This window comes from Streptomyces sp. JL2001 (assembly GCF_050917515.1).
Classification (GTDB): Bacteria; Actinomycetota; Actinomycetes; order Streptomycetales; family Streptomycetaceae; genus Streptomyces.
Map to the genome: position 1 here is coordinate 4,080,285 of NZ_CP169421.1, position 220,578 is coordinate 4,300,862.

The following is a 220,578-nucleotide window of genomic DNA, read 5'->3' on the forward strand; positions in this document are numbered from 1 at the left end:
AGGCGAGGACGTCCATGCCGAAGGCGAGTCCTACCCGGGCGACCCGGCTGCCGATCCGGCCGAGGCCGAGGAGCCCGAGGGTCCGCCCGGCCAGGTCGGTGCCGACGGTGGACTGCCACGGGCCGCCCTCCCGCAGCCCCTGCGCCTCGGTCCGCACGTGCCGGGCCAGCCCCAGGATCAGCGCCCAGGTCAGCTCGACGGGCGGTTCGGCGCTGCTGGTGGTGCCGCAGACCGTGATCCCGTGGCGGGCGGCCGCGGCCAGGTCGAGGGAGGCGTTGCGCATCCCGGACGTGACGAGCAGCCGCAGCCGGGGCAGCCGGTCGAGCAGCTCCGCGTCCATCGGGGTCCGCTCCCGCATCACGACCACGATCTCGCAGTCCTCCAGGGCGGCCACCAGCGCGTCCCGGTCGGTCAGATGCTCGCGCAGGACCCGGACGTCGACGCGGTCGGCGAGCGCGCTCCAGTCGGCGGAGGCGAGGGCGACGCCCTGGTAGTCGTCGAGTACGGCACAGCGCAGCTTCATGGCGCCCATGATCGCCCACAGGAGCCTACGGCAGGGGGCGCGGGCACGCGCGGTGGTGCTGCGGCACACGGGTGAGCGGCCCGGCCTGACAGGACAAACCGCTCATCGGGCCGAAGAATTGCTCTGATTCGTCCCGATCCAGGGAACGTTCCGGAGAGCGGAGAACGCATGAGTTCCATGGACGTCCCCGCCGAGGTGCCCCGGCAGGTGACCCACGCGGCCGCCGCCCGCACACCGGCCAACCCCACGATGACCTGGGTCACGCTGGCCCTCATGACCACGGCGTCCGTGGCCAGCCTGCGCGCCGCCCCGACGATGGCGGTCTACGGCCTGGCGTGCGTCTTCCTCTACCTGGTTCCGGCCGTCGTCTTCCTGCTGCCGACCGCCCTGGTCTCCGCCGAACTCGCCTCCGGCTGGACCGGTGGTGTCTACCGCTGGGTCTCCGAAGGCCTGTCCAAGCCGCTGGGCTTCCTCGCGGTCTGGTGCCAGTTCGCGATGACGATCTTCTACTACCCGAGCCTGCTGGCCTTCGTGGCCTCCACGATCGCGTACATCATCGACCCGGCACTCGCGTCCAACGGGCTCTACACCGCCATCGTGATCATGGTGCTGTACTGGACCGGCGTGTGGGTCTCCTCGCGCGGCACGAAGGCCCTGGCCGGACTGGCCAGTTGGGGCCTGGTCATCGGCACCCTGATCCCCGGCACGGTGCTCGTCGTGCTCGGCATGGTCTTTCTCGGCCAGGGGAATCCCTCGGCCGCGCCCATGAACGCGAACCACCTTCTCCCGCAGTGGACGGGTCTGGCGAGCCTGGTCCTGATCGTCAACAACTTCCTGTCCTACTCGGGCATGGAGATGAACGCTGTCCACGTCTCCTCGCTGAAGGACCCGCCCCGGGAGTACCCCAAGTCGATGTTCCTGGCGGTCGTCCTGGTCCTGCTGATCTTCATCCTGCCGGCGCTCGCGATCAGCTGGGTCGTCCCGGCCGACCAGCTCAGCCTCACCGCGGGAGTGATGCAGGCCTTCGAGGCCTTCTTCTCGTACTTCGACGTCGGCTGGATGACCCCGATCGCCGCCGTCATGCTGATCTCGGCCTCCCTGGCCGGCATGCTCACCTGGCTGGCCGGCCCGTCGAAGGGCCTGCTGGAGATCTCGCGCAGCGAGGGCTACCTGCCGCCGTTCCTGCAGAAGCTCAACAAGTACGGCATCCAGCAGAACATCCTCGTCACCCAGGGCGTCGTGACCTCCCTCATCGCCCTCGCGTACGCGTTCATCCCGAACGTGTCGAGCGTCTACTGGATCTTCTCGACGATCACCACACAGGTGTACCTGATCGTCTACCTGCTGATGTTCGCGGCCGCCGTGCGGCTGCGGAAGACCCAGCCGGACCACCCGCGCGGCTACCGGGCCCCCGCGCTCGTCCTGATCTGCACCGTCGGCTGGCTGTCCTCGCTCGCGGCGCTCATCATCGGCTTCGTCCCGCCCTCGCAGTTCGGCGGCGGCAGCATCTGGTCGTACGTCCTGTTCATCGGCTGCGGTCTGGGCGTCCTCGGTCTGCTGATCCCGTGGCTGTTCCTCCGCTTCCGCAAGCCCAGTTGGCGTACGGCCGCGGCCGACGACGGAGGTGCCGCATGAGTCCCACCCGGTTCGCCTCCGAGCACAAGTGGATCTACGTGGGCGCGATCGTCGTGCTCGTCGGGATGGTGGTCGTCGGCCTGATCCAGTACAGCGCCGTCCGGCGGACCAACCAGACGGCGAAGAAGGCCGACGAGCTGAACACGAAGCTGGTCGAGGCGGGCTTTCCCGCGCCCGACACGGACATCACCGAGCGCCTGCTCGGCACCGACGGCGGCGTCGTCTGCGAGGACCCGGGCAGCACCCTGAACAACGCCCTGTGGAAGATCCACCAGCTCTCCAACGGCGCGACGGGCCCGGGCATGCGACCGGTCATCGCCGACAGCACGGCGGTCGAGATCGAGCGGATCGTGCTCCAGGTCTACTGCCCCGACAAGGTGGACGAGTTCGAGGACGACCTCGGCGACCTGAAGACGGACGACACGGTCCGCAGGTGAACGCGGGCCGCGCGGGCGCCCCGCCCGCGCGGCCGGTGGCCGGGGCGGGCGCGGCGGACCGCTACGCGCCGATCCGGACCAGGGCGAGCGTGATGTTGTCGGGCCCGCCCGCCTCGATGGCGGCCTTCCAGAGCTCGAAGCACGCCCGGCCGTCGTCATGGGCCTGCAGCAGCCCGCCGAGGACCTCGTCCGGGACCGGGTCGGTCAGGCCGTCGCTGCACACCAGGAAGCGGTTTTCCGCGGCCAGCGGGCGCTCCTCGACGTGCGGGGTCACGGCGCTGAAGACACGGCTGCCGCCGAGGGTCTGGGTGACGAGGGACGTGGTGCGCCGGCCCGGCTCCGGCGGCGGGCTGTCGTCCACGCTGAGCCGGCGCAGCGGCTCCGCGCCGGCGTCGTACACCCGGCTGTCGCCGACGTTGAAGACCAGGAGCGAGTCCGGCAGGACGACGACGCCGGCGACCGTGGTCCCCATGGTGGCCTGCTCGGGGTCGTCGCTCGCGGCCTCGTACACCGCGCGGTTGCAGGTGTTCAGCGCGTGCCGGACGGAGTCGGCGCCGTCCAGCGACGTACCCGCCCGGGCCAGCCGGCCGACCACCAGGGCGCTGGCGACCTCTCCGGCCGGCTGCCCGCCCAGGCCGTCGGCGACGGCCACGACGAGCGGCGTGCCGAGGGGGAACAGGAACGTCTGGGGGTTCTCGGTCACCGTGCCGCACAGCGTCCAGGGGCCGATCACGAGGCTGTCCTCGTTGTGCTCGCGGACCAGCCCGGCATGGCTCAGCGCGGTGACGGCTGTGTACGGCACCTCGAACCCCGCTCTCCGTCGTGGCGGGCATGTCCCTCACCCCCATTGTCCCGCCGGAGTGCGGGGCGCCGCCCGCCGGAGCACGCTGGTGCTGGAGCCGCCGGTCCGCCGACCGGCGGCCCGGCCACGAAAGGACTGCCGCAGATGTTCGCGAGGCTGAGCACGTACCAGGGATCCCCGGTTCCCGCGGCGGGGGATCTGAGCGCCAACGCCGAGACCGTCGTCGGACGGGTCAAGGACCTGCCCGGCTTCCTGGGCGTCTACTACATGGTCGACCGGCCCTCGGGGAAGGCCAGGACGCTGACCCTGTGGGCGAGCGAGGACGCGCTGCGCGAGAGCGAGGAACTGGCGTCCCTGATCCGCGAGGAGGTCGCCACGCGTGAGGGACAGCGGATCCTCTCGGTCGAACGCTTCGAGGTCGGCTTCAGCCATCTGCGACAGTGACGGCGGCTCCGGCGGGGTGCCCGGCCGATCCCGCGCACCCGGCGCCGGCCCGGCTTCCCGGGACCGGTCCCCGAAAGCGCCGCCGGGGCCGCCCCTCCGAGGCGATCATGGTGAGGACCCGCGGGCGACCCCCGCCGTCCCGCGCCGCGACCCGGCGCCGGGCAACGCCTCCTCACGAAGGGCAGCACATGGACGAGGGCACCGAACCGACCGGCCTGACGACCCGCGCGGTGGGACGGGTGATCGGCGGCCGGGAGGAGGTCCGCGACGACGAGTGGGGCGCGATCTCCGCCGTGATCCGGCTGGACGCGGCGCGCTTCGGCCCGGAGGCGCTCGCCGGTCTCGACGCGTTCTCGCACGTCGAGGTCGTCTACCACTTCGACCGCGTACCGGAGGAGAGGATCGAGACCGGGGCGCGGCACCCGCGCGGCAACACCGACTGGCCGCTGGTCGGCATCTTCGCCCAGCGGGGCAAGAACCGCCCCAACCGCATCGGCGTCTCGCGCTGCCGGCTGCTGCGCACGGAAGGCCTCGACCTGCACGTCCAGGGCCTGGACGCGGTCGACGGCACGCCGGTGCTCGACATCAAGCCGTACATGACGGAGTTCGGCCCGCAGGGCGACGTCCGGCAGCCCGACTGGGCCACCGAGATCATGCGCCACTACTACTGACCGGGGGCCGGCGGAGCCGGGCCGATCGGCCTGTCCTGCACAGCCGTTGACGCTCCGATCGCCGCCCGGACGGGGCGGGCGGAACCCCTCGGGACACGGCGTCCGCTCCGTCGGCGCCTCCCCGGGATCGCCCGGCCCCGCGGCTAGCCTCCGCGCATGCTCCGTATCGCCGACACCCGCACCGGCCGCCTCGTCGAGGTTCCCTCCGCGCGCCGCCACCTGCTGCGCCTCTGCGTGCACCTGCCCGCCGCCCCGGACGGCCCGGGCGCCGCGGACCTGCGGGTGCCGCTCGTCGGCGACCTGCTGGCGCGCACCGCGGAGCTGCACGGGCTGCAGTCCCACACCGTCCTCACCGCACCGGGCCCGGCGTGGTCCCCGGAACGGAGCCGGGACCTCGACCGCGCCCTCGCCGCGCTCGGCGTCCATCCGCCCGCCGTGACCGGCACGCCGCCGACGACGGACGCCCCCTGTGCCGCCGCCGACGTGCACGTCCACGCGCGGGGCGAAGTGCCCGAGGTGGCCGGCGGGGTGCCGACCGAGGTGGGTGCCGGCGGCGCCGTACCGCCGGGGCTCCTGGACGCCGCCCCGGCGCCGGGCCGTGATCCGCTCGCCGTCCGGCTGCTGCTGCTCGGCCGCCCGCACGCCGCCCCGGTGACCCTCGACGAGGCCGCCCTCGACGCCGCCGGGCGGACGCTCGCCCACTGGCGCCGGCAGGTGGCGGAGTGGGCGCGCGAACCGTCCCGGCCGGTCCCCGCCGAGGTGCTGCGGGACGCCCGCGAAAGGCTCGCCGACGATCTCGCCGTCCCCGCCGTCCTCGCCCTGCTCACCGCCGTCGCCGAGAGCGCCGACGTGCCGCCCGGCGCCCGGTTCGAGACCTTCGCCCTCCTCGATCGCGTCCTCGGCCTGGACCTCGCCCGCGAGGTCGGCAGCTGAAGGGTGTCCTGTCGATCGGGCCGGATCAGCGAGCGGTGTCCTGCGACTCCGTCTCCCCGGTTGAGGCCGTGGCTCATCGGCGTAGCGTGAAGGAGGGGCACGGACGAGGAGCAGTGATGGGCAGGCTCTCGATCGACCAACTGCGCGAGCGGGTACGCGGGATCGTCGTCACCCCGGAGGACGACGGCTACGACACGGCGCGCACGGTCCACAACGCCATGATCGACAAGACACCGGCCGTGGTGGTGACCTGTGCCAACGCGGGTGACGTCATCGCGGCGGTGGACTACGCCCGGGAGAACGAGCTCGATCTCGCGGTGCGCGGCGGCGGCCACAGCGTGCCGGGCTTCGGCACCTGCGACGGCGGAGTGGTCGCCGACCTGTCGGCGATGCGCGGGGTCCGCGTCGATCCCGTGGCGCGGACGGCCCGCGCGGAGGGCGGCGCGACCTGGGGCGACCTCAACGCGGCGACCCACGCCTTCGGACTCGCCACGACCGGCGGGATCATCTCCACCACCGGGGTCGGCGGACTCACCCTCGGCGGCGGCATCGGCTACCTCGCCCGCGGCCTCGGCCTGAGCTGCGACAACCTGATCTCGGCGGACGTCGTGACCGCGGACGGCCGCCTGCTCGTCGCCGACGAGAAGGAGAACGAGGACCTCTTCTGGGCGCTGCGCGGCGGAGGCGGCAACTTCGGCGCGGTGACGTCCTTCGAGTACCGGCTCGCGCCCGTGAAGGACATCTACGGCGGGCCGATGCTCTTCGAGCTGGAGCACGCCGGCACCGTGCTGCGCGCGTTCCAGGAGCTGATCGCCGACGCGCCGGAGCAGTTCGGCGGCTTCCCCGCGTTCCAGATCGCCCCGCCGCTCCCGTTCATCCCGGAGGACCGGCACGGCGACCCCTTCGCCCTGATCGTGGCCTGCTGGTCCGGCCCCCTGGACGAGGGGCCGCGAGCGGTGAAGCCCTTCCACGACATCGCCCCGGTCGTCGCCGAGCACGTCGGACCGATGCCGTACCCCGCGCTCAACAGCGCCTTCGACGCCCTCGTGCCACCCGGTCTCCAGCACTACTGGAAGGCCAACTTCGTGACCGAACTCAGCGAGGACGCCATCGAGGCGCACCTGCGGCACGGGCCCCGGGTGCCGGCCGTGAACTCGACGGTGCACATCTACCCGATCAACGGCGCCTGCCACCGGGTGGCGCCGGACGCCACGGCCTTCGCCTACCGCGACGCCTCGTTCGCCACCGTCATCGCCGGCATGTGGCCGGACCCCGCCGACAACGAGGCGAACATCGCCTGGGTCCGCGACTACTACGCGGCCACCGCCCCGCACTCCGAGGAGGGCGGCTACATCAACTTCATGGCCGACGACGACCAGAGCCGCATCAAGGCCAACTACAAGGGCAACTACGACCGCCTGGTCGACGTCAAGCGCGCCTACGACCCGGGCAACCTGTTCCACCTCAACCAGAACATCAAGCCGTAGGCGGGCGGCGCGGGCCCGGCACGGCGACCCGGGCCCCGCGTGTCGCGCGGGACCCCGTCGGGCGCACCCCGCGGGCAGACGGATCCGTACACCGTCGGCCACCACGCTGCCGTCGGCCACCACGCTCCCGAGGGGCCGACGCCGTCGGTGGCGGCCGTCAGGACTCCTCGGCGTGCGGGCCCTCGCCGGTGCGGGGCCGGCTGGTGGTGAGCCAGGAGCGGGCGGGGCCGGCCGCCGTCTGGGTGTCGACGGTGAGGTGGAGCCGGGTGCCGCCGCCGGGGGCGGGGTAGCTGCGCTGTTCGGTGCCCGAGAAGCAGCGGCGCAGTACTTCGGCCACCGCCCGGGCCGTCTCCGGCGAGGCGGCGACGATCCGGACTTCGGCGTGCCCGGCCATCGGCAGGGACTCGGTTTCGTAGGGGTCCACGGCGGGACCGTCCTCTCGGAGGGGTCGCGTCCGGGCCGACAGGCCGGCGGGCCTTCAGGACGTTTCCGGGGTTCACGACAGCACGGAGGCCGGGCGGGTGGGAGCTCCCGGTTCGTCCACTGTACGTCGGACCGCTCGGCGGGGACCGGGCGACGGGAACGCCCGCCGGAGGGCCGTCGGTGTCGTCGCCGCGCGGGTCAGCGCCTCACGCGGCCGGGCGGCCGGTCGCGACGCGCTCAGCCGTCGCTGTCGGTGCCGTCGTTCCGCCGCTCCGCCTCGGCGCGGCGGAACTCGGCGTTGATGCGCTGGGCCTCCTCGAGCTGGTCCTCGAGGATGACGATGCGGCAGGCGGCCTCGACCGGTGTGCCCTGGTCGACGAGCTCCCGGGCACGGGCGGCGATCCGCAGCTGGTAGCGGGAATAGCGGCGGTGCCCGCCCGCGGAACGGAGCGGGGTGATCAGGCGGGCCTCTCCGATGGCACGGAGGAAACCGGGTGTGGTGCCGAGCAGTTCGGCGGCCCTGCCCATCGTGTATGCGGGGTAGTCATCGTCGTCAAGGCGGCCGCCGAGCGAGTCGTCCGCTGTCATCTGCACCTCTTCCGGGGAGCGCGTCAGGGCCCTGGTGCCGTACGGCACCAGGGCCCCGAGGGAAATTCAACACCATCCGCCGCTCCCGCTGCCCCGCCGACCTCGTCGGGACAGCGGTGAGGGCCCGACCGGAACGTGCCGGTCGGGCCCTCACCGCATGGTCCTCGGCCCTCGCGGCCGTTCCGTCCGTCAGACGGACACGGGCCTGCCGAGGACGTCGCGCAGGCGGACCCGGTCCGTGTAGGCGGTGCTGTCGCGGATCGTCGCGAGGTGCGCCATGGTGACCCGTCCGGAGCACTGGTCGTCCTCGTCGCAGACGACCAGGTGCTCGGAGCGCGCGCTGGTCAGGACCGAGATCGCGACCTCGACGGTCATGTCGTCACGAACCTGCGGCGCGGGCTCGACCGTGGTCGTGTGCGTCGGGGGGAAGGTCAAGAGGTTCCTCCTGCGGGGACGGATCGGAGTGCCTGACGCGTTCAGGCGGCCGGACGCCGTGCGGGCGCCCGCCGTCCGGCGGGGGCGCGGCGCCGGCCGCGGGCGGCGCCACCGCGCGAGGCGGCGGCGCGGTCGGAGCGTTCGGCCGCCGGGGTGGTGATGGTGATGGGGATGCCGGAGGGGGTTTGGGCGCCGGTGATGCGGGTGAGGGCTTCGTCGCCGGGGTGGATCTGGGTGGTTGTGGGGGTGATGCCGGCGGCGGTCATGAGGCGGGTCATTCCGCGGCGTTGGTGGGGGGTGACGAGGGTGACGACGCTGCCGGACTCGCCGGCGCGGGCGGTGCGGCCGCCGCGGTGGAGGTAGTCCTTGTGGTCGGTGGGCGGGTCGACGTTGACGACGAGGTCGAGGTTGTCGACGTGGATGCCGCGGGCGGCGACGTTGGTGGCGACCAGGACGGTGACGTGGCCGGTTTTGAAGCGGGCGAGGGTGCGGGTGCGTTGTGGCTGTGTCTTGCCGCCGTGGAGGGCGGCGGCTCGGACGCCGCTGTCGAGGAGGTCCTGGGTGAGGCGGTCGACGGCGTGTTTGGTGTCCAGGAACATGATGACGCGGCCGTCGCGGGCGGCGATCTCGGTCGTCGTGCGGTGTTTGTCGGCTCCGGTGACGTGCAGGACGTGGTGTTCCATCGTGGTGACGGCGCCCTGGGAGGGGTCGACGGAGTGGACGACCGGGTCGGTGAGGTAGCGGCGGACCAGGAGGTCGACGTTGCGGTCGAGGGTGGCGGAGAACAGCATGCGCTGGCCGTCGGGGCGGACCTGGTCGAGGAGTGCGGTGACCTGGGGCATGAAGCCCATGTCGGTCATCTGGTCGGCTTCGTCGAGGACGGTGATGGCGACCTGGTTCAGGTGGCAGTCGCCGCGGTCGATGAGGTCCTTGAGGCGGCCGGGGGTGGCCACGAGGACTTCGGTGCCGCCGCGCAGGGCGTTGGCCTGGCGGCCGAGGGGCATGCCGCCGACGACGGTGGTCAGGCGGAGTTTCACGGCGCGGGCGTAGGGGGTGAGGGCGTCGGTGACCTGTTGGGCGAGTTCTCGGGTGGGGACGAGGACCAGGGCCAGTGGCCGGCGGGGTTCGGCGCGCTGTCCGGCGGTGCGGGCGAGGAGGGCGAGTCCGAAGGCGAGGGTCTTGCCGGAGCCGGTGCGCCCGCGTCCGAGGACGTCGCGGCCGGCCAGGGAGTTCGGCAGTGTCGCGCCCTGGATCGGGAAGGGCACGGTGAGGCCCTGTGTGGTGAGCGCGGCCAGGAGTTGGTCGGGCATGTCGAGGTCGGCGAACGCCTCGACGGCGGGCAGTGCCGGAGACGTCGTCTTCGGCAGGGCGAACTCGCCCTGGACGGTGGTGCGGTGACGACCGGGGCCGCCCGACCGGCTCGGGCCACCCGAGCGGTTCGACGCCGACGAACCGAAACGACTACCACCCTGGGAAGCGCCGCCGTGGCGCGTACGGGTGAATCGGTTGTCTGTACGTGTGCGGTTCATGCGGAACCTTCCTCGATACGGCGCATATCAAGGAATTCCCGCCGCGTGTACCGCGCGGAGAATTGCAAGTACGGGCCGGATGAAATGCGATGCGAACCTGGCCGATGGCGCACGTGTGCGGGCTCAGGCGCGGGTGATGGCGCGGTGGGACCGGGGATTCCTCGGAATCGACCTGCAGTCGGGACCGCGGCGGGAAAAGCATGCAGCTGGGGCCCGCACCCCGAAGGATGCGGGCCCCAGCTGCGAAGTGCGTGCCGGCGTCAGGCGGGAACGATGTTCTCGGCCGTCGGGCCCTTCTGGCCCTGCGCGATGTCGAAGGAGACCTTCTGGCCCTCCTGCAGCTCACGGAAGCCCTGGGCGGCGATGTTCGAGTAGTGGGCGAACACGTCGGGGCCGCCACCGTCCTGCTCGATGAAGCCGAAGCCCTTTTCCGCGTTGAACCACTTCACGGTGCCAGTAGCCATGTCATATCTCCTCTGGGGCAGTACATCGGCGTACGCACTGTGCGGACGCCGTGTCGCCGCAATGATTACCCCGTCCGGAAATGACCGGCGATTGTAAAAGCCCTCTCCAGAGGGCGCGATGGCCTGCTGGAGCGCTTGAAATTCTTGGGAACCACAACTGCAACTGATATCGACAGTAGCACGCCGGAGTCGCCCGCGGGCTGCACCGAATTTCATTCCGTCCGCCGCGGAAAGAACCCTCATCGCGCGGTTCGTCCAATTCTCATCCCGCGGGCACAGATATGGAGGAGTGCCGGGCGCCCGCGCCCGACGGAGAGTCAGGCCCGGGTGCCCGCGCGCGCCCGCCCGCGCGGCGCCTCGGCCACGCGGAGTACGGTGAAATCACGGTGGTGGTGAGGGAGTGCGGCCGACGCACGGAGCTGATCATGACGGATTGGCGGGTCAGGGACTACGCCCAGGACGATCTCGAAGCGGTGATCCGCGTCGACGCCGAGGGCGGCACGGCGGAGGAGCCGCCGCTGGCTCCGCTCTCGGACGCCGTGGCCGCCCTCCAGGACCTCCACCCCGCCGTGGTGGCGACGGCCGACGAGGTGGTGATCGGTGCCGCGGTGAGCAGGGTGGAAGGTGACCGGGCGTCGATCCTGCGGATCTGCCTGGCGCCGGCCTGGCGGCACCGGGGACTGGGCAGCAGCCTGATCACGGCCCTGGAGCACCGGCTGTTCACCGGTGGGGTCCGCACGGTGCAGGCGGTCCTGCCCGCGAGCGGGACCGGCGCCGCCGCTCTGCACAACTGCGGCTTCGGTGCCCGTTCGGGCCTGCTCTTCTTCGAGAAGCGCGGGCCGGTGACACCTCAGGCCGTCAGTATGGCCTCCTCTCTCGGAGCGGAGCTGCCGCCCGGCGGGCTCTGGGAGAAGGTCGCGGGCATGCAGAGGGAGAAGCGGCTCATCGAGCGGCGCCTGGTCCTGCCCCTGGCCCACCCGGAACTGGCCGCGCAGCACGGGGTGGAGCCGCCGCGGGCGGTGATGCTGTTCGGTCCGCCCGGGACCGGGAAGAGCACGTTCGCGCACGCCATCGCCAGCCGTCTGGGCTGGCCCTTCCTGGAACTCTTCCCCGCCCGGCTGGCCGCCGAGTACGGGCTGGCCAGCGGACTGAACCGGCGCTTCGACGAGATCGCCCAGCTCGACCACGTCCTGGTCTTCGTCGACGAGGTCGAGGAGATCGCGGGGACGCGCAGCGGCGCGGACGCGACCGCGGTCGGTGTCGTCAACGAGCTGCTGAAAGCGATCGTCCGGTTCCGGGGCCGGGACGGGCGGCTGCTCGTCTGCGCCACGAACGACGTCACCACGCTGGACTCCGCGTTTCTGCGGCACGGCCGTTTCGACTACGTGCTGCCGATCGGTCCCCCGGACCACCGCGCGAGGACCGCGCTGTGGGAGAGCTACCTGGCCCGGGCGGGCGCGGAGGCCGACAACGCGGCGCTGGCCTCCGCCAGCGAGGGGTTCACCCCCGCGGACATCGCCCACGTGGCGCGCACCGTCTCCCAGGTCCAGTTCGAGCGCACCTTCGACACCGGAACCCGGACCCGCCCCACGACCGACGACTACCTGGCCACCATCGGCGACACCAGGCCCACCGTCGGCGCCGCCATGGCCCAGGAGTTCGCCCAGCAGACGGAGACGTTCGCCCGCATCTAAGGGCTGTCTGCGCGGCCCGACCAGGGGTTGGGATCGGTCACCCGTTGCGGGGCCTGCCGAACTCCTCGACCAGCACGGGGTATTGCCCGCCGCCGTGTCCGGCGGCTATCGCGCGGTCGGCCATCACCTTGATACGGCGCGGGAGTTCGGCGCTGACGCCCACCGCCTCGCTCGCGTGCCGTCATGGACGGCCGGTGCCCGGGCGCCCCTCGTCCTGCGGGCTGCCCGCTTCGTGTTCTCTGATCGCCGCCTCCACCAGGGCTCGTGCCGCCCAGGTGATGGCCTCCTCCTCGGCCTGTGGGTCGAGGCCGCGGACGTCGCGCAGGGCGATCTGCGCCTCCCAGCCGACCACGATGGTCAGGGCCGAGATCAGTCGCTGGTACGCCTCCTGGCTCAGGGTGTCGCGGAGAGGGGCGCAGGCCTGCTCCAGCCACTCGATCCGGCGGGGGCCGCGGCGCGGGGTGGCCGGCTCCGGGGTCTCGCTCGCCGGTGGATCGACGGTCAGGCGGATCAGTCGGCGGCCGAGGGGAAGCGACTGCGGCGAGTACTTCAACAGCGTCCTGATGAGGGCGTCCACCCGGGCTGCGGGGTCGTCGGAGATCGAGGGGTCGGCCAGGACCTGCTCGACCGGGGGCTCGTTGAGCGCGCCGGCGGTCGCGTCGATGAGCAGGTGGTCGACGCTCGGGAAGTACGCGTAGACGGTGCGCCGTGACACGTCGGCGGCGGCCGCGATCTCGTCGATGGAGGGGGTCGCTCCGTCGCCGCTCAGCCGGACCGCCGCGTCGACGATCGCTTTGCGGGTGCGGCGGCGCTGCGCTTCACGGCCACCACGGCGGACTGGATCGTCACTGGTCATCGTGGACTGGCACTCCCGGGTCGGTGGGTCGGCGGGGTCTTGACGCCCCCTCAGGGAATAAGTATATCTTCGTGCAGTCGCTGCACAGCAGTGCAGTGATTGCATGGACGTGAACCTGGTTGTCGCGCAGGTCACACGGCCGTACCTGTCACAGAAACCGGTTCGTCGGCGTCTTGAGGCCGAACCCCTTGAAGCGGAGGACACACCATGGGCGAGAACATCGATGTGGTCGTGATCGGCGGCGGGTACGCCGGTGTCATGGCGGCCAATCGCCTCACGCAGCGCGGCGACGTGACGGTGACGCTGATCAATCCGCGCCGGACCTTCGTCCACCGGATCCGCCTGCACCAGCTGGTGGGCGGAACGGGCGACCCGGTCGTCGACTACCGGGAGGTCCTGGGGCAGGACGTCCGACTGGTGGTCGACACCGTCACCCGGATCGACGCGGCCGGGCGCAGCGTGGCGCTGGCGTCCGGCGGCACGGTCGGCTACGACTACCTGGTCTACGCGGTCGGCAGTGGCAGCGCCGACCCGAACGTGCCCGGCGCGGCCGAGTTCGCCCACCCGATCGGCACCTTCGAGGAGGCCGGGCGACTGCGACCGGTCCTCGACGCCGCGTCCGCGACGGCCGCGGTGACGGTCGTCGGAGCCGGTCCGACGGGCATCGAGACCGCCGCCGAGCTGGCGGAGGCGGGCCGCACCGTGACCCTGGTCTGCGGCGGTGTGCTCGGCCCGTACCTGCACCCCCGGGGCCGCCGCTCCGTCGCCCGGCGCCTGGCCGGGCTCGGGGTGACCGTGCTCGACGGTCCCGACACCAGGGTGACGGAGGTGACCCGTGACGCCGTCCGGCTCAGTGGTGGCCGCGAGCTGCCGAGCGCGGTGACCATCTGGACCGTCGGCTTCGGCGTACCCGACCTGGCCGTGCGCAGCGGGCTGAGCACCGACGCCCTGGGCCGCCTGCTCACGGACGAGACGCTGACCAGCGTGGACGACGAACGCATCATCGCGGCGGGGGACTCGGCGGCCCCGTCGGACCTGCCGCTGCGGATGAGCTGCCAGGCCGCGATGCCGATGGGCGCGCGGGCCGCCGACACGGTGCTCAGCCGGATCGCGGGGGAGCGGCCCGAGACCCTCAACCAGTCGTTCGCCGCGCAGTGCATCAGCCTGGGCCGGGGCGACGGCATCTTCCAGTTCGCCAACCGGTCCGACGTCGCGGTGTGGTTCAACATCGACGGACGCCTGGGCGCGAAGATCAAGGAGGCCGTGTGCACGGGTGTCGTCAAGCACCTGGCCGACGAGGCGGACAAGCCCGGCGGGTACCGCCTGCACCGCGTCTCGGGCGGCGCCACGCGACAGCGACTGCTCCAGGCCAAGCAGGCCGAGGCCCCCGCCACCGCCCCGCGGGCAGCGGTCTGATCGAACGTCCGCGGAGACGGAGGATCACGTGCCCGGACCACACAAGAACCGCGGGTCACCGACCTGGGGAACGCCGGTGTCCGTGCGCGGGGCCCGCCGGTGTCCGGCGGCGTACCGCTTCAGTCGACGGTCAGCTGATCGCCTGTTCGGCTGCGCGGCGGTATTCGGCGTTGATGCGCTGCGCTTCCTCGAGTTGGTCCTCCAGGACCACGATGCGGCAGGCGGCCTCGATGGGGGTTCCCTGGTCGACCAGTTCCCGAGCCCTGGCGGCGATGCGCAGCTGGTAGCGGGAGTAGCGGCGGTGGCCGCCCTCGGAGCGCAGCGGGGTGATCAGGCGGGCTTTGCCGATGGCGCGGAGGAAGCCCTGGGTGGTGCCGAGCATCTCGGCGGCCCGGCCCATCGTGTAGGCGGGGTAATCGTCGTCGTCGAGCCGGTCGTACGAGTCGTCTGCTGTCATCTGCACCTCTCTCGTGGAACGCGTTGAGGGGCCCTGGTGCCGTACGGCACCAGGGCCCCGAAGGAACTACTACACCACCTGCCGGCCCTGACACTGCGCCGGCGTTCTGTGTCCGCGGGCCCGACCTGGCTGCTGTCGGGGGTGCGGGGATCGCGGTTGCTTGACCGGAGACCACCTCACTATCGATGTCCTGCGGTACCCGGGCTCACGACTTCCACCCGGGCGATCCTGATGGCGCGGTTCCTCCGTTCTTCCCTCGGTGATCGAACTGACTTCACTGCTGGGTACTGCGTACTGCTCACTGACTTCACTGCTGGGTACTGCGTACTGCGCTCACGGGTACCGCGTCTGTCATGACCGCGGACCCGCGCCGGCGGCCCCTGATCACTGCGGGCCACCCGGTCCGGCCGTCAGTCCCGTCGCCGTCCTGCAACAACCCTGGCTTCGAAACTCCACCGCCGCACCGTCCTGCGAACTGCAACCACCTGTACTGCTGCTACTGCCGGCAGTTCGTCTCTGCCAGGCCCTGCTGTCTCTCTGAGCTACGAGAGAAACCATAACCACGCCACCGTCCAATGTCTACTCTCGCCAGCATAGATTTTTGCCTGTTCGGCAGCGAGGTAATCGAACTCGAACAGCGAGATGAGCGGGCGCAGGGCGGTCCCGCCGGGCCGCACCGCAGGCCGGGCACGAGCCCCGGACCGGTCCGTCGGAAGCCGTCTGCACGCGAAAGGGCCCGATCGGCGTGTGCCGGTCGGGCCCTCCTGCTGTTCGCGCGTCAGTTCGCGCTCTCTCATCGGTCAGACGGTCAGACGGCCACCGGGGAGCCGAGCAGCGCCGAGGCGTGCTGGAACGGGTCGAGGGCGCGGGTGGGCGGGGCGGTCTGGTGACGGCCGCGGCAGGTGAAGCCGAGCTTGGTCATGGCCCGAAGGACTTCGTCGGCGGTGAAATCGCGGCGGTCCTGGCGGGTGATGACCTGGCCGACCTGCTTGATGGGGTAGGTGCGGCGGCCGATGATCACGGACTCACCGACGACCTCCTCGGGCTTGACGCCCTTCATGGAGTCCAGGACGCCGCTCTTGGTGAGCTCGAACGGGAAGCGGGCGATGACACAGCGCACGATTGCCTCACAGGGAGAGAAGGGGGGTGTTCCGCCGAGGTGAGACGGTTCAGCGGGCAAGGGCAAGGGCATCGAGGATGCCCGGAGCGTTGTCCCGTTCGTCCACGAGGGACGGGGTGGCGCTCCGGCGGTGGTGCAGGGCGTGCTCGGCGATCATCTCGGCCGGCGAGGTGAGCAGCCCGCCGTCGCCGAGGATGTCGCGAAGCTGGAGCCGGTCCGTGTAGGCGGAGCTGTCGCGGACGGTGCTGAGCCGGGCCAGGGTGACCAGTCCGGTGCACAGACCGTCGTTGTCGCAGACGAGCAGGTGTCCGGTACGGGCGCCGGCCATGACGGACAGGGCCACCTCGACGGTCATGTCGTCGCAGACCTGCGGTCCGGCCGTGTCCACGGCGTCGGCCTCCGGCCCGTTCACGGAGGTGGTACTCGCCGGGCGGGGCTGCATCTGGACCAGCGTCACAACGTGCCTCCTGCAGAGATGGGTCAGCTTCCGGATCACGCGGAGTCAGGCAGCCGCGCCGACGGCGGTACGCCGCACGTTGCCGCGCCGGGCAGCCGCAGCGGGACCGCGCCGACCGCGGGAGGACGCGCCGCGCTTGCGTTGCTCGGGCGCTGGGGTGGTGATGGTGATGGGGATGCCGGAGGGGGTTTGGGCGCCGGTGATGCGGGTGAGGGCTTCGTCGCCGGGGTGGATCTGGGTGGTTGTGGGGGTGATGCCGGCGGCGGTCATGAGGCGGGTCATTCCGCGGCGTTGGTGGGGGGTGACGAGGGTGACGACGCTGCCGGACTCGCCGGCGCGGGCGGTGCGGCCGCCGCGGTGGAGGTAGTCCTTGTGGTCGGTGGGCGGGTCGACGTTGACGACGAGGTCGAGGTTGTCGACGTGGATGCCGCGGGCGGCGACGTTGGTGGCGACCAGGACGGTGACGTGGCCGGTTTTGAAGCGGGCAAGGGTGCGGGTGCGTTGTGGCTGTGTCTTGCCGCCGTGGAGGGCGGCGGCTCGGACGCCGCTGTCGAGGAGGTCCTGGGTGAGGCGGTCGACGGCGTGTTTGGTGTCCAGGAACATGATGACGCGGCCGTCGCGGGCGGCGATCTCGGTCGTCGTGCGGTGTTTGTCGGCTCCGGTGACGTGCAGGACGTGGTGTTCCATCGTGGTGACGGCGCCCTGGGAGGGGTCGACGGAGTGGACGACCGGGTCGGTGAGGTAGCGGCGGACCAGGAGGTCGACGTTGCGGTCGAGGGTGGCGGAGAACAGCATGCGCTGGCCGTCGGGGCGGACCTGGTCGAGGAGTGCGGTGACCTGGGGCATGAAGCCCATGTCGGTCATCTGGTCGGCTTCGTCGAGGACGGTGATGGCGACCTGGTTCAGGTGGCAGTCGCCGCGGTCGATGAGGTCCTTGAGGCGGCCGGGGGTGGCCACGAGGACTTCGGTGCCGCCGCGCAGGGCGTTGGCCTGGCGGCCGAGGGGCATGCCGCCGACGACGGTGGTCAGGCGGAGTTTCACGGCGCGGGCGTAGGGGGTGAGGGCGTCGGTGACCTGTTGGGCGAGTTCTCGGGTGGGGACGAGGACCAGGGCCAGTGGCCGGCGGGGTTCGGCGCGCTGTCCGGCGGTGCGGGCGAGGAGGGCGAGTCCGAAGGCGAGGGTCTTGCCGGAGCCGGTGCGCCCGCGTCCGAGGACGTCGCGGCCTGCCAGGGAGTTCGGCAGTGTCGCGCCCTGGATCGGGAAGGGCACGGTGAGGCCCTGTGTGGTGAGCGCGGCCAGGAGTTGGTCGGGCATGTCGAGGTCGGCGAACGCCTCGACGGCGGGCAGTGCCGGAGACGTCGTCTTCGGCAGGGCGAACTCGCCCTGGACGGTGGTGCGGTGACGACCGGGGCCGCCCGACCGGCTCGGGCCACCCGAGCGGTTCGACGCCGACGAACCGAAACGACTGCCCCGAACCGGGGAGGCGGTGGAGCCGAACGCGGGGCCGCCGGTGCGGCGGGTGCGGGAAGAGCGGCTGTTCGTACGTGTGGGGTTCATTCAGAACCTTCCTCGATACGGCGCGTATCGAGGAGTTCCGGCAGCGAATGAGCAGCGCGCGGAATCACCGGAACGGGCCGGATGGAATTCGAGATCGACCTTGGCCCACGGGAGAACCGTGTCGGCGCAAGCAGAAGTAGGTGACGCCGCGTGGAAGTGAATCCGGTACAGCGGCGAATGCGGCTCAGGGAGACTGAATTGCTGAGCTGAGCTTTCTTGCCCGCAGGTGAAACCGCTGCGGAAATGCGAGCAGCTGGGGCCCGCACCCCGAGGGATGCGGGCCCCAGCTGCTGGTCGGGCGTGAGCGTCAGGCGGCGACGATGTTCTCGGCCGTCGGGCCCTTCTGGCCCTGCGCGATGTCGAAGGAGACCTTCTGGCCCTCCTGGAGCTCACGGAAACCCTGGGCGGCGATGTTCGAGAAGTGGGCGAACACGTCGGGGCCGCCACCGTCCTGCTCGATGAAGCCGAAGCCCTTTTCCGCGTTGAACCACTTCACGGTGCCTGCAGCCATGTCATATCTCCTTTGGGGCAGTACGCCGGAATCCGTACCGTACGGACGCCGTGTCGCCGCGATGATGCCCTGCCCGGAAAAATGACCGGAAATACAAAGCGCTTCCGTACGGCCGGGGCCGATGGGAGGCGCTGAAGTTTTTGGGTACCAGAACTGCAACTGAGTTCGACAGTAGCACGCTGCCGCGGCTTGTGTGCGTAGAATATTTCCCACTCCGTGTTTCCGGCAAAAACTCTCCCGGCGAGGGCCGTCAAATTCTCAGACCGCGAGCACAGTATTCATCCACTCCGAGAGCAGCGTTTTGGACGCAAGGAGGTCGGCCGGGTGCGACGTCCGGACGAGCCAGGAGGGCGCGCGGGTCATCGGGCGGCAGCGCGCGGGCCATCGGACGGTCCGGCTCAGCCGCGTGCCTCCTCTTCGGCCTCCATGCGGCGGATTCCCTGGTGGGTGAGGGAGACCATCGTGGGGGTGTTGCCCGGGTCCCAGTCGACGGTGATCAGCTCCTCGCCGGCCAGGTAGGTGCAGGCGGCGGCCAGGTCCTCCTCCGGGATGCGCAGGTCGTTCCGCAGCTTCCGCCCCGGGACTCCGAGGAGACGGTTGCCTTCGGTGGCTTCGTAGAGGGCGGTGAGGACCCGTTCGCGGTAGTCCTGTCGCTCGCGGAGTGTCGCCATGATCGAGTCCTCTTCCTGTGAAGCGGTGAAGGCCCCGCTGGTGCCCGGACTTCGTCGCCGTGGGTCACCCGGGGGCCTTCGGTCGGAGGAGTGGTCTGGGGCGGTGGTCAGGGCCAGGTGCCCGTGACCGGGCGGCGGGCGGCCTGCCCTGTCGACGGGTGGTGGCTGTGCCCGGGCGGCCGGATGAGGGCCGGGTAGGGATCGCTGAAGTGGTGCGCCGCGATGCGTGCGTCGTGCTGGGCGTTGAGCTGGTGGATCAGGCGCATGCCGAGTGCGATCACCAGGGCGCCTGCCGCCAGCGCGATCAGGGTCTCCATGTCGTCACCTCCGCATGCTTCCCGGCATCGCGATCATCCGCGCGCCGACGACCGGGTGCCGGCGGGGTGGCAGGGCGGACCCGCCATCGGTCTCCCAGGCGTCCTCGCGGCTCCGGGCGTCCCGCATACGGCGGCCGGTCCCGGCTTCGTCGGACATCAGGACACTTGCGGTGAGGACACCCCCGGGGGTGGCGGCGGCGGCCATGAGCCGGGCGGCTGCGGCGGGTTCGGTCTCCGGGGGGATCACCAGCAGGTCGCAGCGGCTGACGGTGTAGGAGAGCAGGATCATCTTGTCGGGATCCTGTTCGGTGAACCAGCCCACGTGCACGATGTGCCCGGTGACGGGCACCTTGTGCGGGACGACGGGCCAGCGGGTGGGGTTCACCAGGACACGCGTGATCCGTCCCAGGCGCTTGTCCAACGCGTCGACCAGAGGCGGAAGTTCGGCGGCGAGGTCACGCGAACGAGGCCACCAGGCGCCGTCCAGGAGGCCGGCCTTCGTGGTCTTCGGTGTCAGCGACAGGCGCGCCGAGAGTGGGGTCGTGAGGGTGGCGGTCATGATCGCGGACCCGTCCCCGGGCCGCCCTGCGGGGCGGCCCAGTGTCTTGATCGCCGGAAACGACGTCCGCGTGGGAGCGGGTGTTCGAGTTACTCCCGGTACCTTCAGCCTACTCCGCCCCGTCGTCGGACGAGCCGTTCTGACCAGGTGATTTCCCACCGGGAACAACCGGTCCCGGCCGACGGCCGCGGGCGGGACCACAGCCACGCGGAGTACCGTGAGACCACGGCGGTGTCACGCCGCCCATGAGGTGTCGGCGTCCCCGCGTAGACAGGGGACCACCATGGCCGAATCAGACACCCCCACCCCTCCGAAGCTCCTTCCGGACGAGATCCACCGAGCGGTGAAGCCCGGCACGGCCCTGCTTCGGCTGCAGACGACGCAATCCCGCGAAGGCGTCCTCGACGGCGCCTGGTGGCCCCGCTCCCGGGACGTCATGACCGAGCTGCCCGGCCTGATCCAGGCGCTCACCGAGCACCTCGGCCCCATCACGCGGGTCGGCCTGGACGCCGCCGCCTGGCAGGAGGTCCCGGCGCGGGTGGTCGTCGACGACCGGGGCGTGCGCCTGGACTCCTTCCCCGTCGGTGACGACACCGTGCTCATCACCCGTGGCGACCACGATCACTTCGCGCTGCTCGTGGTCCCGCCGCACACGACGGCCGACGCGGCGCTCGTGGCGATGGCCCGTGCGGTCGACGCGCAGAACGTCACTTCGGCCGCACAGATCCTCGTCGCCCCTGTTCCCGGCATCGCCGAGTCGACTCGGTGAACCGTCGCACCGGCCGACCGGGGGCGGCGAGAGCGTGGTGTGCGGGGCCGGCGGAACCGGGTACCGTCTTTGTCATGTTCTTCCAGACGCCGATTCAGGCGCCGATTCACGAGTGAGAGCGTGACGGGCTCCTGCTGACGTCCTTCGACGTCGCCGCGCCCGTCCCCCACCGAGGAATCCGTAGAGCACTTCACATCGTTACCGGGAGAACCCATGACCGTGAGCAAGAACATCAACAACCCCGTGGGCCAGGGCGGCGGCCAGCGCAAGAGGCTGTCCCGCGCCGAACGCCAGAACAACGGTCCGCACCGCAACCTCGACCGCCAGGGTGCCGCCGACCGGAAGGCGGAGCTGGTGCGCAAGATGCGCGAGAAGGCGGGCGCGGCCGAGGGCGCCGGGCAGCCGGGCGACGACACCGCACAGAGCTGACGAAGAGGTCCGGACGACGACGAAGCCCCAGGTCACTGACCTGGGGCTTCGTTCATGCGCGGATGACGGGACTCGAACCCGCGCCATGAGCGCGGGAAAGAGGGCCGGATCAGACGCCGGACAGCGTCGTCGCCACCGACTGGAGCCAGGCGCCGTAGGAGAACGGCTCGGGCGGGCCGACCTCCACGCCGAGTTCGGCGGCGGCCAGGGCGTAGTCGCCCTCGTCCAGGGGGAGCGCGAGCAGCTCGTGGAGCTCGCCCACGAGGCGTGCGACCAGCTGGGGGTGGGTGGTGGCGGCGTAGTCGGCGAGGGCAGCGTCGTGGTCGGGGAACTCGTCGACGATGTCCTGGGAGAACCAGCCGCCGAGCAGTTGCGCGGTCTCCGGGAAGCGGGCGTGCCACTCCCAGTGCGTCTGCGGGGACGACGGTTCCGGTACGTCGCCCTCCTCGATGCTCTTCTTCAGGTGGTCGGCAAGCACCATCAGCCACTCGCCGATCCGGGCCTGGGGCATCCCGGTGTCCGGGATCGCGTAGAACTCGCCCAGGCCCTGCCGGATGCGGCCCGGAGGGTTGCGGCTGTACTCGCGCAGCTGGCGTTCCGCCTCTGCGATGGCCGAGGGGCGGGTGTGCCAGGTGTGACGGAGGTAGGCGTCCAGCGCGCGACTGCGCCGTTCCGGGGTGTCGTCGGCCGGCTGACCCAGGTACGCGCGCATCACCTGGTCCAGCTCGCCGTACCGGCGATCGTGTTCGAGGGGCTTCATGGACATGCGCGTGCGGCCCCTACAGGTAGAACGGGATGGTCGTGTGCACGACGAAGCCGTGCGGGCTCGACGGCTCGCGCCGCAGCACCACGCGCGCCGCACGGACGTCGACGGGGCCGCGCCCGGCCAGCAGCTCGGCTTCGAGCTGGACCCGGCCCACGGGATTCTCGTGGGAGGGCCAGGCGGCCTCGATGGTGAGGCGGGCACGGGTGCCCTGGGCGAGCCAGCGATGGATGACCTGCTCGTTGGCGTTCACCACCTGCTGGGTGGCCCAGTGGGCGGTCTCCCGGTCGGGATACGTCGCAGATCGCGTCAGCATGGTCACCATCCTCCAGGATGCCGGGAACGGTTGATCACCGGCGCCTTGTGCGTGTGCTCAGTTCGCGTTGAACGACCAGAAGACCCCGACCTCGTCCGCGCTCACGGCGATCAGTCCGAGGTCCATCAGGTGGTCGGTGAAGGCCCGGCCGCCGGCGAGTTCGCCGGCGAGGAAGTCCGGCGAGGAGGACGTCCGCGCCAGGTCGGAGGAGGTACGGAAGACGGCGTCGGCACCGAACCGGCCGAGCAGCGTCCAGGCGTCGGCCAGCACATCGTCCCGGTCGGCGCGTGCCCGGACGGGGCGGACTTCGAAGAACCACTCCTGGGTCATGGAGGCGAGCAGCTCAGCAGCGGCGGGCGCCGTGACGGGATACGTCCACGCGTGTACCTCCTCGACCGTGAGCGGCAGGAACGGGTAGGAGGGACGGACGTTCTCGCGCCCCTCCTGGTCGATCTGCCACTCCAGTGTCCGCCAGCCCCGGGGGTCGGTGACCGTCCGGTCCATGACGGCCAGGACATCCCGTCCCCAGTCCTCGTGCCGTCGGGGCCCGGTCATCGCAAAGGTGTAGACGTCGTCGAGGAGCCGCTCCAGCGCGGCGTCCCAGGCAGTGCCTGCAGTGCTGTCGTCGGGATGCATTCGGCTTCCGGTCGGTCGGTCATGGGGCGGGCATGGACGTGTAGATGATGTAGGGCGGATCGAGCCTGGAATCGTACTTCAGGATCGTTTTCACGTTCTTGACGTCGACCGCCTTCGCGTCGAGCCCGTGATCCTTGTACCCGGTCCCCGGGATGTTCTTGCTCGGATCGTTCGGATCGGGAGTCGGCTGCTTACCCACGTACTTGCCGCTGTCCTCGCCGTTGGGGGCCGGGCTGGTGAACGCTTCGGTCTTCCCTTCCGGCGGATTGGTGGCCAGCCACGCGTCTATCTCGGACTGTTTGGCCCGCAGATTGTGTTCCGTCAGCCGCTGCGCGCTGGCCATGTCCTTGAAGGACGACGAGCCGCCGATCGTGGGCCTGCGCTGCTCCGGCCAGTTGTTGTGGTCCTGGGCCTGGTCGCGCAGGCGTTGAGCGAGCTGCTCGTCGGTCTTGCCCACGTGCTTGTCCAGGGTGTGGCCCCCACCCAGGTACTCGTTGCTCGCCAGGTCGAAGGCGTGATTGCCGGTGGCGCCCGATTCGGTCCACCGCTGCTCGTGCTTGAACTCGTCCAGGGCCCGGGCCCCGAAACCGTGTGCGCGGGCGACGCCGGCTTCGAACTTGGGGGCGCTCCGATGTGCCTCGTCCAGCGGCCCCTTCAGCGCCTCCATGCGGGTGGTCAGACCGCCCAGGATGCCGGTGTACGTGTCGACGATCCGGTTGAGCTTGGCCGTGTTGATGTTCAGCACGGTCTTGACGTCGAACGAGAGGATCAGGCCCGCACCCTTGCCGATGGCGGACGTGACGGTGCCGAGGAGATCCTTGGGATTCTTGGGCTTGGCCAGGTCCTCGATGATCTCCTTGGCGGCCTGCAGCATGGCGCGGTGGATCTCGTCCTCGACGTCGCGGTTCAGGTCGACGGCGGCTTCCGCGTACTCGCGCAGGATGGTGGCGATGTTGTCGGCCGTGTCCTTCAGAACGGCCAGCACGGGCTCGCTGCCCGTGGGGACGCGGGGCGTGCCCGGGCCGGAGTTCGCGGTCTGCCCCCACTGGTAGCCGCTTTGCTGCCGCCCCCAGGCCGTTCCGCCCCACAGCGCGCTGCAGAAGGTCCGCATGGCGGCTTCCCAGTCGGCCTGCTGGTGGTTGGTGATGGTGCCGACGGCCTGGGTGAGCTGGTCCGCCCCCAGCGACGCCGTGATGGAGACGTTCATCCAGCTGTGGCAGAGGGAGTTGAGGTAGTGCTGCTGGGGGAAGGGATGGACGTCCGCCACCCTTCCGACCCGGAACACGTGCTTGCACAGCGGCTGGAGCACGTCCCGGACGATCTCGGGGATGGCCTCCATCGCGCCGCGCATGATGTCGTCGCCACCGTCGTCGTCACCCCACTTGATGTCGGGTATCGAGTCGAACTTCGGGGCCTTGTCGACGACCGGGGGCAGCGGGCGCTGCTCGGCCGTCTTCCCCGGCTTGGGGTTGGCCGCCGCGTCCGCCCGGGTGTAGGCGTTGGCGGTCTCGGTGAATCCGACGGCTACGCCGCCGACGCTGAGTACGGACTTGCCCCAGACCTCCAGCCAGCGGTCGCCGATCTTCTTGTACGCCTGGGCGAACTGCCGGGCCTCGGTGCCGGCGCCTCCGGCGTCGGGGTACTCGCGCAGCTCCTCCAGGAGCTTGTTGGCGCCGCGTATCAGGAAGTCCTGTTGCGTGGCGACGCGGCCGGAGACCGACCAGAGGTCGCTCGGCTTGACGTCGATGGTGCCGTTGCCGCCCGGTGACTGGGCGGGGGTGGACGGTCCGGCCATCAGGCGCCGCCTCCCCAGCCCTGCAGTACGGACCTGTTGGCCGCGGCATAGTTGAGGTGTCCCGTGACCACGACCTCATGCAGCCAGGCCTGGGCGGCCTTGAGGTCGTCCGCGGAGCGGCTCCACTTGTCCAGTTCGTCGATGAATGCCTCGCGGGCCTCGCCGTCCCAGGTCAGTACGACCTTGGTGGCCCGCCCGTACAGCGTGTCCAGCTTCTCGTTGAGGGTGCGGAGGATGTCCTCCAGGTCCCCCGAAAGCCGCTGCAGGGTGGCGAAGTCGACGGTGATCCGGTCGTCGTCCGGCATAGCGCTGATCCCCCGTGGTTCAGACGTCCAGAATGCGGCTCTTCGGCTGACCCGCGTCCGGCGCGGGCGCCGGGTCGGGCACGGTGAGGGCGCGGGCGGCGGCCGACACGTCCTCGCCCTCCTGCATCCGCCGGATGCGGGCCAGGGTGTCGAGCTCCTGCTCGGTGAAGCCGTCGCGGGAGGCACGCATGGCCGCTTCGAGAAGGATCACCACCTGGCGGATGCGGACGGCGTCCTCGGCGACACCGCGGTGCAGGGAGCGGTATGAGGTGGCGGTGGGTCCCTGCCAGCCCGCGGCGATCTTGTCGACGACCGCGTCCATGGCGCGGGTCTGCTGTTCCAGATAACGCTGCATCTCGTCGAGGTCGTTCGCCAGCCTGGTGAGGCCGTCCTCCGAGACGTCCAGATCGGCGTTCCGCATCCTGAGCCCCCGCTCGTCGCGCCTTTCGTACACCTGTTGCACGTACGGGTGTTCACCCTAGCGAGTGGAGGTCTGTCGATCAGGGCTGGGGTGTGGAGGGCCGGGACGACGAAGGGCCCGGTCGTCGACCGGGCCCTTCGCTCACGAGCGGAGGACGGGAATCCAACCCGTCGTGCGCCCGCCGGGGATTACGGGACAGCCCTTGGCCAGCACTGATGGTCCGCAGACGTTCGCGCTCGTCCGCCGCTGTCCGTCGGCGTTGTCGCGCAGTCAGACACCCACCTCTCACGACCAGCCACGGGCAGGCCCGTTGTCGGTGTCGGCCTCTATGGTCTCAAGCGCGCGGTCGGCTTCCGGGGGTTCCAGCTCTGAAGGCAATGGTTGCATCCCCGGCCTGTCTGGGGGCGGCCCGGAGACTCGTCCGGGACCTAACCGACGGTCGGGCTTCGTTGATGGCCAGGAGACAACCTGTCAGCGCCGGCCGCGCACCACCCCCTTGCGAGGTCAGTGGTCCGCCGTGGGCCGTACGCGTACCGATCAGAAGGGAGGTTCGAGATCGCCGCGGCCATCGCTGTGTGGCCCCCAGTCCCAGGGCTCCTCCCGGAAAGGTTCAGGGTCGGGGACGTGGCCCCATGCTTCGAGGGCCTTCCGCGCAACGCGCCGATCGGGGTCGTCGCTGCTGGTGTCCAGGATGCGGTTCGCGTGCACGGCGAGGTGGGCCGGAGGGTCATACGGTCTGCGAAGATGCCCGCGTACGCGGCTCGGCCGTGACGTGATCAGTGTGGGGGCACCGTGGCTGCGTTGGGCTTCTTCTTCATCATCCTGCCGTGCCTGGCCATCGCAAGCTTCACCTGCTTCGCCGCTTGCCGTGCTCAACGGCAAAAGGTGTTCAAAGCCCTGGCGTATGTGTGCCTGTCCGTTGGCGTCATCTGCGGGCTGACTCCTGTAGCAGTCCTGATCTGGGCTTCCACGCTCTGATTGGTTTCCAGCGGATTCGCCACCTCGAGCAAGCTCTTGGACACCCGTGTCGACCACTGGTGTCCGTCCTGAAGGTCACGGTGGGGGGCACGAAGTGCGGACGCCTGTCCTCACACCCCGACTGCCCACCGGGCGGCTGCGACCGCGCCCAGGAGGAGCGGTGGGGCGAGCCACCAGGGGCCCATGGCGCGACGGGTCGACGGAAGCAGGGTGATCAGCAGGGCGAGTCCGCTCGCGGCGATGGCGAGCACGCAGGACAGTTCGATCCCGGCCTGTGCTTCGTCGTCCCAGCTGCCCGCGGGCCGGATGGTGAGGGCCATGTACACGAACCATGCGGCGATCGCGTGGAGGAGCACCAGCGGGACCGACATGACCCACCGCAGACAGCCGTCGTCACTGGCGGTCCCGGCGGCATCGGGCCGATCGGACATCCCTGGAGAGCTCCCTTGGCTTCGTCGAGGTTCTTGGTGAAGGCCCGTCCGTAGGCTTGGGCGTCATCGCCCTGCCAGTACGGTCCACCGTTGTACCGTGCCGCCAGTTCCTGGCGCTGCTCGGGCGTCATCTGCTCGGGGGGAACGTCGGCGAGCTCTCGGCCTTGAGCTGGGCCAGGTACTCCGCCGCGATGAAGATGTTCTGCCCCGGGTCCTGGAGGGACTCCTCCACGACTGCTCGCTGCTGTTCGGTCATGTTCTGGGGGTCGTAGCCGAGACGTCGGCTCCGCGGCGCACTTGGATGGCGATGGGGCCGAAGGACGTCTCGTCCGGGGTTCCGCCGAGGCGCCAGGGGAGGTTCTCCGGGGAGACCGGGCTCAGTCCCCAGGGTGCGTCCGCCTGCTCGCGGATCGTGTCCGTGAGGTCGTCGAGGATGCCGGGCTGTCCACCGATCTCCTGCCAGGCGATGCCGGCGACCACGTCCGCCGGCAATCCCGAGTTCTTTGCCGCGGCTTGAATGATCTCCTTGTTCGCGTTGATCCAGTCCTTCCGGTCCTGGCTCGACGACGGCGGACTCCAGTAACCGTCCTCCGCACCCGGAAGCGCGGACAGTCGCGTCCGGATGTCGTGGAGTGTCGGTGAGACCGGGTTGGTTCCGACTCCTCCGGCATGGTCTTGCTTGGGTGGGCTGCCGGGCAGGTGGGTGAGGGGATTGCTGCCGGCCTCCTTGGCCTCGCTCCTCAGGGACGCGATGGCCGCCACGATGTCCACCCTCTGAACGAAGCCCATGCGGAATTCAGGCAGTAGCTCGTATGCCTGCTTCAGCCCGTGCACGCACAGGTCACGGGCTTCCTTCTCGGTCGTCCGGGCGAGGTGGAACGCACCTCCCGCCGCATCGTGGAGCCTGTTTGCCTCTTCCCGGATGTCGTCGACATCCATGGTGAGTTCGGCGAGGAAGTCGAGGACACCCGTGGTGGCTCGCATGTCCTCCCACTGACGCATGGGTTCGGCGTCCTGTGCCTCGCGGGTGATCGCGGTGCCCTTGGTGCCGATGAGGCCGGCAAGGCTGCGCTCTTTGGCCTTGCCGTTCGAATAGTGACTCTTCGCAGACGGGAGGGAAGGCGCTGCTGCTGCTTCTGGACACCACGACCGGAGACCTGGCGGGCAGGGTGCCGAATTCCGAGAGCATGGACGCGGTTCGCGTTCTCGCGGCGAGCCTTGCGCTGTGCCGGGATCGCTGAAGGAGCGTTGAGCGGCTGGCAGTGCACGAGGAACCGCTGAGGGACGGCTGGTGCGGTGGTGACGCGCAGGGTGTAGCCCTGGCCGCGCCGTACGGTCACGCCCTGGTCGAGCGCGGTCCGCTCGGCCGTCCAGCTCTGCGGCGCAGAGGAAGTCGGCGACCTTGCCCGGCATGTCAGGACGACCGGCAGTTCCGGGGCCGGAGTGGCCGGGTCGGCGGCCGACCGGTCCGATGCCGCGGGTGCGGCCCGCGATGCGGGGCCGGCGATCAAGGTGGAGGGGATGTCGGCGTACGTGGCGAGGTCCCAAGACCAGTCAGGAATCGAGAAGCCCCGGCCGCGGCACAGCGCCTAGCGTGATGGTCATGGCAACCACCGCTTCCACCACAGCCGTTACGTCCCTCGCGTCCGTCACCCTTGAGGTGGCCGACCTCGAGGCCGCTCGCCGCTTCTACAGCGCCTTCGGCGTAGACACGTACGTGAACCTGCGGGCGTCCGAGGCGCACTCCACCGGATTCCGCGGCTTCACCCTGGCGCTCACGGTGTCCCGTCCGGCCACCGTCGACGGCTTCTTCGGCGCCGCCGTGGACGCCGGCGCCACCGTCCTGAAGCCCGCCGCGAAGTCGCTGTGGGGCTACAGCGGCGTCGTCCAGGCCCCGGACGGGACGATCTGGAAGATCGCGACCTCGGAGAAGAAGGACACCGGCCCCGACACCCGCGAGATCGACGAGGTCGTCCTGCTGATTGGCGTCGAGGCCGTGAAGGCCACCAAGCAGTTCTACGTCGGCCGGGGCCTGACCGTGGCCAAGAGCTTCGGCGGCAAGTACGCCGAGTTCGCCGCCGGTCAGGCCTGCCCCGTCAAGCTGGCGCTGTACAAGCGCCGCGCCCTGGCCAAGGACCTCGGCGTTCCCGTCGACGGCACCGGCTCGCACCGCATCGTCCTCGGCGGCACCGCCGACGCTTTCACCGACCTGGACGGGTTCGCCTGGGAGGCCGCCGCGTAGCGCGTCCCCACGCCGCCCTGACCCCCGGTCCGTCATACCGGTTGACCGGCGAACACACGCCGATGAGCCAGCCGGGCCCTGGCCCGGACGTCCGGTACGTATACATCTACAGCGCAAGGAGCAAGACATGAAAGCGCACGTCAGCTCGATCCTTCTTGGTGTCCGGGACATGGACCGGGCCAAGCGGTTCTACACCGAGGGGCTCGGCTGGAAGATCCAGAGCGACTTCGGCGTCTCGGTGTTCTTCGCATCGGACGGCGCCTCGCCGGTCGGTTTCTACAGCCGCGAGGGCCTGGCCGACCAGGTGGGCACGGACCAGGAAGGCAGCGGCTTCAGCGGGCTGGTTCTGACCTACGTCGTCCGCAGTGAGACGCGGGTCGACGAGATCATGGCGGAGGCCCGGCAGGCCGGGGCTACGGTCCTCAAGCCGGCCGGCGCCCTGCCGTGGGGCGGGTACGGCGGCACCTTCGCCGACCCGGACGGCTACATCTGGAGCCTCGGCTACAGCGCCCAAGGAACCGACCAGCCCTACGCCGAGTAGCCGCGATCTCTTGCCTCACCGCCGTCCAGGGCGGCGTGGCGCGTGCCGCAGTCATCCAGGACATGGCAATGGTCCCGGTGTGGGGAGTGGGAGCGGGCACCCCGGAGCCGGTGGGTCGGATCCGTGGTGAGCCGGCAGAACGACCGGCAGAAGAACAGGAGAAACGTCATGAAGTTTCGGGCACATGTCGAGCCGCCTGAGCCCATGCGGGGCCTGGAAGTTCCGCCCGAGGTGGTCGCGGCGCTCGGCGGGGGCGCGCGGCCGCCAGTGACGATCACGGTCAACGGGCATTGCTGGAAGAGCCGGGTCGCCCTCCTGCGTGGCCGTCACCTGCTCGGCCTCAGCAACGCCAACCGGCAGGCCGCCGGTGTCGAGATCGGCGAGGAGGTCGAGGTCGAGCTGGAGCTCGACACCGAGCCGCGCGTCGTCGTCGAGCCTGCGGACTTCGCTCGGGCTCTGGATGACGACCCGGCCGTCCGCGCCGCGTACGAAAACCTTGCCTACAGCCGCAAGCGCGAGCATGTGCGCGCCATCGAGAGTGCGAAGAAGCCCGAGACCCGCCAACGCCGCATCGAGAAGGCCATCGCCACCCTGCGGGGCTGACCCCCGAAAGCAAGGACTCCGGCCGCACTGCAATCGCCGTGCGGAGGCCGGACCCTGCCCAATTCCCCTGAAGGGACAAGCATGTCGAAGCGACTCATGACCGGTCTGTACTGGTTCCTGGCCTTTGAGTTCGCGCTGGGCGCCGTGACCAAGTACTGGCCGGGCGACACGGTATTCAGCTCGGCGTACTCCGTGAAGTTCACTGAATGGGGATACCCGTCCTGGATGCGCTTCGTGGTCGGGGCCCTGGAGGGTGCGGCCGCCGTCCTGCTGGTGATCCCCGACAAGCGAACACGCTTCCTGGGCGCCACGACGCTGATGTTCGTGCTCACCGGCGCGGTCACCACCCACCTCGTCAACCATGACCCGGCGGTGGAGAGCTGGGCCGCGCCGACCCACCTCGTCATCATGGGCGTCCTCGCGCTGGCCAACTGGCCCGCCGACTGGCGAGACCTCCTGCGGGTTCCTACCGCGCCGACAGCCCGAACACCACGGCCGTCCGACGAGACGACAAGGGCGCAGCACCTTGGAGGGAATCCCTGACCTGCACCGACCCGCGGCGGCCTCGCTGCTCTGCTGGACCCTGGCGCCGATTGGTGCGGAGGCGGTGCAGGACGCTGAGGGAGATCCAGACAACGACGAAGGCCCAGGTCTCTGACCAGGGCCTTCGTTCAGGAGCGGATGACGGGAATCGAACCCGCGCCAGAAGCTTGGGAATCTATGGCACGGAACCTGTTCGTGTGGCTCCTGACCTGCGGGAGTCGACCCTTCGAAGCGCCTTCCAGGGCCTCCGTGCTCCGGGTCTGACCGCTGTTGACCGTCCCTAAGGGCACGGGTGGGGCACGCCCCTCATGGTGGCGCCCTCACTGAGGCGTGGGACGCGGGGCCGGAACTCAGCCGGCCCGCACCCCTGTCTCCCGGCCTCGCCGCGTCCTGACCGTTTTCAGACGGGGATGGTCTGCGGCTGCCTCCGGTCAGTCGGCGGTTAGCCGCCGTCGGCCCAGACCAGGCAGATGTCCCGGCGCAGCTCGCGCAGCCGGGTCAGCGGGCCGGTGGCCGCTTCGCGATCGCCCACGTTCGCGGCGGTCACGGCCACGACCAGCAGAAGGCCCAGGGAGTCGGTCACGATGTGCCCCTTCCTTCCGTTGACCAACTTGCCGCCGTCGAGACCGCGTGAGGCTGAGGGCACCGAGGCGGCGGCCTTCACCGACTGCGCGTCGATGACCCCCGCCGTCGGCTCCGCTTCGCGCCCCCCACGCTCCCGCACCCGGCCGCGCAGCCGGTCGTGGAACTCTGCGACCAGCCCGTTCTCGAGCCAGCGGCCAGGCCGGGGTGGGGGATTCAGTCCCTGGCCGCGACGATCGTCCGCGCGACCCCTGCCGCTTGGGCCGCGATGCCCGCAATGCTTGACGTAAGGAACGAGCCGCCCCCGGCGAGGTCTCCCACCACGTGCAGACGCGGGTCAGCGGGAACCAGCCCCCCGGCCGGGTGCAGCTCGGCCGAGCCGTCGGCCAGCAGTGCCGTGACCAGCGAGCCGGCCGTCCGAGGAATCGCTCGAGGCAGCGGATTCACGGCGTTGACGACGACGTCATAAGCGCGTACGCCGTCGTCGCCGTGCGCCCGGAACGCTCCATCCGCAACCTCGATCTTGCGGACGCCCGCGGCGACGGTGAGTTGCCCGGAGTCCAACAGCCGCAGCATGGTGGCGGCGTTCACCGGGACCATCGGCGAGGCCACGCTCGTCGCCGTACGGAAGTGATGCCGCAGCCGCACGCGGTCGGGCTCGGGCAGCAGCCGCCACGCGTACGGGCCGACACTGTGCGCCGTCTCCTGGAGGACCCGGCGGCCGATCCTGGAGTCGTCGACAGCGGCCAGTTGCGCTCGCAGGCGCCGGACCGGCTCTTCGGTTGTGGTCGCCAGCAGTTCGGCCGCGAAGGCTTCGAAGTCCTCTCCCGCCTCCGCCAGCTCGGCGCGCATCAGCCCGATGAGATCCTCGAGGGTGACGACACCGTGCTTTCGGTGCAGCGCCGCCACCCGCTCGGCGGTCACATGCTGCGGCCGGTGCTCGAACGGGCGCTGCCAGACGTGGGGCAGCGCACCGCTGCGGGACAGCAGCGTGATCGGCCCGGTGTGCCCGCGCGCGGCGAGCGACACGACGACGTCGACCGCGGTCAGGCCGCTCCCGATGACCGCGATGCCGCTGCCGGGCGGCACCCTGTCGAGTGTGCGTGCCAGCGGGTACGGATCATCCACGAAACCGGAGGCGCCGCCGAGACCGTAGTGGTCTTGCGGTGTCCCCCCGCCCACGCACAGCGCCACGTGGCCGGCCTCGTGCCCACGTCCGTCCTCGGTGCGCAGCGACCAGTCGGCCCCGGACTGGGCTACCCCGGTGACGCGGGCGGGGACGATGCGAACCCGCCAGCCGTCTTCGCGCAGGGTGGCCAACGCCGCCTCCGCGGTGTGCGTCAGGTATTCGCCGTAGAGCGCGCGCGAAACCAGCGGCTGGCCCAGCCGTTCGTCGAGGTGAGCCGTGCCACGCGTGCCCAGCCAGGCCGCGTAGTGCCCGAAGTCCAGGTGGCGGATCGACATGATGGACGGTGGTGCGTTGACCAACACCGTGTTCAGGTCCGGGCCGTAGGGGCGGCCTCGCCAAAGATGCGGGGACGGCTCGAACACCGTGATGGCCCCAGGGCTGTCGGCGCTGGCCGCCAGCGCGTCCAGCAGGCCGACCGCAGCAGCACCCGCTCCGACGATTGCGATGTCCATGTATTTCCCTTCACATTCCAGGCCGCCACCGAAAGGAGCCGCGGCCTCTTCGAGCCTCGCCGCCGCCCATGCCGAGCCCCATCCCCCACGAGCGGTGACCTGCTGGGAATGACCCCCTCGAACGGGGGGTTGGCGCAGGACAAGAGGGCGGGCAGGCTGGCCTGCATCCACACCCCGGGAGGGATCTCCATGCCTGATGCGGGCCGCCACGCCGAGGTGCTGTCAGGTCACGCCAAGGTGCTGTCGGGTGCAGAGGGGGCCGGCGACACACGCGAACTCTTCAGCCGGACGTCCGCCAACCTGCGACGGCTCATGCCGTTCGAATCGGCCGTATGGGCGGCCACCGACCCGGAGACCGGCCTCATCACCGCGCCGATGCTGGTGGAGAACCTCGGCTCCAGCGAGAGCTGCGCCGAATACTGGGAAAGTGAACTTCTGGAGGAGAACGTCCTCCCGTTTCGGGACCTCGCCCGCGCCGCCGTCCCGGCGGCCGGCCTGCGCGCGGCCACCGGCGACCTGCCGGCACGCAGCGCGCGCTTCCGTCGGCTGCTCGGGAGCCGAGGCGTGGGTGACGAACTACGGGCCGTGCTGCGGGTCGGCGACCGGCCATGGGCCGTGGTGAGCCTGTTCCGCCTGCGCGGTGGCCCCCCGTTCGGCCCGGCCGAGACCAGGCTGCTCGCCGGCCTGTCCGGTCCGCTGGCCTCTCGGATACGCCGGTTCGCCCGCCCGTCCGCGTCCGGCGGCGCAACCGACGCACCCGCGCCCGGGCTGGTGCTCTTCGATCCCTCCGGCGAACCGACGTCGATCAACGAGGAGGCGCGGCAGCACCTCTCGCAACTCCCTGAAGGCCCCTCCATCCCCTCGCAATTGGGCCTGAGGCTGCCGATCTGGGTGGTCGCCACCGTGCTACAGGCACGAGCGATCGCCCGGGGCCGCGACCGAGCAGGCGCCGCGAGAGTGCGCATCCGAACCGTCGACGACCGCTGGTTGACCTGCCATGCCTCCTGCCTCAGCGGCCCCGCCGGGCAACCCGGCCCCGTGGCACTCGTCATCGAGCAGACGGCCGCCGGCGACCGGGCGGTCCTCATCGCCGAGGCGTACGGCCTGACGCCGCGCGAGCTGGAAGTCACCCAGCTCATCACGCGCGGGCTGCCCACCACCGAGATCGCCTCGACGCTGTTCATCTCCCCGCACACCGTGCGCGACCACCTCAAGGCCGTCTTCGGCAAGGTGGAGGTCTCCACCCGAGGCGAACTCGTCGCACGACTCTTCGCCGAGCACTACCGGCCCGTGTGAGCGACGACCACTTTCCTGCGCATCGCGCACGCATTCGGCAATGCCGGCGGCCCTGCGTGGTGGCTGGGGTTGGCCGCGGTGCAGTGATGGCGTTGCCGAGGCCGTTCCGCATGCGGCAGCCGGTCAGGCCGGCGGATGAACTCGCACGGCAAGCCGCATGTGTCAAGGGGGGTTGGCCGCCCGCCTGTTCGGGGGTTGGGCGCAATGATCTTGTGTCGGTGTCCTGGCAGAGTCGTCGTCAAGCGGCTGAGCGGCCCATGCGGGCCGGGCCACGACCAGGGGGAAGACACATGCACCGCAAGCGCATCGCCACCGCAGTTCTGCTCGCCGCAACAACCATCGGGGCGTTCGTCCCGGCGGCCGCGGCTCGGCCGATCGACCCGGTACAGCGGCAGTTGGATCTGCTCGTCGACGCCGACAAGGTCCCGGGCGCCCTGGCCTACGACGGCAGGACGACACGTACCGCCGGTGTCGCGGACCTGGAGTCGGGCCGGCCCGTGGTCGATGAGCGGGGGCGGATCCGGGTGGCCAGCAACACCAAGGCGTTCACCGCGGCAGCGGTGATGCGCCTGGTGGCGGACGGGCGGATACGGCTGGACGACCGCGCCGGCCGGTACGTGCCGCAGCTCTCCGAGTACAGGATCACGATCAGGCAGTTGCTCAAGCAGACCAGCGGGCTGCCGGAGTACGCCACGCTGGTCGACTGGACCCGGCCCGGCACGCCCGAGGACCATCTGGACCTCGCCCTCAAGGAGAAGCCCGGTTTTGAGCCCGGCACCGGCTGGGGTTACTCCAACACCAACTACCTCGCGCTCGGCATGGTGATCGACAAGGCGTCCGGGGTCGGCTTCCGCGCGTACATCGAGCGCACGATCCTGCGCCCGCTGCACCTGGACGACACCTACTGGCCCACGCCTGGCGAGCTGTCCCTGCGCGGACCGCACGCCCGCAACTACGGCGTCCACCCGGCCGCGCCGGAGGCCGGCCGGGTGGACGTCACCGAGCTTCCCGGGTACGAATTCGGGGCATCCGGCGGCCTTGTCTCCACGCCCAGGGACCTCAACGCCTTCTGGGACGGGCTGTTGGGCGGCCGCCTCCTGCCCGACTGGGCGGTGCGCCAGATGACCCGGGACACCACCGCTGTCGGCGGGCGCGACGTCTACCCGGCGGGCAGCCGCTACGGCTATGGCATCGCCTCGATCCCCCTCAGCTGCGGCGGCGTCTACTGGGGCCACGGCGGCGACCTGCCCGGCGACTCCGTGGGCGGAGGCCGCGCCACGGCGGGCCGCGCAACCGTGACCGTCTACACCACGACCTGGGCAGCCGAAGGCGAAAGCCTTCGCCACCTCCAAGGGGCGGTGGACACGGCCCTGTGCGCCAAGAAGCGCTAGCCACCTGGAGCAGGCACTCGTGGCACGCGTAGGGACGCACTCTGAGAGGTCTAGACAACAAGCAAGGCCCAGGTCGCTGACCTGGGCCTTCGTTCAAGAGCGGATGACGGGAATCGAACCCGCGCTATAAGCTTGGGAAGCTCATGTTCTACCATTAAACTACATCCGCGCAGCGGCCCGAAGATCGGTACCGCAGACTCCGACACTGTACCCCATGTCGAACTCGAGACGTGGCTGTCCGTGGCGGAGCGCCGCCTGGAGTCGTGTCCTGTTGATCCCCTAATGTGGCTGTCTCGTCCACCACTTGTCGGGGAAGGGACTTGATGGGTTCGATGGAGCGCACCGTCGTCCGTTGTGCCGAAGGGCACGTGTTCAGTACCGCTTCGTTCCCGTTGCAGCAGCTCGGGCCCGGGCGGATCGGGCCCGGGCGGTTGGTCCGGTGCCCACGGTGCGCGCGATTGCGGCACGCGGTACCCGTGGAGCTTGAGCAGCGCCGATGATGTCCGGGCGCGGAGTCTTCCCGATTGGGGGAGGTCCGCGCCCTCTGCGTATCGTGGGGTCGTGCTTCTCTCAGACAAGGACATCCGGGCCGAGATCGACGCCGGACGGGTGCGCATCGACCCGTACGACGAATCCATGGTGCAGCCCTCGAGCATCGACGTGAGGCTTGACCGCTTCTTCCGGGTGTTCGAGAACCACCGCTACCCCCACATCGACCCCGCCGTCGAGCAGCTCGACCTGACGCGTGAGGTCGAGCCGGAGGGCGACGAGGCGTTCATCCTGCATCCCGGCGAGTTCGTGCTCGCCTCGACCTACGAGGTCATCACGCTGCCGGACGACATCGCGTCGCGGCTGGAGGGCAAGAGCTCGCTGGGCCGGCTGGGCCTCGTGACGCACTCCACCGCCGGGTTCATCGACCCCGGCTTCTCCGGGCACGTGACCCTGGAGCTGTCGAACCTCGCCACCCTGCCCATCAAGCTCTGGCCGGGGATGAAGATCGGGCAGCTGTGCATGTTCCGGCTGAGCTCGCCCGCCGAGTTCCCCTACGGCAGCGAGCGCTACGGCTCGCGGTACCAGGGGCAGCGCGGGCCGACGGCCTCCCGCTCCTTCATGAACTTCCATCGGACCCAGGTGTGAGGCGGTGACCGGTATGAGCGAGGTACGCGAGAACCTGACCTACGAGGGCTTCGGGCGGGCCGTGCGCGAGCTGGCGCAGACCATCGCCGACGACGGCTACGAGCCCGACGTCGTCCTCTCCATCGCGCGCGGCGGCGTGTTCGTCGCCGGCGGTCTGGCCTACGCGCTCGACTGCAAGAACATCCACCTCGTGAACGTGGAGTTCTACACCGGCGTCGGCACGACGCTGGAGATGCCCGTGATGCTGGCGCCGGTGCCCAACGCGATCGACTTCTCCGACAAGAAGGTCCTGATCGCCGACGACGTCGCCGACACCGGCAAGACCCTCAAGCTGGTCCACGACTTCTGCGTCGACCACGTCGCCGAGGTGCGCTCCGCCGTCGTCTACGAGAAGTCGCACTCGCTCGTGAAGTGCGAGTACGTGTGGAAGAAGACCGACGAGTGGATCAACTTCCCCTGGTCCGTCGAGCCGCCCGTCGTGAGGCGCGAGGGCCAGGTCCTCGACGCGTGAGCGGATGAACCACAGACGCGGGAAGGCCCCCACCGGTGTCCGGTGGGGGCCTTCCCGCGTCTGTGGGGCGCGGTTACAGCGTGCCGAGCTTGATCAGCGAGAGCAGGCCCACCAGCTGGATCGCCGAGGCGCCCAGCGCCTTCGGCCAGGGCAGGTCGTGCGAGCGGCTCACCATCAGGGTGAAGAGCGCGCCGGCCGCCAGCCAGGTCGCCCAGCCGAGCACCTGCACGAGGCCGTTCTCGCCGCCCAGGAAGAGGGCGAAGAGCAGTCGGGGCGCATCCGTGATCGACATGATCAGCATCGACAGGCCCACGGTGGGCTGCCACGAGCCGTCACCGCCGAGCTGGCGGGCCAGGGTGTGGGTGACGACGCCGAGGACCAGCCCGCCGAGGACGAAGCCGACGCCCGTCATCAGGACGTACGGGATCGCCGTGGTCAGCGTGGCGTTGATCGCCTCCTCGCGCGCCTGGTCGAAGCCGAAGATCGCCAGCATGCCGTAGAGGAAGGTGACGACCAGCGCCGGGCCCCACACCGCGTGGTCCCGCATCTGCAGGAAGGTCGGGGCGGGGCGCAGCACGATGCCGCTCAGCAGCGCCTTCCACGGCAGACGGGGGCCCGTGGGGACGGGGGCCGCGCCGGAGTGGTACGTGGCGGCGTCACCGTACGGGTCGTCGTGGACGCTGAACATCTGCGTGTGGCCCGGGTTGTTCGCCGCGGCGTGCTGTTGCTGCTGCTGCGCGTACGGGTCGCCGAAGTACTCGGGCTCCCCGTGCCCCTGGGGCGCCTGCCGGTGCCCGTACGGGGCGCCCTGGCCGCCGCCCTGGCCCTGTTGGGGCCACTGCTGCTGCGGGTAGGGCGGCGGGGCCGCGTTGTACCCGTACGGCGCCTGCTGCGGTTGTCGTTGCGGGGGGCGGTTGTCCCTGCCGCGTCCGTTCCTGAATCCAGCCACGTCATTGAACGTACCCGTTCCCGCTGCCGGGGCGCTCCTTTGCCACTGAGCTGTGACATCCCCTAAGGGACATCCCGGGCATCCGGGGGTGTGGCACGGCCGCGGTGGGCCGGGCATGCGGAAGGGGCCGCCCCGCGTGATCGCGGGGCGGCCCCTTCCGGTGCTCGCGGAGTGCTACTGCGCGGGCTCCGGCTCGGGTTCGGCCGGGAGCTCCTCCACCGGCTTCTTCACCGAGTCGAGCAGCAGCTGGGCCACGTCGACGACCTGGACGGACTCCTTGGCCTTGCCGTCGTTCTTCTTGCCGTTGACCGAGTCGGTCAGCATGACGAGGCAGAACGGGCAGGCGGTGGAGACGATGTCCGGGTTGAGGGACAGGGCCTCGTCGACACGCTCGTTGTTGATGCGCTTGCCGATCCGCTCCTCCATCCACATCCGGGCACCGCCGGCGCCGCAGCAGAAGCCGCGCTCCTTGTGACGGTGCATCTCCTGCTGGCGCAGGCCGGGGACGGCGCTCATGATCTCGCGCGGCGGCGTGTAGACCTTGTTGTGGCGGCCCAGGTAGCAGGGGTCGTGGTACGTGATCAGGCCCTCGACCGGGGTCACCGGGATCAGCTTGCCCTCGTCGATGAGGTGCTGGAGCAGCTGCGTGTGGTGGATGACCTCGAACTCGCCGCCCAGCTGCGGGTACTCGTTCGCGATCGTGTTGAAGCAGTGCGGGCAGGTGGCGACGATCTTCTTGGCCGACTTCGGCTTCTTCGTCGACTCGTCCTCGTCGTCCTCGCCGAACGCCATGTTCAGCATCGCGACGTTCTCCTGGCCCAGCTGCTGGAACAGCGGCTCGTTGCCCAGGCGGCGCGGGGAGTCACCCGTGCACTTCTCCTCGCCGCCCATGATCGCGAACTTGACGCCCGCGATGTGCAGCAGCTCGGCGAAGGCCTTGGTGGTCTTCTTGGCCCGGTCCTCCAGGGCGCCGGCGCAGCCGACCCAGTAGAGGTAGTCGACCTCGGTGAGGTCCTCGACGTCCTTGCCGACGATCGGGACCTCGAAGTCGACCTCCTTGGTCCACTCGACGCGCTGCTTCTTGGCCAGCCCCCAGGGGTTGCCCTTCTTCTCCAGGTTCTTGAGCATCGTGCCGGCCTCCGACGGGAAGGCGGACTCGATCATCACCTGGTAGCGGCGCATGTCGACGATGTGGTCGATGTGCTCGATGTCGACCGGGCACTGCTCGACGCAGGCGCCGCAGGTGGTGCAGGACCACAGGACGTCCGGGTCGATGACGCCGTTCTCCTCGACGGTGCCGATCAGCGGGCGCTCGGCCTCGGCCAGGGCCGCGGCCGGCACGTCCTTGAGCTGCTCTTCGGAGGCCTGCTCGTTGCCCTCCATGTCCTTGCCGCCACCGGCCAGCAGGTACGGGGCCTTGGCGTGCGCGTGGTCGCGCAGCGACATGATCAGGAGCTTGGGGGAGAGCGGCTTGCCGGTGTTCCACGCGGGGCACTGCGACTGGCAGCGGCCGCACTCGGTGCAGGTGGAGAAGTCGAGGATGCCCTTCCAGGAGAACTGCTCGACCTGGGAGACACCGAAGACGGCGTCCTCGGCCGGGTCCTCCCAGTCGATCTCCTTGCCGGCCGTCGTCATCGGCTGCAGCGGGCCCAGCGCGGTGGAGCCGTCGGAGTTCCGCTTGAACCAGATGTTCGGGAAGCCGAGGAAGCGGTGCCACGCGACACCCATGTTGGTGTTCAGCGAGACCGTGATCATCCAGGTGAAGGACGTGACGATCTTGAGCGCCGCGAAGAAGTAGGTGAGGTGCTGGATCGTGCTCAGGTCCAGCCCGTCGAGCAGCGCGATCAGCGGGTACGAGGCGAAGAAGCCCGGCTCCCAGCTGGTCACGTGGTGCTGGACGCCTTCCAGGGCGCGCAGGGTCATGATGCAGGCGCCGACGATGAGGATGACGGCCTCGACGAAGTACGCCTGGCCGGTCTTGGATCCCGCGAAGCGGGACTTGCGGCCCGCTCCGCCCGGCCGGTTCAGCTGCCGGATCACGATCAGGGTGACGATGCCGAGGACGGTCATCAGACCGAGGAACTCGGTGAAGATCTCGTACGGCAGCCAGTCGCCGATGATCGGGATCAGCCAGTCGGCCTGGAAGAGCTGGCCGAAGGCGTTGACGATGGTGAGCAGCAGCGAGAAGAAGCCGACGGCCACGAACCAGTGCGCCACGCCGACGATGCCCCAGCGGTTCATGCGGGTGTGGCCGAGGAATTCCTTGACCAGCGTGACGGTGCGCTGTGTGGGGTCGCCGGTGCGCGTGCCCGCGGGTACCGGCTGACCGAGCCGCACGAAGCGGTAGATCTGCGCGATGGCGCGGCCGAACAACGCGACGGCTACCACCGTGATGACGATCGACACGACGATCGCGGCGAGTTGCATGAGGGGCTCCTCGGGCGGGCCTGCGAGGCGGAGCGCCGGCACGTTCGAGTGTGGCGCTACTAAGCGGTAACTTATTCAGTCCGTGCTGAGATTACCCCGTCACGGCTCCGCGCTGTAGCGGCGCCCGCGGTGATCTGTGTCGCTCAGGCAAGCCTTGCCCTCCCGCCGGATCCCGCGCGCTCAGGCGGTCCGTGCCGCGCGGCGTCTGCGCACTGCTGGAAGCGTACGCGCCAGGACGGCCAGATCCATCCCGAGCCAGTGGTGGTCCACGTAGTGGAGGTCGAGCAGCTCCCGCTCCTCCCACGGCAGCTCGGAACGCCCGCTGACCTGCCACGGACCGGTCAGGCCGGGCCGGACGGACAGCCGGCGGCGGGCCTCGCCCGTGCACTCCCGGTGTTCCGGGACCAGGGGGCAGGGGCCCACCAGGGACATCTCCCCGCGTACGACGTGGAGGAGCAGGGGCAGGGCGGCGAGCGGGCCGGGCGTGCGGAAGGTCAGCATCACGAACGGGTCACCGCCCAGGCCGGCCATCGTCCGGCGGCGCAGGACGCGGCCCGGGCCGCCCGCCGTGAGGGCCCCGGCGAGCGCGACGGCGGCGATCGGGAGGGTGAAGAGGGTCAGCAGGAGGAGTCCGCCCGTGAGGTCGAGTACACGCTTGGCCGTCATGCCCCACACCCTTTCGTGGGATATTCGTGGGATATACCTGCTTTGCCCGGCTGTGGCATTCCGGACTCTCTCACGCCCGGGGGCGTCCGCCCCGGAACCGACGCGCTCATTCCGCTGTCTTTGAGTGAGATGCAGACCGAAGAGTTGAGCCCCCTCCACTCAGGTCTGTTGACTCAGTGGGAGCTGTCGTGCATCCTTGAGTCAGTTCCACTCAAGTCAGCTGGAGGAATTGAAATGGCACGTGCGGTCGGCATCGACCTGGGCACGACTAACTCCGTCGTCAGCGTTCTCGAAGGCGGCGAGCCCACCGTCATCACCAACGCCGAAGGCGCCAGGACCACGCCGTCCGTCGTCGCCTTCGCGAAGAACGGCGAGGTGCTCGTCGGCGAGGTCGCCAAGCGTCAGGCGGTCACCAACGTCGACAGGACCATCCGGTCGGTCAAGCGCCACATGGGCACCGACTGGAAGATCGACATCGACGGCAAGAGCTTCAACCCGCAGCAGATGAGCGCCTTCATCCTGCAGAAGCTCAAGCGCGACGCCGAGGCCTACCTGGGCGAGAAGGTCGTCGACGCGGTCATCACCGTCCCGGCGTACTTCAACGACTCCGAGCGTCAGGCGACCAAGGAGGCCGGTGAGATCGCGGGCCTCAACGTCCTGCGCATCGTCAACGAGCCGACCGCGGCCGCCCTGGCCTACGGCCTCGACAAGGACGACCAGACGATCCTCGTCTTCGACCTCGGTGGCGGCACCTTCGACGTGTCCCTCCTGGAGATCGGCGACGGCGTCGTCGAGGTGAAGGCCACGAACGGCGACAACCACCTCGGTGGTGACGACTGGGACCAGCGTGTCGTCGACTACCTGGTGAAGCAGTTCGCCAACGGTCACGGCGTCGACCTGGCCAAGGACAAGATGGCTCTCCAGCGTCTCCGCGAGGCCGCGGAGAAGGCGAAGATCGAGCTGTCGTCCTCCACGGAGACGTCGATCAACCTGCCGTACATCACGGCCTCCGCCGAGGGTCCGCTGCACCTGGAGGAGAAGCTCACCCGGGCTCAGTTCCAGCAGCTCACGTCCGACCTGCTGGAGCGCTGCAAGACGCCGTTCCACAACGTCATCAAGGACGCGGGCATCAACCTGTCCGAGATCGACCACGTCGTTCTCGTCGGTGGCTCCACCCGTATGCCGGCCGTCGCCGAGCTCGTCAAGGAGCTGACCGGTGGCCAGGAGGCCAACAAGGGCGTGAACCCGGACGAGGTCGTCGCCATCGGCGCCGCCCTGCAGGCCGGTGTCCTCAAGGGTGAGGTCAAGGACGTCCTGCTCCTCGACGTGACCCCGCTGTCCCTCGGTATCGAGACCAAGGGCGGCATCATGACCAAGCTCATCGAGCGCAACACCACGATCCCGACCAAGCGGTCCGAGATCTTCACGACGGCCGAGGACAACCAGCCGTCCGTGCAGATCCAGGTCTACCAGGGCGAGCGCGAGATCGCGGCGTACAACAAGAAGCTCGGCATGTTCGAGCTGACCGGTCTGCCGCCGGCCCCGCGCGGAGTCCCGCAGATCGAGGTCGCGTTCGACATCGACGCCAACGGCATCATGCACGTGACCGCGAAGGACCTGGGCACGGGCAAGGAGCAGAAGATGACCGTCACCGGCGGCTCCTCGCTGCCGAAGGACGAGGTCGACCGGATGCGCCAGGAGGCCGAGCAGTACGCGGACGAGGACCACCGTCGCCGCGAGGCCGCCGAGACCCGCAACCAGGGCGAGCAGCTCGTCTACCAGACGGAGAAGTTCCTCAAGGACAACGAGGACAAGGTCCCCGGTGAGGTCAAGACCGAGGTCGAGACCGCCGTCGCCGAGCTGAAGGAGAAGCTCAAGGGCGAGGACACCGCGGACATCCGCACCGCCACCGAGAAGGTCGCGGCCGTCTCCCAGAAGCTCGGCCAGGCGATGTACGCCGACGCGCAGGCCGCTCAGGCCGCGGGCGGCGACGCCCCGCACGCCGAGGCGAAGGCCGACGACGACGTCGTCGACGCCGAGATCGTCGACGAGGACAAGCCGAAGGGTGGCGCGGCCTGATGTCGGAGGAGACCCCGGGCTTCGAGGAGAAGCCCGACGTCCCCTCCGGCGGCACCCCTGACGACGCCGCCGAAGCCGCCGAGCCCACCTCTGCGGAGGAGGGCCCGGCGGCCCCGGCCGGGGACGCAAGCAGCAAGACGGCCGAGACCGCCGGTCTCACCGCCCAGCTGGACCAGATCCGCAGCGCTCTCTCCGAGCGCACCGGAGACCTCCAGCGGCTCCAGGCCGAGTACCAGAACTACCGCCGCCGCGTGGAGCGGGACCGGGTCACGGTCAAGGAGATCGCCGTCGCGACCCTCCTGACCGAGCTCCTGCCCGTGCTCGACGACGTCGGCCGGGCCCGGGACCACGGCGAACTCGTGGGCGGGTTCAAGTCGGTGGCCGAATCGCTGGAGACCGTCGTCGCCAAGATGGGTCTGCAGCAGTTCGGCAAGGAGGGCGAGCCCTTCGACCCGACGATCCACGAGGCCCTGATGCACTCGTACGCGCCGGACGTCACCGAGACGACCTGCGTGGCGATCCTGCAGCCGGGGTACCGCATCGGCGAGCGGACCATCCGGCCCGCGCGCGTGGCGGTGGCCGAGCCCCAGCCCGGGGCGACGCCGGCCGCGAAGGAAGAGAAGTCGGCAGACGAGGAGAGCGGTGGCCCCGAAGAGGGCTAGCGCAACGATCGTCCGAGAGGAGGGACGTCGATGAGCACGAAGGACTTCGTCGAGAAGGACTACTACAAGGTTCTCGGCGTCCCCAAGGACGCCACCGACGCCGAGATCAAGAAGGCGTACCGGAAGCTCGCCCGCGAGAACCACCCGGACGCCAACACCGGTGACACCAAGGCGGAGGAGCGCTTCAAGGCGATCTCCGAGGCGAACGACGTCCTCGGCGACCCCAAGAAGCGCAAGGAGTACGACGAGGCGCGCGCGCTCTTCGGCAACGGCGGATTCCGCGCCGGACCCGGCGGGGCGGGCGGCACGTTCAACTTCGACCTGGGCGACCTCTTCGGAGGCGCCCAGGCCCCCGGCGGCCCCGGTGGGGCCGGCGGCTTCGGCGGCGGTCTCGGAGACGTCTTCGGCGGCCTGTTCAACCGGGGAGCGGGCGCCGGCGCCGGCCCGCGCACGCAGCCCCGCCGCGGCCAGGACATCGAGTCCGAGGTGACGCTCAGCTTCGTCGAGGCCGTCGACGGCGCGACCGTGCCGCTGCGGATGTCCAGCCAGCAGCCCTGCAAGGCCTGTTCGGGCACCGGCGACAAGAACGGCACCCCCCGGGTGTGCCCGACCTGCGTCGGCACCGGCCAGGTCTCGCGCGGCGGCAGCGGGTCCTTCTCGCTGACCGACCCGTGCGTGGACTGCAAGGGCCGCGGCCTCATCGCGGAGAACCCCTGCGAGGTCTGCAAGGGCAGCGGCCGGGCCAAGTCCTCCCGCACCATGCAGGTCCGCATCCCCGCCGGAGTCTCCGACGGCCAGCGGATCCGGCTGCGCGGCAAGGGCGCACCGGGCGAGCGCGGCGGCCAGTCCGGCGACCTCTACGTCGTCGTCCACGTCGACAGCCACCCGGTCTTCGGCCGCAAGGACGACAACCTGACCGTCACCGTGCCCGTGTCGTTCCACGAGGCGGCGCTCGGCGGCGACATCAAGGTGCCCACGCTCGGCGGCCCGGCGGTGACGCTGAAGCTGCCGGCGGGCACGCCCAACGGCCGGACCATGCGCGCCCGGGGCAAGGGCGCGGTCCGCAAGGACGGCACGCGCGGCGATCTGCTGGTGACGGTGGAGGTCGCGGTGCCCGCGGAGCTGGACGACAAGGCGCGCGAGGCCCTTGAGACCTACCGCGAGGCGACCGCGGGCGAGGACCCGCGGGCAGAGCTGTTCGAGGCCGCGAAGGGAGCTTGACGCAATGGACATCAGACCAGGGCGCAGCCGCAACCCCTATGAACTGACCGACGAGACGCCGGTGTACGTCATCTCGGTGGCGGCCCAGCTCTCCGGCCTGCACCCGCAGACCCTGCGCCAGTACGACCGTCTCGGCCTGGTCTCCCCGGACCGCACGGCGGGCCGCGGCCGGCGCTACTCGGCCCGCGACATCGAACTGCTGCGCACCGTCCAGCAGTTGTCGCAGGACGAGGGAATCAACCTCGCGGGCATCAAGCGCATCATCGAACTGGAGAACCAGGTCGCCGCGCTGCAGGCACGTGTGTCCGAGCTGTCGGCGGCGGTGGAGGGCGCAGCGGCGACGCTGCGCCAGCGCGAGGCCCAGGTGCACGCCTCGTACCGCCGGGACCTGGTGCCGTACACCGATGTGCAGCAGGCGAGCGCACTGGTGGTGTGGCGTCCCAAGCGCGGCGAGTAGCCCGCACGGCCTGCGAAGGAGCCCCCTCCCGGACGGGAGGGGGCCCCTTCGCGTCCGGGGCCGGGAGGCGGCCGCTGGGGTCCACGGGACGCCCTCAGGGGATGAGTTCGCCGATCACGTCCGCGGCGGTCTCCCACCAGGGCGCGGCGCCCGTGCCGAAGGCGGCGGCGAGGGCGGTGCCGACGGCGACGTCCCGGGGCTCGACGGGGACGCCCTCGTCCCAGTCGGCGTCCGCCCGTCCGTCACCGGCGGACTCCAGCGCGCCGATCCTGCGCCCGTCGCGCAGCAGCCGGCTCTCCCGATGGGAGCAGGGGACGAGCCGGTAGGTCACCCCGCCGACGGTGGCGTCCACCCGGTAGGACCGCCGCCAGAGCCGGCCCCGGGCGGGCCTGATCCGGGCGCCCACGCCGTCGACGGTGAGGGTGAGGAGGTCGGGCCTGCGGGTCCCGATGGGGGTGTGCCGGTCGGGTTCGGTGCCGGGCTTCCGTACGAGGTCCACGGTGGGCATCCCGTGCCCGGACACCCGCAGGGTCCCGGCGCGGCCGTCGAGGTCGATTTGCGCGTACATGGTCAGTCGTCCTGCTCCAGGATCCCGGACCGGGCGATGAGGTAGCCGAGTTGGGCGCGGCTGCCGCTGCCGAGGGCAGAGGCGAGCTTGGCGATGTGGGCGCGGCAGGTCCGGACGTTCATGCCGAGCCGGCGGGCGATGGCCTCGTCGACGTGGCCCTCGACGAGGAGCTTGGCGATGGAGCGCTGGACGCCGCTGATGCCGTCGAGGGCGGTGGTGTAGGACACCACTCCCTCCTCCCACGGGACGCCGTGCAGCCAGAACTGGTCGAAGACGCCGACGAGGTACTGCACCAGGCCCTCGTGGCGCAGTTCCAGGGCGACCTGCCGGTCGCTGCGCGCGGGCACGAAGGCGACCTTGCGGTCGACGATGATCAGCCGGTCGATGATCTCCTCGAGCGTCCGCAGCTCCAGGCCGTAGGGGGCGACCCGCTCCACGTAGGCCAGCGTCGCGGGGTGGTGCCGTGCGGTGTGCTGGTACAGGGTGCGCATCCGGACACCGCGGTCGAGCAGCGGCTCCATCCGCTTCAGCGCCTTCTCCAGGGTGTCGGGACGGCGCCCGCTCCCGGGCTGGATGGTGAGCAGCTCTTCGGTGCACTCGGCGGTGACCCGGTCGAGCGTCGCGTTGATCATGCTCAGGCCTTCGAGCACGGTGATGGCGTGCGAGGCCGCCGGGTCCAGCCGGTTGATGGTCATGAAAGGCTCGAACGTGTCGGCCAGCGAGATGGCCTCTTGCCGGCGCGCCTGGATCTCCTGCTCGAGCGGGTGTATGAGCTGGTTGAGCGCGATCGACGGCGGCACGGGCAGCAGCCACTGACCGTCGTCGGGGTCCGGGTGGAGCAGTGCGAGGCGGACGAGGCAGGGCGCGGCGTCAGTCTCGGAACGGGTGATCCGGCCCATGCGCAACGCGTTCGCGTACAAGGTCTTACCCACGTCGCATAGTTCACCGTGCCTGTGGATATGTCCTGTATCGCCTCTTTCTGTCCGCATGTGCACCCCCCTCAGGGTTTTGAATTACAGGAACATGATGCCTGGGTTCGCTGGTGGAAGGGTCGAGAGTGAGCCATCGTCTTATTCGCGGGGGAGGAGGTAATGATCAAAAGAGGTGGAGATCGGCCATGACCAGGATGGTTCGTGCACTCAGCGCCATAGCCGTTGCGGCGGCTGCTCTCGGCGTACTCGTCGGCACGGGCGAGCCCTCGTGGGAGAGCACCCCGAAGTACGCGGTGACGGCGGACCCGGGCGAGCCCTCGTGGGAGAGCGAGCCGGCGCACTCGGTGCTCGCCGCGCCCGGTGAGCCCTCGTGGGAGTTCGCGCCGACCCAGGAGCACCCCGACCGGGTCTCCGTCGAGGCGGGCGCGGGCGCATGACCTTTCCGCCGGACGACCGGGTCTTCCGTCGCGAGATGGCGACGGCGTACCGATCCGGGTGGCATTTCATCGACCTCGTCACGGCAGTGCCGCACGGTGGCGAGTCGTTGATGGTCACCCTCTTCGGTGAGCCGATCATCATCGCGCGGGGTGAGGACGAGGAGATCCGCGCCTACCGATGCCTGCGGCGCCCGCGCGGCGCCCCGCAACCCGTCCGCTGTGCCATCAGGTACGGCATGATCTTCGTCAATCTCGACCAGCGTGACCACCAGCTGCTCGAACCCGAGACCACCACCGCCACCCCCCGCAGTGCCTGAGCGGTTCCCCCGTCGTTCAAGATCGCTCAGGTACTTCCCCCACACAGCGGCGCCATCGCGGACCTGAAACGCGATGGCGCCGTTGTGCTGCCCGAAACCGGAATCAGTGAGTCCGGAATCGGTGGGACCGGAACCGTGCGGCCTCCCGCCCGGCTCGCCCCGCCGCCCACCCGCCGCGGATCACGGGAGAGCCCTCAGGCGCGGCCCATCGCCCGGGTCAGCGCGATCTCGATGACGACCCGGTCCGGGTTCGGGGCCGGGGTCCGGCCGTAGCGCGCGGCGTAGCGGTCGACCGCGTCCGCGACGACGTCCTCCTCCGTGCGGACGCGCGCCACGCCCTCCAGCGTCGCCCAGCGGCCCTTGTCCACCTGGCAGACCGCGACCCGCGCGCCCTCCGGACCCGCCGCCAGGACGTTGGCGACCTTCCGGCTGTGCTTGTTGGTGATCACCCGGGCGATGCCGTTCGAGCCGCCCTCGGGGTCATAGGTCACGCCCACCGCGACCACGTGCGGAGTGCCGTCCGCGCGCGGCGTGGTCAGGGTGCTCATGTGGTACTCGCGCCAGAAGGCGAGGTACGAGTCTTCGGGGTTCCGCGGGTCAGTCGCCATGTCCCGGAACCTACCCGCGGAAGACGCCCCCTCGACACCTTGAGTGGAATAGACTCAACTTTGTGTACGTTGGAGGAGTCATAGCCGACCGACCCGCAAGGAGGAGACCCCGCACGTGGACGCCGAACTGACCAACAAGAGCCGGGACGCGATCAACGCCGCCAGTGGCCGCGCCGTGTCCGAGGGGCATCCCGACCTGACCCCCGCGCATCTGCTCCTCGCGCTCCTCGCGGGTCAGGACAACGAGAACGTCGTCGACCTGCTCGCCGCCGTCGAGGCCGACCAGGCGGCGGTACGGTCTGCCACGGAGCGGCTGCTGGCCGCCCTGCCCAGCGTGACCGGCTCCACGGTCGCGCCGCCGCAGCCCAACCGTGAGCTGCTCGCCGTCATCGCCGATGCCGCCGAGCGGGCCAAGGACCTCGGGGACGAGTACCTGTCCACCGAGCACCTGCTCATGGGGATCGCCGCGAAGGGCGGGCAGACCGGCGAGGTGCTCGCCCGGCAGGGGGCGACGCCCGCGAAGCTGCTGGAAGCGTTCGAGAAGGCAAGGGGAGGGCGCCGGGTGACCACACCCGACCCGGAGGGTCAGTACAAGGCACTGGAGAAGTTCGGCACGGACTTCACCGCCGCCGCGCGCGAGGGGAGGCTGGACCCCGTCATCGGGCGGGACCACGAGATCCGGCGCGTCGTCCAGGTGCTGTCCCGCCGCACCAAGAACAACCCCGTCCTCATCGGCGAGCCCGGCGTCGGCAAGACCGCCGTCGTCGAGGGACTGGCCCAGCGGATCGTGAAGGGCGACGTCCCCGAGTCGCTGAAGAACAAGCGCCTGGTCTCCCTCGACCTCGGCGCCATGGTCGCCGGCGCCAAGTACCGCGGCGAGTTCGAGGAACGGCTGAAGACCGTCCTCTCCGAGATCAAGGAGAGCGACGGCCAGATCATCACCTTCATCGACGAGCTGCACACCGTCGTCGGCGCGGGCGCCGGCGGCGACTCCGCCATGGACGCCGGGAACATGCTCAAGCCGATGCTGGCCCGCGGCGAGCTCCGCATGGTCGGCGCGACGACCCTCGACGAGTACCGCGAGCGGATCGAGAAGGACCCCGCCCTGGAGCGCCGCTTCCAGCAGGTCCTGGTCGCCGAGCCGAGCGTCGAGGACACCATCGCGATCCTCCGCGGCCTCAAGGGCCGCTACGAGGCCCACCACAAGGTCCAGATCGCCGACGCCGCGCTGGTCGCCGCCGCGACCCTCTCGGACCGCTACATCACCTCCCGCTTCCTGCCCGACAAGGCCATCGACCTCGTCGACGAGGCGGCCTCCCGGCTCCGGATGGAGATCGACTCCTCGCCCGTCGAGATCGACGAGCTCCAGCGGTCCGTGGACCGCCTCCGCATGGAGGAGCTGGCGCTGAAGAACGAGACCGACGCGGCCAGCCGGCAGCGGCTGGAGAAGCTGCGCCGCGACCTCGCCGACCGCGAGGAGGAGCTGCGGGGGCTCACCGCCCGCTGGGAGAAGGAGAAGCAGTCCCTCAACCGCGTCGGCGAGCTGAAGGAACGGCTCGACGGGCTGCGCGGCCGGGCGGAGCGGGCCCAGCGCGACGGCGACTTCGACACCGCCTCCCAGCTGCTCTACGGCGAGATCCCGTCGCTGGAGCGGGAGCTGGAGGCGGCGAGCGAGGCCGAGCAGGAGGCGTCCAAGGACACCATGGTCAAGGAGGAGGTCGGGTCGGACGACATCGCGGACGTGGTCGGCGCCTGGACCGGCATCCCGGCCGGTCGCCTGCTGGAGGGCGAGACGCAGAAGCTGCTGCGCATGGAGGACGAGCTGGGCAAGCGGCTGATCGGCCAGACCGAGGCCGTGCGCGCCGTCTCCGACGCGGTCCGCAGGACCCGGGCCGGCATCGCCGACCCCGACCGCCCGACCGGCTCCTTCCTCTTCCTCGGCCCCACCGGTGTCGGCAAGACCGAGCTGGCGAAGGCGCTCGCGGACTTCCTCTTCGACGACGAGCGGGCCATGGTCCGCATCGACATGTCGGAGTACGGCGAGAAGCACACGGTCGCCCGCCTCGTCGGCGCGCCTCCCGGCTACGTCGGCTACGAGGAGGGCGGCCAGCTCACCGAGGCGGTGCGCCGCCGCCCGTACAGCGTGGTGCTCCTGGACGAGGTGGAGAAGGCCCACCCGGAGGTCTTCGACATCCTGCTCCAGGTCCTCGACGACGGCCGGCTGACCGACGGCCAGGGCCGGACGGTGGACTTCCGCAACACTCTTCTGATCCTCACGTCCAACCTGGGCAGCCAGTTCCTCAGCGGGCCGGGCCCGCTCGACGCGCCGGTGTCCGACGAGGAGAAGAAGCGGCAGGTCCTGGAGGTCGTCCGGGCCTCCTTCAAGCCCGAGTTCCTCAACCGCCTGGACGACCTGGTCGTCTTCTCGGCCCTCGACCGGACCGAGCTGGGGCGGATCGCCCAGCTCCAGATCGACCGGCTCGGCAGGCGGCTGGCCGAGCGCCGGCTCACGCTGGAGGTCACCCCGGCGGCCCTGGAGTGGCTCGCCGAGGAGGGCAACGACCCGGCGTACGGCGCCCGGCCGCTGCGCCGTCTGATCCAGACCGCGATCGGGGACCGGCTCGCGAGGGAGATCCTCGCGGGCGAGGTCACCGACGGCGACACGGTCCGGGTGGACCGGTTCGAGGACGGCCTGATCGTCGGCGCGGCGCAGTAGCGGACGGGGCCGCGGGCCGCTCACGGCGGCCCGCGGCCCCCGTCACGTGGGGAACGGCCCCCGTCACGTGGGGAACGGCCCCCGTCACGTGGGGAACGGCCCCGTCACGTGTCGAACGCGGAGAGGCGGACGTGGGCGGTGTCCGCGTCCTCGTACGTGACCCGCACGTCCACGTACAGCGCCTCGTCGTACGAGACCTTCAGGCACAGGTCGCCGGCGCAGGAGTACGGTGGTTCTCCGGCCGGATACGTCGCGGCCAGCCAGTCCGCGACCTCGCCCCGCGGCATCAGGAAGTCCGCCGTGACGCGCGTTTCCTGCCAATGGGCCTCGGTGCACCGGGCGTGCCCGGCGCTCGCCGGCAGCGACCCGCGGGCGAAGTCCATCGCCTCGGTGCATGAGACGCCCGTCGCGTCACCCGCCGAGCTCCAGGCCAGCGCGCCCCACACCAGCAGGGCGAGCGGGCCGCCGCAGCACAGTGTCACCAGCACGGACACCCAGATCCACGTCGACCGGCGCGGCCTCACCGGCTTCGCCGGCATCGCGTTCTCTTCCGTCTGGTCCCCCATGGGCACCAGATCTTGTCAGCCCGCAGCGGATCGCGGGCGGCGGGGCTTGCCACGGACCGGCCGGTATGGGAGAGGATGGCGGCAACCGTACGAAGGGATATTCACGGTGAGCATCGACCCGTCCTCGATTCCGAATTTCGGGGGCCAGCCCCAGCCTCAGGCCGCAGGACCGGCGGGCCCCGTCGTTCCCGACCAGGAACTGGTCAAGCAGCTCCTCGACCAGATGGAGCTGAAGTACGTCGTCGACGACGAGGGTGACCTCGCGGCGCCGTGGGAGGAATTCCGTACGTACTTCATGTTCCGCGGCGAGGAGGACCAGCGGGTCTTCTCGGTGCGGACGTTCTACGACCGGCCGCACTCCGCCGACGACCGCGCCAAGGTCCTCGACGCGATCGACGACTGGAACCGCCGCACGCTGTGGCCCAAGGTGTACACCCACCTGCACGAGGAGGAGGACGGCTCCGCCACCCTCCGCCTCATCGGCGAGGCCCAGATGCTGATCGGCACCGGCGTCGCGCTGGAGCACTTCGTGTCCTCCACCGTCAGCTGGGTCCGCGCCTCCATCGAGTTCGACAAGTGGCTCGTGGAGCAGTTCGGCCTGGAGTCCCCCGAGGACAAGGCCGACGGCGACGCGGGCGACGAGGGCTGAGCGACCGGCCCCCGCCCGCTCACAGGGCCATGCGCGCGATCGTGAGCGCGTACACCCCGTAGCAGAACGACAGCCCGGCCAGGGCGGCGATCACCACGATCGCGGCCCTCGGCCGGGCTTTCGTCATGGCCCCCGCCAGTGGGAGCAGCAGCGGGAACGCGGGCAGCAGGAAGCGCGGCTTGGACTCGAAGAAGCCGGAGCCGCCGACGGCGATGAGCACCAGCACGCCCGTGTAGACCAGCACTGGCAGCGGAGGCCGCTCGACCAGCGCGAGCAGCGCGAAGAGGAGCACCCCGGCCGCCGTCAGGACCAGGGCCGCCACGAACCCGAACTGGGTCGGCCCGCGCAGCAGGTCGCGGACGAAGCGCAGCGAACCGGCGCCCAGGTCGAAGCGGGAGGTCCAGCCGGACTGGACGGCGAAGTACCCGCCGAGCAGATCGCCCCGGCGGCCGCCGACCCACAGCAGGTACGAGAGCCAGCCGGCCGGAGCGAGGGCCGCCGCGGCCCATACCCGCCACACCACCCGGCCCCGCCGGCGCCAGAGCTCGTGGGCGACGGCGGCGAGGACGGCCGCCGCGACCGCGATCCCGCTGGGGCGGGAGAGCCCCGCCAGCGTCGCGAGGACGCCGGCCGCCAGCCAGCGGCGTGCCAGGAGCAGGTGCAGCGACCAGGCGGCGAAGGCGGTCATCACCGGCTCGGTGTACGCCATGGACAGCACGATCGAGTGCGGCAGCAGGCCCCAGAGCAGGACCAGGAACACGGCGGTGCGCCGCCCGTGGAGCCGTTCGCCGACCAGGTAGACGCCCCAGGCCGCGGCACCGGCCGCGAGCCACGAGAGCAGCAGTCCTGCGGTGCCGCCGGTGACCGGCAGGACGGTGGTCACGGCCCGGACCAGCGCCGGATAGAGCGGGAAGAAGGCAAGGTCGGACTGGGCGCCGCCGTCCGGCCAGTACAGCGTGCGGCCGTAGCCGTTCGCGGCGATCCGGATGTACCAGTCGGAGTCCCACGAGGTCGCGAGCAGCGCGCGCGGTGAGCGCCCGATGTGCCAGGACCACAGGGCGAGGACGAGCATCCCGGTCAGTCGCGCGGCGGCGAAGAGCCCGAGCGCGGGTGCGGCCCGGTACAGCGAGGTCCACCCGCGGGTCGCCCGCCGGGCGGAGGCGGACGACACCGCCCGGTCGAGGGTCTCGGCGAACAGGGTGCACCTCCGTGCGCACGGGATTCGGGTGGGCCCGATAAATCGGTCTACCCGACGATCCGTGCGGCGCCGTGGGGGCGCGCGAGGGGCACGGGCCCACCCGGGTGAAAACTCCCCGCCGCAGCCCATCCGGTGCCGTGCCCCGATCCCCGCCGGCCGGGCGCGCCGCCGCAAGCCGACGTCGTGGGCCGCTGCCCGCACCTCGACCTGCCGCCTCGTCCACGCCGCGACCAGGCATCCCCAGGACAGCGAGGAGCGGCCGTTCGGCGGACGGCCCGGCTTCCGGTGAGCGGAAGCCGGGGAGCGGCGTCCCCGATGCCCGTCCCGGCCCGGCCTCAGGCCGCGAGCGTCCTGAGCCGCGCCACCGCCTCCTCCAGGACGTCCGTCCGCTTGCAGAAGGCGAAGCGGACGAAGGGGGCGCCCGCGTCGCGGTGGTCGTAGAAGACCGCGTTCGGGATGGCGACGACGCCGGCGCGTTCCGGGAGGCCGCGGCAGAAGGCGAAGCCGTCTGACTCGCCCAGGGGGCGGATGTCGGTGGTGACGAAGTAGGTGCCGGCCGGGCGGTGGACCTCGAAGCCCGCGCGGGCCAGGCCGTCGCTCAGCAGGTCCCGCTTGGCGCGCAGGTCGGCGCGCAGGCCCTCGAAGTAGGTGTCGGGCAGCCGCAGCGCCTCGGCGATCGCGTACTGGAACGGTCCCGAGGCGACGTACGTGAGGAACTGCTTCGCGGACCGGACGGCGGCGGTGAGTTCGGGGCTCGCGGTGACCCAGCCGACCTTCCAGCCGGTGAAGGAGAAGGTCTTGCCGGCCGAGCCGATGGTGACCGTGCGGTCCCGCATGCCGGGCAGGGTCGCGATCGGGATGTGCTCGGCGTCGTCGAAGACCAGGTGCTCGTAGACCTCGTCGGTGACCACCAGCAGGTCCCGTTCGGTGGCCAGCTCGGCGACCGCGGTGAGCTCGTCCCGGGTGAGCACCGTGCCGGTCGGGTTGTGCGGCGTGTTGAGCAGGATGAGCCGCGTCCGGTCGGTGACGGCGGCCCGCAGCTCGTCGAGGTCCAGGACGTAGCGGCCCTCGGACGGCCGGAGCGTGACCGGTACGCGCGTGCCGCCCGCCATGGCGATGCAGGCGGCGTAGGAGTCGTAGTACGGCTCCAGGGCGATCACCTCGTCGCCCGGCTCGACCAGGGCGAGCAGCGCGGCGGCGATCGCCTCGGTCGCGCCGGCGGTGACCAGCACCTCCGCGTCGGGGTCGTGGGCGAGGCCGTAGCGCTTCAGCTGGTGGTCGGCGACGGCCTCGCGCAGCTCGGGGACGCCGGGACCGGGCGGGTACTGGTTGCCGTGCCCCTCGCGGAGGGCCCGGACCGCGGCCTCCCGGATCTCCTCGGGCCCGTCGGTGTCGGGGAATCCCTGGCCGAGGTTGATCGCCCCGGTCCGGGCGGCCAGTGCGGACATCTCGGCGAAGATCGTCGTCCCGAACTCGGCGAGCCGGCGATTGAGCAGCGGTCGGTTCATGGGCGCCATCCTGCGGCGAAGCTCTGGAGTTCCTCAAGTGGGCTTTGGCGGGGACGCGGCGAGGGGATCGCCGGGTCATGGAACTTCTGCTCTTCCTCGCGGGCCTCGCGCTCGTCATCGGATGTGTGGTGTGGATCGCCCGGCGTGGCCTGCGGAGCACGCGGCGGAAGGGCGGGGACAGCTGGTGGGCGGGCGCGGGGACGGCGTCCGCCGGTACCGCCCCGTCGTCGGGCTCGTCCTCGTCCCCCTCGTCCTCGTCTTCGTCGTTCTCCTGCTCGTCGTCCTCGTGTTCGAGCTCGTCGTGTTCGAGCTCCTCGTGTTCGTCGAGCTCCTGCTCCAGCTCGTCCTGCGGCAGCTGAAAGCTCTGCACTTCCTCAACTGCGGTTGAGGCCGGATCCGTGAGGGGCATCCCCCTCACACAGACCAACGGGGGTGACACGGATGGAAGTACTGCTCTTCGGATTTCTGATCCTGTTCGTGGTGATCGGCCTGGTGTTCTCGAAGGCGAGCCGTGCGAGCCGGCGGCGCAGGCGCAGCTGGTGGGCGGGCGGCGGCGGGGGCGGAGGCGGCAGCTCCTGTGCCGGCGGTTCGTCCTGCGGCTCGTCGTCCTGCGGGGGCAGCGGCTGCGGGGGCGGCTGCGGCGGGGGCAGCTGACGCGGGCCGCCGTCCGCGCGAAACCCGCGCTGTCCGGCCGGGCCCGGGTCCGGCCGGACAGTGCGTGGCGGAGGCCCGCGGTGGATTCCGATTGAACAAGTGAACGTTGGGGTCCCCGGGGGGATGGAAACCACGTCAAGTTGGGTAAAAACGCTGTGAGTCGCTCGAAGTCCGTGATTCCCTCGCTGTTGAGAACATCCAGCCCTCGGACCGTGTGTGGACCCGAGCCGGCGATCCCCCACTCCCGTTGAATCCCTCTCCGGGGCGCCCCCGGCCCACCCGTCAAACCGTGTTTGCGGAGCCGACCCATGCTCACGACCCTGAAGACCTCCTACACCGACACGCGTGCGGCCGATCTGGCCTGGGCCCTGGGGCGCGAGCCGCTGCCCGCACTCGCCGCGCTCGACCTCGAACTCGGCGCAGCCAAGCTCCAGTTGCGTCTGCTCGGCGCCTCCCACCAGGTGCTTCTGGAGGAGGAGGGCCGCAGCTGCTCCGAGACCGTCGCCTGCATGCCGGGCAGCAGCACGCCGCTGCCGCTGGGCGTCTCCAAGCGCGTCGGCGGCTGGGAGTACGAATTCGCCGCTCGCGTCGAGACGTTGTCGGACGGCTCGTTCGCCGGCCGTGCCCAGGAGCTGCTGGCGCTCGTCGCCGACCATCCCAACGGTCTCGCGGGGACGTTCCCCGGCTCCCCGTACGCCTTCACCGCGATGCTGGCGCAGCGCCACGAGGGGCAGGTGCGCTGGCGCACCTGGCACGCGTACCCGCAGGAGGGGCAGCTGGTGGTCACCCGGACGCGGATCGGCGTTCGTATGCCCGCCTCGCTGTGATGCGCCGCCCGAGCGACCCAGGTGCACTCGTGTGGGTGACAGGCGGCGAAAGTAGTGTGACGTAGCGTTACGAACATGATCGATTCGCCCGTGACCGTGCCACCCAAGCGGGTGACGCGGCTGCCCGTGAGGCCGAGCGCGGTGCGGTATCCGGTCCTCGCCGTGGTCTTCGTCTGCGCCGCCTGCGGTCTGGTCTACGAACTGGAACTGGTCGCGCTCGCCTCGTATCTGATCGGCGACTCGGTCACCCAGGCGTCCGTGGTGCTGTCCGTGATGGTCTTCGCCATGGGCGTCGGCTCGTTGCTGGCCAAGCGGCTGCGCTGCCACGCGGCGGTCGGCTTCGGCCTGGTGGAGGCCGGACTCGCCCTGATCGGCGGCTGTTCCGCGCTGGTGCTGTACGCGGCGTTCGCCTGGCTCGGCGAGTCGAGGTACGTCCTGGTGGCGTTCTCCCTCGCCATCGGCGTCCTCATCGGAGCCGAGATCCCGCTGCTGATGTCGCTCATCCAGCGTGCGGAGTCGGCGCGTTCGCCCGGCGTACGGGAGAAGGACGACGCGGCCGGGACGGTCGCCGACCTCTTCGCCGCGGACTACGTCGGCGCGCTGGTCGGCGGCCTCGCCTTCCCGTTCCTGCTGCTGCCCTGGCTCGGCCAGCTCACCGGCGCGCTCGTCACCGGCGCGGTGAACGCGGTGGCGGGCGCCGGGCTCGTGCTGTGGCTGTTCCGGCGGGATCTGACCGCCCGCGCCCGGACGTTGCTGATCGCGGTGAACGTGACCGTGCTCGCCGTCCTCGCCACCGCGACCGTCCTCGTCGACGACTTCGAGTCGGCGGCGCGGCGCGCGGTGTACGGCGACAGCGTGCGGGTCGCCGTGCACACCCGGCAGCAGGAGGTCGTGGTGACGGGGGAGCGGGGCAGGCCGCCGGACCTCTTCCTCGACGGCCGCCTGCGGGTCGCCGGGCAGGACGAGCACCGCTACCACGAGGCGCTGGTGCACCCCGCGATGAACGGAGCTCACGCGCGCGTGCTGATCGTCGGCGGCGGGGACGGCCTCGCCGCGCGGGAGGTGCTGCGCTATCCGGGCGTCGAGGCGGTCACCGTCGTCGAACTCGACCCCGGAGTCGTCGACCTCGCCCGGACCGACCCCGAGCTCGCCGCGCTCAACCGGCAGGCGTTCCGGGACCCGCGCGTCCAGGTGGCGTACGCCGACGCCTTCCGCTGGCTGCGCGGGGCGGGCGCGAGCCACCGGTACGACGTGGTGATCTCGGACCTGCCCGATCCGGGCATCACGTCCAGCACCAAGCTGTACTCCGAGGAGTTCTACGGCCTGGTCGCCCGGGCCCTCGCGGACGGCGGACGGGTGGTCGTGCACGCCGGCTCCGCCTCGGCCCGCCCGGGGACGTACTGGACGGTGGAGGCCACCCTGCGGTCCGCCGGCTTCGCCACGAGGCCCTACGGAGCGAGCGGCCGGGCCGCCGGATTCGCCGCGGGGCCCGACCGGGCCGAGCGGGCGAGCACCGGCGAGCGGGTCCCGCGGGACTGGGGATTCCTCCTGGCGGCCCCGGGGCGGAAGCCGCCCCCGCTGGGACTGGCCGCGGACGCGCCGGTGCTGCGGTCCCTCACGGCAGGACACCTGGTGACCGGCGCCCGGAGCACGGAGCGGACCCGGGACCCGGACGGTGCCGCGCTGCCGCCCTCGACGCTGGTGCACCCCCGCTACGGCGGCTGACGGATACCGGAGCGGGGCCGGGGCATACCTGCGACGGACACCGGAGCGGGGGCCGGGGCGCACAAACAGGCGACGTCGGCGCCGGTGCTGAGTAGGCTCGGCTTCCATGGAGCATGAGGTGTTCGTTCCGGTTCCGGCCGAGGTCCTGCGCGCGACGCTGACGGACCCCGCACGGGTGGCGCGCTGCGTCCCCGGCCTCCAGCAGGACGCGGACGCGGACGCGGGCCCGCTCTCGGGCCGGCTGAAGGTCCGGGTCGGCGGCAACACCATCACCTACCGCGGCGCTCTGCGGCTGAGGGAGCGCGACGGCGCCTTCGTGGCCGAGGGCGAGGGAGCGGAGGCCCGCGGCAAGGGCGCGGCGAAGCTGGTGCTGACGCTGGTGCTCACCCCGGTGGCCGAGGGCACGAAGCTGGCCTTCACCGGCACGCTCGCCGCCGAGGGGCGCCTCGCGGACCAGCCGGAGGAGGTCACGGCCTCGGCCGGCCGCCGTCTGATGGACCGTTTCGCCGAGTCCCTGGCTTCGGCTGCCGCCCGGACGGCCGAAGCCGGCGCCCTCGCGTCCCCGGACGCGGACGACGCCTCCGTGCCGGACGCCACCGCCGACGCCACCGCCGCCGGCACCATTGACGAGACCGCCGACGAGACGCCGGACGGGGCCCCGGAGAGCACTCCCGAGGACGGCGCCGCCGCGGTGGCGCCCGACGGCGAGGCGGACAGCGACAGCGACGGCGTCGACGACGGTGTCGAGGAACCCGGTCGTCCGTCCGTCTTCGACACTCCGGTCCCGCCGCCCTCGCTCGACCCCCGGCTCGACGAGGAGTTCGGCGAGACCCCGGTGGAGCTGCCCGCCGAAACCCCGGCCGTCGAGGCCGCGCACGCCCGTCGGACGATGATCGGACGGAGCGCCGAGGAGGTCGACCACGCGCCGCCGCGCGGCCGGTACGCCCCCGTGCCCGCCCCGGACTCCGGCGGCTCGGGAGCCACCCTGCGGTGGATCGCCCCCGCCGCCGCCCTCGCCCTCGCCTCCGCGGTCGTCGTCGGCCGTGCCCTGCGGCGCCGACGCTGACACCCCGTTAGGGTCGGGGGCGTGAGCGAGCAGACGCGACTGACGGCGGGCGACGCCGAGTTGACCATCAGCCCCGACAACGGCTGCCGGATCGAGAGCCTGCGCATCGGCGGCCACGAGCTGCTGCGTCAGGGCGAGCGGTACGGCTGCTTCCCCATGGTGCCCTGGTGCGGGCGCACGGCCGGCGGACGCTTCCGGAACGGCGGGACCACCCACCAGTTGCCCCTCAACGCGGCCCCGCACGCCATCCACGGCACCGGCCGCGACACCGCGTGGAAGACCGCCCGGGCCGGCGAGCGCGAGGCGGCCTTCACGTACGACCTCACCGAGCCCTGGCCGTACGCGGGACGCGTCACCCAGCTCGTCGAGCTGACCGAGGACGCGCTCACCCTCACCCTCGGCGTCGAGGCCACCGACGACTCCTTCCCGGCCCAGGCCGGCTGGCACCCCTGGTTCCGCCGGAACCTCGGCGACGGCGGCCAGGACGTGCGGGTCGACTTCACCGCCGACTGGCAGGAGGAGCGGGGCACGGACCACCTCCCGACCGGCCGCCGGATCGGCCCGACGCCCGGCCCGTGGGACGACTGCTTCGGCATGCCCGACGGTGTCGACGTCACGCTGACCTGGCCGGAGCAGCTGGAACTGAAGGTCACCAGCCGGGCCGCGTGGGTCGTCCTCTACGACGAGCAGCCGGAGGCGGTGTGCGTGGAACCGCAGTCCGGGCCGCCGAACGGACTCAACACCCTTCCGCGCCTGGTGACCCCCATCGATCCGCTGGAGATCGCGGCCACCTGGACTTGGCGGCGGCTCTGACGCGGCCCCGCCCTGCGGGCGGACGCCGCTGCCTTTCCGGACACGCCCTAACTTGATCTTTAACCTGTGCGGCGGGGCCGTGGGGTGGTCGATTTCTTCGCTCGCTGGTTGGCCGGCTGTGTGTTGCGGGGTGTGTGGACGTCGTGGCGTGGGGTGGGCCGGGTGTTTTTGCGGCCGGGTGGTCGTCCGGGTCCGGGGTGGGTGGGTTTCGGTGCTCTGGCCGGGCAGGCGGCTTGCGGGCGGATGTGCCGGAAGTCGCGGCGGACCCGTGCGGGGGTGAGTCTGTCCGCGGGAACGGGCCTTTCCCAGGGGCGGCGGCGGTCGGCCGCGAGCGGTCGGGCCAGTCGTAGTTGGGTGTAGGCGGCGAGGATCAGCCAGGTCCAGCGGTCCGCCGCCTCGGGGGTGCGGATCTTCGGGCAGGTCCAGCCGAGGGTCTGCTTGAACAGGCGGAAGGTGTGCTCGATGTCGAAACGCCGCAGGTATGCCTGCCAGAGACGGTCGGTGTCCGCTGCGTCTGCGTCGGTTCCCGACCACCACAGCCAGACCGGCTTCGGGGTGGCGCCGCTGGGCAGATGCTGGATGTCCAGACGGATCACCGTCCCTTCGACGATCGGGAGGGTGCCGTCGGCCGCGGCCCAGGACGAGCGGTGGGTGAGCTTGGGGTGGAGCCGGTTCCAGGAGCGTGCGAGGGCGGTGCCGTAGAGGCGTGTGTCGGTGACGGTGTCGGTGTCCGGGGTGCCCCAGGTGTCGGGCTGTCCGAAGACGAACTCGCCTCCGTGCCGGGGCGGCCGGCCCCTGGTGTGAGGCTGCCGGGGCGGTGCCGGGCGACGCAGGACACGGTCCGAGCGCATCCGGGCCAGCACCTGCACCGGCAGATCCTTGAGGAGGAAGGCGAGGCGGGGTGCGTCGTATCCGGCGTCCGCGATGATGAGGACGTCCGGGTCCCCGGCCTGCCACTGGCCTGCGGTGATGAGCCGCTCGACCAGGTCGCGCAGCTGTCGGGCGGTGACGGTGGCGGTGTCGTCCCCGGGCGCCAGACGCAACGCGTCGAGCGGCGCGGTCCATGAACTTCGGCCGGGTTCCAGTGCGCAGACGATCGAGTAGGGCCAGCCGGGAACGGGGATGTGCTGGTCCTTGCCGCGGCCGTAGGTGTGGCAGAGGATCCGCTGCGGTGAGGTGTGGGCGTCCGGCCGCAGCCAGCAGGTGACGTCGACGGCCAGGACGATTCGGCCGTCGACTGCTCGTGGCAGCGGCACCGAAGCCAGGGTGTGTCGCATCCGGTCGGCGTCGATGCGGCCCTGGGCGAGGGCGGCGTAGAGCCCTCCGTGCCCGCGTCGGTGTTCGCCCACCAGCGACAGTTCGGCCAGTGATCTCACCGGCCCGTCCCCGCACAGAACTGCATCCGTCAGCTCGAACAGAGCGTCCGAACGGGAGGTGAGACAGGAGTAGAACTCGCCCCGGAAGCGTGACAGATCCGCCAACGGCTCTCGCCGGGCATCGTGATGCTGCAGACTCATCCTCACGGCCTTCGTGCTGGACGTGTGTGTTCCTTGGTCGGAGCACATGTTCAGACGAAGGCCGCTTCCGTGTACGGCGGTTACCGAACCGAGTGATCAAGTACGACCCACCGTTCGACAACGCACGTTAAAGATCAAGCTAAGGGCTGTCCCGTAATCCGCGGTGGGTCGGTGCACGGCGTCGGATGCGGTGCATCGCAAGGCGGAGGGTCGTCCTCATACTGGGCGTATTCGGGCGATCCGACAACGCCGCGAGGTGCCGTAGCCGGCGTCGTGCGCCCGCCGCGGATTACGGGACAGCCCTTAAGCTGCTGACCATGACTGACGTACGCGCTGAGCTGCTCCAGCAGATCAAGGACAAGGCCGTGGTGCACGGCAAGGTGACCCTCTCGTCGGGTCTGGAAGCCGACTACTACATCGACCTGCGCCGGATCACGCTGGACGGCGAGGCCGCGCCGCTCGTCGGTCAGGTCATGCTGGACCTGACCGCCGACCTGGACTTCGACTGCGTGGGCGGCCTCACTCTGGGCGCCGACCCGGTCGCGACGTCGATGCTGCACGCCTCCGCCGCCCGTGGGCAGCGGCTGGACGCCTTCGTCGTCCGCAAGGCGCAGAAGGCGCACGGCATGCAGCGCCGTATCGAGGGCACGGACGTCAAGGGCAAGCGCTGCCTCGTCGTCGAGGACACCTCGACCACCGGTGGCTCGCCGCTGACGGCCGTCGAGGCGGTGCGCGAGGCGGGTGGCGAGGTCGTGGCCGTCGCGACGATCGTGGACCGCGGTGCGGCCGACGCGATCGCCGGCGCGGGGCTGGCCTACCTCACCGGCTACCAGCTGGCGGACCTGGATCTGGCCTGACCGACGCGAAGTCGTGACTTAGGGGCCACGGCACCGGCCGAGCGGTTCTGACCTGCGGCTTTCAGGAGGGGCGGAGTGTTTCACGTGAAACGCTCCGCCCCTTCGTCATGGTGTCCGTACAAGAGTCTGGAAAGATGGGCCCCGACGATGACGTCGCCCCAGGTCAGGGTCAAGCAACGCACATACCGCACATCACAAGGAGCGGACGAATGCCCATCGCAACCCCCGAGGTCTACAACGAGATGCTCGACCGGGCGAAGGCAGGCAAGTTCGCCTACCCGGCCATCAACGTGACTTCGTCCCAGACCCTGCACGCCGCGCTGCGCGGCTTCGCGGAGGCCGAGAGCGACGGCATCATCCAGATCTCGACCGGTGGAGCCGAGTTCCTGGGCGGCCAGCACAACAAGGACATGGTCACGGGCGCCGTTGCCCTGGCCGAGTTCGCGCACATCGTCGCCGCGAAGTACGACATCACGGTGGCTCTGCACACCGACCACTGCCCGAAGGACAAGCTGGACGGCTACGTCCGTCCGCTGCTCGACATCTCCGCCGAGCGCGTCAAGGCCGGCCGCAACCCGCTGTTCCAGTCCCACATGTGGGACGGCTCCGCCGAGACCCTCGCGGACAACCTGGCCATCGGCCAGGAGCTGCTCGCCAAGGCCGTCGCTGCGAAGATCATCCTCGAGGTCGAGATCACCCCGACCGGTGGCGAGGAGGACGGCGTCACGCACGAGATCAACGACGAGCTGTACACCACGGTCGACGACGCGATCCGCACCGCCGAGGCCCTGGGCCTGGGCGAGAAGGGCCGCTACCTGCTCGCCGCCTCCTTCGGCAACGTGCACGGCGTCTACAAGCCGGGCAACGTCGTGCTCCGCCCCGAGCTGCTCAAGGACCTGCAGGCGGGCGTCGCCGAGAAGTACGGCAAGGCCTCCCCGTTCGACTTCGTCTTCCACGGCGGCTCCGGCTCCACCGCCGAGGAGATCGCCACCGCGCTGGAGAACGGCGTCGTGAAGATGAACCTGGACACCGACACCCAGTACGCCTTCACGCGTCCGGTCGCGGACCACATGTTCAAGAACTACGACGGCGTCCTGAAGGTCGACGGCGAGGTCGGCAAGAAGTCGACCTACGACCCGCGCACCTGGGGCAAGCTGGCCGAGGCGGGCATGGCCCAGCGCGTGACCGAGGCGTGCGCTGCGCTGCGCTCGACCGGCACGAAGATCAAGTAGTTCGGGGCTCCGTTCCGAAACCGTGTCCCGGGGGCCCGGCGCGACCGCTTCGGCGGCCGTGCCGGGCCCTCGGCATGTGAAGGGCTGCGCGTGACGACGTACGCATACGACTTCGACCGGGTGATCGACCGCCGTGGCACCTGGTCGGTCCAGTGGGACGGCATAGCGGACCGCTTCGGCGTCGGCGACCTGCTCCCGTTCACGATCTCCGACATGGACTTCGCCTCCCCGCCGGAAGTCCTGGCCGCGCTGCGCGAGCGCGTGGAGCACGGCGTGTTCGGCTACACCGACTGGCGGCTCGGGGAGTTCCGGGAGGCGGTCCGCCACTGGTACGCGAGCCGGTACGCGACCGAGCTCGACGTCGAGACGCTGGTCTACGCGCCCTCCGTACTGAACCAGCTCTCCCAGCTGCTCCGGATGTGGACCGAGCCGGGCGATGGGGTCGTCGTGCACACCCCGACGTACGACGGGTTCCGAAAGGCCGTCACCGGGCTCGGGCGGGAGCTGCGGGGCGTGCCGATCGGGGACACCGAGGCCCTGGAGCGGGAGCTGGCGCGCCCGGACACGCGGATGCTGCTGCTCTGCTCGCCCCACAACCCGACCGGGCGGGTGTGGCGGGAGCACGAGCTGGCGCACTTCGCGCGACTCGCCGAGCGGCACGGCGTGGCCGTCGTGAGCGACGAGATCCACGCGGACATGGTCGCGGACGGCCACCGGCACCTGCCCTGGACCCGGTTCGCCACCGCGGGGCGCGGCCGGCGGTGGGCGGTGGTCACCTCGGGAACGAAGTCCTTCAACTTCCCGGCGCTGAGCGGCTCGTACGGGATCATCGGCGACCCCGACGAGCGCCTGGCGTTCATCCGGCGCATGGAGACCGGGGAGGGGCTCGCGTCCCCGGCGGTGCTCTCGCTGACCGCCCACATCGCCGCGTACCGGCAGGGCGGAGTGTGGCTCGACGACCTGCGGTCCTATGTGGCCGGCACGATGCGCATGCTCGCGGAGCGCCTGCGGGAGGGGCTTCCGGAAGTGGAGTGGACGCCCCCGGAGGCGGGCTATCTGGCCTGGGTCGACCTGCGCCCCCTCGGTGTCGACGACAGCGCGCTCCAGCGGGAGCTGGTGGAGACCGAAAAGGTCGCGATCATGCCGGGCGGGGTGTACGGGACGCCGGGGTTCGTCCGGCTGAACGTGGGCTGCCCGCGCGAGAAGGCGGAGCGGGGCGTGGACGCCCTGGTGCGGGCGGCGACGAGGCTGCGGACCGGCTGAGCGGAGCGTCCTCCGGCCCGGCGGGACGAGGCGCCCCGCCGCGCCGGGGACGCCGGGCGGACCCCCTCCCGCGGTGGCGGCCCGTCCCGCGGCCGTACCCCGGTCGGCAGGCGTGGGCGGCGCGATCGCGGGACGATGCAAAGCATGGACATCAGGCTCGCCACGGGAACGGGACGGTGGATCGTCTTCACGACCGTGCTGGGGTCCGGGATGGCACTGCTCGACTCCACCGTGGTCAACGTGGCCCTGCCCCACATCGGCGAGGACCTGGGAGCCGACCTGGCGGACCTGCAGTGGACCGTCAACGCCTACATGCTCACCCTGGCCGGGCTGATCCTGCTCGGCGGAGCGCTGGGGGACCGCTACGGACGGCGGAAGGTGTTCGTCGTCGGCGTGGTGTGGTTCGCGCTGGCCTCGCTGCTGTGCGGGCTCGCCCCGAACGCGGGCGTGCTGATCGCGGCCCGGGCCCTCCAGGGCGTCGGCGGAGCGCTGCTGACACCGGGGTCGCTCGCGCTGATCCAGGCCAGCTTCCATCCCGACGACCGGGCCCGGGCGGTCGGCCTCTGGTCCGGCTTCGGCGGCGTGGGCGCGGCGATCGGCCCCTTCGTCGGCGGCTGGCTGGTCGACGGACCCGGCTGGCGCTGGGTGTTCCTCCTGAACGTGCCCCTGGCCGCGCTGTGCGTACCGGTCGCGCTGCGGCACGTCCCCGAATCGCGGGACGAGAGCGCGCACGGCCGCTTCGACGTCCTCGGGGCCGTCCTGGGCGCCTCGGGCCTGGCGCTGGTCACCTACGCGCTGATCGGCGCGGCGTGGTGGCCGGCCGTCGCGGGGGTGGCGGTGGGCGCCCTCTTCGTCCTCGTGGAACGCCGGCGGGGCGAGGAGGCGATGGCGCCTCCGTCGATCTTCGCGTCCCGGCTGTTCACGTCGGTCAACCTGGTGACGCTCTGCGTGTACGCGGCGTTCGGCGGCTTCTTCTTCCTGGCCGCGCTCCAGCTCCAGGTGGTGTCCGGCTACTCGGCGCTCGGGGCCGGGACGGCGCTGCTGCCCACGACGGTGCTGATGCTGCTGCTCTCCGCGCGGTCGGGCGAGCTGGGGGAGCGGATCGGGCCCCGGATCCCGCTGACTGTGGGGCCGCTGCTGTGCGCGGCGGGGATGCTGCTGATGCTGCGGGTGGGCGAGGACCCCTCGTACGTCCTGGACGTGCTGCCCGCGCTGCTGGTCCTCGGCCTGGGGATGACCACGCTGGTGGCGCCGCTGACCGCGACCGTGCTGGCGTCGGTGGACGTGGGCCGGGCGGGTCTGGCGAGTGGGATCAACAACGCGGCGGCGCGGGCGGCGGGTCTCATCGCGGTGGCGGCGCTGCCGCTGCTGGCGGGGATGGGCCCCGAGGCGTACAAATCGGCGGCCGAGTTCGGGGAGACGTTCCGGCGGGCGATGCCGATGTGTGCGGCGGTGCTGGTGGCGGGAGCGGTGCTGGCCTGGACGCTGGTCCGCTCGCCGGAGCGCGCGGAGGAGGCGCGCTGCCACCCCGAGTGCAAGGTCCACTGCGGGGTGACCTCTCCGCCGCTGGATCCGGGCGCCCGGGGGGAGACCGCTCCGCCCTCCGCTCCGGAGGAACGCGAACGCGGGGAAACGTGACATCCCCCCGGGTCCGGCGGGGAGACGTGACACCCGCCCGGGTCCGGCGGGGCCCGCGCGGCGTCCGGCGGACATGCCGGCACGGCGCTGCGGCAGACTGGGGCCATGGCCATCCACGAGAACCTGCTGGGGGGACCGCCCCCCACCCACCTGCCCGACGATCCCGAGCCGCGCGAGCTGCTCGCGAACGGCGTGGCGCCGGCGGACGTCGCCGCGAAGTACCCGACCTCCTCGCTGGCCTGGGCCCAGCTCGCCGACGAGGCGTACGAGGGCGGCCGGGTCGTCGAGTCGTACGCCTACGCCCGCACCGGCTACCACCGGGGCCTGGACGCGCTGCGCCGCAGCGGCTGGAAGGGCCACGGCCCGGTGCCGTGGGAGCACGAGCCGAACCGGGGCTTCCTGCGGGCGCTGCACGCGCTGGCGCGCGCGGCCGGCGACATCGGTGAGAAGGACGAGTACGAGCGCTGCTCGACCTTCCTGCGCGACTCCTCCCAGACGGCGGCCGACACCCTCGGCTGACGTCCCATCCCACCCCGGGGTCGCTGTCCGTCCCCGGGGTGACACGCCCTGTTCACCTGCGCAGGAACAGATCGGGCCGGAGTCCGGGAGTCGTTCGAAGCCGTTCGAAGAGGCGGTTACGATCCTCCGGACCGCAGTAACGAGCGCCGGCCCGGAGGCCCCACCTCTCCCCGCACCGGCCCACGCAGGGGGAGTCCGATCTTGGGTAAGCGTGCCGCCGTCCCCGCCGGACGGCGACGAACACCGAAGCGCGGCCGCAAACGCTCCCGGCGGGGTGCCGTGGCCCGGCTCGCGCTGCCGGCCCTCGCACTGGCGGCGGTCTCGCTCGGCGGCGGCGCGGCACTCGCGCACTACCGCGGGGACACCGGCCAGGGCCCGGTCACCGCGGCGGAGGCACCGGCCCCCGTGCCCGACCCGACGACGGCGACCCCGAGCCCCCGGGCCACCACGCGCGCCGCGACGCCGAAGGCGACCGTGAAGCCGACGCCGAAGCCCACACCGAAGAAGAAGACGGGCGTGCCCGCCTCGGGCGCCGGTACCTTCAGCACCGCCCGGTCCTCGGGCGAGGCCGTCGGCACCGGGGGCTCGCTGCGCCGCTACCGCGTCCAGGTCGAGGACGGCATCGACCTCTCCGCCCGCGACGCGGCCGCCGAGATCCAGCAGATCCTGGCCCATCCGCGCGGCTGGGCGGCCCACGGCCGGGGCCGCTTCCAGCTGGTCGACGAGAACGAGGACTTCGTCATCCGGATCGCCACGCCCGCCACCGCCGACCGGCTCTGCCTCGCCGGCGGGCTGAACACCCACGGCGAGCTGAACTGCGAGACGACCACGGGTGTCGTGGTGAACCTCCGGCGCTGGATGCTGGGCTCGCCGACCTTCGCCGGGACGCCCGCGGAGTACCGCCACCTGATCATCAACCACGAGGTCGGCCACGAGATCGGCATCCGGCAGCACATGGGCTGCCCCGGTGCCGGGAAGCTCGCTCCGGTGATGATGCAGCAGATCAAGGGCCTGAAAGGCTGTCGATCGAACGCGTATCCGTATGACGAAGACGGGAGCTACATCACCGGGCCGATCGTGTCATGATGCGCGTGGGACCGCGTGCGACGAGGCACACGGCCCGAGGGGACCGGGGCTCCACTTGCCAATCGGAAGGAGCGGACCGCTACCCGGTAGTTCGTATCGAGGAGACAGCGATGTCCACCTTCCCCGATGCCTCCGGAGCCGGTTCGGTCGATGACCCGAACCTCGACTTCGCGGGCACCACGCCGTACGAGGACTACGTCCAGGCGGACGTTCTCACCCACCTCCAGCACCTGCGCTCCGACGACCCGGGCGAGATGGTCTTCCTGGTCACCACCCAGGTCATGGAGCTGTGGTTCACCGTCATCGTCCACGAGTGGGAGACCGCGAGCCGCGCGCTGCGCGAGGACCGCATCTCGGTGGCGATGGACGCGCTGAAGCGCTCCGTGCGCGAGCTGGAGGCCCTGAACCAGTCCTGGCGCCCGCTCGCCCAGCTGACCCCGGCGCAGTTCAACGCCTACCGCGCCGCCCTCGGCGAGGGCTCCGGCTTCCAGTCGGCGATGTACCGGCGGATGGAGTTCCTGCTCGGCGAGAAGTCCGCGTCGATGCTGGTCCCGCACCGCGGCGCCCCCCGGGTCCACGCGGAGCTGGAGAAGGCGCTGCACGAGCCCAGCCTGTACGACGAGGTGCTCCGGCTGCTCCACCGGCGCGGCCTGCCGGTGCCCGAGGCCGTCCTCGGCCGTGACCTGGCGAAGAAGTACGAGCCGTCGTCCGAGGTCGAGCTGGTCTGGGCCGGGATCTACGCGGACACCGACCAGAACGGCGAACTCGTCCGGCTGGGCGAGGCGCTGAGCGACGTCGCCGAGCTCGTCTGGCGCTGGCGCAACGACCACCTCGTCGCCACCCGGCGGGCCATGGGCTCCAAGACGGGCACCGGCGGCTCGGCCGGCGTGGCCTGGCTGGAGAAGCGGGCGCAGAAGAACGTCTTCCCCGAGCTGTGGACGGCACGCAGCCATGTCTGAGACCTTGCGCGAGAACGCGCTGCTGCGTGACGCCGACGACCCGCTGGGCAAGCTGCGCGAGCGGTTCGCCCTGGACGACGCGGTCTACCTCGACGGGAACTCGCTGGGGGCCCTGCCCGCGCACGTGCCCGCCCGGATGGCCGACGTCATCACCCGTGAGTGGGGGCGGCTGCGCATCCGCTCCTGGGACGAGAGCGGCTGGTGGACCGCGCCCGAGCGGATCGGCGACCGGATCGCCCCGCTCGTCGGAGCCGCCCCGGGCCGGATCGTGGTCGGCGACTCGACCAGCGTGAACGTCTTCAAGGCCGTGGTGGCCGCCGCCCGGCTCGCGGGCGACGGACGCGACGAGATACTCGTCGACGCGACGACGTTCCCCACCGACGGCTACATCGCCGCGTCCGCGGCGCGGATGACGGGCCGCCGGATCGTGCCCGTCACGCCGGCCGAGGTCCCGGACGCCGTCGGGCCGCGCACGGCCGCCGCACTGGTCAACCACGTCGACTACCGCACCGGCCGGCTGCACGACCTGCCCGGCATCACGGCGGCGGTCCGCGCGGCGGGCGCGCTCGCGATCTGGGACCTGTGCCACAGTGCCGGTGCCCTGCCGGTCGGGCTGGACGAGCACGGGGTCGACCTGGCCGTCGGCTGCACGTACAAGTACCTCAACGGCGGCCCCGGTTCACCCGCGTACCTGTACGTCGCCGAGCGGCACCAGGCCGCGTTCGACTCCCCGCTGCCCGGCTGGAACTCGCACGCCGACCCCTTCGGCATGACCACCGGGTACGAGGCCGCCGACGGCGCGCCGCGCGGCCGGGTGGGGACCCCCGACATCCTCTCCATGCTGGCGCTCGAATCGGCGCTCGACGTGTGGGACGGCGTCGCCGTCGAGGACGTCCGGGCCAAGTCCCTGGCCCTGACGGACTTCTTCCTGGAGTGCGTCCGGGCGTACGCGCCGGCCGGCCGGGTGGAGTCGCTGACCCCCGAGGCGCACGCCGAGCGCGGCAGCCAGGTGGCGCTGCGCTGCGCCGAGGCGCCCGCCGTCATGGCGGAGTCCATCCGGCGCGGGGTGGTGGGCGACCTCCGTCGTCCGGACGTGCTCCGGTTCGGCTTCACCCCGCTCTACGTGGGCTTCGCCGACGCCGAGCGGGCCGCCCGGACCCTGGCCGAGGTGCTCGCGGAGATCCCCGCGAGCACGGCCGGAGGGTCCACTTCCGCCTGAGGCCGTACGGTCCGGTGATCACCTGACCTGCGGGGCCCCCACTCCTGGTACGGTCCCCGCAGGTCAGGCCGATTCGGCCCCGTACCCGAGAGGTTGGAACAGCATGCCCGACCCCGCCGCGCGGGACGCCGCCGAGGAGGCATCGGCCTTCTCGCACCCGGCCGTCGCCCCGGACGCCTCCGCCGCCTACGGCGAACACCCCGACCAGGTCGTCGACTTCTACGCCCCGCGGGACGGCGCTCAGCAGGTCCCGCTGGTCGTCGCCCTGCACGGCGGTGCCTGGCGGGCGCCCTACGACCGGCAGCACCTGACTCCCTTCGTGGACTTCCTCGCGCGCCGCGGCTTCGCCGTCGCCAGCGTCGAGTACCGGCGGGGCGGCTCCATCCCGCGGCAGGGCGGTACCGGCCCGGTCGCCGGGCGGTGGCCCGAGACCCTCGACGACGTGGCCGCCGCCCTGGACGCCGTGCCGCGTCTCGCCGTGGAGCACCTGCCGCAGGCCGACCCCCGCCGCATCGTGCTCACCGGCCACTCGGCGGGCGGCCACCTCGCGCTGTGGGCCGCGGCCCGGCACGTCCTTCCCCCGGACTCGCCGTGGCGGCTCGGCTCCCCGCCGCCGCTGCGCGGGGTGGTCGCGCTGGCCCCGATCGCGCACTTCGACCGGGCCGTGGAGCTCGGGGTGTGCGGCGGCGCCGTCACCGAGTTCCTCGGCGGCGAGGGCGAGTTCGACGTCCGCGCGCGGCACGCCGACCCGGCGCTGCTGCTGCCGACCGGGATCGCGACCGCGGTCGTCCAGGGACGCGAGGACGTCGTCGTCCCGCAGGCCGTCGCGCAGGCCTACGCGGAGGCGGCGGCCAAGGCGGGCGAGGCCGTGGGCCTCACCCTCCTGGAGGACGTGGGCCACTTCCCGCTGATCGACCCGTCCGCGGACGCGTGCGCGGTGGTGGCGGAGGAGATCGCCCAGCTGGCCTGGTGAACGGAACCGCCGAGGACTGCCGCGGCCCGGTGATCCTCCGGACGGAGGCGTCCGGCGGCACCCCGGCGACCGGCCGCGCCGTCGCGAACCCGCCGGTCCGGCCCGTCCCCGGCCGCACCCCGGCGACCGGGGCCTGATCAGCGACGTAGTACCTGGGACGGACGCGGAAGGATCCCCATTCATGGGGACGACCCCGTCCGTGCCCTCCCCGTACCTTGGCGTACGTGACCCAGACCTCCGAGCAGAGCCGCAGCCCCGAGTTCCGCCTGGCCCAGGGCGCGCTCTCCGGGCTGCGCCAGGACCTCTTCCACGACGCCTTCGCCTACCGCCCGATGCCGCCGATGGCGGTCGACGGGCCGATCACGCGGCGCCTGCCCGGGCGGATACGCGCCCGCATGGCGTGGACACCGCACGTGGTGGTCGCCGGCTGCTCCTTCCTCGTCTTCATGATCGGCGCGTCCGTCGTGCACGGCTCGGCCGCGCCGGTGCTGGCGCTGTACTCCTTCGGGCCCGCGGTGATCGTGCTGCTCACCCTCGTGCGCCCGGTGCTCGCCTTCTGGGCGTCGCTGATCTCCACCCCCTTCCTCGGCTTCCTCGGCAGCTACGGGGACGGCTGGCCCTGGAGCCCGAACTCCTTCGCCGCGCACCTCGTCGTCCTCACGGTCGTCGCCGCCCGCACCCGGCCGCGCACCGCGGGCTGGATGTGGCTGCTGACCGCCGGGTACGCGGTCCTCGCCGAGGTCTTCCTCGGCGTCGGCCACACCACCGACGGCCCCCCGCTGCTGTTCTGCGCCGCGCTCTCGCTGCTCGTGGTGACCGTCCTCCAGGTCCGTCGGCAGGCCGCCCGCGAGGTCACCGCCCAGCAGTCCGTGACCGCCGTCGAACGCTCCCGCCGCACCCTGCTCGAAGAGCGCACCACGATCGCCCGCGAGCTGCACGACGTCGTCGCCCACCACATGTCGGTGGTCGCGATCCAGGCGGAGGCCGCCCCCTACCGGGTCGAGAACCCGCCGCCGGAGCTGGAGCAGGCGTTCGCCACCATCCGCGAGAACGCGGTCGCGGCCCTGACCGAACTCCGTCGCGTCCTCGGTGTCGTACGGGCGGAGGACTACGAGGCCCCCGACGCCCCGCAGCCCACCCTCGCCGAGCTCGAGGGGCTGGTCGCCAACGTCCGGGAGGCCGGCCTCGCCGTCGAGAAGACGGTGACCGGCGCGGTGCGGGAGCTGCCGCAGGGCGTCGAGCTCTCGGCGTACCGGATCATCCAGGAGGCGCTGAGCAACGTGCTGCGGCACGCGCCCGGCGCGGAGGCGAAGGTCGAGGTCAGCTACGTGCTCGGCGGCCTGGGCCTGCGGATCGTGAACGGTCCGGCGCGCGGGCTGGTCCAGCCGTCGCCGGGCGCCGGGCACGGCATCACGGGCATGCGCGAGCGGGTGGGCATGCTGAGCGGCGAGATGACGGCCGAGGCGACGGCCGACGGCGGCTACGAAGTGACGGCGTTCATCCCCGTGGCGCGTGAGGAGGCGGCGGAATGACGATCAAGGTGCTGATCGTCGACGACCAGATGATGGTCCGCGAGGGTTTCTCGGTCCTGCTCGGCGCGATGCCGGACATCGAGGTCGTCGGCGAGGCGGTCAACGGACGCGAGGCCGTCGCGCAGGTCGCGGCGCTGCGTCCGGACGTGGTCCTGATGGACATCCGGATGCCCGAGCTGAACGGCATCGAGGCGACGCGCGAGATCGTCGCGGCGGACGCCGATGCCAAGGTGCTGGTCCTGACGACCTTCGACCTCGACGAGTACGTGTACCAGGCGCTGCGCGCCGGGGCCTCGGGCTTCCTGCTGAAGGACGCCTCCGCGCGGCAACTGGCCGACGGGGTCCGGGTGGTGGCGGCCGGCGAGGCCCTGCTGGCGCCGACGGTGACGAAGCGGTTGATCACCGAGTTCGCCAAGGCGGCGGAGTCGCCGCGGGCGCCGGCGCTCGCCCAGGTCGGGGACCTGACCGAGCGGGAGACGGAGGTGCTGGTGCTGATCGCCCAGGGCCTGTCGAACGCGGAGATCGCCGACCACCTGGTGGTCGCCGAGTCGACGATCAAGACGCATGTGAGCCGGATCCTGGTGAAGCTCGGGCTGCGGGACCGGACGCAGGCCGCGGTCTTCGCGTACGAGGCGAGGCTGGTGCAGGTCGGCGGGTAGCGTCCGGTCATGGACGCTGCACCCGAGGACCTCTTCGCCCCCGAATCGCCCGGTTTCATCGCCGACCCCTATCCCGCGTACGCCGCGCTGCGGGCCGGGGGTCGCGCGCACTGGAACGCGCCGACCCGGCAATGGCTGATCCCGCACCACGAGGACGTGTCGGCGCTGCTGCGGGACCGCCGGCTCGGCCGGACGTACCTGCACCGCTTCACGCACGAGGAGTTCGGCCGCCAGGCGCCCCCGGCGGCCCACGAGCCGTTCCACACCCTCAACGACCACGGTCTGCTCGACCTGGAGGCGCCGGACCACACCCGGATCCGGCGGCTGGTCTCGAAGGCGTTCACCCCGCGGACGGTGGAGCGGCTGGAGCCGACCGTGCGCGCGCTCGCCGCCGGTCTGGTCGACGGCCTGGTGGAGCGCGGCGGCGGCGACCTCCTCGCGGACGTGGCGGAGCCGCTGCCGGTCGCGGTGATCGCGGAGATGCTGGGGATCCCGGAGGAGGACGAGGAGCGGGCGCGGCTGCGGCCGTGGTCGGCCGACATCTGCGGGATGTTCGAGCTGAACCCCTCGGAGGACACGGCCCGCCGGGCGGTGACCGCGTCGGTGGAGTTCTCCGACTACCTGCGGGAGCTGATCGCGCGGCGGCGCAAGGCACCCGGCGAGGACCTGATCTCGGCCCTGGTGGGGGTGGAGGAGCTCACCGAGCAGGAGATGGTCTCCACCTGTGTGCTGCTGCTCAACGCGGGCCACGAGGCGACGGTCAACACCACGGCCAACGGCTGGTGGACGCTGCTGCGCCATCCCGAGCAGCTGGCCGCGCTGCGGGCGGACCCGGACGGGCTGTTGTCCACAGCTGTGGAGGAGATCCTGCGGTACGACACCCCGCTGCAGATGTTCGAGCGCTGGGTCCTCGACGACATCGAGGTCGGCGGCCGGCTCATCCCCCGCGGCTCCGAGGTCGCCCTGCTCTTCGGCTCGGCCAACCGCGACCCGGCCCGCTTCGGGCCGACGGCCGACACCCTGGACCTGGCGCGGGCCGACAACCCGCACATCACCTTCGGCGCCGGCATCCACTACTGCCTCGGCGCCCCGCTGGCCCGCCTGGAGCTCACGGCGGTCTTCGAGGCGCTGCTGCGCAAGGCACCGGGCCTCCGGCTCGCCGCCGAGCCGCGTTGGAAGCCGGGCTACGTCATCCGGGGCGTGGAGGAGCTGCTCGTGACGGTGTGAGCGGCCGGGGGAGGGGGCGTGCGCGGCCCCGCGGCGGGAGCGACGCCGCGGGGCCGTCCGGACGCCCCGTCCTCCCGCCCCCGACCGCTCAGCCGGCGAGGTCGCGGCGACGCAGTGCCGCCAGGCCCGCCGTCGTCAGCGCCGCGGCGAGGACGGTCAGGGTCAGGACCGGGGACCACGTCATCTCGGGGCCGGGGAGCTTCGGCAGGTGGCCGAAGGGCGACAGGTCCAGGGCCCACGACGGGAGGTCCAGTGCCGGACCGATCCAGCCCAGGGCCAGGGCCGCGCCCGCCGCGCCCCACGCCGCGGCCGCCGCCTTCGGGACGGCGCCCCACAGCAGGACCGCCAGCCCGGCGAGGGTCCATACGGCCGGGAGCTGCACCAGCGACGCGCCCAGGATCGGACCGAGGTCCCGCCCGTACGAGAGGTACAGGCCGAGGCCGCCGAGCAGCAGGATCAGCGCCGCGCCGCCGAACGCGATCACCAGGTGCCCGGCCGCCCAGCGCAGCCGCCCGACCGCGTTCGCCAGGACCGGCTCGGCCCGCCCCGAGGTCTCCTCGCCGTGCAGCCGCAGCACCGACCCCACCGCGTACAGCGCCGCGAGCATCCCGAAGAGGCCGACCATCGTGGCGAGGAAAGCGTTCGTCAGGCCGCTCTGGCCGCCCATCCGCTCGAAGATCTCCCGGGCCCGCTCGTTGTCGCCGACGATGTCGGCCGCGCCCTCGACCATGCCGCCGAAGACGATCCCGCCGAGGAGGAAGCCGAGGGACCAGCCGAGGACGGTGCCGCGCTGGAGCCGCAGGGCGAGCGCGCCCGCCGTGCCGAGCCGGCCCAGAGCCGGGCCCGGCCGGGAGGGCAGGAAGCTCATCCCGACGTCGCGCCGCTCGGTCAGCCCGTAGGCGAGGGCGGTCTGCACGAGCACGGCGACGGCGATCAGCCCCGGCACCCACCAGCGCACTCCGGCGAAGGCGCGGACGTGCTCGGCCCAGCCGATCGGCGACAGCCACGTCAGGACGGAACCGCCGTCGGCCCGGCCGGCGTCCCCCGCCGCCCGCAGCACGAAGGCGAGCCCGAGGACGGCGGACGTCAGCCCCCGGGCGAGCCGGGCGCTCTCGGTCAGCTGTGCGGCGATCGCCGCCGTCGTCGCGAACAGCATCCCGGTCCCGCCGATCGCGAGGCCGAGCGCGAGCGCCCCGCCCGCGCCCTGCCCGGCGAGGGAGACGGTGACGAGGAGGGCGAGAGCGGTGTTGGCGGCCAGCGCGGCCAGCAGGGCGGCCGTCAGCGGCGCGCGGCGCCCCACCATCCCGGCGGAGAGCATCTCCTGACGGCCCGTCTCCTCCTCCTCGCGGGTGTGCCGGACGACGATGACCAGGCTCATCACGGCGGCGAGCACGGCCGCGAAGGTGCCGAACCGCCAGGCGACGAGGGCGCCGAGCGAGTCGCCGAAGACGGGGCCGTACAGCGAGCGCATCGAGCTGTTGGCGTTCATCGAGGCGGCCAGTTCGGCGCGCTGGGCCGCGGTGCCGTAGAGCCCCTCCAGCGATCCGGAGCCGCTCGCCACGAGGCCGCCGACGACCAGCACCCACAGCGGCGTCATCAGCCGGTCGCGGCGCAGCGCGAGCCGGGTCAGGGTGCCGGTCCCGGTCAGCGGGACCGCGAGGGCGCTCATCGGGCGCTCACCCCGGCGTCGGACGCGGTGGCGCCCTCGGTGGCGGCGTCCGCGGCGTAGTGCCGGAGGAAGAGCTCCTCCAGGGTCGGCGGCGTGCTGGTGAGCGAGCGGACCCCGGTGGCGGTGAGGGCGCGCAGCACGGCGTCGAGTTTGTCGGTGTCGACCTGGAGCCGGACGCGGTGGCCCCGGACGTCGAGGCCGTGCACGCCGGGGAGGGCCGCGAGCCCGTCGGGTGTCCCGGCGAGTTCGGCCGAGACGCTCGTGCGGGTGAGATGGCGCAGTTCCGCCAGCGATCCGGTCTCCACCGTCCGGCCCTTGCGGATGATGCTGACCCGGTCGCAGAGGCTCTCGACCTCGCTCAGGAGGTGCGAGGACAGCAGGACGGTCCGCCCCCGGTCGCGCGCCTCGGAGACACAGCTCTGGAAGACCTCCTCCATCAGCGGGTCGAGGCCGCTGGTGGGCTCGTCGAGGACGAGGAGGTCGACGTCGGAGGCGAACGCGGCGACCAGGGCGACCTTCTGGCGGTTGCCCTTGGAGTAGGTCCGCCCCTTCTTCGTCGGGTCGAGCTCGAAGCGCTCGGTCAGCTCGGCCCGCCGGGCCGGGTCCAGCCCGCCCCGGAGCCTGCCGAAGAGGTCGATGACCTCGCCGCCGGACAGGTTCCGCCAGAGCGTCACGTCACCGGGGACGTAGGCGATGCGGCGGTGCAGGGCGACCGCGTCGTGCCAGGGGTCCCCGCCGAGGACCTGGGCGGCGCCGGAGTCGGGGCGCAGCAGGCCGAGGAGGACGCGGATGGCGGTGGACTTCCCGGCGCCGTTCGGACCGAGGAAGCCGTGGACCTCACCGGCCTCGACGGCGAGGTCGAGGCCGTCCAGCGCGTGCGTCCGGCCGAACGACTTGTGCAGTCCGGCCACGGTGATTGCCTTCGTCATGTTTCTGAACGTACGCTACTTTCACAAACTTGTGAAGTTAAGGAAGCGCATAAAGTAGAGCCCATGACGACGACCAACGACGAGGCGGTCTCGCGCTTCGTGGAGCGCTTCGCCGCCGAACTGACCGAGGCCGGCATGCAGCGGATGGCCTCCCGCGTCTTCGCGGCGCTGCTCGCCTCCGAAACGGCCTCCATGACCTCGGCGGAGCTCGCGGAGCAGCTGAGGATCAGCCCGGCCGCCGTCTCCGGCGCGGTCCGGTACCTCACCCAGGTCAACATGATCAGCCGTGAACGCGACCCGGGCACCCGCCGCGACCGCTACGTCCTCCACACCGAGCTCTGGTACGAGACCTTCACCCGCCGCGACCAGCTCCTGACCCGCTGGGAGCAGCTGCTGCGCGACGGCTCGGACGTCCTCGGCCCGGACACGGCGGCGGGCGCGCGGACGGCCGAGACGGCCGAGTTCTTCGCGTTCCTCCATGACGAGATGCTCGGGACGCTGGACCGCTGGCGGGCCCGGCGGGAGGGCGGCGCCGGCTCCTGAGCCCCGCGTGCCCGCGCCCCGGCCGGTGCCCGGGTCCCGCGGGCCGGGCCGCCCCGGGCGTGCGCCCGCGGGCCGGGCCGCCCCGGGCGTGCGCCCGCGGGGCGCGCCCGTCAGCCGTACGCCTCCGCGTCCTTCGGCAGCGTCAGCCCCCAGGCCTGCGCCCGGACCGTCCACGTCCGGCGCCGCACCGGCCCGGACACCACCGTGTCCGCGCGGTAGCGGAAGTCCGGCCCGGAGACCGTGAGGGTGTGCGCGGTCGCGTGGAAGGCGGGTGCGGCCGGCGGGTGGACCGTGATCTCGGCCGTGCCGGCCAGGGAGCGGACGGTCACCCCCTCCACCGGCGCGTTCACGTCGCTGAGCAGCACGCCGTCCGCCTCCACCCGCAGGCGGTGGGTGCGGATCGCGACCTGCCCCGGGGCAGGACGGACGAGGGTGCGCACCAGCGAGCGGCAGGTGCCCCAGACCGAGGGCGGGGCGGGCGCCGCCCCGGCCCCCTGGGCGGCCGGAATGCTCAGATCGCCGAGCACGACCCCGTCGCTGTCGTCGACGAGCAGGTCGAGCCGGCGGACGGTGCCGTCGAGCACCGCCCGGGCCGCGGCCACCGCGTTCTGCGGCACGCCGAGCGCGTGCGCCACTTCCAGGGAGCCCGGGGCGCCGATCGGCACGAGCGAGAGCGGGCCGTCCGCGAGCTCACGCTCCCGGTGCAGCAGGGTCACCGTGCGTAGCAGTGCGCGGTCGTCCCCGATCACCACCGGGCGGCGCGCACCCCGCCTGGCCAGGGCCCGGGAGAATTCCTCCGGGCTGTCCGGGAGGCAGATCTTCGCTTCTGCTCCCGCACACAACACATCCTTCGCGATCCGTACGGACTCGCCGTCATTCCGGCGGGCGACCGGGTCGATGACCACCAGCAGCTGGTCGTGAGCCGACACCTCGGTCCTTCCTCGGGTAGCATCTTTGTGCAAGAGCCCCTTGCGCTATTGCGCCAGGGGCTTCGTCTATTCCGGGGCACACCGGTGAGGCGGCGTCGGCCCCCTGACCTTGGACATGCCCCGCCCGGAAGGGGTGTACGCCTGTGCCCGCACTTGTGCTGCTCGGTGCTCAGTGGGGTGACGAGGGCAAGGGAAAGGCCACCGACCTCCTCGGTGGATCCGTTGATTATGTGGTGCGCTACCAGGGCGGCAACAATGCCGGCCACACGGTCGTCGTCGGCGACCAGAAGTACGCACTGCACCTTCTCCCTTCCGGAATCCTCTCGCCGGGGTGTACCCCGGTGATCGGAAACGGTGTCGTCGTCGACCCGGCGGTCCTGCTCTCCGAGCTGAGCGGGCTGAACGAGCGCGGCGTGGACACGTCCAAGCTGCTCATCAGTGGCAACGCGCATTTGATCACGCCGTACAACGTCACCGTCGACAAGGTGACGGAACGGTTCCTCGGTAAGCGCAAGATCGGCACCACGGGCCGGGGCATCGGCCCGACCTACGCCGACAAGATCAACCGCGTCGGTATCCGGGTCCAGGACCTGTACGACGAGTCGATCCTCACCCAGAAGGTCGAGGCGGCGCTCGAGGGCAAGAACCAGCTCCTCGCCAAGCTCTACAACCGCCGGGCCATCGACGCCGCGCAGATCGTCGAGGAGATGCTCCAGTACGCGGAGCAGATCAAGCCCTTCGTCGCCGACACCACCCTGATCCTCAACCAGGCGCTGGACGACGACAAGGTCGTGCTCTTCGAGGGCGGCCAGGGCACGCTGCTCGACGTCGACCACGGCACCTACCCCTTCGTCACCTCGTCGAACCCGACCGCGGGCGGCGCCTGCACCGGTGCCGGCGTGGGCCCGACGAAGATCAGCCGGGTCATCGGCATCCTCAAGGCGTACACGACCCGGGTCGGCGCCGGCCCGTTCCCGACGGAGCTGTTCGACGAGGACGGCGAGGCGCTGCGCCGCATCGGCGGCGAGCGGGGTGTCACCACCGGCCGTGACCGCCGCTGCGGCTGGTTCGACGCGGTCATCGCCCGCTACGCGACCCGCGTCAACGGCCTGACCGACTTCTTCCTCACCAAGCTCGACGTGCTGACGGGCTGGGAGCAGATCCCGGTCTGCGTCGCGTACGAGATCGACGGCAAGCGCGTCGAGGAGCTGCCCTACTCGCAGACGGACTTCCACCACGCGAAGCCGGTCTACGAGATGCTGCCGGGCTGGTCCGAGGACATCACCAAGGCCAAGACCTTCTCCGACCTGCCGAAGAACGCGCAGGCCTACGTGAAGGCCCTGGAGGAGATGTCGGGTGCCCCGATCTCCGCGATCGGCGTCGGCCCCGGCCGTACCGAGACCATCGAGATCAACTCCTTCCTGTAGCCGGTCCGCGTCCGCGCGGACGGCTCATGCGCGAAGGCCCGCCCCCACAGTCGTGGGGGCGGGCCTTCGCGCATGTCCCGCCGGGTGCGCCGCCGGCCGGGGACAGGATCTACTGGCGGAAGAACTCGCCCGGCTCGCTGTCGGTCATCGGGTAGAGGAGAAGTCTCTCCTCGCCCTTGTAGCGGACCAGGGAGAGATAGCTCGCGATCGAGTCGGCGCACTCGGGGGCCGAGCCCGCCTCGCGCTGGTGCGGGCCGACGACCAGCGGGGTGCCCGAGCCGGCGAGGAGCGCCGTGTAGGAGCACCTGACGGTTTCCGAGGTCAGGTCGCCGTCCTCGTCGGTCCGGGGATAGCCCTGCTCGTAGCGGAAGACGGCGGAGCCGACGGGGCCCTGGGTGAGGGTGATCACGTCGGTGAAGCGGTCGGCGTTCGGCCCGTACATCTGCGGGGCGTTGCGTACCTTCCAGGTGCCGAGGAGCTTCGCCGGGACGATCTCGGAGCCGGTCCGCGCCTTGTGGAAGGTGGCCTTGGCGGCGCCGGAGCTCCACTCCAGGACCTCGGGGGACCGCAGCGCGAGGGTCTGGTGGGCGGCGGGGGTGCAGCGCTGCGGGGGCACGCTGGTGGTGACGTCGGACTCGCCGAGGACGACCTTGTCCTCGTCCGCCGACACGAGCCGGCTGCGGCCCATGCACAGCCGGTCCTCGGTCACGTGGACGTAGACGGCGGTCTTGGTGCCGGCCGCGCCCTGGGTGAGTTCGAGCCGGATGGTCTCGCGGGGATGCTCCGCGGAACCCTCCAGGGTGCCCTCCCAGGCGCCGAGGAAGGCGGCGGGAACGATGCCGGCGGGGCGCGCGGAGACCGGGCCGGTGGTGTCCCGCGCTTTGTTCCTCTGCTCGTCGCGGCCCGTGAGGACGTCGGGCCGGAAGGTGTACAGGAGCCCCGCCGCGGCCACCACGACGAGGGCGGTGGCGGCGGCGATCAGGCCCGTGCGCCGGCGGCGGGGGCGGCCGGGTTCGCGGCCCTGCGGCAGCGGGGTCGCGGGGGTGGGGTCGCCGGCCGCGGCGGCCGCCTCGCCCTCGGCCTCCAGGAGCCGGGCGGCATGGCGGCCGAGCCGGGCCAGTACGTCGGCGGGCAGCCACGGGTCGGTGACGTCGAGGGCGTCGACGAGCTCGGTGGCCGCGGGCCGGGCCGCCGGGTCCTTGGCGAGGCAGGCCCGGATCAGACCGGCCACCTCCGGAGGTACGTCGGTCAGGTCGGGCTCGTCGTGCGCGATGCGGAACATGGTGGCGTGGACGCCGCTGTCGGTTCCGCCGAAGGGGGAGCGTCCGGTCGCCGCGTACGCCAGGACCGAGCCCAGGCAGAACACGTCGGCGGCGGGCGTCAGCCGGTCGCCCCTCACCTGCTCGGGCGACATGAATCCGGGGGAGCCGACGACCGCGCCGGTGGTGGTCAGGCCGCCGTCGGTGACGGTGTCGAGGGCGCGGGCGATGCCGAAGTCGATGATCTGCGGACCGTCGACGGTGAGCAGCACGTTGGACGGCTTCAGATCGCGGTGGACCAGGCCGGCGGCATGGATGTGGGTGAGGGCGCGGGCGAGTCCGGCGGCGAGCGTGCGGACGCTCGCGGGCGGCAGCGGCCCGTGCTCCTCGCCGACGACCGCGCGCAGCGAGGGGCCGGGCACGTATCCGACGGCCACCCAGGGGAGTTCGGCCTCGGTGTCGGCGCCGAGCACCGGCGCCGTGCCCGTGCCGCCGACCCGCTCCAGGGCGGCGACCTCGCGGGCGAAGCGGCGCCGGAACTCGTCCTGCCCGGCCAGCTCGGCGTGCACGACCTTCACGGCGACGGCGCGTCCGCCCGCCGAACGTGCCAGGAACACCCTGCCCATGCCGCCGACGCCCAGCCGCCCGAGCAGGCGGAACGGGCCGATGCTGACCGGGTCTTCGGCGTTCAATGGGTCCACGTGAACAGAGGATGCCAGACCGGTCCTCGCGCGCTCACCCCCGCGCGTGCGCCTCTCCTCACACCTCGCCGCAGATCTTCAGGCCCCGGGGCGTCTGGCACGGCAGGTGGCCGTGGGCGCGGATCACGTCCTGGCCGCTCCCCCGGACGAGATAGCTGAGGAAACTGGAGGTCAGGGAGTCGGCGCGCGGCCGGCCCCAGGTGTAGGCGTACTCGATCTCCCGGTACGGGTAGGGGGAGTCGCCGGTCTCGTCGAGTCCGTCGAGTTCGCCGGCGTGCGGCATCCGTCCGTCGATGGCGACGCGGTGCAGGCCCTTCAGGCCGGTGCCGGAGCGGAGTTCGGTGTAGCCGAGGGCCCCGGGCAGCCGCGCGACCGTGGACAGCACCTGCTCCGTGCTGTCGAGCTCGCAGCGCGGCACCCGGGCCTCGGGATCGTCGAGGTGCTCGCAGTCGCGGGAGGAGTTCGCCGGCTCGTTGCGGCCCAGGACGCGGCGCTGGAACACCTCGCGCGTACCGGAGTTGGCGTCCCGGCTGACCAGCCGGACCGGGAGGTCGGGGCCGCCCAGCTCCTGCCAGTTGGCGACGTCTCCCCGGTAGAGCCGCCGGACGGCGTCCCGCGAGAGGTTCTTCAGCGGGACCTCGTCGTTGAGGACCAGCGCGAAGAGGGAGACGGCGACCATGCTCTCCCGCAGCTGCGGATACCCGGCCGGCTTGCGTCCGTCGGACAGCGCGACGACCGGCGGCGAGCCCTTCCCGGCCTGCGCGCCGTCCTCGGCCAGCTCCCGTATCCCCGCGGTCGACCCGTGCGCGTCCACCAGGATCGTCGCCCCCTCGCAGTCCTTCTCGTACTCCTTCGCCAGGTCCCGCACCGCGGGGGCGAAGGCGGTCGATCCGGTCACGGTCAGCGTGCCGCGGGCACAGCCGATGGGCGGCGGGGTGTCGTGCCGGACGATGAGCGTGGCGAGGACGAGCACGCACGCGGCCAGGACGAGGGTGATGTTGCGGGCCGCGGGGCTGAAGGTCGGGGTCCGGTCGTCGACGCTGCGGCTGTGGTTGCGGTGGACGTCGGTCTCCCGGAGCGTGCCCGTGAGCTCGACCTCGTCGGCGGAGACGGCCCCGGAGAGCAGGACGAGCAGCTTGAAGTACTGCTTGCGCGCCAGGAACACCTTGGGCATCAGGACGGCGCTGCCCTCCCTGCGCAGCCCCGGGTCCGCCTCCAGGTTGCGCTTCACCCGTCCGAAGCCGCGCGGGATCGTGGCGACGACGGCCTGCACCGTCCGGTCGTCGAAGGTGACCCGCAGGCCCTCGAAGCCCTCGGAGCGCTCGTAGTCGCCATGGCTGATGTCGCGCAGGCCGTCGTTCTCGATCCGGAGCAGGACCAGGGTGGAGCCGTCGGCGCTGCCGATCTCGCCGGACCGCACGGTCAGGTCCCCGGCGTTCTCGTCGCGGTCCCGCAACGGGGTGTTGAGCTGCACGCGGTAGCCGAGGCGGCGGCCGCGCTGCACGAAGCGTTCGTAGAGCACGACACCGGCCGAGACGAGTACGCCGAGCAGTGCGCTGACCACGGCGATGACGTTCTCTGCGGTTATCCACTCCATGGCCGGAACGCTACGGACGCCCCTGCGAACAAGGGGCCGGTGTCGTGGGGCCGCCACCTGGATTTCCCCGTTCGTTCAGGTGGCCGGACAGAGGTTGCCGGGGCAGTTTGACCATGGGTGTAATGGCGACGAGGGGGCCTGTCGGAAGGATCTTCATGCGTGTCGTCGAAGTGACCGCCTACGGCGGCCCTGAGGTCCTCAGAGTGACCCGCAGGCCCGAACCCGAGGCCGGGGACGAGCCGGGCAAGGTGCGCGTGCGGCTGAAGGCCGCCGGTGTGACCATGGCGGATCTCCGGATCAGGGCCGGCCTCTACGTCGACCAGATGGGTGGCCTGCAGCCCCCCTTCGTCCTCGGCACGGACTTCGCGGGCCGGCTGCTCGACCCGGCGCCGGGCCCGGACGGTCCGCTGCCGGTCGGTACCAGGGTCGCGGGCTTCGTGCCCTGGTACGAGGAGCTGACGGGGCACGGCACGTACGCGGAGGTCATCTGGGCCGATCCGGACTGGCTGGCGCCGATCCCGGACGAGGTGGACTTCACGACCGCCGCCTCCCTGCCCCTGGCCGTGATCACCGCCGCGCAGGGCCTGGAGCAGCTCGGGCTCCCGCCGGGGGCGACACTGCTGATCACGGGCGCCAGCGGCGTGGTGGGCCGGCTCCTGCTCCAGCTCGCGGCGGCGGCCGGACTGCAGGTCATCGCCGTCTCCTACGAGGGGGACGAGAGCGAGCTGAAGGTCCTGGGCGCAAAGCACTGCGTCACGCGCGGCGAGCCGGCCGAGGTGCTGCGGAAGGTGCGGGAGCACGCCCCGGACGGGGTGGACGGCGTCTTCGACGGGGCGCTGGTCGGTGCTCCGATGCTGGCCGCCCTGAAGGACGACGCCTGCTTCGTCGCCATCGCCCCCGACCGTGTCCCGGCGTCCGAGAGGGGCATCCGCGTCGAGTTCGACCGTGCCCGGCCGCACGCCCGCCGCATCAAGGAGGCCCTGGACAAGGTGGCGGCCCGCGAGCTGGTCACCCGGGTGGCCGACGTCCTGCCTCTGGAGGTGGTCGCCGAGGCCCACCGCCGTGCGGAGGCGGGCCGCCGGCCCGGCCGGATCGTCCTGATGATCTGAGGCGACCGTCAGGACGACCCGCCCGGACCGGGCGGGTGCCGGGGGCCTACTCGGCGTAGAAGCCCTGGACGTCGGCGATCAGGTCGACGCTCCCGGCGTGGTTGTAGAAGGTGACCTTGCCGTCCCGGACCGGTACGACCACGAGGTTCGACACGGTCCGGCCGGCCGGCACGTTGAGGTTCGACGCGCTCGTCCGGGTGGTGCCGTACGGGTACGCGGTCACGAACGTGGCCGCGGTCGCGTTCGTGGCGGTCACGTTGAGCACGACGGCCGTGGCGCCGGTGGCGGGCACGCCGCCCTTGCCCGCGACGTTCAGCGTCACGACGCCCTTCGCGCCCACCTTGGCCCTGGCGACCCCGGTGCCGTCACGGGTGTCCATCAGCCGCGACGGGGCCGAAGGCTCGTACAGCGACCCGAGGTCCGACCCGGTGAAGTAGCCGGCCACGTCCGCGACGAGGTCGACGGCGCCGCTGTGGTTGTACAGGTCGATCCCCCCGTTCACGACCGGTACGACCACCAGGTTCGACACGGTCTCGCCCTGTCCCGGGTTCAGGTGCGAACCCACCACGGGGGCGCCGGTCGCCAGGGCCGCGACGAACGTCGGCCTGGTCACGCCGGTCGCCGTCACGTTGAGCACGACGGCGGTCACGTCGGGGGAGCCCACCGCGCTGCCGGCGAAGCCCAGATGCACGCGGGATCCGCCCTGGACCGGCTTCTGCGGCGCGCCGAGGCCGCTGCGGGTGTCCAGCGCCCGCCACGGGGTCATGGGCCGGTACAGCGCGCCCTTGACGTCGTCGAGCGTGTAGTAGCCGGCCATGTCGGCGATCAGGTCCACGTTCCCGGCGTGGTTGTAGAAGGTGACCTTGCCGTTCCGGACGGGGACGATCACCTGGTTGGCCACCGTCTTCCCGGCCGGCACGTTGAGGTTCGACGCGCTCGACCGGGTGGTGTCGTACGGGTAGGCCGAGACGTACGTCGCCGCGGTGGCGTTCGTCGCCGTCACGTTCAGCACGACGGCGGTGGTGGTGTGGTACGGCGCGCCCGCCACGTCGCCGACGGTCAGGGTGACCGTCCCCTTGGGGCCGAGCTTGGCCTTCGGGACGCCGGTGCCGTCGCGGGTGTCCATCACGCGGGTGGTCGGCACGCTCGTGAACGGGTCGGAGGCGGGGGACTTCCCGCCGCGCAGGACGGTGCTGCCGGTGAGCCGCACCTCGGCACCCGTGCCGTCGGCGGGCCGCGCCGTCAGCGTCCACGTGTACGTGCCGTTCGGCAGGAGGTCCCCGGCCTTGTCCCGGCCGGTCCACAGCGGCCGCAGCACGCCGCGCGCCTCCGTGCCGGAGGCCAGCTCGCCGACCCGGCCCGTGGCCGTGTGACGGCCGGTCAGGGTCCAGGCTCCGGCGGGCTTCGAGAGCGTCACCGAGGTGACCGGGGCGGTCTCGTCCTTGCCGCGGACGACCGCAGTGTCCTTGCGGTCCAGGACGGTCAGCGGCTGGGTGCCGATGCCCGTCGGGACGACGTGGACCTGCTCGTCGGCGTCGAGGTGGGCGAGGTGACCGCCGAAGCGGTCGACCGTCCAGCGGACGTGACGCTGGGAGACGCCGGTGTCGGGCAGCGTGCCGACGGTCCGGGTGACCGGCGCGGCGCCGTCGGCGCCGGTGAGGACGAGCTTCCCGGCGGCCTTGTCGTGGGTGACGACGTAGCCGTCGCCGAGCAGGGCCTCACCGGCCGGGACGCTCCGCGAGGTCTTCGCCGTGCGGTCGTAGACCCCGGCGGGGCCGTCGGCGCCGCAGCTCCAGTACAGCCAGCGGCCCACGGCCTGGAGTTCCTCCGGCACGCAGGTGGCCCCGGTGTCCGGGGTCTCGACGGTCCGGCCGGTGGTCAGGTCCTTCGCGGTGACGGAGCCGGGGTCGGTGCCGGCGGTCCACAGCAGGGAGCCCCACAGGGCGGAGGCGACCGGTGTGCGCTCCTCCAGCACCTTCTCGCCGTCGAGCGCGACGACCAGTTGCTTCTCCCGCGTGCCGGGCACGTCGACGACCAGGTAGGCGCCGTTGACGTCCCTGATGCGGGCCCCGGTGCCGTAGTAGGGGGACTGGAAGTCGCCCTTGGCCGGGCCGTTGATCACGAAGTAGCCGCCCAGGCGGCGCAGGAAGCGGCCGTCGCCGAGCGCCCGGTACTCGGAGCACAGGGCGTCCTTCTCCGGGCAGGTCTCCAGCGGGGTGCCCGTCAGCTCGGAGCGGTCCCCGTAGGTGAGGGCCCCGCCGGTGACGCCGAGGTCCCGGACGTACTCCTTGGCGAGGTCGGCGCCGTCGTACTCGCTGTCGTCCACGACGGCGAGGCGGCCGTGGGCGAGCGCGATGCCCTGCGCGTGGCCCGGGAAGCCGGGCAGTCGCTTCACCGTCGTCACGACCGGCTTGCCGTCGGCGTCCGCCGTGATGCGCCTGATGGCCCAGTCGGCGGGACCGGTGCCGCCCACGGCGACGGCGGTGCCGTCGGGCCCGGACGCGATGCCGTAGCTGTGGGCGACCAGCACGACGGGCGCGGAGCCGCCCGCGACGGGCACGGCCACGACGTCGTTGGAGGCGTTGAGGACCAGCCAGTCGCCGACGACGGCGAGGTGGTCCAGCGGGAGGTCGTACGAGGTCAGGTCGGCCTTCACCGGCGGTGCCGCGAGGTCGGTGCGCGAGGCCACGAGGACGGTGCCGTTCGTGCTCTCGGTGCTGTAGAACGCGAGGTGCTTCGGCGACAGCTTCACCCGGGTGTACGACGCGGGCACCGGCGGGGTGAGGCCCTGGAGCCGGCCCGTCTCCGCGTCGACGACCGCGTGGCGGCGCTTCCCGTCGGTGACGGGCCCGGGGAGCACGATCGAGCGCGTGTCGCCGCCGGCGGCCGTCGTGTACGCGAAGGTCTCCGGCTTCTCGATCTCGACGTCACCGGTCGTTCCGTCCGCCCGGGCCGACAGCACGTGCGCGGTCTTCGCCGTGGTGTCGAAGGCGACGGCCGCGGAGCCGTAGACCTTGGCGCCGGTCAGGTGCCGCGGGACGGTGATCGTGCGCACGGCGCCGTCCGCGTACCGCAGTTCGATCCGGTCGGGGCGGACGTACGCCAGGGCGTCGGTGCCGGTGCCCCGGGGCAGGACCCAGTCCTGCGGCTCGCTGATCGGAACGCTCCTGCCGTCCGAGAAGCGGGTCCACAGGGTCTCCTTGACGTCCTGTTCCCGGTGGAACACGCCCTCGGAGCCGACCGAGTCGGCGTCCCCCTGCGCCGCCTGCTCCTTCTGGTACACGAAGGCGTTCCGCGGGGTCGACTTGTACCCCGGAGGGACCACGACCTCCTGCGGTGACGGCGTGTCCGCGGCGGCCGGTGCCGCGAGCGGCACCATCCCGCCCGCCGTGAGTGCGATGCCCAGTGCGGTGGCGAAAGCGCCCCGCACGAGGGTATGGCGAACCAACTGAGTTCCCTCCCCGTTTCCTTCTTCCCCCCTGCCACGTCCCCCGCCGCAGGTCGAGGGGAGCGTAACAGCGCTTCACGCCCCCTCCGTACAGGATTTCGAACTCGTTCAACCGCCTGGCCGGCGGGGTGGCACGCATCGTTCGGGCCGGGCCGGGCCGCCGTGCCCGCCGAAGCGCAGGACGAGCCGGCTCGACCTGCTCCCCGCCGAACGGGCCCTGCCGACAGGCCTGTTGGAGCACACGTGCGAGCGGTTGCGGGGGAGAGGAGCGCGGAGTTCCGTGTGTCACGGTTCTGGTCTAGACCTTGACAGGTCCAGACCAAAGACGCTTCGCTGGACTTCCCCCACGGAAGGAAGCGCGCATGCTGCGACGCCTGCTCATCCTGCTGTCCGCACTCTGTACGGCCGTCGGACTGGCCGTCATCGTCCCCGCGTCAGCCGGCGCCGCCCCCGCGTGCGTGGCCGGCTGGAACTCCTCCAGCGTCTACACGGGCGGCATGACCGCCTCGTACAACGGCCGCAACTGGTACGCGAAGTGGTGGACCCAGAACGAACGTCCCGGCACCGCCGACGTGTGGCGCGACGAGGGTGCCTGCGGTGGCGGCGGCGGGACCGACCCGAACCCCGACCCCTCCGGATTCGTCGTCAGTGAGGCCCAGTTCAACCAGATGTTCCCGGGCCGGAACTCCTTCTACACGTACAGCGGTCTGACCGCCGCGCTCGGCGCCTACCCCGGCTTCGCCAAGACCGGCAGCGACACCGTGAAGAAGCAGGAGGCCGCCGCCTTCCTCGCCAACGTCAGCCACGAGACCGGCGGTCTGGTGTACGTCGTCGAGCAGAACACGGCCAACTACCCGCACTACTGCGACACGAGCCAGCCCTACGGCTGCCCCGCCGGCCAGGCCGCCTACTACGGCCGGGGTCCGATCCAGCTCTCCTGGAACTTCAACTACAAGGCCGCGGGTGACGCCCTCGGCATCGACCTCCTCAACAACCCGTACCGCGTCGAGCGAGAGCCGGCCGTCGCCTGGAAGACCGGCCTCTGGTACTGGAACACCCAGAACGGGCCCGGCACGATGACCGGTCACAACGCCATGGTCAACGGCGCCGGCTTCGGCCAGACGATCCGCTCCATCAACGGCTCGCTGGAGTGCGACGGCCGCAACCCGGCGCAGGTGCAGAGCCGGGTGACCAAGTACCAGCAGTTCACCCAGATCCTGGGCGTGCCGACCGGCGCGAACCTGTACTGCTGATCCGCGCGGACGCGTGCACGGCGCGGGCCCGGACCGCCACGGTCCGGGCCCGTCGCGCGTCCCGCGGGCGAGGGGGGGCACGGGGCGGGGCCGCCGCGCCGGCCGTCGGCGTCTCAGGGGCCGGGGGGCTCCTGAGACGGGACCTGACCGCTCGCCTCGATCGCGTCCAGGGCCAGGGCGAGCCGTTCCAGGACGCGGACGGTCTCGTCGAAGGCCTCCTGGCCGCCGAGTTCGCGCGTCAGCCGGGCCGCCAGCTCGGCGTGGCCGGGACCGATCCGGTCGATCGCGCCGCGTCCCGCCGGGGTGGGGGTCAGGAGCTTGGCGCGCCGGTGGGCGGGGTTCGGCGCGTACGCGGCGAGGCCCTGGGCCACCAGGAGGTCCGCGATCCGCTGGACGCTCTGGCGGGTGATCCCCATGACGCGGGCGATTCCGGCGACGGGCAGCGGCTCGGGGAGCACGGCTCCCAGGACCTGCCACCAGGCGGCGGTCAGACCCGCCGGCTCGGCCAGCTTCTCCGACAGGGCGAGGAGCCGGCCGTTGACGCGGAAGACGCCGAGGGCCGTCCGGGACAGGGCGTCCTGCTGGTCGCGGCTCACGATCCGGCCGGCCCGCCGTCCGGGGCGGTGCCCGCCGGCTGCCGGGCGTCTCCGTCCGCCGCCTCTTCCCCGTCCGCCTGGAGCGTCTCGTACGCCGCCGCGTCCGAGTCGTGGAAGAGGCGGTACCAGGCGTCGAGCCGCTCGCCCTCGAAGGCGCCCATCCTGCCCAGCACCTCCCGGGCGAAGGCGACGGGCTCGGTCGGGCCCGCGGTGATCAGGTCGCCGGCGCCGTCGGCGCCCCGGTCGGTGACCGCGTCCGTCTCGACGTAGTGCGCGGCGCCCTTGTAGCCGGTGGCGGCGAGGTAGAAGGAGACGGCGCTCGTGTGGGAGCGGTCGTCGAGCAGCCCCTCCCGCGCCAGGCCGGCGGTGGCGCCGCAGATGGCGGCGACCGGGGTGCCGGCGTCGAGGAAGCGGCGGGCCGCCACCGCGAAGGGGGCGAGGTCCTCGCCCGTGTCCCAGAGGTCGGCGCCCGGGAGGATCAGCAGCGCGCTGTCGGCCGGACCCAGCTCGTCGAGCGCGAGGTCGGGCGTGACGCGCAGGCCGCCGATGCTGGTGACCGGCGTGGTGGCCGGGCCCACGGTGCGGATCTCGTGGCCGGTGCGGGCCAGCCAGGCGGTGGCGTGCCCGGTCTCCCAGTCGGCGAAGGTGTCGTAGACGGCGAGGTGAACGGTGCGGGGCATTGCGGGCCTCCTGCGGGACGTCGGTGCCGTGCTTGATGACAGCAGTCTGTCATTGTGGCAGCTTGCTGTCAATGATGGTCTCCCCGGCATCTCTCCGGCCCGGGAGAGGCAACGTGTCGGGTCGGCCCGGGTCTCGGTGGACAGGATGGTCATGGCCCGCCCCACCTGCGGTTACCTACCCTCGAGACATGACCCCTCATGTCGTTCCCGATCCCCAGGCCGGCGCGGCCGTGAAGGCCGCAGACCGCGCGCACGTGTTCCACTCCTGGTCCGCCCAGGGCCTGATCGACCCGCTCGCCGTCGCCGGCGCCGAGGGTTCGTACTTCTGGGACTACGACGGAAACCGCTACCTCGACTTCACCAGCGGCCTCGTCTACACCAACATCGGCTACCAGCACCCCCGTGTGGTCGCCGCCATCCAGGAGCAGGCCGCGAAGCTCACCACCTTCGCGCCCGCCTTCGCCATCGACGTACGCTCCGAGGCCGCACGCCTCATCGCCGAGCGCACCCCCGGCGACCTGGACAAGATCTTCTTCACCAACGGCGGTGCCGAGGCCGTCGAGAACGCCGTACGGATGGCCCGCCTGCACACGGGCCGCCACAAGGTGCTCTCCGCCTTCCGCTCGTACCACGGCGCCACCTCCACCGCGATCAACCTCACCGGCGACCCGCGCCGCTGGGCCTCCGACACCGGCTCGGCCGGCGTCGTGCGCTTCTGGGCGCCCTTCCTCTACCGCTCGCCGTTCTACGCGACGACAGAGGAGCAGGAGTGCGAGCGCGCGCTCGCGCACCTGGAGGACACGATCGCCTTCGAGGGTCCCGCGACCATCGCCGCGATCATCCTGGAGACCGTCCCGGGTACCGCCGGCATCATGACCCCGCCGCCCGGCTACCTCGCCGGCGTGCGCGCGATCTGCGACAGGTACGGGATCGTCTTCGTCCTCGACGAGGTCATGGCCGGCTTCGGCCGGACCGGCAAGTGGTTCGCCGCCGAGCACTTCGACGTCGTGCCCGACCTGATGACCTTCGCCAAGGGCGTCAACTCCGGCTACGTGCCGCTCGGCGGTGTCGCCATCAGCGCCGAGATCGCCGCGACGTTCGACAAGCGCCCCTACCCCGGCGGCCTGACCTACTCCGGGCACCCGCTGGCCTGCGCCGCCGCCGTCGCCACCATCCAGGTGATGGAGGACGAGAAGGTCGTCGAGCACGCCGCCCGCATCGGCGAGACCGTCCTCGGCCCCGGGCTGCGCGAGCTGGCCGAGCGCCACCCGTCGGTCGGCGAGGTGCGCGGCACGGGCGCCTTCTGGGCGCTGGACCTCGTCCGGAACAAGGAGACCCGCGAGCCGCTCGTCCCGTACAACGCGACCGGCGAGGCCAACGCCCCCATGGCGGCCTTCGGCGCGGCGGCCAAGAAGCACGGCCTGTGGCCGTTCATCAACATGAACCGCACCCACGCCGTGCCCGCCTGCAACGTCTCCGAGGCGGAGGCGAAGGAGGGCCTCGCCGCCCTCGACGCGGCGCTGAGCGTCGCCGACGAGCACACCGCGTAACCGGCACAGAGAGCGCTCCACGAGGGACGTGGCGGTCCCCTCCGTCTCGACTATGGTGTCCGACAGCCGGACGGAGGGGCCGATCACGATGCCCGCGAGCGGAGCTGTGACCCGCAGCACCCTTCGACAGCAGATCGCGGACGCTCTCCGTGACGAGGTGCTCGCAGGGCGTCTGCAACCGGGTGAGGAATTCACCGTCAAGCAGATCGCCGAGCAGTACGGGGTGTCGGCGACCCCCGTGCGCGAGGCCCTCGTCGACCTCTCCGCGCAGGGGCTCCTCGACTCCGACCAGCACCGCGGCTTCCGGGTGCACCAGTTCTCGGTCGACGACTACCGGGACATGGTCGAGGCCCGCATGCTCGTCGTGGACGGCATCTTCCGCCGTCACGGCCGCGTGTCCGCCCGCACCGCGGAACCCGACGTGAGCCGCGGGGTCGCCCTCGTCTCCATCCGGCGCCGCGGCGAGGCCGCGGTGCGCGCCGCCCGGGCCGGCGACCTGGACATCCTCATCGGCTACGACATCCGTTACTGGCGCGAGCTGGGGCGGCTGGTGTCCGCCAACGCCTGCATCGCCGACTTCCTGCACCGGCTCCGTGTGCAGGCGTGGGTGTTCTCGGTGCCGTACCTGCGCTCCGACCGCGACGTGATCGGCTGGCTGTGGAGCGGCCACGTGGAGCTGGTGGACGCGATCACGCTCGGGGACGCGGAGGCGGCGGTCGCCGTGGTCCGGGCCTACAACGCGCAGTCGCTGGAGTGGGCGGACCGCCTGGAGCGGCCCGCGCGGTGAGGCCCGACCGCCCGGCCGCACGGCGCGGTGAGCCCGGGGACCCCGTGGTGCCCGTGACGTGCGCCGAGGCCGTCACCGAGCCCGCCGCCGGGGCCCCGCGGCCCGGGTTGACCGGGTGCGCGGAGGGGCAGGCACCCACCGGGTGTGCGACACGCGCACCGCGCACTACCCTGGCCGTCCCTGCAACTGACGGAGAGCGAGCCTCCCTTGGCCTGTGACCTGTGGCTGGTCCCCCTTGTCGACGTGCTGTGCCACAGCCCCGACAATCCCTTCGCCGAAGAGATCGCCGCCTACGACAAGGCCCTGACCGCGTCCGGGCTGCCGACCGTCCCCGTCTTCGCGTACATGCCGGGGCTGTCCGGCGACGTGGCGCCCGTCGCCGGGTTCGACTACGACGCCCTGCACTTCCTGCGCCGCGCCTACCTGCTGCAGATGTGCGGTCTGCCCGTCGAACCGGTCGACGAACTGGGCGGGGACTACGAACAGCTCCTGGAGATGTTCGAGGCGACCGCGCAGCAGTCCCACCTCGTCTGGCACTACGACCACGCCGGCGCCTACGTGCCCGTGGACTTCCCGGCTCCGCTGTCCACCGACGAGCTGCTGGAGGGCGGCGGCCCGCTGGGCTCCTCGCACGGACTGCTGCGGGAGCTGGAGTTCGTCGCGCCGGCGATCGGGATAGACCCGCACCACCCGCCCGCCCCGCCGCTGCCGCCGGAGCGGCCGACCTCGCTGGAGGAACCGGCGGGATCGATTCCGTACGACGACAGCCCGTTCGCGCGGGAGCGCCACGTGTGGCTGGGCCTGCACGCGGCGGCCACGCGGAGCCTCGGACAGGGCTCGATGATCATCCTCAGCTGACCGGGAGCCGTGCCGGCCCGACCCCACCACACCCCCCTCGGGGGTGCGCCGTGCCGTGGTGGGGGCGCGGGCCCACCACGGCCGGTCGGCGCGGCTCCGGGGGCCGGCCGGTCAGCGCGGCTCCGGGGGCCGCTGCCGCGGCATGTTCGGGCGGGTGCCGGGAGGCAGCGGGAAGCGGGCGGCCGGGTGGCCGGACTCGGGGCGGGCGGTGGTGACGCCGGCCGACTGCAGGGCCAGCGGTGTCGGGCCCGAGCGGAACTCGACCATCCAGTCCGCCGTCTCCGCCCGGACCAGCTCCGTCACGTCCTCCGAGAAGCGCCGCAGCACCCCGAGGCACCGCTCCGCGGCCTCGCTCGCCGTGCCCTCCGTGGGACCGAGCACCTCGCGCACGCTCTCCGCCGCCCAGTCGAACTGGAGTGCCTGGAGCCGGCGCTGCACCGCCTGCGCGGTCGCCACGTTCCTTATCCACCCGGAGGTCAGCCCGAAGTACCGGTCGCACGCCAGGCAGGCGGCGCCCAGCAGCAGGGAGAGGTACCCCCAGCCGACCGCCCCGTCGGCGACACCGGTCAGGTCGAGCAGCGGCAGCGCGGCCCCCACGATGACCCCCAGCGCCGTACCGACCCGCAGGGCCCGGGCGCAGCGGCGCTTCCAGACGCGGTCGGACAGGTACCACTCGGCCGTCCGCAGGGCGTGGGTCTCGGCCCAGCGATACAGCTCGTCCAGCCGTTCCGCGGGTTCACCCCAGTCGCCGAGGGGGAAGGGCGTCCCGGTGAGATCGCGGTGGACCGGCCCCTCGGGCTGCCCCGGCGGCGGCTGCATCTCCGGCTGCTGGCTCACCGGGGCACTCCTCTGTTCAGCTCAGCGCTCGTGTCCTGCTGTGACGTGCGGTGCACGTGGTGCCTGCCCTTCCTACCGCCGAATGGTGGGCTGTGGGCCCGGAATCCCGGGATTTCAGCCCTCAAGGGGGTGTTGATCAGGTAGAGAGGCCCGCAGTTTCTCACTCGAAAGAGTTGTGCGGCAGCCCCGTCACGGACCACGTAGGCTCGGCGTACCGAACAGTCGTCAGTGAATGCCAGGAGTGAGTGATCGTGATTCCCGGTGGTGGCCAGCCCAACATGCAGCAGCTCCTCCAGCAGGCCCAGAAGATGCAGCAGGACCTCGCCCGCGCGCAGGAGGAGCTCGCCGCGACCGAGGTCGAGGGCCAGGCGGGCGGCGGCCTGGTGACGGCGACGGTCACCGGCTCCGGCGAGCTGCGCGGTCTCGTGATCGACCCCAAGGCCGTGGACCCGGAGGACACCGAGACGCTCGCCGACCTGGTCGTGGCCGCGGTCAAGGCCGCCAACGACAACGCGCAGCAGCTGCAGCAGGCCAAGCTGGGCCCGCTGACGCAGGGCCTGGGCGGCATGCCGGGCCTGGGTTTCTGAGCCCCCGCTTCCGGGCGCCGGGCTTCTAAGCCGGGGCTTCAGCTACTACCGTAAGAATCAAGCAGACCCGAGAAGGGCGTTCCGTTGTACGAAGGCGTGGTTCAGGACCTCATCGACGAACTGGGCAGGCTGCCCGGCGTCGGTCCCAAGAGCGCCCAGCGGATCGCCTTCCACATCCTCCAGGCCGAGCCGACCGACGTGCGCCGGCTGGCGCACGCGCTCCTGGAGGTCAAGGAGAAGGTCAGGTTCTGCGCGGTCTGCGGCAACGTGGCGCAGCAGGAGCAGTGCAACATCTGCCGCGACCCGCGCCGCGACCTGTCGGTCATCTGCGTGGTCGAGGAGCCGAAGGACGTCGTGGCGATCGAGCGGACGCGTGAGTTCCGCGGGCGCTACCACGTGCTCGGCGGTGCGATCAGCCCGATCGAGGGCGTCGGCCCGGACGATCTGCGCATCCGCGAGCTGCTGGCGCGGCTCGCGGACGGTGCCGTCACCGAGCTGATCCTGGCGACCGACCCGAACCTGGAGGGCGAGGCCACCGCGACGTACCTGGCGCGGATGATCAAGCCCATGGGACTGAAGGTCACCCGGCTCGCCAGCGGACTGCCGGTCGGCGGTGATCTGGAGTACGCCGACGAGGTGACGCTGGGCCGTGCCTTCGAGGGGCGGCGCCTGCTAGATGTATGACGACAGGGCCGACACGGCTCGTGCGCTCACTCGTGAGCCCAAGGGAGGCACCCTCGATGTCCGACGCCACGCTGCACGCTCTCACGCAGAATCCTGACGACTTCGCGGTCCAGATCGCCGACTCGATCGAGTCGTTCATCGTGGCCACCACGGAAGTGGCCAAGGGCGACGAGCCGGACAGCGCGGTGCCCTTCCTCCTCCTGGAGATCTCCCAGCTGCTGCTCGCGGGCGGCCGGCTGGGCGCGCACGAGGACATCGTCCCGGACGAGCAGTACGAGACGGACACGGGTCCCGACCTGGACGTCGACGAGCTGCGGGAGCGGTTCGCGGCCCTCCTCGAACCGGTGGACGTCTTCTCGGAGGTCTTCGACCCGTACGAGCCCCGCAAGGCCCCGGTCCCCTGCCGGATCTCCGACAACCTCGCCGACATCGTCATGGACCTGCGCCACGGACTGGCCCACTACCGTGCGGGCCGCACCTCCGAGGCGCTGTGGTGGTGGCAGTTCTCGTACTTCTCCAACTGGGGCCCGACGGCCTCGGGCACCCTGCGCGCCCTGCAGTCGCTCGTCTCCCACGTCCGTCTCGACCAGCCGCTGGCCGCGCTGGACGGCCTGGACACGGACGAGGACCTGACCGAGGACGACCTGGCGGAGGAGGCGGGGCGGGTCATGGCCGCGGAGATCGCCGGCCCGCTGGGCCTGGGGTCGCTCAAGAAGTAGCCGCCGCGGCGGTCGGCCGCGAACGGCCAGGTGACCGGGATGATCACTCTCTGAGCAGCTCGTCTCAGGATGCGATATACGGTCGGCGAATCCGGGCCTCTCGTTAAACTGAGCCGACCGCAGCGATAACTGCGGCAGACACCGAGCGAGGAGCGTACGTGGGCCTTGTCGTGCAGAAGTACGGAGGCTCCTCCGTTGCCGATGCCGAAGGCATCAAGCGCGTCGCCAAGCGGATCGTGGACGCCAAGAAGAACGGCCACCAGGTGGTCGTCGTGGTTTCCGCGATGGGCGACACGACGGACGAGTTGATCGATCTCGCCGAGCAGGTATCCCCGATCCCTGCCGGACGCGAATTCGACATGCTGCTGACCGCCGGAGAGCGGATCTCCATGGCCCTGCTGGCGATGGCGATCAAAAACCTGGGCCACGAGGCCCAGTCGTTCACGGGCAGTCAGGCCGGTGTCATCACGGACTCGGTCCACAACAAAGCGCGCATCATCGACGTCACGCCGGGACGGATCCGTACCGCCCTCGACGAGGGCAACATCGCCATCGTCGCCGGCTTCCAGGGCGTGTCCCAGGACAAGAAGGACATCACCACGCTGGGCCGCGGCGGCTCGGACACCACCGCCGTCGCGCTCGCCGCGGCGCTGGACGCCGAGGTCTGTGAGATCTACACCGACGTCGACGGCGTCTTCACCGCCGACCCGCGCGTGGTGAAGAAGGCGAAGAAGATCGACTGGATCTCCTTCGAGGACATGCTGGAGCTCGCCGCGTCCGGCTCCAAGGTGCTGCTGCACCGGTGCGTCGAGTACGCACGCCGCTACAACATCCCGATCCACGTCCGCTCGTCCTTCTCTGGGCTGCAGGGGACCTGGGTCAGCAACGAACCGCATGCCGAGCAAGGAGCCCGCAAGGTGGAGCAGGCCATCATCTCGGGTGTCGCCCACGACACCTCCGAGGCGAAGATCACCGTCGTCGGAGTGCCGGACAAGCCGGGCGAGGCCGCGGCCATCTTCCGCGCCGTCGCGGACGCCGAGATCAACATCGACATGATCGTGCAGAACGTGTCCGCGGCCTCCACCGGCCTGACGGACATCTCCTTCACCCTTCCCAAGGCCGAGGGCCGCAAGGCCATCGACGCCCTGGAGAAGGCGAAGGGCGCGATCGGCTTCGAATCGCTGCGCTACGACGACCAGATCGGCAAGATCTCCCTGGTCGGCGCCGGCATGAAGACCAACCCGGGCGTCACCGCCTCCTTCTTCCAGGCGCTGTCCGACGCGGGCGTGAACATCGAGCTGATCTCCACCTCGGAGATCCGCATCTCGGTCGTCACCCGCGCCGACGACGTCAACGAGGCCGTGACGGCCGTCCACACCGCGTTCGGGCTCGACAGCGACTCCGACGAGGCCGTCGTCTATGGCGGCACCGGCCGGTGACGACCCCGAGCCGCAAGCCGACGCTCGCGGTCGTGGGAGCGACCGGGGCCGTCGGCGCGGTGATGCTCCAGATGGTGTCGCAGCACGCCGACGTCTGGGGCGACGTACGACTCCTCGCCTCCCCGCGCTCGGCCGGCCGCAAGCTGGCCGTGCGCGGGGAGGAGAGCGAGGTCCTCGCGCTGAGCGAGGACGCACTGGAGGGCGTCGACCTCGCCCTCTTCCTGGCGCCCGAGGACATCGCGGCCCGATGGGCGCCGATCGCCGTGTCCAAGGGCGCCGTGGTCGTGGACACCTCCGCGGCGTTCCGGGCCGACCCGGACGTGCCGCTGGTGGTGCCCGAGATCAACCCCCACGCGGTCCGGATGCGGCCCCGCGGGATCGTCGCGAGCCCCGGCTGCTCCACGCTGGCACTGATCGTCGCCGTGGGAGCCCTGCACGCCGAGTTCGGGATCAGCGAGCTGGTCGTGACCGCGCAGCAGGCCGCGAGCGGGGGCGGGCAGGCCGGTGTCGCCGCCCTGCGCGAGCAGCTCTCGGTGGTGGCCGGGACCGATCTCGGCAACCACCCCGGTGACGTGCGGCGGACCGTCGGCGACGACACGGGCCCCTTCCCCGGCCCCCTCGCCCTCAACGTGCTGCCCTGGTCGGGGGAGCTGATGGCGGACGGCTGGTCCTCCGAGGAACTGCGCATCCGCGAGGAGACCCGGAAGATCCTCGGCCTGCCCGCCCTGCCGATCGCCGCCACCTGCGTGCGCGTGCCGGTCGTCACCGGGCACTCCGTCTCCGTACACGCGCGGTTCGAACACCCCGTCACGGTCGCCCGCGCGCACGAGATCCTGGCGACCTCGCCCGGAGTGGTGCTCTACGACGACCCGGCCTCCGGAGACTTCCCCACGCCCGCCGACATCGCGGGCACCGACCCCACCTGGGTCGGGCGGGTACGGCGCTCCCTGGACGACGAGCGCTCCCTGGAGTTCTTCGTCTGCGGGGACAACCTCCGCAAGGGTGCGGCGCTCAACGCCGTCCAGATCGCGGAGGCGATCATAGGCCCCGATCGTCACGAGCGTCCGGAAATCGGCGTCGGCTGACCGCTCAGCTTTGTAGGATCTGTGAACGCCTTGTGAGCAATTCGGCGGCAGATGCCCCTTGAACTGGGACGATGCCATGTTCGACGATGCTCTTCCGTCTTGCTGCAACCGGTGGTCGGGTGGGATGCGTCTCTGCGTGCGCCTCTGTGGTGTGCCACAAATCGTGCTGTGAAAACGGGGTATTGGGGAAGAACGGGTGCGCATGAGGGCAATTTGCACACCGTCGAAAACGGTGGCGTACGCGTACAACCCTGACGGGGGGAAGCGTGTCCAACAGGCGTGGCAGAGGTACTCGACATCGCAGCGGTCGTCCCGCTCCGCGGGGCGCAGATCGTTCCCGTCCGGGGCACGGTCGTGGTCCCCGTCCGCGGGGCCGTGGTGCGCCCGCTCCGGCGGCCGCGTCCGGCCGGCGGCATGCCGGTGATCGCACCCATGCCCGCCAGACCCCGCACGACCGCGGTGAACGGCATCCCAGCGCCGCGCGAGAGCGCTGAAGACGGCATGGCCGCCGGAACCACCGTCGACCATCTGACCGAGACCTACCGCGCCCACTACCGCTCGCTGCTCGGCCTCGCGGCGCTGCTCCTCGACGACACGGCCTCCTGCGAGGACGTGGTCCAGGAGGCGTTCATCCGCGTCCACTCCGCGCGCAACCGGGTGCGCGACCCGGAGAAGACGCTGGCCTACCTCCGCCAGACCGTCGTCAACCTCTCGCGCTCCGCGCTGCGCCGCCGCATCCTCGGACTCAAGCTGCTGTCCAAGCCGATGCCGGACATGGCGAGCGCGGAGGAGGGCGCGTACGACCAGCTCGAACGCGACGCGCTCATCAAGGCGATGCGGGGGCTCCAGCGCCGCCAGCGCGAGGTCCTGGTGCTGCGCTACTTCGCGGACATGACGGAGGCACAGGTCGCCGAGACCCTGGGCATATCGCTCGGCTCGGTGAAGGCGTACGGCTCGCGGGGCATCGCGGCGCTGCGCGTCGCGATGGAGGCGACGGCATGAGTTCCGGCGATTTCACCGGTGACCCGCTCGAGGGCGGGGACTCCGGCGGTACGAATGGGCTGCCCGAGGGCGGTCGCGACGACATGGGACACGGTGTGGACGACGGGCCCGGCAAGGCGCAGGCCGACAGCGGCCTCGGGCGCGAGAACCAGCTCGGAGGCGGCCTCGACGGTGCCTTCGGATCCGACGAGGCCGCGCTGCGGCGGCTCCTCCAGGGCGCGGTGGCCGACATCGCGCCCGCGGACGGGGCTCTGGACCATCTGCGCCGGGCGGTGCCCGCACGGCGCGCACGCAAGCGGCAGGCCGTCGTCGGCATCGCCGCGGCGGTGGTGCTGATCGGCACGGCCGTCCCGGCGTTCGTGCACGTCGCCAACTCGGGCGGGACCGTCGACGACCGGTCCGTCAACGCCGGCCACGGCGAGCAGGCGCAGGGCGGCACGGGCACGGAGACCGGTGTCGAGGGCGGGGAGCAGGGCACGGACGCCCCGGGCGGCTCCGGCACCCCCAGCCAGGGCGAGGCGCAGGGCGCGGGTACCTCCCAGGAGCCCGGCACGGGCAAGACGGAGGGCGCCGGCACCGGTTCGCAGCCGCCGGCCGACACCCTGCCGGACTCGGCGCCGGTGTGCGCGGCCGGTCAGCTGGGCGTCAGCGCGGTGCAGGCGGGCGCCCCGGACGCGGCGGGGAAGGTGTACGGCACCTTCCGCATCGCCAACGTCTCCGACCGCGACTGCGTGGTCGGCGGCGCCGGCCGGGTCTCCTTCGAGGCCAGGGGAGCGGCGGATCCCGCGAAGATCACGGTGGTGGCCCACGCTGCCGGGGACGCGGCGAGCGGACTGCCCGATCCCTCGCAGGAGTCGCCCACGCTGGTCCTTCAGCCGCGCAACGCCTACGAGGTGAAGTTCGCCTGGGTGCCGACGGAGACCTGCCCGACGACGGGGACCACGCCGACGCCGACCACGCCGGCGGACAGCGGCGGCAGCTCGGCCGGTGCCACCGGGTCGACCGGTGCGGGCCAGTCGGCGAACAACACCGAGCCCCAGCTCGTCGCGGAGGACGGCACGCCCGCGGACGGCAGCGTCGCCGTCAGCCACACGGCCGAGGCGGGCGGCCCGGCCGTGGCGGCGACGATCCCCAACGCGTGCGCGGGAACGATCTACCGGACGGGCGTCCTGGACGCCTCCTGACGCCGGGGCCGCCGCGGGCGGCTCCGGGGGCGGCCAGGACCTTGGTCCTGGCCGGGCGCTAGGTCCTGTCCGGGCGATCTTCTCGGGCCCGCGACGACGGCTGCGGCACCTCGCGGCGTTGTCGGAGTCGCCCGAGTACGCCCAGTACGAGGGCGATCCTCCGCCTTGCGATACACCACATCCGACGCCGCGGGCCGATCCTCGAAGATCGCCCGGACAGGACCTAGAGGCCGAGCTCCGCGTCCTTCGAGGCCTCCACCTCGCGGCGCAGGAAGCGGAACCACATGAAGACCACGAAGCCCGCGAAGACGAACCACTCGGCCGTATAGCCGAGGTTCTGGAAGGCCTTCAGGTCCAGGGAGGTGCCCGCCGCGGCGGTCGCCGGGACCGGGGTCAGACCCGCCGGCGCGTCGGTGACGGTGACCCAGGCGTCGTAGACGTCGTCCGGGACCAGGTTGACGAGCGCGCCCGCGCTGATCATGCCGAGCTGGCCCTCGGGCAGCCCGCCCGCCGCGTTGACGCCCTTGGTGCCGGCGTTCTCCGACGCCTGCAGGGCGCCCTCCACCGTGACCGTGCCGGACGGCGGGGCCGGGGCCTTCGCGCCGGCCGGCAGCCAGCCGCGGACCACCGGCAGCGACTTGCCGCCGTCCGTCTTCAGCATCGTCAGCACGTAGCTGCCGGTCCGGCCGTCCAGATCACGGTCCGGCACGAGGAACTGCTCCGCGTACCGCCCGCTCGCCCGCGCGTGCCGACCCGAGGTCTCCTGGTCGACCGGCAGCAGCGAGTCCAGCGGCTCCGGCTTCAGGGTGTCCGGATCCGGGGCCCGTTCCGCCTTCTGGTGGGAGTCGACGCGCTCCTCGAACTTCCCCAGCTGCCAGCTCCCCATGAACACGCAGAACGGGATCGCCAGCAGCACGAAGACGTGGAGCCCCCACCAGCGGGGCGTTCTCAGGAACCGGTACACCCCTCCACGGTACGCAGCCGCCTCACCCCCCGGCCGGCCGGGTCCCCAGGTGGCGCGCCGCGAAGTCCAGCTCCAGCCGGACCTGCTTGATCCGCTCCTCCACCACCAGGGAGCCGTGCCCCGCGTCGTACCGGTACACCTCGTGGACCGCGCCCCGGGCCGCGAGCCGCTCGACGTAGTTGTCGATCTGGCGGATCGGGCAGCGCGGGTCGTTCACGCCCGCCGAGATGTACACCGGGGCCGTCACCTTGTCCGCGTACGTCAGCGGGGACGAGACCTCGAACCGCTCGGGCACCTCCTCCGGGGAACCGCCGAACAGCGTCCGGTCCAGCGCCTTGAGGGCCTCCATCTCGTCCTCGTAGGCCGTCACGTAGTCCGCGACGGGGACGGCGGCCAGGCCCACCGACCAGGCGTCCGGCTGGGTGCCGAGCCCCAGCAGCGTCAGATACCCGCCCCAGGACCCGCCCGACAGGACCAGCTTCGCCGGGTCCGCGAGCCCGGAGGCGACCGCCCACTCACGGACGGCCGCGACGTCCTCCAGCTCGATCAGACCGACCCGGTGCTTGAGCGCGTCCGTCCACTCGCGGCCGTAGCCGGTGGAGCCCCGGTAGTTGACCCGGACCACCGCGTAGCCGTGGTCCAGCCAGGCCGCCGGACCGGACGCGAACGCGTCGCTGTCGTGCCAGGCCGGACCGCCGTGCACCTCGAAGACGGTCGGGAAGGGCCCCTCGCCCTCCGTGGGCCGCTGCACCAGCGCGTGGATCCGGCCGCCGGGCCCCTCCACCCAGACGTCCTCCACGGCCACCGAGCCCGGAGCCGTGGCGCCCGGCGGGTCGAGCACGACCCCGCCGGCCGTCGAGCGCACCACCGGCGGCTCGGCGGCCGAGGACCACAGGTACTCCACGGAGCCGTCCGGGCGGGCCGTCGCCTCCGACACCGAGCCGGCCGGTGTCTCCACGCGCACCAGGGCCCCCGTCGCGATGTCGTACCGCCACAGCTCGCTGCGGGCCTCGAAGCTGTGCACGACCAGCAGGCCGGAGCCGTCCGGATACCACTCGGCCGACACGTCGCCCGGGAGGTCGAGCCGCAGGTCGGTCTCCTCGCCGGTCGCCACGTCCCACAGCAGCGGCTCCCAGCGACCCCGCCGCTGGTGGCCGACGAGCAGCCGGGTGTCCCCGTCCACCGGGGCGAAGCCCAGCACCGCCAGGCCCAGCTCCTCGGTGCCGCCCCGGGTGTCGTCGAGCTCGGCCAGCACGGAGGCGTCCTCGGCCCGCAGCACCCGCAGGGCCGAGTGCATGGCGTCGCCGTGCTCGGTGTGCTCCACGGCGATCAGCGACGCGTCGTGCGACAGGTCGCCGACCCCGGCGGACTCCCGGTGGCGGTAGATCTCCACGGGCTCGGCGCCCTTCCGCACGAGATGGACCGTCGACCCCTCCTCGTCCGTCGAACGCCCCACGACGAGCGTGCCGTCCCGGCCGATCGCGAGCCCCGCCGGATAGGAGGCGGCGAGTCCGGGCACCGCGGGCTCGTCGGCGCCGCCCTCGAAGGGCTGGCGCATCCACACCCCGAACTCGTCCCCGTCCGTGTCCGAGAACCACCAGATCCAGCGGCCGTCCGGCGACAGCGTGCCGTCCGTCGTGCCGTTCGGCCGGTCCGTGACCTGCCTCTGCGCGCCGTCGGCCCGGTCCCAGGCGTACAGCTCGTACGTGCCCGTCGCGTTGGACACGAACAGCGAGCGGTCGGGCGCCTCCTCGGCCCACTCGGGGAGGGACACGCGCGGCGCCCGGAATCGCTGCTCCCAGCGGGGGAGGTCGGTGATCTCGTTCTTCTCGGTCATGGCCCCATGATGCTCCGATCCGCCGACAATCCGTTCGCATCGTCCGCAACCTGTGGATAACCTCCGGGCCATGTACTCTCCGACCCCCGCCGACTGGCGCGAGGCGAACCGCGCCCGCTGGGACGAACGTGTGCCCATCCACGCCGCCAGCGCGTTCTACGACCTCGACGCCTTCCGTGCCGGCAAGGAGGCGCTGCGCGACTTCGAGCTCGCGGAGGTCGGCGACGTCACCGGCCGCTCCCTGCTCCACCTCCAGTGCCACATCGGCCTGGACACCCTCTCCTGGGCCCGTCACGGAGCCGCGCAGGTCGTCGGCCTGGACTTCTCCGAGCCCGCCGTGGAGACCGCCCGCGCCCTCGCCGCCGACCTGGGGTACACCCCGGACCGGGCCGCGTTCGTCGCCGCCGACGCCTACGACGCCGCCGAGGCCGTCCCCGACTCGTCGTACGACATCGTCTACACCGGTACCGGCGCCCTGAACTGGCTGCCCGATCTCGACCGCTGGGCCGAGACCGCCGCCTCCCTCGTCGCACCCGGCGGGTTCCTCTACGTCGCGGAGTTCCATCCGCTGACCGACTCCCTCGACGACGAGACGGGCAGCCGGATCGTCCACGACTACTTCGTGCGCGAGCCCTGGGTCGACACCAGCTCCGGGACGTACGCGGACCTCGGAGCCGCCACCGTCCACAACCGCAGCGTCGAGTGGGTGCACCCCGTCGGCGAGGTCGTCACGGCGATCGCGCGGGCCGGACTGCGGATCGAGTTCCTGCACGAGCACGACGTCTCGCTGTTCTCCCGGTACGAGACGCTCAGGCGGCACGAGGACGGCTACTACCGCTTCCCGGCCGACCGCCCCCGCATCCCGCTGATGTACTCCTTCAAGGCGTCACGGCCCCGCTGAGCCGCCCGGCCCCGCGGTTCCGCCGGGGCCGGGGCCTCGTGGGCCCGGGGCCACACGACGTACGGCTCACGGCCGCGCGGTCGCACCGAGCCGGATGACAGCGCGCCCGCCCGCCAGGTCCACCGTCGAGCGGTGCGGCGGCGCGCCGTCCTCCTCGTCGTCACGCAGGACGAGGGCGCTCTGCCGCTCCTTGAGTTCGTTCTGCTTGCCCTGCGAGAACGTGGCGTGCAGCTGCTCGAAGCCGGTCGAGGAGATCTGACCGGAGCGCCGGCCGCGCCCGGTCGCGCGCAGGATCTGGTCGGCGAAGGCGATCCCCGTCAGCAGGATGACCAGCCCCGGCAGCGTCACGAACACGGCGAACCCCATGCCGCCATCGTCCCCCACAGCGCCCCGCGCGGGAAGGGCCGGCCGGCACGGCCGGGTCCGGGGCACGGGACGCCGCCTGGCCGGGCCCGCTCCGCCGCTCCGGGCCAACTCGCCCCGGCCAGGGCGGGATCCGTGCCCGATGACCGGCCGGAGACCGCCCCCGGATCGGCCGGACGGTGCCGAAGGGCGGCCCTACGATGACGGCATGCTCGCTTTCGCCGTGGCCGCCGTCTTCCTGCTGCTCTTCGGGGTCGGCGTGCTGCGCGACCGCCGGCGTTTCTCCAACGCCGTCCACCTCGGCCTCGCCGTCACCTTCCTCGGCCTCGGCCTCCTCGCCGGACTCGACGGCGCTCCGCCGGGCGTCGCCACGACGGTGATGGTCGTCGTGCTGCTCGTGCTCGGTCTCGGGCCGGTCGTCCTCGCCGGGCTGCTGTGCGCGAACGGCGTCAAGATGGTCCGCAAGGAGGGTCGCCGCCCCGCCAACCTGCTGTCGCTGCTGGCCGGACTGCTGATCCTCGGCCTGCTCGCCCTGATGGCGACCGCCCTGGTCACCCGCTCGAAGACCCTCGGCATCGCCGTCGGGACGGGCGTCGCCGTCCTCGCGTACGTCTCCTTCCTCTTCCTCTGCTTCATCGGCTACGCCTACCTGTACGGCCGGATGGGAGTGCGGCGCGACGCGGCGTTCGTCGTCGTCCTCGGCTCCGGCCTGATCGGCGGCCGGCGCGTGCCGCCGCTCCTCGCGAGCAGACTGGAGCGCGGACGGCGGATGTACGAGGTCCTCGCCGCGCGCGGCGGCGCGGCGCCCCTGCTGATCACCTCCGGCGGCCGGGGCCCTGACGAGGAGCTTCCGGAGTCGCACGCCATGGCGGACTACCTCGTGGAGCGCGGCTTCCCGGCGGACCGGATCGTGCGTGAGGACCGCTCGCGGACCACCGAGGAGAACCTGCTCTTCAGCAAGGAGCTCATGGAGGAGCTCGCCCCGGGAGCCGGGTGCGTGATCGTCACCAACAACTTCCACGCGTTCCGAGCGGCCCTGATGGCCCGTCGGGCCGGGGTGGACGGCCAGGTCGTCGGCTCCCCGACCGCCGCCTACTTCTGGCCGAGCGCGACCATGCGCGAGTTCGCGGCGGTCTTCCTGCACTACCGGAAGGTCAACCTCGGGATCTGTCTGATCCTGGTCCTGCTGGGGGTGGCGGCGGGGCTGGCCGGCTGAGGGCGGCGGTCCCGGGGGTCCGGTTCCGGGCGACGGTGACGGCGACGGCCGCGGCCAGGGCGGCGGCCCCCAGCCCGAGGGCGACGGCGGAGGGCCCGGACTCGTTCACGAGCTCGGAGTGGGGGCCGGGATGGCCGCCGTCCCCGGGGCGCGCCCCGGGACGGTCCCCGGCGGGCGCGGGACGGGGGTTCTCGCCCACGGCCGCCGTGCCGCCGGCGAGGGCGAGCACAGCGGCGGCGGGCAGGACGGCGGCCCGGGCTATCTGCTGTGTGCGCATGTCTCCAGGGGACGCGACCGGCGCGGGCAGGGCCACCCGGGGGACCCCGTTCGGGTCATCGCGGCGCGGACGGGCCGGCGTCAGGGCGTGACGATCGGGAAGAGGGGGTCGGGCTTCGTCACGTACGAGAGGAGCCGGGTGAGCAGCGCGGGGTCGCCCTCCGTGCCGATCCCCAGGGACTCCGTCCCCTCGCCGGCCAGGAGCCCGAGGAGTTGCGTCTTGGAGAGGGTCAGGGTGAGTCCGGCGGGGGTGCGGGGCGCGGCGACCTCGCGATGGGTCAGGGCCCCGTTGTGCAGGGTGAGGCGCCGTCGGGTGCCCTCGTCGGTGAGGACGAGGTCGACGGTCAGGTCGTCGTCCCAGGCGCGCGGCCCGTCGATCCGGACGGCGACCGAGTCGATCAGCATGGGGACGCTGAGTGCCATGGCCATCTCCGGGTTGGTCATGTCGACCATCTCGCCGCCGACGCCGTGCCGGAGCTCCTGCGCGGCGGTCAGATAGAAGTTGCGCCACGGGCCGTTCTCCGCGCCGTGCCCGAGCCGGTCGTAGACCCCGGCCAGGGCCTCCTTCGCGGCGGTGTTCTCCGGCTGGGCGAAGACCAGGTGGTTCAGGAGGGTCGCGGCGAAGCGCGGGTCCCCCTCCTCGTCGTACCTGCGGGCCTTGGCGAGGACCTCGTCGGGGCCGCCGGCCACGTCCACGTAGCGCCGGGCGAGTTCGACGGGCGGGTGCTCCCACAGGTGGGCCACGTTGCCGTCGAACCAGCCGAGGTAACGCTGGTAGACCGCTTTGCTGTTGTGGTGGAGCGAGCCGTAGTAGCCGCGTGCGTGCCAGGACTTCGCCAGGGCGGGCGGCAGTTCGATCCGTTCGGCGATCTCCGGGCCGGTCAGTCCGTCGTTGAGCAGCCGCAGCGTCTGGTCGTGCAGGTAGGCGTAGAGGTCGCGTTGCCCGGTGAGGAACTCCACCACGTTGTCGTGACCCCAGGTCGGCCAGTGGTGGGAGGCGAAGGCGACGTCGTAGCGGCCGTGGAAGCAGTCCACGGCCTCGTCCAGGTACCGCGCCCAGATCCGGGCGTCGCGGACCACGGCCCCGCGCAGGGTCAGGATGTTGTGCATGTTGTGGGTGGCGTTCTCGGCCAGGCACAGGGCGCGGTGGTCGGGGAAGAGGAAGTTCATCTCGGCCGGCGCCTCGGTGCCGGGCGTGAGCTGGAAGACGATCCGCACGCCGTCGACCGTCTCCTCCTGCCCGGTCGCGGTGATGTCCACGGTCGGCGGGATCAGGCTGATGGTGCCGGTGGAGGTGGTGGACCCGAGTCCGGCGCCGATCTGGGCGTCCGGTCCCTTCGGGAGGTTCGCGCCGTACATGTAGGAGGCACGGCGGGTCATGGCGTTGCCCGCGTACACGTTCTCGCTGACCGCGTGCTCCAGGAAGCCGGCCGGGGCGAGGACGGGGACGCCGTCCTCGGCGCCCGCGGGCAGCACGCCGCGTGCGCCGCCGAAGTGGTCGCCGTGCGAGTGGGTGTAGATCAGCCCGGTGACGGGGCGGTCGCCGCGGTGCGCGCGGTACAGCGCGAGGGCGGCGGCCGCGGTCTCGGTGGAGATCAGCGGGTCGATGACGACGATGCCGCGCTCGCCCTCGACGACCGTCATGTTCGACAGGTCGAGGCCCCGTACCTGGTAGATGCCCTCGGTCACCTCGTACAGGCCCTGGCGGGAGCACAGCTGGGCCTGGCGCCACAGGCTCGGGTGGGCGGTCTCGGGGCAGTCGGCGGCCAGGAAGGCGTACGCGTCGTTGTCGTAGACCACGCGGCCGTCGGCGGTCTTGACGACGGCCGGTTCCAGGGCGGCGACGAAGCCCCGGTCGGCGTTCTCGAAGTCGGTGGTGTCCTCGAAGGAGGGCAGGGTGTCGCTCATGGGCGTGTGCTCCGCTCCGCGTGGCCGTGACCGGGTATACCGGCCCATCTGACCATCGGGGGAGGTTCCTCGCATATCGGCCGTCCGGCCCAGCCGCGAGTACGGCCCTACGAGGCGGGGGCGCCGCCCCCGGCGGGTTCGGGGGCGGTCGCGGTCGGGCCGGGACCGGGCGTGCCCGCCGAGCTGTCCTCCGGCGCGAGCCACGACATGCCGATGAGCAGGAAGACCACGAACGCGATCCCGCCGGCCACCGCCGCCGTCTTGCGCGGACGGCGCCGGGAGAGCTCGGCGAGCCCGCCGTCGGAGCGCCGGGGCTGCCGTCGCGACGCGGTCTGCGTCCGCCCCGCGGCCCGTGACCCGGAGGCGGGCGCGGTCCGGGGCTGGGGGAGGGGCTGGCCGGCGGTGCGCGGCGACGTCGTCCGGTGGGACGCGGGCCGGGACAGGGGTGCCGGGTGGGACGGGGGCGCCGGGTGGGCCACGGGCGACGGCAGCGGGTGCTCGCGCCAGGCGCCCGATCCGAACCACTCGGCTATCGCCTGGGCGGCGGGCCGCTGTTCCGGCTGCTTCGCCAGCAGCGTGAGCAGGTACGCCTCGAACGCGGCCGGCAGGCCGACGCCGAGCTGCCGGGGCGGCGCCGGCGGGGTGTCGATGTGCTGGTACAGCAGGGCGGTGGCGGTGTCCCCCTGGAACGGGGGTCTCCCGGTGAGGAGTTGGTACAGCACGCAGCCGAGCGAGTACACGTCCGAGGCGGACGAGGCGGGTTGGCCGAGCGCCCGCTCGGGGGCGAGGTAGAGGCCGGTGCCGACGATCTGGCCGGTGGTGGTGAGTGCGGCCGACGGGTCGTCGACGAAGCGGGCGATGCCGAAGTCGGCCAGTTTCACGGTGCCGTCGGTGTCGAGCAGCAGGTTGCCCGGCTTGATGTCGCGGTGCACGACGCCCTGCCGGTGCGCGGCGGCGAGTCCGGCCGCGGCGTGCGCGGCGACGACGGCGACCCGCTCGGGCGGCAGCACGGGGGCCGTCCCCGCGTCTCCGGCGAGGCTGGATCCCTCGACCAACTCCATGACGAGGTACAGCTTTCCGTCCCAGGTGCCGAAGTCGAAGACGCCGACGACGTGCGGATGGCTGAGCCGCGCCGCCGTCTGCGCCTCCAGCCGGAACCGGTCGGCGGCCGAGGGGTCGGTCTCGTGACCGAGCATCAACTTCACGGCCACGGAACGTCCGAGGACCTCGTCGGTGGCTTGCCACACCTCACCCATGCCGCCTCGCCCGATACACATGTGGAGCCGATATCGGTCCGCGACCAGCACCTGAGACCCAGCCTTTCGACGGTCAGCCAACCTGACAGGAACCACCAGAGTAGAGCGCGATGATCACTCGCGGACGGCCACCCGGTCAGATACCCCACCGGGGCTGCCGGGGGCCGGCGCGGACCCGTCCGCGACCGCCTGCTCGGCAGGCCCCGGACGCGCCCGGCCCCGGCGCGGCCCGTCCGCCCGCCACCGCGCTGCGCGCCCTCCGCCGCACGCTCGGTCAGGCGAGAACCGCGCACCCATGACGATCATCCGATCAGCTCCCTGCGGATGGCCGGAGGCCGTGCAGAGTCCGGCGGCTCGGGCTGTGTCGGGCGCCACCGCCGAGGCCGGCTCGTCGTGCACGCGTCGCATCCATGTGTGCACACCAGGTCGCGGGTGCGAGCCGGGCGCGCCGAGCGGGGCGGCAGGACGAGCGCCCCGGCCGTGGCGTCCCGCCGGAAGGGATCTCCCGCCCTGCCGGGCGGGAAGGGGTGGTCACGCGGATGCCTGCGCAGACGAAACAGGTGAGGCACCTACCGAAGACGGTAGGTGCCTCACCTGGTGTTTCAGCTGTCGGGGTGGCGGGATTTGAACCCACGACCTCTTCGTCCCGAACGAAGCGCGCTGCCAAGCTGCGCTACACCCCGATGTCGCTGCTCTGTTCTTCACGTCGCGGCGACATCGATTACTTTAGCCCACCGGCGCCCGGAGACGAAATCCGGTTTCGGCGGGCCCTCGGCGCAGGTCGGAAGCGGTCCCGGTCGCGGGCCCGGCGGCGGACTTCGGCGTCGGCGTGCCCCCGAGGCAAGGGGGTGTACGGCTCAGGCGCGCGCGGTCAGGGTCAGGAGGGTCGCCTCGGGCGGGCAGGCGAACCGGACCGGGGTGAAACGGTTGGTGCCGCAGCCCGCCGAGACGTGCAGGAACGACGTCCGGTCCGCCACGGTGTGGGTGGACAGGCCCTTCACCCGGTCGGTGTCGAGGTCGCAGTTGGTCACAAGGGCCCCGTAGAAGGGGATGCACAGCTGCCCGCCGTGCGTGTGGCCCGCCAGGATCAGCTCGTAGCCGTCCGCCGTGAAGGCGTCGAGCGAGCGCAGGTACGGCGCGTGGACCACGCCGACGGTGAAGTCGGCCGAGGTGTCCGGGCCGCCGGCCACCCGCTCGTACCGGTCCCGCTTGATGTGCGGGTCGTCCAGGCCGGTGAAGGCGAGCTCCAGGCCGGGGAGCTTGAGCCGGCCGCGGGTGTTGGTCAGGTTCACCCATCCCGCCTCGTCGAAGGCGTCCCGCAGGTCCTCCCACGGGTTGTGCACCGCGCCGTGCACCGGCTTGTTGCCGTTCAGGCCGTGCCGGCCCTGGGCCTTCTCCAGCAGGTAGAGGGCGGGGTTGCGCAGCCGGGGGCCGTAGTAGTCGTTGGACCCGAAGACGTACACGCCCGGGAACTCCATCAGCGGCCCGAGCGCGTCCAGCACCTCGGGGACGGCCTCGGTGTCGGAGAGGTTGTCACCGGTGTTGACGACGAAGTCGGGGCGCAGCCCCGCGAGCGACTGGAGCCAGGCCCGCTTCTTGCGCTGGCCGCACACCATGTGGATGTCGGAGACCTGAAGGACACGCAGATCGCGCATCCCGCGCGGCAGTACGGGGATCGTGACGCGGCGGAGGCGGAACGAACGGGCTTCGAAGCCCGCGGCGTAGACCAGTCCCGCCGCGGCCGTCGCCGTGAGACCTGCCGTGATCTTCAGGGGGATTCCGTACCGTGCGCGCATCCCCCCATCGTCGCAGACCGCACGGGGCACTTCGGGACGGGATCGCTGCACGGCGTTAATGCGCGGGCGGTCAACGCGCCTCACCTGACACACTTGTCCCCATGACCACGCTCAAGGCCAAGCTGCAGGACGACCTCAACGCCGCCATCAAGGAGCGCGACGAGCTCCGCTCCTCGACGCTGCGGCTCACCCTCTCCGCGATCACCAAGGAGGAGGTCGCGGGCAAGACCAAGCGCGAGCTCTCCGACGACGAGGTGCAGAAGGTGATCGCCAAGGAGGCGAAGAAGCGCCGCGAGGCCGCGGACGCGTTCGCCCAGGGCGGCCGCGCCGAGTCCGCCGAGCGCGAGAAGGCGGAGGGCGTCATCCTCGACGCGTACCTGCCCCAGCAGCTCGGCGACGACGAGCTGGAGCAGATCGTGGCCGCGGCCGTCGCGGAGGCCACCGGCGCCGGCGCCGAGGGGCCGCGCGCGATGGGCGCCGTCATGAAGATCGTGAACCCGAAGGTGGCCGGCCGGGCCGAGGGCGGGCGCGTCGCCGCCGTCGTCAAGAAGCTGCTCGCGGGCTGACCTCCGCGCGCGGGGACACGACCCGACCGGGTCGGATCGGTTCCCCGGAACGCCGAAGGGCGCCCCCCGGACTTCGGGGGGCGCCCTTCGGCGTCACGCGGGTGAGGCGGGCGACCTACCGGTTGCCGCCACCGCCGCCGCCCTGGCCGCGGTTGTTGCCGCCGCCGATCAGGTCCGGCGGGAGGGTGATCCCGGGGAAGGGGGTGTCGTCGCCCGGCTTGTTGCCGTCGCCGGGCTTGTTCTTGCCCTTGTCCTTCTCCTTGTCCTCCGGCTTCTCGCCGCGCGGCACGGAGACGGGCACGAAGCCCGGCGTCTCGGAGGCGTTGAGCGCCCCGGTCATCGCGATCTTCCAGATCGGGCCCGGGAGACAGCCACCGCAGACCTTGTCGTAGTAGACGCCGCCGATGGTGATGTTGAACATCGAGGTCTTCTCGCCGACGTCGTCACCGACCCAGACGGCGGTGGACAGGTTCGGGGTGTAGCCGACGAACCAGGCGTCCTTGCGGTCGTTGGTCGTTCCGGTCTTCCCGGCGTTGTCGCGATCGCTCAGGCCGGCCTTCTGGCCGGTGCCGTCCTCGACCACGCCCTTCAGCATCTGGTTGACGGTGTCCGCCGTCCGCTCGTTCATCGCCCGCGAGCACTGCGTCTGCGGCACCTTCAGCTTCTCGCCGTTGGCCGTGGTGATCGACTCGATGGCGACCGGGGTGCAGTACGTGCCGCGGTTGGCGAAGGTGGCGTACACCGAGGCCATGTCGAGCGGGGTGCTCTCCTGGCCGCCGAGGGTGATGGACGGGAGCTCCTTGAGGCTCTTGCCCAGGCTCCCCTCGTAGCCCATCTTCTTCGCCATCTGCACCGTCTCGCACAGACCCGTCATCTGCTCCAGGTGCGCGAAGTAGGTGTTGATGGACTTGCCGAGCGCGCTCGTCATGTCCCAGCTGCCGGCCTCGGACTCCACCTCGTTCTGGAGGTCCCAGTTGCCGCCGCCGGCGGGGCCGCCCGCGCAGGTGGTGAACGAGTTCATCGGCACCGAGATCTTCCACGGCGTGGCGAAGGACTGGGCCGGGCTCAGTCCCTTCTCCAGTGCCGCGGCGGCCGTGATCGGCTTGAAGGTCGAGCCGACCTGGAAGCCGTACGTCGTGCCGCCCATCTTGCTGCCGACGGCCAGGTTCAGCGTGGTCTGGTGCTGCTTCTGGTCCAGGCCGTACGGACGGGACTGGCCCATCGACAGGATCTTGCCGGTGCCGGGCTTGACCTGGACCACCGAGGCGGCGACCTTGTCGTCCTCGTTGATCTTCGCCACGGCGGCCTCGTTGGCCGCCTCCTGCGCGCGGGGGTCGAGCGTGGTCCGGATGGTCAGGCCACCGAGGTTCCACAGCTTCTGCCGCTCCTCGGCCGTCTTGCCGAAGACCGGGTCGCTGAGGATCGTCTTGCGGACGTAGTCGCAGAAGAAGCCGGCCCCGTCGACGGCGGTGATGCAGCCGTTCTTCGGGGTCTTCACCTTCAGCGTGACCGGCGCGGCCTTGGCCCGGTCGGCCTCGGCCTGGCTGATGTCCTTGACGTCGGCCATGCGCTGGAGGACCACGTTGCGGCGCTTGGTGGCTTCCTGGATGTCGTTGACCGGGTCGTAGCGGCTCGGCGACTGGACGAGCCCGGCCATCATGGCCGCCTCCTCCAGCTTCAGGTCGGCGGCCGGCTTGGAGAAGTAGCGCTGGGACGCCGCCTCGATGCCGTAGGCCTGCTGACCGAAGAAGGTGATGTTGAGGTAGTTCTCGAGGATCTTCTTCTTCCCGAGCTCCTCCTCGACCTGGATCGCGAACTTCAGCTCGCGCACCTTGCGGCCGATCGTCTGCTGGGTGGCCTCGGCGACCTTCTCGGGGTCGTCACCGGCCTCCTCGACGAAGACGTTCTTCACGTACTGCTGGGTCAGCGTCGAGGCGCCCTGGGCCACACCGCCGGACTGGGCGTTGCGGTTGATCGCGCGCAGCACGCCCTTGAGGTCGACCGCGCCGTGCTCGTAGAAGCGCGAGTCCTCGATCGCGACGATCGCCTTCTGCATGTACGGAGAGATCTTCTCCAGCGGCACGACCTTGCGGTCGCGGGAGTACACCGTGGCGAGGTGGCCGCCCGACGAGTCGAGGATGGTGGTGCGCTGACTCAGCGGTGGCGTCTTCAGGTTGGAGGGGATCTCGTCGAACCCCTCGACCGTGCCCTTCGCCGCCAGCCCCAGTGCTCCGGCCGCGGGCAGGGCGATACCCGCCAGCACGGCTCCGGAGAGCACACTGACACCGAGGAACTTGGCGGCCTGCTGGGTCCCGGTCAGACCACCGCCCGAGCGCTTCTTTGCCATGGGGGCAGCCTAATCCGTAGTGATGAGCGTTCCGTAGGAGCGGGTGCCTCTCGGAGCGTTCGAGTACCAGACCGTGACATCCGCAGGTACCCGGGCCGTACGGCCGCCCCCGCAGCCGAGGCCGGGGCGCTCGTCTCCTGCTGCGGCCCGGACGGCGCGGGCCGGTGAGGTGCCTACGTTCTCATTCGCCGGACACGCGTATATGCCTTGGCCTAAGCTGCTCTCAACTGTCACAGCAGTGTGGTCCTGCATCAAGACCCGGGCGTGACTACGGCGTGAATTCCCAGGAACCCGAATCGTGGGAAGCCATGCCCGAATACGCCCCATGCGTCACTCGACGCCCTGTGTGACTCCGTGAGAGACGGGCGAACTGCCCAGGTTCGCCGGTTTGGTGACGTATGTCCTGCGATCACTCCCCTGGGTGATCTGCCGCCTACGCATAGTCCGTTCGGGCCATTCAAGATTGGGCCCGAAGGGGGTGTTGCGCTGTGCCCACCTTCCGTAACGTCCTCAACTGGCAGCGGTGAATATGCCGCTGCCGCCGTGGGGGAGCCTCGATTCGGGAGAGGACGGCGCCGGTATGGGCTGGGTAGCTGACTGGAGTGCGCAGGCGGCCTGCCGCACTACCGATCCGGATGAACTGTTCGTTCAGGGAGCGGCGCAGAACCGGGCGAAGGCGGTGTGCACCGGATGCCCGGTGCGGACCGAGTGCCTGGCCGACGCTCTGGACAACCGGGTGGAATTCGGCGTGTGGGGTGGCATGACGGAGCGCGAGCGTCGTGCCCTGTTGCGGCGGCGGCCGACCGTCACGTCGTGGCGGCGACTGCTGGAGACCGCGCGTACGGAGTACGAGCGGGGAGCGGGCCTGCTGCCCGTGGCGATGGAGGACGACGCGACGTACGAGGCGTACGCGGCGGTGGGATAAGGCGAGCCCAGGGGCCCGCTGTGGGGGAGCGTGCCGGGCCGACGTGCCCCGGTACCGCACCACGCGACGGACGAGGCGGTGGGCCGGACGCCCTCCGCCCGCAGTGGTCCGCGACCGCGCGTGACGCCGGCGGCGACTCGCGCCCTCGTGCGGTGGCCGACGGGGCAGGGACCCGTGCCGACGGGCACCCGCGCCCGGGAGCGCCCGGGCCGGAGACGGTCCGCGCGGCTCAGGGGTACGGGCGGGCCTGCAGTCAGGACTGCGGGATGCGCCCCGTCGTGAGGCGATCACCGATGGCCCGGAGCCCGGCGAGATCGTGCACGTCGCCGGGCAGGGCGGCCACCTCGGCGACCGGTACCTCGGGGTGGAGCGCGGTGAAGCGGTCGCGCGTGCGCTGTTCGCGTGCGAGCACCTGCATGCGTTCGGCGTGGAGACGGAGCAGACCTGCGGTCAGTCGCCGGACATCCGGTGCGTCCGGTCCGTTCGTGATGTCCGGTACATCGGTAGCGCGGTCGTGCGCGGGGTCGGCTGTGGGGGCAGCCTGGGGGTCCTGCGGGGAACGTGCGGCGGCGGTGGCGATGTCTGACGGCTCGGGGATGGTGGCCCGGGAGCCACGAATCTCAGTCTTCCCGGCCCCCGGATCCGTCATGCCGCCCTCGTCAAGATTTTCCGCGGCGGCCCGCGCCCGCTCGGCCGACAGCCGGGCCGCTCCGCTGCCGTGGACGCGGTTGAGGACGAGTCCGGCCAGCGGCATCTCCTCGGCCGCCAGCCGCTCGACGAAGTACGCGGCCTCGCGCAGCGCGTCCCGCTCCGGCGTGGCCACCACGAGGAACGCCGTGCCCGGGGCCTGGAGCAGCTTGTACGTGGCGTCCGCGCGGGTCCGGAAGCCGCCGAACATCGTGTCCATCGCGGCCACGAACGTCTGGACGTCCTTCAGGAACTGACCCCCCAGCAGCTTGCCCAGGGTCCCGGTCATCATCGACATGCCGACGTTGAGGAACTTCATCCCCGCCCGGCCGCCCATCTTCGCCGGTGCCATCAGCAGCTTGATGAACTTCCCGTCCAGGAAGGAGCCCAGCCGCTTCGGCGCGTCCAGGAAGTCCAGCGCGGAGCGGGACGGCGGGGTGTCGACGACGATCAGGTCCCACTCGTCGCGAGCCCGCAGCTGACCGAGCTTCTCCATGGCCATGTACTCCTGCGTACCGGCGAAGCCGGCCGACAGGGACTGGTAGAAGGGGTTCTCCAGGATGGCCCGGGCCCGGTCGGCGTCCGCGTGCGCCTCGACGATCTCGTCGAAGGTCCGCTTCATGTCGAGCATCATGGCGTGCAGTTCCCCGCCGTCGGATCCCTTGATGCCGTCGACCTTGCGGGGGATGTTGTCGAGCGAGTCGATGCCCATCGACTGGGCGAGCCGCCGGGCCGGGTCGATCGTCAGGACGACGACCTTCCGGCCGCGCTCGGCCGCCCGGACGCCGAGCGCCGCCGCCGTGGTCGTCTTGCCGACCCCGCCGGCGCCGCAGCAGACGATGATCCGGGTCCCGCGGTCGTCGAGGAGCGGATCGAGGGCCAGCGTCGGCACGGAGTCGAGGCCGTTGCCCGGGAGGGCGCCGTCCGGCCCCCCGGAGGGCGGCACGGCGCCGTCGGAGGCGTCCGCCGGGCCGGTGTCCGCGGCGGGCCGGGTGAGGTCCCCGCCGTCCGGTGCCGGGTTCGCCGCCGCCGTCGTCGGGGCTTCCGCTCGGTCCGTCACGCGCCCACCCCTTGCTTCCGCAGTTCCTTCGCCAGCCGGTACAGGCCCGCGATGTCCGCCCCGTCCCCCAGGAAGGGCAGTTCCGACGTCGAGACGCCGAGGTCGCCGAGGCCGGCCAGGACCGCCCGCTGCGTCCGCTCCAGCTCGACCCGCTGCGCGTGCTCGGCCGCCTGCTCCACGAGCGGCTCGACCAGCTTCGTGCCGCCGGAGATCCCCGCCGCGGCCAGACTGGCCGCGATGGCGTCCCGGTGGTCGCCGGCCGCCGCCCGTACCGCCGCCTCGTCGAGGACGTGCGGGCGGACCATGTTCACGATGACCCGGCCCACGGGAAGTTCGGCCTCCCGCAGCTCCGCGATCCCGTCGGCGGTCTCCTGGACCGGCATCTCCTCCAGGAGCGTCACCAGGTGCACGGCCGTCTCGGGGGACTTCAGGACCCGCATGACCGCCTGCGCCTGATGATGTATCGGGCCGATCCTGGCCAGTCCCGCGACCTCGTCGTTGACGTTGAGGAAGCGGGTGATCCGGCCGGTCGGGGGCGCGTCCATGACGACGTGGTCGTAGGTGTAGCCGCCGTGCTTCTCGCGCCGCCGGACCGCCTCGCACGCCTTGCCGGTCAGCAGGACGTCCCGCACCCCCGGCGCGATCGTGGTCGCGAAGTCGATCGCGCCGAGCTTCTTCAGGGCGCGGCCGGCGCTGCCCAGCTTGTAGAACATCTGGAGGTAGTCGAGGAGCGCGCGTTCGGCGTCGATGGCCAGCGCGAAGACCTCGCCGCCGCCCGGGGCGACGGCGATTTTGCGTTCCTCGTACGGAAGGGCCTCCGTCTCGAAGACCTGTGCGATGCCCTGCCTGCCTTCGACCTCCACGAGGAGTGTCCGCTTGCCCTCGGTCGCGAGGGCGAGCGCGAGGGCGGCGGCGACCGTCGTCTTACCGGTACCGCCCTTGCCGCTGACGACCTGGAGCCTGCTCACGTCTTCGAGCCTAACCACTGGCGCACCCGCCTAAGCAGGAGGCTGCCTGTGGCAGCGGATACAGTCGGCCCCATGACCAAGTGGGAGTACGCGACTGTGCCGCTTCTGGTGCACGCGACCAAGGCAATTCTGGACACCTGGGGCGAGGACGGCTGGGAGCTCGTCCAGGTCGTGCCCGGGCCGAACAACCCCGAGCAGCTCGTGGCCTACCTGAAGCGGGAGAAGTCGTGAGCGGGGCCGTCGAGGCCAAGCTGGCCGAGCTGGGCCTGACGCTGCCGGAGGTCGTGCCGCCGCTGGCCGCGTACCAGCCGGCCGTGCAGTCGGGCGTGTACGTGTACACCTCGGGCCAGCTCCCGATGGTGGAGGGCAAGCTGCAGCTGACCGGCAAGGTCGGCGGCGAGGTCACCGCGGAGGAGGCCAAGCAGCTCGCGGCCACCTGTGCGCTGAACGCGCTCGCGGCCGTGAAGTCGGTCGCCGGTGACCTGGACCGGATCAAGCGGGTCGTGAAGGTCGTGGGCTTCGTCGCCTCGGCCCCCGACTTCACCGGGCAGCCCGGCGTCGTCAACGGTGCGAGCGAGCTGCTCGGCGCCGTCCTCGGCGACAAGGGCGTGCACGCGCGCAGCGCGGTCGGCGTCGCGGTGCTGCCGCTGGACGCCCCGGTCGAGGTCGAGGTCCAGGTGGAGCTCGACCAGGCCTGATCCCCGGTCCCGTCAGCCGTGCCGAGAGCCGGTTCCGCCCCGTCCGGGGGAGGAACCGGCTCTCGAACATCCGGACCTCCCGGCATACGATCCGCCCATGGCGAATGGTCAGTGGTACCCACCGGAATGGCCCGACCGCATCCGCGCCCTCGCCGCGGGCGAGCTCACCCCCGCGACGCCCAAGCGGGCCGCCACGGTCCTGCTGCTGCGGGACGGGGACGGCGGGCCGAGCGTGCACATGCTGCGGCGGCGTGCCTCCATGGCGTTCGCGGGCGGGGCATACGCGTATCCCGGCGGCGGCGTCGACCCGCGGGACGAGCACCCCGTGCGCTGGGCCGGGCCGTCCCTGGAGACCTGGGCCGAGCGGCTCGGCGTCCCCGACCCGGCGCAGGCGCAGGCCGTGGTGTGCGCGGCCGTGCGCGAGACCTACGAGGAGGCGGGCGTCCTGCTCGCCGGCGAGACCGCCCTGTCCGTCGTCGGCGACACGACCGGCGACGACTGGGAGAAGGACCGGGAGGCGCTGGTCGCCCGCGAGCTGTCCTTCGCCGACTTCCTCGACCGCCGCAGGCTCGTGCTGCGCTCCGACCTCCTCGGCGCGTGGGCCCGCTGGATCACGCCCGAGTTCGAGCCCCGGCGCTACGACACCTGGTTCTTCGTGGCCGTGCTGCCGGAGGGCCAGCGCACCCGCAACGCCTCCACCGAGGCGGACCGCACGGTGTGGATCCGCCCGGCGGACGCCGCCGCCGGGTACGACCGCGGCGAGCTGACCATGATGCCCCCGACCATCTCGACCCTGCGGAGCCTGCTGCCCCTCGGGGTCGCGGCCGACGCGCTGGACGCGGCGCGGGAGCAGGACATGACGCCGGTCCTCGCCCAGGCGCGTCTGGACGGCGACGAGCTGATCCTGAGCTGGCCGGGCCACGACGAGTTCACCAAGCACATTCCCACGGGGGGTGCGGGATGACCGACGCCGCCGCACTTCCCGGGCAGCCCCGGGGCGGGGCCCTGTCCGGCCCCGCGACGGACCGTGCCGTGAACGTCCTCGCGCCGAACCCGTCCGCGATGACCCTCGACGGCACCAACACCTGGATCCTGTCCGAGCCGGACTCCGCCCTCGCGGTGGTCGTCGACCCCGGGCCGCTTGACGAGGGCCACCTGCGGCACGTCGTGGCCACGGCCGGGAAGCTCGGCAAGCGGATCGCCCTCACCCTGCTCACCCACGGCCACCCGGACCACGCGGAGGGCGCGGGGCGCTTCGCCGAGCTGACCGGGACGCGGGTGCGGGCCCTCGATCCCGCCTTGCGGCTGGGGGACGAGGGCCTCGCGGCCGGACAGGTCGTCGCGGTGGGCGGCCTGGAGCTGCGGGTCGTGCCGACGCCCGGCCACACCTCGGACTCGCTCTGCTTCCATGTGCCCGCCGACCGGGCCGTCCTGACGGGCGACACGATCCTGGGGCGCGGCACGACGATGGTGGCCCATCCCGACGGCCGGCTCGGCGACTACCTCGACTCGCTGCGCCGGCTGCGCTCGCTCACGGTGGACGACGGCGTCCACACGGTGCTGCCGGGCCACGGGCCGGTCCTGCAGGACGCTCAGGGGGCCGTGGAGTTCTACCTCGCCCACCGCGCGTCGCGCCTGGCCCAGGTCGAGACGGCGGTCGAGAGCGGCCACCTGACCTCGTCCGAGGTGGTGTCCCACGTCTACGCGGACGTGGACCGCTCCCTGTGGCCGGCGGCCGAGTTGTCGGTCCGGGCGCAGCTGGAGTACCTGAAGGAGCATGGCCTGATCTGACCGTGGCGGTACCCCCGGAAAGCGGAACTTTTGGCTCGTGCTTTACGCTCCGCTTACTTCTGGCCGTATTCCTCGGGGGAACGCACATGTTCGTCATATCGATCCTGCTGCTCATCGCGGCGGTGGTCCTTTACTTCGTGGCCCGCGCCAACGACACGCGAGGGCTGAAGCTCGGCGCCCTCGGCGCGCTGATCGCCGGCGTCTTCTCGCTGCTGGGCTCGACCCTGTACGTCGTCAGCGCGTACGAGGTCGGCGTCCCGGTCGCGTTCGGCAAGGTGGGCACGCCGATGACCTCCGGCATGCACCTCAAGTCGCCGTTCACCGACGTCACGACCTTCTCCACCCGCCCGGTCGACCTCAACCTCTCCGACAAGGACGTCGTCGAGGTCCGCTCCTCCCAGGGCGGTGTCATGTACGCCGAGGTGACCGTGAAGTGGGCGGTGACCCCGGCCAAGGCCGTCGAGCTCTACCGGCTCGCGGGCAGCGAGGACGCGATCCAGCAGCGGCTGGTCTACCCCGACAGCCGGGAGATCGTCCGCAACGTCTTCGCGCGCTACACGAGCGAGCAGGGCTACGCCACCGACCGCGAGAAGATCAACGCCGAGATCGGGGACCTGATCAAGGAGCGGCTCGCGCCGCGCGGCATCGCGGTCACCACGGTCAACCTGCGCAACGTGAAGCCCTCGGACGCCCTGCAGGGCCAGATCGACCGCAAGATCCAGCAGCAGCAGGCGACCGAGCGCGCGACCGAGGCGGCCCGCACGGCCAAGGCCGAGGCCGACCGGCGCCGTATCGAGGCCGAGGGCATCGCCCGCGCCAACAAGATCCTGAACGACTCGCTGACGGACAAGGTCCTGATGAACCAGTGCATCGAGGCGTACAAGGAGGCTTCGGCGAAGAACCCGGTCTACGCGGTCCCCTGCGGCGGCGGCACCGGCAACCCGCTGATCGTCGACGGTTCGAAGCGCTAGACGCTGACGAGCTCCGGATCCGGCGGCCGGCCGGGTCCGGGGCCGGACACGCGAAGGGCCGCCCCGGTTCGACCGGGGCGGCCCTTCGCGTACGTACGGGTGTGCCTACCGCGAGCGCTTCGCGAGCCGCTCCACGTCCAGCAGGATCACGGCGCGGGCCTCCAGGCGGAGCCAGCCGCGCTGGGCGAAGTCCGCCAGGGCCTTGTTGACCGTCTCGCGGGAGGCGCCGACCAGCTGGGCGAGCTCTTCCTGCGTCAGGTCGTGCACGACGTGGATGCCCTCCTCCGACTGCACGCCGAAGCGGCGCGACAGGTCGAGGAGCGCGCGGGCCACCCGGCCCGGCACGTCGGAGAAGACCAGGTCGGACATCTGGTCGTTGGTCTTGCGCAGCCGGCGGGCGACGGCGCGCAGCAGGGCGGTGGCCACCTCGGGCCGGGCGTTCAGCCAGGGCTGGAGGTCGCCGTGGCCCAGGCCCAGCAGCTTGACCTCGGTCAGCGCGGTCGCCGTGGCGGTGCGCGGACCCGGGTCGAAGAGGGACAGCTCGCCGATGAGCTCGCCGGGGCCGAGGACGGCCAGCATGTTCTCGCGGCCGTCGGGGGAGGTGCGGTGGAGCTTCACCTTGCCCTCGGTGACCACGTACAGGCGGTCGCCGGGGTCGCCCTCGTGGAAGAGCGCGTCGCCACGGGCGAGCGTCGCTTCACTCATCGAGGCGCGCAGCTCCGCGGCCTGCTCGTCATCGAGCGCCGCGAAGAGCGGGGCGCGCCGCAGAACGTCGTCCACGAATTCACTCCTTGTCGACCTGCTCAGGGGACGGTGCATCCCCATGATGCCGCACCGGAAAACAGTGCGATCGATCACAAGGGTCCGACACAAGTCTGACGTACCGGCGCGTCCGGTCGTGCGTCAGGGGGCCGTTTCGCCCAACTCGCCGGTGGGAGCCCGGGCCCGAGGGGCTGCACAGAGCGCCCACAGGGCGTAATTCCGCTGTGGGCGAACAGCTCCCCGACAGCGTGCGACGGCCGTCCGCCCGTCCCGTCCGCCCTCCCCCGGGCTTCCTCCGGGCTTCTCCCGGGCTCCTTCTCCCCGCTCCCCGCCCGCCCCCCGGCCTGCTCTCTCCGCCGGGGCCCGCGCCCCCGGCCGCCCGCCGTTCGGCGGCACGTCGCTGCGCTGTCCGGCGTAGCCTTCGGGCATGGCAGAGAGCAACGTCCCTACGGCGAAGCCGAAGAAGCCCGCCGCCAGGCCCGAGTCGCGGCTCGCGATGGTCCGCCGCGCCCGGAAGATCAACCGGGAACTCGCCGAGGTCTACCCCTACGCCCACCCCGAGCTGGACTTCCGCAATCCCTTCGAACTGCTCGTCGCCACGGTGCTCTCCGCCCAGACCACCGACCTGCGGGTCAACCAGACCACGCCCGCGCTCTTCGCGAAGTACCCGACCCCCGAGGACCTGGCCGCGGCCGTCCCCGAGGAGGTGGAGGAGCTGATCCGGCCGACCGGCTTCTTCCGCGCCAAGACCAAGTCGATCATGGGGCTGGCCACCGCCCTCAGGGACGACTTCGGCGGCGAGGTCCCCGGCCGCCTCGACGACCTGGTCACACTGCCCGGCGTGGGCCGCAAGACCGCCTTCGTCGTCCTCGGCAACGCCTTCGGCGTGCCCGGCATCACCGTCGACACCCACTTCATGCGCCTCGTCCGCCGCTGGAAGTGGACCGAGCAGGAGGACCCGGTCAAGATCGAGGCCGAGATCGCCACGATCTTCCCCAAGAGCGAGTGGACGATGCTGTCGCACCGGGTGATCTTCCACGGCCGCCGTATCTGCCACGCCCGCAAGCCCGCCTGCGGCGCCTGCCCGATCGCGCCGCTCTGCCCGGCGTACGGCGAGGGCGAGACCGACCCCGAGAAGGCGCGCAAGCTCCTGAAGTACGAGAAGGGCGGCTATCCGGGCCAGCGGCTGAACCCGCCCCCGGACTATCCGGGCATTCCCGCCTCCCCTCTGGGAGCGGGCGCATGAGGGAACGAACCCGCACGTCGATCGCGTTGTGAACCACGGGGGTGCCTATGACGCGCACGGAAGAAGACAGGGAATCGGCCCACGGCCGGACGCACGGACCCGCGACCGCGGGCATGCTCCGGGGTGACGGGCTCCCCGACTGGCTCGCCCCGGTCGACCGGATGGCCCGCACCGTACGGCCCGAGCAGCTCAGCCGCTTCCTGCCGCCGGAGACCGGCGGCCGCCAGTCCGCCGTCCTGATCCTTTTCGGCGAGGGCGAGCAAGGACCCGAGCTGCTCCTCATGGAGCGCTCCGGCACGCTGCGCTCGCACCCCGGCCAGCCCTCCTTCCCCGGCGGCGCGCTCGACCCCGAGGACGGCGACCCGGAGGACGGGGGGCCGCTGCGGGCGGCGCTGCGCGAGGCCGAGGAGGAGACCGGCCTCGACCCCTCGGGGGTCCAGCTCTTCGGCGTGCTGCCGCGGGTCTACATCCCGGTCAGCCGCTTCGTGGTCACCCCCGTCCTCGGCTGGTGGCGCACCCCCACCCCGGTCGGAGTGGTCGACCCCGCCGAGACCGCCCGGGTTTTCACCGTCCCCGTGTCGGATCTCACGAACCCCGCCAACCGCGCCACGACGGTCCATCCGAGCGGCTTCCAAGGCCCCGGATTCCTGGTCGAATCCGCTCTGGTCTGGGGTTTCACCGCCGGAGTGATCGACCGGCTGCTTCACTTCGCGGGCTGGGAGCGTCCATGGGACCGGTCCAAGCAGGTCCCGTTGGACTGGCGCTCATGACAGGCTGACCCAGGGCGACCCCGGACGAATCTGCGAGGCTATTGACGGTGAACGTGCTGGACATCCTGCTGCTGCTCGCCGCCGTGTGGTTCGCGATCATCGGCTACCGCCAGGGTTTCGTGGTCGGCATCCTGTCCGTCGTCGGCTTTCTCGGCGGCGGCCTCGTGGCCGTCTTCCTGCTCCCGATCATCTGGGACCAGCTGACGGACGACTCGCAGGTCTCGACGACGGCGACCGTCCTGTTCGTGATCGTGGTCATCGTCTGCGCCTCGGTCGGGCAGGCGTTCACCACCCATCTCGGGAACAAGCTGCGCCGCCACATCACCTGGTCGCCGGCGCGCGCCCTGGACGCCACCGGCGGCGCGCTCGTCAACGTCGTGGCCATGCTGCTGGTCGCCTGGCTCCTCGGCTCCGCCCTCGCCGGCACCTCGATGCCCACGCTCGGCAAGGAGGTGCGCAGCTCCAAGGTGCTCCTGGGCGTGGAACAGGTGATGCCCGATCAGGCGTCCACCTGGTTCGCGAACTTCACCTCGACCCTCGCCCAGAACGGCCTGCCGCAGGTCTTCAGCCCGTTCGCCAACGAGCCCATCACCGCGGTCCGGCCGCCGGACCCGGCGCTCGCCGGCAGCCCGGTCGCCGCCCGCGCGCAGCGCTCCATCGTGAAGGTCGTCGGCACCGCGCCGGCGTGCGGCAAGGTCCTGGAGGGCACCGGCTTCGTCTTCTCCGACCGCCGGGTCATGACCAACGCCCATGTCGTCGGCGGCGTCGACGAGCCGACCGTCCAGATAGGCGGAGAGGGCAAGCTCTACGACGCGAAGGTCGTCCTCTACGACTGGAAGCGCGACATCGCCGTCCTGGACGTGCCGGACCTGGACGCCACGCCCCTCCAGTTCACCGAGGAGGACGCCCGCAGCGGCGACGACGCGATCGTCGCGGGCTTCCCGGAGAACGGCGCGTACGACGTCCGCTCGGCGCGCGTGCGTGGCCGCATCAGCGCCAACGGCCCGGACATCTACCACCGCGGCGAGGTGCGCAGGGACGTCTACTCCCTGTTCGCGACGGTCCGCCAGGGCAACTCCGGCGGCCCGCTCCTCACCGAGGACGGCAGGGTCTACGGCGTGATCTTCGCCCGCTCGCTCGACGACCAGAACACCGGGTACGCGCTGACGGCCGACGAGATCCGGGACGACATCGTCCAGGGTCGCGCGGCCGACCAGCAGGTCGACACCCAGGCCTGCGCGTTGTAGCGGAGGGGCGGACGCCGGTCAGTCGCGCGTGTGCCTGAGCCGGGCCGACACCCAGCGTGCCCGGCGGCGCAGGATGCGCGAAATGCCCATGCCCTGTACGGGATGTGAGCGGCCCTCGTCCTGCGGGCCGCTCCTCTCGTGAGCGCCCGGCCCAGCGGCCGAGCGGCGGTTGCGTACCGTGTCACCGTAGTCGTGCGTCCAGCCCATACCCCGACGTCTGCCCCTGCCCCAAGGTCGGTAACCGCCCGGGGGGCCGCCAATTGGAGTATGCGCCGGGCACATGGCCGGTCGGGGAACAGGGGTTCGCGTGGGCTCAGCGGTCCGGTTCGGGGTCCTTGAGCCAGTTGACGAGCTCCGTGGAGAAGGCCACCGGATCCTCCTCATGAGGGAAGTGCCCGAGGCCGTCGAACAGTCGCCAGCGGTACGGCGCCTCCACGTACGCGCCGGACCCCGCCGCGCTGCGCGTGCGCATCACCGGGTCCGTCGAGCCGTGCAGGTGCAGGGTCGGTACCCGCACCGGGCGCTTCATACGCCGGTTGAACTGGATCCCGTCGGGGCGGGCGAGCGAGCGCACCATCCACCGGTACGGCTCGATCGAGCAGTGCGCCGTCGACGGGATGCACATCGCCCGCCGGTAGACCTCGATCGCCTCCTCGTCCGGGAGTCCGGGGCCCGACCAGTCCCGGATCAGCTCTCCGACGAGTGCCCCCTCGTCCGCGACGAGCTGACGCTCCGGCAGCCAGGGCCGCTGGAAGCCCCAGATGTGCGAACCGGCCCGCGACTGCGAGAAGTCGGCGAGCATCGCCGAGCGCCAGCGCCGGGGGTGCGGCATCGAGGAGACCGCGAGCCGGCGCACCAGCTTCGGCCGCATGACGGCGGCCGTCCAGGCGAGGTACCCGCCCAGGTCGTGGCCGACCAGGGCGGCGTCCGGCTCCCCGAGGGAGCGGACCACGCCGGTGATGTCGAGCGCCAGGTTGGCGGGGTCGTAACCCCGGGGCGTGCGGTCGCTGCCGCCCACGCCGCGCAGGTCCATCGCCACGGCCCGGAAGCCGGCCTCGGCGAGCGCGGGCAGCTGGTGGCGCCAGGTCCACCAGAACTGCGGGAAGCCGTGCAGGAGCAGCACGAGCGGCCCGTCGCCCATCTCGGCGATGTGGAAGCGCGCGCCGTTCGCGGCCACGTCGCGATGGGTCCAGGGCCCGTCGATGCGGACGGGACTGCCACTGCCGGTGCTGCTCTCGGGGACGGTCATGCAGACGAGCGTCCCACAGTGAGGGACTTGTCCTGGACCGACGCCGTCAGCGCCGGGCGCTCGGGCCGCGGGTGCGGCTTGGCGTTCTGCAGGACCGCCGCGGTCTGCTTGGCGGAGGCGATGGACTTCTCCGGCGGCTTGACCTTCTTGAACTTGGCGTACGAGATCAGCCCGAGGAGGCCCGCGAGCAGCACGTTCGCCGCGAACGAGAGCAGGAAGCAGACCGAGATGTGCCAGTGGCTCCACGCCTGGATGCCGTAGGCGAGCGCGAAACTCAGCATCGGGAGCGAGAAGAGCAGCACGGTGGCCGCGGCCCCGCCGGCCGCGCCGCCCATGACGCCTCGCTTGACGTCCTGCCTGATCTCGGCCTTCGCCAGGGCGATCTCGTCGTGCACCAGTGCGGACATCTCGGCGGTCGCCGAGGCGACCAGCTGACCGAGGCTGCGCTCGGCTCCGTTGACCGGGTCGCTCATCGCTGCTCCCTTTTCTCTTCTACGGTCCGAATTCTCTTGTGCGTCCGACCTCAGATCATGCCGGACGGTCGGCGTCGTCGCGCGACGCCCCCGCGAGTCGGGCGCGCTCGCGATGCTCGGCGGCCTTCCGCTCGTGGATCTCGGCCATCCGGAGGTGGTACCCCGGATCGTCCTGCTCGTACATGTCGGGGATGCCGTCCTCGTCCTCGTCGCGCTCCTCGTCCTCCAGGAGCGCCCGGTACCTGCGCACCCGCAGTTTGAGCAGGACCGTCGCGATCACGGCCGCGATCAGCGAGCCGATCAGCACGGCGGCCTTGACCTCGGCGGTCAGGGCGGCGTCGCCCTCGAAGGCCAGCTCGCCGATGAGGAGCGAGACGGTGAAACCGATCCCGGCGAGGGTGGCGACGGCGAGGACGTCGGCCCAGGCCAGGTCCTGGTTGAGTTCCGCCCGGGTGAAGCGCGCGGCGAGCCAGGTTCCGCCGAAGATGCCGACGGCCTTGCCGACGACCAGGCCGAGGACGACACCGAGGGTCACGGGCTGGGTGAAGACCTCGGCGACGGCCTTCCCCGAGAGGCTGACCCCGGCGGAGAACAGGGCGAACAGCGGCACCGCGAGGCCCGCGGACACGGGGCGCACCAGATGCTCGATGTGCTCTCCGGGGGAGTGGTCCTCGCCCTCGCGCCGGGTGCAGCGCAGCATCAGGCCCATGGCCACGCCGGCGATGGTGGCGTGGACGCCGCTGTTGTACATCAGTGCCCAGATGACCAGGGCGAGCGGGACGTAGACGTACCAGCCGCGGACGTTGACGCGGAGCAGCAGCCAGAAGACGGCCAGTCCCGCGAAGGCGCCGCCGAGGGCCAGGAAGTCGATGTCGCTGGTGAAGAAGATCGCGATGATCAGGATTGCGAAGAGGTCGTCGACGACGGCGAGGGTCAGCAGGAACGCGCGCAGTGCGGAGGGCAGCGAGGTGCCGATGACCGCGAGGACGGCGAGCGCGAAGGCGATGTCGGTGGCGGTCGGCACGGCCCAGCCGTCCATCGAGCCGCCGCCGACGACGTTGGTCAGCGCGTACACCCCGGCCGGCGCGATCATGCCGCAGACCGCGGCGACGACCGGGAGGGCGGCGGCCTTGGGGTCGCGCAGTTCGCCCGCGACGAGTTCGCGCTTGAGCTCGATGCCGGCGACGAAGAAGAAGACCGCGAGGAAGCCGTCGGCGGCCCAGTGCTCCAGGGAGAGGTCCAGGCCGAGGGCGGCGGGGCCGATGTGGACGTCCTGCGCGGAGGCGTAGCTCGCGGGGGAGGTGTTGGCCCAGACGAGGGCGGCGACGGCGGCGATGAGCAGGAGGATCCCGCCGACGGTCTCGGCCCGCAGCGCGTCGGCGAGGTACCGCCGCTCGGGCAGCGACAGCCGGCCGAGGAACTTGCGGCCGGTGGGGGATGCGGGCGCGGGCACGGTGTCGACCTCCGGTCGGTGGGCAGGGCGGAGCACATGCCGACCAGACTTCCCGGCGCACCTAGGTCTTCGTGTCGCGTCACTGACGCGTTCTTTACCCTACCTAACGACGCGGGGAGAGTGTCCGGTGAACGTCACCCTAGGGACAAACGGCCGCCGGGGCCCGTCGGCGGCGGCCGTTCAGACGGCGGCGCCCGCCCCGGCGGTACCGGGGCGGGCGCACGGGGAGACCCGTCGGGTCGCTCAGTCCTCGCTGGAGGCGCTCGGCAGCTTCGTCTGGATCAGGTCCATCACGGACGAGTCGGTCAGCGTCGTGACGTCTCCGAGCTCGCGGTTCTCGGCCACGTCGCGCAGCAGGCGTCGCATGATCTTGCCGGAGCGGGTCTTCGGCAGCTCCGCCACCGGCAGGATCCGCTTCGGCTTGGCGATCGGCCCGAGCGTCGTGCCCACGTGGTTGCGCAGGTCCGCGACGAGGCCGTCGTCCTCGCTCGCCGTGCCCCGCAGGATGACGAAGGCGACGATGGCCTGGCCGGTGGTCTCGTCGGCGGCGCCGACCACGGCCGCCTCGGCGACGGCGGGGTGGGAGACGAGGGCCGACTCGACCTCCGTGGTGGAGATGTTGTGCCCGGAGACGAGCATGACGTCGTCGACCCGGCCCAGCAGCCAGATGTCGCCGTCCTCGTCCTTCTTCGCGCCGTCACCGGCGAAGTACCTGCCCTCGAAGCGGGACCAGTAGGTGTCGATGAACCGCTGGTCGTCGCCCCAGATGGTGCGCAGCATCGACGGCCACGGCTCGGTCAGGACCAGGTAGCCGCCGCCTCCGTTCGGGACCTCGTTCGCCTCGTCGTCCACGACGGTCGCCGCGATGCCGGGCAGGGCGCGCTGGGCGGAGCCGGGCTTGGTCTCGGTGACGCCGGGCAGCGGCGAGATCATCATCGCGCCGGTCTCGGTCTGCCACCAGGTGTCCACGATCGGGGTCCTGCCGGCGCCGATGTGCTCGCGGTACCAGATCCAGGCCTCGGGGTTGATCGGCTCGCCGACCGAGCCCAGCAGCCGCAGGCTGGACAGGTCGAACTTGGCGGGGATGTCGTCGCCCCACTTCATGAACGTGCGGATCGCGGTGGGCGCCGTGTAGAGGATCGTGACGCCGTACTTCTGGATGATCTCCCAGAACCGGCCCTGGTGCGGGGTGTCCGGGGTGCCCTCGTACATGACCTGCGTCGCGCCGTTGGCCAGCGGGCCGTACGTGATGTACGAGTGCCCGGTCACCCAGCCGATGTCCGCGGTGCACCAGTAGACGTCGGTCTCCGGCTTGAGGTCGAAGACGGCGTGGTGGGTGTACGCGGCCTGCGTGAGGTAGCCGCCGGAGGTGTGCAGGATGCCCTTCGGCTTACCCGTCGTGCCGGACGTGTAGAGGATGAAGAGCGGGTGCTCCGCCTCGAACGCCTCGGGGGTGTGCTCGGCCGGCTGACGGGCGACGATGTCGTCCCACCAGACGTCCCGGCCCTCGGTCCAGGCCACGTCCTGGCCGGTGCGGCGCACGACGAGGACGTTGCGTACCCGCTCGACCCGCTCCAGGGCCTCGTCGACGGCCGGCTTGAGCGCGGACGGCTTGCCGCGGCGGTAGCCGCCGTCGGCGGTGATGACGAGCTTGGCGTCGGCGTCCTCGATACGGGTCGCGATGGCGTCGGCGGAGAAGCCACCGAAGACCACGGAGTGCGCGGCGCCGATGCGGGCGCAGGCCAGCATCGAGATGACGGCCTCGGGGATCATCGGGAGGTAGACCGCGACCCGGTCGCCCTTGGTGACGCCCAGCTCGGTCAGCGCGTTGGCGGCCCTGGAGACCTCGTCCTTGAGCTCGGCGTAGGTGAGGGCGCGGCTGTCGCCGGGCTCGCCCTCGAAGTGGATGGCGACGCGGTCGCCGTTCCCGGCCTCCACGTGGCGGTCGACGCAGTTGTACGCGACGTTCAGCGCGCCGTCGGCGAACCACTTGGCGAATGGCGGGTTCGACCAGTCGAGGGTCTCGGTCGGCTCGGTGGCCCAGGTGAGCCGCTTCGCCTGCTCGGCCCAGAAGCCAAGCCTGTCCGCCGCGGCCTGCTCGTACGCCTCCGCCGTCACGTTGGCGTGCGCGGCCAGCTCAGTCGGCGGCGCGAACCGCCGCTCTTCCTTGAGCAGGTTGGCCAGGCTTTCGTTGCTCACGACATCTCCCTTTCCCAGGGCGTCCTATGTGCCTATGTGTCCCGCGTCATAGCTCATCAGCCCGAGGCCCGGGTGACAAGGGGCTCCAGGCAATTGGTTTAGACCTGTGTGGTCGTGGGTGTGCGGTGGCCCCCTCCTCCCGGGCGGCGGGAAGAGGGGGCCACACAGTCTCACGGACGTCCGGGCGGGTTGGTTCAGGGCGAGCTGGCGTCCGCCCGTTCCCGCGCGGCCCCGGCCGTGTGCGGGGCGACCCGGTCGAAGACGTCCTCGTATCCGTGCGTGCCGGCCGGATCGGCCAGCAGGTACGCCTGGGCCTCGCCCACGTGGAAGTACATGCCGTGCAGGGTCAGCGTGCCCTCGGCGAGCCGCCGGGCCACCGCCTCGTGGGCCCGCAGGTGCTCCAGCTGCTGCACCACGTTCGTGAGGCAGAGCTGCTCGATGGCGTCGGCGGGCAGGCGTCCGGAGATCCGGGCCCAGGCGTGGCGGCGACTCGCCATCCGGTCCAGGCTGGGCAGACCGTGCCGCAGCCAGCGGTGCAGCGGCGTCCGCGGCGTGTCCGGCCTGCTGTTGAGCAGGGCCTGCATCGCCCCGCAGCCGGAGTGCCCGCAGACGGTGATCGAATCGACCCGCAGCACCTCCACGGCGTACTCGATGGCCGCCGCAACCGAGTCGTCGCCGCTCTCCTCGCCGGGCGGCGGCACCAGGTTGCCGACGTTCCGCACGGTGAACAGGTCCCCCGGGCCGCTCGACGTGATCATGCTCGTGACGAGCCGGGAGTCGGCGCAGGTGAGGAAGAGCTGGGAAGGCCGCTGGCCCTCCCGGGCGAGCCGCGCCAGCTCCTCGCGGACCAGCGGGGCGGTGTCGCGCTGGAACTGCCCGATGCCGCTCGCCAGCCGGTGGCCGGTCGTCGTCGGGGTCGGCGTGGCCGGCGCCTCCCCGCAGCGGTGGTTGCGCCACGGGGTCCAGGGGCGGCAGCAGGCGTGCGCCTCGGTGGCCGGCTCGGCGATCCTGGCCCCGGAGGGCCCGGTCATCTCGACCGTCCCGCCGTGCCGCAGATGGCTCGCCTGCCAGTCGTGCAGCGCCTCGTACGCGGCGTGGTCCATGAAGGAGCCGTCCAGCTCGACCACGACCCGGGCGCCCGGCGGCAGTTGGTGCAGGGCCCGGCTCAGCCGGGGCACGGCGAGGAAGGTCAGCTGGCCGCGTACATGCACCCGGTGGCCGTCCTCCCGCTCCTCGTGGGTGATACGCGTCTTGGCCAGACGCCGCATGGCGACGGCGACGGCGACGAGGATGCCGAGGGCGACGCCCTCCAGGATCCCGACGAGGACGACGCCGCTCAACGTGACGGCGTAGACGACGACTTCGCGGTGCCGGGTGACACTGCGGATGTGGGTGATGCTCACCATCTGGACGCCGACGACCATGACGAGCGCGGCCAGCGCGGGCAGCGGGATCAGGTCGAGCACGGGCACCAGCAGGAGGGCGGCGAGCACGACCCACAGGCCGTGCAGCATCGTGGAGTTGCGGCTCACGGCGCCCGCGGAGACGTTCGCGACGCTGCGGACGGCGACGCCGGCCACCGGCAGCCCGCCGAGTGCGCCGGAGACGACGTTCGCCGCGCCCTGGCCCGCGAGTTCGCGGTCGAGCCGGGAGCGCGGGACGCCGTGGCCCCGGTCGGGCCGGGCGGCCACCAGCTTGTCGACGGCGACGGCGGAGAGCAGCGACTGCACGCTCGTGACCAGCGTGATGGTCAGGACGCCCGCCGCGATGCCCAGGACCGGGCCCTCGGGCAGGCCGGGCAGGGCGTGGCTGCTCCAGGAGGGCAGGTCGACGCGGGGGACGCCGAGACCGGTGAGCTCCGCGAGCAGCGCGGCCGCCGTCACGGCGGCGAGCGCGGCGGGGATCTTCCGCACGGCCCGCCCGGCGCGGCCGGGCAGGCGCGGCCACAGCAGCAGGACGGCGACGGTGAGCAGGCTCGTCACCAGCGCGGCCAGGTGCGGACTGGCCACCTGGGCGGGCAGTCCGATCGCGTTGTCCACCGCGGAACTCTGGGGTGTTCCGCCGAGCACGATGTGGAGCTGCGCGAGGGCGATGGTGACGCCGATGCCGGCGATCATGCCGTGCACGATCGCGGGGGAGACGGCGAGAGCCGAGCGGGCCACCCGCAGTGCGGCCAGCCCCAGTTGGGCCAGTCCCGCCAGCACGGTGATGGCGCAGGTGGTGCGCCAGCCGTAGGTCTTGATCAGCTCGGCCGTGACGACGGTGAGACCCGCGGCGGGGCCGCTGACCTGGAGCGGCGCCCCGCCGAGCCGGCCGGCGACGATGCCGCCGACGGCCGCCGCCACCAGTCCGGCCTGGAGCGGGGCCCCGGTCGCGAGGGCGATGCCGAGGGAGAGGGGCAGGGCGATCAGGAAGACGGCGACGGACGCGGAGACGTCGGCGCCCGCGATGCGGAAGCGGCGCCCGCCGGGCGGGCCGTGCGGCCGCTGGAAGCGCGAGCGGGCGGCGTCCGTGGTCGTGCCGTCCTCGGCGGTGGCCTGGGGGGTGGTGTTTCGGGGCGTGCAGAGAGTCATGTCTTCCCGTCTCCTCCGGGGCGGCGCGGTCGCGGCTCGTGCGGGACGAACGTGGGGGGTCGCGGCCGTGGGTCACGGCGTGCAGCGGCGGGACGTCGGCCGGATGCCGGAGCGCCCGCCCTTCGAAGGGAGTATCAACGCTCGGTAAATGGATCGTCATGCAGAGTAAAGTCTGCGGCATTATTTTCGGGGCAAACAGGGCAATAGTTCACCTATTCCGGTGATAAGTGCGTTCATTGCCGCTTGTCGTTTCATCTTCCCGGTGGTCGTGGTGCGACGTTGACGCCGCTCGCAGAGGACACGCGCTCGCAGAGGGCACGCGCTCGCACCGAACCGGAGGAGAGGTGGGCGGATGAACGCCACCGGGAGAAGGACCACTGTCCCCAGGAGGACGCTCGCCGTCGGCGCCCTCGCCGTCGCCCTGACCACCGGCCTGGCCGGCTGCTCGGGCCAGGGCGGGACGAGGAGCCCCGAGAAGGGCGCGCCGGCGGCCAAGAAGCCGCCCGCCGCGGCCCCGCAGAGCGCGGTTCGCCTGATCGGCGACGGTTCCACCGCCTTCACCGGCCTGCAGCCCCGCCAGCCCACCTGGCAGCGGATGAAGGCGGGCGAGAAGCCGCCGCAGTTCGTGGTCTTCTCCTGGGACGGGGCCGGCGAGGACAGCCAGAAGCTCTTCTCCCACTTCCGCAAGGTGGGCCAGAAGTACGACGCGACGATGACGTACTTCCTGAGCGGCGTGTACCTCCTGCCCGAGGACAAGCGCTCCCTGTACGACCCGCCCCAGCACGCCGTCGGCAGCTCCGACATCGGCTTCAACGACGTCGAGGGCATCCGCAGCACCGTGCGGGAGCTGCGGGGGGCCTGGCAGGAGGGCAACGAGATCGGCACGCACTTCAACGGCCACTTCTGCGGCAAGGAGGCGGGCGTCGGCAACTGGACCGTCGAGGACTGGAAGAGCGAGATCAACCAGGCCAAGTCGTTCGTGAAGAACTGGAAGACGAACTCGGGCCTGACCGCCGAGCAGCCGCTCCCGTTCGACTACGACAAGGAACTGGTCGGCGCCCGCACCCCGTGCCTGGAGGGCCAGAAGAACTTCGTCGAGGCGGCGGCCCAGATGGGCTTCCGCTACGACACCAGCGGCGTCAACGACCAGATCTGGCCCAAGAAGAACAAGGGGCTGTGGGATCTGTCGATGCAGCTCGTCCCGGTCCCCGGCCGCGCGTTCCAGACCCTCTCCATGGACTACAACTTCCTGGTCAACCAGTCCGGTACGACCACCCAGGGAGACCCGTCCCAGCACGTGTACTGGGGCAACCAGATGCGCGACGGCCTGGTGCAGGCGTTCGACCGGTCCTACGACGGCAACCGGGCGCCGCTGATCATCGGCAACCACTTCGAGTCCTGGAACGGCGGCACGTACATGCGGGCCGTCGAGGAGACCATCGCCACGGTCTGCGTGAAGAAGGACGTGAAGTGCGTGTCCTTCCGCCAGCTCGCGGACTGGCTGGACGCCCAGGACCCGGCGGTCCTGGCCAAGATGCGCACCCTCAAGGTCGGCGAGGCGCCGCAGGGCGGCTGGACGACCTTCCTGGCCCCGCAGCCCGCGGCCCCGGCGGCCGCCCCGGCGACCGGAGGGTCGGGGGTCGGCCTGCCGGCGGCCAAGCGCGACGAGGAGGGCTGAGGGCCGGGACCCGAGCCGGCGGCGCCCGGTCGGGGCGGGCGGCCGCTCAGACGGGCTGGGCCGCGCCCAGCCCCTCGCTCAGCACGAATCCGGGGTCGACCTGCGCCGCCAGGTCGGCCCCGGTCTTCGCGTTGCCCCAGCTCTCCGCGTTCCTCAGGTGGAAGTGGACCATCTGGCGGGTGTAGCGGTCCCAGTCGCGGTGGGCGTAGGAGTCGTCCGCCGCGTCCTGGAGGGCCTGCAGGGCCATCCGGTTGTCCGCCTCCAGGAGCTCGAAGCGGGGCGGGCGGCCCTTCTCCATCGCGCGGACCCAGTCCGAGTGCCCGACCGTCACCAGCAGGTCGTCCCCGACCTCCGCGCGCAGGAAGTCGAGGTCGTCCCGGCCCTGCACCTTGTTGCCGACGACCTTGAGCGCGACGCCGAAGTCCCGCGCGTACTCCTTGTACTGGCGGTAGACGGACACGCCCTTGCGGGTCGGCTCGGCGACCAGGAACGTCATGTCGAAGCGGGTGAACATGCCGGAGGCGAACGAGTCCGAACCGGCCGTCATGTCGACGACGACGTACTCGTCCTCCCCGTCGACCAGGTGGTTCAGGCACAGCTCGACCGCGCCGACCTTCGAGTGGTAGCAGGCCACCCCCAGGTCGGACTCGGTGAACGGCCCGGTCGCCATCAGCCTGATGTCACCGTCGTCCAGCGTCACGGTGCGGGCGCACGCGTCGTACACCGGGTTGTCCTCGCGGACCCGCAGCAGCCGCGAGCCCTCCCCGGGCGGGGTCGTCTTGATCATCGTGTCGGCCGAGGCGATCCGCGGGTTCGAGCCCCGCAGGTACTCCTTGATCAGCGGCAGGTGCGCGCCCATCGCGGGCAGCGCCGCGCACTCCGGCTCGTCGAGGCCGAGCGCGGCCCCGAGGTGCTGGTTGATGTCGGCGTCCACCGCCACGACATGGGCTTCGTTGGCGGCGAGGTGACGGATGAAGAGCGAGGACAGCGTCGTCTTCCCGCTGCCGCCCTTCCCTACGAAAGCGATCTTCATGTTCACCTAGCGTAGCGGCATCGTCGCGTCCCGTGGTCGAGGTGCGTGAAGAAGACCACTCCGGGGTGGGGACGCGGTCCCGGACGCGTAGCCTCCCTACCTATGAGTACGCACGCCTCTGACCCCCTGGCCGCCCTCGGTTCCCTGCCGGGCGTCGCCGACTCGGTGGACTCCGTACGCAAGGCCGTCGACCGGGTCTACGGACACCGTGTGATGCGGCGCCGCAGCCACGAGATCACCTCGGAGGCCGCCCTGCGCGGGGCGCGCGGCTCCGCCGCGCTGTCCGGCGCGGACTGGGCGCTCGAAGAGGTCCGCCGGCGCACCGATTTCGGCGGGGACGCCGAGGCGCGGACGGTCGGAGCGGCGCTCCGGCTGGGGGCCGAGGCCGGTCAGCTGCTTTCCATCTGGCGGCAGTCGCCACTGCGGGTGCTCGCCCGGCTCCACCTGGTCGCGGTCGGGGAGGCGGGCCGTGAACAGGGGACGGCGGACACGGTGGGCCGGCCCCGCCAGGCCGGCGAGAAGGTCGACGAGCCGCTGATCGAGGCCCCCCTGCCCGACCCGGCCGAGGTCGCGGGACGTCTCGACGGGCTCGCGGAGCTGATCATCGCGGGCGGTACGGCCCCGGCCCTGGTGACCGCCGCGGTGGTGCACGGCGAGCTGCTGGCCCTGCGTCCCTTCACCTCGCACAACGGGCTGATCGCACGGGCCGCCGAGCGGATCGTGCTGATCGGCAGTGGACTCGACCCCAAGTCGATCTGCCCGGCCGAGGTCGGCCACGCGGAGCAGGGGCGGGCGGCGTACGTCGCGGCGTTCGAGGGGTATCTCTCCGGGACCCCGGACGGCATGGCGGCCTGGATCGCCCACTGCGGCCGGGCGGTCGAACTCGGGGTCCGGGAGTCGACGGCGGTCTGCGAGGCGCTTCAGCGGGGCGCGGCCTGATCGGCAGGCTCGCCGAGAACCCGTCCGGGCGGCCGGCCGGCTCCTCCGGTTGACCGCCCCACGCCTGTGACGGGTGCGTGTGCCCGGGTGGGCGGCGGGGCGACAGGACCCTGAAACGGGTTGCGGCGGTACCGAATCCGGTACCGCCGCTGGCACGTCCGCCCAGTTACCATGCGTCCTCGATATGTGCCCATCAGGCGGGGAACTTTGCCCATCGCCTGGTGCGGCTGGCCCGTAATCGACGGGTCGACGTCGCGTGGGTGCTCAGCTTCTGTGCGAGGTCCGTGGGGCCTTCTTGCTCAACAGGTGATCCTCTCGGATGTCCCAGGTCTCGCGGGCCTGATTCCTTTCTACTCCTGTCGGAGGGGAAGCGAAAGTCCTGGTTCCACTTCTTTGCTCGTGACTCAGATCCGGGCGAAGCGATCGGTCAGGGCGGCGTTCTGGCGCCGGCGGGCCGCGTACCAGACGAGTCCGGCGGTCACGGCGGCCGCTCCCACCGCCGCCGCAGCGACGAGCGCGGGGCGCGGCGGCATCCGGAACCCGGGCAGCCGCTGCTTGAGCCGGACCGGCTTCTCGAAGGCGAGGATCGGCCAGTCCCGGGTGGTGGCCTCGCGGCGCAGGGCCCGGTCGGGATTCACCGCGTACGGGTGGCCCACGGCCTCCAGCATCGGTACGTCGGTCGCCGAGTCGCTGTAGGCGTAACAGCGTGAGAGGTCGTACCCCTCCGACTCCGCGAGCTCCCGGATCGCCTCCGCCTTGGTGGGGCCGTAGGCGTAGTACTCCACCTCGCCGGTGAAGCATCCGTCGTCGCCGACGACCATGCGGGTCGCCACGACCCGGTCGGCTCCGAGCATCTCGCCGATGGGCTCGACCACCTCCGCGCCGGAGGTCGAGACGATCACGACGTCCCGGCCGGCGGTGTGGTGCTCCTCGATGAGGGAGGCGGCCTCGTCGTAGATGAGCGGATCGATCAGGTCGTGCAGGGTCTGGGCGACGAGCTCCTTGACCTGCGAGACGTTCCAGCCTTTGCAGAGCGCGGAGAGGTATTCGCGCATCCGCTCCATCTGGTCGTGGTCGGCGCCGCCCACGAGGAAGACGAACTGGATGTAGGCCGTCCGCAGGACGGCGCGGCGGTTGATCAGTCCTCCTTGGTAGAAGGACTTGCTGAAGGTCAGCGTCGAGGACTTCGCAATGACCGTCTTGTCCAGGTCAAAGAAGGCGGCTGTGCGCGGCAAGGAGTGGTTTTCCACAAGCCAGAGCATAGGTGCCCGCCATTCGGCGTACGCTGGGGCGTGTGGGTTTGCCTGAGAAGGCTCTCGGGTACACCATGGAAGTCACGGATCGTTCGCGACCGTGCTAACCCGGTCCGGCTCCTCCCCCCCCGAGTCGGCCGGAAAGACGACCCCCGCTCTCCCCCCCGGCGGGGGTCGTCGCATGTCCGGACGTGTTTTCGTCCGCCGGATCCTCATGTGTCCCCCTCTCGACGGCCATCGGGCCGCCACAGTCTGATCCCTCCATTTCGTCACCGAGCGTAGCCGGTGCGCTGCTCTCCGGGAAGCCCCGGTAAGGGGCACGGAGTTATTCACAACCGGTGAGTTGTCCACAGTTTTCGAGCAAGATCCGCACGATTTCCCGGATGGTCCCACCGTGATTCCTGCCGCGAAGTTCGCGGACGACGGGAATCACCGATCCCGGCCCGCGTGACTGATGCGGGCGGGATCTCACGGACAGGGAGCGTGTGCTGTGGCGGGAACCATGACTTCCGGCGCTTCGCGGACTTTCGGCGGGGGCCGGCGTGACGGGGGCGGCGGGCCCACCGGGGCCGAAGGGGCGGCCCGGGTCCGGGAAGCCGGCGCGGCGGGCGAGGGCGCCGTGCGGGCCGGACCGCTGATCGTCACCGAGGACCTCGCGCTGCTCGACGATCTGCTCCGGCTGTGTGCCGCCGCGGGGGCCGAGCCCCTGGTGCACCACACCGTGCCGGACCGCCGCGTCTGGGCCGAGGCCCCGCTCGTCCTGATCGGCGACGACGCGGCGGCCCGCTGCCGCGGGGTGGCGCGGAGGCAGGACGTGCTGCTGGTGGGGCGCGAGCCCGACGACCCGGACCTGTGGCGGACGGCCGTCGAGATCGGGGCGGACGGCGTACTCCGGCTGCCGGACGCCGAAGGGCGGCTCGTCGGCCGGATCGCCGACGCGACCGAGGGCGTGGGGCGCCAGGCGCTGACCGTCGGCGTCATCGGCGGACGCGGCGGGGCGGGCGCATCGACACTGGCCTGCGCCCTCGCCCTGGCCGCCGCCAGGACCGGCCGGCGCACCCTGCTGGTGGACGGCGACCCCCTCGGCGGCGGACTCGACGTCCTGCTCGGCGGCGAGCGGGCCGAGGGCAGACGCTGGCCCGACTTCGCCGCGTCGAAGGGCCGCGTGGCCGGCGGCGCGCTGGAGGAGTCCCTGCCCTCGGTGCGCGGTCTGCGGGTGCTCAGCTGGGACCGGGGCGACGCGGTCGCCGTGCCGCCCGAGGCCATGCGGGCGGTGCTCGCCGCGGCGCGGCGCCGGGGCGGGGTCGTCGTGGTGGACCTGCCCCGCCGGCTGGACGAGGCGGTGACCGAGGCCCTGGCACAGCTCGACCTCGGCCTTCTCGTCGTCCCCGGCGAACTGCGGGCCGTCGCGGCGGCCCACCGGGTCGCCTCGCTGGCCGGACTGGTGCTCACGGACCTGCGCGTTGTGGTGCGCGGCCCGTACGCGGCGGGGCTGGACGAGCAATGGGTCGCCGACGCCCTGCGCCTGCCGCTCGCCGGCGAACTGCCCCACGATCCGGCCCTCTTGGCCGCCCAGGACGCGGGGCTGCCGCCCGGAGCCGAGGCGCGCGCACCGCTCGGCCGGTTCTGCTCGGCGTTCTGGGAGCGGGTCCTCCCGCCCGGCGGTGCGCGGTGAGCGCCGTGCGGCGCAGCGCCGGAGCGGGCGCCGGGACGGGCCTCCTGGAGGCCGTGCGTCAGCGGCTCGCGGAGAGCGGGGCCGAGCCGACGCCGGCGCGGGTCGCGGCGGCCCTGCGCGCGCAGGGGAGGCTGCTCGGCGACACGGAAGTGCTGGGCGCGGCAGAGGCGTTGCGGTGCGAACTGGTCGGCACCGGACCGCTGGAGCCGCTGCTCGCCGACCCCGAGGTCACCGACGTGCTCGTCTCGGCGCCGGACCGGGTGTGGGTGGACCGGGGCGCCGGCCTGGAACTGACCGACGTCGCCTTCGCCGACGCGGCCGCCGTGCGCCGGCTGGCGCAGCGACTGGCGGCGGTGGCCGGGCGGCGCCTCGACGACGCCCGGCCCTGGGTGGACGCGCGGCTTCCGGACGGGACCCGGATGCATGCCGTGCTGCCGCCGGTGGCCGTCGGCTCGACGTGCCTGTCGCTGCGGGTGGTACGCCCGCGGGCCTTCTCCGTCGCTGAGCTGACCGCCGCGGGCACGGTGCCGCCGGGCGGGGAGGGGGTGCTGCGGGCACTGATCGACGCCCGTGTGTCGTACCTGATCAGCGGCGGCACCGGTTGCGGGAAGACCACGCTGCTGTCGACCCTGCTGGGGCTGGTGGGCGGGCGGGAGCGGATCGTCCTCGCCGAGGACTCGGCCGAACTGCGTCCCGATCACCCGCATGTCGTGCGGCTGGAGGCGCGACCGGCGAACCAGGAGGGGGCGGGGCTGGTGACCCTGCGGGACCTGGTCCGCCAGGCCCTGCGGATGCGGCCCGACCGCCTCGTGGTCGGCGAGGTCAGGGGCGGCGAGGCGGTGGACCTGCTCGCCGCCCTGAACACGGGCCACGAAGGAGGGTGCGGAACGGTCCACGCCAACACCGCGGCGGACGTACCGGCGCGGCTGGAGGCCCTCGGGACGGCGGCCGGGCTCGACCGGGCGGCCCTGCACAGCCAGTTGGGCGCCGGGCTCTCGGCGGTGATCCATCTGGCGCGGGACCGGACCGGACGGCGGCGGATCGCCGAGATCCACGTGCTCGAACGGAATCGGGAGGGGCTGGTGGTCACGGTTCCCGCGCTGCGCTGGGGTGCGGCCGGGTTCGAACGGGAGCGGGGCTGGGAGCGGCTCCGCGTCCTGATCGGGGGTGACCCGGCATGACGGAGCCCTGGGTTCTGGCACAGGGGGCGGTGGCCGTGTGTGCCGCGGCCGCCGGGTGGCGGGTGAGAGAGCGGGTGCGGGGCCTTCGCCGGGCCCGGGCGCTGCTGGCGGGCGGGGGGCCGGTGGGGACCTCCGCGCGCGGTGCGCCGCCGTGGCGGTCGGTGGGCGAGCGCTGGTGGAGTGCGGCGCAGGCGCGGCGGGAGTGGCTGTGCGTGCCGCTCGCGGCCGCCCTCGGTCTCGTGGGCCGATCGCCGCTGCCGTTGGTGGCCGGAGCCGTCGCCGTGCCGCTGCTCGGGCGGCACCTGCGGGCGGCCGGTCTGCGCAAGGAGCGTGAGGCGCGGGCCGACGCCGTGGTGGCCCTGTGCGGTTCGGTGGCAGGGGAGTTGAGAGCGGGCCGGCAGCCGGCGCAGGCACTGCTCTTCGCGGCCGAGGCGACGGGCGCGCTGGGCCCGCGGGGCGAGGCGGCGGTGCTGGCGGCGGCCCGGTTCGGCGGAGACGTGCCGCAGGCACTGCGACGCGCCGCCGAGGCGGACGGTGCGGACGGCCTGCGGGGGATGGCGGCCTGCTGGCAGGTGGCCGTGGACGGCGGCGCGAGCCTGGCCGCCGGGCTGGACCGGCTGGAGGCCGCGCTGAGGGAGCACCGCGACCAGCGGGAGCGGCTGCGGGCCCAACTGGCCGGCGCCTGGGCGACGGTGGCCGTTCTGGCCGTGCTTCCGGCGGTGGGGCTCGCCCTCGGCGCGGCGGTCGGGGCGGATCCGCTGGGGGTGCTGCTGCACACGCCGGCGGGACTGGTCTGTCTGGCCGTGGGCGGGGTTCTGGAGGCGGCCGGCCTGTGGTGGGCCGCGCGGATCGTACGGAGCGGGGAGCGGATGTGATGGGCGGGACGGGGATGTTCGGAGCGCTCGGTGAGTTCGGTGAGCTGGTCGGGCCGGCGGCGGCGCCGGCCGCGTCGGTGGCCGTGGCCGCCTGGGCGGCCGGGAGGGTGGCGGACCGACGCCGCGGTCGCCGGACACGGAAACGGATGGCCGTCCTGCTGGAGCCCGGGCAGGGGCGGGTCCGACGGCGAAGAAGCAAGGCCCCGGCGTGGCTGCGGAGCTGGTCGGTGCCGTCCGTCGTCGCGGTCGCCGGATGGGCGCTGATCGGCGGGGTGGCCGGCTGCCTGGTCGGTGCCGCCGCGGCGTGGGCACTGCGGACGTGGCGGGCACGCCGTCCGGTTCGGGCGCCGGAAGGAGCGGAAGCGGTGCGGCAGTTGCCGCTCGCCGCGGATCTGCTGGCGGCATGCGCCTCGGCCGGGGCCGGACCGGGACAAGCCGCGGAGGCGGTCGGCAGATCGCTCGGCGGACCGGTGGGCGAGCGCCTCGTGCGGACGGCGGCCGAGCTCCGTCTGGGCGGCGAACCGGCCGACGTCTGGCGGAGGTTCGGTGCCCTGGCCGGCGCCGAGAGCCTGGCGCGCTGCCTGGAGCGGTCGGGCTCCTCCGGGGCGCCCGCCGCGGAGGCCGTCGCCCGGCACGCGGCCGGGCTGCGGGCGGAGCGGGCCCGCCGGGCCGCGGCCCGGGCGCAGCGGGCGCAGGTGCTGATCACCGCACCGGTGGGGCTGTGCTTCCTGCCCGCCTTCCTGGCGGTGGGAGTGGCCCCCGTGGTGATCGGACTCGCGAGCGGCCTGCTGCACGGATGACCCGGCGGGGCGGGCGGTGGACGCCGACGTGCGGCGCCGCGGAGCCCGCGACCGGGAGCCGATCGATGTGACGACGAATTCGACGAACGAACAGAGCAGAGGCGGGGGTTGGCGTGAAGAGTGACGTGAGGAGCGACGTGAAGAGCGGCATGAGGAAGATGCGCGCGTGGTGTCGGGCCCGGCGGGTGGCCGGGAGCGACGCGGGGATGACCACGTCCGAGTACGCGATGGGAACGATCGCCGCCGCCGGGTTCGCGGCGGTGCTGTACAAGATCGTGACCAGCGATTCCGTGTCGGGCGCGCTGGAGTCGGTGATCGGGAAGGCCCTCGATGCGCCGTTCTGAGGACCGGGGCGCCGTGACCGTGGAGGCGGCGATGGCCCTGCCGGCGCTGGTGGTGTTCACCCTGGCGCTGCTGTGGTCGCTCGCCGCCGCGGCGGCGCAGATCCAGTGCGTGGACGCCGCCCGGGCCGGGGCGCGGGCGGCGGCCCGCTCCGAGCCGGTGGCCGCGGCCGAGTCCGTCGCCCGGACGGCCGCACCCGACGGAGCGAATGTCTCGGTCACCCGTTCGGGCGAGCTGTGGCAGGTGACGGTGGAGGCGGAGGCCCCCGGTCCCGGCGGGATGGGCATCACCCTGCGCGCCGGGGCCGCCGCCCTCGCCGAGGACGCGGTGGGGGAGGTGGCCCCATGAGGAGGCCGTCAGGGTCTGGAGGCCCCGGCGACGGGTGCGGCGGCGTGAGGAGGCCGTGGGCGGCCCGCGACCCGGGTGACGGGGACACGGGCGCCGTGACGAGGTTCTGGGGGCCCCGTGGCCCGGGCGCCCGGGGCGGCGCCGTGCCGAGGCGGATCCGCGATCCGGGAGCACCGGTCACCGCGACACCACGGATCCGCGCCCCGGGTGCCCGAGGCGGTGACCGGGGCGGCGATCGGGGGATGGCGACGGTGTGGACCGCGTTCGCGGCCTGCGTCCTGTGCGTGGTCTTCGGGGCGGTGCTGGCCTTGGGGCAGGCGGTGGCGGCCCGGCACCGGGCGGGTGGCGCCGCCGACCTGGCGGCGCTCGCCGCCGCCGGCCGGGCCGCCCTCTGGGGCGAGCGGGACGCCTGCGCCGCGGCGGCCCGGGTGGCCGGAGCCCAGGGCGCCGCCCTGGTGCGGTGCTCGGTGCGCGGCGACGTGGCGGACGTGACCGCGACCGTGCGCGTGGGGCCGTACGCGCCCGTCGTCAGGGCGCGGGCGGGGCCTGCGGAGGCTCTGCCGGGGCTTCCCGCAGCAGTTCCGTGAGGAGGCGCACGGCGCCGCGCTTGTGGAGCGGGTCGTTGCCGTTGCCGCACTTGGGGGACTGGATGCAGGACGGGCAGCCCGCCTCGCACTCGCAGGAGGCGATCGCCTCCCGGGTGGCCGTCAGCCAGGCGCGTGCGGTGTGGAAGGCCCGTTCGGCGAAGCCCGCGCCGCCGGGATGGCCGTCGTACACGAAGACGGTCGGGAGCAGCGTGTCCGGGTGGAGGGGGACGGAGACCCCGCCGATGTCCCAGCGGTCGCAGGTCGCGAAGAGCGGGAGCATGCCGATGGAGGCGTGCTCGGCGGCGTGCAGGGCCCCGCCGAGGATCTCCGGGTCGATCCGGGCGGCGTCGAGCTGGTCCTCGGTGACCGTCCACCACACGGCCCGGGTGCGCAGGGTGCGGGGCGGCAGGTCGAGCTTGGTCTCGCCGAGGACCTCGCCGGTGATCAGACGGCGGCGCAGGTAGGAGACGACCTGGTTGGTGACCTCGACGGAGCCGAAGCAGAGGCGGCCGGCTCCCCACGGGATCTCGGTGTCGGTCTCCAGGACGGCGATGGAGGTGGTGTCGCGGGCGGTGGTGGAGTACGGCGGGGCTGCCTCCTCGACCAGCGCCACCGAATCCTTCAGGTCCAGGTGCTTCACCAGATAGGTGCGGCCCTGGTGCAGGTGGACGGCTCCGTCGTGGACGGCGGTGTGGGAGGCGGCCTCGTCGACCGTGCCGAGCAACCGGCCGGTGGCGGCCTCGACGATCTGGACCGGGCTGCCGCCCCCGCCCCGGATGTCGGTGAGGTCGGCGGCCCGCTCCCGGCGGGTCCAGTACCAGCCGCCGGAGCGGCGGCGCAGCAGTCCGGCGGCCTCCAGCTGGGGCAGCAGCTCGGGGACGGCCGGGCCGAAGAGAGCCAGGTCGGCGTCCGTCAGCGGAAGCTCCGCGGCGGCGGCGCACAGATGGGGGGCGAGGACGTACGGGTTGTCGGGGTCCAGGACGGTCGACTCGACCGGCTGCCGGAAGAGCGCCTCGGGATGGTGGACCAGGAAGGTGTCCAGCGGGTCGTCGCGGGCGACCAGGATGGCCAGCGCGCCCTCGCCCGAGCGTCCGGCGCGGCCCGCCTGCTGCCACAGGGAGGCCCGTGTGCCGGGATAGCCGGCGATCACCACGGCGTCCAGGCCGGAGACGTCCACGCCGAGCTCCAGCGCGGTCGTGGCGGCCAGGCCGAGGAGCTCGCCGGAGTGCAGGGCGCGTTCCAGGGCACGGCGCTCCTCGGGCAGGTAGCCGCCGCGGTAGGCCGCCACCCGGCGGGCCAGGGACCGGTCGACCTCGGCCAGGCGCTCCTGGGCGATCACGGCGATCAGCTCCGCGCCGCGCCGGGAGCGGACGAAGGCGACCGAGCGGACGCCCTGCACCGCCAGGTCCGTCAGCAGGTCGGCGGTCTCGGCGGTGGCCGTGCGCCGCACCGGGGCGCCCTGCTCGCCGTGCAGCTCGGTCAGCGGCGGCTCCCACAGCGCGAAGACCAGCTCGCCGCGCGGGGAGGCGTCGTCGGAGACCTCGACCACCGGCAGACCGGTCAGGCGGCCGGCGGCGAGGGCCGGCTCGGCCGCGGTGGCGGAGGCCAGGAGGAAGACGGGGTCGGCCCCGTAACGGGCGCAGACACGGCGCAGGCGGCGCAGCACCTGGGCGACGTGGGAGCCGAAGACGCCCCGGTAGGTGTGGCACTCGTCGATGACGACGTAGCGCAGGGAGCGCAGGAAGGAGGACCACCGGGCGTGGCCGGGGAGTATCCCCCGGTGCAGCATGTCGGGATTGGTGAGCACGTAGTTCGCGTACTGGCGGACCCACTCGCGCTCCTCGACCGGCGTGTCGCCGTCGTAGACGGCGGGCCGGATCCGGTTGCCGAGCGGGGCTGCCAGCTCGCGCACGGCCCGGCGCTGGTCGGCGGCGAGGGCCTTGGTCGGGGCCAGGTACAGGGCGGTGGCGCCCCGGCCGTTCGGGGCCTCCGCGCCGTCGAGGAGCGTGGACAGCACCGGGGTCAGATAGGCCAGCGACTTGCCCGAGGCGGTGCCGGTGGCGATCACCACGGATTCGCCGTCCAGCGCGTGCTCGGCGGCTTGTGCCTGGTGGGCCCAGGGGTGCTCGATTCCGGCCGCCTGGATCGCGCCGATCACTTCCGGACGGATGCGATGCGGCCAGACTGCATGCCGACCCGCCCGGGCGGGCAAGTGCTCCGTATGAGTGATGCGCGCGGCCCGGCTCTCGCCCGATGCGAGCCGGTCGAGGACCAGGCCGGGGGACGGGCGGCTGCCCGTACTTCCGGCCGGTCGACTGGGGCGGTGATTCTTGGCCATCGGCACCGAGTGTGTCACTGGCATGACGGACAATGCTCCCAAGGCGTCGTGCATGGCTGCTGGTAAGTGATTGAATGCCATCGCGGCTGGCGATCCGTCCCCCGACTTCCGCCCGGGAGACCCGAGGGGCGAACGCCCGATAGCAAGGTGCTGGAGGATCCGTGGACCTGTCCCTGTCGACTCGCAATGTGTCCGGCCCGAGCGGCGACCGTACGGTCGTCGAGGTCGGTGGCGAGATTGATGTGTATACCGCGCCCAAGCTGCGCGAGCAGTTGGTCGAGTTGGTGAACGACGGCAGCTACCACCTCGTCGTCGACATGGAGGGTGTGGACTTCCTCGACTCGACCGGCCTCGGCGTGCTGGTGGGCGGTCTCAAGCGCGTGCGCGCGCACGAGGGATCGCTGCGACTGGTGTGCAACCAGGAGCGCATCCTGAAGATTTTCCGGATCACCGGTCTGACCAAGGTGTTCCCCATCCACACCACGGTCGAAGAGGCCGTCAACGCCACCGACTGACGCAGGCAGACGGACGGGAGAGCCGGGCGACACGCCCGGTCCTCCGAGTTGTCCGCCCACACGCTCCCAGGGGGACCGCATGGCCACCGTCGAACTCCGCTTCAGTGCCTCGCCCGAGCACGTCCGCACGGCCCGCCTGGTGGCGGCCGCGGTGGCGCGCCGGGCCGGGGTCGACGACGCGGTTCTCGACGAGGTCAGGCTCGCCGTCGGCGAGGCGTGCTCCCGTGCGGTGGGGCTGCACCGCAGCAACGGCGTCACCACCCCGGTCCGGGTCGTGCTCACCGAGGAGGAGAAGTCCTTCTCCATCGAGGTGGGCGACGAGGTCCCCGGTGCGGGTGTGGCGGCGGCCGACGCCGCAGGCGTACCCGGAAGCCGGGACGCCGCGCCCGCCGGGGAGTTCGACGACGCCGACGGCGAGGACGAGATGGGTCTCGCGGTGATCCGCGGGCTCGTCGACGACTTCGAGGTGAGCGCCGGCGAGGACGGCGGTGTGATCCGGATGAGCTGGCCGACGAACCCGGTCGACGAGCTCCCCTGATTCGCGTCCGCCGTCGCGGGAACGACGAGAACCGAAAGAGGCCCTGCTGAGCAGGGCCTCTTTTGCATTTCCCTAGATCGCCGATCATGCGTAAATGCTTTTGCCGCATTACCGTTCTCGTTGGTACGTGTGAGGAATGAGCGAATTCTGATTGCGGCACTCTGTTTTGATCAGGATCCGCTCCCTACAATCCGTCCACATCTTGACCCCGCAACGTCAAGGAGGACGAATGGCGGGTCTTGCAGCCGCGGTGCTCACCCAAGAGAACCGCGTGATCGTGATCGTCATCGCAGCCGTCGCCCTGGCGGCGCTGCTCGTCGCCCAGCTGCTGGTGCGCCAGGTCCTCGCCGCCGGTGAGGGCACCGATTCGATGAAGAAGATCGCCGCCGCCGTCCAGGAAGGCGCGAATGCCTATCTCGCACGGCAGTTGCGCACGCTCGGGATCTTCGCGGTCGTCGTGTTCTTCCTGCTGTTGCTGCTTCCGGCCGACAACTGGTCGCAGCGCGCCGGGCGTTCGCTCTTCTTCCTGGTGGGCGCGCTTTTCTCCGCGGCCACCGGATACATCGGCATGCGGCTCGCCGTGCGGGCGAATGTGCGCGTGGCCGCGGCCGCGCGCGAGGCCACTCCGGCGCCGGGTGAACCGGAAAAGGATCTGACCCTCGTCTCGCACAAGGCGATGAAGATCGCCTTCCGGACCGGCGGCGTGGTCGGCATGTTCACCGTCGGCCTCGGTCTGCTCGGCGCCTCCTGCGTCGTCCTCGTCTACGCCGCCGACGCGCCCAAGGTGCTGGAGGGCTTCGGTCTGGGGGCGGCCCTCATCGCCATGTTCATGCGTGTGGGCGGCGGCATCTTCACCAAGGCGGCCGACGTCGGCGCCGACCTCGTCGGCAAGGTGGAGCAGGGCATCCCGGAGGACGACCCGCGCAACGCCGCCACCATCGCCGACAACGTGGGCGACAACGTCGGCGACTGCGCCGGCATGGCCGCCGACCTCTTCGAGTCGTACGCCGTGACCCTTGTCGCCGCGCTGATCCTCGGCAAGGCCGCCTTCGGCGACCTCGGGCTCGCGTTCCCCCTCATCGTGCCGGCGATCGGCGTCGTCACCGCGATGATCGGCATCTTCGCGGTCGCCCCGCGCCGCACCGATCGCAGCGGCATGACGGCCATCAACCGCGGCTTCTTCATCTCCGCGGTGATCTCGCTCGCCCTGGTCGCCGTCGCCGTGTTCGCCTACCTGCCGTCCTCCTACGCCGACCTCAAGGGCGTCACCGACCCCGGTGTCCTGAACCACGCCGGAGACCCGCGGATCCTCGCCCTGGTCGCCGTCGCCATCGGCATCGTCCTCGCCGCCCTGATCCAGCAACTCACCGGCTACTTCACGGAGACCAGCCGTCGCCCCGTCAGGGACATCGGCAAGTCCTCGCTGACCGGACCCGCCACCGTCGTCCTCGCGGGCGTCTCCATCGGCCTGGAGTCCGCCGTCTACACGGCCCTGCTCATCGGGCTCGCCGTCTACGGCGCGTTCCTGCTCGGCGGTGCCTCCATCATGCTGGCGCTGTTCGCGGTCGCCCTGGCCGGCACCGGCCTGCTGACGACCGTCGGCGTGATCGTGGCCATGGACACCTTCGGTCCGGTCTCCGACAACGCCCAGGGCATCGCCGAGATGTCCGGCGACGTCCAGGGTGCCGGCGCGCAGGTCCTCACGGACCTGGACGCCGTCGGCAACACCACCAAGGCGATCACGAAGGGCATCGCCATCGCCACCGCGGTCCTGGCCGCCGCGGCACTGTTCGGCTCGTACCGCGACGCGATCGCCACTTCGGTGGCGGAGGTGGGGGCCAAGGCCGCTGAGACGACCCTCTCGATGGACATCTCCCAGCCCAACAACCTCTTCGGGCTCATCCTCGGGGCCGCGGTCGTCTTCCTCTTCTCCGGGCTCGCCATCAACGCGGTGTCGCGGTCGGCCGGAGCCGTGGTCTACGAGGTGCGGCGCCAGTTCCGCGAGCACCCCGGGATCATGACGTACGACGAGCAGCCCGAGTACGGGCGGGTCGTCGACATCTGCACCAAGGACGCGTTGCGCGAACTCGCCACGCCCGGGCTGCTCGCGGTGATGGCACCGATCGCGGTCGGGTTCTCGCTCGGGGTGGGCGCGCTCGGCGCGTATCTCGCCGGGGCCATCGGCACGGGAGCGCTGATGGCGGTCTTCCTGGCGAACTCCGGCGGTGCCTGGGACAACGCCAAGAAGCTGGTCGAGGACGGCCATCACGGCGGCAAGGGAAGCGAGGCCCACGCCGCCACCGTGATCGGGGACACCGTTGGCGACCCGTTCAAGGACACGGCGGGGCCGGCGATCAACCCGCTGCTGAAGGTGATGAACCTGGTGGCCCTGCTGATCGCGCCCGCGGTGGTGCAGTTCAGCTTCGGCGACGACGCGAGCGCCGGACTGAGGACGTTGATCGCCGTCTTCTCGATCGCCGTCATCGTCGGGGCGGTCTACGTCTCCAAGCGGCGCTCGGTGGCCATGGGTGACGAAGACAACACCGGCGACAGGACGACCGCCGCCCCGGACGCGCCGGTCGTTTCGTAACACCAGATCAAGGAGCGGGCGGACGGCGCTTTCTGAGGCGCCGTCCGCTCGTGGCGTATCCGGGGTGAGGCGTGTCTCCCTTGGTGCAAAAGACTGCAATGCCGGATGAATCAGTCGTACGAAAGGTGGATGTCGCCCGCTTGGCGTGTATGTTCCGGGGCCGAGAGCCTTGGAAGGGACCGATCCGGTGAACAAGAAGCTTGCGGCCGTACTGTCCGGCGGCGCGGTACTGGTGCTCACGCTGTCCGGTTGCAGCGACGACGGCGAGAAGGTGGACGCCTGGGCCAAGACGTTCTGCGACCAGGCGCAGCCGCAGTTCCAGAAGCAGGCCAACGCCAACGAGCTCATCAAGGCGACGGCGGCGGACAGCAAGCCCGCCGAGATCCAGGCCGCGGACTCGAAGGCGTTCGCGGACATCGCGGCGGCCGACCGGGCGCTCGCCAAGGCCGTCGAGTCGGCCGGCGCCCCGCCCGTCGACAACGGCGAGACGATCCAGCAGGACGCGATCAAGGAGCTCAACGCCGCCGCGGTGGCGTACGAGGGCCTGAAGAAGCAGGTCGACGCGCTCGACACGTCGAACCAGCAGAAGTTCGCGGACGGGTTGAAGAGCGTCGCCGACAATCTTGCGAAGATCCAGAACATGGACCAGAACGCGCTGAACAAGGTGCGCGAGGGCGAGTTGGGCCAGGCACTGGCGAAGCAGCCGGGCTGCAAGTCGCCGAAGCCGTCGGTCCCGCCGGCCGCCGGGTCCTCCCAGGACGCCGGTTCCGCCCCCTCGAAGACCCCGGCGGCGCCCTCGGCCACGACGTCGAAGAAGCCGTCGGGCAAGCCGAGCAAGAGCGCGGAGTAACGCGGGCGATCCCCACGCATCGGAGGCCCCCGGCGGGCGACGGACGCCGGGGCCTCCGCCCTGCCCGGAGACACACACCCAGGCGCTCGCGCCCACCCGTGCGCACGAGCCCCGTTCGGCAGGGGCCCGTGCGCGCGGGTGGGCGGGGCGGCGCCCGGCGAGGCGGTCGCGGCCGTCACAATGAGGGGGTGAGTACGACCAGTCAGACCCCCAGCCTTCCGGTGCCCGCGCACGCCGCCCGACTGCGCGACGCGCTGCTCGCCGCGGACTTCACCGCGGACGGCCTGCTCGAACTGCTCGGCGCCCCCGCCTACGCGGCGCTCGCCCGCAGCGAGACCGTTCCCGCGCTGCGCGCCACCCGCGGGGACTCCCCGCTCCAGACGCTCGTGCGCCTCTTCCTGCTCCAGGGGACCGTTCCCGCCGAGCGGGCCGCCGCCGCGCTGCCGCTGAAGGAGGCGCTGGCCGACGGCTGGATCGAGGAGGAGGACGGCGAGGTCCGGGCGACCGTCGACGTCCGGCCGTACGGCGGCCCCGACGGCCAGGACTGGTTCATCGTCTCCGACCTCGGCTGCGCCGTCGGCGGGGCGGGCGGCATCGGCAGCAAGGGCGGCCACGCCGGAGCGGGCGTCGTCCTCGGCGTCGGCGGCGCGTCCACCACGCTGGCCGGCATCACGATCCGTAAGCCCGTCTCCGCCGCGCTCGACCTCGGCACCGGCTCCGGCATCCAGGCCCTGCACGCCGCCCAGCACGCCACTCTGGTCACCGCGACCGATCTCAACCCGCGCGCGCTGGACTTCACCCGGCTCACCCTCGCGCTGTCCGGTGCCCGTGAGGCCGAACTGCTCACCGGTTCGCTCTTCGAGCCCGTCGACGGCGACACGTACGACCTGATCGTCTCCAACCCGCCGTTCGTCATCTCGCCCGGTGCCCGCCTCACCTACCGCGACGGCGGCATGGGCGGCGACGACCTGTGCCGCACGCTCGTGCAGCAGTCCGGGGAGCACCTCAACGACGGAGGCTACGCCCAGTTCCTCGCCAACTGGCAGCATGTCGAGGGCGAGGAGTGGCAGGACCGCCTCCGCTCCTGGGTGCCCCGCGGCTGCGACGCCTGGATCGTGCAGCGCGAGGTCCAGGACATCACCCAGTACGCGGAGCTGTGGCTCCGCGACAGCGGCGACCACCGCGAGGACCCGGAGCGCTACGACGAGCGGTACGGGGCCTGGCTCGACGAGTTCGAGGCCCGCGGGACCCGGGCCGTCGGCTTCGGCTGGATCACGCTGCGCAAGAACCCGGCCGTGGCCTCGGGCGCCGTCGAGCCGTCGATCGTCGTCGAGGAGTGGCCGCACCCCGTCGAGCAGCCGCTCGGCGCCGCCATCCAGGACCACTTCGAGCGTCAGGACTACCTGCGGACGCACGACGACGCGGCCCTCCTCGCCGACCACTTCGTGCTCGCGCCCGAGGTGATGCAGGAGCAGGTCGGCCTGCCCGGAGCCGAGGACCCCGAGCACGTCGTGCTGCGCCAGAACCGCGGCATGCGCCGGGCCACCAAGGTCGACCACATCGGAGCCGGGTTCGCCGGCGTGTGCGACGGATCCCTCAGCGCCGGCCGGATCCTCGACGCGATCGGCCAGTTGACGGAGGAGGACCCGGTGCTGCTGCGCGACCGCACCCCGCAGGCCATCCGGCTGCTGGTGGAGGAGGGCTTCCTGCTGCCCGTACGGGCGGAGGGCGGCGCCTGATACGGATGGAGCTGATCGAGCTGGACGAGGCCGCGCTCGGGGCGATCCGGATCGCGATCAGCCCGCTGCGGGACGCGTTCTGCGCCATGCACCTGGTCCTCCCGGCCCGGAACCCGTCCTGGCCGTAACGGCGGTGGGCGGGCCGCGCGCGGGAGGTGCGGCGCGAGGACGACCGGCTCAGGCCGCTGTGGGACCTCTTCGCGGCGGCGGGCCGAAAGGCCACCGACGGATGTTCCGCTTCCGCCGCCGCTCCCTCGCCTTCCGCTTCCGCTCCTGCGTCCGGCTCGCGGTGGTCGGCGGAGTCCTCTTCCACCGGGCCCTGTTCAACTGGACGACGCCGCCGATGTTGATCGGAACACTGCTGGTCGGGCCGTTGATCCAGGTCTTCTTCCTCGTCTTCCTCAGCCGCGAGCCGGGCGTCGCGGACGTCCGGCTCGCGCTGATCGGCAACGCCGTGCCGGCAGCTTCCGCCTCCGGTGTCCACGGCGGCACCATGGCCGTCGCCAACGAGCGCCGCCACGCCACGCTCGGCGCCGTGCTGCTCTCACCGCGTCCCCGGATTCCGCTGCGGGCAGGGCGCGCCGTGCCGTACGCCCTGAACGGCACGCTGGTCAGCGCGTTCGTGCTCACCGTCGCCGCGGTGACGCCGGGTCTGCCCGTGCCGGCGGACGCACCGCCCGGCCTCGCCCCGGTGCTGCTCGTCGCGGCCACCGCCTGCGCCGTGTTCGGTCTCGCGCCGGGCGCGCTCGGTCCGCGTCTGCGGGATGTGTTCCTCGTCTCGAACGCGACCGGTTCGGTGCTGCTCCTACTGACCGGTGCCGCCGTGCCCCGCGACACCCTGCCGGCGTGGATGCGGGCCGCCGGGCTCGACGTGATGTGACGAAAACCCCCCGGAGGCCCCACGGGCGTCCACCGGAGCCTCGGGGGCCGCGTCGCCGAAGCCGTGGGGCAGGTCCACTACCGGCCATATTCGTGAACCCGTGCGGGGAGCGCCCGTGTCGTTCACCCGGAGTTCGCACGCACGACGCCGGGGGGTGTCAGCCTCGGGCCCCAGGGCCGCGCGGGCCCGCCGAGGGGAACGGGGTACGGGCATGGAGAGCGGGCCTGCGATCTTCGCCGGGACGGCGTTCGCGCTGTTCGGGGGAGCGCTGCTGCTGTGGACCGCGGCACGCGTACGACACGGCCGGCCCGTGGCCCACGGCGTCGACGCCCGCGCGGCGGCGACCCTGACGACGATCTTCGGCGCCGCCTTCCTTCTTCTCGGCGTGTGGTGCTTCGGACGGCTCTGACGCGGGACTCCGGCACCCGCCGCGCGCGGCCGCGCCCCGCCGGACCAGCGGTCCGGGCGGCAGGAATGCCAGCACTCGGGTTACCGTTCGAGTGGCCGTTGCGGGCTTTCGCCGTTTGACACGGGGGCGGGTTGTACCGTCACACTCCGCAGCGTCGGCAGCGTCACCGTCCGTGCCGCTGCTGTGCGTGCCAGCGCCGTACGTGCCACCGAGCGTCGATCCGGAGAGAAGAGCGAAGTTGTCCCCGACCAGCGAGACCGCAGAGGGCGGCCGCCGACTCGTGATCGTCGAGTCGCCTGCCAAGGCGAAGACGATCAAGGGCTACCTCGGCCCCGGATACGTCGTCGAGGCGAGCGTCGGGCACATCCGCGACCTGCCCAGCGGTGCCGCCGAGGTGCCGGAGAAGTACACGGGCGAGGTGCGCCGTCTCGGAGTCGACGTCGAACACGACTTCCAGCCCATCTACGTCGTCAACGCCGACAAGAAGGCCCAGGTCAGGAAGCTCAAGGAGCTGCTGGCCGAGTCCGACGAACTCTTCCTCGCCACCGATGAGGACCGCGAGGGCGAGGCCATCGCGTGGCACCTCCAGGAAGTCCTGAAGCCCAAGGTCCCGGTCCACCGGATGGTCTTCCACGAGATCACCAAGGACGCGATCCGCGAGGCCGTCGCCAACCCGCGCGAGCTGAACCAGCGCATGGTCGACGCCCAGGAGACCCGCCGCATCCTCGACCGGCTGTACGGCTACGAGGTCTCGCCGGTCCTGTGGAAGAAGGTCATGCCGCGGCTGTCCGCCGGCCGCGTGCAGTCCGTCGCCACCCGGCTCGTCGTCGAGCGGGAGCGCGAGCGCATCGCCTTCCGCTCCGCCGAGTACTGGGACCTGACCGGCACCTTCTCCACCGGCCGCGCCGGGGACCCGTCCGACCCGTCGTCGCTGGTCGCGCGGCTCGCCACGGTCGACGGCCGGCGTGTCGCCCAGGGTCGTGACTTCGGTGCGGACGGTCAGCTGAAGTCCGCCCAGGTGCTGCACCTGGACGAGGCGAACGCCCGGGCCCTGGCCGCCGCCCTGGCCGAGACCTCCTTCGCCGTCCGCTCGGTCGAGTCGAAGCCGTACCGCCGTTCCCCGTACGCCCCGTTCCGTACGACGACCCTCCAGCAGGAGGCGAGCCGCAAGCTGGGCTTCGGTGCGAAGTCGACCATGCAGGTGGCCCAGAAGCTGTACGAGAACGGCTTCATCACCTACATGCGTACGGACTCGACGACCCTGTCCGACACCGCCGTCGCGGCGGCCCGGGCGCAGGTCACGCAGCTGTACGGCGCCGACTACCTGCCGGAGAAGCCGCGCGTCTACGCCGGCAAGGTCAAGAACGCCCAGGAGGCGCACGAGGCGATCCGCCCCTCGGGTGATCGTTTCCGCACCCCCGCGGAGACCGGTCTGACCGGCGACCAGTTCCGGCTGTACGAGCTGATCTGGAAGCGCACCGTCGCCTCCCAGATGAAGGACGCGACCGGTAACTCGGTCACCGTGAAGATCGGCGGGGTCTCGGCCGACGGCCGCGACGCCGAGTTCTCGGCCTCCGGCAAGACGATCACCTTCCACGGCTTCATGAAGGCGTACGTGGAGGGTGCCGACGACCCGAACGCCGAGCTGGACGACCGCGAGCGCAGGCTCCCGCAGGTCGCCGAGGGCGACGCGCTGTCGGCGCAGGAGATCACGGCGGACGGCCACGCGACGAAGCCGCCGGCCCGCTACACCGAGGCCACGCTCGTCAAGGAGCTGGAAGAGCGCGAGATCGGCCGCCCGTCGACGTACGCGTCGATCATCGGCACGATCCTGGACCGCGGCTACGTCTTCAAGAAGGGGACGGCTCTCGTGCCCTCCTTCCTGAGCTTCGCCGTGGTCAACCTGCTGGAGAAGCACTTCGGCCGGCTCGTCGACTACGACTTCACCGCCAGGATGGAGGACGACCTCGACCGCATCGCGCGGGGCGAGGCCCAGTCCGTCCCGTGGCTGAAGCGCTTCTACTTCGGTGAGGGCGAGGCGAGCGGCGGCGCCGGCGGCGCGGCCGACGCGGGCAACGGCGACGGCGACCACCTGGGCGGCCTGAAGGAGCTGGTCACGGACCTCGGCGCGATCGACGCGCGCGAGATCTCCTCCTTCCCCGTCGGCAACGGCATCGTGCTGCGGGTCGGCCGCTACGGCCCGTACGTCGAGCGCGGGGAGAAGGACTCCGAGGGGCACCAGCGCGCGGACGTCCCCGACGACCTCGCCCCGGACGAGCTGACCGTCGAGCACGCGGAGGAGCTGCTGGCCAAGCCCAGCGGTGACTTCGAGCTGGGCGCCGACCCGGTGACCGGGAACCAGATCGTGGCCAAGGACGGCCGCTACGGCCCCTACGTCACCGAGATCCTGCCCGAGGGCACGCCGAAGACGGGCAAGAACGCGGTGAAGCCGCGGACGGCCTCGCTCTTCAAGTCCATGGCGCTCGACACGGTGACGCTGGACGAGGCGCTGAAGCTGATGTCGCTGCCGCGGGTGGTTGGCGCGGACGCCGAGGGCGTCGAGATCACCGCGCAGAACGGCCGCTACGGCCCGTACCTGAAGAAGGGCACGGACTCGCGGTCGCTGACGGACGAGGAGCAGCTCTTCACGATCACGCTGGAGGAGGCGCTCGCGATCTACGCGCAGCCCAAGCAGCGTGGCCGGGCGGCCGCCAAGCCGCCGCTGAAGGAGCTGGGCGTCGACCCGGTCAGCGAGAAGCCGGTCGTGGTCAAGGACGGCCGCTTCGGTCCGTACGTGACCGACGGCGAGACCAACGCGACCCTGCGGACCGCCGACAGCGTGGAGACGATCACGCCGGAGCGCGGCTTCGAGCTGCTGGCGGAGAAGCGGGCCAAGGGGCCGGCCAAGAAGACGGCGAAGAAGGCACCGGCCAAGAAGACGGCCGCGAAGAAGACCGTCGCCAAGAAGACCACGGCCAAGAAGACGGCCGCGAAGAAGACGACGGCGAAGGCCACGGCGACCAAGACGGCGGCGAAGAAGACCGCCGCCGCGAAGTCGACGGCGGCCGAGGCGGAGTAAGAGCTCTCGGGACAACGTGAGCGAGGGGCGGGAGCGCGAGCTCCCGCCCCTTTCGCGTCGGCGTCGCCCCCGGGGACCGGTGCGGCCGGTTGCGGGGGTCCTGCGTCCCTCGTGTGGACGGGCGGTGCCCGCCCCGGACTGGGGCGACGTTTGTTCGGGTGGAGGCCACGGGGAGTAAAGGGGTCCGGATAGGGTGGACGGATGACGCGAGCAGAGCAGACGGACTCCGGCGCCGAACTTGTCGCAGATTCCAGGGAGCGTGCCGTGCGAGCGCTCCTGCGCCATCAGCCGCTCCGGCGATTGTGGAGTGCGCAGTTCGTCGGGGGGACGGGCGACGCCCTCGCCCTGCTGGTCCTGGTCCTGCTCGGCCTTCAGGCCGCGGTCACCGAAGGCTCCTTCGGGGGCGGCTACCAGGGCGCGGCGCTCGCCGTTGCCGCCGTCGTCGGCGCGCGGCTGCTGGCCGCCGTGCTCTTCGGGGCCGTACTCCTCGGTCCGCTCACCGCGCTGACCGGTCCCGGCGGCGTGCTCGACCGGCGCTGGACCATGATCGGGGCGGACGTCCTGCGGGTCGCGCTGCTCGTCGTGGCACCGCTGTGGATCGACTGGACCCCCGACAAGGCGCTGTGGTTCGTGCTCGGCACCGTGTTCGTCACCGGCGCGGCCGAGCGGCTGTGGACCGTGGCGCGCGAGGGTGCGGCGCCCGCGCTGCTGCCCGCCCCGCCGCTGGAGGGCGCCGCCGTCCGGCCCCTGCCGGACCACCTGGACGCGCTGCGCCGGCTGTCCCAGCGCACCGGCTTCCTCGCCGTCCCGGCCGCGGCGGCCGTGCTGATCGTCGCCACTCTGCTCGGCGACCTGCTCGGCACCGGCATCGAGTGGTTCTCGCTGCACCAGGCCGCCCTCGGCTCGTACGTCGCCGCCGGCCTGTTCGCCGCGTCCGTCTCCGTCCTCTACTTCATGGAGCTGCCCGGCGGTCAGACGCCGAGGCCGCGCTCGCCGCTGGAGGGCCTGCGCCGCCCCCGTACGGACAAGGGCAAGGAGAACGGCCGGACCGGAACCGTCCCGCTGCTCGTCCTCGCCTGCGCGATCGTCGCCGGAGCCGTCACCGCCGCGGCCGCCGTATCGGTCCTGCACGCCTACGACCTCGGCGGCGGCCCCGTCACCTACGCGCTGCTGATCCTCGCGCTGAGCGGATCCACCGCCGTCGGCATCCGTACGGCCGGCTCCGTGCTCACCGTCCTGTCCCGCCGCCGCCTCCTCGCCCTGGCGATCGCCCTCGCGGGCGTCGCCCTGCTGGCGATGGGCCTGGTGCCGGACACGGCGACCGTGCTGTTCCTCGCCGTCCTCGCCGGATACGCGAGCGGGGTGGCCGCCAACACCGGCCACACCCTCGTCGACCAGGAGACCGAGGAGGCCCGGCGCCCCCGGGTCACCGAGCACCTCCAGGCCGTCGTCCGGGTCGGCATGGCCATCGGTGCCCTCGGTGCGCCGCTGCTCGCCGCCGCGATCGGCCGGCACCGCCTCGGCTCCGGCAGCTTCGTCTTCGCCCACGGCGGCGCCGCCTTCACCCTGATGCTGGTCGGCGCGCTGCTCCTGCCGGTCGCCGTGGTCGTCCTGGCCAAGACCGACGACCGGTCCGGCGTACCGCTGCGCCGTGACCTGCGCGACGCGCTCCGCGGCGCCGACCCGGTCCAGGCCCCGGCGCCGACCGGCTTCTTCATCGCCCTGGAGGGCGGCGACGGCGCCGGCAAGTCCACCCAGGCCCAGGCCCTCGCCGACTGGATCCGGGCCAAGGGCCACGAGGTCGTCGTCACCCGCGAGCCGGGCGCCACCCCGATCGGCAAGCGACTGCGCTCGATCCTGCTCGACGTCTCCAGCGCCGGCCTGTCCAACCGCGCCGAGGCGCTGCTGTACGCCGCCGACCGCGCCGAGCACGTCGACTCCCTGGTCAAGCCCGCCCTGGAGCGGGGCGCGATCGTCATCTCCGACCGCTACATCGACTCGTCCGTGGCGTACCAGGGCGCCGGGCGCGACCTGTCGCCGACCGAGATCGCCCGCATCAACCGCTGGGCGACGGGCGGGCTCGTCCCGCACCTGACCGTGCTCCTCGACGTCTCCCCGGAGACCGCGCGGGAACGGTTCACCGAGGCGCCCGACCGGCTGGAGTCCGAGCCGCCGGAGTTCCACGCCCGGGTGCGGGCCGGATTCCTCGCCCTCGCCGCCGGCGACCCCGGCCGCTACCTGGTCGTCGACGCCGGCCAGGATCCTGAGGCCGTGACCACCGTCGTACGCCACCGGCTCGACCGGATGCTGCCGCTGTCCGAGGCCGAGGTGAAGGCTCAGGAGGAGGCCCGGCGCAAGGCCGAGGAGGACGCCCGCCGCCGCGCCGAGGAGGAGGCCGCCCGCAAGGCGGAGGAGGAGCGGCTGGAGCGCGAGCGCCAGGCCCAGCTCGCCAAGCTCCGCGCGGAGGAGGAGGAGCGCAAGCGCCGCGAGGAGGAAGAGGCGCGGCAGCGCGAGGCCGAGCGGCAGGCCGAGGAGGCCCGCCGGCGCGCCGAGGAGGCCCGGGTGGCCGCCGAGGAGGAGCGCAAGCGGCGCGAGGCCGAGGAGAAGGCCCGCCGCGAGGAGGAGGAACGCCGCCGCAAGCAGGCCGAGGAAGAGGCCCGGCTGCGCGCGGAGGCGGAGGAGCGCCGCCGCGAGAAGCAGCGCAAGGCCGAGGAGGCCCTGCTCCGTGCCGAGGAGGCACGGCGCCTGGCCGAGGCCGCGGCGGCGAAGGCCGCCGAGGAGGCGGCGCGCAAGGCCGCGGCGGAAGCGGCGGAGAAGGCGGCCGCCGAGGCTGCGGCTGCTGAGGCGGCTGCCGCCGCGAAGTCCGCGGAGGACGCCAGGGCGGCGGAGGCCGCCCGCGCCGCCGAGAAGGTACGGGCCGCCGAGGCCGAGAGGGCCGCCGAGAAGGCCCGGGCCGCGGAGGCGGAGAAGGCCGCGAAGGCGGCGGAGGCCGCCCGCGCGCGGAAGGCCGAGGAGGACGCCCGCGCCACCGCCCAGGTGTCCGCGAACGAGGTCACCGTCCCGACGCCGGTCGTGAAGCCCGACGACGTGACGCAGACCGTGCCGACCGTCTCGGCGAACGAGATCACCGTCCCCACCCCGATCGTGCAGCCCCAGGCACGGCCCGAGGAGGAGACCACGGTGATGCCCCCGGTCCGGGACGCGGCGGACACGGCGGTGCTCCCGCCCGTCCGGGACACCGACCCCGCCCACCGGGTGCCGCCGGGCTTCTTCCGCGACGAGGCGGCCGGGGCCGACGGGGCCAACGACCGCACGCGCGAGCTGCCCCAGCTCGACGAGCAGGGACGGCCGCGGCGCCGCTCCGACTGGGCGGAGGAGACCCCGCTCGACGACCTGCCGACCCTGGCGGACGAGCTGCTCGGCCCGCACGACGACGAGGACGACGGCCGCCGCCGGCGTCGCTGACCGTCCGCCGGTGACGGGCGCGAGCCCCGTCACCGGCGTTCCGCGGCTCGGAGGGATGGCGGGTGTTCGCCGTCCTGCTCCGGCCGGCGCCCCCTCCTCGCCTCCGGCCCGCCGATCCGAGACCCGCTGTCGGCGGGGTGCCCCACAATGGAGGGCGTACCTGAGGAGGGGCACATGGCCGTATGGGACGACCTGGTCGGACAGGCGAAGGTCGAGGAGCAGCTCGCCGCCGCCGCGCGCGACGCCGACACGCTCGTGACCGCCCAGGCCGCCGGCGACCCCGGCCCCGACGCGTCCAAGATGACCCATGCCTGGCTGTTCACCGGCCCCCCGGGGTCGGGCCGGGCGACGGCGGCGCGCGCCTTCGCCGCCGCCCTGCAGTGCGTGAGCCCCGACCGGGCCCTCGGCGGGGCCCCGGGCTGCGGCTTCTGCGACGGCTGCCACACCGCCCTGATCGGAACCCACGCCGACGTCGAGGTCGTGCGCACGGACCTGCTCTCCATCGGTGTGAAGGAGACCCGCGACCTGGTCCGCCGGGCCCAGCTCTCGCCGGCCAACGGCCGCTGGCAGGTGATCGTCCTGGAGGACGCCGACCGGCTCACCGAAGGCGCCGGCAACGTCCTCCTGAAGGCGGTCGAGGAGCCCGCACCGCGTACGGTCTGGCTGCTCTGCGCACCCTCCCTGGAGGACGTGCTGCCCACGATCCGCTCCCGCTGCCGCCACCTGACGCTGCGGACACCCCCGGTGGACGCGGTCGCCGACGTGCTCGTACGCCGCGACGGCATCGAGCCGGCCGTCGCCCAGGCCGCGGCCCGCGCCACCCAGGGGCACATCGACCGGGCCCGCCGGCTGGCCACCGACGAGCGGGCCCGTGCCCGCCGGGCCACCGTCCTCAAGCTGCCGCTGCGGGTCGAGGACATCGGCGGCTGCCTCAAGGCCGCCCAGGAACTGGTGGACGCGGCGGGCGAGGACGCCAAGCAGGTGGCCGAGGAGGTCGACGTCAAGGAGACCGATGAGCTGAGGGCCGCCCTCGGCGGCGGCCAGGGCGGTCGGATGCCGCGGGGCACGGCGGGGGCCATGAAGGAGCTGGAGGAGCGGCAGAAACGCCGCAAGACGCGGACCCAGCGCGACAGCCTGGACCTGGCGCTCACCGACCTGACCGGCTTCTACCGTGACGTGCTGGCCCTGCAGCTGGGGGCCCGGACGCCGCTGGCCAACGAGGACGTACGGGACGCCGTCGAGCGGATCGCCCGGGACACCGGCCCGGACCGGACCCTGCGCCGGATCGAGGCGGTGCTCGCCTGCCGCGAGGCCCTCGACCGCAACGTCGCCCCGCTGCTGGCGGTGGAGGCGATGACCATGGCCCTGCGGGGCTGAGATGGCGCGCGCGCTGCTCCGCCGGGTCCGAGGCGGGGCCGGGCGCGGCCCCGGACCGGCGATTGGACACGCTCCGCACCCGTACGGATACGCTCCGGGAATGGACTCCAGGCGCTTGCTCCGTACGTCCGCCACGGCCCTCGCGGCGGCCGGGCTGATCCTCTCCGGTTGCACGGGCGGAAACGACGCCGCCGCGGGGCCGTCGTCCGCGAGGACCTCCGCGTCGGCGACCGCCTCCCCGGCGTCCGCGGCCGCCCTGAAGGGCTTCTACGCGCAGAAGCTCGCCTGGCGCGACTGCGGTGTCCCCGGCTTCCAGTGCGCCACGCTCCGCGCGCCGCTCGACTACGCCGCGCCGGAGGCGGGGGAGATCAAGCTGGCGGTGTCCCGGATCAAGGCCACCGGCCCCGGGAAGCGGCTCGGCTCGCTCCTGGTCAACCCGGGCGGGCCCGGCGGCTCGGCCGTCGGCTACCTCCAGGGCTACGCGGGCATCGGCTACCCCGCTCCCGTCCGCGCCCGCTACGACATGGTCGCCGTCGACCCGCGCGGCGTGGCCCGCAGCGAGCCCGTCGAGTGCCTGACCGGACCGCAGATGGACGCGTACACCCAGGTCGACCAGACGCCGGACGACAGCGCCGAGACGGCCGCGCTCGCCGCCTCCTTCAAGGGGTTCGCGGCCGGCTGCGCGAAGCGGTCGTCGAAGATCCTCCCCCATGTCTCCACCGTGGACACGGCCCGGGACATGGACCTGCTGCGGGAGGTGCTGGGCGACCGGAAGCTGAGCTACGTCGGCGCCTCCTACGGCACCTTCCTCGGCGCCACCTACGCCGAGCTGTTCCCCGACCGGGTCGGCCGGCTCGTGCTCGACGGGGCGATGGACCCGTCCCTGCCCGCGGTCGACCTCAACCGCGACCAGACGGCCGGCTTCGAGACCGCCTTCCGGTCCTTCGCCGCGGACTGCGTCAAGAAGACGGACTGCCCGCTGGGCACCGGGTCCGTCGACGAGGCCACCACGAACCTGCGGGACTTCTTCCGCCAGGTCGACGCGCAGCCGCTGCCGACCGGCGAGAGCCGCGAACTGACCGAGTCGCTGGCCACCACCGGGGTGATCGCCGCGATGTACGACGAGGCGGCCTGGCCGCAGCTGCGCGAGGCGCTGAACCAGGCGATGGGCGGCGAGGGCTCCGGACTGCTCGCCCTGGCGGACAGCTACTACGAGCGCGAGGCCAACGGCACGTACGCGAACCTGATGGCCGCCAACGCGGCCGTCAACTGTCTGGACCTGCCGCCGGCCTTCACCGGGCCCGCCGACGCGGAGAAGGCGGTGCCGTCCTTCGAGAAGGCGTCCCCGGTCTTCGGCGAGGGCCTGGCCTGGGCCGCCCTGAACTGCACCTACTGGCCCACCCCCGCGACCGGCCGCCCGCACCGCATCACCGCCGAGGGCGCGGCCCCGATCGTCGTGGTCGGCACCACCCGCGACCCGGCGACCCCGTACAAGTGGGCCGAGTCGCTCGCCTCCCAGCTCTCCTCCGGCGCGCTGCTGACCTACGAGGGCGACGGCCACACCGCGTACGGCCGAGGCAGCGACTGCATCGACACCGCGATCAACACCTACCTCCTGGAGGGCACGGTCCCGCAGAAGGGAAAGCGCTGCTCGTGAGGGTGGCGAGGCCCACGCGAGGGGTGGTCGGAGCACCCTCGGAAACTGTGTAGACTTGGCGACGCTGCTGCGCCCAGTATGGACCGCACAGCATGCCGCCTTAGCTCAGTTGGCCAGAGCAACGCACTCGTAATGCGTAGGTCTCGGGTTCGAATCCCGAAGGCGGCTCGGATCAGCCCCAGGACTCACTCGCCGTGACCTGGGGCTTTTTCATGCCCTTTATCGGAGCGGACATTGCGGCAGCGGGGTCCGAAATCTCGTACGTGAGCCTGCGCGAGCGAAGGGGCTGTCAGCTCGTGGACCACGGTTCTCGCCCGCCGGTCGTCTCCGGTCAGCGGCCCGTCGCGACAAAGCGGAGGTAGCGGCGCAGGCCGAATGCACGACGGAGCTGGCGGGGGTGATGCGTTGATCGGACGCCGTCTCCATCCCTTCCACGGCAGACGGACGACCGCCGTCTGTCGTCTCGTGCTGGACGGCCGAAGCACGCATGGCTGCTGTTCTGGCGCCCAGCGTGCTGGGGGAGCTGAGACAGTACGCTGAGCTCAGCGGGATCGGGCCCGCCCGCATGGTGTCCGGGAGGTGCGTCATGACTGCCGAGATGGCAGCCCCTGCGTGGATGCACGAGCAGATCACCGCGGAGCAGTACGACTCCTGGTCCCAGGAGCAGTGTGCGGGGATCGAGATCGTGGACGGGATGGTCGTGGTGAGTCCCAGTGCGTCCAAGCGCCACAACCGGCTTGCTCGGATCCTGGCGAATGCCTTGGAGGCGGCTGCGGGGCCTGACTGGAACGCCGATACCGACTTCGATGTCCGTCTCCAGGACGTCCCGCTCACGAATCGGCGCCCGGATGTCGTTGTGTACCGCGCGGAGACGATCGACATCACGCCCACCCGTCCTGAGCACGTGCTCCTGGTCGTGGAGGTTGTCTCACCGGGATCGGAGACCACCGACCGGATCGTGAAGACGGACCAGTACGCCAAGTCCGGTATCGCCTTCTACTGGAGGGTCGAGCAGGCCGCCACCGGCGTCCCTCTCGTGTACACCTACGTCCTCGACCCTGCTGCCAGGGTCTACCGGGACGGGGAAGTGTTCACCGGCGTCGTCAAGGTTTCGGCGCCCTTCGCGATGGAGGTCGACCTCGGCGGGATCTGACCTCCTTCTGAGGGTGAGCCGGTTTGTGTGAGTGCTGCGTACGCGGACCAGGTGGCAATGGGGGTGACCCGGCGTCAGGGTGATCAAGGTCGGAATGGCTCTGACTTGGGGAAACGGGATTCTGCGGCATCGTCCGACACCACCCGAGATGATCTTGCGGGCCCTCGTCATGCCCCAGGAGATCCCGCGAAGGCGGCCGGAGCCATCGTCGATGTCACCGAGACCGCCGAGCCCCCGCTGCGCCTCCAGTTGGGCGAGGACGCGGTGGAGCGCGTCGAGGCGAAGCTGGAGCTGGTACGACGTGAACTCGACGCATGGCGGCACGTGGCGCTCTCCACCGCCCTCTGAGTCCCGAGGCGACGGGGATGGCCCGCCTCTGGTGGCCCGCGCTCCCGCGTCTCCGTGCGGTGCCTCCCGGTCCCGACTGGTGGGCGGCCGTGGCGGGGGGCGGAGGGAACGTCGTAGAACACGGGGAGCGGGAAACACCCGGGGGAGAGGACAGTATGGGCACAGCCGCCGAGCAGATACAGGGTGACGCGTCGGAGCAGGCGCGGGGCGGGCAGGAGGAGGCCGGGGGGCTGGAGGTGACCGGGCGGACGCGGTTGCGCCGGATGCGGCACAAGGGGAGCCATCGCCGGGAGGACCTCGACGCGGTGCTGGCCGCCGGGTTCCTCTGTCATCTCGGGGTCGTCGTCGACGGCACGCCGATGGTCGTGCCCACCGTCTACGGCACCGACGGCGACCGGATCTACCTGCACGGATCGGTCGCCAGCCGGAGCCTCGTCCAGGCCCCCGACGCCGCCGTCTGCGTCACCGTGACGCACGTCGACGCCCTCGTGCTCGCCCGCTCCGTCTTCGAGCACGGCGTCAACTACCGGTGCGCGATGATCTACGGCGTACCGCGCCTGGTCACCGACCCCGAGGAGAAGCTGCGGGGTCTGCGGGCCCTCACCGAGCAGTCCGCGCCCGGGCAGTGGGACTACGCCCGGCAGCCGAGCCGGAAGGAGCTCGCCGCGACCGCCCTCGTCGCGCTCGACCTCACCGAGGCCTCCGTGAAGACCAGCGACGGCCCGCCGGACGACGGTGACAGCCCGGACGCCGAACTCGGCCTGTGGGCCGGGGTCCTGCCGTTGGTCACCACGATCGGGGCGCCCCTGGCCGACCCGGTCCTGCCGGCCGGCATCGCGCCGCCGGCCCATGTGGCGGAGCGGGCCGGCCGGATCCTCGGCTAGTGACCTGAGTCAGAGATTCGCCGCCTACTGCCGACGAATCTCTGACTCAGGTCACTAGCTCCTGTCCGGGCGATCCTCTCGGGCCGGCAGCCGTCCAGGATGTAGTGGCGCTTAAGCGTCGCTGTAGAACTCTTCGCTTGTGGTGACGTGTCGGGGTGGGGCAGGTTCGCGGGTATGCGATCCGACTCACCCTGGCGCGTCCCCGACTTCCGCACGCTCTTCTCCGCGGCCGTCCTCAGTCAGCTCGGTACCAATGTCGGATACGTCGCCGTCCCCCTGATCGCCGTCGAGGCGCTCGACGCCGGCCCCGGCGAGGTCGGGGTACTGGCCACGCTGTCCACCCTGGCCTTCCTGCTCATCGGGCTACCCGCCGGGGCCTGGGTGGACCGGATGCGGCAGCGGCGGGTGCTGATCGCGGCGGACGCCGCACGCGGACTCCTCTTCGCCTCCGTGCCGTTGGCCTGGTGGTGCGGGGTGCTGACGCTCGGCCAGCTGTACGCCGTCGTGCTGCTCGGCGGGTGTGCCACGGTCTTCGCCGACGTCACCGCACAGAGCGTGCTGCCCCGGCTGGTCGCCCGTGACGGGCTCGTCCAGGCCAACGCGGCCATGGTCGGCATGATGGCCGCCGGAAACGTCGCCGGCCGCGGCGCCGGCGGCGGGCTCGTCCAGCTGTTCACCGCTCCGGTGGCGGTCGTGTGGGTGGCGGTCGGTCACCTCGCCTCCGCCGTACGGCTGTTGTGGCTGCGCGAGGGGGACGCGCCGCCGGCCCGCCCGCCGGTAGGGGAGCCGCTGCGAAGCCGGATCGCCGCCGGCGTCCGGCACGTCCTCGGGAACGCCGAACTACGGGCCCTCGCGCTCTCGGCCTCCCTCACCAATCTCGGCTCGCAGGTCCTCAACACGATGATGCCGGTGCTGTTCGTCCGCGAACTCGGCCTCTCCGCAGGCGTTCTGGGCATCTACTGGGCGGCCGGCGGCGTCGGGCTGCTCGTCGGCGCGCGCTGCGCCCGGGCGGTGGCGGCCCGCCTGGGCCATGGACGCACCCTCGGCCTGGTCGGCCTCCTGCTGGCCCCCGCCGGGCTGCTCGTGGCCCTGGTCGGACACGGCCCCTGGCTGTGGATCGCGGGCGCCGGCTGGCTGTTGGCGATGTTCAAGACCGGCATGGACAACGTGCTCGGCGTCAGCCTGCGCCAGCGGATGACCCCGGACCCCCTGCTCGGCCGCATGAACGCGACCTTCCGGTTCCTGCTCACCGGCGCCCTCGCGATCGGCGCCGCGGCCTCGGGTCTCCTCGGCGAACTCGTCGGCGTGCGACCCACGCTGTGGGTGGGCGGCGCGCTCCTGGCCACGGCCTTCCTGCCGGTGTTCCTGTCACCGGTACGGACCCGGCGCGAGCTGCCCGAGGAGCGGACGGAAACACCGAGGGAGGGGTCCGCGCCGCAGCGGGGCCCGGGGGCGCCGGACGAGGAGGTCCCCGCGGGCGCGCGGCGGCCCGGCGGGGCGGTACGGGAGGGCTGACCGCGGCGAGGGAGAGGTCGCGTCCCGCTTGTCACCCGCCGTGCGCCGCGGATCATGGAGAGGGACGGCATCCCCCGCCCACCTCCCCGAGGAGGACCCCGTGACCACCACCGGAGCCCAGACGATCCTCTACCCCGTGAAGGACCTGGAGAAGGCGAAAGCCCTGTTCACCGCCCTGCTCGGCGTCGAGCCCGAGATCGACGAGCCGTACTACGTCGGGTACGTGGTGGCCGGGCAGCACATCGGCCTCGACCCGAACGGCCACGCCAAGGGACTGACCGGACCGACCCCGTACTGGCACGTCGACGACATCGAGGGAACGTGCCGGGCGCTGCTCGCCGCGGGTGGGGAGACCGTCCAGGAGATCCAGGAGGTCGGGGGCGGCCGGCGCATCGCCTCCGTCCGGGACGCCGACGGCAGCCTGCTCGGCCTGCTCCAGGACCCCTGACCCGCCGCCCTTGCCGTGGGTCTTCACTCGTCGAGGAGCTCCAGCTCCAGGCGGTGGAGCCGGCCCGGGTCCGCCAGGACGTCGATCGAGGTGATCCGGTCGTCGAGCACGGTGAAGCCGAAGACGACCCTCGTCTCCCCGCCCGGTGCCCAGACCAGGCCGGCCGCTCCGTCCACCGTTGCGATCCGCGCCGCGCGTGCCACGCGTCCGGAGAAGGTCTTCGCCACGTCGTCCGCCCCGTGCGCACCCGTCGCCCCGGTACGGACCGCCTCGGCGTCCGCCCGCAGCACCACGTCCGGGTCCAGGAGCGCGCGCAGGACGTCGACGTCGCCGCTCCGCGCGGCGGCCAGGAACGCCGTGACGACCTCCCGCTGACGCGGGAGGTCCGGTTCTGGCATCTCCTCCGTCCCCTGGACGCGCCGCCGCACCCGGACGGCGAGCTGCCGGGCGGCTGCCGGGGTCCGTTCCACGATCGGGGCGATCTCCTCGAAGGGGACGGAGAACAGGTCGTGCAGCACGAACGCCAGCCGTTCGGCCGGTGTGACCGTGTCCAGGACGACCAGCAGCGCGCGTTCGGCGGAGTCGGCGAGCAGCGCCCGCTCGTCGGGATCGCCCGCCGCGTCGGGCGGGTGCGGGGCCTCGTCGTCGCCCGCGTCCCACGGGCCTGCGCGAGGTGTCTCGCGGGCCCGCAGCAGGTCCAGGCACACGCGGGCGACGACCGCGGTCGGCCGGGCGTCCGGCGGTTCGGTCGCCTCGGTCGCCTCGGTCTCGGAGCGGCTCAGCCGCAGCCGGGTCTCCCGGAGGGCGTCGTCGGCCTCGTCGAACGAACCCAGCAGCCGGTAGGCGAGCGCCCGCAGCCGCGGTCGGTGTCGCTCGAAGAGCTCGGCCGGGAGTGTGTGAGCGTCCACCGGAAACGACCTCCGTGGAGCGTGGACCGCCGTCGCCGCCCGACGGCGGGCGATTAGGGGCCGCGGCTGCCCGGATGTCCCGTGCGGAGGGGCCGACGGGACGGGGAGGCGGCTGCGGCGAGGGGGTGTGTACCGGGGACCGCACGGGTCGGCAGCCCGGTGCGGTCGGTGTCGGGGGCCGGTGTGCGGGTGCCGGACGGTGTGTCCGGCGCCCCGCACGCCGTCAGGTGCGGCGCGCCCGGCGTTCAGTCGCCGTGGCCCGTTCCTCCGCTGCCGAAGCCTCCGCTGGAGATCCCGCCCCACTTCCGCTTCTCCTCGGTCGGCGGTTCGGGGGAGGTCTCGCTGCCCGACTTGTTGAGCTCGTACGGCATGAGCCGGTGTTCCCCGTCGGTCTGCGGCATCTCCGCTGGTCGGCGGTACTCGGACATCTCACCGGGGAGAGCGTCGGTCTCCGGGCGGTGAGGCTGTTCCTCCGGCTTCGGTGTCGGGGATTCCTTGTCCCGGACACGCATGCCCAGGTAGAACCCGCCGATCAGTACGGCGACGATGATCAGACCGCCGAGGACCTGGGCCAGGCCTGTCTGCCAGACGCCGGCCAGTGTCGCGCCCCCTGCGGACTCCGCGAGAAAAGCGTTCATAATTCATGATTACCCCGTTTCGGGATGTTATGGATGTTCCGGCTTCCGAACTTGCCGGAAACGCCCGCACGCGCCCCGGCCGCGGCACGGAGGTGGGCACCGGTGACCCGGTGTGACCGTGGCCGAGGCGGGGCCGCAGCGCCCTACTTCGCGTCCGAGTAGCGCTCCACGGTCGCCGTCGTGAACGGAAAGCGGACCGGTGTGGGGCCGAAGGCGATCCGCGCGGCCTCGTCACCGGCCGCGCGGATGGCCTCCGTGACCGCCTCCGCCTCGTCTCCCGGGCAGTGCACGATCACCTCGTCGTGCTGGAAGAAGACCAGCTCGCCACGCATTCCGGCGAGGGACCGGCGGAGCGCGGCCAGCATCAGGAGGGCCCAGTCCGCCGCGCTGCCCTGGACCACGAAGTTCCGGGTGAACCGGCCGCGGGCGCGGGCGTCGGTGGAGGCGTACCCGGGCGTGAACTCGCCCTCGGCGTCGCCCCGTCGTCCGGCTCCCGCGCCGGCGTCCTCCTGCGGGATGCCCGCCTCCTCCGCCTCGCCCGCGCCGGCCGCGCGCGGACTGGTCCGGCCGAGCCAGGTACGGACGAGCCGGCCGTCCTCGCCCGCCTTGGCCGCGTCGTCGACGTAGGCCACGGCACGGGGGAAGCGGCGGCGCAGCGCGGCCAGGTTCTTCAGGCCGTCGCCGCTGGTCTGACCGTAGATCGCGCCGAGCAGGGCGAGCTTGGCGTGCTCGCGGTCGCCGGAGAACGCCCGGTCGGACAGCCGGGTGTACAGGTCGTCGGGGTGCCCGGCGACCTCCATCAGCCCGGGGTCGCGGGAGATCGCGGCCAGTACCCGGGGTTCCATCTGGTCGGCGTCGGCGACGACGAGCCGCCAGCCCTCGTCCGCGACCACGGCCTGCCGTATCACCTTGGGGATCTGCAGGGCGCCGCCGCCGTTGGTGGTCCATCGTCCGCTGACCGTGCCCCCGGGCAGGTACTCGGGGCGGAAGCGGCCGTCGTGCACCCAGTCCTGGAGCCAGGACCAGCCGTGGGCCGTCCAGATCCGGTACAGCTTCTTGTAGGCGATCAGCGGCGCGACGGCGGGATGGTCGATCTCCTCCAGCTCCCAGCGGCGGGTGGACCGTACGCGGATCCCGGCCCGCGCGAAGGCCTTGACCACGTCGGCGGGCAGGTCGGGGCGGACCCGGTGGCCGAAGGCGGCGGACACCTCGTCGGCGAGTTCGGCGAGTCTGCGGGGCTCCCCGCCGCCCGCGTAGCGCTCGCCCAGCAGCCCGCGCAGCACCTCGCGGTGCACGTCCGCCCGCCAGGGCAGACCGGCCCGGTTCATCTCGGCGGCCACCAGCATGCCCGCGGACTCGGCCGCGGTGAGCAGCCGCATCCTGCCCGGGTGTTCGGTGCCGTCGTGGCGGCGCTGCTGCTCGGCGTAGACCTCCAGGAGGCCCTCGAAGGGGATCCCGGTGGCCGGCGCGGGTTCGAAGAGCGAGTCCTGCGATCCGGGGGCGGCGGTGCGCTGGGGCGGATCGGGGGGTACCGGAGCGTTGCGCAGGCGCGCGAGGGCGGCGGCGGCCGACCGCGGCTCCCCGAGGCGCCCCTCGTGACCCAGGAGGAGCTGCTCGGCGTCCTCGATGTCGTAGCACCGCTCGACGCGTACCCCGGCGGCGAGCAGCCGGGGATAGACCTCGGCGGTCGAGCGCCATACCCAGCGGGCGACGTCGGGCCGGGAGCGGACGGCCGTCACGAGATCGGGCGCGCGCAGGACCGGTCCGGCGGGCAGCCCGTCGGGGCCGAGCGGGACGAGCAGCGCTCCGTCCCCCTCCGCCTCGGTGGCCAGCGCCCACCTCTCGCTCATGGGTGCGAGTCTGGCACCCGCCACTGACAGCGTCCTGCCGCGCCACGGCGGACGGGGGCGCGGGGCCCGCGGGCTCCGGCGCGCCGCGGCGGGCGTTCGGTGGCCGGGCGAGCAGCCGGGCGGCCGGGAGCCGGGCGCGGCCGAGTCGGTGCGGCCCGGACGTGCCCCAGCGCCAGGCCCTACGCCGCCGCGTGGAAGAGGGCCGCCGCCTCGCCGCGGGAGCCGACGCCCAGCTTCGTCAGGATGTTGGCGACGTGGAACTTCACCGTGGACTCGCTGATGTGCAGCTCCTGGGCGATCTGCCGGTTGCGGTGGCCCAGCGCCAGATGGGTCAGTACCTCCACCTCCCGCTCGCCGAGCCCGGTCAGCGGATGGTCCGCGGGCGTGACCGGGGTGTCCGGAGTGGCCAGGGGGATCACCGCCGTGAGGGTCGTGCCCCAGCCGGCGACCGCGTCCGTCTCCAGGCGCCCGCCGAGGACTTCCAGACGGTCGGTGATGCTGCCCGCCCCCAGCGGGCAGGCGTCGAGCATGCCCGCGCCGTCGTCCCGTACCGTGGCCCGCAGCTCGTGCTCGGTCAGCTGCCAGCCCACGTGGACCCGCGTCACCGTGTCCTGTTCCAGGACGATCAGCAGCAGCGCCCGCAGGATCGCCCGCGCGCCGTGCGCCACGTCCGCCGCCAGGGAACGCGCGGTGTCCGGGGGGCCGAGCTCCAGCCGGACCGGGCTGTGCCGCAGCATCGGCCGCAGACCGTCCGCGAGGCGCTCGAAGGCCTCGCGGGCCGGCTCCTCGGCCACCGAACGGTCCCGCGTCGACTCCGCCCGCATCTCGACCAGCGCGGAGACGGCCAGTTCGGTGGCGGTCGCCCGGGCCGTCGCATCGTCCAGGGCCCGGCTCCGCAGGACCCCCAACACCCCCGACAGCGAAGCGGCGTGAGAGGTGGTCAACTCGGCGGTCACCCGCGCCCGGGTGTCCGCGGCGGCCCGGGAGCGGGCCAGTGCCCCTGGCACGGCCTCCACTGCGAAGCGGTCGAAGTGGCTGGTCACGAGGTCCCACAGGGCCTGCGCGACCGCCAACTCGGGTTCGCCCGCGGGGGCGGCGCCCTCGTCGCGCACGAGGACCAGGACCGAGCCCCGCGGGGTGGCGTCGCTGGTCACGGCGACCACCGGGAGCTCGGTGCCGCCGGCCGTCACCGTGCCCTGCCAGGGGCGCCCGGGCGTCCCGGAGGCGAGCAGCGGGGTCAGGTCGGCGGCGGTGACGAGCATGCTCGCGTCGGCCGACTTGAACGGCGAGTGGGCGCAGTGCGTGGAGAGTTCGGCGGCGGAACGGTGCGGGATCAGCGGCGCGAGGACGGCCGAGACCCGGGGCAGGACCTGCCCCAGCGGACGGCGCAGGACGTCGTACGCGGCGGCCAGGGCGTGGGCCGTGGCGCCGGTGGCGGTCAGTTCCATGCAGTCGAGCGTACTGAGCGGGGCCCTGTCCGCGGCCGTCCTTTCGGACAGGGAGGACTGGCCGTTCGGCGGGCCGGACAGCCGGGCCGGCGAGGCCAGGCTGGGGGCACGCCGACGGACCGCAGTGAGCGGGACGGAGGCGGACCGAGGGCCGCACGGGAGCGGCCCGAAGCGGATCCCGGCGCCGAGAGGACGAAGCGCCGGACGAAGGGGGTCGAGATGGAAGCGATCGTGTACGAGGAGTTCGGCGGCGCGGACGTGCTGCGCCACGAGACCGGGGTCGCCGTGCCCGAGCCGGGCCCCGGCGAGGTGCGGGTCGCGGTCGCCGCGGCCGGGGTCAACCCGGTGGACCACAAGCGCCGTCGCGGCTGGGTCGAGCAGTTCTACCCGACCACCTTCCCGGCCGTTCCCGGTCTGGAGTTCGCCGGCACGGTGGACGCGCTCGGCGAGGGGGTGACGGGGGTCGCCGTCGGCGACGAGGTGCTCGGCTGGACGAAGACCGGCGCCTACGCGCAGTACGCCCTGGCCGATCTCTTCGTGCCCAAGCCGGCCGGACTGTCCTGGGAGCAGGCCGCGAGCCTGCCGGTGGCCGGTGAGACCGCGCAGCGGGTGCTGGACCTGCTGGGCGTGCGGGAGGGCGAGACCCTGCTCCTGCACGGGGCCGCGGGCGCCGTCGGCTCGATGGCCGTCCAGCTCGCGGTCGCGTCGGGGGTGACCGTGATCGGCACCGCGTCCGAGCGGAACCACGCCCACCTCAGGTCGCTGGGCGCGGTCCCGGTGACGTACGGGGAGGGTCTGGCGGACCGGGTCCGCGCGGCGGCCCCGCAGGGTGTCGACGCGGTCTTCGACGCCGCCGGCCACGACACGCTGCCCGTCTCGATCGAGCTGATGGGCGGCGAGAAGGAACGGATCGTCACGATCGCCGCGGTGGACGCGGCGGAGCACGGCATCGTCTTCTCGGGCCTGTCCGCGGCCCCCGACGTGGTCCGCGCGGGCCTGACCGCCCAGGCCGGGCTGGCCGTGGCGGGGAGCCTGCGGGTCACCGTGGCCGAGTCCTTCCCGCTGAAGGAGGCGGCCCGGGCCCAGGAGCTGAGCGAGTCGGGCCACGTGCGCGGCAAGCTCGTCCTGCGCCCCTGAGGGGCCTGGAGCCCCGGCGGGCGAGGGGCCCCACGGGGGTGGGCCCCGGCCTGCGGACGCAGGGCACCTGGGCACGGGCTCGGCGGCCCGGGCACCCGGGCACGGCGCGCATGAGGGCCCGGCTGCCCGGGCCCCGGCCTGCGGACGCATGGCACCCGGGCGCGCCGTCGTACGGCAGGACGGGGCGGTGACCCGGCTCCGACCCTGGTCACCGCCCCGTCCACCCACGATCGCCGCTCAGCGCGTCAGCCGCCACGCGGGGAGCACTGCGGCCGCCGTCGCGACCACCCCGCACGCCCCGGCCGCCGCGCCGATCGCCGCCCAGGGGACGGCCAGTGCCACCGGCGCGGAGAGCGCGGCCAGCCCCGCGCCCAGGGCGCCCAGGTTCACCGCGGTGACCGCCAGGCCCAGGGCCGTCCCGATCCCCACGGCGAGCCCGGCCTCGCCCGCCACCACCCGCAGGACCTGGGCCCGGGTGGCGCCGGCCAGGCGCAGGGAGGCCAGCTCCCCGCCGCGTACCGAGGTGGCCATGAGCAGCGTGTTCGCCAGGGCGATCAGGGTGTAGACGAGGGCGATGCCCAGGACCAGCACCATTCCCAGCCGGATCGGCGGGCTCATGACCGGGTGGGTCGCCGCCGCCCACGCGGCGGCCGTACGGACGGTGCCGCCGCTCGCGGCCAGGGCCCGCGGTGTCACTCCCCGGGCGTCGATCCGGTCCACCACCGCGCCCGGCGCGTTCGCCCGGGTCACGTACGGCCCGTTGTCGCCGGTGCCGAGGGCGAGGACCGCCACCACCCGCAGCCGTACCGGACCGCTCCCGTCGGCGCGCCAGACCGCGACCTCCGTGCCGACCGTCCGCCGCTCCCACTCCTCGTTGACGACGATCGAGCGGTCGTCGAGGTCGGCGAGGTTCCCGGCCACCACCGGCAGCCGCGTCAGGTCCGCGAAGGCCGCCGGGTCGGACACCGCCCGCGCCCGGTACTTCACCAGCGCCTCCTCCCCGTCCCTGACGAAGACGGAGGTGCCGGCGCTCGCCGAGACCGCGGACCCGGGGGCGGCGGTGACCGGCCTCAGGTCCGTGCCGGTCACCACGTAGGGCGCGGACGTCTGCTCGCGTGCCTCCGTCGCCCTGGTGTGCGTCACGCTCGTCGCCGAGCCGAGCAGCGACCCGGCGAGCGCGACCGTGACGAGCACGGGTGCGGCGACCGCCGCGGTCCGGCGGACGGCCGCCGCGCTGTTCTCCCGGACGAGCATCGCGGTCGCTCCCGGCAGCCGCAGCAGGCGGGCCACCGGCCGGACCAGCAGCGGGGAGAGCAGGGCGAGGCCGCCGATCAGCAGCATCGACCGGCTCGTGTACGACTTGCGCTTGAGCAGTTCGGACGGTTCGGTGGCGCAGGTCCACACGAGCAGGCCGAGTCCGGCCAGGAGCAGGCCCGTGCCGAGCACCGCGCGGCCGAGCGGCAGGACGTCGGTGTCGACGTCCGCCTCGCGCAACGCGGCCGTGGGGCCGACGCGCCCGGCCCGCCGGGAGGCGGCGACGGCGCCCGCGAGCGCGACTCCCACTCCGGTCCCGAAGGCGGTGTACAGCGGCCAGTGGACGGTGGCGCGGATCGTGAACCAGTCGGGGGCCAGGCCCCCGTCGACGAGGATCCGCGCCTGCCAGGGGGCGGCCAGGACGCCGAGGGCGCAGCCGGCGGCCGAGGCGAGGACGCCGACCGCCGCGGCCTCGGCGAGCAGCACGCGCCGCACCTGACCGGGTGTGGCGCCGGCCGTGCGCAGCAGCCCGAACTCGCGCCGTCGCAGGGCCACCGCGAAGGCGAAGGTGGAGGCGACGACGAAGACGGAGACGAAGGTGGCGACTCCGCCCGCGGTGCCGAGCAGGGAGTCGAGGGCGACGAGGGCCTCGGCGTCCTGTTCGGGCTCGGGGTCGGCGCGGCGTCGGTCGCCGCCGGTGAGGACCTCGGCCCGGTCGCCGACGAGCGCGCGGACCCGGTCGGCGGGGCCGTCGACGCCGACGGCGTCGGGACCCCCCGCGGTGGTCACGGTCCAGCGGGCCCGGAGTTCACGCAGCAGTTCGATATCCACAGGCTGTGGATGGTCGAGCTTCCGGTTGGCAGGGGCCGTCGTCGGCCCGCGCCGCACCTCGACGGTGAGGGTGTCGCGGCCCTTCACGACGACCGGCGCGGACGCGAAGCGCACCGGTTCCCGCTCGGGGGCGTCGAAGGTGGCGGACAGGCCGAGGCCCGTCACGGTGAGGAGCCCGACGCCGAGGGCGAGGGCGACGAAGCTGCCGAGGAAGGCGGCCCAGCGGGCGCGCAGTCCGGTGAGGAGGACGGTCAGCATGCGACGGCCCCCGTCCGCGCCGTCCCCCGCGCCGCCCCGGTGGTGCCGGCCCTCTCCAGGCCCGCCATCCGGGCCGCGACGCCTTCGACGGTGGGTCCGGGCAGCTCGCCCGCCACCCGTCCGTCGACCAGGAGGACCACCCGGTCCGCCCGGGCCCCGGCGGCCGGGTCGTGGGTGACCATGACGATCGTCTGCCCGTCCCGGTCCACCAGGTCCCGCAGCATGCCGAGCACCTCCCGGCTCGTCGTGGAGTCCAGGGCGCCGGTCGGCTCGTCGGCGAAGAGGACGGCCGGGCGGGTGATCAACGCCCGTGCGATCGCGACCCGTTGCTGCTGGCCGCCGGACAACTCGCCGGGCCGGCGCCCCTCCCGGCCGGCGAGCCCGACCCGGGCGAGCGCCTCGCGCACCTCGGTGCGGGACGGACGGCGCCCGGCGAGCCGCACCGGGAGGGCCACGTTCTGGGCGGCCGTCAGCGAGGGCAGCAGGTTGAACGACTGGAAGACGAAGCCGATCCGGTCCCGCCGCAGCAGGGTCAGGCGCCGCTCGCTCAGCCCCTCCAGGCTGATCCCGGCCACCTCGACCGTCCCGCTCGTGGGCCGGTCGAGCCCGGCGGCGCACTGCAGCAGAGTGGACTTGCCCGAACCGGAGGGCCCCATCACGGCGGTGAAGGAGCCGGCCCGCAGGTCGAGGTCGACGCCGTCGAGGGCGCGGACGTCGCGGTGGTGGCGGTGCAGGGCGGTGAGCCGTACGGCGCTTGGGGTCATGGCTCAAGCGAACCGTTCCCGCCCCTGGCCGGTCACGACCTCTGGGGGGCGTCCTGGGGGTGGGGCCAGGCATACCCCGCGGGTGGGGACGCGGGCTCCCGCCGTTCCGGCCGTACGCCCGGCGCGGCCGGACCGCTACCCCTGCCGCACCGCCTTCACGAACGCGTCGAGCGGGTCGCGCGGCTCCCGGCCCAGGACCGCCCGCAGGTCGCTCCGTACCCCCGAGCCGTCCAGGAAGCCGTGCGCGATCGCCGAGTACGTACCCGTCAGCATCGGGATCTGGAACGGCTCCGCCCCCGAGGCCGCGAGCGCGGCGCGCGCCTCGGCCAGGGTGCCGGGGGCGTACGTGGCGCCCAGCGCCCGCGCCAGCTCCGGGCCGCCCAGCGGGCGTTCGCCGACCAGTTCGTAGGTGCGGCCGGCGTGCGCGGCCGGGGCGACGGCGACGGCGGCCGCGATCTCGGCGAGGTCCTCGCGGGCCACGGCGGCCAGCCGGCCCTCGCCGAGCGGGCCGGTGACCCGCCGGTCGGCGTCCGGGGCGGCGAGCAGGCCCAGCAGCTCGGCGTAGAGGCCGTTGCGCAGGATCGTCCACCGCGCGGTCGAGCGCCGCAGCCGCCGTTCGGTCCAGCGGTGGGCGAGGGAGTACGTGAGGTGGTCGCCGTCCCCGGAGAGGCTGGTGTAGACGAGGTGGCCGACCCCGGCCCGCTCGGCGGCGGAGATCGCGGCCTCGTGCCGGGCGACGACGGTGTCGTCCTCCCCGTACCCCGCGGAGATCATCAGCAGCGTGCCCACTCCGGCGAAGGCGTCCGCGAGCGTGGCCGGCTCGTCGAAGTCGACGAGGCGGGTCCCCGGCAGGCCCGCGCGGGTGCCGAGGACGACGTCGTCGCGTCCCGCGAGACGCTCCGCGACGAGCCTGCCCAGCCCGCCGGAGACCCCGGTCACGAGCAGCATGATTCCCCCTGTCTTCGCCGGTGGGTGGTGACGCCTGCCAGCATGGTGGGGGGCGGGGGATCTCGGAAGGAGGCACATTCGTGTCAGTGGGGCACACGGAGGTAACCGCCGCGCCGGTCGTCTCGTGCGCGGAGGACTGCGGGGTCCGGGACGTGCAGGACCGGCTCGGCGACAAGTGGACCGTGCACGTCGTGGTCGAACTCGCCGCGGGCACACGGCGGTTCAAGGAGCTGCAGCGGCTGGTGACGGGCATCTCGCAGCGGATGCTCACCCTCACCCTGCGCCGGCTGGAACGGGACGGGCTGGTGACGCGGACGGTGCATCCCACGATCCCGCCCCAGGTGGAGTACACCCTGACGGAGACCGGACACAGCATGACGCACCTCATCAGGCAGCTGATCGACTGGTCGCTCGACCACCGCGAGGTGATCGGGCGGGCCCGAGCGGAATGGGACGCCCAGCAGTCGTGAGCACGGTCGAGAACGCCTTCCGTACGGCGCTGTACACGGACGAGGTCACCGCGCTGGACTCGGCCGCGTCCCTGCTCGCCGCGGATCCGGCCGCGGACGTGGAACTGTCGCGGCGCGGTGCGGAGTTCGTCCGCCGGGCCTGGGAGCGCGGCTGGCAGCCCGCGGACGTCGTCCGGCTGGCCCGGCGCGACCTGGCGGAGGAGCACGTCCGGCTGCTCGGGGCGCTGATCGCGGCGGAGACCGCCGGATACGAGCGGCTGCCGGCGCGGTGGGCGGCGCAGATCGAGGACCTGGACACGCGCGCGTGGCGGGCGGACCGCTTCTCGTACGCGACGGCCGTGCTGGAGCTGTACCGCCTGCTGGTCAGGCTGCCGTCCCTCGACCCGGTGGGCCCCGTGCCCGGCGACGCGCTGCTGCCGCCGCCGGCGGCGGGCGAGCCCCGGATGCTGACCCGCATCCGGGCGCTGCTCGCGAAGGCGGAGGCGACGGGCTACCCGGAGGAGGCCGAGGCCCTGACGGCCAAGGCGCAGGAACTGATGGCCCGCCACAGCCTGGACGAGGCGGCGCTGGCGGCGGGGGCCCAGGGCCCGGCGGGGGAGACGCCCGGGGCGGTGCGGATCGGCGTGGAGCCGCCGTACGAGCAGGCCAAGGCGATCCTGCTGGACGCGGTGGCGACGGCGAACCACTGCCGGGCGGTGTGGAACGAGACCTACGGCTTCTCGACCGTGGTCGGCTTCGAGGCGGACCTGGGGCCGGTGGAGCTGCTGTACACCTCCCTGCTGGTGCAGGGGATGTCGGCGATGGCCAAGGCGGAGGCCGAGCAGCGGGCGGGGGGCCGCAAGCGTACGAAGTCCTTCCGGCAGTCGTTCCTCCTCGCGTACGCGAACCGGCTCGGCGGGCGGCTGGCGAGCACCTCGCGGCGGGTCGCGGCCGAGGCGCCGACGCTGCTGCCCGCCCTCGCCTCGCGCGAGGTCGCGGTCACGGCCCGGACGGACGAGATGTTCCCGCAGACCCGTACCACCAGGGTCCGCGCGGCCTGGGACGAGGCGGGCTGGGACCACGGCACGACGGCGGCGGACCGGGCCGGGCTGAACCGGGGCCGGCCCGAGGTCCCCTCGGGAGACTGACCCCGGGGCGGAGCGGCCGTCCGGCGGGCGGCGGAGGCCCGGCGGGCGAAGCAGGGGCCGGGCGGGCGGCGGAGGCCCGGCGGGCGAAGCAGGGGCCGGGCGGCCCGCCGCGGCCCACCGGGACCCGCCCGCTCCGGGTCCGCGCCCGCAATGTCCGGTACGTAATGGTTCGCGGATAGGCTCGCGGCCATGAGTTGGCTTCGGGCGCTGCGGAAGACCGCCCGTTCCGGGATGGCCGTCGAGCGCCGACGGCTCGAACCCCTGGTCGCCGCCCGCGGCGCCCTCGGTCTCGCCCTCGTCGTCGGCGGCTCGCTCGCGCTCTTCGGTCCCGGCGTCGCCGCCTCCTCGGCCTTCGGCGCGTTCCAGGCGGCCATCGCCACCTTCCAGCGCTCCTGGCGCCCCCGCCCGACCCTGGCCCTCGCCTCCGGCGCCAGCCTCGCCGTCTCCACCTTCCTCGGCTACCTCACCGGCGCCGGCGCGCACCCGGGGCTCTTCCTGGCCCTGCTGGTCCTGTGGACCTTCGGGGCGGGGCTGGCCTGGACCGCGGGCCCGACGGTCGGCATCATCGCCTCCTCCAACGTCGCGATCATGCTGGTCACGGTCACCCTCCCCACCTCCGTCGCCGAGGCGGCCGGGCACGCCGCCATGATCGCCGTCGGCGGTCTCGTCCAGGCCGCGCTCGTCGTCCTCCTGCCGGTCCGCCGCTGGGGAGCCCACCGGGACGCGCTCGCCGACGCGCTCGCCGCCGAGGCGGACTACGCCCGGCGGCTGCGGCAGGACCCGACCGCGCCCTTCGATCCCGTCCCGCTCATGACCGCCCGCAGCGCGGCGGCCGTCACCCCGCGCCAGGCCCGCCGCCGCCCCGCGGAGCTGCACGGGGCGCGGGGCCTGGCCGAACGCATCCGCCCGGTGCTGGCCTCGCTCGCCGACCCGGCCGTCGGGGTCCCCGCCGAGGGCACGGAACGCGGCCGGGTCCGCGAGCTGCTCGGCGCGGCGGGCGCGATCCTGGACGCCGCGGCGCACGCGATCCGCCACGGCGAGCCGGTCGAGCTGCCGCCGGCCGCCGTCGCCGCCCTCCGCACCCCCGACACCCACGGGATCCTGCACGGCCCGTCGCGCCGGGCCGCCGTGCGGCTCGCCGCCCTGCTCGACGACGTGGTGGAGACCGCCGAGCCCCGCACCGAGACGGCCGCCGCGGCCCGCGCCCGCCCCAGCCTCCTGGCGCTGACCCCGGACGTCCTGGCCGCGATGCGCGCCGAGCTGCGCCGGGACTCCCCGATCCTGCGCCACGCGATCCGCGTCTCCGCCGTCACCGCCGTCGGCTACGTCCTGGGCTCGGCCCTGCCGCTCGGCCACGGCTACTGGGCGCCGATGGCCTCCGTGATGGTGATGCGCCCCGACTTCACGCAGACGTACGCGCGCTCCGTCGCCCGCTTCGGCGGCACCCTGGTCGGCGTCGCCCTGGCCACGGCCGTCGTCCAGGGCGCGCACCCCGACATGTGGTTCTCCGCCGCGCTCGCCGTCGGCTGCGCCTTCGGGATGTACCTGCTGATGCGCACCGGGTACGTCGTCACGCAGGTCTGCGTCTCCGCGTACGTCGTCTTCCTCCTCGGCATGGGCGGCTCGGAGTGGGCGCAGACCGTCCGCGAGAGGGTGATCCTGACGCTTCTCGGGGGTGTCCTCGCGATGCTCGGCTACGCCCTCTATCCGGCCTGGGAGACGCCCCGGCTGCGGGGCCGGCTCGCCGACTGGCTGGTGGCGGACGGCCGTTACGCCGCCACCGTCGTCGCCCACTACGCCGACCCGGCGGGCAGCGTCTGCCCCGACGTCCGGGAGGCGCTGCTGGCCACCCGGGCCGCCCGGATCGCCTGGCAGGAGGCGCTGGTGCGGGCGACGCACGAGCCGGTGCGCCACCGCGGCCTGTCGCACGCGGCGACGGAGGACGCCGAGCACGCCCTGGCCCAGTTTGGCCGGATCGTCATGCTGATGGAGGCGCACCTGCCGGAGCGGGGCGCCCCGGCCGTGCCCGCCGCCGCGACGCTGGCCGAGGCGCTGCGCCGGGCGACGGAGCGGGGCGCGAAGGTGGTACGGGAGCGCGGCGAGCCCGACTGGGACGACCTTCGGGAGACGGTCGCGACCTGGGACGCCCCGCCGGACCCGCTGCTACGGACGGGGGCGCGGATGCTCCTGGAGGCACTGGACGAGCTGTCGGCGGCCCTGGAACCACAGAGCCCGCAGCCGGCGTGAGATCCGGGCCATGGCGACCCCGGACGTCCGGTGCCGGGGGTGCGGGAAGCGGCGGCCGAGACCGGGCCGCGCCACGGTCGGCGGGCAGTGGGCGGACAAGGGTGACCTCCCTCTCTCCGAAGTTGTTGGCAATGGGAATCGTTTTCATTTACTCTACAGGCATGGCCAGCAACGAGATCCGCCCGATCGTGAGACTCCGGTCCACCGCCGGCACCGGCTACACCTACGTGACCCGCAAGAGCCGCCGGAACGACCCCGACCGCCTGTCCCTGCGCAAGTACGACCCGGTAGCCGGGCGTCACGTCGACTTCCGAGAGGAGCGCTGACCCGTGCAGCACGCCATCCACCCCGCCTACGGCCCCGTCGTCTTCCGCGACAAGGCCGCCGACTTCGCCTTCCTCACCCGCTCGACGCTCGGCAGCGACAGGACCGTCGAGTGGGAGGACGGCCGCACCTACCCCGTCGTCGACGTCGAGATCTCGTCGGCGAGCCATCCCTTCCACACCGGCACCGCCCGCGTGCTCGACGCCGCCGGCCGGGTGGAGCGCTTCGAGCGGCGGTACGGACGGCGCGAGGCCGCCTGACGCCGCATTCCCGGGACTCCGGCCCGTGCCGCCCGCGCGGCCGGAGTCCCCTCGCGAACCCGTGAAGCCCGCGAGCCAACCAGCCGGGCCGGGACGGCGTCCTCTTCATCGACCGCAAGGCTCGGACCTGCCGCGGCGGTTCCTCGCCGACCCGGCCAAGATCGGAAGTCGTAGGGTGACCGGAGCGGGTGTGCGCCGGCAACGGCGTACCGCCCGCGGCGGTGAAGATCGCCACGGGTGCGGCACCCGTGCCGTACCCGTCGGTAGGGCGCTGGCACGCTGAGTCGCGTAGTCGACACGCCACCCCGCGTGCACGTGCATCTGCTCATGCATTGGCATATGAACACAGCTATGATCCGAGGAAGTTGACACCTGCATCAAGCAACTCGGGGAGCTTCCAATGCACCAGGCGCATCGTGCGTACAACGGCATGGCGGCCACCGAACTGGAGGGTGTCGTCTGGCAGAAGAGCAGGCACAGCAACTCCCAGGGGTCCTGCGTGGAGTTCGCCAAGCTTCCGGGCGGGAACGTGGCGATGCGCAACTCGCGCCACCCCGACGGGCCGGCTCTCGTCTACACGCCCGCGGAGATAGAGGCGCTGCTGCTCGGCGTCAAGGACGGGGAGTTCGACCACCTGGTCTGAGGTGGACGGCGACTTCCCGCACGCGAAGCTGCACGGGCGCCCGCCCCGTACGCGCCGAGTCATCAGGGCCCGCCCTGTGGCCGGACGGCGCGCGAAGGGCCCCGGCGGTCGCCGGGGCCCTGTCGATCTCGGTGACCCACGATCGTGGCGCGGTCGCCGCTATTCCGACCCCAGCCGGAACAGCGCCCACACCACCTTGCCGTGCAGGGTCCCGGCCAGCGGGTGCCATCCCCAGCTGTCGCTGAAGGAGTCGACCAGGAACAGCCCGCGCCCGGACTCCGCCGCGCAGTCGCCTTCGGCCGCGCGGGCCTCCGGGCTCTTGTGGCTCGGGTCGCGCACCGCGCACACCAGCCGGCCGGTCCACCGCATCAGGTGCAGCCGGACGGGCGGGTTCTGGCCCTCCTCCTGAGGCGCGTCCGCGGGCATCGCGTGGCGCAGCGCGTTCGTGACGAGCTCGGAGACGACCAGCGCGACATCGTCGAAGCGGTCGGCGAGGTCCCAGTTCGTCAGCGTCGACTGCGTGAACTTCCGTGCGCCGCGCACCGCTTCGTAGCGAGGAGGCAGCGCGCAGGAGGCGGAGTTGGAGACGGCGGCGGGATCGATCGGCGGAAGCCCCTGCCGTAACGGCTCGAGCATGGTCGATCCATTCGTCCCCATGCGAGGCACTCCCGGGAATCGCGGCTGTGGTGCGACGGCGTCGTGCTTGAGGTGCTGTCAAGGGTGCTGCACCGCTGCATCACGATCGAGTCCGCAGCCGCGCGGGGTCCATGGTTCCGAATGCGCCCACTGGATGCAAGGGCAGATGCACGTGCACGCGCCGGACCTGTCCGGCCACGCGCCGATTCTGTGGATATCTTCTGTCACCTCCTTTCGCCTTGATCGTGAAGTCGCCCTGAAGTTGCCCTCTTTCCGTAATCGAATGTGTACGGGCTGAAGCGTTTAGTGGCAGAATCCGGGGCCCGAGACCGTGAACGAGAGGCTCAAGTCGTGACCGCAGTCGAATCGAGCGGAACGAGTGGGAGTGTCGTACGGCGCATCCTGCTGGGCTCGCAGCTGAGGCGGTTGCGCGAATCGCGTGGCATCACCCGTGAGGCGGCCGGCTACTCGATCCGTGCTTCCGAATCCAAGATCAGCCGTATGGAGTTGGGAAGGGTGAGCTTCAAGGCCAGGGACGTCGAGGACCTGCTCACGCTCTACGGGGTCAGCGACGAGGCCGAGCGCGACTCGCTCCTCGGGCTCGCCCGCGAGGCCAACGTGGCCGGGTGGTGGCACAGCTTCGGCGACGTACTGCCCGGCTGGTTCCAGACCTACATCGGCCTGGAGGGCGCCGCCTCGCTCATCCGCGTCTACGAAGTCCAGTTCGTCCACGGCCTGTTGCAGACCGAGGCGTACGCCCAGGCGGTCGTCACCCGCGGCATGCCGGACGCCTCCCGCGCCGAGATCGACCGCCGCGTCGCCCTGCGCCTCGAACGCCAGAAGATCCTCGTCTCCGAGCGCGCCCCGCGCGTCCACGCCGTCCTCGACGAGGCCGCCCTGCGCCGGCCCTACGGCGACCGCTCGGTCATGCGCGGCCAGTTGAAGCACCTCATCGAGGTCTCGGAGCACCCCTCGGTCACCCTGCAGGTCATGCCCTTCAGCTTCGGCGGCCACGCCGGCGAGAGCGGCGCCTTCACCATGCTCAGCTTCCCGGAGTCCGACCTGTCCGACGTCGTCTACCTGGAGCAGCTCACCAGCGCCCTCTACCTCGACAAGCGCGAGGAGGTCGGTCAGTACACCCGGGTGATGGAGCGTCTCCAGGAGGACAGCCCCGATCCCGCGGAAACCCGTGATCTTCTCCGGGGACTCCTTCAACTCTCCTGATACGTAAGTACGATGACGTGACATCAGTTCACGTCCGTGCCGACGTCCGCCACCGCGGGTTAAGGGGTCTCGTCCTATGTCCTACTTCACCGACCTGGCCCACCAGTACATCGACGGCGAGTGGAAGCCCGGCAGCGGATCGTGGGACATCATCGACTTCAACCCGTACACCGGGGAGAAGCTCGCCTCGATCACCGTCGCCACCGCCGAAGAGGTCGACCGCGCCTACCGGGCGGCCGAGCGCGCCCAGACGGCATGGGCCGAGACGAACCCGTACTCCCGCCGTCTCGTCTTCGAGCGCGCGCTGCGCATCGTCGAGGAGCGCGAGGAGGAGATCGCGGAGACGATCGTCGCCGAACTCGGCGGCACGCGCCTCAAGGCGGCCTTCGAACTGCACCTCGCCAAGGAGTTCCTGCGCGAGGCGATCCAGCTGGCGCTGCGCCCCGAGGGCCGGATCCTGCCCTCGCCGGTCGACGGCAAGGAGAACCGCGTCTACCGCCTGCCGGTCGGCGTCGTGGGTGTCATCTCCCCCTTCAACTTCCCCTTCCTGCTGTCGCTGAAGTCGGTCGCCCCCGCGCTCGCCCTCGGCAACGCCGTCGTCCTCAAGCCGCACCAGAACACCCCGATCTGCGGCGGCACGCTCGTCGCGAAGGTCCTGGAGGACGCCGGTCTTCCGGCCGGCCTGCTGAACGTCGTCGTGACCGACATCGCCGAGATCGGCGACGCGCTGCTGACCCACCCGGTCCCGAAGGTCATCTCCTTCACCGGCTCGGACAAGGTCGGGCGGCACGTCGCCACGGTCTGCGCGCAGCACTTCAAGCACGCCGTCCTCGAACTCGGCGGCAACAGCGCCCTCATCGTGCTGGACGACGCCGACGTCGACTACGCGGTCGACGCGGCCGTCTTCAGCCGCTTCGTCCACCAGGGCCAGGTGTGCATGGCCGCCAACCGCATCCTCGTGGACCGGACCCTGGAGCAGGAGTTCACGGAGAAGTTCACGGCGAAGGTCGCGACCCTGCGCGTCGGCGACCCGGCCGACCCGGCCACGCACATCGGTCCCCTCATCAACTCCCAGCAGGCCGAGTCCGTCTCGGCGCTCGTCGACCAGACCGTCGAGGACGGCGCGACGGCCCTCCTGCACGGCTCGGTGGACGGCAATCTCGTCTCGCCCTCCGTCCTCACCGGCATCGCGCCCGACGCGCCCGTGCTGAGCCAGGAGATCTTCGGCCCGGTGGCGCTGATCGTCCCCTTCGACGGCGAGGACGAGGCGGTGCGCATCGCCAACGACACGCCCTACGGGCTGAGCGGCGCCGTCCACACCGGTGACGTCGAGCGCGGGGTGCGGATCGCCAAGCGGATCCACACCGGCATGATCCACATCAACGACGGCACCGTGCACGACGAGCCGATCGTCCCGTTCGGCGGCGAGAAGCACTCGGGCATAGGGCGGCTGAACGGCGACTCGATGATCGACGCCTTCACGACCCAGAAGTGGATCTCGGTCCAGCACGGCCGCAGCCGCTTCCCGTTCTGACCCCCCGGCCCCGGCGGGAGTGTCCGGCCGGGGCTCCCGGGAGGTCCCTCGCGGGGCGTTCCCCGGGACGTCACCCACCCGCGCCGAGTTGCGGACCGTAGTTGTCCGCAAGCCTCCGTAGCGTGGGGGTTGTCGGGAAGGCGCAGGGCCCCCGGCCGTGCACCCGGCACACCCCTGAGAGGCGGACACCCATGGTCACCCACGTTCCCGCGGCGGCTCCCGGCGACGAGCGCGGCACGCTCCTGAACTTCGTCGAGGCCCAGCGCGCGGCGGTCCGCCGTTCCGTCCTCGGACTCACCGAGGAGCAGGCCGCCGGCCGCCCCAGCGCCAGCGAGCTGAGCCTGTCCGGGCTGGTCAAGCATGTGGCGGAGATGGAGCTCAACTGGCTTCGGCTGGCCCAGCAGCGCCCCAACGAGCGCCAGCGCACCCAGGAGACCTGGGGGGACAGCTTCCGGCTCGTCGAGGGCGAGTCGATCCCGGACGTGCTGGCCTTCTGGGACGACGTGGCCAAGGAGACCGAGGCGTTCATCCTCGCCGTGCCCGCCCTCGACGACACCTTCCCGCTGCCGCCGGCCCCCTGGTTCCCCGAGGACGGCGCCGTCTCGATGCGCTGGCTGATGCTGCACCTGGTCGAGGAGATCGCCCGGCACGCCGGCCACGCGGACATCATCCGGGAGTCCCTGGACGGCCGGACCTCCTTCGAGCTGGTGGCGCTGGAGCAGGGGCACTGAATCCCACGTACCCTAGTCAAAATTGACTAGGAGGTGGGCGGATGTCGGCGATCCGGCTTCTTGTCCTGGGCGCGGTGCGTCAGCACGGCCGCGCCCACGGCTACCAGGTCCGCAACGACCTGGAGTTCTGGGGCGCGCACGAGTGGTCCAACGCCAAGCCCGGCTCGATCTACCACGCGCTCAAGCAGATGGAGAAGCAGGGGCTGCTCCGCGCCCACGAGATCGCGCCGAGCACCGCCGGCGGCCCGCCCAGGACCGAGTACGAGGTGACCGAGCGCGGCACGGAGGAGTACTTCGCGCTGCTGCGCGAGGCGTTGGCCACGCACGACCAGAAGACGGACGTCCTGTCGGCGGGGATCGGCTTCATCGTCGACCTCCCGCGGGCGGAGGTGGTGGAGCTGCTGCGGCGGCGGGTGCAGGGGCTCGACGCGTGGCGGGCCACCGTCACCGAGTACTACACCCCCGAGGGAGGCCCGGGGCAGCTGGGCCACATCGGCGAGATCATGCACCTGTGGGTCCACTCGGCCGACGCCGGCAAGGAGTGGACGCTCGGCCTGATCGAACGGATCGAGGCGGGCGCGTACTCCTTCGCCGGGGAGGGCGGGGAGCCCTTCGTCGGCGTCCTCGCGGAGGGGCAGGAGAACCCGTACGCGACGAGTGGCGGCGACGGTGAGGGCGACGCGGAGTCCTGACGCGAAGGATGACCGGCCCGGGGTGACTATTCAAGTTTGACCAATGAAGTCCGGCGGGTTAGTGTGAGTGAAGTAGTCAAATTTGATTACTGTGTGGGACGGCTGGAGGGCCACGGATGACTGACGCGATCGTCGTCGAGGGCGCGCGCAAACGGTACGGGGACAAGCAGGCTCTCGACGGCCTGGACCTGGTCGTCGGGAGCGGCACGGTGCACGGCGTGCTCGGACCCAACGGCGCCGGCAAGACCACGGCGGTGCGGATCCTCGCCACCCTGCTCCGCCACGACGAGGGGACGGTCCGGGTCGCCGGGCTCGACGTCCGCACCCGGGCGGGCGAGGTCCGGCGGCGGATCGGACTGCTCGGCCAGCACGCGGCCGTGGACGAGGAACTCGGCGGCCGGCAGAACCTGGAGATGTTCGGCCGGCTCCACCACCTGGGCGCACGGCGCGCGGGCGCCCGGGCCGACGAACTGCTGGAACGCTTCGGGCTGACGGAGACCGGACGCAGACCGGTCGGCCGCTACAGCGGTGGCATGCGCCGCCGACTCGACCTGGCGGCCTCGCTGATCACCGAGCCGGACGTGCTGTTCCTCGACGAACCCACCACCGGACTCGACCCCCGCGGCCGCAACGAGGTGTGGGAGTCGGTGCGTTCCCTGGTCGGCGGCGGCACGACCGTCCTGCTGACCACGCAGTACCTGGAGGAGGCCGACCAGCTCGCCGACCGGATCTCGCTGGTGGACCGCGGGCGGGTCGTCGCCGACGGCACCGCCGACGAGCTGAAGGCCCGGGTCGGCGGCGACCGGATCGACGTCGTGCTGCGCGACGCCCGGCGGCTGGACGAGGCGGCGGCGCTGCTCCCCTCGGCGGAACCGGCCGTCGACCGTGACCGGCGGCGGATCAGCGCCCCGGTGCGGGACCGGATGGCCGCACTGGCCGAGACCGTACGGGCCCTGGAGGCGGCCGGGATCGAGGCGGAGGACATCGCCGTCCGGCGGCCCACCCTGGACGAGGTCTTCCTCCACCTGACCGACGCGAAGGAGGTGGCCGCATGAGCGCGGCCTACGTGGTGAGCGACTGCTGGACCATGACCCGGCGTGAACTCGCCCACTGGGCGCGGCAGCCGGTACAGGTCCTGGTCGGGCTGGTCTTCCCGGTCATGATGCTGCTGATGTTCGGCTACCTCGTCGGCGGCGGGCGCGGGGTCGAGGGGGAGTACGTCGACTTCCTCGTGCCCGGCATGCTCACGCTGACCATGGTCTTCGGGCTCGAAGGCACGATGACGGCGGTCACCCAGGACCTGAACAAGGGCGTGATCGACCGCTTCCGCTCGATGCCGATGGCCGACGGCGCGGTCCTCGTGGGGCGTTCGGCCGCGGACATGCTCCAGTCGACGGCCGGACTGCTGCTGATGACCGGGGTCGGCTACGCCATCGGCTGGCGCGCGCACGGCGGATTCGGCGCCTTCGTGGGGGCCTTGGGGCTGCTGCTCCTGCTGCGGTTCGCGATGCTGTGGATGGGGATCTTCCTCGCGATGGTCGCGGGCCGGGCGGAGATGGTCCAGGCGGTGCAGATCCTGGTCTGGCCCATCGGCTTCCTCTCCAACGCCTTCGCCTCTCCCGCGTCCATGCCGGGCTGGCTGGCCTCCGTCGTGGAGTGGAATCCGATGTCGGCGACGGCGACGGCGGTCCGTGACCTCTTCGGCAACCCGGGCGGGGAGCCGGGGCACGTGATGGCGGCGGTGGTGTGGCCGGTGGTGCTGTTCTCGGTCTTCTTCCCGCTGGCGGTCGGCAGGTTCCGGCGCCTGAGCGGCTGAGCGGCCGGTTCCCGCCCCGGCGGTGACGGGCGGGGTGCGCCGGGCGGCGCACCCCGCCCCCGGTGGCCCTGATGGCCTTCGGTGGCGGCCTTCAGTGGTGGAAGGAGGTCGCCGCCGACTTGTCGCGGTTCATCGGGTGCTGCTGGGCGCGCAGCTCGGGGAGCAGCCGGTTCAGGTCGTCGACGAAGAGGTCCGCGAGGTCGGCCGAGAAGCCGTTGCGGCAGACCACGCGCAGGACGGACAGGTCCTCCCGGTCGGCGGGGAAGGTGTACGCGGGGACGAGCCAGCCGTGTTCGCGCAGCCGCCGCGAGACGTCGAAGACGTCGAAGTTCGTGATCTCGGGGGCGGTGGTGAAGGCGAAGACGGGCAGCTGGTCGCCGCGGGTCAGCAGTAGGAAGTCGCCCATCGCCTCGATCCGTTCGGCGAGCCCGCGGGCGATGTCGCGGCTGGTCTGCTGGACGGCCCGGTAGCCCTCCCGGCCGAGTCTCAGGAACGTGTAGTACTGCGCGACGACCTGGGCGCCCGGCCGGGAGAAGTTGAGGGCGAAGGTGGGCATGTCGCCGCCCAGGTAGTTGACCCGGAAGACCAGTTCCTCGGGCAGTTCGGCGGGCGAGCGCCACAGGGCCCAGCCGACGCCCGGGTAGACCAGGCCGTACTTGTGGCCGGAGGTGTTGATGGAGGAGACCCGCGGCAGCCGGAAGTCCCAGACCAGGTCCTCGTCGAGGAAGGGGGCGATCATCGCGCCGGAGGCGCCGTCCACGTGGACGGGGATGTCGAGGCCGGTCCGTTCCCGGAGGGCGTCGAGGGCGGCGCAGATCTCGGCGACGGGTTCGTAGGAGCCGTCGAAGGTGGAGCCGAGCACGGCGACGACTCCGATGGTGTTCTCGTCGCAGAGGTCCGCCGCCGACTGCGCGTCCATGTGGAAGCGGTCGCCCTCCATGGGCACGAGGCGGGCCTCGACCTCCCAGAAGTTGCAGAACTTCTCCCAGCAGACCTGGACGTTGACCCCCATCACCAGGTTGGGCCGGGCGCTGCCGGGGTAGCGGTCGCCGTTGCGCTGGGCCCAGCGGCGCTTGAGGGCCATGCCGGCGAGCATGCACGCCTCGCTGGAGCCGGTGGTGGAGCAGCCGACGGCGGTGTTCGGGTCGGGTGCGTTCCAGAGGTCGGCCAGCATCGCCACGCAACGGCGCTCCAGCTCGGCGGTGCGCGGGTACTCGTCCTTGTCGATCATGTTCTTGTCGCGGCACTCCGCCATCAGCACCCCGGCCTGCGGCTCCATCCAGGTGGTGACGAACGTGGCGAGGTTGAGCCGCGAGTTGCCGTCGAGCATCAGCTCGTCGTGGACGAGCTGGTACGCGCTCATGGGCGGCAGGGGCCCGTCGGGCAGACGGTGGTGCGGGGGTGCGTCGGTCATCCCGCCGATGGGGTTGGCCAGCCCGTAGAAGGGGTTGAGGGCGAGGCGACGGTCCGCCCCGGGTTCGCCGGGGCCCTTGTGCAGAGGCATGGGGAGACTCCTTCGGACGGGGTGTCAGTGCAGGGAGGCACCGGACGGATCGAGTTCGAGCTGGGGCCGCCCGGTGACGACCAGCCAGGCCGGCAGCGAGGCCAGGCAGAGCAGGGGGAGCACCGGGGGAGAGGCGACGAGGACGGCGGCGATGAAGAGGCTCACCCAGCCCTGCCGGGTGGTCGCGAGGAGGACGCCGAGCACGGCGGAGGAGACGGCGACGGCCGGTGCGATCTCCGGGACGAGGTCCTGGGCGAGCAGGCCGAAGGCGACGCCGATGAACACGGCGGGGAAGATCCGGCCGCCGACGAAGCCGCAGGACGCGGCGACCAGCAGGGCGGCGAGCTTGACCACGGCCATCCGGCTCAGCTCGCCCGGCGTCCAGTCGCCGATGTCCTCGGTGAGCGTCTTGACCTCGTGCAGGCCCTTGAAGAGCGTCAGATGCCCGCCGAGCGTCGCCAGCAGGCCGAGGACGAGGCCGCCGAGCGGCAGCATCAGCATCGGGTGCCGCAGCCGGTGGAAGGCGCGGTGGACGTAGGGGAAGGCGTAGCAGGCGACGAGGCCGAAGACGGCCGCGGCGGTGGCGATGACCATCGCGGCGAGCAGGTCGCCCCAGCCCGGGTCGCTCAGCGGGGGCAGCGACAGGTCGAAGCTGGCGTGCGCGAGCAGGGTCGTGGTCATCGCCCCGGCTCCCGCGGCGACCAGCGGGGCGAAGAGCCGGTCCCAGAGCGATCCGGGGCCGGGTGCGTGCGTGAGGGCCTCGGAGATGACCAGGGCGGCCGCCACGGGGGTCCCGAAGAGGGCGCCGATGGTGGCCGCGGAGGCGAGCGAGACCCACAGGGCGCCCGGCAGGGAGGGCCGGGCCCTGGTGCCGAGCCAGTAGGCGAGGGCGATGTTGGCCGCGATGATCGGGTTCTCCGGGCCGAGGCTGACCCCGCCCGCCAGCGCGAGCGCCGTGGCGAGCAGCAGGCCGGGGACGACCCGCGGGGACATGAGGGCGTCGCCGAGTCCGGTGGAGGCGGGGTCGGGCCCGGCGTGCCCGGAGATCCTCCAGACGACCAGCCCGACCGCGATGCCGGTGGCGGTGAGCATGACGATCATCCAGAGCGACGAGTAGCCGCCGATGCCGAGAGCGTCCGGCAGGGTCTCCCAGAGGACGTGCTGGAACTCCTCGGCCGCCACGCTGATCCCCAGGAACAGCAGACTCGCGGCCACGCCGACCACGAGGGCGGGCAGGATCTGCGGCAGCAGCACCCGCAGAGGGGCCGGCGGCACGGGCGCGGACGCGGATGACGGTGTATCAGTGACCACCGGCTCACCATATGTGAGCAAAAGCCGCATAACATCCCGAGATTCGGGCAGGCACCCACGGCGCGTCGGCGACTCGAACCCACGGCGGACGTGCCGGACACCTCCGCACCGCCGTCCGCGCGAACGCGGCACGGCGGCCGCAGGGGGTGCCCGGCACGTCCGCCCGGCCGGCGGCAGGGGCGGAGGAGCACGGCCGCCGGCTCCGCCCGCCCACGGCGCCCGCCCCGCGACCGCGCCCCGGATCAGCCGCGGGGGGCGATCACGGCCGCGGTGCCGTAGGCACAGACCTCCGTGCCCACGTCCGCGGCCTCGGTCACGTCGAAGCGGAACATCAACACCGCGTTCGCGCCGCGCGCCCGCGCCTGCTCCACCAGCCGTTCCATCGCCTGGTTGCGGGTCTCGACCAGGGTCTTCGTCAGACCCTTCAGCTCACCGCCGATCATCGACTTCAGCCCCGCGCCGATCTGGCTGCCCAGATGCCGGGACCGCACGGTGAGCCCGAAGACCTCGCCGATCACCTGTTGGACCTGGTAGCCGGGGACGTCGTTGGTCGTGACGACCAGCACATCGGACTGCGGACCCTGCCCGCCGCCGTAATCCTCGATGCCCATGCGCATCCACCTCCTGGCCCCCAGCCTCGGGCGCTCCACGCCCTGCCGCATCCTGGAGGGGGCCGGTGGAACCCGGACCCGAAAGAATGCGTTGATACCTTGAGGCGGCCGTACCCCCCGCCCCCACCGACCGAGCAGGAGCCCGGAACCCGTGAACACGCTTGCCCTCGGACCGAGCTGGCTGGACCCGGACTACCTGATCCAGACCTTCGGTCTGATCGGTGTCCTGGTCATCGTCTTCGCCGAGTCCGGCCTGCTCATCGGGTTCTTCCTGCCCGGTGACTCGCTGCTCTTCACCACCGGCCTGCTGGTCACCACCGGCAAGCTGGACACGCCGCTGTGGCTGGTCTGCACCCTCGTCGCGCTCGCCGCGATCATCGGCGACCAGGTCGGCTACCTCTTCGGCCGCAAGGTGGGCCCGGCCCTCTTCAAGCGCCCCGACTCCAAGCTCTTCAAGCAGGAGAACGTCGAGAAGGCGCACGAGTTCTTCGAGAAGCACGGCCCGAAGTCGCTGATCCTGGCCCGCTTCGTGCCCATCGTGCGCACGTTCACGCCGATCATCGCCGGCGTGAGCCGGATGAACTACCGCTCGTTCATCATCTTCAACATCGTCGGCGGTCTGCTCTGGGGCGTGGGGGTCACCCTCCTGGGCGCCTCCCTCGGCAAGATCGACTTCGTGCACGAGCACATCGAGGCGATCCTCATCCTGATCGTCCTCATCTCGGTCATCCCGATCGCGATCGAGTTCCTCCGCGCCCGCTCGCAGAGCAAGAAGGCCGCCCGCGCCCAGGGCGACCAGGGCGACTCCCCGGCCTCCACGGAGCGCGGCCGGCACGCCAAGCGCTAGGCCCCCCGGCCGGACCCTCCCGCGTCCCGCGGCCCCGCAGGCACCCTGCGAGCCCGCGGGACGCCTGCGTCGAGGCCTCGTACGGGACGACCGCGCGGGCGCCCCGCAGGCGGCGCTCCCCGGGATCCCGCCAAGAAGGTCCCGACAGGGCTCAGAAGCCCCTCGTCCGCTTCGCCGCCCGGCGGGCCGCCGCCGCGCGCGGGGCCTGCATGAACAGCCGGGCCAGCTCGCTTCCGAGGTTCACCCCGATGGCGATCGCCAGCGCCAGGGCCGCCGCCTTGGCCAGCGACGCGAAACCCTGGTCCAGGTTGTTCTGCGCAATCGCCAGCACCCCGAAATAGGTCGCCGAACCCGGCAGCAGCGGCCCGATCGCCGCCGTCACGTACGGCAGCGAGGACGTGTGGTGGTAGCGGGCGATCAGCTGCCCGAACAGACCCACCAGACCCGCCGCCACCGCCGTCGCCATCACCGCCGACCCGTCCGCCGTCACCGCGATCGACGCGTACACGACCCAGGCCACGCCACCGTTCAGCGTCGCGAACACCACCGTCTCGCGCGACTGCTGCAACAGGATCGCGAACGTCGCGCACAGCACCATCGCCGCCACGATCTGAATCGCCGGCCGCTCGACCGCGCTCAGCGCGCCCTCCGGATTGAGCTGCGCGTCGAACTGCACCGCCAGGTACAGCACCGACAGCACACCCACCACGATCGCCACGAAGAAGTACCCGACCTCCAGCAGCCGGGCCGAGGCCGTGATGTAGAAGCCGGTCAGACCGTCCTGCACCGCCGCCACCAGGGCCCGCCCCGGAATCAGCGCGAACAGGCCACCCGTGATGACCGCCGACGGCCTCAGATCCGTGTGCAGCAGCGTCAGCAGCACCCCCATCGCGGCCGGCGGCATCGCCGCCACCAGGAACTGGTAGAACTCCGGCAGCCCGCGCCCCGCGCACAGCCACGCCAGCCGGTCGCCCAGCACCGCGCCCAGCGCCGCCACGAAGAACACCATCGTGTCACCGCCCAGCAGCACCGAGGCGGCACCCGCCAGCACGCCCGCCGCCGCCGTCAGCACCCAGCCCGGATACGGGTGCCGGTTACGCCGTATGTCCGCCAGCCGCCGGTACGCCTCCTCCGGCGTGACCTCGTGCGCCTCCGCGTTGATGTCGGCGACCAGCTGGTAGACCGCCGCCAGCCGCGTGTAGTCCGTGCCCCGCCGCCGCACCGTCCGGTTCGCCGTGATCGGATCGTCCACCAGCGACGGCTGGTGCGTGATCGACAGCAGCGTGAACGTCACCGTCGGCTCACACCGGTCCAGCCCGTACGAGCGGCAGATCGCGAACATCGCCGCCTCGACGTCCTCCGCCGCCTCGCCCCCCGCCAGCAGCAGCTCCCCGATGCGCAGGGTCAGGTCGAGGACACGCCCCACGGCCGGCCCGGACTCGTCCTCCTTGCGCGCCTCCGGCACCGGACGCTCGCTCACCGGCAGCCGCAGCATCGTCCGCATCCGGTCCTGCCACGGCGCGTCCACCGGCAGCTTCGCCAGCGGGATGCCGTGCGCCGGCGTGAACGCCGCCGGCGCCTGTTTCACGGAATACGTCGACGGCGTGGCGAACGCCGACCCCTCCGGCTCCGCCGCCGGCTCCGGATGGAAGCCCTCGGGCACGGCGAACTCGGAGGTCGGATGCTCCTCCTCCGGCGGCACAGGCTGCTCGACCCCGGCGGGCGGGGTGAAAGCGCTGCGCGCCTCGTCCGACTGCGGCTTGCGGTCCTCGGGGCCCTCCGGCTCCGCCACTGTTCTCGCCCTCACTCCGCGGCACACACGGCCGAAACCAGTATGAACGCGCGACGGGCGGCACACCCCGAGAGGTGTGCCGCCCGCCGCGTCACAGCTGTACGCCTACCGGAACCCCGATCAGTGGGCGCCGCCCTGCGCCTCCAGGCGCTTGTAGGAGGCCTCGATCTCGGCCTCGGCCTCGGCGCGACCGACCCAGTCCGCACCCTCGACCGACTTGCCCGGCTCCAGGTCCTTGTAGACCTCGAAGAAGTGCTGGATCTCCAGGCGGTCGAACTCGGAGACGTGGTGGATGTCACGCAGGTGCTCCACGCGCGGGTCCGACGCGGGGACGCACAGCAGCTTGTCGTCGCCGCCGGCCTCGTCCGTCATCCGGAACATGCCGATCGCGCGGCACTTGATCAGGCAGCCCGGGAACGTCGGCTCGTCGAGGATGACCAGCGCGTCCAGCGGGTCGCCGTCCTCGCCCAGGGTGTTCTCGACGAAGCCGTAGTCGGCCGGGTAGCTGGTCGAGGTGAACAGACGGCGGTCCAGACGGATGCGACCCGTCTCGTGGTCGACCTCGTACTTGTTCCGCGACCCCTTCGGGATCTCGATGGTGACGTCGAACTCCACGGGTGGCTCCTCCTGAATCAACACATGTGAATGCCTGCGGCAACGCGCAGTGATTAAGTGTCCCTCACGCCTGTGTGTGATCGCGAAAGGGGCTGGTCAGCGATGCCGGAGCCGAGGCTGTGGCAGCTCACGGCGTGCTCTGCCGTACTCGGTCTGGCACTGGCCGCCGGAGCGGTGGCCGCCGCCGGCCCATGGGACACGGGTCAGCGTAAGGCCGAGCGGGCCCGCGCAGCCGCCACCGAGGGGACAGGTGGCGCACATCACGCGCGAACCGGAGCCCCCGCCGGCCCTCCGCGCCCCGCACCGGCCCCCAGCGCCCCCGGCGTCCTCCGCGCCCTCGACACCCCCCGCACCACCCGCCCCGCGGACCTCGCCGCCACCCTCGTCCCCCTCCTCGCCGACCCCGGCCTCGGCCCCCTGCGCACCGCCTCGGTCGTCGACGTCGCCACCGGCAGACAGCTCTACGGCGAGGGCGCCACCACCCCCATGACCCCCGCCTCCACCATCAAGATCGCCACCACCGCGGCAGCCCTCTCCGCCCTGGGCCCCGACCACCGCATCACCACCACCGTCGTCGCCTCACCCGACGGCCGCACCCTCACCCTCGTCGGCGGCGGAGACCCCACCCTCGACCGCGCCCGGCTCACCACCCTCGCCGCCAGCACCGCCCGCGCCCTCGGCCCGCGCCGCACCACCCCCGTACGGCTCACCTACGACACGAGCCTCTACCAGGGACCCAGCCGCCACCCCATCGGCCCCAACGACAACATCGCCCCCGTCAGCGCCCTCATGACCCGCGAAGGACGCCTCGACGACTCCACCCACGGCCCCGCCCCCCGCACCGCCGACCCCGCCGCCGACACCGCCACCACCTTCGCCGGACTCCTCCGGCACGCCGGCGTCCACGTCACCGGCACCCCGACCCCCGGCCGCGCCCCCGCCGTCACCACCCCCCAGGACCACAAGAACCCCGCGAGCCCCAGCGCCACGGACACCGGAACCACGACACCCACGACCGACCCCAAAACCCCCCGGACGGGCACCCTCCTCGCCCGCACCCACTCCGCACCCCTCGCCGACCTCGTCGAACGCACCCTCACCCACAGCGACAACGACCTCGCCGAAGCCCTCGCCCGCCAGACCGCCCTCGCCCACCGGCAACCCGCCAGCTTCACCGGCGCCGCCAAAGCCGTACGCGACGAACTCACCCGCCTCGGCCTCCCCACCACCGGCGCCCACTTCGCCGACGGCAGCGGCCTCTCCCGCGGCGACCGCCTCTCCGCCGCACTCCTCACCGCCCTGCTGACCCGCGCCGCCGACCCCGCACACCCGGCCCTGCGCCCCGTCCTCACCGGCCTCCCCGTCAGCGGCTTCACCGGCACCCTCCAGGACCGCTTCGACACCACCCCCGCCCACACCGGCGCCGGCCTCGTCCGCGCAAAGACAGGCACCCTCACCGGCGTCAACACCCTCGCCGGAACCGTCGTCACCACCGACGGACGACTCCTCGCCTTCGCCTTCCTCGCCGGCCGCACACCCTCCCCCGCCACCGCGCAGCCCGCCCTCGACCGGCTCTCCGCCGCCCTCACCGCACCCCGCTGACCCGCCGAAGACCCCCACCCGAACCACACCGAACCCGCTCCAACCCCCTCCCGAACCGGCGCCGAGAACGTACGGTTGACGCATGACGAGCATCGGTGGTGCCGAGATGGTCGACTGGAACCTCGCGGTCGCGACCGCGACCCGACTCCTGCGCCCGGGACCCGAGGTGACCCGCGACGAAGCACGCGAGGTCGTCGCGGAACTCCGCCGGCACGCCAAGGCGTCCGAGGAACACGTCCGCGCCTTCACCCGGATGGTCCCCGAAGGCCACGAACCACGGGACACACCCGTCCTCGTCGTCGACCGCGCCGGCTGGGTCCGCGCCAACGTCGCCGGCTTCCGCGAACTGCTCGCGCCCCTCCTCGACAAGATGCAGGAACGCCGCTCCACCACCACCGGCGGAGCCATGCTCGGCGTCGTCGGAGGCAAGGTCACCGGCGTCGAACTCGGCATGCTCCTGTCGTTCCTCGCCTCCCGCATCCTCGGCCAGTACGAGACCTTCGCCCCCGCCACCCGCGAACTCCCCGCCGGCGACAACGGCGGCGGACGACTCCTCCTCGTCGCCCCCAACATCGTCCACGTCGAACGCGAACTCGCCGTCGACCCCCACGACTTCCGGCTCTGGGTCTGCCTCCACGAAGAGACCCACCGCACCCAGTTCACCGCCGTCCCCTGGCTCCGCGACCACCTCCAGGGCGAGATCCAGTCATTCCTCGGCGCCACCGAGGTCGACCCGTCCACCGTCCTCGAGCGCCTGCGCGAAGCCGCCCAGGCACTCGCCGGAGGCCGCCCCGAAGGCGAGGAGGGAGAACCCTCCCCCTCCCTCGTCGAACTCGTCCAGACCCCCGAGCAACGCGAGATCGTCGGCCGCCTCACCGCCGTCATGTCCCTCCTCGAAGGACACGCCGACTACGTCATGGACGGCGTCGGACCCCACGTCGTCCCCTCCGTCGCCGAGATCCGCGAGAAGTTCCAGCAACGCCGCGCCCGCGGCGCCTCCCGACTCGACCTGGCCCTCCGCCGCCTCCTCGGCCTCGACGCCAAACTGCGCCAGTACCGCGACGGCGAACGCTTCGTCCGCGCCGTCGTCGACCAGGTCGGCATGGACGGCTTCAACCGCGTCTGGACCTCCCCGAACACCCTTCCGACCAAGGCCGAGATCGCCGCACCCGCCGACTGGATCGCGAGGGTGCACCGTAAGGCAGACTCCTGAGACGGGAGCGGCGGACGGCAGAAGAAAGCCCCACCAATCACCCATCCGAGGGACCATAGGCGAAGAGCAGGCGTGCAATGCTCGGTAAACGGCCGGGTTCTGTCACCATCGACGCACTCTGAGTGACCGAACCCCCTCTTCCGACCGTTAAGTCTCCGACCGAGGCACCCCACTCCTTCACGAAGGGCACCGGACATGGGTCCCCATCCTGCGGTCGCGGCGATACGCCTGGCGGTCCGCCGCGTACTCCACGACATCCTCACCGAACACCACACCGACACCGGCGAGCCCACCACCGAGCCCCTGGTGCTCGTCGCCTGCTCCGGCGGCGCCGACTCCATGGCACTCGCCTCCGCACTCGCCTTCGAATCCCGCAAACTCCCCCTCCGCGCCGGCGGCATCACCGTCGACCACGGACTCCAGGACGGCTCCGCCCAACGCGCCGCCGAAGTCGCCGACCGCATGACCGCACTCGGCCTCGACCCCGTCGACTCCCTCGCCGTCACCGTCGGCCGCCAAGGCGGACCCGAAGCCGCAGCCCGCGACGCCCGCTACGCCGCCCTCGACGCCGCCGCCGAACACCACGGCGCCACCGCCGTCCTCCTCGGCCACACCCGCGACGACCAGGCCGAAACCGTCCTCCTCGGCCTCGCCCGCGGCTCCGGCATCCGCTCCCTCTCCGGCATGGCCGCCGTCTCCGGCACCACCCGCCGCTACCGACGCCCCTTCCTGGAACTCGACCGGCAGACCGTCCGCAAAGCCTGCGTCGCCCAGGAACTCGCCGTCTGGGACGACCCCCACAACACCGACCCCGCCTACACCCGCTCCCGACTCCGCCACGAAGGCCTCCCCGCCCTCGAGAAAGCCCTCGGCAAAGGCGTCGTCGAAGCCCTCGCCCGCACCGCCCAGCTCTCCCGCGACGACGCCGACGCCCTCGACTCCTGGGCCGCCGACGCCGAAGCCTCCGTACGCGACGACACCGGCCGCCTCGAATGCGCCAAACTCTCCGGACTGCCCCCCGCCGTCCGCCGCCGCGTCCTCCGCCGCGCCGTCATCGCCGAGGGCGCCCCCGCCGGCTCCCTCTTCGCCCGCCACATCGAAGAGGTCGACCGACTCATCACCGGCTGGCGCGGCCAAGGAGCCATCAATCTGCCCGGCCGCGTCGAGGCACGCCGGCAGGGTGGCAGACTGGTCATTCGGCAAGGCTGACGCAAGCTGCAACGAAAGTGACCCGGGTGAACGAGAAGGACATGGGCACCGACCTCAAGTCGGTGCTCATCACCAAGGAAGAGATCGACGCGAAGCTGGCCGAGCTGGCCGCGAAGATCGACGCAGAGTACGCGGGCAAGGACCTGCTCATCGTCGGAGTCCTCAAGGGCGCCGTGATGGTGATGGCGGACCTGGCACGCGCCCTGTCCACCCCCGTCACCATGGACTGGATGGCCGTCTCCTCCTACGGAGCCGGCACCCAGTCCTCCGGAGTCGTCCGCATCCTCAAGGACCTCGACACCGACATCAAGGGCAAGCACGTCCTCATCGTCGAGGACATCATCGACTCCGGCCTGACCCTGTCCTGGCTCCTGTCGAACCTCGGCTCGCGCGAGCCCGCCTCCCTCGAGGTCTGCACCCTGCTCCGCAAGCCCGACGCCGCCAAGGTCGCCATCGACGTCAAATGGATCGGCTTCGACATCCCCAACGAATTCGTCGTCGGATACGGACTCGACTACGCCGAGAAGTACCGCAACCTCCCCTTCGTCGGCACCCTGGCACCCCACGTCTACGGCGGCTGACCCCACCGGACCCCAACCCGCGAACCAGGGAACCAGCACCGCCTTCCCGCCGTTGGAGCAAGGGAAGGCGGTCTCCGGCCCTCATGCTGGGGTACCGTCCGAAGAACAGCTTTTTCTCACAGCAGCATTTACCTACGGGCAGGAGGGACGGAGCGTACCCGCTCCGTATGGATGGACGTGAAGCGATACTTCCGTGGGCCGGTCATGTGGATCGTGCTGGCCGTCCTCGCCGTGGTCGTGCTGATGCAGGTCGTCGGCTCGTCCGAGGGCTACAAGACGGTGGACACCAGCAAGGTAGTCCAGGCGATCAATGACAAGCAGGCCAACCAGGTCAAGCTGACGACCGGCGACGAGCAGGTCATCAAGGTCGAGCTCAAGAAGGACGCCGACAAGGACAAGTACGGCGGCAGCACCAAGATCCAGGCCAGCTACATCGGTGACCAGGGCGCCAACCTGACCACCACCCTCCAGGAACAGTCCGCCTCCGGCGCACTGGACAAGGGCTACACCGTCTCCCCCGAGCGGCAGAGCCCCTTCCTCTCGATCCTGTTCTCGCTGCTCCCCTTCGTCCTCATCGTGGTCGTCTTCCTCTTCCTGATGAACCAGATGCAGGGCGGCGGCTCCCGAGTCATGAACTTCGGGAAGTCCAAGGCCAAGCTCATCACCAAGGACACCCCGAAGACCACCTTCGCCGACGTGGCGGGCTCCGACGAGGCCGTCGAGGAACTCCACGAGATCAAGGAATTCCTCCAGGAACCGGCCAAGTTCCAGGCCGTCGGCGCCAAGATCCCCAAGGGCGTGCTCCTCTACGGCCCGCCCGGCACCGGCAAGACCCTCCTCGCGCGCGCCGTCGCGGGAGAAGCGGGCGTGCCGTTCTACTCGATCTCCGGCTCCGACTTCGTCGAGATGTTCGTCGGCGTCGGCGCCTCCCGGGTCCGCGACCTCTTCGAACAGGCCAAGGCGAACGCCCCCGCGATCGTCTTCGTCGACGAGATCGACGCCGTCGGACGCCACCGCGGCGCCGGCCTCGGCGGCGGTCACGACGAGCGCGAGCAGACCCTCAACCAGCTCCTCGTCGAGATGGACGGCTTCGACGTCAAGGGCGGCGTCATCCTGATCGCCGCCACCAACCGACCCGACATCCTCGACCCGGCACTCCTGCGCCCCGGCCGATTCGACCGGCAGATCGCCGTCGACCGCCCGGACATGCAGGGCCGCCTGGAGATCCTCAAGGTCCACCAGAAGGGCAAGCCGGTCGCCCCGGACGTCGACCTCGGCGCCGTCGCCCGCCGCACCCCCGGCTTCACCGGTGCCGATCTCTCCAACGTCCTGAACGAGGCGGCGCTCCTCACCGCCCGCTCGGACAAGAAGCTGATCGACAACCACTCCCTGGACGAGGCGATCGACCGCGTGGTCGCGGGCCCGCAGAAGCGGACCCGGATCATGTCGGACAAGGAGAAGAAGATCACCGCGTACCACGAGGGCGGACACGCCCTGGTCGCCGCGGCATCCCCGAACTCCGACCCCGTCCACAAGATCACCATCCTGTCCCGCGGCCGCGCCCTGGGCTACACGATGGTGCTCCCGGACGAGGACAAGTACTCGACCACGCGCAACGAGATGCTCGACCAGCTCGCCTACATGCTGGGCGGACGCGCCGCCGAGGAACTCGTCTTCCACGACCCGACCACGGGCGCCGCGAACGACATCGAGAAGGCCACCACCACGGCCCGCGCGATGGTCACCCAGTACGGCATGACCGAGCGACTCGGCGCCATCAAGTTCGGCGGCGACAACACCGAGCCGTTCCTCGGCCGCGAGATGGCCCACCAGCGCGACTACTCGGAAGAGGTCGCCGCGCTGGTCGACGAAGAGGTCAAGAAGCTCATCGAGACCGCGCACAACGAAGCGTGGGAGATCCTCGTCGAGAACCGCGACGTCCTCGACAACCTCGTCCTGCAGCTCCTCGAGAAGGAGACGCTGGGCAAGGAGGAGATCGCCGAGATCTTCGCCCCCATCGTCAAGCGCCCGGCCCGCCCCGCCTGGACCGGATCGGCCCGCCGGACGCCCTCCACGCGTCCGCCGGTGCTCTCCCCCAAGGAGCTGGCCCTGACGAACAGCGCGAACGGCGCGACCCCGGTCGACACCACCAAGGCGATCGAGATCGCCCCGGAGGACACCCCGGAGTCCTGACCCGGAATGGATGCCGCGCCCCCCAGGTTTTAGCCTGGGGGTGCGCGGCATTTCGCGTACTCAGGGCAGACGGAACGAGGCACAGATGACCGACCCGGTGACGCTGGACGGCGAGAGCACGATCGGCGAGTTCGACGAGAAGCGCGCCGAGAACGCCGTGCGCGAGCTCCTCATCGCGGTCGGAGAGAACCCTGACCGCGAGGGGCTCAAGGAGACGCCGGCGCGGGTTGCACGTGCGTACAGGGAGCTCCTGGCGGGGATGCGGCAGGACCCTGAGGATGTCCTGACGACGACGTTCGACCTGGGTCACGACGAGATGGTCCTGGTGAAGGACATCGAGTTGGTTAGCTTCTGTGAACATCATCTTCTCCCGTTCCACGGTGTGGCCCACGTGGGCTACATTCCGGCGGATTCCGGGAAAATCACAGGTCTCTCCAAGCTTGCGCGACTCGTGGACGTCTTCGCTCGCCGCCCGCAGGTGCAGGAGCGGCTCACCACGCAAATCGCAGATTCGCTCATGCGAATTCTTGAGGCGCGGGGGGCTATCGTCGTGATCGAGGCCGAGCACATGTGCATGTCCGTCCGCGGCATCCGCAAGCCGGGCGCGAAGACGACGACCTCGGCGGTACGTGGCCAACTGCGTGACGCTACTACGCGAGCCGAGGCCATGTCCCTGATAGTGGCACGTTAGTCGCGGACCTCCCATAGGGGTTCATAACCTCCCCGGTCAGTGAGTCGATCACCGACCGGGGAGGTTTTTCATGGGATACGGGCTTTCCAGCAAGATGCTGGTGAACCTGGTGAAGGGGTGCGCCCAGGCCAGGACGGTCGCTCCGGGCCAGGTCCTGTGGACGCTGGACGGCGACCGGACGGTGCACACCGTCGTCTCCGAGGTGACCGCGGCCAAGGCCCGCGAGGCCGTCGAAGTGGTCACCGACCGCATGACCTTCGTCGCCAGTCCGGATCTGCTGCTGGCGACGCCGGACGGCTGGACGCGGGCGCGCGAGGCGGCCGGGGCGACGGTCGCGTGGACCCCGGCGCGGAAGCTGTGCAGGGAGCGGCTCCGGATCAGGGCGGGGTACGACCTCGGCTACTTCATCGGCGCGACCTGCGCGGACGGGACCGTCGGCCGGAACTACGTGTCGCTGGTCGTGAACGAGGAATGGTTCGCTTCCCGGTACGCGGCCGCACTGACCGCCTGTACGGGGCTGCCCGCCCGTCTGGAGCCGGTGAGCAGGCCGTCCGGGTATCTGGAACGGGATGCTCCCGGCTTCCGGGTACGAGTGGTCTCGTCCTACCTCGCCGACGCCCTGCGGCACTACGTGGGCGGCGACGCCCACCACATGCGGCAGGGCTTTCCGAGGGTGGTGCTCAGGGACATCGAGACGTTCCGGGGATTCCTCGACGGTTACGTCGACGGGGACGGCTGTCCCATCAGGCATTGGCCGGGCCGGGTGGTCACGAGCGCCAACGTGCCGTTCCTGACCGAGTTGGCGCAGATCATCGGAGCGCGGTTCACCCCGTCGAGGAAGGTGCCGGCCTCGCAGCTCTGCGTGTCGGACCGCTGGGAGAGCCGGGGAACCTTCGTGCCCGAGTACCACCGCACCGATCCACCGGAGTCCTCCTGGGTCACGGTGCGCGACGTGCGTCCCCGCCCCGCCGCCGGGACCAAGCCGTTCACCTTCTACAGCTACCGGCTCGCGCCGCATCCCACGTTCCTGGTGAACGGGCATCTCGTGCGCGAGCCCCGGTAGGCCGGCCGGGTCCGGTCAGGTGACCGGCGCGGAGCCGTTCTTGCCGTTGTTCTCGTCCTCCGGGAGCTTGCAGACGCGCTCCAGGAAGAGGGCCGCCGCGATGACCGCGGCGCCGGCCAGGACGGCGAGGCCGGCGTAGATGGCCTGGTCCCGGCGGGCGGGGACGTCCAGGGAGCTGAGGAGGAAGACGCCGACGCCGCCGTACATGCCGGCGACGAGGGCGGCGACGAGGGCGCTGGCCTGGCCGAAGACCACCGCGCGGGCCGCCATCAGTGGTTCCACGCCCTTGGCGTCCGGGCGGCGCTCGCGCTGGGCCTTGAGGCGGGCGCGGATGGAGAGGGCGGTCGCGGTGAGGACGGCGGCGATGGCGGCGAGCACGATGGGCGCGGCCAGGGGGACGCTCGGCAGGGTGCCGACGGCGTCCCACAGCCGGGCGCCGCCCCAGGAGAGGACTCCGGCCACGATGAACAGTCCGGCGAGAACCTTGAGCCGCAGTTGTTTCACCGGGTGTCCTTCGGGGGGTCGGAGTCGTCGGGGGCGTAGTCGATCTCTGACGAGACTAACGACTACTCGGGCAGACGGAGTTCCAGGTCGGTGCGTGGCATGACGCCGTCGTGGCCGAGGGAGGCGAGGAGTTCGCCGACGGTGCCGTGGCCGGGGATGCGGGCCTCGGGGTCGACGTCGTGCCAGGGGGCGAGGACGAAGGCGCGCTGGTGGGCGCGGGGGTGGGGGAGGGTGAGGACGGGGTCGTCGGAGACGACGTCGGCGTAGGTGACGATGTCGACGTCGATGGTGCGGGCGCCCCAGCGTTCTTCGCGGACGCGGTGGAAGGCCTCTTCGACGGCGTGGGCGCGCTCCAGGAGGGAGGAGGGCGGCAGGGTGGTCTTCACGAGGGTGACGGCGTTGAGGTAGGAGGGCTGGCTGCCGGGGTCGACGCCCCAGGGTTCGGTCTCGTAGACGGGGGAGACGGCCTTGACGCGGATGCCGGGGGTGTCTTCGAGGGCGTCGATGGCGCCCTGGAGGGTTTCGAGGCGGTTGCCGAGGTTGGAGCCGAGGGCGATGACGGCCCATTTGGGGTTGGAGAGGGTGGTGTCGGCGGCGTCGACGGTGGCGACGACGGACGCCGGTACGGGCTGCACGGTGGGATCGCTGTGCGTGGCTTTCATACTCGGCTCCGGGTGATGGTGACGGTCACGTCGTCGAAGGGGACCGTGATGGGGGCGTCGGGTTTGTGGACGACGACTTCGACCTCCTGGACGCCGGGGTGCTTGAGGCATTGCTGGGCGATGCGTTCGGCGAGGGTCTCGATGAGGTCCACCGGTTCGCCCTGGACCACGTCGACGACCTCTTCGGCGACGACGCCGTAGTGGACGGTCTTGGTCAGGTCGTCGTCGGCGGCCGCGGGGCGGGTGTCGAGGCCGAGGGTCAGGTCGACGATGAAGGTCTGGCCCTCCTCGCGCTCCTTGGGGAAGACGCCGTGGTGTCCTCGGGCCTTGAGGCCGCGCAGCGCGACACGATCCACGGGGGTTCCTCCTGCTGTCGTAGTTCCGGGGGCCACGCAGCCGGGTGCGGACGGCCGGGTGTCCTCCTTCGAATCTACCTGCGGGCTCCGACAGCTCTTGCCCGTGGGGGCGGGAGGTGAGGGGCACACTGGCTGGGTGCGGCCCCTACCCAGGGGGCTGGATTCCAATCCCCTGGGCCACTCGAACGGCGCAGGTCTGCGTCAGGTGCCTGGTTCTTCGTCGTCTTCGTCGCTTGATTCGGCGAGGACGGGGGAGCCGTGGTGGGACCAGATCTTCCAGCCGTCGGGTGTGCGGCGGAACACGTTGGTGGCGACGACGAGCTGGCCGACGAGGGGTCCGAGTTCGGCGCCGTCCTCGGCGGGGCCGCCGCTGAGGATGTTCTCGGTGCAGGTGACGACGGCGACGTCGGTGGTGAGGGACGTCTTGACGTCGGTGAGGAAGAACTGGATGTACTCGGTGTTCGCCATGATCAGGGCGTAGGAGCGGAGTACTTCGCCGCGGCCGGTGAGGACGGGCCAGCCGGGGTGGACGCAGCTGATGGGGGTGGCTCCGTCGTCGAGCCAGAGGGTGGAGATCTCTTCGAAGTCGCCGCGTTCCATGGCCTCGTAGAAGGCGGTGTTGGCGGCTTGGACGGCTTCGGTGTCGGCCGTGTGGGTCACGCGGCTCCTTCGACGGCTCTGGCGACTCGGACGGCGTCGGCGGTGGCTCTGACTTCGTGGACGCGGACGGCCCAGGCGCCTTCGTGGGCGGCGATGGCGGAGACGGCGGCGGTGGCGGCGTCGCGTTCGCGGGCGGGGGGTGGGCCGGCGCCTTCGCGGGTGAGGACGTGGCCGAGGAAGCGTTTGCGGGAGGCGGCGACGAGGAGGGGGTGGCCGAGTGCGCGGAGTCGGGGGAGGTGGGCGACGAGGGCGAGGTCGTGGGGAGCTTGTTTGGCGAAGCCGAGGCCGGGGTCGAGGACGATCCGGTCGGGGTGGATGCCGCCGTCGATGACGGCTTCCATGCGGGTGCGGAGTTCGGTGACGACTTCGGTGACGACGTCGTCGTAGACGGCGAGGTTGTTCATGTCCTGGCTGAAGCCGCGCCAGTGCATGACGACGAAGGGGACTTCGGCGGCGGCGACGGCGGGGATCATGTCGGGGTCGGCGAGGCCGCCGCTGACGTCGTTGACGAGGGTGGCGCCGGCGGTGACGGCGGCGTGGGCGACGGAGGCGCGCATGGTGTCGACGGAGACGGTGATGCCTTCGGCGGCGAGGCCGCGGACGACGGGGACGACGCGGCGGAGTTCTTCTTCCTCGTCGACGCGGGTGGCGCCGGGGCGGGTGGATTCGCCGCCGACGTCGACGAGGTCGGCTCCTTCGGCGGCGAGGTGGAGGCCGTGTTTGACGGCGGCGGTGGTGTCGAACCAGCGTCCGCCGTCGGAGAAGGAGTCCGGCGTCACGTTGACGACGCCCATGACCGCGCAGCGGTCCCACTCCGGCAGGCCTCGGGGTGTGCCCCGTCCGCTCAACGTACTCATGCGTCCAGCCTAGGGGGTGTCCTGCCGGTCGTGCCGGGCTCGTGGTGTCGTGCGGCTTCCTGTCGTTCAGGCGGCGCGGGCTTCGTGGCCGGTGGGGGAGCCGACGATGTGGGGGCAGGGGCGGGCGGTGGGGGTGGTGCGGCGGGTGAAGGGGCGGGGGATGCGGAGGTTCACGAAGCCTTCGGCCTGCATGGCGGCGAGGCCGATGCGGGGGAGGTCGCCGCTTTTGCGGTAGACGACGAAGCGGGGTTCCCAGCGGGGGCGGAATTTGGCGTTGAACTTGTAGAGGGACTCGATCTGGAACCAGCGGGAGAGGAAGACGAGGAGTCCGCGCCAGAGGCGGAGGACCGGGCCGGCGCCGATCTTCTCGCCGCGGGCGAGGGCGGAGCGGAACATGGCGAAGTTGAGGGAGACGCGGGTGATGCCGAGGCGGGGGGATTCCTGGAGGGCGGCGACGATGAGGAGCTCGTTCATGCCGGGGTCGGCGCTGCGGTCGCGGCGCATGAGTTCGAGCGACATGCCGTCGGTGCCCCAGGGGACGAAGTGGATGACGGCTTTGAGGTCGCCGTAGGGGGAGTGGGGGTCGGTGGGCTGGTCGGGGTCGGTCTTGTGGGCGGTGGCTATGACGGCGTCTCCGTCGCCGGGGTCGCCGATGCGGCCGAGGGCCATGGAGAAGCCGCGTTCGGTGTCGGTGCCGCGCCAGTCGGCTGCGGCTTGCCGGATGTGTGCGAGTTCGCTGTCGGTGAGGTCGCGGACGCGGCGGACTTTGGTGGTGTAGCCGTTGCGTTCGATGCGCTTGACCATCTGGCGGACGTTGCGCATGGCGCGGCCGGTGAGGGAGAAGTCGGGGACGTCGACGATGGCTTCGTCGCCGAGTTCGAGGGCGTCGAGGCCGGTCTCGCGGGTCCAGACTTCGCCGCCGGTCTCGGAGCAGCCCATGACGGCGGGGGTCCAGGAGTGGGCTTTGGCTTCGTCCATGAAGCGTTCGATGGCGCCGGGCCAGGCTTCGACGTCGCCGATGGGGTCGCCGCTGGCGAGCATGACGCCGGAGACGACGCGGTAGCAGACGGCGGCTTTGCCGCTGGGGGAGAAGACGACGCCCTTGTCGCGGCGGAGGGCGAAGTGGCCGAGGGAGTCGCGGGCGCCGTGTTTGTCGAGGAGGGCGCGGAGGCGGGTCTCGTCGTGTTCGGTGAGGCGGGCGGCGGGGTGCTCGGGGCGGAAGGTCAGGTAGATGGTGGTGAGGGCGGTGAGCATGCCGAGGGCGCCGAGGGAGTAGCCGACGGTCCAGTCGACGTCGCCGGTGTAGCCGATGGGGCCTTCGATGCCGAGGAGTCCGTAGAGGACGTGTTCGAGGCGGTCGGTGAGGCTGGGGTTGCCGATGATGCGGCGGGGGTGGGCGCTGACGATGACGAGGCCGAGGGCGAGGGAGCCGGCTCCCATGAGGACGAAGTTGGCGAGGGCGCGCCAGCGGCTTCGGGGGTCGGGGAGGGCGGCGAATTCGCTCCGGTGGCGCAGCAGGAGTGCGAGGAGTGTGAGGGAGAGGAGGGCGCCGAGGACGGAGTGGCGCCAGACGAACTGGGCGGCGGCGCCGAGGGGGAGGAGGACGACGGCGGCTCGCCAGGCGCGGCGCTTGTGTCGTTTGAGGCCGTGGGCGAGGAGGAGGAGGAGGACTCCGGCGCTGAGGGAGAGTGCGGCGGAGAGGGGGCCGAGGGTGCCGGGGAGGACTTCGGCGACGGCGTGCATGCGGCTGGCGCGGAAGCGTGGGAAGACGCCTGCGGCGATGTCGATGAGGCCGATGAGCGTGCAGGCCGTTCCGACGAGGGTGGGGACCTTCTCGGGGCGTGGTCCGCGGAGAATCCGGCGTACGCGAACCGGAACCGATCCTGATTTGTCCCCATCTACCGTGACAGACATCGCTTCCCGTGCTTCCCGTGGCTTCGCGAGGATTCTTGGATCCGGCGGGCCGGGCGGTCGTGCGGCGGGCCTGCCGGAGGGCATTGCGCCTTCTAGGACGGCGCGGTGGGGCGGTGGGTTCATTCACGCACGGGAAATTCTCACGGAAGAAGCTCGAAGGACTCATGGGTCTCACCAGCAACGTTGTCCTGGCGCTTGCGGTCGTGCTGGCCGTCGCGCTGTTCGCCGCCACGGTGTGGCTGTGGCCGCGGCTGGCCGGTGGCGGGGGGCGGGCGGTGCTGGGGAGGGTCGGTCTGCTGGTCGCGACGCAGGTGGCGTTGTTCGCCTCGGTCGGTCTGGCGGCGAACAATTCGTTCCTGTTCTACGGCTCGTGGGCGGATCTGTTCGGGCAGGAGCAGGATCTGGGTGTGGTCGTGGATCACTCGGCCGGTTCCAGGGACGTCAAGGTTCTGGGGACGCAGCCGGTGGACGTTCCGGGTGGGGACCGGCCGTCGGTGGGCGGGCAGATACAGAAGGTGGTGATAGCGGGTGAGAAGTCGAGGATCGACTCTCCCGCGTACGTGTATCTGCCGCCGGAGTACTTCCAGCCGCGGTACGCGCGGAGCACGTTCCCGGCCGCGGTGGTGCTGACGGGGTATCCGGGTACGGCGGAGAACCTGTTGAAGGGGTTGCGGTATCCGCGGACGGCCTTCCAGCAGGTGAAGGAGGGGCGGATGCAGCCGATGGTGTTGGTGATGCTGCGTCCGACGGTGGCGCCGCCGCGGGACACGGAGTGTGTGGACGTGCCGGGTGGGCCGCAGACGGAGACGTTCTTCGCGGAGGATCTGCCGAAGGCGGTGTCGGAGACGTACCGGGTGGGGACGAAGCCGCGGAACTGGGGGTTCATGGGGAACTCGACCGGTGGGTACTGCGCGTTGAAGATCGCGTTGCACCATCCGGACCGGTTCGCTGCGGGTGCGGGTTTCTCGGCGTACTACCGGGCGGCGGAGGACGTGACGACGGGTGATCTGTTCCATGGGGACGCGGCGGCGCGCCGGCGGGCCGATCTGCTGTGGAGTCTGGATCACGTGAAGCAGGGGCGGTCGTCGTTCCTGGTGACGACGTCGAAGCAGGGTGAGGGGAACCTGAAGGGGACGCGGGAGTTCATCGCGAAGGTGCGGAGTCCGGCGCGGGTCTCCTCGATCACGCTGGAGAGCGGGGGCCACAACTTCAACACGTGGAACCGGGAGATCCCGCCGGGTCTGGTGTGGATGAGCGGGCGGCTCAGCGCGAACTGAGGGTGTCTCCGGTGGTGTCCGTCGCGGCGGGTCCGTCGGTGGGGGCGGGCCGGTCGTCGGTCGTGCCGGGGCGGGCGCGGCGCAGGGCGCGGTGGACGGCGGCGGGGGTGAGGACGCCGGCGTACCGTCCGCCGTCGGCGGGGTCGGTGACGGGGAGCCAGCCGGTGTCGTCCTGGAGGAGGGCGGCGAGGGCGTCCTTGAGGGAGGCGCCGAGCGGGACGGGCGGGGGCGCGGGGTGGGTGCGGCCGGGGTCGTCGGCGTGGAAGCGGCCGGTGGGCCGGCCGTCGGTGTCGAGGACGACTCCCCAGGGGGCGTCGGGGGTGCCGGCGGTGGGGCCCGGGCGCAGGGTGGGGGCTTCTTCGAGGTCGTCGCGGCGGAGGGTGGTGACGGAGAGTCTCTTGAGGCCGCGGTCGGCGCCGACGAAGTCGGCGACGTAGGGGGTGGCGGGGGCGCCGAGGACGGTGGCGGGGGTGTCGAACTGTTCGATGGTGCCGTGGCCGTAGACGGCGATGCGGTCGCCGAGGCGGACGGCTTCCTCCAGGTCGTGGGTGACGAGGAGGACGGTCTTGCGGACCTGGGACTGCAGGCGCAGGAACTCGTTCTGGAGGTGTTCGCGGACGACGGGGTCGACGGCGCCGAAGGGTTCGTCCATGAGGAGGACGGGCGGGTCGGCGGCCAGGGCGCGGGCGACGCCGACGCGCTGGCGCTGGCCGCCGGAGAGTTGTTCGGGGTAGCGGGGGCCGTACTTCCTCGGGTCGAGGCCGACGAGTTCGAGGAGTTCGGCGGCGCGGGCGCGGGCTTCGGCCCGGGGGGCGCCGAGGAGGTGGGGGACGGTCGCGGTGTTGTCGAGGACCGTCTTGTGGGGGAAGAGGCCGACCTGCTGGATGACGTAGCCGATGCGGCGGCGGAGTCGGACGGGGTCGGCGGCGGATATGTCCTGGCCGTCGAGGAGTATGCGGCCCGAGGTGGGTTCGATGAGCCGGTTGACCATCTTCATGGTGGTGGTCTTGCCGCAGCCGGACGGGCCGACGAGCGTGACCAGTTCGCCTTCGGCGACCTCGAAGGAGAGGTCGTCGACTGCGGTGGTGCCGTCCGCGTAGCGCTTGGTGACGTGCTCGAACCGGATCATGGTTCACCATTCTGTCCCCTTCCGGCCGGGGGCGTGTGAAGGGCGTGTTGCCGCATTGTGGCGGTCCTCGGTGATTGTCGGTGACGAGGGCTAGGGTCGGGTCAGACGTACGTTCGGACTGCGGGCGGCGGGGGGAGGGCTCATGGCTGCGGCGAACTGCCTGGTGACGAACGACTGGATCTGCGGGGAGTATCTGCGCACCCGCAGTGGGGAGTTGACCGAGGCGACGCTCCAGCATGTGGGAATCACCGTCGTGTCCGTGGTGATCGGGTTGGTGGTCGCCTTCCCGCTGGCGCTGCTGGCCCGGGCGCGTCCGCGGTGGGCGGGGCCGGTGCTGGGTCTGACGACGCTGCTCTACACGATTCCGTCGCTGGCGATGTTCTCGCTGCTGCTGCCGTTCTTCGGGTTGTCGGCGGCGCTGGTGGTGACCGGTCTCGTGCTGTATTCGCTGACGATCCTCGTGCGGAACATCCTGGCCGGTCTCGAGGCGGTGCCTGCGGAGGCGCGGGAGGCCGCGCGGGGTATGGGGTACGGCGCGGGCCGGATGCTGTGGGAGGTCGAACTCCCGCTCGCGCTGCCGGCGTTGATGGCGGGTCTGCGGATGGCGACGGTGTCCACGATCGCCTTGACGACCGTCGGGTCGATCGTGGGGCGTGGCGGGCTCGGCAATCTGATCGAGGACGCGCTGCCGACGTTCTTCAAGGCGCAGGTGCTGGCCGCCTCGGTGCTGTGCGTGGTGCTTGCGGTGGTCGCGGATCTGCTGTTGCTGGGGGTCCAGCGGCTGCTGACGCCGTGGACGCGGATACGTGCCGGGCGGGGGGCGGGGTGACATGGGGATCGTGACGGGTGCCTGGGAGTGGCTGGTCACCGGGGCCAACTGGTCCGGTGAGGGCGGGGTGTGGCACCGGCTCGGCGAGCACGTGTACGTGAGCGGGGTGTCGTTGGCGCTGGCCTGTGCGGTGGCGTTGCCGCTCGGGTTGTTCCTCGGCCATCTGGGCCGGGGCGGCACGGTCGCGATCAACGTCTCCAACGCGGGGCGGGCGGTCCCGGTCTTCGCGGTGCTGGCGCTGTTCATGGTGTCGCCGTTGCGCAACGCGGGCTATGTCCCGACGGTGATCGCGCTGGTGCTGTTCGCGGTGCCGCCCCTGCTGACCCACGCCTATGTGGGGGTCCGGGAGGTGGACCGGGCGGTGGTGGAGGCCGCGCGGGGGATGGGGATGTCGGGTGGGCAGCTGTTCCTGCGGGTGGAGCTGCCGCTGGCCCGTCCGCTGCTGATGACGGGGCTGCGGTCGGCGGCGGTGCAGGTGGTCGCCACGGCGACGATCGCGGCGATGGTCGGCCAGGGCGGCCTGGGCCGGATCATCACCGCCGGGTTCAACACGTACGACACGCCTCAGGTGGTCGCGGGCGCGCTGCTCGTGGCCGTGCTTGCCCTCCTGGTGGAGGCGGTGCTGGTGGGGGCTGACCGACTGCTCGGCCGCAGGACGCCGTGACGACGGACCGATGGACGAACCGAATGGAATGGGTGATCTCGTGAGCAGGACCTCGCGCATCGCGGGTGCGGTACTGGGCGTGGCGGCGCTGACCGTCTCGCTGGCCGCATGCGGCGGCGACAGCCTGGAGAAGGGCAAGGCGGGCGGTTCCGGCGGGAGCACGGGCGGCTCGGGGAAGAAGGGGTCGCTGGTCGTCGGGGCGGCGGCGTTCACCGAGTCGAAGGTGCTGGCGGAGCTGTACGCGCAGGTGCTGGGCGACGCCGGGTACGCGGCGAGCATCACGACGGTGAAGAACCGTGAGCTGTACGAGCCGTCGTTGGAGAAGGGCGAGATCGACGTCGTCCCGGAATACGCGGCGACGATCGCGGAATTCCTCAATGCCAAGGTGAACGGTGCGAAGGCGCCCGAGGAGAAGCCGGTCGCCTCGGGTGACGCGGCTGCCACGGTGGCGGAGCTGAAGAAGCTCGCCGAGCCGCGTGGATTGAAGGTGCTGGCGGTCGGGGAGGCGGTCGATCAGAACGCCTTCGCGGTGTCGAAGGAATTCGCCGAGAAGAACAAGTTGACGACGCTTTCGGATCTCGGCCGGGCGAAGCTGAAGGTCAGGATCGCGGCGGGTGACGAATGCGAGATCCGGCCTTTCTGCGCGCCGGGTCTGAAGAAGGTCTACGGGATCGACGTCGCCGGGATCGACCCCAAGGGTGTGGGGACGCCGCAGTCGAAGCAGGCGGTCAAGGACGGGGTGGACCAGCTGGTGCTGACCACCACGACGGACGCGACGGTCGAGAGCTTCGGGCTCGTCTTCCTGGCCGACGACAAGAAGCTCCAGAACGCCGACAACGTGCTGCCGGTCGTGAATGCGAAGGATGCCGGATCTCCGGAGATAGCCGCCGCGCTGGACAAGATCACCAAGGTGCTGACGACGGCTGATCTCGCCGAACTCAACCGCAAGGTGGACGCGGAGCGGGCGAAGCCGGAGGACGTCGCGAAGGCCTATCTGGAGTCGAAGGGGCTGATCGGGAAGTAGCGTGCCGGCAGGGGGAGTCGGTCCGGTCCCGGGTGGGTTCGGGGCCGACGGCGAGAAGTGGCCAAGAGATTGCCGGGCCGACCCCCCACACGGCGCCTACGCACGGTAAATTTCAGGCCATGCCACGTGGACGCCACCGCCATTCACCTCCTCTGCACAAGCTTCTGCCGCCCTCCGCGGTAGCCGGGGCTGCGGCCGTGTGTGCCGCGGGCGCCTGGCTGCTCGCGGATCCGGTGGCGCTGCGGCTGCTCGTCGCGGCAGCGGCGGCCGCCGCGGTCACCGGCGCCGTCATGATGCGCAGCTGGGACCGGGGCGCCGGCCGGCAGGTCGCCGAGCTGATCCGGGCGCGGACCGCGGACGAGTGGAAGACCGAGGAGCGGATAGCCGAGCTCGAGTCCGACATCGAGGAGTCGCGCGAACTGCGCGCCCGGCTCGACAAGAAGCTGCGCGCCAAGCGGGTCGAGCTCGCCGGGCTGCGCGGCGAGCACGCCGAGCTGCTGCGCCGGTACGCCACCGCGGAGACGGAGCGGGCCAGCGCCCTGGAAGGCCGCCGTCAGCTCGCCCTGGAGGCGTCCTCCCCCGCGAAGGAGCTGCCGGCCGCCGGGTCCACGCCGACGCCGGCCGCCTACCGCCAGGCCGCCGAGGCCCTGCGCAGCCTCTCGCGCAACGCCGCCGCCCAGCAGGCCCGCCGCACCGCGGAGGCGGCCCGCAGCCGCGATCTGGCGGAGCGCGCCCGGGAGACGGAGGAGCCGCAGGGGAAGCACGCGGCGGTCGCCGGGACCGAGCGGCACGCTCGTCCGTCGATCGCCGCCGTACCTCCCGTACGGGCGATCCCGGCCGCGGCGGCCATCGTCCCCTACGCCGCCCGCCGGCCCGCCCCGCGCCCCGAGGGCGGCTTCGACTTCTTCGGCATGCAGAAGGCGACGGCCGCGATCGAGGCGGTCCAGGACACCGACCTCGCGGACGTGGTCGGCGAGGAGGTCCTCGCCGACGCCGCCCCCCGCACGCCCGAGAAGCGGGCCATCGGTCATGTCATCGACCTGACCGCGCACGACGAGACCGAGCAGATCGACGTGGTGGAGCTGCGAGGAGCGGTCAACTCGTGAGCCTGCGGACCGCCGCCCTGGGCGCCGCCGAGGCGCACGGGCTGCGGGACGAGCTGATCGCCCTGTGCGCGCGGGCCTTCTGCGGCGCACCGTGGCACGAGCCTCCGTCGGGGGCCCTGCGGACCGTGGAACGGCTCCTCGGCCGGACCGGAGGGCAGGGCTTCCGCTGCGTCGCGGCGTTCGACGGCGGCACCCTCCCGGCGCGGGCGGGGGCGCCCGACGGGACGCCTCCCGCCGCCGCGCCCGGCGCGGAGGGCGCCGGGGGCACGCTCGCCGGCTTCGCGGCCGGCTGGTCCGACCACGCCCTGTCCGGCGCGGACGACACCTTCGAACTCGCCGAACTCGTCGTCGCACCCGCCCACCAGGGCCGCGGTCTGGGCCGCGCGCTGCACGACGCCCTGCTGGACCGGGCGCCCGCGCCGCGCCTGCTGATGACCCTCGACGTGCCGGAACTGCGCGACCGCTACGTCCGCTGGGGCTGGCGCGTGGTCGAGCGGAGGCTGCCGGAGAAGGACCCGCGGCCCTTCGTCGTCATGCGGCACGGCTGACGCCCGCGCCGTACGGGGCGCCCCGCCCCCCGCCCCCCGCGCCCCGCGCCCGGACGGGACCTACTTGTCGATGTCCCCGACCACGAAGAACAGCGAGCCGAGGATCGCCACCATGTCGGCGACCAGCGTGCCGGGCAGCAGTTCGGTCAGCGCCTGGATGTTGTTGAACGACGCCGAGCGCAGCTTGAGCCGGTACGGCGTCTTCTCGCCCTTGGACACCAGGTAGTAGCCGTTGACGCCGAGCGGGTTCTCCGTCCAGGCGTAGGTGTGGCCCTCGGGCGCCTTGAGGACCTTCGGCAGCCGCTGGTTGATCGGCCCCGGCGCGAGCTCCGCCATCCGGTCGAGGCAGGCGTCCGCGAGGTCCAGGGAGTTGTGGGTCTGCTCCAGCAGGCACTCGAAGCGGGCGAGGCAGTCGCCCTCCTCGCGGGTGACGACCCGCAGGGTGTCCTGGAGCTCCCCGTAGGCCAGGTAGGGCTCGTCGCGGCGCAGGTCGAAGTCGACGCCGGAGGCGCGGGCGATGGGCCCGGAGACGCCGTAGGCGTGGGCGGCCTCCCGCCGGAGCACGCCGACGTTCCGGGTGCGGCCGCGGAAGATCTCGTTGCCGAGGACGAGCTTGTCGTACACGTCCATCCGCGAACGGACGTCGGCGACGGCCAGCCGGGCCCGGCCGAGCCAGCCGGCCGGCAGGTCCTCCTTGAGGCCGCCGACCCGGTTGAACATGTAGTGCATCCGGCCGCCGGAGACCTCCTCCATCACGGCCTGGAGCTCCTCGCGTTCCCGGAAGGCGTGGAAGACCGGGGTGATGCCGCCCAGCTCCAGGGGGTACGAGCCGAGGAACATCAGGTGGTTCAGCACCCGGTTCAGCTCGGCGAGCAGCGTGCGGGTCCACACGGCGCGCTCGGGGACCTCCATGCCGAGCATCCGCTCGACGGCCATGACGACACCGAGCTCGTTGGAGAAGGCCGACAGCCAGTCGTGGCGGTTGGCGAGCATGACGATCTGGCGGTAGTCGCGCGCCTCGAAGAGCTTCTCGGCGCCGCGGTGCATGTAGCCGATCACGGGCTCGGCCTGCCGGATGACCTCGCCGTCCAGGACGAGCCGGAGGCGGAGCACACCATGGGTCGAGGGATGTTGCGGCCCGATGTTCAGCACCATGTCGGTGCTCTCCGCCGCCCCGCCGATTCCGACCGTCGTCTCCGTCATGGGGACAGTATCCCTGCACCGGACGGCCGCCGTCGGGGGCGTCCACCGTCCGCGGCCCGGGCCGTGGACGGTCCGCCGGCCCCGGTCCCCTCAGACGGCCCGGTCCGGCCCGGCCGGGACGCTCCGGGTCAGCCACAGGAAGTCCCCGAGGCCGCCCCGGGAGGTGAGCTCGGCCGCCTCGCCCGCCGCGGCGAGCGCCCGCACGTAGGCGGCGGGGTCGCTCGACGCCAGGGCCAGCGGCGGCCGGCCGCCGGCCACCCCCAGCCGTCCCAGCGCCTCCCGCTGGGTGCGCAGCTCTCCGCCGGCCGCGGCGCACGCGTCCATCGCCACGTGCGCCGTCAGATCGCAGGACCCGTCCGGCACCGGGGCCACCTCGCGCCCGGCCCGGAAGCCCGTCAGCGTCCCGAAGGGCGGCCGGGCCGCCCGCAGGTGCCCGTAGTCCACCGCCACCGCCGTCCCCGCCGCCAGCGCGTCCACCGCGTCCGCCCACGCCTCGTCCCGGGGCCGTCCGATCTCCGCGCGCTCGCCCGGCTCCCGCAGCGGCCACCACCGCTCCAGCCACCCTGCGTCCGGGCCCGTCACGGGGTCGCCCGGCCGTTCCGTGCCGTCCTCCCGCACCTCCACGTAGCGGACGGTTCCCGACGCGTCGACCTGCGCGACGTCCACCGGCACGTTGTCGAGCCACTCGTTGGCGAAGAGCAGCCCCCGCACCCCGCGGGGCACCCGGTCCGTCCACACCACGCGCGGGTCGAGGCCGTCGGGCCGGGCGGCGCGCTCCACGCCGTACGGCCGCACCGTGAGCCCGGGCGGCGCCGCGGCCAGCACCCCCGTCAGCAGCTCCCCGCGCCCGGCCCCCAGGTCGACCAGCGCGACCTCGTCCGTCCCCAGCTCCCCGGCCACCTCCGTCAGCAGCCGGGCGACGGCCCGGGCGAAGAGCGGGGAGGCGTGCACGGAGGTGCGGAAGTGCCCGGCCGGGCCCTCGGGCCGCAGATAGAAACCACCCGGTCCGTACAGGGACCGCTCGATGGCCTCGCGCCACCGCAGCCACCCCTCGCGCTCCCGCCGCTGACACGTCTCATCCGTCACAGGCCCCAGTCTCCACCTTGCGGAGTACGGTCCTCACGCCAAGGATCGACCCCACGGTTGACCCCTGCACCTATCCGCCTTCCCTACGCTGGGTCACGTGCAGCGCCTCTACGACTTCATCCGCAGACACCCGACGGGCGTCGACACCTTCTGGGCCGTCGTCCTGTTCGGGTTCTCCCTGCTGTGGGTGGGTTCGACCTACCCGGCGGTGGACCATCCCGCCGCGTACGGGGTGGTCGCCGCGCTGCTGTGCCTGGTCGTCGCCCTGCGGCGGCGCGCGCCCGAGAAGATGCTGGTGCTCACGGTCGTCCTGGGCGTCGCCCAGCTCGCCTTCGGGCTGATGCCGTTCTTCGCCGACTTCGCGATGCTCGTGATCATCTACACCGTCGCCGCGCACGACGGGCCGCGGTGGGCCTCCCGGCTGGCGCTGGCGGGCGGTCTGAGCGCCGCGACGCTCTCCCAGGTGCGCTGGCCGGAACAGGAGGAGATCGACTCCACCGCGGCCCACGTCTTCTTCACGGTCATCATGACCGTGCCGTTCGTCCTCGCCTGGGTCCTCGGGGACTCCCTGCGGACCCGCCGCGCCTACTTCGCACAGCTGGAGGAGCGGGCCTCGCGCCTGGAGCAGGAACGCGAGGCGCAGGCCAAGGTGGCCGTCGCGGCCGAGCGTGCCCGGATCGCCCGCGAACTGCACGACGTCGTCGCCCACAACGTCTCGGTGATGGTGGTGCAGGCCGACGGCGCCGCGTACGTCCTGGACGCGTCGCCCGACCAGGCCAAGCAGGCCCTGGAGACCATCTCCTCCACCGGCCGCCAGGCGCTGGCCGAGATGCGCCGGCTGCTCGGCATCCTGCGCACCGGCGAGCACCAGGAGG

The 220,578-nt window shown here is 72.1% G+C and carries 212 protein-coding genes, 3 tRNA genes and 1 pseudogene (2 of these 216 running past the window's edge); 126 read left to right on the forward strand and 90 right to left on the reverse strand.

The window, feature by feature from the left end:
• Positions 1–523, reverse strand: the 5' portion of a protein-coding gene (locus ACE1OA_RS18150; protein ID WP_386543840.1) for a D-2-hydroxyacid dehydrogenase family protein. It extends 437 nt beyond the left edge of the window; only the first 523 of its 960 coding nucleotides appear in the window; the start codon lies at positions 521–523; its stop codon lies off the left edge, out of view.
• 168 nt (positions 524–691) lie between these two features.
• On the opposite strand from ACE1OA_RS18150, the gene ACE1OA_RS18155 reads away from it, so the two are divergent.
• A complete protein-coding gene (locus tag ACE1OA_RS18155; RefSeq protein ID WP_432753068.1) occupies positions 692–2,158 on the forward strand; it encodes an APC family permease in 1,467 nt (488 codons plus the stop codon).
• Positions 2,155–2,595 (forward strand): hypothetical protein, encoded by a 441-nt coding sequence (locus ACE1OA_RS18160; RefSeq protein ID WP_356608947.1) that lies wholly within the window; start codon positions 2,155–2,157, stop codon positions 2,593–2,595. The genes ACE1OA_RS18155 and ACE1OA_RS18160 overlap by 4 nt, the downstream gene beginning before the upstream one ends.
• Before the next feature lie 61 nt (positions 2,596–2,656).
• On the opposite strand, the gene ACE1OA_RS18165 is transcribed toward ACE1OA_RS18160, so the two are convergent.
• Positions 2,657–3,397 carry a PP2C family protein-serine/threonine phosphatase gene (locus ACE1OA_RS18165; RefSeq protein WP_384874216.1) on the reverse strand — a complete coding sequence of 247 codons (741 nt, stop codon included), beginning with the start codon at positions 3,395–3,397 and terminating at the stop codon, positions 2,657–2,659.
• 144 nt (positions 3,398–3,541) lie between these two features.
• Between ACE1OA_RS18165 and ACE1OA_RS18170 the strand changes: the two genes are divergently transcribed.
• From ACE1OA_RS18170 to ACE1OA_RS18185, 4 genes are all read left to right on the forward strand, one after another.
• On the forward strand, positions 3,542–3,841 hold the full coding sequence (locus ACE1OA_RS18170) for a hypothetical protein (protein WP_356608943.1): 300 nt from the start codon (positions 3,542–3,544) through the stop codon (positions 3,839–3,841).
• Positions 3,842–4,029: 188 nt separating this feature from the next.
• Positions 4,030–4,512: an SAM-dependent methyltransferase gene (locus ACE1OA_RS18175; protein ID WP_356608941.1), complete on the forward strand. Its 483-nt coding sequence runs from the start codon at positions 4,030–4,032 to the stop codon at positions 4,510–4,512.
• A 156-nt stretch (positions 4,513–4,668) separates the two neighbouring features.
• A complete protein-coding gene (locus tag ACE1OA_RS18180) occupies positions 4,669–5,445 on the forward strand; it encodes a hypothetical protein (protein ID WP_432753069.1) in 777 nt (258 codons plus the stop codon).
• 116 nt (positions 5,446–5,561) lie between these two features.
• Complete coding sequence (locus tag ACE1OA_RS18185) at positions 5,562–6,932, forward strand: FAD-binding oxidoreductase (RefSeq protein WP_356608937.1); 1,371 nt, start codon at positions 5,562–5,564, stop codon at positions 6,930–6,932.
• 157 nt (positions 6,933–7,089) lie between these two features.
• Here ACE1OA_RS18185 and ACE1OA_RS18190 read toward each other — a convergent pair whose 3' ends face one another.
• The 5 genes from ACE1OA_RS18190 to ACE1OA_RS18210 form a co-directional block, all read right to left on the reverse strand.
• A complete protein-coding gene (locus ACE1OA_RS18190; protein ID WP_356609019.1) occupies positions 7,090–7,326 on the reverse strand; it encodes a hypothetical protein in 237 nt (78 codons plus the stop codon).
• 266 nt (positions 7,327–7,592) lie between these two features.
• The gene (locus ACE1OA_RS18195; protein WP_356608935.1) at positions 7,593–7,943 is read right to left on the reverse strand and encodes a MerR family transcriptional regulator; all 351 of its coding nucleotides are present in this window, start codon (positions 7,941–7,943) and stop codon (positions 7,593–7,595) included.
• A gap of 189 nt (positions 7,944–8,132) precedes the next feature.
• Entirely contained in the window at positions 8,133–8,378 is a 246-nt protein-coding gene (locus tag ACE1OA_RS18200; RefSeq protein WP_432753070.1) for a CBS domain-containing protein, read from the reverse strand.
• Between the two features lie 41 nt (positions 8,379–8,419).
• Positions 8,420–9,907 carry a DEAD/DEAH box helicase gene (locus ACE1OA_RS18205; protein WP_432753071.1) on the reverse strand — a complete coding sequence of 496 codons (1,488 nt, stop codon included), beginning with the start codon at positions 9,905–9,907 and terminating at the stop codon, positions 8,420–8,422.
• A gap of 260 nt (positions 9,908–10,167) precedes the next feature.
• On the reverse strand, positions 10,168–10,371 hold the full coding sequence (locus tag ACE1OA_RS18210; RefSeq protein ID WP_030939356.1) for a cold-shock protein: 204 nt from the start codon (positions 10,369–10,371) through the stop codon (positions 10,168–10,170).
• A gap of 425 nt (positions 10,372–10,796) precedes the next feature.
• Between ACE1OA_RS18210 and ACE1OA_RS18215 the strand changes: the two genes are divergently transcribed.
• Complete coding sequence (locus tag ACE1OA_RS18215; RefSeq protein WP_432753072.1) at positions 10,797–12,065, forward strand: ATP-binding protein; 1,269 nt, start codon at positions 10,797–10,799, stop codon at positions 12,063–12,065.
• A 37-nt stretch (positions 12,066–12,102) separates the two neighbouring features.
• Here ACE1OA_RS18215 and ACE1OA_RS18220 read toward each other — a convergent pair.
• Both ACE1OA_RS18220 and ACE1OA_RS18225 read right to left on the reverse strand, forming a co-directional pair.
• Positions 12,103–12,231 (reverse strand): annotated as a pseudogene (locus ACE1OA_RS18220) (NAD(P)-dependent oxidoreductase); the annotation flags it as partial.
• Between the two features lie 15 nt (positions 12,232–12,246).
• Entirely contained in the window at positions 12,247–12,921 is a 675-nt protein-coding gene (locus ACE1OA_RS18225) for a TetR/AcrR family transcriptional regulator (protein ID WP_356780872.1), read from the reverse strand.
• 207 nt (positions 12,922–13,128) lie between these two features.
• Between ACE1OA_RS18225 and ACE1OA_RS18230 the strand changes: the two genes are divergently transcribed.
• On the forward strand, positions 13,129–14,337 hold the full coding sequence (locus tag ACE1OA_RS18230) for an NAD(P)/FAD-dependent oxidoreductase (RefSeq protein ID WP_432753073.1): 1,209 nt from the start codon (positions 13,129–13,131) through the stop codon (positions 14,335–14,337).
• A 130-nt stretch (positions 14,338–14,467) separates the two neighbouring features.
• On the opposite strand, the gene ACE1OA_RS18235 is transcribed toward ACE1OA_RS18230, so the two are convergent.
• The 8 genes from ACE1OA_RS18235 to ACE1OA_RS18270 all read right to left on the reverse strand — a co-directional run bounded on the left by ACE1OA_RS18235 (position 14,468) and on the right by ACE1OA_RS18270 (position 19,986).
• On the reverse strand, positions 14,468–14,794 hold the full coding sequence (locus ACE1OA_RS18235) for a MerR family transcriptional regulator (protein WP_432753074.1): 327 nt from the start codon (positions 14,792–14,794) through the stop codon (positions 14,468–14,470).
• A gap of 808 nt (positions 14,795–15,602) precedes the next feature.
• Positions 15,603–15,914, reverse strand: coding sequence for an SCO5918 family protein (locus ACE1OA_RS18240; RefSeq protein WP_356609991.1), 312 nt, complete (start codon positions 15,912–15,914; stop codon positions 15,603–15,605).
• 49 nt (positions 15,915–15,963) lie between these two features.
• Positions 15,964–16,371 (reverse strand): CBS domain-containing protein, encoded by a 408-nt coding sequence (locus tag ACE1OA_RS18245; protein ID WP_432753075.1) that lies wholly within the window; start codon positions 16,369–16,371, stop codon positions 15,964–15,966.
• 45 nt (positions 16,372–16,416) lie between these two features.
• Positions 16,417–17,928: a DEAD/DEAH box helicase gene (locus ACE1OA_RS18250; protein ID WP_432753076.1), complete on the reverse strand. Its 1,512-nt coding sequence runs from the start codon at positions 17,926–17,928 to the stop codon at positions 16,417–16,419.
• Between the two features lie 307 nt (positions 17,929–18,235).
• Positions 18,236–18,439 carry a cold-shock protein gene (locus ACE1OA_RS18255; RefSeq protein WP_356603469.1) on the reverse strand — a complete coding sequence of 68 codons (204 nt, stop codon included), beginning with the start codon at positions 18,437–18,439 and terminating at the stop codon, positions 18,236–18,238.
• Positions 18,440–18,837: 398 nt separating this feature from the next.
• Entirely contained in the window at positions 18,838–19,110 is a 273-nt protein-coding gene (locus ACE1OA_RS18260) for a hypothetical protein (protein WP_356603471.1), read from the reverse strand.
• Positions 19,111–19,217: 107 nt separating this feature from the next.
• Entirely contained in the window at positions 19,218–19,427 is a 210-nt protein-coding gene (locus ACE1OA_RS18265; RefSeq protein ID WP_432753077.1) for a hypothetical protein, read from the reverse strand.
• A 4-nt stretch (positions 19,428–19,431) separates the two neighbouring features.
• Positions 19,432–19,986, reverse strand: coding sequence for a DUF5994 family protein (locus ACE1OA_RS18270; protein WP_356603475.1), 555 nt, complete (start codon positions 19,984–19,986; stop codon positions 19,432–19,434).
• A gap of 283 nt (positions 19,987–20,269) precedes the next feature.
• Here ACE1OA_RS18270 and ACE1OA_RS18275 point away from each other — a divergent pair, with 283 nt between their 5' ends.
• Positions 20,270–20,755, forward strand: a complete 486-nt coding sequence (locus ACE1OA_RS18275) for a DUF5994 family protein (RefSeq protein WP_432753078.1) — start codon at positions 20,270–20,272, stop codon at positions 20,753–20,755.
• 213 nt (positions 20,756–20,968) lie between these two features.
• Positions 20,969–21,184 carry a DUF6243 family protein gene (locus ACE1OA_RS18280; protein ID WP_356603479.1) on the forward strand — a complete coding sequence of 72 codons (216 nt, stop codon included), beginning with the start codon at positions 20,969–20,971 and terminating at the stop codon, positions 21,182–21,184.
• Between the two features lie 109 nt (positions 21,185–21,293).
• Here the strand turns inward: ACE1OA_RS18280 and ACE1OA_RS18285 are convergent, their stop codons facing one another.
• Genes ACE1OA_RS18285 through ACE1OA_RS18310 form a run of 6 tightly spaced genes read right to left on the reverse strand, consistent with a single transcriptional unit; the run spans position 21,294 to position 25,462 of the window.
• The gene (locus ACE1OA_RS18285; RefSeq protein WP_356776163.1) at positions 21,294–21,950 is read right to left on the reverse strand and encodes a contact-dependent growth inhibition system immunity protein; all 657 of its coding nucleotides are present in this window, start codon (positions 21,948–21,950) and stop codon (positions 21,294–21,296) included.
• A gap of 13 nt (positions 21,951–21,963) precedes the next feature.
• A complete protein-coding gene (locus tag ACE1OA_RS18290) occupies positions 21,964–22,263 on the reverse strand; it encodes an RNase A-like domain-containing protein (protein WP_432753079.1) in 300 nt (99 codons plus the stop codon).
• 57 nt (positions 22,264–22,320) lie between these two features.
• On the reverse strand, positions 22,321–22,899 hold the full coding sequence (locus ACE1OA_RS18295; RefSeq protein ID WP_384875429.1) for a hypothetical protein: 579 nt from the start codon (positions 22,897–22,899) through the stop codon (positions 22,321–22,323).
• Positions 22,900–22,918: 19 nt separating this feature from the next.
• Positions 22,919–24,694, reverse strand: coding sequence for an RNase A-like domain-containing protein (locus ACE1OA_RS18300; protein ID WP_432753080.1), 1,776 nt, complete (start codon positions 24,692–24,694; stop codon positions 22,919–22,921).
• Complete coding sequence (locus tag ACE1OA_RS18305; RefSeq protein ID WP_356603489.1) at positions 24,694–24,999, reverse strand: WXG100 family type VII secretion target; 306 nt, start codon at positions 24,997–24,999, stop codon at positions 24,694–24,696. The genes ACE1OA_RS18300 and ACE1OA_RS18305 overlap by 1 nt, the downstream gene beginning before the upstream one ends.
• 19 nt (positions 25,000–25,018) lie before the next feature.
• Positions 25,019–25,462, reverse strand: coding sequence for a WXG100 family type VII secretion target (locus ACE1OA_RS18310; RefSeq protein ID WP_432753081.1), 444 nt, complete (start codon positions 25,460–25,462; stop codon positions 25,019–25,021).
• Between the two features lie 759 nt (positions 25,463–26,221).
• On the opposite strand from ACE1OA_RS18310, the gene ACE1OA_RS18315 reads away from it, so the two are divergent.
• Positions 26,222–26,398 (forward strand): hypothetical protein, encoded by a 177-nt coding sequence (locus ACE1OA_RS18315; RefSeq protein ID WP_384875419.1) that lies wholly within the window; start codon positions 26,222–26,224, stop codon positions 26,396–26,398.
• 110 nt (positions 26,399–26,508) lie between these two features.
• Here the strand turns inward: ACE1OA_RS18315 and ACE1OA_RS18320 are convergent, their stop codons facing one another.
• The 3 genes from ACE1OA_RS18320 to ACE1OA_RS18330 form a co-directional block, all read right to left on the reverse strand.
• A complete protein-coding gene (locus tag ACE1OA_RS18320) occupies positions 26,509–26,829 on the reverse strand; it encodes a hypothetical protein (RefSeq protein WP_384875416.1) in 321 nt (106 codons plus the stop codon).
• 127 nt (positions 26,830–26,956) lie between these two features.
• The gene (locus ACE1OA_RS18325; RefSeq protein WP_384875413.1) at positions 26,957–27,085 is read right to left on the reverse strand and encodes a hypothetical protein; all 129 of its coding nucleotides are present in this window, start codon (positions 27,083–27,085) and stop codon (positions 26,957–26,959) included.
• The gene (locus tag ACE1OA_RS18330; RefSeq protein ID WP_432753082.1) at positions 27,082–27,768 is read right to left on the reverse strand and encodes a hypothetical protein; all 687 of its coding nucleotides are present in this window, start codon (positions 27,766–27,768) and stop codon (positions 27,082–27,084) included. Before ACE1OA_RS18330 ends, ACE1OA_RS18325 begins: the two co-directional genes overlap by 4 nt.
• Positions 27,769–28,426: 658 nt before the next feature.
• Between ACE1OA_RS18330 and ACE1OA_RS18335 the strand changes: the two genes are divergently transcribed.
• From ACE1OA_RS18335 to ACE1OA_RS18350, 4 genes are all read left to right on the forward strand, one after another.
• Entirely contained in the window at positions 28,427–29,071 is a 645-nt protein-coding gene (locus ACE1OA_RS18335; RefSeq protein ID WP_384875407.1) for a glyoxalase, read from the forward strand.
• A gap of 127 nt (positions 29,072–29,198) precedes the next feature.
• The gene (locus tag ACE1OA_RS18340) at positions 29,199–29,612 is read left to right on the forward strand and encodes a VOC family protein (RefSeq protein ID WP_164402824.1); all 414 of its coding nucleotides are present in this window, start codon (positions 29,199–29,201) and stop codon (positions 29,610–29,612) included.
• A gap of 126 nt (positions 29,613–29,738) precedes the next feature.
• Positions 29,739–30,215 carry a YdeI/OmpD-associated family protein gene (locus tag ACE1OA_RS18345; RefSeq protein WP_384875404.1) on the forward strand — a complete coding sequence of 159 codons (477 nt, stop codon included), beginning with the start codon at positions 29,739–29,741 and terminating at the stop codon, positions 30,213–30,215.
• A gap of 81 nt (positions 30,216–30,296) precedes the next feature.
• Positions 30,297–30,758 carry a DoxX family protein gene (locus tag ACE1OA_RS18350; RefSeq protein ID WP_384875401.1) on the forward strand — a complete coding sequence of 154 codons (462 nt, stop codon included), beginning with the start codon at positions 30,297–30,299 and terminating at the stop codon, positions 30,756–30,758.
• A gap of 442 nt (positions 30,759–31,200) precedes the next feature.
• Here the strand turns inward: ACE1OA_RS18350 and ACE1OA_RS18355 are convergent, their stop codons facing one another.
• Both ACE1OA_RS18355 and ACE1OA_RS18360 read right to left on the reverse strand, forming a co-directional pair.
• Complete coding sequence (locus tag ACE1OA_RS18355; protein ID WP_386545313.1) at positions 31,201–31,482, reverse strand: transposase; 282 nt, start codon at positions 31,480–31,482, stop codon at positions 31,201–31,203.
• Positions 31,483–31,556: 74 nt separating this feature from the next.
• A complete protein-coding gene (locus ACE1OA_RS18360) occupies positions 31,557–32,981 on the reverse strand; it encodes an FAD/NAD(P)-binding protein (protein ID WP_384875395.1) in 1,425 nt (474 codons plus the stop codon).
• Positions 32,982–33,170: 189 nt separating this feature from the next.
• On the opposite strand from ACE1OA_RS18360, the gene ACE1OA_RS18365 reads away from it, so the two are divergent.
• Both ACE1OA_RS18365 and ACE1OA_RS18370 read left to right on the forward strand, forming a co-directional pair.
• Positions 33,171–34,277, forward strand: a complete 1,107-nt coding sequence (locus tag ACE1OA_RS18365) for a helix-turn-helix transcriptional regulator (protein WP_384875392.1) — start codon at positions 33,171–33,173, stop codon at positions 34,275–34,277.
• Between the two features lie 290 nt (positions 34,278–34,567).
• On the forward strand, positions 34,568–35,668 hold the full coding sequence (locus ACE1OA_RS18370; protein WP_432753083.1) for a serine hydrolase domain-containing protein: 1,101 nt from the start codon (positions 34,568–34,570) through the stop codon (positions 35,666–35,668).
• 98 nt (positions 35,669–35,766) lie between these two features.
• Here ACE1OA_RS18370 and ACE1OA_RS18375 read toward each other — a convergent pair.
• Positions 35,767–35,837 (reverse strand) — tRNA-Gly (locus ACE1OA_RS18375).
• Positions 35,838–36,229: 392 nt separating this feature from the next.
• On the opposite strand from ACE1OA_RS18375, the gene dcd reads away from it, so the two are divergent.
• On the forward strand, positions 36,230–36,805 hold the full coding sequence (gene dcd, locus ACE1OA_RS18380) for a dCTP deaminase (RefSeq protein WP_017240230.1): 576 nt from the start codon (positions 36,230–36,232) through the stop codon (positions 36,803–36,805).
• A gap of 13 nt (positions 36,806–36,818) precedes the next feature.
• A complete protein-coding gene (locus tag ACE1OA_RS18385) occupies positions 36,819–37,316 on the forward strand; it encodes a phosphoribosyltransferase (RefSeq protein ID WP_356776177.1) in 498 nt (165 codons plus the stop codon).
• A gap of 73 nt (positions 37,317–37,389) precedes the next feature.
• Here the strand turns inward: ACE1OA_RS18385 and ACE1OA_RS18390 are convergent, their stop codons facing one another.
• The 3 genes from ACE1OA_RS18390 to ACE1OA_RS18400 form a co-directional block, all read right to left on the reverse strand.
• Complete coding sequence (locus tag ACE1OA_RS18390) at positions 37,390–38,265, reverse strand: Yip1 family protein (protein WP_356603499.1); 876 nt, start codon at positions 38,263–38,265, stop codon at positions 37,390–37,392.
• Between the two features lie 174 nt (positions 38,266–38,439).
• A complete protein-coding gene (locus ACE1OA_RS18395; protein WP_356776179.1) occupies positions 38,440–40,692 on the reverse strand; it encodes a (Fe-S)-binding protein in 2,253 nt (750 codons plus the stop codon).
• A 180-nt stretch (positions 40,693–40,872) separates the two neighbouring features.
• Complete coding sequence (locus tag ACE1OA_RS18400) at positions 40,873–41,358, reverse strand: sugar transferase (protein WP_356603503.1); 486 nt, start codon at positions 41,356–41,358, stop codon at positions 40,873–40,875.
• A gap of 234 nt (positions 41,359–41,592) precedes the next feature.
• Between ACE1OA_RS18400 and dnaK the strand changes: the two genes are divergently transcribed.
• Genes dnaK through ACE1OA_RS18420 form a run of 4 tightly spaced genes read left to right on the forward strand, consistent with a single transcriptional unit; the run spans position 41,593 to position 45,777 of the window.
• Positions 41,593–43,437, forward strand: a complete 1,845-nt coding sequence (gene dnaK, locus ACE1OA_RS18405) for a molecular chaperone DnaK (RefSeq protein WP_356603505.1) — start codon at positions 41,593–41,595, stop codon at positions 43,435–43,437.
• Positions 43,437–44,099 (forward strand): nucleotide exchange factor GrpE, encoded by a 663-nt coding sequence (gene grpE / locus ACE1OA_RS18410; RefSeq protein ID WP_356603507.1) that lies wholly within the window; start codon positions 43,437–43,439, stop codon positions 44,097–44,099. Before dnaK ends, grpE begins: the two co-directional genes overlap by 1 nt.
• 30 nt (positions 44,100–44,129) lie before the next feature.
• On the forward strand, positions 44,130–45,320 hold the full coding sequence (gene dnaJ / locus ACE1OA_RS18415) for a molecular chaperone DnaJ (RefSeq protein WP_384871471.1): 1,191 nt from the start codon (positions 44,130–44,132) through the stop codon (positions 45,318–45,320).
• 4 nt (positions 45,321–45,324) lie between these two features.
• A complete protein-coding gene (locus ACE1OA_RS18420; RefSeq protein WP_147978884.1) occupies positions 45,325–45,777 on the forward strand; it encodes a heat shock protein transcriptional repressor HspR in 453 nt (150 codons plus the stop codon).
• Between the two features lie 94 nt (positions 45,778–45,871).
• Here the strand turns inward: ACE1OA_RS18420 and ACE1OA_RS18425 are convergent, their stop codons facing one another.
• Together ACE1OA_RS18425 and ACE1OA_RS18430 are read right to left on the reverse strand one after the other, a co-directional pair.
• Complete coding sequence (locus tag ACE1OA_RS18425) at positions 45,872–46,345, reverse strand: hypothetical protein (RefSeq protein ID WP_356776185.1); 474 nt, start codon at positions 46,343–46,345, stop codon at positions 45,872–45,874.
• A gap of 2 nt (positions 46,346–46,347) precedes the next feature.
• On the reverse strand, positions 46,348–47,334 hold the full coding sequence (locus ACE1OA_RS18430) for a helix-turn-helix transcriptional regulator (RefSeq protein WP_187282711.1): 987 nt from the start codon (positions 47,332–47,334) through the stop codon (positions 46,348–46,350).
• A 128-nt stretch (positions 47,335–47,462) separates the two neighbouring features.
• Between ACE1OA_RS18430 and ACE1OA_RS18435 the strand changes: the two genes are divergently transcribed.
• Positions 47,463–47,714, forward strand: a complete 252-nt coding sequence (locus ACE1OA_RS18435) for a hypothetical protein (protein WP_356603513.1) — start codon at positions 47,463–47,465, stop codon at positions 47,712–47,714.
• Entirely contained in the window at positions 47,711–48,031 is a 321-nt protein-coding gene (locus tag ACE1OA_RS18440; RefSeq protein WP_147978887.1) for a (2Fe-2S)-binding protein, read from the forward strand. Before ACE1OA_RS18435 ends, ACE1OA_RS18440 begins: the two co-directional genes overlap by 4 nt.
• 194 nt (positions 48,032–48,225) lie before the next feature.
• Here ACE1OA_RS18440 and ACE1OA_RS18445 read toward each other — a convergent pair whose 3' ends face one another.
• Positions 48,226–48,639 (reverse strand): pyridoxamine 5'-phosphate oxidase family protein, encoded by a 414-nt coding sequence (locus tag ACE1OA_RS18445; RefSeq protein ID WP_147978888.1) that lies wholly within the window; start codon positions 48,637–48,639, stop codon positions 48,226–48,228.
• 115 nt (positions 48,640–48,754) lie between these two features.
• On the opposite strand from ACE1OA_RS18445, the gene clpB reads away from it, so the two are divergent.
• Positions 48,755–51,355 (forward strand): ATP-dependent chaperone ClpB, encoded by a 2,601-nt coding sequence (clpB, locus tag ACE1OA_RS18450; protein ID WP_356603516.1) that lies wholly within the window; start codon positions 48,755–48,757, stop codon positions 51,353–51,355.
• Positions 51,356–51,459: 104 nt separating this feature from the next.
• Here the strand turns inward: clpB and ACE1OA_RS18455 are convergent, their stop codons facing one another.
• Positions 51,460–51,921 carry a hypothetical protein gene (locus ACE1OA_RS18455; RefSeq protein ID WP_386542626.1) on the reverse strand — a complete coding sequence of 154 codons (462 nt, stop codon included), beginning with the start codon at positions 51,919–51,921 and terminating at the stop codon, positions 51,460–51,462.
• Positions 51,922–52,027: 106 nt separating this feature from the next.
• Between ACE1OA_RS18455 and ACE1OA_RS18460 the strand changes: the two genes are divergently transcribed.
• Positions 52,028–52,570 carry a YbjN domain-containing protein gene (locus ACE1OA_RS18460; RefSeq protein ID WP_356603520.1) on the forward strand — a complete coding sequence of 181 codons (543 nt, stop codon included), beginning with the start codon at positions 52,028–52,030 and terminating at the stop codon, positions 52,568–52,570.
• Positions 52,571–52,589: 19 nt separating this feature from the next.
• On the opposite strand, the gene ACE1OA_RS18465 is transcribed toward ACE1OA_RS18460, so the two are convergent.
• Both ACE1OA_RS18465 and ACE1OA_RS18470 read right to left on the reverse strand, forming a co-directional pair.
• Positions 52,590–53,741, reverse strand: coding sequence for a hypothetical protein (locus ACE1OA_RS18465; RefSeq protein WP_384871462.1), 1,152 nt, complete (start codon positions 53,739–53,741; stop codon positions 52,590–52,592).
• A 362-nt stretch (positions 53,742–54,103) separates the two neighbouring features.
• A complete protein-coding gene (locus ACE1OA_RS18470; protein ID WP_386542627.1) occupies positions 54,104–55,285 on the reverse strand; it encodes a pyridoxal phosphate-dependent aminotransferase in 1,182 nt (393 codons plus the stop codon).
• Between the two features lie 121 nt (positions 55,286–55,406).
• Between ACE1OA_RS18470 and ACE1OA_RS18475 the strand changes: the two genes are divergently transcribed.
• The 6 genes from ACE1OA_RS18475 (at position 55,407) to ACE1OA_RS18500 (ending at position 60,361) form a co-directional block, all read left to right on the forward strand.
• Positions 55,407–55,664: a hypothetical protein gene (locus ACE1OA_RS18475; RefSeq protein ID WP_386542628.1), complete on the forward strand. Its 258-nt coding sequence runs from the start codon at positions 55,407–55,409 to the stop codon at positions 55,662–55,664.
• Positions 55,665–55,717: 53 nt separating this feature from the next.
• Positions 55,718–55,930, forward strand: coding sequence for a hypothetical protein (locus tag ACE1OA_RS18480; RefSeq protein ID WP_356776189.1), 213 nt, complete (start codon positions 55,718–55,720; stop codon positions 55,928–55,930).
• A gap of 308 nt (positions 55,931–56,238) precedes the next feature.
• Positions 56,239–56,757 carry a DUF2617 family protein gene (locus tag ACE1OA_RS18485; RefSeq protein WP_356603528.1) on the forward strand — a complete coding sequence of 173 codons (519 nt, stop codon included), beginning with the start codon at positions 56,239–56,241 and terminating at the stop codon, positions 56,755–56,757.
• 75 nt (positions 56,758–56,832) lie between these two features.
• Positions 56,833–58,482 carry a polyamine aminopropyltransferase gene (locus ACE1OA_RS18490; RefSeq protein ID WP_356603530.1) on the forward strand — a complete coding sequence of 550 codons (1,650 nt, stop codon included), beginning with the start codon at positions 56,833–56,835 and terminating at the stop codon, positions 58,480–58,482.
• Between the two features lie 106 nt (positions 58,483–58,588).
• Entirely contained in the window at positions 58,589–59,548 is a 960-nt protein-coding gene (locus tag ACE1OA_RS18495) for an SRPBCC family protein (protein WP_384871449.1), read from the forward strand.
• A gap of 21 nt (positions 59,549–59,569) precedes the next feature.
• Positions 59,570–60,361 carry an aldose 1-epimerase gene (locus ACE1OA_RS18500; protein ID WP_432753084.1) on the forward strand — a complete coding sequence of 264 codons (792 nt, stop codon included), beginning with the start codon at positions 59,570–59,572 and terminating at the stop codon, positions 60,359–60,361.
• A gap of 59 nt (positions 60,362–60,420) precedes the next feature.
• Here ACE1OA_RS18500 and ACE1OA_RS18505 read toward each other — a convergent pair whose 3' ends face one another.
• Positions 60,421–61,878 carry an NF041680 family putative transposase gene (locus ACE1OA_RS18505; protein WP_432752769.1) on the reverse strand — a complete coding sequence of 486 codons (1,458 nt, stop codon included), beginning with the start codon at positions 61,876–61,878 and terminating at the stop codon, positions 60,421–60,423.
• Between the two features lie 317 nt (positions 61,879–62,195).
• Between ACE1OA_RS18505 and pyrE the strand changes: the two genes are divergently transcribed.
• From pyrE to ACE1OA_RS18570, 13 genes are all read left to right on the forward strand, one after another.
• Positions 62,196–62,735, forward strand: coding sequence for an orotate phosphoribosyltransferase (gene pyrE, locus ACE1OA_RS18510; RefSeq protein WP_356603536.1), 540 nt, complete (start codon positions 62,196–62,198; stop codon positions 62,733–62,735).
• 209 nt (positions 62,736–62,944) lie between these two features.
• Complete coding sequence (gene fbaA, locus ACE1OA_RS18515; RefSeq protein WP_147978901.1) at positions 62,945–63,967, forward strand: class II fructose-bisphosphate aldolase; 1,023 nt, start codon at positions 62,945–62,947, stop codon at positions 63,965–63,967.
• Between the two features lie 90 nt (positions 63,968–64,057).
• Positions 64,058–65,230, forward strand: a complete 1,173-nt coding sequence (locus tag ACE1OA_RS18520) for a MalY/PatB family protein (RefSeq protein WP_432753085.1) — start codon at positions 64,058–64,060, stop codon at positions 65,228–65,230.
• A 144-nt stretch (positions 65,231–65,374) separates the two neighbouring features.
• Positions 65,375–66,868, forward strand: coding sequence for an MFS transporter (locus tag ACE1OA_RS18525; RefSeq protein ID WP_432753086.1), 1,494 nt, complete (start codon positions 65,375–65,377; stop codon positions 66,866–66,868).
• A 105-nt stretch (positions 66,869–66,973) separates the two neighbouring features.
• Positions 66,974–67,387: a DUF3151 domain-containing protein gene (locus ACE1OA_RS18530; protein WP_147978903.1), complete on the forward strand. Its 414-nt coding sequence runs from the start codon at positions 66,974–66,976 to the stop codon at positions 67,385–67,387.
• A gap of 201 nt (positions 67,388–67,588) precedes the next feature.
• A complete protein-coding gene (locus ACE1OA_RS18535) occupies positions 67,589–68,473 on the forward strand; it encodes a DUF3152 domain-containing protein (RefSeq protein ID WP_356776201.1) in 885 nt (294 codons plus the stop codon).
• 110 nt (positions 68,474–68,583) lie between these two features.
• Positions 68,584–69,432 (forward strand): tryptophan 2,3-dioxygenase family protein, encoded by an 849-nt coding sequence (locus ACE1OA_RS18540; RefSeq protein ID WP_432753087.1) that lies wholly within the window; start codon positions 68,584–68,586, stop codon positions 69,430–69,432.
• Entirely contained in the window at positions 69,425–70,651 is a 1,227-nt protein-coding gene (kynU, locus tag ACE1OA_RS18545; RefSeq protein WP_432753088.1) for a kynureninase, read from the forward strand. Before ACE1OA_RS18540 ends, kynU begins: the two co-directional genes overlap by 8 nt.
• A 103-nt stretch (positions 70,652–70,754) precedes the next feature.
• Complete coding sequence (locus ACE1OA_RS18550) at positions 70,755–71,624, forward strand: alpha/beta hydrolase (RefSeq protein WP_432753089.1); 870 nt, start codon at positions 70,755–70,757, stop codon at positions 71,622–71,624.
• Positions 71,621–71,761, forward strand: a complete 141-nt coding sequence (locus ACE1OA_RS18555; protein ID WP_432753090.1) for a hypothetical protein — start codon at positions 71,621–71,623, stop codon at positions 71,759–71,761. The genes ACE1OA_RS18550 and ACE1OA_RS18555 overlap by 4 nt, the downstream gene beginning before the upstream one ends.
• An 87-nt stretch (positions 71,762–71,848) precedes the next feature.
• Positions 71,849–73,156, forward strand: coding sequence for a sensor histidine kinase (locus tag ACE1OA_RS18560; protein ID WP_432753091.1), 1,308 nt, complete (start codon positions 71,849–71,851; stop codon positions 73,154–73,156).
• A complete protein-coding gene (locus tag ACE1OA_RS18565; RefSeq protein WP_147978908.1) occupies positions 73,153–73,815 on the forward strand; it encodes a response regulator in 663 nt (220 codons plus the stop codon). The genes ACE1OA_RS18560 and ACE1OA_RS18565 overlap by 4 nt, the downstream gene beginning before the upstream one ends.
• 9 nt (positions 73,816–73,824) lie before the next feature.
• On the forward strand, positions 73,825–75,042 hold the full coding sequence (locus tag ACE1OA_RS18570) for a cytochrome P450 (RefSeq protein WP_356603552.1): 1,218 nt from the start codon (positions 73,825–73,827) through the stop codon (positions 75,040–75,042).
• A gap of 88 nt (positions 75,043–75,130) precedes the next feature.
• Here the strand turns inward: ACE1OA_RS18570 and ACE1OA_RS18575 are convergent, their stop codons facing one another.
• Together ACE1OA_RS18575 and ACE1OA_RS18580 are read right to left on the reverse strand one after the other, a co-directional pair.
• Complete coding sequence (locus ACE1OA_RS18575) at positions 75,131–76,711, reverse strand: ABC transporter permease (protein ID WP_384874670.1); 1,581 nt, start codon at positions 76,709–76,711, stop codon at positions 75,131–75,133.
• On the reverse strand, positions 76,708–77,640 hold the full coding sequence (locus ACE1OA_RS18580; RefSeq protein WP_356603556.1) for an ABC transporter ATP-binding protein: 933 nt from the start codon (positions 77,638–77,640) through the stop codon (positions 76,708–76,710). The genes ACE1OA_RS18575 and ACE1OA_RS18580 overlap by 4 nt, the downstream gene beginning before the upstream one ends.
• A gap of 63 nt (positions 77,641–77,703) precedes the next feature.
• Between ACE1OA_RS18580 and ACE1OA_RS18585 the strand changes: the two genes are divergently transcribed.
• Positions 77,704–78,183, forward strand: a complete 480-nt coding sequence (locus ACE1OA_RS18585) for a GbsR/MarR family transcriptional regulator (RefSeq protein WP_432753092.1) — start codon at positions 77,704–77,706, stop codon at positions 78,181–78,183.
• 110 nt (positions 78,184–78,293) lie between these two features.
• Here ACE1OA_RS18585 and ACE1OA_RS18590 read toward each other — a convergent pair whose 3' ends face one another.
• Positions 78,294–79,112 (reverse strand): diacylglycerol kinase, encoded by an 819-nt coding sequence (locus ACE1OA_RS18590; protein ID WP_356603560.1) that lies wholly within the window; start codon positions 79,110–79,112, stop codon positions 78,294–78,296.
• A 143-nt stretch (positions 79,113–79,255) separates the two neighbouring features.
• Between ACE1OA_RS18590 and ACE1OA_RS18595 the strand changes: the two genes are divergently transcribed.
• Complete coding sequence (locus tag ACE1OA_RS18595) at positions 79,256–80,539, forward strand: adenylosuccinate synthase (protein WP_147978910.1); 1,284 nt, start codon at positions 79,256–79,258, stop codon at positions 80,537–80,539.
• A 109-nt stretch (positions 80,540–80,648) separates the two neighbouring features.
• Here ACE1OA_RS18595 and ACE1OA_RS18600 read toward each other — a convergent pair whose 3' ends face one another.
• Together ACE1OA_RS18600 and ACE1OA_RS18605 are read right to left on the reverse strand one after the other, a co-directional pair.
• A complete protein-coding gene (locus ACE1OA_RS18600; RefSeq protein ID WP_356776208.1) occupies positions 80,649–82,499 on the reverse strand; it encodes a serine/threonine-protein kinase in 1,851 nt (616 codons plus the stop codon).
• A gap of 58 nt (positions 82,500–82,557) precedes the next feature.
• Positions 82,558–84,096 (reverse strand): substrate-binding domain-containing protein, encoded by a 1,539-nt coding sequence (locus tag ACE1OA_RS18605; protein WP_384874660.1) that lies wholly within the window; start codon positions 84,094–84,096, stop codon positions 82,558–82,560.
• A gap of 155 nt (positions 84,097–84,251) precedes the next feature.
• On the opposite strand from ACE1OA_RS18605, the gene ACE1OA_RS18610 reads away from it, so the two are divergent.
• A complete protein-coding gene (locus ACE1OA_RS18610) occupies positions 84,252–85,205 on the forward strand; it encodes an NADP-dependent oxidoreductase (RefSeq protein WP_384874657.1) in 954 nt (317 codons plus the stop codon).
• Positions 85,206–85,251: 46 nt separating this feature from the next.
• On the opposite strand, the gene ACE1OA_RS18615 is transcribed toward ACE1OA_RS18610, so the two are convergent.
• Positions 85,252–88,653, reverse strand: coding sequence for a hypothetical protein (locus tag ACE1OA_RS18615; RefSeq protein ID WP_432753093.1), 3,402 nt, complete (start codon positions 88,651–88,653; stop codon positions 85,252–85,254).
• A 362-nt stretch (positions 88,654–89,015) separates the two neighbouring features.
• Here ACE1OA_RS18615 and ACE1OA_RS18620 point away from each other — a divergent pair, with 362 nt between their 5' ends.
• Positions 89,016–89,906, forward strand: coding sequence for a glycoside hydrolase family 19 protein (locus ACE1OA_RS18620; protein WP_356603570.1), 891 nt, complete (start codon positions 89,016–89,018; stop codon positions 89,904–89,906).
• Between the two features lie 113 nt (positions 89,907–90,019).
• Here the strand turns inward: ACE1OA_RS18620 and ACE1OA_RS18625 are convergent, their stop codons facing one another.
• Positions 90,020–90,502: a MarR family winged helix-turn-helix transcriptional regulator gene (locus ACE1OA_RS18625; RefSeq protein ID WP_356603572.1), complete on the reverse strand. Its 483-nt coding sequence runs from the start codon at positions 90,500–90,502 to the stop codon at positions 90,020–90,022.
• Positions 90,499–91,182: a DJ-1/PfpI family protein gene (locus ACE1OA_RS18630; protein WP_432753094.1), complete on the reverse strand. Its 684-nt coding sequence runs from the start codon at positions 91,180–91,182 to the stop codon at positions 90,499–90,501. Before ACE1OA_RS18630 ends, ACE1OA_RS18625 begins: the two co-directional genes overlap by 4 nt.
• A 188-nt stretch (positions 91,183–91,370) precedes the next feature.
• On the opposite strand from ACE1OA_RS18630, the gene ACE1OA_RS18635 reads away from it, so the two are divergent.
• From ACE1OA_RS18635 to ACE1OA_RS18645, 3 genes are all read left to right on the forward strand, one after another.
• On the forward strand, positions 91,371–92,732 hold the full coding sequence (locus ACE1OA_RS18635; RefSeq protein ID WP_356603576.1) for an aspartate aminotransferase family protein: 1,362 nt from the start codon (positions 91,371–91,373) through the stop codon (positions 92,730–92,732).
• An 88-nt stretch (positions 92,733–92,820) separates the two neighbouring features.
• A complete protein-coding gene (locus ACE1OA_RS18640; RefSeq protein WP_432753095.1) occupies positions 92,821–93,519 on the forward strand; it encodes a GntR family transcriptional regulator in 699 nt (232 codons plus the stop codon).
• Between the two features lie 207 nt (positions 93,520–93,726).
• On the forward strand, positions 93,727–94,377 hold the full coding sequence (locus tag ACE1OA_RS18645; RefSeq protein WP_356603579.1) for a hypothetical protein: 651 nt from the start codon (positions 93,727–93,729) through the stop codon (positions 94,375–94,377).
• Positions 94,378–94,488: 111 nt separating this feature from the next.
• Here ACE1OA_RS18645 and ACE1OA_RS18650 read toward each other — a convergent pair whose 3' ends face one another.
• Positions 94,489–95,196, reverse strand: a complete 708-nt coding sequence (locus ACE1OA_RS18650; RefSeq protein WP_356603846.1) for an SLATT domain-containing protein — start codon at positions 95,194–95,196, stop codon at positions 94,489–94,491.
• Between the two features lie 269 nt (positions 95,197–95,465).
• On the opposite strand from ACE1OA_RS18650, the gene ACE1OA_RS18655 reads away from it, so the two are divergent.
• From ACE1OA_RS18655 to ACE1OA_RS18685, 7 genes are all read left to right on the forward strand, one after another.
• Positions 95,466–95,801 (forward strand): YbaB/EbfC family nucleoid-associated protein, encoded by a 336-nt coding sequence (locus tag ACE1OA_RS18655; protein WP_158994433.1) that lies wholly within the window; start codon positions 95,466–95,468, stop codon positions 95,799–95,801.
• Between the two features lie 84 nt (positions 95,802–95,885).
• Positions 95,886–96,485: a recombination mediator RecR gene (recR, locus tag ACE1OA_RS18660; protein WP_147978922.1), complete on the forward strand. Its 600-nt coding sequence runs from the start codon at positions 95,886–95,888 to the stop codon at positions 96,483–96,485.
• A 56-nt stretch (positions 96,486–96,541) separates the two neighbouring features.
• Positions 96,542–97,204, forward strand: coding sequence for a DUF5063 domain-containing protein (locus ACE1OA_RS18665; protein WP_356603581.1), 663 nt, complete (start codon positions 96,542–96,544; stop codon positions 97,202–97,204).
• Between the two features lie 158 nt (positions 97,205–97,362).
• The gene (locus ACE1OA_RS18670) at positions 97,363–98,643 is read left to right on the forward strand and encodes an aspartate kinase (protein WP_356603583.1); all 1,281 of its coding nucleotides are present in this window, start codon (positions 97,363–97,365) and stop codon (positions 98,641–98,643) included.
• A complete protein-coding gene (locus tag ACE1OA_RS18675; RefSeq protein ID WP_384874638.1) occupies positions 98,640–99,728 on the forward strand; it encodes an aspartate-semialdehyde dehydrogenase in 1,089 nt (362 codons plus the stop codon). Before ACE1OA_RS18670 ends, ACE1OA_RS18675 begins: the two co-directional genes overlap by 4 nt.
• A 414-nt stretch (positions 99,729–100,142) precedes the next feature.
• Complete coding sequence (locus tag ACE1OA_RS18680) at positions 100,143–100,730, forward strand: SigE family RNA polymerase sigma factor (RefSeq protein ID WP_356603849.1); 588 nt, start codon at positions 100,143–100,145, stop codon at positions 100,728–100,730.
• Complete coding sequence (locus ACE1OA_RS18685; protein WP_384874636.1) at positions 100,727–101,914, forward strand: hypothetical protein; 1,188 nt, start codon at positions 100,727–100,729, stop codon at positions 101,912–101,914. Before ACE1OA_RS18680 ends, ACE1OA_RS18685 begins: the two co-directional genes overlap by 4 nt.
• Positions 101,915–102,137: 223 nt before the next feature.
• On the opposite strand, the gene ACE1OA_RS18690 is transcribed toward ACE1OA_RS18685, so the two are convergent.
• Together ACE1OA_RS18690 and ACE1OA_RS18695 are read right to left on the reverse strand one after the other, a co-directional pair.
• Positions 102,138–102,878, reverse strand: a complete 741-nt coding sequence (locus ACE1OA_RS18690) for an SURF1 family protein (protein WP_432753096.1) — start codon at positions 102,876–102,878, stop codon at positions 102,138–102,140.
• A 22-nt stretch (positions 102,879–102,900) separates the two neighbouring features.
• Positions 102,901–104,715 carry a S9 family peptidase gene (locus ACE1OA_RS18695; RefSeq protein WP_356776228.1) on the reverse strand — a complete coding sequence of 605 codons (1,815 nt, stop codon included), beginning with the start codon at positions 104,713–104,715 and terminating at the stop codon, positions 102,901–102,903.
• A gap of 70 nt (positions 104,716–104,785) precedes the next feature.
• Here ACE1OA_RS18695 and ACE1OA_RS18700 point away from each other — a divergent pair, with 70 nt between their 5' ends.
• Positions 104,786–105,616: a class I SAM-dependent methyltransferase gene (locus ACE1OA_RS18700; protein WP_432753097.1), complete on the forward strand. Its 831-nt coding sequence runs from the start codon at positions 104,786–104,788 to the stop codon at positions 105,614–105,616.
• Positions 105,617–105,682: 66 nt separating this feature from the next.
• Here the strand turns inward: ACE1OA_RS18700 and ACE1OA_RS18705 are convergent, their stop codons facing one another.
• Entirely contained in the window at positions 105,683–105,982 is a 300-nt protein-coding gene (locus ACE1OA_RS18705) for a DUF6191 domain-containing protein (RefSeq protein WP_384868847.1), read from the reverse strand.
• A 205-nt stretch (positions 105,983–106,187) separates the two neighbouring features.
• On the opposite strand from ACE1OA_RS18705, the gene ACE1OA_RS18710 reads away from it, so the two are divergent.
• A complete protein-coding gene (locus ACE1OA_RS18710; RefSeq protein ID WP_356603597.1) occupies positions 106,188–107,195 on the forward strand; it encodes a YdcF family protein in 1,008 nt (335 codons plus the stop codon).
• A 357-nt stretch (positions 107,196–107,552) separates the two neighbouring features.
• On the opposite strand, the gene ACE1OA_RS18715 is transcribed toward ACE1OA_RS18710, so the two are convergent.
• The 4 genes from ACE1OA_RS18715 to ACE1OA_RS18730 form a co-directional block, all read right to left on the reverse strand.
• Positions 107,553–109,379, reverse strand: coding sequence for an alkyl/aryl-sulfatase (locus ACE1OA_RS18715; protein WP_432753098.1), 1,827 nt, complete (start codon positions 109,377–109,379; stop codon positions 107,553–107,555).
• A 107-nt stretch (positions 109,380–109,486) separates the two neighbouring features.
• A complete protein-coding gene (locus tag ACE1OA_RS18720; RefSeq protein ID WP_386543795.1) occupies positions 109,487–110,656 on the reverse strand; it encodes a serine/threonine-protein kinase in 1,170 nt (389 codons plus the stop codon).
• Between the two features lie 588 nt (positions 110,657–111,244).
• Positions 111,245–111,318: transfer RNA gene (locus tag ACE1OA_RS18725), tRNA-Pro, on the reverse strand.
• A gap of 174 nt (positions 111,319–111,492) precedes the next feature.
• Positions 111,493–112,431 (reverse strand): metallophosphoesterase, encoded by a 939-nt coding sequence (locus ACE1OA_RS18730; protein WP_384868839.1) that lies wholly within the window; start codon positions 112,429–112,431, stop codon positions 111,493–111,495.
• A gap of 101 nt (positions 112,432–112,532) precedes the next feature.
• Here ACE1OA_RS18730 and ACE1OA_RS18735 point away from each other — a divergent pair, with 101 nt between their 5' ends.
• On the forward strand, positions 112,533–112,997 hold the full coding sequence (locus tag ACE1OA_RS18735) for a GatB/YqeY domain-containing protein (RefSeq protein ID WP_356603605.1): 465 nt from the start codon (positions 112,533–112,535) through the stop codon (positions 112,995–112,997).
• Positions 112,998–113,112: 115 nt separating this feature from the next.
• On the opposite strand, the gene ACE1OA_RS18740 is transcribed toward ACE1OA_RS18735, so the two are convergent.
• The gene (locus ACE1OA_RS18740) at positions 113,113–115,344 is read right to left on the reverse strand and encodes a transglycosylase domain-containing protein (RefSeq protein ID WP_384868836.1); all 2,232 of its coding nucleotides are present in this window, start codon (positions 115,342–115,344) and stop codon (positions 113,113–113,115) included.
• 580 nt (positions 115,345–115,924) lie between these two features.
• On the opposite strand from ACE1OA_RS18740, the gene ACE1OA_RS18745 reads away from it, so the two are divergent.
• Positions 115,925–116,269, forward strand: coding sequence for a WhiB family transcriptional regulator (locus tag ACE1OA_RS18745; protein WP_026058363.1), 345 nt, complete (start codon positions 115,925–115,927; stop codon positions 116,267–116,269).
• A 253-nt stretch (positions 116,270–116,522) separates the two neighbouring features.
• Here the strand turns inward: ACE1OA_RS18745 and ACE1OA_RS18750 are convergent, their stop codons facing one another.
• Together ACE1OA_RS18750 and ACE1OA_RS18755 are read right to left on the reverse strand one after the other, a co-directional pair.
• Positions 116,523–117,848, reverse strand: coding sequence for an ArsA family ATPase (locus ACE1OA_RS18750; protein WP_384868862.1), 1,326 nt, complete (start codon positions 117,846–117,848; stop codon positions 116,523–116,525).
• Positions 117,849–118,012: 164 nt separating this feature from the next.
• Positions 118,013–118,984: an ArsA family ATPase gene (locus ACE1OA_RS18755; protein ID WP_187282714.1), complete on the reverse strand. Its 972-nt coding sequence runs from the start codon at positions 118,982–118,984 to the stop codon at positions 118,013–118,015.
• A gap of 72 nt (positions 118,985–119,056) precedes the next feature.
• Here ACE1OA_RS18755 and ACE1OA_RS18760 point away from each other — a divergent pair, with 72 nt between their 5' ends.
• From ACE1OA_RS18760 to ACE1OA_RS18780, 5 genes are all read left to right on the forward strand, one after another.
• Positions 119,057–119,215, forward strand: coding sequence for a DUF4177 domain-containing protein (locus ACE1OA_RS18760; RefSeq protein WP_356603612.1), 159 nt, complete (start codon positions 119,057–119,059; stop codon positions 119,213–119,215).
• Positions 119,212–119,682, forward strand: coding sequence for a RidA family protein (locus ACE1OA_RS18765; protein ID WP_147978936.1), 471 nt, complete (start codon positions 119,212–119,214; stop codon positions 119,680–119,682). The genes ACE1OA_RS18760 and ACE1OA_RS18765 overlap by 4 nt, the downstream gene beginning before the upstream one ends.
• A 97-nt stretch (positions 119,683–119,779) precedes the next feature.
• Positions 119,780–120,646: an NUDIX hydrolase gene (locus ACE1OA_RS18770; protein WP_432753099.1), complete on the forward strand. Its 867-nt coding sequence runs from the start codon at positions 119,780–119,782 to the stop codon at positions 120,644–120,646.
• Positions 120,643–121,473, forward strand: coding sequence for an MBL fold metallo-hydrolase (locus ACE1OA_RS18775; RefSeq protein ID WP_386546356.1), 831 nt, complete (start codon positions 120,643–120,645; stop codon positions 121,471–121,473). Before ACE1OA_RS18770 ends, ACE1OA_RS18775 begins: the two co-directional genes overlap by 4 nt.
• Before the next feature lie 86 nt (positions 121,474–121,559).
• Positions 121,560–122,444 (forward strand): prohibitin family protein, encoded by an 885-nt coding sequence (locus ACE1OA_RS18780; RefSeq protein ID WP_147978939.1) that lies wholly within the window; start codon positions 121,560–121,562, stop codon positions 122,442–122,444.
• Between the two features lie 105 nt (positions 122,445–122,549).
• Here ACE1OA_RS18780 and ACE1OA_RS18785 read toward each other — a convergent pair whose 3' ends face one another.
• Positions 122,550–123,224: a Crp/Fnr family transcriptional regulator gene (locus ACE1OA_RS18785; RefSeq protein ID WP_015034542.1), complete on the reverse strand. Its 675-nt coding sequence runs from the start codon at positions 123,222–123,224 to the stop codon at positions 122,550–122,552.
• 409 nt (positions 123,225–123,633) lie between these two features.
• Here ACE1OA_RS18785 and nth point away from each other — a divergent pair, with 409 nt between their 5' ends.
• The 3 genes from nth to ACE1OA_RS18800 are packed head-to-tail and all read left to right on the forward strand — an operon-like array spanning position 123,634 to position 126,469.
• Entirely contained in the window at positions 123,634–124,452 is an 819-nt protein-coding gene (nth, locus tag ACE1OA_RS18790) for an endonuclease III (RefSeq protein ID WP_356603618.1), read from the forward strand.
• Between the two features lie 47 nt (positions 124,453–124,499).
• Positions 124,500–125,222 (forward strand): NUDIX hydrolase, encoded by a 723-nt coding sequence (locus ACE1OA_RS18795; RefSeq protein WP_356776246.1) that lies wholly within the window; start codon positions 124,500–124,502, stop codon positions 125,220–125,222.
• Between the two features lie 47 nt (positions 125,223–125,269).
• A complete protein-coding gene (locus ACE1OA_RS18800; RefSeq protein ID WP_356603622.1) occupies positions 125,270–126,469 on the forward strand; it encodes a MarP family serine protease in 1,200 nt (399 codons plus the stop codon).
• Between the two features lie 18 nt (positions 126,470–126,487).
• Here ACE1OA_RS18800 and ACE1OA_RS18805 read toward each other — a convergent pair whose 3' ends face one another.
• From ACE1OA_RS18805 to ACE1OA_RS18830, 6 genes are all read right to left on the reverse strand, one after another.
• Positions 126,488–126,676: a hypothetical protein gene (locus tag ACE1OA_RS18805; protein ID WP_147978943.1), complete on the reverse strand. Its 189-nt coding sequence runs from the start codon at positions 126,674–126,676 to the stop codon at positions 126,488–126,490.
• Positions 126,677–126,782: 106 nt separating this feature from the next.
• Positions 126,783–127,718: an alpha/beta fold hydrolase gene (locus tag ACE1OA_RS18810; protein ID WP_356776250.1), complete on the reverse strand. Its 936-nt coding sequence runs from the start codon at positions 127,716–127,718 to the stop codon at positions 126,783–126,785.
• The gene (locus ACE1OA_RS18815; RefSeq protein ID WP_356776252.1) at positions 127,715–128,191 is read right to left on the reverse strand and encodes a phage holin family protein; all 477 of its coding nucleotides are present in this window, start codon (positions 128,189–128,191) and stop codon (positions 127,715–127,717) included. The genes ACE1OA_RS18810 and ACE1OA_RS18815 overlap by 4 nt, the downstream gene beginning before the upstream one ends.
• Before the next feature lie 55 nt (positions 128,192–128,246).
• Positions 128,247–129,644 carry a Na+/H+ antiporter NhaA gene (gene nhaA / locus ACE1OA_RS18820; RefSeq protein ID WP_384868826.1) on the reverse strand — a complete coding sequence of 466 codons (1,398 nt, stop codon included), beginning with the start codon at positions 129,642–129,644 and terminating at the stop codon, positions 128,247–128,249.
• 243 nt (positions 129,645–129,887) lie between these two features.
• The gene (gene acs / locus ACE1OA_RS18825; RefSeq protein ID WP_356603630.1) at positions 129,888–131,843 is read right to left on the reverse strand and encodes an acetate--CoA ligase; all 1,956 of its coding nucleotides are present in this window, start codon (positions 131,841–131,843) and stop codon (positions 129,888–129,890) included.
• Positions 131,844–132,037: 194 nt separating this feature from the next.
• Positions 132,038–134,416 (reverse strand): bifunctional SulP family inorganic anion transporter/carbonic anhydrase, encoded by a 2,379-nt coding sequence (locus ACE1OA_RS18830; protein ID WP_384868823.1) that lies wholly within the window; start codon positions 134,414–134,416, stop codon positions 132,038–132,040.
• Positions 134,417–134,768: 352 nt separating this feature from the next.
• On the opposite strand from ACE1OA_RS18830, the gene ACE1OA_RS18835 reads away from it, so the two are divergent.
• On the forward strand, positions 134,769–136,094 hold the full coding sequence (locus ACE1OA_RS18835) for a hypothetical protein (RefSeq protein ID WP_432753100.1): 1,326 nt from the start codon (positions 134,769–134,771) through the stop codon (positions 136,092–136,094).
• A gap of 46 nt (positions 136,095–136,140) precedes the next feature.
• Here the strand turns inward: ACE1OA_RS18835 and ACE1OA_RS18840 are convergent, their stop codons facing one another.
• Positions 136,141–137,127, reverse strand: a complete 987-nt coding sequence (locus ACE1OA_RS18840; RefSeq protein WP_356776262.1) for an ATP-binding protein — start codon at positions 137,125–137,127, stop codon at positions 136,141–136,143.
• 102 nt (positions 137,128–137,229) lie between these two features.
• Here ACE1OA_RS18840 and ACE1OA_RS18845 point away from each other — a divergent pair, with 102 nt between their 5' ends.
• Positions 137,230–138,066 (forward strand): oxidoreductase, encoded by an 837-nt coding sequence (locus tag ACE1OA_RS18845; protein ID WP_432753101.1) that lies wholly within the window; start codon positions 137,230–137,232, stop codon positions 138,064–138,066.
• Positions 138,067–138,470: 404 nt separating this feature from the next.
• Here ACE1OA_RS18845 and ACE1OA_RS18850 read toward each other — a convergent pair whose 3' ends face one another.
• Positions 138,471–139,328 carry an HAD family hydrolase gene (locus ACE1OA_RS18850; RefSeq protein ID WP_356603640.1) on the reverse strand — a complete coding sequence of 286 codons (858 nt, stop codon included), beginning with the start codon at positions 139,326–139,328 and terminating at the stop codon, positions 138,471–138,473.
• Positions 139,329–139,821: 493 nt separating this feature from the next.
• On the opposite strand from ACE1OA_RS18850, the gene ssd reads away from it, so the two are divergent.
• The 7 genes from ssd (at position 139,822) to ACE1OA_RS18885 (ending at position 145,127) form a co-directional block, all read left to right on the forward strand.
• Positions 139,822–140,994 carry a septum site-determining protein Ssd gene (gene ssd, locus ACE1OA_RS18855; protein ID WP_432753102.1) on the forward strand — a complete coding sequence of 391 codons (1,173 nt, stop codon included), beginning with the start codon at positions 139,822–139,824 and terminating at the stop codon, positions 140,992–140,994.
• A 53-nt stretch (positions 140,995–141,047) separates the two neighbouring features.
• Positions 141,048–142,175 carry a TadA family conjugal transfer-associated ATPase gene (locus ACE1OA_RS18860; RefSeq protein WP_432754076.1) on the forward strand — a complete coding sequence of 376 codons (1,128 nt, stop codon included), beginning with the start codon at positions 141,048–141,050 and terminating at the stop codon, positions 142,173–142,175.
• Positions 142,172–143,050, forward strand: coding sequence for a type II secretion system F family protein (locus tag ACE1OA_RS18865; protein WP_432753103.1), 879 nt, complete (start codon positions 142,172–142,174; stop codon positions 143,048–143,050). Before ACE1OA_RS18860 ends, ACE1OA_RS18865 begins: the two co-directional genes overlap by 4 nt.
• Complete coding sequence (locus tag ACE1OA_RS18870) at positions 143,050–143,850, forward strand: type II secretion system F family protein (protein WP_432753104.1); 801 nt, start codon at positions 143,050–143,052, stop codon at positions 143,848–143,850. The genes ACE1OA_RS18865 and ACE1OA_RS18870 overlap by 1 nt, the downstream gene beginning before the upstream one ends.
• A gap of 149 nt (positions 143,851–143,999) precedes the next feature.
• A complete protein-coding gene (locus ACE1OA_RS18875; RefSeq protein WP_356776356.1) occupies positions 144,000–144,194 on the forward strand; it encodes a DUF4244 domain-containing protein in 195 nt (64 codons plus the stop codon).
• Positions 144,181–144,540 carry a TadE family type IV pilus minor pilin gene (locus ACE1OA_RS18880; protein ID WP_356603648.1) on the forward strand — a complete coding sequence of 120 codons (360 nt, stop codon included), beginning with the start codon at positions 144,181–144,183 and terminating at the stop codon, positions 144,538–144,540. The genes ACE1OA_RS18875 and ACE1OA_RS18880 overlap by 14 nt, the downstream gene beginning before the upstream one ends.
• A gap of 242 nt (positions 144,541–144,782) precedes the next feature.
• The gene (locus tag ACE1OA_RS18885; protein ID WP_356776274.1) at positions 144,783–145,127 is read left to right on the forward strand and encodes an Rv3654c family TadE-like protein; all 345 of its coding nucleotides are present in this window, start codon (positions 144,783–144,785) and stop codon (positions 145,125–145,127) included.
• Here ACE1OA_RS18885 and ACE1OA_RS18890 read toward each other — a convergent pair.
• Complete coding sequence (locus ACE1OA_RS18890) at positions 145,069–147,546, reverse strand: DEAD/DEAH box helicase (RefSeq protein WP_432753105.1); 2,478 nt, start codon at positions 147,544–147,546, stop codon at positions 145,069–145,071. The two genes, ACE1OA_RS18885 and ACE1OA_RS18890, sit on opposite strands and share 59 nt — an antisense overlap.
• 80 nt (positions 147,547–147,626) lie before the next feature.
• On the opposite strand from ACE1OA_RS18890, the gene ACE1OA_RS18895 reads away from it, so the two are divergent.
• The 17 genes from ACE1OA_RS18895 to ACE1OA_RS18975 all read left to right on the forward strand — a co-directional run bounded on the left by ACE1OA_RS18895 (position 147,627) and on the right by ACE1OA_RS18975 (position 168,912).
• Positions 147,627–147,980, forward strand: a complete 354-nt coding sequence (locus ACE1OA_RS18895; RefSeq protein WP_147979000.1) for an STAS domain-containing protein — start codon at positions 147,627–147,629, stop codon at positions 147,978–147,980.
• A 79-nt stretch (positions 147,981–148,059) separates the two neighbouring features.
• The gene (locus ACE1OA_RS18900; protein ID WP_356603655.1) at positions 148,060–148,518 is read left to right on the forward strand and encodes an ATP-binding protein; all 459 of its coding nucleotides are present in this window, start codon (positions 148,060–148,062) and stop codon (positions 148,516–148,518) included.
• Between the two features lie 229 nt (positions 148,519–148,747).
• The gene (locus ACE1OA_RS18905; RefSeq protein ID WP_356603657.1) at positions 148,748–151,108 is read left to right on the forward strand and encodes a sodium-translocating pyrophosphatase; all 2,361 of its coding nucleotides are present in this window, start codon (positions 148,748–148,750) and stop codon (positions 151,106–151,108) included.
• A 187-nt stretch (positions 151,109–151,295) separates the two neighbouring features.
• Positions 151,296–151,958 carry a small secreted protein gene (locus ACE1OA_RS18910; protein WP_356603659.1) on the forward strand — a complete coding sequence of 221 codons (663 nt, stop codon included), beginning with the start codon at positions 151,296–151,298 and terminating at the stop codon, positions 151,956–151,958.
• 188 nt (positions 151,959–152,146) lie between these two features.
• Positions 152,147–153,697, forward strand: a complete 1,551-nt coding sequence (locus ACE1OA_RS18915; protein ID WP_432753106.1) for a DUF7059 domain-containing protein — start codon at positions 152,147–152,149, stop codon at positions 153,695–153,697.
• A gap of 5 nt (positions 153,698–153,702) precedes the next feature.
• The gene (locus ACE1OA_RS18920; protein ID WP_432753107.1) at positions 153,703–153,825 is read left to right on the forward strand and encodes a hypothetical protein; all 123 of its coding nucleotides are present in this window, start codon (positions 153,703–153,705) and stop codon (positions 153,823–153,825) included.
• 101 nt (positions 153,826–153,926) lie between these two features.
• A complete protein-coding gene (locus ACE1OA_RS18925) occupies positions 153,927–154,577 on the forward strand; it encodes an ABC transporter permease (protein ID WP_432753108.1) in 651 nt (216 codons plus the stop codon).
• 211 nt (positions 154,578–154,788) lie between these two features.
• Positions 154,789–154,986, forward strand: coding sequence for a hypothetical protein (locus ACE1OA_RS18930; protein WP_356603667.1), 198 nt, complete (start codon positions 154,789–154,791; stop codon positions 154,984–154,986).
• Positions 154,987–155,224: 238 nt separating this feature from the next.
• Entirely contained in the window at positions 155,225–158,065 is a 2,841-nt protein-coding gene (topA, locus tag ACE1OA_RS18935) for a type I DNA topoisomerase (protein WP_356603669.1), read from the forward strand.
• Positions 158,066–158,266: 201 nt separating this feature from the next.
• Positions 158,267–161,530 (forward strand): dTMP kinase, encoded by a 3,264-nt coding sequence (gene tmk / locus ACE1OA_RS18940; RefSeq protein ID WP_432753109.1) that lies wholly within the window; start codon positions 158,267–158,269, stop codon positions 161,528–161,530.
• Between the two features lie 174 nt (positions 161,531–161,704).
• Positions 161,705–162,907: a DNA polymerase III subunit delta' gene (locus ACE1OA_RS18945; RefSeq protein WP_384868794.1), complete on the forward strand. Its 1,203-nt coding sequence runs from the start codon at positions 161,705–161,707 to the stop codon at positions 162,905–162,907.
• 100 nt (positions 162,908–163,007) lie between these two features.
• A complete protein-coding gene (locus tag ACE1OA_RS18950; protein WP_356603675.1) occupies positions 163,008–164,564 on the forward strand; it encodes an alpha/beta hydrolase in 1,557 nt (518 codons plus the stop codon).
• Positions 164,565–164,658: 94 nt separating this feature from the next.
• Positions 164,659–164,732, forward strand: a tRNA-Thr gene (locus tag ACE1OA_RS18955).
• 418 nt (positions 164,733–165,150) lie between these two features.
• Positions 165,151–165,717 (forward strand): Uma2 family endonuclease, encoded by a 567-nt coding sequence (locus ACE1OA_RS18960; protein ID WP_356603855.1) that lies wholly within the window; start codon positions 165,151–165,153, stop codon positions 165,715–165,717.
• A gap of 611 nt (positions 165,718–166,328) precedes the next feature.
• Positions 166,329–166,949 carry a pyridoxamine 5'-phosphate oxidase family protein gene (locus tag ACE1OA_RS18965; RefSeq protein ID WP_356776360.1) on the forward strand — a complete coding sequence of 207 codons (621 nt, stop codon included), beginning with the start codon at positions 166,329–166,331 and terminating at the stop codon, positions 166,947–166,949.
• A gap of 174 nt (positions 166,950–167,123) precedes the next feature.
• Positions 167,124–168,464: an MFS transporter gene (locus ACE1OA_RS18970; protein ID WP_384868790.1), complete on the forward strand. Its 1,341-nt coding sequence runs from the start codon at positions 167,124–167,126 to the stop codon at positions 168,462–168,464.
• A 100-nt stretch (positions 168,465–168,564) separates the two neighbouring features.
• Positions 168,565–168,912 carry a VOC family protein gene (locus tag ACE1OA_RS18975; RefSeq protein WP_356603683.1) on the forward strand — a complete coding sequence of 116 codons (348 nt, stop codon included), beginning with the start codon at positions 168,565–168,567 and terminating at the stop codon, positions 168,910–168,912.
• 23 nt (positions 168,913–168,935) lie between these two features.
• Here the strand turns inward: ACE1OA_RS18975 and ACE1OA_RS18980 are convergent, their stop codons facing one another.
• From ACE1OA_RS18980 to ACE1OA_RS18995, 4 genes are all read right to left on the reverse strand, one after another.
• On the reverse strand, positions 168,936–169,820 hold the full coding sequence (locus ACE1OA_RS18980) for a sigma factor (protein WP_432753110.1): 885 nt from the start codon (positions 169,818–169,820) through the stop codon (positions 168,936–168,938).
• A gap of 245 nt (positions 169,821–170,065) precedes the next feature.
• Positions 170,066–170,458, reverse strand: coding sequence for a DUF6479 family protein (locus ACE1OA_RS18985; protein ID WP_356603687.1), 393 nt, complete (start codon positions 170,456–170,458; stop codon positions 170,066–170,068).
• A gap of 143 nt (positions 170,459–170,601) precedes the next feature.
• Positions 170,602–172,308 carry a bifunctional 3'-5' exonuclease/DNA polymerase gene (locus ACE1OA_RS18990; protein WP_432753111.1) on the reverse strand — a complete coding sequence of 569 codons (1,707 nt, stop codon included), beginning with the start codon at positions 172,306–172,308 and terminating at the stop codon, positions 170,602–170,604.
• Between the two features lie 179 nt (positions 172,309–172,487).
• Positions 172,488–173,756, reverse strand: coding sequence for a LuxR C-terminal-related transcriptional regulator (locus tag ACE1OA_RS18995; protein ID WP_356603691.1), 1,269 nt, complete (start codon positions 173,754–173,756; stop codon positions 172,488–172,490).
• Between the two features lie 219 nt (positions 173,757–173,975).
• Here ACE1OA_RS18995 and ACE1OA_RS19000 point away from each other — a divergent pair, with 219 nt between their 5' ends.
• Positions 173,976–174,893, forward strand: coding sequence for an NADP-dependent oxidoreductase (locus ACE1OA_RS19000; RefSeq protein WP_432753112.1), 918 nt, complete (start codon positions 173,976–173,978; stop codon positions 174,891–174,893).
• Positions 174,894–175,130: 237 nt separating this feature from the next.
• Here ACE1OA_RS19000 and ACE1OA_RS19005 read toward each other — a convergent pair whose 3' ends face one another.
• The 3 genes from ACE1OA_RS19005 to ACE1OA_RS19015 form a co-directional block, all read right to left on the reverse strand.
• The gene (locus tag ACE1OA_RS19005; protein ID WP_432753113.1) at positions 175,131–177,236 is read right to left on the reverse strand and encodes an FtsX-like permease family protein; all 2,106 of its coding nucleotides are present in this window, start codon (positions 177,234–177,236) and stop codon (positions 175,131–175,133) included.
• Complete coding sequence (locus tag ACE1OA_RS19010) at positions 177,230–178,000, reverse strand: ABC transporter ATP-binding protein (RefSeq protein ID WP_432753114.1); 771 nt, start codon at positions 177,998–178,000, stop codon at positions 177,230–177,232. Before ACE1OA_RS19010 ends, ACE1OA_RS19005 begins: the two co-directional genes overlap by 7 nt.
• A 135-nt stretch (positions 178,001–178,135) precedes the next feature.
• Positions 178,136–178,948 carry an NAD(P)H-binding protein gene (locus tag ACE1OA_RS19015; protein WP_356776306.1) on the reverse strand — a complete coding sequence of 271 codons (813 nt, stop codon included), beginning with the start codon at positions 178,946–178,948 and terminating at the stop codon, positions 178,136–178,138.
• Positions 178,949–179,028: 80 nt separating this feature from the next.
• Between ACE1OA_RS19015 and ACE1OA_RS19020 the strand changes: the two genes are divergently transcribed.
• The 6 genes from ACE1OA_RS19020 to ACE1OA_RS19045 all read left to right on the forward strand — a co-directional run bounded on the left by ACE1OA_RS19020 (position 179,029) and on the right by ACE1OA_RS19045 (position 184,019).
• On the forward strand, positions 179,029–179,418 hold the full coding sequence (locus ACE1OA_RS19020; protein WP_356776308.1) for a winged helix-turn-helix transcriptional regulator: 390 nt from the start codon (positions 179,029–179,031) through the stop codon (positions 179,416–179,418).
• Positions 179,397–180,545, forward strand: a complete 1,149-nt coding sequence (locus tag ACE1OA_RS19025; protein WP_356603703.1) for a DUF2786 domain-containing protein — start codon at positions 179,397–179,399, stop codon at positions 180,543–180,545. The genes ACE1OA_RS19020 and ACE1OA_RS19025 overlap by 22 nt, the downstream gene beginning before the upstream one ends.
• 189 nt (positions 180,546–180,734) lie before the next feature.
• Complete coding sequence (locus ACE1OA_RS19030; RefSeq protein ID WP_432753115.1) at positions 180,735–182,792, forward strand: FUSC family protein; 2,058 nt, start codon at positions 180,735–180,737, stop codon at positions 182,790–182,792.
• A gap of 161 nt (positions 182,793–182,953) precedes the next feature.
• Complete coding sequence (gene rpmG, locus ACE1OA_RS19035) at positions 182,954–183,118, forward strand: 50S ribosomal protein L33 (RefSeq protein ID WP_356603707.1); 165 nt, start codon at positions 182,954–182,956, stop codon at positions 183,116–183,118.
• A gap of 3 nt (positions 183,119–183,121) precedes the next feature.
• A complete protein-coding gene (locus ACE1OA_RS19040) occupies positions 183,122–183,376 on the forward strand; it encodes a type B 50S ribosomal protein L31 (RefSeq protein WP_361311256.1) in 255 nt (84 codons plus the stop codon).
• A 400-nt stretch (positions 183,377–183,776) separates the two neighbouring features.
• Positions 183,777–184,019, forward strand: coding sequence for a DUF397 domain-containing protein (locus ACE1OA_RS19045; RefSeq protein ID WP_147979020.1), 243 nt, complete (start codon positions 183,777–183,779; stop codon positions 184,017–184,019).
• 159 nt (positions 184,020–184,178) lie between these two features.
• Here ACE1OA_RS19045 and ACE1OA_RS19050 read toward each other — a convergent pair whose 3' ends face one another.
• Complete coding sequence (locus tag ACE1OA_RS19050; RefSeq protein WP_356603711.1) at positions 184,179–184,676, reverse strand: ATP-binding protein; 498 nt, start codon at positions 184,674–184,676, stop codon at positions 184,179–184,181.
• Between the two features lie 330 nt (positions 184,677–185,006).
• On the opposite strand from ACE1OA_RS19050, the gene ACE1OA_RS19055 reads away from it, so the two are divergent.
• The 6 genes from ACE1OA_RS19055 to ACE1OA_RS19080 all read left to right on the forward strand — a co-directional run bounded on the left by ACE1OA_RS19055 (position 185,007) and on the right by ACE1OA_RS19080 (position 190,652).
• The gene (locus ACE1OA_RS19055) at positions 185,007–185,879 is read left to right on the forward strand and encodes a helix-turn-helix domain-containing protein (RefSeq protein ID WP_356776314.1); all 873 of its coding nucleotides are present in this window, start codon (positions 185,007–185,009) and stop codon (positions 185,877–185,879) included.
• A 76-nt stretch (positions 185,880–185,955) separates the two neighbouring features.
• Positions 185,956–187,413: an aldehyde dehydrogenase family protein gene (locus ACE1OA_RS19060; protein WP_356603715.1), complete on the forward strand. Its 1,458-nt coding sequence runs from the start codon at positions 185,956–185,958 to the stop codon at positions 187,411–187,413.
• A gap of 191 nt (positions 187,414–187,604) precedes the next feature.
• Complete coding sequence (locus tag ACE1OA_RS19065) at positions 187,605–188,144, forward strand: DinB family protein (RefSeq protein WP_356603717.1); 540 nt, start codon at positions 187,605–187,607, stop codon at positions 188,142–188,144.
• Between the two features lie 41 nt (positions 188,145–188,185).
• Entirely contained in the window at positions 188,186–188,836 is a 651-nt protein-coding gene (locus ACE1OA_RS19070) for a PadR family transcriptional regulator (RefSeq protein ID WP_356603719.1), read from the forward strand.
• Positions 188,837–188,952: 116 nt separating this feature from the next.
• A complete protein-coding gene (locus ACE1OA_RS19075; RefSeq protein ID WP_361311243.1) occupies positions 188,953–189,891 on the forward strand; it encodes an ATP-binding cassette domain-containing protein in 939 nt (312 codons plus the stop codon).
• Complete coding sequence (locus ACE1OA_RS19080; RefSeq protein ID WP_356603723.1) at positions 189,888–190,652, forward strand: ABC transporter permease; 765 nt, start codon at positions 189,888–189,890, stop codon at positions 190,650–190,652. Before ACE1OA_RS19075 ends, ACE1OA_RS19080 begins: the two co-directional genes overlap by 4 nt.
• Before the next feature lie 91 nt (positions 190,653–190,743).
• On the opposite strand, the gene ACE1OA_RS19085 is transcribed toward ACE1OA_RS19080, so the two are convergent.
• From ACE1OA_RS19085 to ACE1OA_RS19095, 3 genes are all read right to left on the reverse strand, one after another.
• Positions 190,744–192,156 (reverse strand): glutamate decarboxylase, encoded by a 1,413-nt coding sequence (locus ACE1OA_RS19085; RefSeq protein WP_384868764.1) that lies wholly within the window; start codon positions 192,154–192,156, stop codon positions 190,744–190,746.
• 24 nt (positions 192,157–192,180) lie between these two features.
• Positions 192,181–193,467 carry an ion channel protein gene (locus tag ACE1OA_RS19090; RefSeq protein WP_356603727.1) on the reverse strand — a complete coding sequence of 429 codons (1,287 nt, stop codon included), beginning with the start codon at positions 193,465–193,467 and terminating at the stop codon, positions 192,181–192,183.
• A gap of 242 nt (positions 193,468–193,709) precedes the next feature.
• On the reverse strand, positions 193,710–194,078 hold the full coding sequence (locus tag ACE1OA_RS19095) for a YbjQ family protein (protein ID WP_356603729.1): 369 nt from the start codon (positions 194,076–194,078) through the stop codon (positions 193,710–193,712).
• Between the two features lie 151 nt (positions 194,079–194,229).
• On the opposite strand from ACE1OA_RS19095, the gene ACE1OA_RS19100 reads away from it, so the two are divergent.
• On the forward strand, positions 194,230–194,925 hold the full coding sequence (locus ACE1OA_RS19100; protein WP_356603731.1) for a DedA family protein: 696 nt from the start codon (positions 194,230–194,232) through the stop codon (positions 194,923–194,925).
• A gap of 151 nt (positions 194,926–195,076) precedes the next feature.
• On the opposite strand, the gene ACE1OA_RS19105 is transcribed toward ACE1OA_RS19100, so the two are convergent.
• Positions 195,077–196,717 (reverse strand): threonine/serine exporter family protein, encoded by a 1,641-nt coding sequence (locus ACE1OA_RS19105; protein ID WP_432753116.1) that lies wholly within the window; start codon positions 196,715–196,717, stop codon positions 195,077–195,079.
• A 120-nt stretch (positions 196,718–196,837) separates the two neighbouring features.
• A complete protein-coding gene (locus tag ACE1OA_RS19110; protein WP_003968257.1) occupies positions 196,838–197,332 on the reverse strand; it encodes an inorganic diphosphatase in 495 nt (164 codons plus the stop codon).
• 102 nt (positions 197,333–197,434) lie between these two features.
• Here ACE1OA_RS19110 and dacB point away from each other — a divergent pair, with 102 nt between their 5' ends.
• From dacB to ACE1OA_RS19145, 7 genes are all read left to right on the forward strand, one after another.
• Complete coding sequence (gene dacB / locus ACE1OA_RS19115; RefSeq protein WP_432753117.1) at positions 197,435–198,934, forward strand: D-alanyl-D-alanine carboxypeptidase/D-alanyl-D-alanine endopeptidase; 1,500 nt, start codon at positions 197,435–197,437, stop codon at positions 198,932–198,934.
• A gap of 82 nt (positions 198,935–199,016) precedes the next feature.
• On the forward strand, positions 199,017–200,147 hold the full coding sequence (locus ACE1OA_RS19120; protein WP_432753118.1) for a zinc-dependent metalloprotease: 1,131 nt from the start codon (positions 199,017–199,019) through the stop codon (positions 200,145–200,147).
• A gap of 195 nt (positions 200,148–200,342) precedes the next feature.
• Positions 200,343–201,356: a tRNA lysidine(34) synthetase TilS gene (gene tilS, locus ACE1OA_RS19125; RefSeq protein WP_432753119.1), complete on the forward strand. Its 1,014-nt coding sequence runs from the start codon at positions 200,343–200,345 to the stop codon at positions 201,354–201,356.
• Positions 201,357–201,397: 41 nt separating this feature from the next.
• Complete coding sequence (hpt, locus tag ACE1OA_RS19130; RefSeq protein WP_132917781.1) at positions 201,398–201,937, forward strand: hypoxanthine phosphoribosyltransferase; 540 nt, start codon at positions 201,398–201,400, stop codon at positions 201,935–201,937.
• A 171-nt stretch (positions 201,938–202,108) separates the two neighbouring features.
• A complete protein-coding gene (gene ftsH, locus ACE1OA_RS19135) occupies positions 202,109–204,130 on the forward strand; it encodes an ATP-dependent zinc metalloprotease FtsH (protein ID WP_356603741.1) in 2,022 nt (673 codons plus the stop codon).
• An 85-nt stretch (positions 204,131–204,215) separates the two neighbouring features.
• Entirely contained in the window at positions 204,216–204,821 is a 606-nt protein-coding gene (gene folE, locus ACE1OA_RS19140; RefSeq protein ID WP_356776334.1) for a GTP cyclohydrolase I FolE, read from the forward strand.
• 70 nt (positions 204,822–204,891) lie between these two features.
• Positions 204,892–205,884 (forward strand): hypothetical protein, encoded by a 993-nt coding sequence (locus ACE1OA_RS19145; RefSeq protein ID WP_432753120.1) that lies wholly within the window; start codon positions 204,892–204,894, stop codon positions 205,882–205,884.
• Positions 205,885–205,899: 15 nt separating this feature from the next.
• Here ACE1OA_RS19145 and ACE1OA_RS19150 read toward each other — a convergent pair whose 3' ends face one another.
• The 6 genes from ACE1OA_RS19150 to ACE1OA_RS19175 form a co-directional block, all read right to left on the reverse strand.
• Positions 205,900–206,388 (reverse strand): DUF3180 domain-containing protein, encoded by a 489-nt coding sequence (locus ACE1OA_RS19150; protein WP_386539989.1) that lies wholly within the window; start codon positions 206,386–206,388, stop codon positions 205,900–205,902.
• 62 nt (positions 206,389–206,450) lie between these two features.
• Positions 206,451–207,050, reverse strand: a complete 600-nt coding sequence (gene folK, locus ACE1OA_RS19155; protein WP_384868747.1) for a 2-amino-4-hydroxy-6-hydroxymethyldihydropteridine diphosphokinase — start codon at positions 207,048–207,050, stop codon at positions 206,451–206,453.
• Complete coding sequence (gene folB, locus ACE1OA_RS19160) at positions 207,047–207,406, reverse strand: dihydroneopterin aldolase (protein WP_147979038.1); 360 nt, start codon at positions 207,404–207,406, stop codon at positions 207,047–207,049. Before folB ends, folK begins: the two co-directional genes overlap by 4 nt.
• Before the next feature lie 201 nt (positions 207,407–207,607).
• The gene (locus ACE1OA_RS19165) at positions 207,608–208,066 is read right to left on the reverse strand and encodes a nuclear transport factor 2 family protein (protein WP_356603752.1); all 459 of its coding nucleotides are present in this window, start codon (positions 208,064–208,066) and stop codon (positions 207,608–207,610) included.
• Complete coding sequence (folP, locus tag ACE1OA_RS19170; protein WP_384868745.1) at positions 208,063–208,923, reverse strand: dihydropteroate synthase; 861 nt, start codon at positions 208,921–208,923, stop codon at positions 208,063–208,065. The genes ACE1OA_RS19165 and folP overlap by 4 nt, the downstream gene beginning before the upstream one ends.
• Positions 208,924–208,989: 66 nt before the next feature.
• Positions 208,990–210,837: a phosphatidylglycerol lysyltransferase domain-containing protein gene (locus tag ACE1OA_RS19175; protein WP_356603756.1), complete on the reverse strand. Its 1,848-nt coding sequence runs from the start codon at positions 210,835–210,837 to the stop codon at positions 208,990–208,992.
• Positions 210,838–211,001: 164 nt separating this feature from the next.
• On the opposite strand from ACE1OA_RS19175, the gene ACE1OA_RS19180 reads away from it, so the two are divergent.
• On the forward strand, positions 211,002–212,114 hold the full coding sequence (locus tag ACE1OA_RS19180) for an alpha/beta hydrolase (protein WP_356603758.1): 1,113 nt from the start codon (positions 211,002–211,004) through the stop codon (positions 212,112–212,114).
• On the opposite strand, the gene ACE1OA_RS19185 is transcribed toward ACE1OA_RS19180, so the two are convergent.
• Positions 212,101–213,243 carry an ABC transporter ATP-binding protein gene (locus tag ACE1OA_RS19185; protein ID WP_432753121.1) on the reverse strand — a complete coding sequence of 381 codons (1,143 nt, stop codon included), beginning with the start codon at positions 213,241–213,243 and terminating at the stop codon, positions 212,101–212,103. The genes ACE1OA_RS19180 and ACE1OA_RS19185 overlap by 14 nt on opposite strands.
• 142 nt (positions 213,244–213,385) lie before the next feature.
• On the opposite strand from ACE1OA_RS19185, the gene ACE1OA_RS19190 reads away from it, so the two are divergent.
• From ACE1OA_RS19190 to ACE1OA_RS19210, 5 genes are all read left to right on the forward strand, one after another.
• Positions 213,386–214,072, forward strand: coding sequence for an ABC transporter permease (locus ACE1OA_RS19190; protein WP_356603762.1), 687 nt, complete (start codon positions 213,386–213,388; stop codon positions 214,070–214,072).
• A gap of 1 nt (position 214,073) precedes the next feature.
• Positions 214,074–214,736 (forward strand): ABC transporter permease, encoded by a 663-nt coding sequence (locus tag ACE1OA_RS19195; RefSeq protein ID WP_356603764.1) that lies wholly within the window; start codon positions 214,074–214,076, stop codon positions 214,734–214,736.
• 28 nt (positions 214,737–214,764) lie between these two features.
• Entirely contained in the window at positions 214,765–215,760 is a 996-nt protein-coding gene (locus ACE1OA_RS19200) for an ABC transporter substrate-binding protein (RefSeq protein ID WP_384868743.1), read from the forward strand.
• Between the two features lie 119 nt (positions 215,761–215,879).
• On the forward strand, positions 215,880–216,866 hold the full coding sequence (locus ACE1OA_RS19205; protein ID WP_356603768.1) for a hypothetical protein: 987 nt from the start codon (positions 215,880–215,882) through the stop codon (positions 216,864–216,866).
• On the forward strand, positions 216,863–217,414 hold the full coding sequence (locus ACE1OA_RS19210; RefSeq protein WP_432753122.1) for a GNAT family N-acetyltransferase: 552 nt from the start codon (positions 216,863–216,865) through the stop codon (positions 217,412–217,414). The genes ACE1OA_RS19205 and ACE1OA_RS19210 overlap by 4 nt, the downstream gene beginning before the upstream one ends.
• Before the next feature lie 60 nt (positions 217,415–217,474).
• Here ACE1OA_RS19210 and ACE1OA_RS19215 read toward each other — a convergent pair whose 3' ends face one another.
• Positions 217,475–218,617, reverse strand: a complete 1,143-nt coding sequence (locus tag ACE1OA_RS19215; RefSeq protein WP_356603772.1) for an NADH-quinone oxidoreductase subunit D — start codon at positions 218,615–218,617, stop codon at positions 217,475–217,477.
• A 90-nt stretch (positions 218,618–218,707) separates the two neighbouring features.
• The gene (locus tag ACE1OA_RS19220; protein WP_356603774.1) at positions 218,708–219,703 is read right to left on the reverse strand and encodes an SAM-dependent methyltransferase; all 996 of its coding nucleotides are present in this window, start codon (positions 219,701–219,703) and stop codon (positions 218,708–218,710) included.
• A gap of 97 nt (positions 219,704–219,800) precedes the next feature.
• On the opposite strand from ACE1OA_RS19220, the gene ACE1OA_RS19225 reads away from it, so the two are divergent.
• Positions 219,801–220,578: the 5' portion of a sensor histidine kinase gene (locus ACE1OA_RS19225; RefSeq protein ID WP_356603776.1), read on the forward strand. Its footprint extends 428 nt past the window's final position; only the first 778 of its 1,206 coding nucleotides appear in the window; it begins with the start codon at positions 219,801–219,803; its stop codon lies off the right edge, out of view.

What these genes read in the sequence shown, in the direction of transcription:
- ACE1OA_RS18795 (WP_356776246.1), top strand. Translation starts at nt 124,500, where the DNA reads ATGACGCGCACGGAAGAAGACAGGGAATCGGCCCACGGCCGGACGCAC.
- ACE1OA_RS18805 (WP_147978943.1), bottom strand. Translation starts at nt 126,676, where the DNA reads ATGGGCTGGACGCACGACTACGGTGACACGGTACGCAACCGCCGCTCG.
- ACE1OA_RS18480 (WP_356776189.1), top strand. Translation starts at nt 55,718, where the DNA reads ATGGAAGTACTGCTCTTCGGATTTCTGATCCTGTTCGTGGTGATCGGC.
- ACE1OA_RS18185 (WP_356608937.1), top strand. Translation starts at nt 5,562, where the DNA reads ATGGGCAGGCTCTCGATCGACCAACTGCGCGAGCGGGTACGCGGGATC.
- ACE1OA_RS18230 (WP_432753073.1), top strand. Translation starts at nt 13,129, where the DNA reads ATGGGCGAGAACATCGATGTGGTCGTGATCGGCGGCGGGTACGCCGGT.
- ACE1OA_RS18630 (WP_432753094.1), bottom strand. Translation starts at nt 91,182, where the DNA reads ATGCCCCGCACCGTTCACCTCGCCGTCTACGACACCTTCGCCGACTGG.
- ACE1OA_RS18995 (WP_356603691.1), bottom strand. Translation starts at nt 173,756, where the DNA reads ATGGAACTGACCGCCACCGGCGCCACGGCCCACGCCCTGGCCGCCGCG.
- ACE1OA_RS19080 (WP_356603723.1), top strand. Translation starts at nt 189,888, where the DNA reads ATGAGCGCGGCCTACGTGGTGAGCGACTGCTGGACCATGACCCGGCGT.
- ACE1OA_RS19030 (WP_432753115.1), top strand. Translation starts at nt 180,735, where the DNA reads ATGAGTTGGCTTCGGGCGCTGCGGAAGACCGCCCGTTCCGGGATGGCC.
- ACE1OA_RS18815 (WP_356776252.1), bottom strand. Translation starts at nt 128,191, where the DNA reads ATGAGCGACCCGGTCAACGGAGCCGAGCGCAGCCTCGGTCAGCTGGTC.
- ACE1OA_RS18695 (WP_356776228.1), bottom strand. Translation starts at nt 104,715, where the DNA reads ATGACCGAGAAGAACGAGATCACCGACCTCCCCCGCTGGGAGCAGCGA.
- ACE1OA_RS18250 (WP_432753076.1), bottom strand. Translation starts at nt 17,928, where the DNA reads ATGAACCCCACACGTACGAACAGCCGCTCTTCCCGCACCCGCCGCACC.
- ACE1OA_RS18325 (WP_384875413.1), bottom strand. Translation starts at nt 27,085, where the DNA reads ATGACCGAACAGCAGCGAGCAGTCGTGGAGGAGTCCCTCCAGGACCCG.
- ACE1OA_RS18575 (WP_384874670.1), bottom strand. Translation starts at nt 76,711, where the DNA reads ATGAGCGCCCTCGCGGTCCCGCTGACCGGGACCGGCACCCTGACCCGG.
- ACE1OA_RS19215 (WP_356603772.1), bottom strand. Translation starts at nt 218,617, where the DNA reads ATGACGGAGACGACGGTCGGAATCGGCGGGGCGGCGGAGAGCACCGAC.
- dacB (WP_432753117.1), top strand. Translation starts at nt 197,435, where the DNA reads ATGCCGGAGCCGAGGCTGTGGCAGCTCACGGCGTGCTCTGCCGTACTC.
- ACE1OA_RS18740 (WP_384868836.1), bottom strand. Translation starts at nt 115,344, where the DNA reads ATGGCAAAGAAGCGCTCGGGCGGTGGTCTGACCGGGACCCAGCAGGCC.
- ACE1OA_RS18665 (WP_356603581.1), top strand. Translation starts at nt 96,542, where the DNA reads ATGTCCGACGCCACGCTGCACGCTCTCACGCAGAATCCTGACGACTTC.
- ACE1OA_RS18925 (WP_432753108.1), top strand. Translation starts at nt 153,927, where the DNA reads ATGTTCCGCTTCCGCCGCCGCTCCCTCGCCTTCCGCTTCCGCTCCTGC.
- ACE1OA_RS18880 (WP_356603648.1), top strand. Translation starts at nt 144,181, where the DNA reads ATGCGCCGTTCTGAGGACCGGGGCGCCGTGACCGTGGAGGCGGCGATG.
- ACE1OA_RS18280 (WP_356603479.1), top strand. Translation starts at nt 20,969, where the DNA reads ATGACCGTGAGCAAGAACATCAACAACCCCGTGGGCCAGGGCGGCGGC.
- ACE1OA_RS19200 (WP_384868743.1), top strand. Translation starts at nt 214,765, where the DNA reads ATGGGTGATCTCGTGAGCAGGACCTCGCGCATCGCGGGTGCGGTACTG.
- ACE1OA_RS18865 (WP_432753103.1), top strand. Translation starts at nt 142,172, where the DNA reads ATGACGGAGCCCTGGGTTCTGGCACAGGGGGCGGTGGCCGTGTGTGCC.
- ACE1OA_RS18585 (WP_432753092.1), top strand. Translation starts at nt 77,704, where the DNA reads ATGACGACGACCAACGACGAGGCGGTCTCGCGCTTCGTGGAGCGCTTC.
- ACE1OA_RS18530 (WP_147978903.1), top strand. Translation starts at nt 66,974, where the DNA reads ATGGCCATCCACGAGAACCTGCTGGGGGGACCGCCCCCCACCCACCTG.
- ACE1OA_RS18270 (WP_356603475.1), bottom strand. Translation starts at nt 19,986, where the DNA reads ATGACCGCCACCCTCACGACCCCACTCTCGGCGCGCCTGTCGCTGACA.
- ACE1OA_RS18570 (WP_356603552.1), top strand. Translation starts at nt 73,825, where the DNA reads ATGGACGCTGCACCCGAGGACCTCTTCGCCCCCGAATCGCCCGGTTTC.
- ACE1OA_RS18290 (WP_432753079.1), bottom strand. Translation starts at nt 22,263, where the DNA reads ATGCTGACGCGATCTGCGACGTATCCCGACCGGGAGACCGCCCACTGG.
- grpE (WP_356603507.1), top strand. Translation starts at nt 43,437, where the DNA reads ATGTCGGAGGAGACCCCGGGCTTCGAGGAGAAGCCCGACGTCCCCTCC.
- dnaJ (WP_384871471.1), top strand. Translation starts at nt 44,130, where the DNA reads ATGAGCACGAAGGACTTCGTCGAGAAGGACTACTACAAGGTTCTCGGC.
- ACE1OA_RS18300 (WP_432753080.1), bottom strand. Translation starts at nt 24,694, where the DNA reads ATGGCCGGACCGTCCACCCCCGCCCAGTCACCGGGCGGCAACGGCACC.
- ACE1OA_RS18505 (WP_432752769.1), bottom strand. Translation starts at nt 61,878, where the DNA reads ATGAGTCTGCAGCATCACGATGCCCGGCGAGAGCCGTTGGCGGATCTG.
- ACE1OA_RS18210 (WP_030939356.1), bottom strand. Translation starts at nt 10,371, where the DNA reads ATGGCTACTGGCACCGTGAAGTGGTTCAACGCGGAAAAGGGCTTCGGC.
- ACE1OA_RS18830 (WP_384868823.1), bottom strand. Translation starts at nt 134,416, where the DNA reads ATGACTCTCTGCACGCCCCGAAACACCACCCCCCAGGCCACCGCCGAG.
- ACE1OA_RS18525 (WP_432753086.1), top strand. Translation starts at nt 65,375, where the DNA reads ATGGACATCAGGCTCGCCACGGGAACGGGACGGTGGATCGTCTTCACG.
- ACE1OA_RS19050 (WP_356603711.1), bottom strand. Translation starts at nt 184,676, where the DNA reads ATGGGGACGAATGGATCGACCATGCTCGAGCCGTTACGGCAGGGGCTT.
- ACE1OA_RS18875 (WP_356776356.1), top strand. Translation starts at nt 144,000, where the DNA reads ATGAGGAAGATGCGCGCGTGGTGTCGGGCCCGGCGGGTGGCCGGGAGC.
- dnaK (WP_356603505.1), top strand. Translation starts at nt 41,593, where the DNA reads ATGGCACGTGCGGTCGGCATCGACCTGGGCACGACTAACTCCGTCGTC.
- ACE1OA_RS19025 (WP_356603703.1), top strand. Translation starts at nt 179,397, where the DNA reads ATGGGACGCCCAGCAGTCGTGAGCACGGTCGAGAACGCCTTCCGTACG.
- ACE1OA_RS18195 (WP_356608935.1), bottom strand. Translation starts at nt 7,943, where the DNA reads ATGACAGCGGACGACTCGCTCGGCGGCCGCCTTGACGACGATGACTAC.
- ACE1OA_RS19005 (WP_432753113.1), bottom strand. Translation starts at nt 177,236, where the DNA reads ATGCTGACCGTCCTCCTCACCGGACTGCGCGCCCGCTGGGCCGCCTTC.
- ACE1OA_RS18885 (WP_356776274.1), top strand. Translation starts at nt 144,783, where the DNA reads ATGGCGACGGTGTGGACCGCGTTCGCGGCCTGCGTCCTGTGCGTGGTC.
- ACE1OA_RS18840 (WP_356776262.1), bottom strand. Translation starts at nt 137,127, where the DNA reads ATGAAGATCGCTTTCGTAGGGAAGGGCGGCAGCGGGAAGACGACGCTG.
- ACE1OA_RS19045 (WP_147979020.1), top strand. Translation starts at nt 183,777, where the DNA reads ATGCACCAGGCGCATCGTGCGTACAACGGCATGGCGGCCACCGAACTG.
- ACE1OA_RS18920 (WP_432753107.1), top strand. Translation starts at nt 153,703, where the DNA reads ATGGAGCTGATCGAGCTGGACGAGGCCGCGCTCGGGGCGATCCGGATC.
- ACE1OA_RS18440 (WP_147978887.1), top strand. Translation starts at nt 47,711, where the DNA reads ATGACCTTTCCGCCGGACGACCGGGTCTTCCGTCGCGAGATGGCGACG.
- ACE1OA_RS18470 (WP_386542627.1), bottom strand. Translation starts at nt 55,285, where the DNA reads ATGGCGCCCATGAACCGACCGCTGCTCAATCGCCGGCTCGCCGAGTTC.
- ACE1OA_RS18930 (WP_356603667.1), top strand. Translation starts at nt 154,789, where the DNA reads ATGGAGAGCGGGCCTGCGATCTTCGCCGGGACGGCGTTCGCGCTGTTC.
- ACE1OA_RS18435 (WP_356603513.1), top strand. Translation starts at nt 47,463, where the DNA reads ATGACCAGGATGGTTCGTGCACTCAGCGCCATAGCCGTTGCGGCGGCT.
- ACE1OA_RS18810 (WP_356776250.1), bottom strand. Translation starts at nt 127,718, where the DNA reads ATGACCGTCCCCGAGAGCAGCACCGGCAGTGGCAGTCCCGTCCGCATC.
- ACE1OA_RS18420 (WP_147978884.1), top strand. Translation starts at nt 45,325, where the DNA reads ATGGACATCAGACCAGGGCGCAGCCGCAACCCCTATGAACTGACCGAC.
- ACE1OA_RS18160 (WP_356608947.1), top strand. Translation starts at nt 2,155, where the DNA reads ATGAGTCCCACCCGGTTCGCCTCCGAGCACAAGTGGATCTACGTGGGC.
- ACE1OA_RS19195 (WP_356603764.1), top strand. Translation starts at nt 214,074, where the DNA reads ATGGGGATCGTGACGGGTGCCTGGGAGTGGCTGGTCACCGGGGCCAAC.
- ACE1OA_RS18490 (WP_356603530.1), top strand. Translation starts at nt 56,833, where the DNA reads ATGATCGATTCGCCCGTGACCGTGCCACCCAAGCGGGTGACGCGGCTG.
- ACE1OA_RS18835 (WP_432753100.1), top strand. Translation starts at nt 134,769, where the DNA reads ATGAACGCCACCGGGAGAAGGACCACTGTCCCCAGGAGGACGCTCGCC.
- ACE1OA_RS18735 (WP_356603605.1), top strand. Translation starts at nt 112,533, where the DNA reads ATGACCACGCTCAAGGCCAAGCTGCAGGACGACCTCAACGCCGCCATC.
- ACE1OA_RS18770 (WP_432753099.1), top strand. Translation starts at nt 119,780, where the DNA reads ATGGCGAATGGTCAGTGGTACCCACCGGAATGGCCCGACCGCATCCGC.
- ACE1OA_RS18650 (WP_356603846.1), bottom strand. Translation starts at nt 95,196, where the DNA reads ATGCAGCCGCCGCCGGGGCAGCCCGAGGGGCCGGTCCACCGCGATCTC.
- ACE1OA_RS19085 (WP_384868764.1), bottom strand. Translation starts at nt 192,156, where the DNA reads ATGCCTCTGCACAAGGGCCCCGGCGAACCCGGGGCGGACCGTCGCCTC.
- ACE1OA_RS18970 (WP_384868790.1), top strand. Translation starts at nt 167,124, where the DNA reads ATGCGATCCGACTCACCCTGGCGCGTCCCCGACTTCCGCACGCTCTTC.
- ACE1OA_RS18265 (WP_432753077.1), bottom strand. Translation starts at nt 19,427, where the DNA reads ATGGAGACCCTGATCGCGCTGGCGGCAGGCGCCCTGGTGATCGCACTC.
- ACE1OA_RS18155 (WP_432753068.1), top strand. Translation starts at nt 692, where the DNA reads ATGAGTTCCATGGACGTCCCCGCCGAGGTGCCCCGGCAGGTGACCCAC.
- ACE1OA_RS19185 (WP_432753121.1), bottom strand. Translation starts at nt 213,243, where the DNA reads ATGATCCGGTTCGAGCACGTCACCAAGCGCTACGCGGACGGCACCACC.
- ACE1OA_RS18495 (WP_384871449.1), top strand. Translation starts at nt 58,589, where the DNA reads ATGGAGCATGAGGTGTTCGTTCCGGTTCCGGCCGAGGTCCTGCGCGCG.
- ACE1OA_RS18605 (WP_384874660.1), bottom strand. Translation starts at nt 84,096, where the DNA reads ATGGAGTGGATAACCGCAGAGAACGTCATCGCCGTGGTCAGCGCACTG.
- ACE1OA_RS18430 (WP_187282711.1), bottom strand. Translation starts at nt 47,334, where the DNA reads ATGCGGACAGAAAGAGGCGATACAGGACATATCCACAGGCACGGTGAA.
- ACE1OA_RS18190 (WP_356609019.1), bottom strand. Translation starts at nt 7,326, where the DNA reads ATGGCCGGGCACGCCGAAGTCCGGATCGTCGCCGCCTCGCCGGAGACG.
- ACE1OA_RS18235 (WP_432753074.1), bottom strand. Translation starts at nt 14,794, where the DNA reads ATGACAGCAGACGACTCGTACGACCGGCTCGACGACGACGATTACCCC.
- ACE1OA_RS18640 (WP_432753095.1), top strand. Translation starts at nt 92,821, where the DNA reads ATGCCCGCGAGCGGAGCTGTGACCCGCAGCACCCTTCGACAGCAGATC.
- ACE1OA_RS18350 (WP_384875401.1), top strand. Translation starts at nt 30,297, where the DNA reads ATGTCGAAGCGACTCATGACCGGTCTGTACTGGTTCCTGGCCTTTGAG.
- ACE1OA_RS18320 (WP_384875416.1), bottom strand. Translation starts at nt 26,829, where the DNA reads ATGTCCGATCGGCCCGATGCCGCCGGGACCGCCAGTGACGACGGCTGT.
- rpmG (WP_356603707.1), top strand. Translation starts at nt 182,954, where the DNA reads ATGGCCAGCAACGAGATCCGCCCGATCGTGAGACTCCGGTCCACCGCC.
- ACE1OA_RS18985 (WP_356603687.1), bottom strand. Translation starts at nt 170,458, where the DNA reads ATGAACGCTTTTCTCGCGGAGTCCGCAGGGGGCGCGACACTGGCCGGC.
- ACE1OA_RS18305 (WP_356603489.1), bottom strand. Translation starts at nt 24,999, where the DNA reads ATGCCGGACGACGACCGGATCACCGTCGACTTCGCCACCCTGCAGCGG.
- ACE1OA_RS18385 (WP_356776177.1), top strand. Translation starts at nt 36,819, where the DNA reads ATGAGCGAGGTACGCGAGAACCTGACCTACGAGGGCTTCGGGCGGGCC.
- ACE1OA_RS19205 (WP_356603768.1), top strand. Translation starts at nt 215,880, where the DNA reads ATGCCACGTGGACGCCACCGCCATTCACCTCCTCTGCACAAGCTTCTG.
- ACE1OA_RS18720 (WP_386543795.1), bottom strand. Translation starts at nt 110,656, where the DNA reads ATGTGTATCGGGCGAGGCGGCATGGGTGAGGTGTGGCAAGCCACCGAC.
- hpt (WP_132917781.1), top strand. Translation starts at nt 201,398, where the DNA reads ATGGGCACCGACCTCAAGTCGGTGCTCATCACCAAGGAAGAGATCGAC.
- ACE1OA_RS18900 (WP_356603655.1), top strand. Translation starts at nt 148,060, where the DNA reads ATGGCCACCGTCGAACTCCGCTTCAGTGCCTCGCCCGAGCACGTCCGC.
- tmk (WP_432753109.1), top strand. Translation starts at nt 158,267, where the DNA reads ATGACGCGAGCAGAGCAGACGGACTCCGGCGCCGAACTTGTCGCAGAT.
- ACE1OA_RS18990 (WP_432753111.1), bottom strand. Translation starts at nt 172,308, where the DNA reads ATGAGCGAGAGGTGGGCGCTGGCCACCGAGGCGGAGGGGGACGGAGCG.
- ACE1OA_RS19120 (WP_432753118.1), top strand. Translation starts at nt 199,017, where the DNA reads ATGACGAGCATCGGTGGTGCCGAGATGGTCGACTGGAACCTCGCGGTC.
- fbaA (WP_147978901.1), top strand. Translation starts at nt 62,945, where the DNA reads ATGCCCATCGCAACCCCCGAGGTCTACAACGAGATGCTCGACCGGGCG.
- ACE1OA_RS18905 (WP_356603657.1), top strand. Translation starts at nt 148,748, where the DNA reads ATGGCGGGTCTTGCAGCCGCGGTGCTCACCCAAGAGAACCGCGTGATC.
- ACE1OA_RS18710 (WP_356603597.1), top strand. Translation starts at nt 106,188, where the DNA reads ATGCTCGCTTTCGCCGTGGCCGCCGTCTTCCTGCTGCTCTTCGGGGTC.
- ACE1OA_RS19060 (WP_356603715.1), top strand. Translation starts at nt 185,956, where the DNA reads ATGTCCTACTTCACCGACCTGGCCCACCAGTACATCGACGGCGAGTGG.
- ACE1OA_RS18610 (WP_384874657.1), top strand. Translation starts at nt 84,252, where the DNA reads ATGCGTGTCGTCGAAGTGACCGCCTACGGCGGCCCTGAGGTCCTCAGA.
- kynU (WP_432753088.1), top strand. Translation starts at nt 69,425, where the DNA reads ATGTCTGAGACCTTGCGCGAGAACGCGCTGCTGCGTGACGCCGACGAC.
- ACE1OA_RS19180 (WP_356603758.1), top strand. Translation starts at nt 211,002, where the DNA reads ATGGGTCTCACCAGCAACGTTGTCCTGGCGCTTGCGGTCGTGCTGGCC.
- ACE1OA_RS18965 (WP_356776360.1), top strand. Translation starts at nt 166,329, where the DNA reads ATGCGGCACAAGGGGAGCCATCGCCGGGAGGACCTCGACGCGGTGCTG.
- ACE1OA_RS18715 (WP_432753098.1), bottom strand. Translation starts at nt 109,379, where the DNA reads ATGAGCGACACCCTGCCCTCCTTCGAGGACACCACCGACTTCGAGAAC.
- ACE1OA_RS18565 (WP_147978908.1), top strand. Translation starts at nt 73,153, where the DNA reads ATGACGATCAAGGTGCTGATCGTCGACGACCAGATGATGGTCCGCGAG.
- ACE1OA_RS18705 (WP_384868847.1), bottom strand. Translation starts at nt 105,982, where the DNA reads ATGGGGTTCGCCGTGTTCGTGACGCTGCCGGGGCTGGTCATCCTGCTG.
- ACE1OA_RS18960 (WP_356603855.1), top strand. Translation starts at nt 165,151, where the DNA reads ATGACTGCCGAGATGGCAGCCCCTGCGTGGATGCACGAGCAGATCACC.
- ftsH (WP_356603741.1), top strand. Translation starts at nt 202,109, where the DNA reads ATGGACGTGAAGCGATACTTCCGTGGGCCGGTCATGTGGATCGTGCTG.
- ACE1OA_RS19070 (WP_356603719.1), top strand. Translation starts at nt 188,186, where the DNA reads ATGTCGGCGATCCGGCTTCTTGTCCTGGGCGCGGTGCGTCAGCACGGC.
- ACE1OA_RS18780 (WP_147978939.1), top strand. Translation starts at nt 121,560, where the DNA reads ATGTTCGTCATATCGATCCTGCTGCTCATCGCGGCGGTGGTCCTTTAC.
- ACE1OA_RS18945 (WP_384868794.1), top strand. Translation starts at nt 161,705, where the DNA reads ATGGCCGTATGGGACGACCTGGTCGGACAGGCGAAGGTCGAGGAGCAG.
- ACE1OA_RS19000 (WP_432753112.1), top strand. Translation starts at nt 173,976, where the DNA reads ATGGAAGCGATCGTGTACGAGGAGTTCGGCGGCGCGGACGTGCTGCGC.
- ACE1OA_RS18685 (WP_384874636.1), top strand. Translation starts at nt 100,727, where the DNA reads ATGAGTTCCGGCGATTTCACCGGTGACCCGCTCGAGGGCGGGGACTCC.
- ACE1OA_RS19010 (WP_432753114.1), bottom strand. Translation starts at nt 178,000, where the DNA reads ATGACCCCAAGCGCCGTACGGCTCACCGCCCTGCACCGCCACCACCGC.
- ACE1OA_RS18455 (WP_386542626.1), bottom strand. Translation starts at nt 51,921, where the DNA reads ATGGGGGACCAGACGGAAGAGAACGCGATGCCGGCGAAGCCGGTGAGG.
- ACE1OA_RS18870 (WP_432753104.1), top strand. Translation starts at nt 143,050, where the DNA reads ATGGGCGGGACGGGGATGTTCGGAGCGCTCGGTGAGTTCGGTGAGCTG.
- ACE1OA_RS18700 (WP_432753097.1), top strand. Translation starts at nt 104,786, where the DNA reads ATGTACTCTCCGACCCCCGCCGACTGGCGCGAGGCGAACCGCGCCCGC.
- ACE1OA_RS18335 (WP_384875407.1), top strand. Translation starts at nt 28,427, where the DNA reads ATGGTCATGGCAACCACCGCTTCCACCACAGCCGTTACGTCCCTCGCG.
- ACE1OA_RS18635 (WP_356603576.1), top strand. Translation starts at nt 91,371, where the DNA reads ATGACCCCTCATGTCGTTCCCGATCCCCAGGCCGGCGCGGCCGTGAAG.
- ACE1OA_RS18225 (WP_356780872.1), bottom strand. Translation starts at nt 12,921, where the DNA reads ATGACCAGTGACGATCCAGTCCGCCGTGGTGGCCGTGAAGCGCAGCGC.
- ACE1OA_RS18370 (WP_432753083.1), top strand. Translation starts at nt 34,568, where the DNA reads ATGCACCGCAAGCGCATCGCCACCGCAGTTCTGCTCGCCGCAACAACC.
- ACE1OA_RS18295 (WP_384875429.1), bottom strand. Translation starts at nt 22,899, where the DNA reads ATGCATCCCGACGACAGCACTGCAGGCACTGCCTGGGACGCCGCGCTG.
- pyrE (WP_356603536.1), top strand. Translation starts at nt 62,196, where the DNA reads ATGACTGACGTACGCGCTGAGCTGCTCCAGCAGATCAAGGACAAGGCC.
- ACE1OA_RS19175 (WP_356603756.1), bottom strand. Translation starts at nt 210,837, where the DNA reads ATGTCTGTCACGGTAGATGGGGACAAATCAGGATCGGTTCCGGTTCGC.
- ACE1OA_RS18730 (WP_384868839.1), bottom strand. Translation starts at nt 112,431, where the DNA reads ATGCGCGCACGGTACGGAATCCCCCTGAAGATCACGGCAGGTCTCACG.
- ACE1OA_RS19015 (WP_356776306.1), bottom strand. Translation starts at nt 178,948, where the DNA reads ATGCTGCTCGTGACCGGGGTCTCCGGCGGGCTGGGCAGGCTCGTCGCG.
- ACE1OA_RS19145 (WP_432753120.1), top strand. Translation starts at nt 204,892, where the DNA reads ATGGGATACGGGCTTTCCAGCAAGATGCTGGTGAACCTGGTGAAGGGG.
- nth (WP_356603618.1), top strand. Translation starts at nt 123,634, where the DNA reads ATGGCAGAGAGCAACGTCCCTACGGCGAAGCCGAAGAAGCCCGCCGCC.
- ACE1OA_RS18425 (WP_356776185.1), bottom strand. Translation starts at nt 46,345, where the DNA reads ATGTACGCGCAAATCGACCTCGACGGCCGCGCCGGGACCCTGCGGGTG.
- ACE1OA_RS18180 (WP_432753069.1), top strand. Translation starts at nt 4,669, where the DNA reads ATGCTCCGTATCGCCGACACCCGCACCGGCCGCCTCGTCGAGGTTCCC.
- ACE1OA_RS18485 (WP_356603528.1), top strand. Translation starts at nt 56,239, where the DNA reads ATGCTCACGACCCTGAAGACCTCCTACACCGACACGCGTGCGGCCGAT.
- ACE1OA_RS19065 (WP_356603717.1), top strand. Translation starts at nt 187,605, where the DNA reads ATGGTCACCCACGTTCCCGCGGCGGCTCCCGGCGACGAGCGCGGCACG.
- ACE1OA_RS18850 (WP_356603640.1), bottom strand. Translation starts at nt 139,328, where the DNA reads ATGCTCTGGCTTGTGGAAAACCACTCCTTGCCGCGCACAGCCGCCTTC.
- ACE1OA_RS18680 (WP_356603849.1), top strand. Translation starts at nt 100,143, where the DNA reads ATGCCGGTGATCGCACCCATGCCCGCCAGACCCCGCACGACCGCGGTG.
- ACE1OA_RS18890 (WP_432753105.1), bottom strand. Translation starts at nt 147,546, where the DNA reads ATGGCATTCAATCACTTACCAGCAGCCATGCACGACGCCTTGGGAGCA.
- ACE1OA_RS18285 (WP_356776163.1), bottom strand. Translation starts at nt 21,950, where the DNA reads ATGTCCATGAAGCCCCTCGAACACGATCGCCGGTACGGCGAGCTGGAC.
- ACE1OA_RS18330 (WP_432753082.1), bottom strand. Translation starts at nt 27,768, where the DNA reads ATGGATGTCGACGACATCCGGGAAGAGGCAAACAGGCTCCACGATGCG.
- ACE1OA_RS18400 (WP_356603503.1), bottom strand. Translation starts at nt 41,358, where the DNA reads ATGACGGCCAAGCGTGTACTCGACCTCACGGGCGGACTCCTCCTGCTG.
- ACE1OA_RS18215 (WP_432753072.1), top strand. Translation starts at nt 10,797, where the DNA reads ATGACGGATTGGCGGGTCAGGGACTACGCCCAGGACGATCTCGAAGCG.
- ACE1OA_RS18365 (WP_384875392.1), top strand. Translation starts at nt 33,171, where the DNA reads ATGCCTGATGCGGGCCGCCACGCCGAGGTGCTGTCAGGTCACGCCAAG.
- ssd (WP_432753102.1), top strand. Translation starts at nt 139,822, where the DNA reads ATGACTTCCGGCGCTTCGCGGACTTTCGGCGGGGGCCGGCGTGACGGG.
- ACE1OA_RS18580 (WP_356603556.1), bottom strand. Translation starts at nt 77,640, where the DNA reads ATGACGAAGGCAATCACCGTGGCCGGACTGCACAAGTCGTTCGGCCGG.
- ACE1OA_RS19190 (WP_356603762.1), top strand. Translation starts at nt 213,386, where the DNA reads ATGGCTGCGGCGAACTGCCTGGTGACGAACGACTGGATCTGCGGGGAG.
- folP (WP_384868745.1), bottom strand. Translation starts at nt 208,923, where the DNA reads ATGAGTACGTTGAGCGGACGGGGCACACCCCGAGGCCTGCCGGAGTGG.
- ACE1OA_RS18260 (WP_356603471.1), bottom strand. Translation starts at nt 19,110, where the DNA reads ATGGCGACACTCCGCGAGCGACAGGACTACCGCGAACGGGTCCTCACC.
- ACE1OA_RS18340 (WP_164402824.1), top strand. Translation starts at nt 29,199, where the DNA reads ATGAAAGCGCACGTCAGCTCGATCCTTCTTGGTGTCCGGGACATGGAC.
- ACE1OA_RS18540 (WP_432753087.1), top strand. Translation starts at nt 68,584, where the DNA reads ATGTCCACCTTCCCCGATGCCTCCGGAGCCGGTTCGGTCGATGACCCG.
- ACE1OA_RS18175 (WP_356608941.1), top strand. Translation starts at nt 4,030, where the DNA reads ATGGACGAGGGCACCGAACCGACCGGCCTGACGACCCGCGCGGTGGGA.
- ACE1OA_RS18395 (WP_356776179.1), bottom strand. Translation starts at nt 40,692, where the DNA reads ATGCAACTCGCCGCGATCGTCGTGTCGATCGTCATCACGGTGGTAGCC.
- ACE1OA_RS19095 (WP_356603729.1), bottom strand. Translation starts at nt 194,078, where the DNA reads ATGGGCATCGAGGATTACGGCGGCGGGCAGGGTCCGCAGTCCGATGTG.
- ACE1OA_RS18620 (WP_356603570.1), top strand. Translation starts at nt 89,016, where the DNA reads ATGCTGCGACGCCTGCTCATCCTGCTGTCCGCACTCTGTACGGCCGTC.
- ACE1OA_RS18950 (WP_356603675.1), top strand. Translation starts at nt 163,008, where the DNA reads ATGGACTCCAGGCGCTTGCTCCGTACGTCCGCCACGGCCCTCGCGGCG.
- ACE1OA_RS18760 (WP_356603612.1), top strand. Translation starts at nt 119,057, where the DNA reads ATGACCAAGTGGGAGTACGCGACTGTGCCGCTTCTGGTGCACGCGACC.
- ACE1OA_RS18275 (WP_432753078.1), top strand. Translation starts at nt 20,270, where the DNA reads ATGGCCGAATCAGACACCCCCACCCCTCCGAAGCTCCTTCCGGACGAG.
- ACE1OA_RS18775 (WP_386546356.1), top strand. Translation starts at nt 120,643, where the DNA reads ATGACCGACGCCGCCGCACTTCCCGGGCAGCCCCGGGGCGGGGCCCTG.
- ACE1OA_RS19075 (WP_361311243.1), top strand. Translation starts at nt 188,953, where the DNA reads ATGACTGACGCGATCGTCGTCGAGGGCGCGCGCAAACGGTACGGGGAC.
- ACE1OA_RS18360 (WP_384875395.1), bottom strand. Translation starts at nt 32,981, where the DNA reads ATGGACATCGCAATCGTCGGAGCGGGTGCTGCTGCGGTCGGCCTGCTG.
- ACE1OA_RS18745 (WP_026058363.1), top strand. Translation starts at nt 115,925, where the DNA reads ATGGGCTGGGTAGCTGACTGGAGTGCGCAGGCGGCCTGCCGCACTACC.
- folE (WP_356776334.1), top strand. Translation starts at nt 204,216, where the DNA reads ATGACCGACCCGGTGACGCTGGACGGCGAGAGCACGATCGGCGAGTTC.
- tilS (WP_432753119.1), top strand. Translation starts at nt 200,343, where the DNA reads ATGGGTCCCCATCCTGCGGTCGCGGCGATACGCCTGGCGGTCCGCCGC.
- ACE1OA_RS18170 (WP_356608943.1), top strand. Translation starts at nt 3,542, where the DNA reads ATGTTCGCGAGGCTGAGCACGTACCAGGGATCCCCGGTTCCCGCGGCG.
- ACE1OA_RS18255 (WP_356603469.1), bottom strand. Translation starts at nt 18,439, where the DNA reads ATGGCTGCAGGCACCGTGAAGTGGTTCAACGCGGAAAAGGGCTTCGGC.
- ACE1OA_RS18550 (WP_432753089.1), top strand. Translation starts at nt 70,755, where the DNA reads ATGCCCGACCCCGCCGCGCGGGACGCCGCCGAGGAGGCATCGGCCTTC.
- ACE1OA_RS18445 (WP_147978888.1), bottom strand. Translation starts at nt 48,639, where the DNA reads ATGGCGACTGACCCGCGGAACCCCGAAGACTCGTACCTCGCCTTCTGG.
- folK (WP_384868747.1), bottom strand. Translation starts at nt 207,050, where the DNA reads ATGAAAGCCACGCACAGCGATCCCACCGTGCAGCCCGTACCGGCGTCC.
- ACE1OA_RS18205 (WP_432753071.1), bottom strand. Translation starts at nt 9,907, where the DNA reads ATGAACCGCACACGTACAGACAACCGATTCACCCGTACGCGCCACGGC.
- ACE1OA_RS18845 (WP_432753101.1), top strand. Translation starts at nt 137,230, where the DNA reads ATGAGTACGCACGCCTCTGACCCCCTGGCCGCCCTCGGTTCCCTGCCG.